Here is a 230,686-nt window from a genome sequence, read left to right as displayed (position 1 = left end):
GTCAAGCTGAGAGCCTTCGAGAAGGACCCATGCACGGACACCTGCCCCAGCTGTGACGGGGTAGTGGGCATAGATGCCGGTCAGTGCCTTGGTTGCGAGGGTGAGCTTGCGCGCTAGGCCGGAGTCCAGGGGGAGCTCATCGGTGGTGAGTTCCGTAATGGTGTGCTGTGCCCCGCCTTCACGTGCCTGGATTGCTGCCGAAACAACGCGGTCAGGGAAGTGACCGAGTTCTTGCCAGGACCAAATCCAGGAACCGCGGTTCTCAGACTCAGTGCCCAACAGGTAAGGGGTGAGACGTACGGAAGCATCAGACTGGAGGGTGAATGACGGCGCAGAGAAATCCACCGTCCATTCTGCGTCGCCGCTGATCTCAGCGAGACGGGCCTGGTACTCGGTGGAGATGAAGATCGAATCATCAATCAGATCCTGCAGTGTTTTAGTCATGGGTTAAGGCTAGCAACTCTTGGGGTGCTCACGCACCTTTTATACCCGTGGGGACCTGTATTTTCTATCTTTTACCAGGTTCTACCCACTTGGTTCCTTCCCTCTTCCGTGAGCAAGAAAGACACAAATTCAGGGGGCGTGCGGCTAAAAATAAATATTACGGTTGCCACATGTTTTTTAGACAGGGTAGTCGCAAATAACTTGACCAAACACAAGGAACACGCATATCAAGTGCAAGAATTCTTGCTTTAATAGGTATTGATAGGTATTGATAGGTATTGGTAAGCCTCTTCCCATATGGCACCAACGGGTGTGGAGGTATTCGTCCCAAACAATTCAGGAATTTCATGTCGCACTATAGTCCCAGATACGCAGAGATTGAACGCCCCACCATGGTTCAAGATGCTCTTAACTCAATTGGGAGCTGGATGCTGGGGGTAGTGTCCGTAGAGCCCGGTTGGAATGAGCTGGTCCTAGATATTAAGCCGCTCTCAGAGACTGTCTTTGTGAGAATCACTGAATCTCGCGATGAAGACGATTACCTGGGAAGTGTGGGCCCGCTTAAATCTGATAGCCCAATCCTTGAGGCTATTGAACAGCTACAGCATGCTTGCTATGCAGAGGATGAGGGAACCTGGTTCACTGCTTCTGTGGTCATCACCGCGAGCGACTGGCCCGAGCCAAAATACCAGATTGGTGCGTCCTATGACCGCCTTCAGGAGCCTGTTGACTGGAAGGGCGAGGGGGGCCTGACCGGTCGCGATATCCGCACTCATTTTGAAACCTTCCCGCGTGCGGATGAGCATATCCCGGACTGGGCCGCCACACGCCTGGCAGGTCGTCGCGCTCCTGGTTTTAAGGATGATACGGCCAAGGCGCAGCCTGCAAAGACCGCCAACACCTACCTGGTGGAGGCCCTCGAGGCCTTTTCCCAGGACCGGAGTGACCAGGCCCTTGCCAATGTTGTGCGTTCTGCCCAGGGCGGTAACCTGGTCATGGACATCTCCCAGAGCGTCGATAACTCCGAAGGCCAGCTCCAGACCAGCTATCAGGTTCTCCGCCTGTCGAATGGCATGCGTGCGCTCACAGCTTATTCCTCGGAGGAACGGGCCTGCGAATATTCCGTGGATGTCCTCGGTCTAGATATACCGCGTTTGACTACCGAGCACGCTATGAAAGTGTTTTTACAGGTAGCTCACGATGCGTCAATTGACGTCCTGGTACTTGACCCCGGTAGTAGACACGAGTGTTTCATAGAAAAATCTCAGATTCAGTGGGTCGTCGGTTCGCCCCACAATATGCCAGTACAGCGGGCGCTTATGGAGGGGAACATGCACGACCTGCTCCTTGCCCTGGTTGCTCCGGCTTCCACGCTCCTGATGGGTGTCCGTGCCGATGATCCAGCAGGTCGCCCAGTCATCCTCAAAAATGAGGATTCAGAGGACCAGTCTGTTGCACTGGTTTTTACCACTGTTGCAGAGATTGCTGCGCTTGATCCCTCCTTGCAGGTGCGAAGTGCCCCGGCCCTTGACATGCTCAAATTATTGGCTGCTGGTGCTAGTACAGCTGTGCGCATTAACGCCCTTGCTCCGCACGCTACCTTGCCTATGACTCAAATTTGCGAGCTTATTTCAGTAGTAGAATCGCAGTAAACCAAACTAGTCATACACACCAGGAGTATCTCCAATGACCGGTGCACTGCGCCAAATTGGCCACACCGTAGCCAACCATGCTCGCGCAGCCATTGCACTGTGGCTGGTGCTCTTCGTGATCGCTGGAGCTGGTGCCCTGACACTAGCTCGGGGTGCAACAGCCAGCTATACCATGCCCGGAGCATCGTTCGATGCTGTCCGTGCGGACCTTCAGACTAAGCTCCCAGATAACGGTGTCTCTAGTGGTTACGTTGTGCTTGAGTCAGCTGGCGGTTTCACCGATGAGCAGAAGCAGGCCATCGCACAGGCGGTCGATACTTCCCACCAGGTTGAGGACGTTGCAGGTTCCGTTAATCCCTTTGAGGCGGCAGACGCTATCGCCCAGGCAACTACTACCCTTGAAAACTCAAAAGCTCAGCTAGATCAGCTTCAGGCTCAGATTAGCCAAGGCCAGGCTAAGGTCGATCAAGCTCGGGCCGCTCTGCCTACAGATATCAGCCAGGAAGAGCTCAAAGAGCTTGCCCCAGACCTCCTTGCACAGGAAGAAAGCCTGAAACAGGCCCGTATCACCTTAAGGGCCAACAAGCTTAAAGTAGATACCGGTCAGCGTGAACTTGATGCCATGGCCGAGGCCAACCTTGTCAGCCAAGACGGAACCGTAGCAATTGTCAGTGTTGCCTTTAACAAGGACACTAACTCGTTGACTCCGGAAGTCCGTCAGAAGGTTTTTGAAACATTCAAGGCGCTTGAAGACAAGGGCATTACTGTCAACTACAGCTACGAGCTTGACCAGGACGTTTCTAAAGTTTTTGGTGCCTCGGAAGCGATTGGTCTAGCGGTTGCATTCGTTGTTCTGCTGATTACTCTCGGTACAGTTGTGGCAGCCGGTCTGCCTCTTGTTCTGGCACTTATCGGGGCGGGTACCGCAGTTGCCCTGGTCTACACCAGTACCGCTTTTATCGGCATGACCGCTACCGACCCGGTTCTAGCTTTGATGCTGGGGCTAGGGATTGGCATTGACTATGCTCTGCTGATTCTTCATCGTTTCCGTGAAGAACTTATGGACGGAGTCGATGTTCGGGAGGCTGTTGCAATAGCTAATTCAACGGCAGGTCATTCTGTCCTCTTTGCGGGTATGACCAATATCGTTGCACTCTCTGCTCTCTTTTTGACCGGTCTACCATTCTTGGCCGTCATGGGCTTTGCGGGTGCTTTCTCTGTTGCGCTGGTTGTTGCTTCGTCCTTGACTCTGGTCCCTGCGGTTCTTTCTCTCTTGGGCACCAAGGTTTTGACCAAGAAGCAGCAGGAAGAGCGCCGCAAGGACCTGCACCGGATCTCAGACAAAACTCACAAGCCACGTAACCGCCGTGAAGCATTCGCTGAAATTGAGGCTGCCTATAAGGGGTGGGGTGGTTTTGTAACCCGCCATCCTATTACCATGACACTGGTATCAGTTGCGATTTTGATTCTTGCCATTATCCCGACCAGTTCACTTCGACTTGGTCTGCCCGATGGTTCCTACCAGGCTAGCGACTCAACTTCCTACCGCGCCTACCAGACCATTAGTGACAAGTTCGGTGAGGGTTTTAACGGGCCTATCCTTGCCGGTGTCACCCTTTCCGTTCCGGGTGACCAGGAACACCTGCGCCTAGTTGCCTTGAACGTTGCCGGCAAGCTTAATAACAAGGACATCGAAAGTGTCGCTATCGTAGGGATGAGCGAAGACAACGCCACCGCAGTTTTGGCATTCTTCCCCAAGGAAGGCCCCTCAGCCCAGAGCACCCAGGATGCTGTGCACGCAATGCTCGATAAGGTTGAGCCTGCGGAGAAAGCCACGGCAACCAGTATTGGCTTAACCGGGCAGACTGTAGCTAACATCGAGATTTCTGAGCAGATTTCTACTTCAATTCCACTCTATCTCTCTGTCGTTATTCTGCTCTGTCTGATCTTGATGGCCCTTGTCTTCCGGTCAATTATTGTTCCTGTCATGGCAACCATCGGATTCTTGCTCTCAACCCTGGCCTCCTTTGGCGCTGTCGTTGCCGTCTACCAGTGGGGCTGGATGGGTGACCTCTTTGGGGTAACCCAGCCGGGTCCGATTTTGGCTTTCCTGCCCATCCTGCTCATCGGTATTCTGTTTGGTCTCTCCGTGGATTACCAAATCTTCATTGTCTCCGGCATGCGTGATGCTTACCGTAAGGGCCATACTGCTCTGGATGCTGTCGCCATCGGCTACAAGCAGGGTGGCGGGGTTGTGACTGCCTGCGGTGTCATTATGGTCGCGGTTTTCGCCAGTTTCGTCTTCTCACACCTGACAGCTGTGCGGCCTATCGGTTTTGCCTTGGCCCTGGGCGTGGCTATGGATGCTTTCTTGATTCGGACCACCTTTATTCCTGCAACCATGTACCTGCTGGGGGATGTCGCCTGGTGGTGGCCTTTCGAGAAGAAGAACCGCAAGACCGAGGACGCACCCAAGCACATCGCCTAAGTGCGGCTTCAGCGCTAAAGCTTAGGTACTTTCAAACATGAAAACCGCCCTGCAGTATCCAAGAGGACACCGCAGGGCGGTTTTTTATGGGGCAGCTACCTGGCTAAGCAAGGTAGCTACCTGGCAGGCTACTTACCTGCTACTGCTTGGCGTACACGAGCACCGAGTTCCTCATGGACAGAGTCCCAGTACTTGAATGCACGTTCACGGATCTCATCTGACTTCACAGCACCAACATGGCCCGCGATGTTGGAGACCAGACGTTCCTGAGCGGCCTCGTCCATAACATCGGTGTACAGGGTACGAGCCTGGCCGAAGTCGTCGTCTTCTGCGTGCAGGGTGGCAGCTGCGTGAACCAGTGCGCCATCGGCTTCCCAGGAGCCCTCACCGGCGCGTGCAGGATCAGCGTGGGGGCCGCCCAGGCTGTTGGGTGCGTAGACCGGAGTATCTGCAGTCTTGAAGGAGTAGCGCATAGCGCCGTCCTGGCTGTAGTTGTTTACTTCTGCATTCCGAGCGTAGTTAACCGGAAGGTCCGCGAAGTTGGTGCCTACGCGGTAGCGGTGTGCATCGGGGTAGGAGAAGATACGACCCAGGAGCATCTTGTCGGGGGAGGGGCCGATACCGGGAACAAAGTTGGAGGGTGAGAAGGCAGCCTGCTCAACCTGGGCAAAGAAGTTCTCGGGGTTCTTGTTCAGAGTCATCTTGCCGACCTTGATCAGGGGGTAGTCGGCGTGCGGCCATACCTTGGTCAGATCGAAGGGGTTAAAGCGGTAGGTCTTTGCATCTTCGTAGGGCATGACCTGGACGTAAAGGGTCCATGAGGGGAACTCGCCACGTGCGATAGCGTCGTGTAGGTCCTGACGGTGGTAATCAGCGTTCTCGCCTGCAATGCGGTTTGCTTCTTCCTGGGTGAGGAAGTCGTTGCCCTGGTCAGTCTTGAAGTGGTACTTGACCCAGAAACGCTCGCCTTCGGCATTGATCCACTGGTAGGTGTGTGAGCCGAAGCCATCCATGTGGCGCAGGGTGGCGGGGATGCCGCGGTCACCCATCAGCCAGGTGACCTGGTGAGCTGATTCGGTGCGCAGGCTCCAGAAGTCCCACTGCATGTCGTTGTCACGCAGGCCGCTGCCGGGCATACGCTTCTGTGAGTGAATGAAGTCGGGGAACTTGATGGCATCACGAATGAAGAAGACCGGGGTGTTGTTACCTACGAGGTCGTAGTTACCCTCGGTGGTGTAGAACTTGATGGCGAAGCCGCGGGGGTCACGCCAGGTGTCAGGTGACCCCTGTTCGCCGGCAACGGTTGAGAAGCGGATAGCCATTTCGGTAGAAACACCGGGCTGGAAGAGCGCTGCGCGGGTGTACTGTGAGACATCCTCGGTGGTTTCGAATACACCGAAGGCACCGGTGCCCTTAGCGTGAACGACACGCTCGGGTACGCGTTCGCGGTTGAACTGAGCGAGCTTTTCAACGGTGTAGGCATCGTGCAGGACGATGGGGCCATCGTTGCCTACAGTCAGTGAATCGTTGTCTGATGCAACGGGTGCACCTTGAGCGGTGGTGGTAAATGAACCGGGCTTAATCGGATTGTTCATTTCTCCTACTTTCCTGTGTGGGGTTATGCTCTGGAGCTCTTCACCGTGAGAGGTGAGGGAAACGACCGGAGCTGTGAGCGCTAGCTAACGGTGAGTTCTTGTGCAGCCTGTTGCTGAGCGAGCGCTACATCTTTTTCTTCTGGCTTCTGGCAGTCGGCGCAAATGCCTCGGTAGAGAACGTCTGCGCTGAGCAGGGCCATGCCGTGAAAATCGCTGGGGGTCAGGCAGGGTGCCTCACCAACCGCGCAGTCTACATCCTCCACTTTTCCGCAGCGGATGCAGTAGGCATGGTGGTGATTATCTCCGGTACGGGTTTCGTAGAGCCCTGCTGACCCTGGAGGCTCAAATTTACGGAGCATTTTGATGTCAGTTAGATCAGCTAGGACCACGTAGACCGACTGGACTGTGATACCGGCTAGTTCTTGGCGCACTGCTGTAACAATTGCATCGGCCGTTGAGTGCGGGTTTTCGTGAACTGCGCTCAGAACAGCGAGTCGTTGCTTTGTGACGCGACGCCCCTTGGCTCTGAGCTGAGCTGACCAGGTTTCCCTGTGGGAGCTAGCTGGTGCTTTCGGGGCTTCTGGCATGTGCTGGCAGCCTGCGGTGGCAGGCATGCTCCTTGTTGACATCATGTCACCATCCTACCCTTATTATGAATCTTTCACAATAGGCTCTGGCTGTGTTGTAGATCAGGTCTACCTCTTCCCGGCGGGGGTGTTGCTTGAAAGGCTTTGCTGCTAGGCCTCTTGGCGGATATGCTCTGGAATCGTTCTGGCGAGAAAAGTTGTTGAAGAAAGTTTTGTGGTGTCAGGAGCGCCGCGATAGATTTTTGGTTGACGGTAAAAAATTTTTCAAACTTTTTTAAATTTCGCGTCATGAAACAAGGGGAAACCGCTCTTAATAAGTGATGGTGAAAATCATCGGCTGTTACCTACAAGCTGTCTGGGGCTTGAGGATAGCAAGAACCTGGCGGCGCTATGGGAAGCCTTGCCAGGCATAAGGGAATAATGGGCGCTCATCAATCGTGGGGATTGAGCGAGTGCAATCGCTGGCTATCAAGGTTAGGGACCCTTGATAGCCAGCGCTAAAGCATTGTGCTGTCACCGGGTGCCGGGTCGCTGCTGCTGGAACCAGATAATGAAGCGATCCTGCATGCTGCGCAAGCATTTACCGTGTACAGGGCCGTTCGCGGGTTCTGTACACGGAAAACATCATGAGGGTCGCATGGTGTCTTGGTTTGCTGGTGACTGGAATCATAGTGTTTAGTTCATGAGCTAAAGAGGGCGTGCGGTATCTGATGGCCTGCATGCGCTTTACATATTGGGGAAATATACCGTAACGCAGAAAATCCCGATAAGCTGAAAGGAAGTCGTTTTCCTTAGCGCGGCTAGTATCTACACGGGGAGATTTATGCGATCATACAATTCTGCTCAAACTGGCCAGTCTGGCCCTGCCGACGAAGTTTTGCTTTCTGAAGTTCGCCAGGGTCAGCTTGAGTCGTTTGGTGTTTTGTATGAGCGCTATGTGGTCATGGCGCGCGCCATTGCTTATAGGCATACCTCAAACCAGACTCTGTCAGAGGATCTCGTATCTGAGGCCTTCGTCAGAATTTTGCAGGCTCTTAAGAATGGCAAGGGCCCTCGCGCTTTCATGGGCGGATATCTTGCCACAACTCTCGCGCATCTGGCTGCTGAGAACGGTCTTATAGCGCAAAAAGAGGTGCTGAGCGAAGAGCATGACCTAGAGCTGGCTGGGTCATTGGATGAGACTGTTCTTAAACTGCATGAGTCCGATGAACTGATTTCTGCATTCACCAGTTTGCCGGAACGTTGGCAGTCTGTTCTGTGGATGACCGAGGTTGAGAATAAAAAGCCCCGTGAAGTAGCTACAGCTCTGAACCTGTCGGCTAATGCTGTTTCCGCTCTTGCTGCTCGCGCACGGGAAAGCCTTCGCGAGGGGTTTCTGCGAGCACATCAACACGCTCCCAAAACTGCTGAGTGCGCGCAGTATTCACCTCACCTCAGCTCTATGGTCCGTGGCTCGCTGACTAAGAAGCGTAGCGAAACTCTACGAGCTCACCTTTCAACATGCTCATTTTGCTCTTCTGAATACCTGAATCTGATCGGTATCAACAAGACTATGCGTACGTGGGTTTTCCCCGTGCTTGCAGGGCTTACGCCGATTCTTACTGACAGTTCTAAGGTTATTCTCCCGTACATCGCCGGTGGTAGTGTAGCCCTGGCTGGTGCAAGTCACAGTGGGGGAGCGGGGCTTGCCTCTTTGATTCCCGGACGTTGGGCTTCTTCCAAACCCTCTCTGGTGGGGGCCGCTGCCGCTGTAACCGCTATTGGTGCGGTGGCCGGTGGCATAGCACTGGTCAATAGCTCGTCCTCTAATTCAACGGTGATTAGTGCCGATTCTCAGCTTGAAACCGCACCAGCTTCAAGCCCTTCGGAAGAGGTAGGTGGCATCGTTGATGCTCTTGTTGATTCGCCCCAAAGCTCGGGCTCGAGCGTCCCCGTAGAATCTTTTAGGGCTCCTGCTGCATCAGCGCCTAGCATGCTGGTGGATACCCAGACTTTTGATTCTGCTGCTTCACCGCGCGGGCAGCTGGGGCAGAAGGCCTCTCACAGTCGCGCAAGCGCTGGGGATGCCGCTGACTCTTCAGCAGGTACTAGCGTAATAAGAAGACCATCGGTGGAAACCCCTCAAGGTCAGACTCTCTCTGCTCTGACCGGTCCCTGGCAGGATGACACGATGGGGGCTCATGGGGCGTCTAAGGAGTCAGCCGATCTTGCGAGCTCTTTAGTGTTCTCAAACCAGCCAGATGGTGCCGCTGGAGCCGGTGATACTCAGCAGCCTCCGGTAGCTGAGCCCGAGAGCGATACCCCGGTAAGATCAACTTTGCCCGTGGATAGTCAGCCACCGGGGGAATCTGTAGCGCCTGTTAATCCTGTAGACCGTACCCAGCCAGTTGCTCCTGCCGATCCTGATACTCCAGTAGATCGTTCTATGCCGGCTGAGCCGACCGACCCGGCTGAGCCAGCTGAACCAAGCGACCCAGCTGAGCCTGTTGAGCCGACCGACCCAGCTGAGCCGACCGACCCAGCTGAGCCAACTGAGCCGGCTGAGCCAACCGACCCGGTTGAGCCTGTTGAGCCAAGCGACCCAGTTGAGCCAAGCGACCCGGCTGAACCAACAGAGCCTGTTGAGCCAAGCGACCCAGTTGAGCCAAGCGACCCAGTTGAGCCAAGCGACCCAGTTGAGCCTAAAGAACCTGCTGATCCTGACACTCCAGTGGATCGTTCTATACCGACCGACCCGTCTGAACCAAGCGAGCCAGCTGAACCAAGCGAGCCAGCTGAGCCAACTGACCCAGTTGAGCCAAGCGACCCAGTTGAGCCAAGCGACCCAGTTGAGCCTAAAGAACCTGCTGATCCTGACACTCCAGTGGATCGTTCTATACCGACCGACCCAGCTGACCCAGCTGACCCAGCTGACCCAGCTGAGCCAAGCGACCCTGGAGTTCCCGACCCCAAGGACTGGGTAGGAACCCCCGAATACTACAAGTGGATGGCGCAGGTGCCCTGGGATACAATCGGTAGCCCAGTCAATGACAACCGTATGTGCAGGATTACCTATATCTATTCGGGTAGTCTGGTCAGCTTCGGAACCTACATTCCGCAGATTATTCTTGACTCCCCCTATGCGCTCTATGTTCTAGAGAGCTACTTTGGGCTAGAGGCGATTACAGAGATTACCTGCGTCTAGGAGACATTAAGATAGCTACCGGCCTGCCTCCTGAATGAGTTAGGCCGGTCATAATATGCTCTTCGCAAAAGCACAGCCTCTACCCAGCTAAAGACCCTAGTCTATAAAGCAACAATAACTTTCCTGAGAAAGGTGTAATAGGGTGCACGGCCATAACAACGGGCTTAAAACTGCTCTTTTACTGGGTTCGATGGTCGGTTTTCTCTTGCTCATTGGGGCGGGGCTAGCTGCCTATACCCGTAGTTCTGTGTGGATTATGATTATGGGCCTGGTGGGCGTGGGCATGGTGGCCTATTCCTACTGGAACTCCGATAAAATCGCTATCCGTTCCATGAACGCCTATCCCGTGACTCGCGATCAGGTCCCCGGTCTTTACGAAATTGTTGAGGAGCTCTCAGCCAAGGCCAATCAACCAATGCCGCGTCTCTACGTTGCTCCCACCTTGACCCCTAATGCTTTTGCTACGGGGCGTAACCCCCAGAATGCGGCCGTTTGTTGCACCGAGGGGATCTTGCAGCTCCTTGATCATCGTGAGATGCGCGGTGTCATCGGGCATGAGCTGATGCACGTCTATAACAGGGATATTTTGATTGGCTCCATCGCTGCGGCTTTGGCTTCTGTGGTGGGAACCATCTCTCAGGTCATGAGCTTTGGCTTGATGTTTGGCGGTAACCGAAACAATGACAACCGGGGCGGTGGAGGGCTCATCTTCACGCTCTTTCTTGCTGTGATGGCACCCCTGGTGGCGGGCGTAATGCAGATGGCAATTAGCCGCACACGAGAATACGATGCCGACCAAGACGGCTCCCAGCTCACCGATGACCCGTTAGCTCTGGCCTCTGCACTGCACAAGCTTGAAAACGGTGTCTCGCGCTACCCCCTGGACCCTGAGAACCCTAAAGTTGCTGGCACAGCCTCGATGATGATCGCCAACCCTTTCCGCGCGGGTCAGATTCAGAACCTGATGGCGTCGCACCCTCCCATGGCTGACCGCATCGCCAGACTTGAAGCGATGGCGCGCGCCAAGGGGCAAATCTAGCCCTGCCGTTTTCGCGTCAGTAAGCGGGTGAATATTTTGCCCTGCCTAGGGAAAGGTGCCCTCTGTTTCAAAGAACAGAGGGCACCTTCTATGTGCTTGAGTGAAGCGCGTGCTAAAATCTAGCGGTAGTTGACAAACTGTAGATCAACTTCGAGGTCAGCACCCTTCAGCAGAGCGATAACATCCTGCAGATCATCACGTGACTTAGATGAGACACGGAGCTCGTCACCCTGGATGGTTGCCTTGACGCCCTTGGGCCCTTCTTCACGAATCAGCTTGGTGATTTTCTTGGCCTGGTCTTGGGCAATACCTTCTTTGATAGAAGACTCAATGCGGTACTCCTTGCCCGATGCATAGGGGTCACCGGAATCCAGGGACTTAAGAGAAATTCCGCGTTTAACCAGCTTGGACTGGAAGACATCAAGAACAGCTAGGGCACGTTCTTCTGAATTAGCCTTAATCAGAATCTTTTCGCCAGAAAAATCAATCTCAGCGCCAACGCCACGGAAATCATAGCGCTGGGCTACTTCTTTCTGGGCCTGGTTGAGCGCGTTGGAAACTTCCTGCTTGTCGACCTTAGATACAACGTCAAATGATGAGTCGCTTGCCATGCAGGGCACCTCTTTCGTAAGTAATAGTCAGGGGGCTGGGGCACAAGGTTTTTTGAACCTGAGTGCTTCTCACTATAACCGTACCCTGTTAGAGCGGCTGTCAGCATATTTCTAGAATCGTTATAAAAATGTGACTCCATTCTCAGCAAAACTTCATTTTGCTCTGAAAGGATGAAAGTATGGCTGAAAAGAAAACAGCTGCCCACGCTCAAGCCGGCATACCGTCCGGCTCAGGAACCACTCCGGCGGCGCACCAGATAACTGCAGTAACAGACGAAAGCATACAGAGGGCTTATGAAGCGCTCATGGCAGATCTGTCTGCAGACGATTTCCTCTTTGAAGCTCTTCCCAACGCTGGGGCAGAGCATAAGCAAGCGGAACTCTTTGCCCCCGAGCTAGGGTCTACCTTGAAGGACCCTGCCATCATTGCTCGTTTTGAGGGTGTTAAAGAGAATCTCGAGCGAGAAATCAAGGGTGGCATGTGTACCCCGGACCAAGCCTACGCCTACTTGGAGAACCTTGAAATCACGCTTCTTTTAGAGCAGGAATCCGCACTGACGTCCTAGCGGAAAACAATATGCTCACTAGCTCCTGCAGTCATGACTGCAGGAGCTCCTTCTTTCTAGAAGTGGGCTTGGCAACAAAAAGGGGTGCCAAGTTGGCAACCGTGGCAAAAGTGTGTAAAGTAATCTACTGTTCGTTGATACGAATGATTCAAGAAATTGAATACGGCAGATTACCCGAGCGGCCAAAGGGGGCTGACTGTAAATCAGCTGGCATTGCCTACGGGGGTTCAAATCCCTCATCTGCCACAGCGAAAATCCCATCTCATCACGAGATGGGATTTTTTGTTAACTCCTCTTCATTATCAGAGAAACTGGCACCGGGCTTTAGACATGCAGGGGTAAAAGGGGTAGCGTGTTCATCATGGCAACCATTGAAATTACCCAGGAAAACCTCACCCAGCAGGTCGAATCATCAGATATCCTCTTCCTCGACTTCTGGGCTGAATGGTGTGGCCCCTGCAAGCAGTTTGGCCCCATTTTTGAGGAAGCCTCTGAGAAGCACCCCGAGATTACCTTTGGCAAGGTCGATACCGAAGATCAGCAGCAGCTGGCCGCGGCCGCCAACATCACCTCAATTCCTACTGTGATGGGTTTCCGCGAGGGTGTCCTTGTGTTCTCCCAGCCCGGTGCACTGAACGCTCAACAGTTCGACCAGATCATTGAGGCGGTTAAGGGCTTGGACATGGCTGAGGTTCACAAGCAGGTTGCTGAGGCAGAAGCCGCCCAGCAGGCCGAAGAAAACTAAGCTTCAAAAAATACTTATAGACCTTAGCCATCGGGCTCCCCCAGCAGGGGAGTTCGATGGCTTTGCTATGTCGTGGAGCTAGAAGGAACGGAAGTCTTGCGGGGCGTAGCGGGGCGCCCTGCGGGGTTCGTGGATACCGGTGGCTTTAATGAGGCTGACCACTCGTTGCCGATGCCCGGCATAAGGGGCTAGGAGTTCTAACATGCGGTGGTCATCGCCGCGGACCCCGTCAAAGGCGTAGGTAAGGTGGTGGGCTAAATGGTAGTCACCCACACTGACGGCATCGGGGTGGCCGCAGTACCGCTGGAGTGTTTCTGCAACTGTCCACGGGCCGACACCCGGTATCCCAGCAAGAACCTGGGCCAGCTCCCCTGTAGTGCTTTCTTCCGCAAACCGTTCGAAAGAGGCGGCTTGGCGCGCATAATGGACCATAGTAGAGGAGCGCGAACGGTCAAAACCAGCCCGGTGGTAGTCCCACTCAGGAATCTGTGCAAAGACATCAGCCGGGGGAAAAAAGAGCAAATCCGCCGGCTGATCGGGGTAGCCGGTCTGAGGGGCCTGCTGGCCGTATCGGCCAAGGAGTGCCCGCATACCTCCCATCGCCTCTATACCAGTTACCCGCTGTTCTGAGATAGCGAGCAGAAGATTTTGGGAAAGCAGGCCAATGGAGGGGAGTCTTAGGCCCGGAGCCTCTGCCCTTGCCTGCTTGAGGCGTTCGGGTAGTTGTTGCCAGGCAGGGGAAGCATAGAAGGGCGACCAGCAGTCATTCTCGCCTACCCAGCCTCCAACCTTTTCAGCGAAGGCTTCCAAAGCGCTGGCTGGGGAGAGGGTTCCTGAATGTGTGGACGAGGAGGGACCGGGTGCCCACAGCGTCACATTGAACGGGGCAGATAGACCCGCCCCTGCTGGGCGTGCACACCGAAGGAGGATATTGATGCCTTGCTCATGAGCACTTGCCCAGTGGATGGTCTCGGCGGGGGTGGAAACCGCTCGCATCAGCGGATCAGCCTGGCCTCTTTGCAAGGGTGCAAAAGTCTGTCCCAGGTGCACCGCATGGGTTGGTTCCAGAACAAAAGAGGCGCGCAACATGTTTTCTATCGTCTCATGTGCCGGGCATATTGGAAGACCCGATAAGTCTTACTCAGCTTGACTGTCTATACTTACCAAAGACTGCACCCCCAACAGAGAAGAACAATGGCCATTAAGAAACTGCTTGAGCACCCCCAGCCGGTTCCTGCGCGAATTGCCGCAACAACCCTAGCTCTGGCAGTCTTTGGTCTCTACAGCACTTACTCCTGGTTCCAGTGGCGGCACTATCTTGTGCCCTCCTGGGATTTAGGAATCTTCGCCCAGCTTGCCAAAGCCTACTCCCAAGGTCAGGCCCCTATTGTTCCTATCAAGGGGGAGGGCTTTAACCTCCTGGGGGACCACTTTCACCCCATTACCATTGCCCTGACCCCCTTTTACTGGTTATGGCCCAGCCCAGCGACCCTGCTCTATGTGCAAAACGGACTGGTCGCTCTCTCTGTCTATTTGCTGATCAGGTTTGCCCAAAAAATAGTGAAGCCCTGGGCGGCTCTTACACTCGGGCTAGCCTACGCCCTGAGCTTCGGTATCCAGCAAGCTGTCTCTGTTCAATTCCACGAAGTAGCTTTCGCCCTACCCTTCCTGGTCATGAGCCTGGGCAACCTAGCGATCATGCGGCTTGAAACCGAGCGCGGCCCCTTTTTACGCCGGGCTGTCTACTGGGCATTCCCCTTGGTGTTTGTCAAAGAGGACATGGGAATTACGGTTCTTGCTATCGGTCTGGTTATTCTTTGGCGAACAGGATGGTTCCGCACAGCTGCAGGAATCCTCTTTCCTCTTGCAAGCGCTGCTCCGGCAACTCTGACACAACGGAGCAAAACGCTCCTGCGTTCTTGGATGAGCACCCCGGCTGTGGCGGAAGCTAGTCTGCTTACCCTCTGGGGGCTGATCTGGCCCCTGCTTGCTATCGGGCTGATCCTGCCTTACTTCAACACAGGGGGAGTCTTCGACTACTCCGATAAGCTTGACGTCGCCGCCGCTCTAGGAGACCCCCTGGGAGCATTCGCCCAGCTCTTTTACCCCTGGCAGAAAAGCGCAACTCTCGGCCTACTCCTACTCACGGGGGTTCTAGCCTGGGCTATTAGCCCCATTGCCTGGGTGGCGGTACCGACCCTTATCTGGCGCTTGCTCTCACCGCAAGAAGGCTACTGGGAACCTACCTGGCACTACAACCTGGTTCTCATGCCCATCATCTTCACCGCCCTGCTGGACACTCTGGCCCGGGCGCAGGCAGGTACTCAGGTTCCTGCCCGCCCCCTCGGCAAGGGCCCGCTGGCTGGTACCCGCAGGTCGCTCCTGGATGGAATGAAGCATCAGGCACCTATTATCTTGCCCGCTCTCACCCTGCTTATTGCTTTAGGAACCCTGCCCTGGCAGCCTCTTGCCCAGCTGGGCCAACCTAGTTTTGCTAGCTCCACGCTCAGCTTGACCGATGAGATGAAAGCAGAAGCTGTAGCGGCTATTCCACAGGGAAGTACCGTGGCCGCTGACCTCTCGGTACTGACCTACCTGGTCCCAGAACACACCGCCTACTGGATCGGACACTCCGGTGAACCCGCCCCAGATTATGTGGTCATCGACCGTATGGGGAGCGCATGGGGCAGCAACCCGCCCTCGAGTGCCGTAGCCTATTCCACAGGCAGGTACGGGTCAGCAGCCTACCTGCCCTACCGAACCATCGGGACAATTGAGATAGCCGTCCGGGCCGACTAAGCGCTGTACCCTCTATCACCACAGGGAACCAAAACCTACAAACTAGGGTAGAGTTGAGAGTGTAAGAATCGGGAACCCCGAAATTTTCTCTTAGCGCTCACGCCCAGCTAGGCAACTAATCACAGGGCTACGCGCGTTCAACGACCATACTTTGGCTAAGCAGAACGTTGAACCAACGATAGAGAACCTGATGTGTAATCAGCTCGCCCAAGCGCGCAACCCAAGTTAGCTACAGCGCCCACGAACCGAAGACCTCACCTAAGCGTAAGGCCCCTCGCGAGCATTCCACGGGGAAACCCGTAAACGCACCACACAAACCGGTGCGTGCACAACCCCACTCGATGAGGAATACATTGACTGAAAATACTGCTGTGAACGCAGAAACCGCAACTGAACCTGTCTTCCAGGAACCGGTTGTAGACACCCATACTGCCCCCAAAACTCAGACCGAAAAGTCTGATGACGAGGGTATCCGCTTCACTGATCTAGGCCTGGATGCACGCGTCCTCGCGGCACTGGAAAAGGTAGGCTACGAAAAGCCCTCACCCATCCAGGCACAGACTATCCCCCTACTTCTTGAAGGCCGCGACGTTGTTGGCCTGGCACAGACCGGTACCGGTAAAACCGCTGCTTTCGCGCTGCCTGCCCTGTCCACCTTGGCTGAGCTCGCCGACGTCAATGGTGTTTCCAAGGACACCCAGGTTCTGGTTCTTGCACCCACCCGTGAACTGGCTCTACAGGTATCAGAAGCTTTCTCTTCTTACGCCACCGACATGGAGAACTTCACCGTTCTTCCCGTCTACGGCGGCTCACCCTACGGCCCCCAGCTAGCCGGCCTCAAGCGCGGCGCACAGGTTGTTGTCGGTACTCCCGGCCGTGTCATTGACCACCTCAAGAAGGGCTCCCTGGACCTCTCAAACCTCCAGTACCTGGTACTTGATGAGGCCGACGAGATGCTCCGCATGGGTTTTGCCGAGGACGTTGAATCAATCCTGTCAGAAACTCCTGACACCAAGCAGGTAGCCCTCTTCAGCGCCACCATGCCCAAGACTATTCGCAAGATTGCGGAGAAGTACCTCAACAACCCCGTTGAAGTAAGCGTCAAGTCTAAGACCACCACCAGCGCCAATATCCGTCAGCGCTACATGCAGGTCATGCACTCCCACAAGCTCGAGGCAATGACCCGCGTGCTTGAGGTTGAGGACTACGACGGCATCATCGCCTTCGTACGCACCAAGAAAGAAACCGAAGAAGTAGCTGAAAAGCTCAAGGCTCGTGGCTTCCAGGCCGCCGCCATCAACGGTGACATTCCCCAGGCTCAGCGTGAACGAACCGTTGAGGCTCTGCGCCAAGGCCGTATCGATATCCTGGTTGCGACCGATGTTGCGGCCCGTGGCCTAGACGTTGAGCGTATCTCACTGGTTGTTAACTTCGACATTCCTCACGATACTGAGTCCTACGTGCACCGTATTGGCCGTACCGGCCGTGCAGGCCGTGCAGGCGAAGCTATCCTCTTCATGACCCCTCGTGAAAAGTACATGCTCCGCCAGATTGAAAAGGCTACCCGCCAGCAGGTTGAGCAGATGCACATGCCCACTGTTGATGACGTCAACGACACCCGCAAGCAGCGCTTTGCTCAGCAGATTACTGACACCATTGAGAGTGAAGACCTGAGCTTCTTCCGTACCCTCATTGATGCTTACGCTCTGGAACACGACGTCGAAGGCGAAGAGATTGCAGCTGCACTGGCTGTTATCGCCCAGCAGGGTCGCCCCTTCCTGGCCGAAGAAACTCCTGAGCCCAAGCGCAAGACCCGCGATCGTGATGACCGCGGCTTTGACCGTGATGATAAGCCCCGTGGCGGCCGCCGCCACAAGGACGAAGGCATGGTTGATTTCAAGCTCAATGTAGGCCGCGCATCACGCGTTTCGCCCGCAGCTATCGTGGGTGCCCTCACCAATGAGGGTGGCCTGACCGGTAAGCAGATCGGTTCGATTGATATCCGCCAGCACTTCACCATTGTGGGCCTGCCTGAGGCTGAGCTACCCCGTGACTTCTTTGACCGCCTGCGTGACACCCAGGTTGCTGGCGAGTTCATCAACATCAAGCGCGACCGTGGCCCCAAGGGCGGCGGCGGTTTCGGTGGTAAGAAGTTTGATCGTGAGGACCGCGGTGGCTTTGGTAAGCGCTATGACCGTGATGACCGTGGCGGCTTCGGCGGTAAGAAAAAGGGCCGTAAGAAGTTCTAAACCTTTGTGCCGTGAGAACCTAGAGACTTTTGAAAGGCTCGTTCTCGTAGAAGTGTAAGGGGGAGCCCCTCCTGGCTTTCTATTCCTTAGTTGGTTATGCCAGCCTCGGGATGGGCAGGAGGGGCCTTCTTCTGCCCTTGCTTACACAAGAAAAAGGCTGTGCCTCAGAACACCCAGAAAAATCTGGCTTTCAGTTTGCGCGCAGGCTCAGATGTACCGTAGAGTATTATCTGTTGCCCCGATAGCTCAGTGGTAGAGCGCCATCTTGGTAAGATGGAGGTCCCGGGATCGATTCCCGGTCGGGGCTCTGGTATGAGCCCGTAATAAGGCACATACATGGCGGTGTAGCTCAGCTGGTTAGAGCGCACGACTCATAATCGTGAGGTCGACGGATCGAGCCCGTCCACCGCTACGCCCCGATAGCTCAGTGGTAGAGCGCCATCTTGGTAAGATGGAGGTCCCGGGATCGATTCCCGGTCGGGGCTCAGCTTCAAAACCTCTCCAATCTCACGGTTGGGGAGGTTTTTTCTACACCCTGGCTTCTTTCGCGCCCAGGGCCGCAGTCGCTACAGGGCTACAATTTGGGAAAATTTAGCAAATATTTTAAAGAGTGGAAGCCTAGGGCCTAGAGTAGGACTATGGCTATTAACCAAGACCTTGTGGGCCGCCTTTACCCGCCCACCGAGCCCTACGCTGTGGGCCGTGAAAAAATCCGTGAATTTGCGACTGCTGTTAAAGCGACCAGCCCCCTGCACTTCGATCTGCAGGCCGCCCAAGCGGCAGGCTACACCGACCTGGTAGCACCACCGACTTTCGCCATTATTCTGGCGCAGAAGGCCGACGCGGCTCTGATTACTGACCCCGAGGCTGGTATCGATTTCTCCCGCGTGGTTCACGCTGACCAGCGCTTTACCCACCACCGCCCCATCGTAGCGGGCGATAAGCTCCTGACTGAAGTTCACGTTGATAGCCTGCGGGTGATGGGGGCTGGGGCCATGCTTAGCACCCGCGAAGAAATCACCACGGTTTCCGGTGAAAAAGTAGCTACCTGCTACTCATCACTTTTGGTTCGGGCGGAGGACTCATGACTGCTATAACTTTTGAGACCCTAGAAAAGGGTACTGAGATTGGTGCCTGTCAGATTTCCGTGACCCGCGCAGACCTGGTGGCCTACGCCGGTGCTTCAGGGGACTTCAACCCTATCCACTGGAACGAGCGTTTTGCCAATGCGGTGGGGCTACCCGGGGTGATTGCTCACGGTATGTTTACCATGGGTGTGGCTATCCAGCTGGTGACCAACTGGGTGGGGGACGCCGGTGCGATTGTGGATTACCAGACCCGCTTCTCCAAGCCGGTGCCGGTACCCGACGCAGAGGGGGAGAGCTCACCTGCCAGCGGCGGCAACGTCATTTCTGTGGCCGGTAAAATCGGTGCCCTGGACCAAGAAAACCGCACCGCCCGCGTCGACCTGACCGTCACTGCCCCCGACGCCCAGGGCAAAGAGCAGAAAGTGCTCATGAAAGCCCAAGCGCTGGTCCAGCTAGCCTAGTCTCCTTAGGGGGCTAAAAATGCCAGGGGTGCTCCTCTTGCAAGAGGAAGGCCCCACTAATATCGGTGAATAAGAGACGGCCTACCGTGAGTGCTTACTGTTTTACTTCTCAAGGTGTCCCCATCATGCCCCCCCTTAGGGTGCATGAGCAGAGCGCTAGAATAGACAGCCGACACAAAGAATTAGAACGAGAGAAAACACCCTGGTATGCCCACATCGAGTACAGTCCCTTATCAGCTGACTGACACCCAGATTCGTACCTGGTACCGGGCTGTCCTTAGTCTCTTCTTCGCCAGCGGCCTGGTGGTTTCGGCGCTACTTACCCGTCTTCCCGACCTAGCTACCGGGCTGAATCTGAGTTCCGGACCTATGGGTTTGCTCCTTCTGGGCATGACCGCCGGTTCCTTCTGCGCTGTCAGCTTTTCCGGTGCCCTGGTAGCCCGCTTCGGCGCGATCCGATGTATAGCCGCCGCCTACGCAACAACTGTTACCGGTATGGCCCTGATCGGTTGCGGTGTCTACTATATGAGCGTCCCCATGACCCTGGTGGGGCTGAGCCTACAGGGGCTGGGGAGCGCAGTGTCGAACGTAGCCTCCAACGTGCAGGGGGTCGCCAACGAGCGAGCCCTGGGGCGGTACGTCACCCCGATTATGCACGGCTTCTTCTCCATTGGCACCGTCATGGGTGCAGCTCTGGGCGCTCTAGGCACCCAGCTAGGGCTCCCCTTCGTCGCCCATATGATGAGCTATGCGGTGGTGGTGGCAGCGCTGGTTGCATTCTCGCTAACCCGCTGCCAGACCGAAAATTACGGTCAGGACGATACCAAGGCGCTCGCAACCCTTGGGGCCTATAAGGTCCGTGATGCCTGGCGAGATAAGCACACGATCCTGATTGGGCTTTTCGTGCTGGGTGTAGCTTTGGCTGAGGGCTCAGCAAATGACTGGGTAGCCCTAGCCCTCACCCATGACTACGGCACCAGCAAGACAATCGGCTCGCTGGGCTATTTCACCTTTGTAGTGGCCATGATGGTTGGCAGATTCGGTGGGACGGCACTACTCAACAGGTACGGGCGGGTACTTATTTTGCGGATAACCTGCTCCCTGGCAATCGCTGGCCTGAGCCTGTTTATCTTTGCTCCCAAGGTCCAAGTCGGTTTTGTGGGTTTGCTGATCTGGGGTCTGGGAGCCTCTCTGGGGTTCCCTACCGGTATGTCGGCGGCCTCCGACGACCCGATGAAAGCCGCCGTGCGGGTATCGGTTGTCTCTACCATCGGTTACACAGCCTTCTTAGGTGGCCCGCCCCTGCTGGGCTTACTAGGCGAGCACTTCGGTATTCGTAAGGGGCTGATTGCCGTGCTTATTTTTGTGCTGCTCTCGCTGGTGCTGACTAGCCAGCTGACACCCAGAAAAGATAGGGATGAGCTTCTTGCTATCAGGATCTAGCAAACACCCAGCAGGCTCAGAGGGAGCTTATCTGGAAGGACCCAGGAATGAGTACATACTGGCTTGCTACCAGCCGGTAGAATGGAACCCGTGACTGAGAAGCTATTGAGTGAACTGACCACCGCCGCTGTCGGTGGCCCCGCCCGCACCTACGTCCGCGCAACAACAGAACAAGAAATTATCGCCGCTCTCCGCACCGCCGATGAGGCAGGGGAGGACCTGCTCCTTGTCGGCGGCGGTTCTAACCTGCTGGTGGCAGATGAGGGCTTTGCCGGTACGGTGCTTCACATCGCATCGGAGGGAATCGAAAATATCGGTGACTACGCCTGCGGCGGCGCCAACCTGCGCGTGCAAGCAGGGCACAACTGGGATGCCTTCGTCGCCTACACCGTAGAACGCCAGTACTCCGGTATTGAGGCTCTTTCCGGTATACCCGGTACCGTTGGCGCAACCCCCGTGCAGAACGTCGGTGCTTACGGCTCAGAGGTCGCCCACACCATTGCTTCGGTGCGTACCTGGGATCGTCAAACCGGCAATTACAAAACTTTCGCTAACGCCGACCTCAAGTTCGCTTACCGTGACTCAATCCTCAAGCAGTCAAGCGTCAACGGCACACCCCGCTATGTGGTGCTGACCGTTGATTTTCAGCTACCGCACGGTAGCATGTCTGCCCCCATTCGTTACGCTGAGCTTGCCCGCCAGCTGGGCGTTACTGTGGGGGAGCGTGCCAGCTCCGCCCTGGTGCGCAAGACTGTCCTGGGTCTTCGCGCGGGGAAAGGCATGGTTCTTGACCCGGCAGACCGCGATACCTACTCCACCGGCTCTTTCTTCACTAACCCCATTGTGGATAGCGCCGCCCTTGATACTCTGCCCGAGGACGCTCCCCGCTACCCGGTGACCACAGCCACCGGCCAAACGGTTGAAGGTAAGGTCAAGCTCAGTGCTGCCTGGTTGATTCAGCAGGCTGGCTTTGAGAAAGGCTTTGGTCTAGAGGGCCAGGCCCAGCAGCTTTCCGGCGGTCGCGCCTCACTTTCAACCAAGCACACCCTGGCCATCACTAACCGAGGCGGTGCGGCTACCGCCGATATTGCCGCTATTGCGCGAGCTGTGCGAGCCGGTGTTGAAGAACGCTTTGGCGTGTATCTGGTTGCTGAGCCCGTTGTCGTTGGTTTTGAACTCTAGCCCCTGACGTTACGCTATGAGCCTTGAACGGGAAATTGCCGGTAGCGACGGGAGTCTCTTGCACCGGCGGATGCAGCGGGTACGTGCTTTTATGGGCCGTCACCCTCTTTTCCTCTTGCTTTATCGGGCCCTGGTCATTCTTCTGGGCTTTCTCTGTATTCTTGCCGGCATCATCATGCTGGTTACCCCTGGGCCGGGCTGGCTCTTTATCTTCATGGGCATGAGCCTCTGGGGTACCGAGTTTCACTGGGCTCACCGGCTCAACCTCTGGGTCCGTGCCAAGGTGCTTGCCACCTGGCGGTCCTTTGAAGCCGCTCGCCACCGCAGGCACCGGCGTAAAACTGCCCAACGATGGGCTAAGCGGAGCAACCATAGCCACTACTGCCCCAGCGGATGCCACTACCGCACAAGCAAACCCGGCCGCTAAAACAGCTCAAAGGGCCCATGCACCACCACCTGGTGCATGGGCCCTTTTTAGGTAAGGGGCTAGCCCTCTGATGCTTCTTCTAACCCCAGCATATGGCCAATAATCTCAAGGATTTTGGGGTCTTCGTAGCCTAGCTTGCGCATGGCAGTTACATACTTTTCGGTAAGCGTTTGAGCCTTGTGGGCCGTGGAATCAAGGGCCGTAATAAAGGAGCCGGCTCGCCCGTGGGTTTCAATAGCCCCAGCCGCTTCAAGCTCCTTATAGGCCTTGGCCACGGTATTGACTGCTAGACCTGTTTCTGCCGCCAAAGCCCGCATAGGGGGTAACCTGTCACCGGCCGCCAAGCGGCCATCAAATCTAGCCGCAATAATTGCGCGCCGTAACTGCGAATAGGGGGGAACATCCGATGCCTTATCCACCCTGAAGTTTAAGGCACGGATGCCCCCGCAGAGCTCCTGATGGGACTCATGAATTGGGGGCATCTGAGGCTTGGTCATAGCTCTATTTTAGAGGGTGCCGGTCGCAATCTTCAGCATGCGGCGCACCGGCTCAGCGGCACCCCACAGGAGCTGGTCACCCACAGTGAAAGCACTGATGTACTGAGGTCCCATGCTCAGCTTGCGGATACGGCCAACCGGGATGTCCAGGGTGCCAGAGGCCGCTACCGGTGTAAGGTCGCGCATAGTTGCTTCGCGCTCGTTGGGAACTACCTTGGACCACTGGTTATCTTCATCAATGATCTTCTCAATTTCCTCAACCGTCAGGTCTTCGGTCAGCTTGAGGGTGAGTGCCTGTGAGTGGGAGCGCATGGTTGCGATACGGACGCACAGACCGTCAAGAGCGACCCGGCTATCGCCTTCAAGGCCCAGAATCTTGTTGGATTCAGCCTCTGCCTTCCACTCTTCGCGAGACTGCCCCTTGCCCAAGTCTGAATCAATCCAGGGAATGAGGGAACCTGCAAGCGGTACACCGAACTGGGTGGTGTCCAGCTCGCCAGAACGTTGCTTGTCCAGAATCTTGCGGTCAATCTCAAGAATCGCTGAAGCGGGATCAGCCAGTTCAGCCTTGACGGTGCCGTTCAGGTCACCGAACTGCTTGAGGACCTCGCGCATGTGGCGGGCACCGCCACCGGAAGCCGCCTGGTAGGTCATGGAAGTACCCCACTCCACCAGGCCCTGCTTCCACAGGCCACCTAAGCCCATGAGCAGGCAGGAGACGGTGCAGTTGCCGCCGATAAAGTCTTTGACGCCAGAGTCCAGGCCACGGTCAATAACATCGCGGTTAATGGGGTCAAGTACAATCACAGCATCATCGTTCATGCGCAGGGTGGAGGCTGCATCAATCCAGATACCCTGCCAGCCGCGCTCCCGCAGAGCAGAATGAACGGCCTTGGTGTAGTCGCCACCCTGAGCAGTCACAATCACGGGAAGCTTAAGCAGCTCGTCCAGGTCGTGTGCGTCTTTGAGAGTGGCCTCTTCAAGGGCCCCGCCGAAGGTAGGGGCGGGGGCACCAGCCTGCGAGGTAGAGAAGAAGACGGGGCTAATACCCTCAAAATCTCCTTCTTCGAGCATGCGCTGCATGAGGACGGAGCCCACCATGCCACGGTAGCCTACAAAACCTACTGAATCACCGGGTGTAAAAGTCATGGTTTCAGTCTAGCTTTATTCCGCTGCACGCGTGAGGGGAACAGCCTCGTGTTACAGCCCAAAGCGAGGTAGACACGGAAAAGGCTACCCCTGTAACCGCCAGCTCTCAAAACGGTAGGGTAGAGCGACCTTATCACCTGTGGCTTCAAGGCCGTAGCCTTTAACGCTGGTGAGCGTATCGGTGGACGCAAGTAACTCCCAGCGGTCATCTAAAGCCGGTGCGTAGGTGTCGCCCTCTAATTCAAGGCCAAAGACGGTTCTTTCCACTCGGCTCACGCAACCGCCAGCTACCTGCGGCAGGTTCCGAGCTGTGAGAGCCTCCGCATAGACACGACCGCCACCAATCACCCAATAGGCAGTGGCATCGGGTGCTAGCTGGGCCGCCTGCTCAAGGGCTATGGCTAAGGAGGGTACCCAGGTAGCCCCGTCGCGGAGGGTGGGGTCAGAAAGGGAGGAGGAAATAACGATATTAGGACGCCCCGGTAAAGGACGAAAACGAGGCGGGAAGGACTCCCAGGTAGCGCGCCCCATAATCACGGGGAACCCCCAGGTAACCTGCTTGAAGTGGGCTAGGTCTTCGGGCGCGTACCAGGGCATATCACCGGCCCGACCAATCACGCCCTTGCCCGCCTGGGCCCAGATGGCGCCCAGTACCGGCAAATCTCTTTCAGCTACGCTCATAGCCTGCCCCTAGACCGCGATAGGGGCTTTGATGGTGGGGTGGTGCCGGTAATCCACCAGTTCAAAGTCCTCAAACTCATAGTCAAATAGGGAGGGTTTCTTATTCTTGATGATCAGCTTGGGGTAAGGGTAGGGTTGCCGGCTGAGCTGCTCCTCAACCTGCCAATAGTGGTTGGAGTAGATATGGCAGTCCCCGCCGGTCCACACAAACTCACCGGGAACCATACCCGTCTGCCCGGCAATAAGCTGGGTCAGCAGAGCGTAGGAAGCGATGTTGAAAGGAACGCCCAAGAACATATCGGCGCTCCGCTGGTAGAGCTGGCACGAGAGCTCACGGGTGCCATCCGGGCGGGTCTTGACGTAGAACTGGAAAAGCGCATGACAAGGCGGCAGAGCCATATCATCGACCTCAGCGGGGTTCCAGGCCGTGACGATATGCCGACGAGAATCAGGGTTAGTCTTGAGCGACTCAATGACCTTAGCAATCTGGTCAATGGTCTGCCCATCCCCGGCAGGCCAGGAACGCCACTGTACGCCGTAGACCGGGCCCAGTTCGCCGTCCTCATCAGCCCACTCGTCCCAAATACTCACACCGCGTTCCTGAAGCCACCGCACATTGGACTCACCCCGCAGAAACCAGAGCAACTCAAGAGCAACCGACTTAAAGTGAACCCGTTTAGTGGTAATCAGCGGGAAACTCTCCGACAGGTCAAAACGCAGCTGGCGACCAAAGACACTCTTGGTGCCGGTACCGGTGCGATCAGACTTAAAATCGCCGGTAGCCATAATCTCACGAAGTAGGTCTTCGTAGGGGGTGGGAACAGTCATTATCTTCTTTTCAGTCAAGGGGGCAGGGAGCGCCGGGGGCACTCACCTCAAGGAATCAGTCATCAAAAGGCTTAATCTGTTCTAAAGAAACCACGGTCATAGGGTGAGTAACCGACACCTGCATGACCCACATTTCACCCGGCTTCAGGTAGGGATCAGCAGCGGGCAGATGCTTGCGCAGAGACTTGCCCAAATGCCCACCCAGCACCTCCAAGACCGTAGGGAGTACCGGACGGTGGGTACACAAGACAACAGAACGGTCACGCTTCTCAAAGAGCGACTCTGCTACTTTACGCGCATGCTTGGGTGAACGTCTATTACTGTCCTCTGTCAGCCCGCGCTTTTCCTTAATGGTCAGGCCACTTGCCTTAGCATAAGGGTAGACCGTTTGCATGCACCTGACCCAGGGCGAGGAAACAACCCGCTCAGGGGACCAAGCCTGTAATAACCGCCCCACAGCCAGAGCCTGTCTCTTGCCTGTAGCGGCCAGCGGGCGCTCGCCTTCTGCCCCTGCCCACTTAGAACGAGGCTTGGCCTTAGCATGCCGCATCACAATTACGGGGCGAGTCTTGAGATCCTGAGCGGACTCTAAACGGAGCAGGGCATCCAGGGGTTCCTTATCGGTGGGGCTGGTCAGCATCGCCCGTGCCTGCTTGGGGCTTACCCAGCGCAGTTCATCAACTTCACCCTCATCAGCCTGTGCCCGTGCACCAGCGGGGAGCTCGGCGGCCCAGTAGTAGACCTCCTTGGGCTTTCCCTTGACCTTATAGGCGGTCACCGCAAGCGGTGCGCCTAGCGTGACTTGGAGACCCACTTCTTCACGGACCTCACGCACAGCGGTCTCGGGCAGTGTTTCCCCCGGATCCTGCTTACCCTTGGGCCAGGACCAGTCATCGTAGCGGGGGCGGTGAATGATGAGTACCTCGAGCTTGTCGTGGTGACGCCGCCAAATTAGCGCGCCAGCAGCATTGACGGCGGCCTTGTTGCGGGGACCTCGGCGGATAGATAGTTCCCCGTCTGCTGTGTGTGCGGTGTAAAAGGTGTCTGTGTGCGGCATGTGGAGCTCCAATAGTGGGGCGGGCATTTAAGATGTCCCTGGGTTAACCTTGCCTTAACCCAAGGACATTGTATTCCCTCGACTGCCCTGGAGAGGGAATCGGGCGGATAAATTATCCTGTCAAAGCTAACTGTTAGGAGCGCTTATTGCGTTTCTTGCTCCGGCTAGCCAAGTAGAAAGCCTGGACATCACGCAGAGGCTGACCTTCGGCATCCAAATGATGGCGTTCCCAGGAACCGTTGGCGCTCAGGTGCCAGTTACTTGTCTTGTCCGAGAGGTAATTCTCAAACATTTGGAGCAGGTAAGCCACATGGGCAGGTTCCTTAACGTGTACCAGGGCCTCAACACGGCGGTCCAGGTTGCGGTGCATCATATCGGCTGAGCCGATGTAGGTCTTGGGCTGACCGGCGTTTTCAAAGGTGAAAACCCGGGAGTGCTCCAAGAAACGCCCCAGCACCGAACGCACCTTGATGTTATCTGAGAGCCCTGGAACACCGGGGCGTAGGGCACAGATGCCGCGTACCAGTACATTGACTTCTACTCCGGCCTGTGAAGCACGGTAGAGGGAGTCAATGATAGCCTCATCGACCATCGAGTTGCACTTAATCTGAATCTTGGCGTAATGACCGGCCTGCTTGTGTTCTATTTCCTTATTGATGTTGTCAATCAGGCCCGAGCGCAGGGAGCGGGGGGCAACCAGCAACTGCTTGTAGGTTGTCTTGGGAGCGTAGCCGGAGAGCTGATTGAAAAGCCTGGAGACGTCCTCACCGATTTGAGGGTCGCAGGTAATCAGACCGAGATCCTCATAGAAGCGGGCGGTGGAGGGGTGGTAGTTGCCGGTGCCGATATGGCAGTAGCGGCGTAGACCATCGGGTTCCTTGCGGACCACCTGGGAGAGCTTGCAGTGGGTTTTGAGGCCCACGATGCCGTAGACCACGTGAACACCGGCGCGCTCCAGTTTGCGGGCCCATTCGATGTTGGCCTGCTCGTCAAAGCGGGCCTTAATCTCGACCAGGGCCAGGACCTGTTTGCCAGCTTCGGCTGCTTCGATGAGGGCATCGACAATGGGGGAGTCGCCGGAGGTACGGTAGAGGGTCTGCTTGATAGCCAGTACAGCGGGGTCAGAGGCTGCCTGCTCGAGGAAGGCCTGAACGCTGGTCGCAAAGGAATCGTAGGGGTGGTGGAGTAAGACATCGTGATCGCGGGTTGCGGCGAAAACGTCGGCAGCCTTGGAGGTTTCGTTGGCGTTGAGCCAGCGGGAGGTGTGGGCTACATGCTTGGGGTAGTGCAGGGCAGGGCGGTTGGTCTTAGCGATATCGGAGAGACCGCGCATGTCCAGGGGCGCGGGGAGCTTGTAGACCTCGTGCTCATCGATGCCTAGCTCGGAGACCAGGAGTTCCAGAATGGTTGGGTTGATGGTGTCTTCAACCTCTAGGCGTACCGGCGGGCCGAAACGGCGGCGGAGCAGTTCTTTCTCTAGTGCTTTGAGAAGGTTCTCAGCATCGTCCTCTTCTACTTCGAGGTCTTCGTTACGGGTTACACGGAAGGCGTGGTGTTCCAGTACTTCCATGCCGGGGAAGAGAATATCGAGGTGCTCAGCGATAATCACTTCGAGAGGGATAAAGCGTACCTCACCGGAGGATGAACGTACCGAGCGTGAGCCATCAACGGCGACCATCCGGTCCATGGTTTCGGGGACCTTGAGACGGGCAAAGAGTTCCTTGCCGGTCTGGGGATTGCGGACAATGACCGCCAGGTTGAGCGATAGACCGGAGATGTAGGGGAAGGGGTGGGCCGGGTCAACGGCTAGCGGGGTGAGCACCGGGAAGACATCGGTTCGGAAGAAGTTGGAGAGGCGGTCCTGCTCAGCGGTGCTCAGATCGCTCCAGCCGACAATGCGAATGTTTTCTTTTTCGAGCTCTGGGTAGACCTGCTCGTGGAAGACCCGTGCCTGACGCTCTTGCAGGGCGTGAGCGGCTTCGGCGATTTCTTCCATCTGCTCTTCAGGGGTGAGGCCTGCGGCTGAGGGCATGGCGATACCGGTGGCGATACGGCGCTTGAGCCCGGCTACCCGGACCATGAAGAACTCATCGAGGTTGCTGGTAACGATAGAGAGGAAGTTCAGGCGTTCAAGCAAGTAGAGGTTGGGATCTTCTGCCAATTCGAGAACCCGGGTGTTGAAGTCTAGCCAGCTTATTTCGCGGTCAAGGAAACGATCGGAGCCAAAGTCACCCTCGAGGTTGGGGAGCTTAATTTTCTTTCCTATATCGATACGGTCTACGCGTGTTTCAGCGCGTTCTAGCTTGCTGATGTCACTCCCGATGGGGATGCGGTTGGGTATCTCTTCTGGTGCCTTGGTCATGGTGAGCCTTTCGCGGTTGCGGTCAATACAAAGTGTGGGTCTTGTGGCTTCGGGCCGGTGGGGTGCCCGTCAGCTGGATCTTGAGGGGGTGGCTTCTGCCGGGGCACCGGGTCGGTACTGTCGGTCAACGGTGAGCGGGGTGAAACCGAGAGAGCGGTAGAGGCTGACTGCCGCCGTATTATCTGCATCGACATAGAGAACTATACGGTCTAGGGCTTTTCCTTGCTCGTCGGTTGTCTGAGCTAGGTAAGCCATACCTGCTAAGGTGAGGGCTTTACCCAGGCCCCGGCCCTGCCACCGGGGGTCGATGCCGATGGCATAGACTTCACCTTCTGGCTCTGCTCCCTGGTCTGTGGGGATTTTGGTCCAGTGGTAGCCGGCCAGGGCAGAGCCGCACTTAGATTCTGCCTCTGCGGTACTGTCAGAGACATGAACCAAGAAGAAACCTTCGGGCCTGAACCAGGCAGATTCCGTGCGAACCTGCAGATCCTTTAGGGTCAGCCTGCCCTGCTCGGGGTGATGCGCAAAAGCGCGTGCATTCAGTTCAACCCAGTGATGGGCTTGCTCCGGTGAGTAGGTGATAAGTTCGAGACCTTGGGGGAGCTGAGCCTGATCAGCTAGGTCAAGGATGCGTTGCCTCGATGCTTCGGTTAGGGGTAGTTCTAGTTTGTAGAGTTCCCGGCTTGCCTTCCACCCTAAATGCTGAGCAATAGCAAGGGCAGCTTCCAGAGCGGGGGTTTGCTCCTGCGGGCCTCCGTGGATCCAGGCCGCTAGAGGCTGGCCCTCCAGAGCTTTAAGAGCGGAGGTAATTAGAGTAAGGCCGATACCCTGCCCGCGCATTTGAGGGCTTACTGCTGCCTCAAGAACCCAGGTATCACCTTCAAGAACAAGCACCGCTAAGCCTACAAGCTGGTCTGCTACCCGCGCTTCAAAGGCCTTCACGGCAGAAGCCGGAACCGCCTCGTGTTGGTTCACTGCTCGGATAACTTCAACATGGGCCTGCTCCGAAAAAGGAGCTGCTCCGTCCTGTCCCTGGGCCAAGCTAGCTAGGGCCTGCATGCCTTGGGGTAAGTCAGAAGCAAAGGTAGATTCAACCACCTCAAGAGCCTTCATAGGTACCTCCTCCACTCACCATGAGCCTTCCTCCTTACTCTAACGAGACTCACCTCTGGGGGAGTTGAAGCTATAGCCAACATTGCGCACCGTCGTAATTAACTGTTCGTGGTCAGGCCCTAACTTGGAACGCAAACGGCGAATATGAACATCGACGGTGCGGGTGCCGCCGTAGTAGTCATAGCCCCACACCTCAGATAGAAGCTGGGAGCGGGTAAAAACACGGCCAGGGTGCTGGACCAAGAACTTAAGGAGTTCGAATTCCTTATAGGTCAGGTTGAGCGGTGAGCCCTGCAAACGAGCCGAATAGGAAGCCTCGTCAACCGTTACGCCCCCCACCCGAATAATAGAATCCTGAGCCTGAGCTAGGTGATCACGGTAAGCTGATAGCAGGCGTAGACGGGCTTCTAGCTCAGCCGGTCCAACCGATGCAAGAACGATATCATCAACCATCCAATGAGCTGCTACAGCCGCCATGCCGCCCTCGGTTAGCACCATCAGTAAGGGCACATTAAGCCCGGCTCCCTTCAGGAGATGGGCACAGTTGCGAGCAGCGACCAGTTCCTCGCGGGCATCGACCATGACCACATCCGGCCCCAAACCCTGGATAGGGGCAAGGGAGGAACCTAAAGGCAATACAGAAAACCGGTGTGCTAATAAACCCAAAGACTGGGTGACGTCAGCGCCATCGGTCGATGAATCACTCAACACGACAATATGCAGCACACCATCACTCCTCGCTATACAGCAACTCTTGACCAGTATAAAACGCGGTACCCGGACGTTGATAAAAAGGCTCGTAATACGGGAAGATATAAAGATAAAGCCGGGATTATGAACCCGGCCCATCACTTACCGCACCCCGAAGGCTACTGTGACCACCAAAGAGAACTCCACACGAGCAATACGAACCTTTGTTCCTGAGCTCAGTAGGTTCCGCCGAGCTCAGCAGAAAACTGTTTACCAAGGGCCCTTAGGGCGAATCGGTGCTACCCGGCGCTCCCGCTATACCCTGGTTGCTCTCTCAGGGGTGCTTGCCCTTCTCGCGCTGGTGGTTTCTGCCATTATCTCGCCAACAGTTGCGGCAGCAGCCGGTCTGGGTGCTGTACTTCTCATCGCTGGCGGCTGGCCTGCTGCCACCGGTATTGCTGAACTCCGTGGGCGCCACCGCGTAACGTCACATTCGGTCATTATTGTCTTATCCGGGCTAGCTTCGGTTCTTTATGCCTGGATTAACCCCGGGGAGTCCCCGCTTACCTTCTTACCAGCTATTGCTGCTGTTGGTATTGTCTCCAGCTTTATGACTGAGCTTGCCCGCGGTGAGGGTGCACAGGGCAAGCTGGAGTCGGTGATTAGCTGTGTTTCAGGGGTACTGGCCTCTGTTTCTGTTGCCGGATGGGTGGGGTTGGCTATTCTAGCCAAGCACGCCGAAACCGCTCAGCCGGTTGTCATGATTGGTGTGGGCGTAGGTATCCTGCTGGGCATCATCGGGATCCGGGTCATCTCGGCAGGCCCCAAAGAAGGACCTCGCCGCGGGGCAGTGACATTGGGTGTCACGCCGGTAGCTTTCATCGGAGTTATTGGGTATGTATGTGCGACTTTCCTCACGCGCGTGATAGGCTAGCCACATGAGTATTCTTGCATTAGAAATTTTCTTCCTCGTCCTGCTGGGGCTGGCAGGTCTGGCTATTTTCACCTGCATCGGCTTTGTGCTCACCGGTCTTTTCCGCGGGCAGAAGTAAACAGCTTTCAGTAGAAACCATCAGGCCCTCGCGCACCGAAGCGCGGGGGCCTTTTCTCTGCCCGACCTACGCTGACCGCTAAGCCCAGCTCACGGAGTCAAGCAGCTACTAGACTAAGGGGTATGGCTATTGAAATTCCCACCAACCTTACCCCCGAGCTCGTCCCCTTCTCCTGGTTGCTTGGTACCTGGGAAGGTACCGGCTCCCTCTGGTACGAAGGATCTGAACAGACCCCCTTCGGGCAAATTATTACCTTCGCCCAGGAGGGCCTGCCCTTTATCGAGTACAGGGCTGAGAGCTTCCTGCTTGATGATGCAGGCAAGAAGCTCCGCACCATCACCCTTGAAACCGGCTTCTGGCAGATTGACCGACCCCAGGTAGACGGTGATCTTGGCCCCGGGCTGGTCCCGGCAGCAGTGGTCCCAGTACACCAGGACGCCGAATCGGTAGAAGCCCTGCGTAATGAAGACGGCGGCTTTAACCTGCTTGCCACCATTGCTCACCCCGGCGGGCTGACTGAAAACTATGTGGGCATGATTAAAGGCCCGGTGGTGCGTATGCAGACCGGCAACATGCTCAAAGATGACATTTCCAAAGAATACGCAGGTTCTGTCCGGCTCTGGGGCCTGGTAAACGGCAACCTCATGTGGGACTGGGAAACCGCTCACCCCGTCACCGGCAAGCTAGAAAAGCACGCATCAGCAGAGTTGCGCAAGACTTCTTCTATGACCGGTGACGACCTGGGCACCACCATGTTCGGTGGAGAGAACCTTGACTAGCCCCAGCGGCTACAGTAGCCCCCTGCTTCGCCGTCCCGGTGCCTTTGCTGCATCGGGAGCCGATGCCGGTGTCGCCGCCCACTACGGTAACCCGATTGCCGAGCAGCGGGCGCTTGCCCGCCGAAGCAAGCTGGCCCTAGTGGACTACTCCCACCTGGGTATTGTGACGGTGGCTGGTCCTGACCGTTTGAGCTGGCTGACGACACTCTCGACCCAGGTGCTTACTGGCCTGGGGGAGGGGTCTAGCACTGAGCTTCTCTTGCTGACCCCGCAGGGGCGCATTGAGTTTTCCGCTTATGCAGTGGAGCAGGGGGGTAGGGTCTGGCTGATAACCGAAGGCGCTCAGGCCGCCCCGCTGGCGGACTACCTCAAGCGCATGAAGTTCATGTTAGAGGTGGAAGTCACCGACCTAACCGAGAGCTACGCTGTTCTTGGCTCGACGGTGGACCCTCGCACCTGTAAGGATGCCTCCCCGGCACTGGCTGCTGGAGTCATCTGGCAGGACCCCTGGGCAGCAGGTGTTGCTGCTGGCGGTTACAGTTACAGCGCGGTTGAAGAGAACCAACACCCCGGAGCTGACTACCACCGGTACCTGACTATCATTCCTGCTCACCGCCTACTCGATGCCGTTGACGGTTGCCAGCTAGCGGGCTCCTGGGCCGCCGATGCCCTGCGCATTGAGGCCTGGCGTCCCCGGGTGGGGGTGGATTCTGATGAGAAAACAATTCCTCACGAACTTGACCTCATGCGTACAGCAGTCCACCTGGAGAAAGGCTGCTACAAGGGCCAAGAAACAGTGGCGCGCGTGCACAACCTAGGGCATCCGCCCCGTCGCCTGACTTTCCTGGATCTTGATGGCTCTGAACATACTCTCCCCGCGGTAGGGACCCCCGTGATGAACGGGGCCAAGCAGGTGGGTGTCATTACCTCTGTTGCCCTGCACCATGAAGCTGGGCCTATTGCCTTAGCCCTTCTGAAAAGGTCGGTGGCTCCCGATGCTGAGCTACGAGCTATTGACGGCGGCGACTTTGATGCGCAGGGCAACCCTGCACCGGCTACTGAGTACGCCTGCTCGCAGACTCTGATTGTTGCTCCCGACGCCGGCCAGGTGGTGGGGCGGCGTACCAAAGGCCAGTTCCTGAGTTAGGGAAAAACCCAGGCAGTCTAAAGGCCCCGGATAGCTTGCTGTGCAAGCTATCCGGGGCCTAAATCTGTATGTGAGCCTTGAGTAAGCCTTGGTGGCTAGGAGCTCTACCTGGTTGAAGCCGTCATCTTCAAGGCAGACCAAGCGCTAGCTGAGGCCTCGATACCCTAGTCTGCAAAAGTGATGGGGACTAGTGATGGGGACTGCGGTAGCAATCCGGGGGGCCTGGCTACCGTCACCAGCTACATCAACCGACCTTTGATTCTTAAAAATTTCAGAACCAAGGGTAGCGCCCTCTCTATACAGCTTGTCGCCCGCCTGTTTAGCGACCGAAAAGTACTTTGGCTTCCTGGTAGCGGTCAGCAGGAACTTTCTTGAGGCCGTCCAGAGCCTCGGCAAAGTCTACGCGCCTGATTTCGGTACCCTGCATGGCAACCATCTTGCCCCACTCCTTATCGTGAATCATATCCACAACCTGAATGCCTAGGCGAGTTGAGAGAACGCGGTCAAAGCCGGTAGGCGCACCGCCACGCTGAATGTGACCCAGGATGGTGTTGCGGGTCTCAATGCCGGTCAGACGTTCGATTTCCTGGGTAACCCACTCACCGATGCCACCCAGACGGGGGCGGCCGTCCTTTTCCTGGCCCTTGCCGGCCAGTACATCGTCAAAGCCCTCGGGGATGAAGCCTTCAGCTACAACGATCAGGGGTGAGCGACCGCGGTCGTGAACTTCCTTGACCCAGCCTGCTACCTCTTCCATGGATACCTTGACTTCGGGAATCAGGATGGCGTGGGCGCCACCGGACATGCCGGAGTGCAGGGCGATCCAACCAACGTGGCGGCCCATAACCTCTGCGACCATGGCACGGTGGTGGGACTCGCCGGTGGTGCGCAGGCGGTCCAGCGCGTCGGTTGCAATGGAAACAGCGGTATCGAAACCGAAGGTGTAGTCGGTTGCCTGGAGGTCGTTATCGATTGTCTTGGGGACGCCAACTACGGGCAGGCCGGCATCGGCTAGGCGCTTTGCGCCTGCTAGGGTACCTTCGCCGCCGATAGCAACAATGGCATCAATGCCGTTGCGCTCCATCATGATTTCGATGTTTTCGGGGCCGCCCTTGGGTCCGTCGAAGGGGTTGGTGCGGGAGGTGCCCAGAATGGTGCCACCCTGGCGGGCCAGACCGCGGACCTTAGTGCGGGGCAGATCCATGTAGTCGCCCTCCACAACGCCGCGCCAGCCATCGCGGAAGCCGACGAATTCGTCGCCGTAGGTTTTGATGCCGTTGAGGACGGCGCCGCGAATGACAGCGTTCAGGCCGGGGCAGTCGCCGCCGGAGGTGAGCAGACCGATCTTCATGGAGAGTCTCCTAAATATTCCTGGTGGGGAACGGTGGTGGTGGGACCTTAGGCGGTTTTCTCCCGGAGAGCAACCGACATGTTGGTCTTTGTTGTTTTCTATTCTAGTAAATTTGGGGTTGAGTGGGTAGCTGTGGGATAGCTTGGGTTATATGTTTTCAGCCTCTACGTTAGGGTCAAAAACGATTTTATTGTGGGTGGGAGGCCGGTAAAAGAAGTGGCAGGTGTACCCAAAGCAAACTGACTCAAGAGCTAGCTGATGTCAACCGCATATGAAAGACATAAAGCTACCAGAGGTGAGCTTGCGCAGGGTACACCCGCCGACTGAGAGTTTTCTACTGGGCTGTAGCGAGTAGCTTCTGCATACGGGCCAGGCCCTCTGCCAAATCATCGTCGCCTAGCGCGTACGACAGGCGCAGGTAGCCTGAGGGGCCAAATGCTTCACCCGGCACTACCGCTACTTCGGCTTCTTCCAGGATAATTTCGGCTAATTGGGCCGAGGTCTGCGGGGTCTTGCCCGCAATGGTCTTACCGAGCAGGCCGGTGACATCGGCGTAGGCGTAGAAAGCGCCCTTGGGGGTGGGGCAACGAACACCCTCGATGGCGTTCAGGCCCTCAACAATGGTCTTGCGGCGACGATCAAAAGCCTGGTGCATGGTATGGACAGCATCGAGTGGGCCGGAGACCGCTTCAAGTGCTGCAAGCTGAGCTACGTTGTTGACGTTGGAGGTCATATGGGACTGTAGGTTAGTAGCGGCCTTGGTGATATCAGCCGGAGCGATCATCCAGCCCACACGCCAGCCGGTCATAGCGTAGGTCTTGGCAACACCATTGAGAATAACAGTGTTCTCAGCCAGCTCGGGCACAGCTTTAAGAATGGAGGTAAAGGGGACACCGTCGTAGGTGAGATGCTCATAGATTTCATCGGTCAGCACCATAATGCCCTTAGCCAGTGCCCATTGACCAATGGCTTTGGTTTCTTCGGGGGAATAGACCGCGCCGGTGGGGTTGGAGGGCGAGACAAAAATGAGGGCCTTAGTAGCTGGGGTGTAGGCGGCCTCGAGCATATCGGGGGTGACCTTGTAGTCAAGGTCGGCACCCGCGAAGACCTCGACGGGGTTACCGCCAGCCAGGCGAATTGCCTCGGGGTAGGTGGTCCAGTAGGGGGCGGGCAAGAGAACGTCATCGCCTTGGTCGATGACGGTGGCGAAAGCCTGGTAGACGGCCTGCTTGCCGCCGTTGGTCACAATAATCTGTGAGGGGTCAACCTCAATGCCGGAATCCCGCTTAGTTTTATCTGCAATAGCCTGCTTGAGTTCCGGGAGGCCTGCTGCCTGGGTGTAACGGAAGTTCTTAGGGTCATCCAGAGCCTTGCGGGCGGCTTCGACAATGTAGTCGGGCGTGGGGAAGTCAGGCTCACCGGCGCCAAAGCCAATCACCGGGCGTCCTTGGGCCTTGAGTGCCTTGGCTTTCGCGTCGACAACGAGGGTGGCCGAGGGGGCGATAGCGCCAATGCGGCGGGATACGCGCTGAGACATGGGAGGGTTCTCGCTTCTGTCCTAGTGACTTAGGACCGTTGGGTGGTTGATGCCTGTAGGTGCAACAAAAACTATGCTGAGGCCTACACCCTTAAGCATAGGTGGTTGGCTGTGGGGCTGGGGAGGGCTGTCCTCAAATTGCCAAAGAGAAAATTATGTTCTAAAGTAGGTACCGTTGTTCGCAACCGAACAACTATTGACCTATGCCCGTGCGCCTGGGTCATCCTTGAAGGGGTAACCTTCAAAGGGCGGTGGCTCAATTGGTAGAGCAGCGGTCTCCAAAACCGCAGGTTGCAGGTTCGAGTCCTGTCCGCCCTGCTTTTGCCTCACAGGTTTTTTGTCAATCGAACCGAACGGTTCATGATGAGTCTAGAAAGGGGCGGGCCTCACATGGCTAAATCAATCGCCGCTAGGACCGCCGATTCTAATGAACCAGGCGCCCACCAGAAGCTGGGCTTTTTCGGTCGTATTTTCCAGTTTTTGCGCCAAGTATTCGCAGAGCTCAAAAAAGTTACTACACCCACCGGTAAAGAACTGGTGCAGTATGTGATTGTTGTTCTTGCCTTCGTTGTTTTTATGCTCCTGCTCATCTCTGGGTTGGACTACCTCTTCGGGCAGGGCGCCTTCTGGCTTTTCGGCAATGGCATCAGCTAACTGTAGTAGAGCCGGGCTCTAAGCCCGCCCCACCCCATAAAATCTTTTGTATGTAGGGCGCACGGCGCTCCTCATAGAACTCCAACGACGAAAGCAGGAAAGCGTGTCCGAGCAGGAAATGCACACTGAAGCCGAAGAGGTTGTAGAACCTGCAGAGCAGGCAACCGACCAGGATCTGGCAGAGACTGAAACTGTAGAGGTAGAAGAAGCTACCTCCGCCGAGGAAGTCACTGAACCTGCTGTAGATCCGCTGGAAGAGTTTAAGGCTAAGCTCCGCCGCCAGGAGGGTGAATGGTTCGTTGTTCACACCTACGCTGGCTACGAGAACAAGGTTAAGACCAATCTGGAATCTCGAGTGCAGACTCTGAACGCCGAAGATGACATTTTTGAGGTTCAGGTCCCCATGGAAGAGGTCATGGAGGTCAAGAACACCGCCAAGAAACTGGTGCGCCGTGTTCGTGTTCCCGGCTACGCCCTGGTGCGTATGAACCTGACCGATGAAACCTGGGGTGTAGTACGCCACACCCCCGGTGTTACAGGCTTCGTTGGACAGGACGCCTATAACCCTGTGCCCCTGCGCCTGGATGAGGTTGTAGATATGCTGGCTCCCGTCTTTGAAGCTGAGCAGGCCGAAGCAGGCGAACTGCCCAAGCCCGCTCCCGCTGTGGAGACCGGCTACGAGGTGGGCGAGGCTGTCACCGTTAAGGACGGCCCCTTTGAGGGTATGCCCGCTACTATCTCCGAGATTAACGCTGCGGCTTCTCAGATGGTGGTACTGATTTCTGTCTTCGAACGTGAGACCCCTGTGACCCTGAACTTCTCACAGGTCACTAAGATGTAACCCCTAGAGGGTATAAAACATGTACCGCCCGGTTTGAGCTCTAAGGCTCAGGCCGGGCGGTTTTTTGTTGCCTTTTTGGGCTGCCCTGCCTACAGCGCTAGTATCCCGCCTGCACCCGAAACCCTGAAAAACGCCGTGGACGAGCAGCAGAAAACTCTGCTGATTGCCATGTCGCTGATTACCCTGGTCATCGGCGCAGTGGGTACCATGAACACCTTCCTGGTAGGGGTTATGGAGCGCCGCCAAGAAATAGGTTTGCGTCTAGCCATTGGCACTAAACCGGCAGGTATTACCCTGCAACTAGCCATAGAAACCATCATTACCAGCCTGCTGGGATCCTTTGCCGGTGTGCTCTTCTCCATCAACGCCATTGCCATCCTCAGCCTCCTTAATTCCTGGACACCCATTATCAGCCCCGCAGTGATAGGAATGGGAGCCGGTGTTGGCCTAGCGCTAGGTGTCTTGGCCGGAATCTACCCGGCGCGCAAAGCCGCCCGGATTGACCCCATTGAATCACTGACCCGCCTGTGAGCAAGACCCCAGCCCGCAGGCTCCCCGGGGCAATGGCTTAAAAAGTCTTAAAGGACTAAGATAGAGGACTGTATGTGTGCGCGCACGCTTGGCGCACACTGCACGGTTGGGCCGTCGCCATGGCCCGCCACCGCCCGGTACATACTCCTGTGTACCGGTCCACCAGCTAAGAAAAGGACCAAATATCAATGGCTCCCAAGAAGAAGGTCTCAGGCATCATTAAGCTGCAGATCCAGGCAGGCGCCGCTAACCCGGCTCCCCCCGTTGGCCCCGCGCTCGGTGCGCAGGGTGTCAACATCATGGAATTCTGCAAGGCTTACAATGCCGCAACCGAATCTCAGCGCGGTAACATCATCCCCGTAGAAATTACCGTCTACGAGGACCGCTCCTTCACCTTCATCACCAAGACCCCTCCGGCGGCCCAGCTGATCAAGAAAGCTGCAGGCGTTGCTAAGGGTTCAGGCGTTCCCCACACCCAGAAGGTCGGCTCACTGACCATGGATCAGGTCAAGGAAATCGCCCAGACCAAGATGGAAGACCTCAACGCTAACGACATTGATGCTGCCGCAAAGATCATTGCCGGCACTGCCCGTTCCATGGGTATCACCGTCGAAGGCTAAAACCCTTCCCCCTAGCTCAGGCTAGATACCGAGGCCTCAAAACCTCACCAAGACATATATGTAAGAGCCCACCGGCAGATAGCCGGTTGGCATGTGGCAGAGCCGAGCGCGGCTCATAAGAGACCACACCTGCAAAGGAGAAAAGCAGATGGCAAAGCGCAGCAAAGCGTACCAGGCAGCTGTAGCCAAGATCGAAGCGGACAAGCTCTACGCACCCGCCGAGGCTATTGCAGTAGCAAAGGAAATCGCGGCAGACAAGCCCCACTCAACCGTTGAGGTCGCTCTGCGTCTCGGCGTTGATCCCCGTAAGGCAGACCAGATGGTACGCGGTACCGTCAACCTGCCCAACGGCACCGGTAAGACTGCCCGCGTTGTCGTTATCGCCGCAGGCGAGAAGGCAGAAGCAGCAGAAGCAGCAGGCGCTGACTACGTTGGTTCAGACGAACTGATCGCAAAGATCGCCGGTGGCTGGGTCGACTTCGACGCAGCAGTTGCAACCCCCGACATGATGGGCAAGGTTGGTCGTCTGGGTAAGGTTCTGGGCCCCCGTAACCTCATGCCCAACCCCAAGACCGGTACCGTCACCATGGACGTTGCTAAGGCAGTTGCAGACATCAAGGGCGGTAAGATTGACTTCCGTGTTGACCGCAACTCCAACCTGCACTTCATGATCGGTAAGGCTTCCTTCACCGAGCAGCAGCTGACCGAGAACTTCGAAGCAGCTCTGGAAGAGGTCAACCGCCTCAAGCCCTCATCCTCAAAGGGCCGTTACATTTCTAAGGTCACCATCGCCACCACCTTCGGCCCCGGTGTACCCGTAGACCCCGCAACCGTAGCCTAAGTAGGTTTCGGTACCAGGGTGCTCAAACCCTGAAAGAATGGCAGGCTCCGCGGTGTGCGGGGCCTGCCTTTCTTTTAGACTTAAGAGCATGACCCCAGTCTCCCTGCGTATAGATGCCCTCACCAAGAGCTTCGGCTCGGAGGCTGTTCTCAACAACCTCAGCCTGACCATACCAATGAGGCAAGTCACCGCACTCATGGGGGCTTCCGGTAGCGGCAAGTCAACCCTGCTGCGCATCATTGCCGGGCTTGAACAAGCCGACACCGGTACCGTCAGCTACGCCGGTGAACCTATCAGTAACGGACAGGTAGGCTTTATCTTCCAAGAGCCAGTGCTCTACCCCCACCTTAACGTCCAAGACAACATCCTTTTTGCCTACCGGCTAGCTAAGGCCCCCGCCCTAGACCGCGAGCACTTTACCTCCCTGATCGGCACCCTGGGGCTGGGGGAGTACCTGCATAAGAAGCCGAGCCAGCTTTCTGGCGGCCAAGCCCAGCGGGCCGGAATAGCCCGCGCCCTGGTGCGCAAAACCCCCCTGGTGCTTTTTGATGAGCCTCTTTCTAACGTGGATCCCCACCTAGCCCAAGCTATCCGGGCTGATATTCTCACTCTGCACCACCAGCTAGGCTTTACCGGCCTTTATGTGACCCACACACCCGATGAAGCCCTCCAGATGGGCCAGGAAATTGCTGTTATAGAGCAAGGACAACTGGTGCAGACGGGGCCTGCCCGCCAGCTGCTACAGAAGCCCGCAAACCTGCAAGTAGCCCGCCTGCTCAACCCGCTCTATAACGAGCTACCTGCTGAACTGGAGGGGCAGACTATGACGGTCGGCATTTCCGCCCACGGATTTTCACTTAGGTATGAGGCAGGGCAGGGTGCCCTGCCGGTCATACCTCGGAGTACCTGGGCCTACACCTCAGGAACCCGGGTGGAGGCCTTGATAGCCAGAGATACTGAGCTGAGCACAGCACAAGGGCTTCTGTGCCTGCCCGCAGGTATGGTTATCACCGCTGTTCTGCCCGGCCTGCCCTGGGTAGAGCTGGGAAAAACAATGTACTGGGCAGTTGATGCAGAGAACCTGCACTACTTTTAAGTGATTAAGCCCGCTTAACCTAGCGCACGGCTTGCTTTAAAGTAGCCGGCCGTGGTTAGATGGAGTAACCAAAGACCGCCGGTCTGTGCCTGAACAGGGTACGGTAAGGGCTGATAAGCCACCTGCGTAGGTGCCGAAACAGAAATACTGACCAGAAATTGCTGGAAAGTATTATGCCTCGTTGCCTGCGCATCGAGGCATTTTTTATTGGCCTGGCGGGATTAAGAACTGGAAGGAACACCATGGCAACACAGGATAAGATTGCTGCTGTTTCCGAGATCAAGGAACTCCTTGAAACCTCGAACGGCGTAATTCTCACCGAGTACCGTGGTCTCACCGTTGCACAGATGAAGAACCTTCGTCGTGCACTGGGTGCTGAGACCGAGTACGCCGTGGTAAAGAACACTCTGACCGCTATCGCGGCTAAGGAAGCTGGTATCGATGCATTCGATGGTCAGCTCCACGGCCCGAGCGCAATCGCATTCATCAAGGGCGACTTCATTGATGCTGCGAAGGGTCTGCGTGACTTTGCCAAGGCTAACCCCCAGCTGATCGTTAAGAGCGGTTACTTCGAGGGCGAAGCTCTCGACGAAGCTGGTATCAACAAGTTTGCAAACCTCGAATCACGCGAGGTACTTCTTGCCAAGGTCGCAGGTGGCGCAAAGGGCGCAATCGCAAAGGTTGCTCGCACCGTTGACGCTCTGCGTATCAAGCTCGAAGAGCAGGAAGGCGCAGCACCCGAAGCTGAGTAATCGCTTCTGCTGTAGCTAAACAAGAGACTTTTGACCCACCGGGTCACCCGCAAAAAATTTTCAGCTCGCAGGCCAACAAGAGCCTGCAAGAGATTACAGAAGGAGCCAAACTCATGGCTAAGCTTTCAATCGAAGAACTCATTGAAGCATTCAAGGAACTCTCCCTCGTTGAGGTTTCCGAATTCGTTAAGGCATTCGAAGAAGAATTCGACGTTACTGCTGCTGCTCCCGTAGCTGTTGCCGGTGCTGCCGGTGGCGACGATGCTGCTGCTGAAGAGCAGACCGAATTCGACGTTATCCTTGAAGCTGCTGGCGACAAGAAGATCGGCGTTATTAAGGAAGTTCGTGCCCTGACTTCACTGGGTCTGAAGGAAGCTAAGGACCTGGTTGACGGCGCTCCCAAGCCCGTTCTCGAAGGTGTTTCCAAGGAAGACGCAGAGAAGGCTAAGGAAGCTCTCGAAGGCGCTGGCGCAACCGTCACCCTCAAGTAATCTTTCTCAGATTCTTAATCTTTGGCGCAGGGGCGGCACCCACGAAAGTGGGAGCCGCCCCTGCGGCTTTTAAAGCCCAGTCCCTATACTGAGGGCATGGGTAAATACGTCGCACAGCTATTCTGGGGATTACTACTGCTAGCCGGCTTACTTTGGGTGTCTATCCTGTTTTTGCCAGGAACTCCTCTTATCTCCTGGCTGAGTGTACAGCTGCCGCTAGCTCAAGCCATAGCTTTCCCCGCTTTCCTGGCCTGGGTAAGTAGTGGGCTGGCACTGTTTGCGCTGTTTACACTTTCCCGCAAGAAAGTCTCGCGGCTGACCAGGGTGCTTGCTGGCGGGACCGCCCTGGTGATGGGACTTGCCAGCATAACCGCTTTTATGGACCCTTACGGGGCCAAGCGCTACCAGATCAGGGGGAGATCCGCGATAGCCTGCACAGATACCACCAAATACACTGTCATTACCTATAACGCCCTGGACACACTCACAGAGCAAGATCTCGCGGAACTCTTGGCGCAAAACCCCGATTTTCTTGTACTTCCGGAGGTCTCACCACAGACCCCAGCTCTTGCCGGTGGGGTAGAAGGCTACCAGCTTTTCAACTCCTCAAGCACTGCGGAATTTGTTGCGCCCACACTGGTGCTCGTTAAAGATCCTTTGGGCCGTTACAGTGCTAGTGACATCCCTATGACCTTTGGAGCGCTTTTACTGAAACCTCTTGAAGGTGCTGGGCCATCACTTCTGGCGGTTCACACTGCGCCACCCATACCAACCTATATGAGCAGGTGGCAAGAAGATTTGGAGACTATCGAAGCAGTAGCTAGCGCAGGTCAGGTGGACCTTATAGCCGGCGACTTTAACGCCACTTTGCTACACGGTTCCTTGGCCAGCTACGCGGGGCTTGGATCATTGACGGGTAAAGACGCGGCTCTATCCGCCGACGCGGTTGAAGGTACCTGGCCTGTTAATGGGATCTTGAACCGGTTTGGGCTAAGGGCTCCTATCGACCATGTTTTAATAAACCAGCCTGACCCCGCCCGCGCTCTCTCTGTGCAAAGTCGGGTTATTGGAGGTTCTGATCATGCAGCTCTTATAGTTCAGCTAGCTCTGTGCCCCTGAGAATAGAGAACCCAGGAACCTGTTGAGGGCTAGCGTCACCGGGTACAAAACCCTAACTTATAAGGACCTCGGCCAAGGAAAACTCCCTTTTCTTAACACCCCATCTTTTCATTGAAGATCCCGACCGGGCTGTAAAGTAAGGGAAGAAAAACAGATACATTCAGGAGTTTAGCGCCATGAACACCCCAGCATATTCCGTCCGTCAAGCTACCGAAGCGGACTACCCAGCAGTAACCCAAACTCTCACCAACGCCTTCAAAGATGACCCGGTGATGAGTGAGGCAGTAGGCGGCAAAGGCCGAGCAGATCTGGTGGCAGCTCTCTTCGACTTCCAGATCCGAACCACCTACGGCCCTAAGGGGCTGATCGACGTTGCCACCGACCGGGAGGGAAAAATCGTGGGGGCGGCCTTGTGGCTCTCACCCCAGGGACAGAAAGGTAACCTGCTGGCCGATATTATGGCCCTGCCGGACTATTACAAGGTGCTGGGGCGCAATTTACTGCGAGCAACCATGACCGAACTTAGGCTCCTGGCCGCCCGCCCCAAATTTGATCACTGGTACCTCTACACTATCGGCGTCCACGAGACAGCCCGCAACCAGGGGGTAGGGGGACTACTGCTTGATTTTCGCCGGGAAAAGCTGGGTGAGTACCCGGCCTACCTGGAAGCTTCAACCTACAGAAATGCCGCTCTATACTCCCGCCACGGTTTTGTAGAACTCTTCAAATTCAAAAGCGGTAAACCTACCCTGGGCATGCTCCACCCTGCCCCCATCAGCCAGCTGGAAAAAGCACAGGCTAAGCCCCAAGGTTCATAAGTCAGCTTAGTGCGCAGAGACAAGTGGAAGATAAGGCACCTGGTAACCTGCCTCAGCCCCCTGGGCAGGGATCAGGGCAAGAGCCTGCGCATAGGCAAAGCTGGTGAGCATGTGGGAGCGGGTTTTGGCAAGCGGGGTAAGCACATGGCCATTGGCCCGTGTATCGAGGGTAACCGGGAGCAACCGGAGTTCTGCTTTCCGATAGCCGGGGATAGCGTCTGCCAGGGTGCCTAGGGGCAGTTCCTGAAGATCTTGCCCGTAGCAACCTGCCACCCAGGCAGGCAAATAAGAGTAGAGGGCGGTGTGAGCCGCAAGCGGGTTGCCCGGTAAGCCCAGAACCAGGGGCGCTGCTGGGTTGGCGGTGTGGGGGAGCCTGGCGGCCAGAGCGGGGTGGCCCGGGCGCACAGAGACTGACTCGAAGAGATAGTTAGCGCCCATTTCTGCCAGGGTACGGCGCAGCCAGTCGGCGCTGGAAGTGGACGAGCCACCGGTCAGCAGGAGCAGGTCGGCCTCGGCGGTGGTGAGCCAGGTAAAGAAGTCCTCCTGGGTATCTACCAGACGGGTGGTGCTGACACAGCGAGCACCAAAGTCTGCAAGAATCTGCGGGAATTGCAGGGAAAAGGCGTCCCGAACCTGACCGGGCTGGGGCAGTCCACTGGTAATGACCTCGTTCCCGGTATAGGCGATAGCTATGCGGGGTTGCTGATACAGAGTCAGCCAATCAAGACCCAGCACGCCAAGGGCGCCGATATGGCGGGCACTGAGCAGAGTCCCGGCCTGTGCTACCTGTGAGCCAGCGGGCAGTTCTTCCCCGGCCCTGCGGATATCTGCCCCGGCTACCGGGTAGGGGCGCTCTGGGGAGAAAGCCCCCGACCGTGGGCTAAGCCTATGGCTGGTAACCAGTGCCTCTTCCTGCCGCAGGACTGCATCGGCCCCCGGCGGGAGTAGGCCGCCAGTCAGAATGGGCCTAGCTTGGCCGGGGAGGAGGGGGCTAACCTGCCGGTGGATATTCTCACCCGGTTCAGCCGGGGCTGGCCAGAGAATTTGCCAGGGCGGCGGGCCACTCACCGCAAAACCGTCCATGGCCGATGAATCGTAGTGGGGCACCGGTAAGACCGTGCGCACCGGCTCGGCAAGAACCCGCCCGATGGCCTGCCCCAGGGGTACCCACTCGGTGGGTAGGGGCAGAGCCTGACCGTCGCGGTAGAGGAGGGCACGGGCATGGTTCCAGCTCACAGAATGCAAGGGTGGGCCTTTCGATGGCAGTGGCGGACTAAGGGATGTGTGGGCTTATGAGGTTCTTATGGGGCTGGGTAGCTGTAGCCTGCGGCACGGGCCGCCTCCCAAGTATCAATATCGGCTGCCCAGGCTGCCTCCAGGGGGATTTCTTGCGGTGCGAGCTGTACCAGGAAACGGCGTACTGAGGCATGAGCCGTGTCCCGGTTAAAGGCGGCGGTGAGCGAATCGAGACGGTAGATACCCAGCAGCGGCTGAGTGATGCCCTCTGCTAGCGCCCAGAAGCCCTGTACCTGCAGGGGGGCATGAGCCGCGGCGGCCAAGAGCACAGGCACGGCCTTGTGCGCCCGAGGCAGGTCGCAGGAAAGTAGAAGAACCCAGTGCTGGTGCTGAGCTTCGGGTGCTAGATGCTTAACCAGTTCGCGGGTACCTGCTGTGATTCCAGCGGCGGGCCCGCTAAAAGCAGGGCTTTCACGGGTAATCAGCACTTGGCGGGGTAGAGGCAGAGAATCTGGGCCAACCACCACACGGTAGCTGGCTCCCTGGCAGGCTGAGAGGACGTTCTCTAGCAGGGTCTGATGGCCGTCCGTGAGCAGGGCCTTAGGGGCTCCACCCAACCGACTCGAACGCCCACCGGCCAGAATCAGGGCTGAAAAAGAAAGGGGCTGTTCCATGTTTCTTTTACCCGCCAGCAAAAGGAGGTAGAACATCGACCCTGCTTGCGCCCCGAAGGCTGCCCTTTGCGGAGGTAGCCACCCCATCAATCAGGAAAGTGCACTGGGGCAGAATATCGGCTAGGGTCTGACCCGAGGGAGTAGCTCCCGGGTACCGGGTTAGCAGGTAAGCCGTGAGGGCTTCTAAGGTGGTTTCTGTTAGCTCAGTGCTCTCTAGGGTCAGCGAGGGAACACCAGCTGCCGCTCGGGCCGCGGCAAAAAAGTTAATCTGCATGGTCAGCCTCCAATGGCACTCATGGAACGATCGGGCTGGGTAAAGTCGGGGGCCTCGAAACCTGCCTGGTCTTTACCGTGCGCCCTGGGCTTGGTCCACATGGCACCCCGCCAGATATTGGCTAGTTCCCGGTCACTTGCACCGCCACGCAGGGCGCCCATAAGATCGGTTTCGGTCAGCGAGAATAGGCAGGAGCGCACTTTACCGTCAGCGGTAATCCGGGTGCGTGTGCAGGCCGAGCAGAAGGGCTCGGTCACTGACGCGATAATACCGACCTGACCCAAGGCCTGCGGCCACAGCTCCGGCAATTGCCCGGTGCTCCCCAGCGGGAAAACCTCCCAGAGCTGGGCGGGGGAAGCTCCCCTGGGTCGACCATGCGGAACCATGTCGTAGTGGGCGGCCAAGCTGTCACGGATCTCATGGGCGGTGATGGTGCCCTCCCTGGTCCAGGAGCGGTCTGCATCCAGGGGCATCTGCTCAATGAAGCGGAGCTGGTAGCCGCCCTCAAGCGCCCAGGCTAGAAGCTGGTGGCCCTGCGCGTCGTTGATGCCGCGCATCAGAACCGCGTTGATTTTGATAGGGCTCAGACCCGCTTGAGCCGCCGCATCAATACCGGCTAGCACGCTGGCTAGCTTATCCCTGCGGGTCAGCTGAGCAAAGGTTTCGGGGCAGATGGTGTCCAGAGAAACATTGACCCTGTTCAGGCCTGCCTTAAGGAGCGCGTCTACTTTCTTGTCTAGGCCAATACCGTTGGTGGTTAGAGCGATAGGCAGGTGGGGGTAAGCCGAGCGAATCTGGCGGATAATGTGCGGCAGATCGGCACGAACCAGCGGCTCCCCTCCGGTAAACCGAACTTCCTCAATACCCAGATCTCGCACCCCAACATCAACCAGCCGGAAGATTTCATCGGCGGTTAGAAGGCTGGCTGTAGGGAGCCAGTTAAGACCCTCTGCCGGCATGCAGTAGACACAGCGCAGATTGCACTTATCCATGAGTGAGATGCGCAAATCGGTAGCAACCCTGCCCCAGCGGTCAGCAAGGGGGCCGCTGGCTGGTAGGCCGGAGCCACGACCTGCTGGGGGGACTCGCACCGGGATACTTGCCCCCAGGCTAATAGCGTCACTGGTTTGAGAGGACTGGGGCATACCCACACTTCCACAGGTTAATTCGTATTTAAAATGTAATATTTAGGGTATCGAAACCTGAGCTCGAACACCACTCTGCTCTACACTAATCTATAGAAAACAGTCTGCCCAGGCCACCAGGAGTCATAATGCCCCGTATCAGAACCACTATCGGCGTCCTGGCCTGCCTGACCCTGCCTCTGGCAGCCTGCGCCTCATCTTCTGCCCAAATAGAGACGACAGATCACACCGTCACGGTCTTTGCCGCCGCTTCCCTGGGACAAGCCGGTGAAGAACTCATAACCGCCTACCGCACCGAACACCCTGACGTAGAGATTATCGCCACCTACGCAGGCTCGTCCCAACTGGTGACCCAGATGGTGGAAGGAGCCTCCGCTGACCTGCTCATCACGGCAGACACCGCCACCATGAAGACAGCCCAAGCCAACATAGACGCTCTAGCCCAAGCCCGTCCGCAGGTCATTGCAAGCAATAAACTCGTCCTAGCCACAGCCCCGGGCAACCCAGCGAGCGTCGGCTCAGTCAATGATCTTGCCTCACCCGGTGTCATTACCGCCCTCTGCGCACCCCAGGTACCCTGCGGTCGACTGGCCCAGCAAGAACTGGCCCAAACCGATATCACACCGGCAAAATCCACCCAAGAAGCCAACGTCTCAGCCGTTGCCACCAAAATCTCAAGCGGCCAAGCCGACGCCGGCTTTATCTACTCCACCGATGCTAAGGCGCTCTCCGCCAGCCAAAACATTACGATTATTGAACTGCCCGGTCTGGAATCCAATAGCTACCCCATGGCCCTCACTGAGGCGGGGCAGGCTAACCCCACAGCCAGAGATTTTGCCAGCTGGCTGACCGAATCAGAACAGGCTAGCGCCATTCTTGCCCATTACGGCTTCAACCCCGCCTAAACTAGATTCCATGAGCAAAAACAGGGACACCTCCGCAAGAGGTCGAGCAAAGCTCTTTACCTCGGTACCAGCTCATGCGGCTCTACCAGCCCTTGCAGTACTTGCGCTCATCCTGGGCCCGCTCCTTGCCCTACTCACCAGAATCCCCTGGCGGCAGTTACCCCAGTTACTCAACGACCCCGGAGTACTTGAAGCCACCTGTCTCTCAACACTCACCGCCCTGGGGGCCACCGTTATCTGCGCCCTCCTGGGAACTCCTACTTCGCTGGTGCTGTCAACCGTTCTTGAACGAACCCGCGCCCTACCCCTGACCTGGGTGCTTTGCGGGCTGATTTACGCCCCCATTATCTTCTCACCGGTTGTCTCGGGCCTGGCGCTACTCTTCCTCTGGGGCAGACGGGGGCTGGTCGGTAGCTGGCTCGAAACCGCAGGTCTATCTGTGGGCTACACCCCGCTGGCCGTCCTGCTGGCCCAAATCTTTGTTGCCCTGCCCTTCTTTATCGCCACCACCGTCACCACCCTCAGAGCACTACCCGTGGAATATGAAGAAATCGCCAGGCTCGAAGGAGCCAGCCCTGCCGAAGTCACCAGCCGGGTTCTCCTGCCGCTGGCCGCCCCGGGCCTGCTCACAGCCGCCGTCCTCAGCTTTGCCCGGGCCTTGGGAGAATACGGTGCCACCGTCACTTTCGCCGGTAACGTGGCGGGCTCCACCCGTACCATCCCCCTAGCTATCGAGCTGGCGCTCAGCTCCAACGACATGACCCAAGCCCTGGGCGGGGCGCTCATGCTCATTGCCCTCTACCTGATGATTCTGGCCGCCTTAGGCTGTGCCCTGTGGCTTCGCAGACTGAAAGGAAGGCTTCGCCCGTGACCACCCACCTGCCCAGCTCCCTGCCAGACCGTGCCCCTATCGCTCCGGGCGACTACGCCCAGGCGGTCAGCGATCTGCTGGTCACCAGGCTGCACCGGCGCACCGAAATCCTACCGCTGGATCAATGCCTAGGTCGTCAGCTTGCCAGCGATCTGCAGGCCCTTTACCCCGCGCCCTCCTTCGCCAACTCCCAGATGGACGGCTACGCCCTGACCGCACAGGCCGGTGGGCAAGCTAACAGAACCTTTAGAGTGGGGCAGGACATTGCCGCCGGTTCTGCACCGAAAAACCTAGAAATCAACGACAGTATTGCCTACCCCATCATGACCGGCGCACCCCTGCCCCAAGGCTATGAGACTGTGGTTCCTGTGGAACAAAGCCGCCCCCTCAGCGGACCGGGCGATGATGCCGGCTTTGCCACTCAGGGGGAGTTTGTGGAACTTGCCCCCGCCCCACCGGGGCAGTTTGTGCGCAGTACCGGCGAGGACATTAAAGCCGGTGACCTACTGGCACCTGCCGGGAGCACCGTGACTCCGGCGCTCGCAGGAGCTTTAGCAGCCCAGGGCATAGAGAAAGTAGAGATTTACTCCCCGCCCCGGCTCTTAGTCGTCACCGGTGGTGATGAGCTGACTAACGGGGGCACCCGGCTGCAGGCTGGCCGTATTTTTGATGCCAACGGACCTATGCTGCAGGCCCTTGCCCAGGAGGACGGATGCCAGGTGCAGCGGGTATCGTCCACCGATGCCGTGGAGAGCTTTATCAACCTTCTGGTGGGGGAGCTGGCCCGTCAAAAGCCTGACCTGGTGGTAACCAGCGGCGGGATTAGCCACGGCAAATACGAGGTCATTCGCCGGGCCTTAACACACCTGGCTGAGCGCTCACCCGAGGGAGTTCGCGTCACCGACTGCTGGTTTGGTCATGTCAGCCAACAGCCTGCAGGCCCCCAAGGGCTCGCCCTGCTGGAAACAGCGGGCCTCACCGTCCCGGTGCTCTGCCTACCCGGTAACCCCGTGAGCACCCTGATTTCTTATCACCTCCTTATTCGCCCCGTCCTGGGCAGGCTCAAAGGCCAGGAACCCGAACGCACAGTAGGCCGGTTGGTGCTGGGAGAGCGCATACAGGCTCCTGCCCAGAAGACCCAGTTCTTGCGCGCACGCTTACGCTACCTGGTGACCGAGGGCGGAGCACGGCAGGCTCTGGTCGAACCGGATACGGCCACCGGTTCGCACCTGCTCCACCGCGCGGCTCAAGCTAATGCCCTGATTGAGTTGGAACCCGGCGTGACCTATAAGGGGGGAGAGACCGTGCGCTACTACCAGCTCTGAGCAACAAAAACCAATACCGTATAATAGATACCTATTTATTGCTGTCGTCATCATCGGCAGAACCCAAGGACGCTATGACCCACACCAATAACCTAACCCACCTGAGAGCTGACGGCACCGCCCACATGGTCGATGTCACCGGTAAAGATAGCACCACCCGCACCGCTATTGCCGAGGGCTACCTGATCACCCGGCCCGATGTTATCGACAAAATCTACGGTGCCGACCTACCCAAGGGCGATGCCCTGCCCTTGGCCCGGGTTGCAGGCATTATGGCGGCTAAAAAAACTTCCGATATTATCCCCCTCTGCCACCCCCTACCCCTGGGTAAAATCACCCTGGACTTTGAACGGTTGGAGGACCGGATCCGTCTTGAGGCACTGGTTAAAACCCGCGGGGTCACCGGGGTTGAGATGGAGGCCCTGACTGCCGTCAGCGGCGCTGCCCTGACACTCTATGACATGGTCAAAGCAGTCGATAAGCAGGCCCTTATCAGCGGTATCCGTGTGCTTGGGAAGAGCGGCGGTAAGTCCGGTGACTGGACGGTTGCAGGCCAATCGCCCGCCGCCCACAAGGGGGCAAAGAATGATGAGTAAGGCCTACACCCTGCCGAGCGACTCCACCGGTTTGGTGATTGTGGCCTCCACCCGCGCCGCCCGCGGTATCTACACCGATGAATCCGGCCCCCTGGCCGTTGACTGGTTGCGCCAGATGGGCTTTGAAACCCCTGCCCCCGTGGTGGTGGCCGATGCTGATTTCGGCCCCTACTTTGATGAGCTGGTCAAGGCTGGGAACCTGCCCACCTTTATCCTGACCAGCGGTGGCACCGGCCTGAACAGTGACGATATGACCGTAGAGGCTGTACGCCCCCACCTAGAAAAAGAAGTACCCGGCATCATGCAGGCCTTCTGGGCGCAGGGGCTTCAGAACACACCAGCGGCGGTGCTCTCGCGCGGGGTGGCCGGTGTGATCGGGCGTAGCTTCATCATGACCCTGCCCGGGTCCAAGGGCGGGGTGCGCGACGGCTGTACGGTACTCACCCCGCTTATCTCCCATATCTGCCGCCAGCTTGAGGACTATCATGACCACTAAAGACGCTCCGAATGCCCAGCTTGATGCTTCGACGGCTAACCCCTATGCAGGCAAACCGCTAGAACCTACCGAATCGCAGGTGGTGTTCACTGCCGTGACCGAGGAGCCCCTGGAACCGCTCCTGGTAGAGGCCAAGGCGGCCACCATGACAGCTGCCATGGGGGCCCTGGTGGTCTTTGACGGTATAGTGCGCGACCACGACCACGGGCAGGCTGTCCGTGCCCTGTCCTACAGTGCCCACCCGCAGGCCGCTGACTTTTTGGCAGATGTCCTTGAAGCGGTAGCACAGGAGATCCCGGGGATCCGGCTCTGGGCCGCCCACCGGGTAGGCCCTATCCCTATCGGGCAGTCAGCCTTGACTGTGCTGGTGGCCGCTGCCCACCGGGGGACCGCATTTACCGCCTGTTCCCTGGCCGCTGACCGCATCAAAGCTCAGGTGCCCATCTGGAAAGAACAGGAACTAACCGACGGATCAGTGCAGTGGGTGGGTATAGACACCCCCGCCCGGTAGCCGGAAGGAAAACGCATGATCTCACCCGAACTCCCGCCCCTTGCCTACCGCCTCTACGGGAGGCAGATGATCCTACCCGAGCTGGGGCAGGCAGGCCAGGAAAAGCTCAGCCGGGCTCATGTTGCCGTCATTGGTGCGGGCGGTTTGGGCTCCCCGGCCCTGCTGTATTTGGCTGGCGCGGGGATTGGCCGTATTACGGTGCTCGATGATGATGCGGTTGAGCTGTCGAACCTGCACCGTCAGGTTATTCATTCCTACGCGCGGGTGGGTAGCTCGAAAGCTGATTCGGCGGCCCAGACCCTGCGTGAACTCAACCCTCTGGTGCAGGTTGACTCCCTCAAAGTGCGGCTAAGTGATGAGAACGCCGCTGATCTGCTGGCTGATGTTGATGTTCTGGTAGACGGTAGCGATAATTTCCCAACCCGCTACACAGCCTCTCGTGCGGCGGCCCACCTGGGCATCCCCCACGTCTGGGGCGCTATTTTGGGCTTTGATGCTCAGATGAGTGTTTTCTGGGCGGGTCGCGGCCCCCGCTATGAGGACCTCTACCCGGCAGAACCTGATCCGGGATCGGTGCCTAACTGTGCAAGAGCCGGCGTAATAGGTGCCCTGGCTGGGGTGGTGGGCACAGCTATGGCCCTTGAAACGGTCAAGCTCCTTGCCGGTATCGGGCAACCCCTGCTGGGCCAGGTGGGCTACTACAGCGGGCTCACCGGCAGGTGGGAATACATTCCGCTGCTTGCCTCTCGGGCGTATTCAGGTTCTAGTGCTCAGACCTCCCAGCCTCTTTCTGCCACCGGGCCGGTGGGGGAGGCCGCCCAGAACTCCGCGCTTAATACAGGCCCGCACCAGCTCCCTGAACCGGACGGTGCCGAGCCTGACCAGTACGGCCTTGAGGTTACCTGGTCAGATATCATCGGTTCCCCTTATTTTGCCGATGTGCCGCTCCTTGATGTGCGCGAACCCCACGAGCATAGGGCGCTGGCTGTGCCCGGGAGCTTTAACCTACCCCTGTCTCTTATTGAGCAAGCTGGGCAGGACACCAGCCTGCAACCGACGATTGATGCTATTTTGCCCAGCCGCCAGGGCCGCTATGCCCTCTACTGTGCCACCGGAGTGCGCTCCCTCAAGGCGCTTAAGCTGCTGACGGCCGCAGGTTTTAGTGACCTCTACAGCATAGAGGGTGGCCTGGACGCCTGGCTGAGTGCTGGGGGCTCGGAATAAAAAAGGGTGGCGGCGCCCCTCTCAAAGCTGTTGATAGACCCCGGCCAATAGGCCGTTTTCTGCTGGGTAGCGGAGGGTAATTAGCGCACATTTTTATTCGGTATTTTTTATGCGAGTTATTGGGTAAACTAAAACTCATGACTCAGCAGGCATCACACACAGCAGGCCCTGACGGGCCGATGACCGATAAGCTCATCAAATTCGGCAAGTTCTTTACCAAGTGGGACGAAACCGACGACGGCCGCGCCGCCTTCCTCACCGGTGGCCGCTCCGGTGACGTTTTCTACCGCAACCGCTGGAGCCACGACAAGGTAGTCCGCTCCACCCACGGTGTCAACTGCACCGGCTCCTGCTCCTGGCAGGTCTTCGTCAAAGACGGTGTGATTACCTGGGAAGCCCAGGCAACCGACTATCCCACAGTCGGCCCCGACCGCCCCGAATACGAACCGCGCGGCTGCCCCCGTGGCGCGGCTTTCTCCTGGTACACCTACTCGCCCACCCGCGTGAAGTACCCCTACATTCGCGGTGTACTCCTGGAAATGTACCGCGAGGCTCGCACCCGCCTGGGGGATCCCGTCGAAGCCTGGGCCTCCATTGTCTCGGATCCGGCCAAGCGCCGTGCCTACACCTGCGCGCGCGGTAAGGGCGGCCTGGTGCGCGGTAGCTGGGCAGAAGCCCTAGAAATGGTGGCCGCCGCCCAGATTCACACCATTAGGACCTACGGCCCTGACCGTAACATCGGCTTCTCGCCCATTCCGGCTAAGTCCATGGTGTCCCACGCCTCCGGTGCCCGCTACATCGAGCTCATGGGCGGTGTGATGACCAGCTTCTACGACTGGTACGCCGACCTGCCCGTAGCATCACCCCAGGTCTTTGGTGACCAGACTGATGTGCGGGAGTCCGGCGACTGGTGGGACGCTACCTACCTGATGATGTGGGGCTCCAACATTCCGGTGACCCGCACCCCCGATGCCCACTGGATGGCCGAGGTTCGCTACCGTGGCACCAAGGTTGTCTCTGTCTCCCCGGACTACGCCGACAACACCAAGTTTGCCGACGAATGGCTCCCCGCCCAGCCCGGCACCGATGCCGCCCTGGCTATGGCCATGGGCCACGTCATTCTCAAAGAGAACTTTGTGGACCAGCGGGTGGAGTTCTTTGAGGACTACACCAGCACCTACACCGACTTTCCCTTCTTGGTGACCCTAGAAACCCGTGAAGATGGTAGCAAGGTTCCCTCCAAGTTCCTGACCGCCGCTGACCTGGCCGCTCACCGTCATGCTGCCGATGCCGCCTTCAAGACCGTCCTCTTCAACCGTGAAACCGGCGAGGTTGTGGTGCCCAACGGTTCTATGGGTTACCGCTACAACGCTCAGGACGAGGGTAAGTGGAACCTTGACCTAGAGGGGGTAAGGCCGGCGCTCTCTATCCTAGATTTGCCCCAAGCTACCCTGACCAGTGCCGCTGAGCTTAAGCTCCCCGCTTTTGATGAGCCCTCAGGCCGAGGCAAGGTCGTGACCCGTGGCGTTCCCACCATTATTGTTGAGGGCCACGAAGTTACCACCGTCTTCGACCTGATGCTGGCCCAGTACGGGGTGGGCCGCCCCTGCTTGCCCGGTCACTGGGCAGAGAACTTCGAGGACGCAGAGACCCAGTACACTCCTGCCTGGCAGGAGGCTATTACCTCGGTACCCGCCGATGCTGTGATTCGTACTGCCCGTCAGTTCGCCCAGAACTCCATTGATTCAGGCGGTCGTACCATGATTATCATGGGCGCCGGTATCTGCCAGTGGTACCACGGTGATACCACCTACCGCTCCATCTTGGCCCTGCTGATGATGTGCGGTGCCGAGGGACGTAACGGTGGTGGCTGGGCCCACTACGTTGGCCAGGAGAAAGCCCGCCCGATTACCGGCTGGGCACACATGGCTAACGCCCTGGACTGGTACCGCCCGCCGCGTACCCAGGCTGGCACCAGCTTCTGGTATATGCACACCGACCAGTTCCGTCAGGACGGATACTCTGCTGATTCGCTTCAGTCACCGCTGGCCAAGGGCGAACTGGCCGGCGTGCATACCGCTGACCTATTGGCCCGCGCCGTGCGCATGGGCTGGACTCCTTTCTACCCGCAGTTCCCCGAGAACTCCCTGGATTTGGCTGATAAGGGTGCAGAAGCAACGGAGGCCGGTACCGCCCAGTCACCCGCTGACTACGTAGCCCAGCGCCTGAACTCCGGGGATCTGGAGTTCTCCGTTGAAGACGCCGACGCACCGGCTAACTGGCCCCGCACCCTCATGCTCTGGCGTAATAACCTACTGGGTTCATCGGCTAAGGGTGAGCAGTACTTCCTGCGCCACCTGCTGGGTAATGAGAACGCCAAGATCAGCAAGGACGCCGAGAACCGCCCCGATGAGGTACGTTGGCAGGACGATGCACCGGTGGGCAAACTGGACCTGCTGGTCACCACCGACTTCCGCATGACCTCCTCGACCCTGTCCTCGGATGTCGTATTCCCTGCCGCTACCTGGTACGAGAAACACGATATTTCCTCGACCGATATGCACCCCTACATTCACGCTTTCTCACCGGCAATTAACCCGCCTTGGGAAACCAAGACCGACCACCAGATTTTCAAGGAACTGGCCTACGTCTTTTCCAAGCTGGCTAAGAAGCATCTGGGGGTGCGTAAGGACCTGGTCTCTGTGCCTCTGCAGCACGATACCCCCGGCCAGATTGCCCAGCCCGGTGGTCACGCCCCGGACTGGAAGAACCAGAAGATCCAGGGCATTCCGGGCAAGAATATGCCGGTCTTTACTGTGGTGGAACGTGACTACCCAGCTCTCTATGACATGTACACCTCGGTGGGGCCCCTGCTCTCCAAACTGGGAACCACCACCAAGTTCGTGACCGTCGATGTAAACGACGAGCTGGCAACCCTAGCCCAAGAACACGGCGTGATGGGCAGCGGTAAGGGCGCGGGTCTTCCCGCCCTAGATACCGACGTCAAGCTGGCCGACACCATCTTGGCGCTCTCGGGTACCTCCAACGGCCCGGTTGCCCTTAAGGGCTTCAAAGCCCTGGAGCAACGGGTAGGCAAAAAGATGCACCACCTGGCCGAGGGCAACGAAGAGAAGCGCATCCGCTTCCGCGACACCCAGGACCGCCCGGTTCCCGTCTTCACCTCACCCGAATGGTCAGGTTCAGAAACAGGTGGCCGCCGCTACGCGCCCTTCACCCTGAACATTGAGCAGCTCAAGCCCTTCCACACCCTGACCGGTCGTATGCACTTCTTCCTGGATCACGACTGGATGAGCGAGATGGGGGAGCAGCTCCCGGTCTACCGCCCCCCGCTAGATATGCACAACCTCTTTGGCGAGCCCGAGCTGGGCGAGACCGGCGACCTCTCCGTTGCCGTCCGCTACGTCACCGTCCACAACAAGTGGGCTATCCACTCCTCCTACCACGACAACCTCTACATGCAGACGCTCTCACGCGGTGGCACCCACGCCTGGATGAGCCCTCAGGATGCAGCAAAGATTGGCGTGAAAGATCACGACTGGATCGAGTGCGAGAACACCAACGGTGTCTTTGTGGGCCGTGCGGTGGTTTCCCACCGTATGCCCGAAGGCGTTGTCTACGTGCACCACGCCCAGGAACGCCTGGTCAACGTGCCCAAGGCCGAGCGCACCGGCAAGCGCGGTGGTATCCATAACTCGGTCACCCGCATCATGGTTAAACCCACCCACATTATCGGTGGCTACGCCCACCAGTCCTATGCCTTCAATTACCTGGGACCTACCGGTAACCAGCGAGATATTGTTTCCAGAATCCGCCGCCGCAAGCAGGAGGTAACCTACTAATGCGCGTTATGGCCCAAGTATCAATGATTATGGCGCTCGATAAGTGCCTGGGCTGCCACACCTGCTCCGTGACCTGTAAGCAGGCATGGACCAACAGGGCTGGCACCGAGTACGTGTGGTTCAACAACGTTGAAACCCGCCCCGGCCAGGGCTACCCCCGCCGCTACGAAGACCAGGAGAAGTGGAAGGGTGGCTGGGTTCTCAACAAGCGCGGCCGTCTAGAACTCAAGAGCGGTAACCGCTTCAAGAAGCTTTTTACCCTCTTTGCTTCACCGGTCCAGCCCGAGCTCTCGGACTACTACGAGCCCTGGACCTACGACTACGAGAACCTGACCAGCGCACCGCTGGGCGATGATTTCCCCACCGCCCGCCCCAAGTCACTGATTACCGGTGAGGACACTTCCATCGAGTGGGGCCCCAACTGGGACGATAACCTGGGCGGCGCGACCGAAAACGGCCACCTGGACCCCCTGGTTGAGAAGGTGCGCCAGCAGTCAGAAGAGAAGATCAAGTTCGAGTTCGAACGCACCTTCATGTTCTACCTGCCCCGCATTTGCGAGCACTGCCTCAACCCTTCCTGCATGGCATCCTGCCCCTCCGGCGCTATCTACAAGCGCGAGGAGGATGGCATCGTGCTGGTGGACCAGAACCAGTGTCGTGGCTGGCGTCAGTGCATCACCGGCTGCCCCTACAAGAAGATTTACTTCAACCATAAGAGCGGTAAAGCCGAAAAATGTACCTTCTGCTACCCCCGTATCGAGCACGGTATCCCCACCGTCTGCGCCGAAACCTGCGTGGGCCGCATGCGCTACATCGGCATTTTCCTCTACGACGCTGACCGGGTGACCGAGGCCGCCAGCGTTCCCGACGAAAAGCAGCTCTACCAGGCACAGCTGGACATCATGCTTGACCCCTTCGACCCTGAGGTAATCCGCGAGGCCGCCAAACAGGGTATCCCCGACTCCTGGATAACAGCTGCCCAGAAGTCACCGGTCTACAAGCTGGCTAAGGAATGGAAGATCGCCCTCCCTCTGCACCCCGAATACCGCACCATGCCCATGGTCTGGTATGTCCCGCCGCTCTCACCCATCATCGACCTGCTCCAGGAGCAGGGTCACGATGCCGAGAGCAAGGCCAACCTCTTTGGTGCTATCGATGCCCTGCGTATTCCCGTGGAATACTTAGCCGAGCTCTTCACCGCCGGGGACACCACCATCGTGGTCAATGTGCTCAAGAAGCTGGCCGCTATGCGTGCCTACATGCGTGACATCACCTTAGGTGGGGTTGGCAAGGAGGACATCGCCCAGGCAGTGGGCATGACCGGTGCCCAAATGTACGAGATGTACCGCCTCATGGCCATCTCCAAGTACGAGGAACGCTACGTCATTCCTCCAGCCCACCTGGAAGATGCCCACAACCTGGAAGAAATCGGCTGCTCCCTGGATACCGACGGCGGCCCCGGCATGCTCTACGACAGCGCCTTCACCGACCCCGGTGACCGCCCGGTTCCCGTATCGGCCGGCAGCTACGCCAACGCCCAACGTGCCGACGGCAAAGTCGATATCTTCCTCTGGGACGGCAAAACCCGCCCCGACTCCCTCTTCCCCGATACCTCCGGCAGCAAGAAGGTCTAGGTATGGCTGGTTTTTTCTCCAAGCTCATCCAAGGGACCCCGGCTGAGGCGGAACCCGAACTACCGGCATCGGGTGACCCCTTTGACATGGACTGGGGCAGTGGTGCCCCTGAGGACGCCGTGATCTACCAGGTCACCTCCGTGCTCATGCGTTACCCCTGCCAAGAGACCCAGGCCCTACTACCTGAACTCAGCCAACTCGCCGCTGAAACCGGCAATACCGACCTTCTAGAAGGTGTTGCCGCCATCAGCCGCTGGTACCAAGAGCACAGCCTGGAAGAAATTCAGGCCGAGTATGTGCAGGAATATGACCTCTCTCGCCGCCACGCCTTCCACCTGTCCTATTGGACCGAAGGTGACACCCGGCGGCGCGGTGAGGCTCTCACCCGCTTCAAACAGATGTACCGGGACTCCGGCATGGTCACCACCCTGCACGGGGAACTACCCGACTACCTGCCCATGGTCCTTGAGTTCACCGCCCTGGTCAACGCCAGGGCGGGGCGGGCCGCCCTCCAGGCCTACAGACCCTCCCTGGAACTGCTGCGCCTAGCCCTACGCGATGACAAGCTGCCCTACCACCGGCTGATTGAAGCTGTTTGCCACACCCTGCCTGGAGTTTCACCCCAAACCCAGGAGGAAGTACAAAAACTCGTCACCGCAGGGCCACCGGCAGAGAGCGTAGGCCTCTCCCTAGCACCGGGTGACCCCCGCCTGCTACCTCTTCTTCTGCCCCACGAGCAAACCCCCGGAGCGAAGATCGGTGCGGACAAAAACACCGCCCCACCCAGTCTCGCCCCCGCTATGCCCCACACACAGAACGGAGCACACCAGTGAACGCCCTTGATTTCTTCCTCTGGGGGATCTTCCCGTACATCACCCTAGCCACCGTGATCGGCGGCACCATCTGGCGTTACAAGACCGACCAATTCGGCTGGACCACCCGCTCATCACAGATGTACGAGTCCAAACTTCTACGCATCGCCTCACCCATGTTCCACTACGGAATCCTCGTGGTTCTAGTAGGTCACATCGTGGGCCTGATTATTCCCAAGTCCTGGACCGATACCGTAGGCATCTCAGAGCACTTCTACCACCTCAACGCTCTCATCCTTGGCTCAGTGGCAGCGGTCGCCACTCTCATTGGCCTCTTCGCCATGATCTACCGCCGCCGCACCAGCGCAACCGTCTTCCGGGCCACCACCTGGAACGACAAAATGATGTATGTTGCCCTCACCAGCGCTATCGTCCTCGGATCAGTTGCCACCCTCTTCAACGCCATGGAAATCGAAGGTCACCACAACTACCGCGAAACCGTCTCCGTCTGGTTCCGCTCCCTCTTCTACTTCCAACCCAACGTCGAAGCCATGGCCAGCGCCACCACCTCCTTCCACATCCACGTGGTTGTCGCCATGATCCTCTTTTGCCTCTGGCCCTTCACCCGCCTGGTCCATGCCTTCACCGCACCCCTGCACTACATCTTCCGGCCCTACATCGTCTACCGCTCCCGCGGCAAACGCAACTACCAGCGCGGCTGGTCACCGGTAGGAACCGCAGACTCTGTCAACAAAGACGCTCGCGCCGTCGAACGGCAGAACCACCACCACTAAAGAAAGGCGCGAGGATTCCCCTTAGCCGGCTATCCTTCTTGCCCCTGGCCCGGGGCTCGTCGCAATTCATTCCAGCCCCAGCCAGCCGGTTGCAGGGAATCCCCGCCCCATTGAGACAGATCACCTGCTTCAAAGACTGATACTAAGGAAAACACTATGTCTACAAGAGCTCTTGCTGCAAAAGACCCACAGCTAGCTGGCCAGTTCAAGTACGTCATTATGGCGGCGCTCGCCTCCATGATCGGCTTCTGGGGTTGGACCATGATTGGCCCCCTAGCCAAGTACTACACCCAAGAATATGGCCTGACCGAAGGCCAGCGCTCCCTGCTGATCGCAACTCCCGTCATCGTAGGTTCTGTTGCCCGCATCCCGGTAGGTGCCCTCACCGACCGATTTGGTGGGCGGATCATGTTTACCATCATGCTTACCCTCACCGGTTCCATGGTCTTCATCACCGGTTTAGTTGGACAAACCGGTAACTTCACCCTGTTGCTGGTCACCGCCTTCTTCCTGGGCATCGGGGGCGCTATCTTTGCTGTTGGAATCCCTTTCTCAGCCGCCTGGTTTGAACCCCACCGCAAGGGTCTAGCAACGGGTATCTTCGGTATGGGTATGGTCGGTACAGCCTGCGCGGCCTTTTTCAACCCTCGCATGCTCAAAGCCTTCGGTTATTTCCCAACCCATGTCATTATGGCCTGTGTAGCCCTGGCCTATGCAGCAGTGGTCTGGCTGGTTATCCGTGATTCACCGGTTATGAAGGCCCGCACCCCTCAACCAATGCTGCCCAAGATCCTTGCTGTCTCCAAGGAACTCATCACCTGGCAGCTCTGCTTCATCTACGCTGTAGTCTTTGGGGCCTTCGTTGCCTTCTCCAACTTCCTCTCCACCTACATGCAAAACGTCTACGGCTACGAAGCCGTTGCAGGTGGTAGCTTCGCAGCCCTCTTCGCCGTCTGCGCCGTGCTTGCCCGGCCCTGCGGTGGCGTAGCGGCAGATAAGTTCGGGGGCAAGCTCACCACCTTGATAGCCTTCTTAGCTATGGCTGTTCTAGCCGTACTGATCTCCTTTGAACCTGCCAGTACCGCAGCCAATACCTTGCTACACGTGCTGATGGCTATCTTTGTGGGCTTTGGCACCGGCACCATCTATGGCTGGCTGGGTAAGGTTGTTAAGCCTCAAGAAACCGGTACTGTATCGGGCCTTGTTTCTGCCGCTGGTGGTTTGGGCGGTTATTTCCCTCCGCTGATTATGGGGGCCGCCTACACATCAACCGGCCACTACTCCTGGGGCCTTCTTGCCCTCTCTGCTGCCTGCCTGGTTTCTCTGGCTATCTCACTCTGGATGAAGTCAGATAAAAAAGCCTAAACTCCAGTTTTTATCCACTGTGAACACCGCTTCTGCTACGGGCAGGGGCGGTGTTTGGCTTAATCGTTGAGACTCTTCAAACCAGTTCTGTGCCCCTATCTGGTACCCCAGTATGGTACCCCTGTGTAATGTGTGGCACAATAAGGGTTGATAAACTAAAACGTCGCTAATAACTGGCGCGGGAGAGACCGGATACCCGGCGGTTGAGGGACCGCCAGGCCGGCGCCGAAGGAGCAAACCCTCCCCGGGAAACTCTCAGGCACACGTACCGCTCAGCTAAGGCAACTCTGGAGAGGGGCGTCAAACCCCCACCGAAGGGGCAAAATTCGCACCCGCTTTCCAGGCGTGAAAGGAAAGCCGCGAACCAAAACTCTCAGGTTGTAACAGAGCGGGGAGGACACCGTCTACAGGGCACCCTGTAGGCAGGTTTAACTTTTACCTTGGAGAGTTACCATGTCCTTCCTTGACCGCCACCTTGGGCCCCGTTCCGCTGACCAGGAAAGCATGCTTTCCGCCCTCGGCTACGAGTCCCTGAGCGACCTCATCAATGAGGTCATCCCCGCCAACATCCGCCTGGCCGATGACCTTAACCTGCCTGCACCCCTGAGCGAGCACCAAGCCCAGCAAAAAATTGCCTCCTACGCTGCCCTTAACCAGGTCAAGCACCAGATGATTGGAGCAGGCTACTACGATGCCATCACCCCCGCAGTCATCCGCCGCAACATCCTAGAAAACCCCGGCTGGTATACCTCCTACACCCCCTACCAGCCTGAAATCTCTCAGGGCCGCCTAGAAGCCCTCCTCAACTTCCAGAACACGGTCATGGAATTGACCGGCCTGCCTATCGCCAACGCCTCCCTGCTCGATGAAGCAACCGCAGTCGCCGAAGCCGCCGTCATGATGCAGCGAGCCAACCGCAAGGTCAAAAACGGCTTCTTCGCCATCGACTCCCGCGCCCTACCCCAAACCCTGGCCGTGGTACGCGGCCGCGCCGAAGCCCTGGGCATTGACTTCGTTATTACCGACTTTGAAAAGGGCCTGCCCGAGGGCGACCTCTACGGCATCATCATCTCTAATCCGGGCCAGGACGGCCAGGTCCGAGATATCGCCCCGCTCATCCAGGCCGCCAAAGAACGTGGTGCCCTAGTCACCGTCATCGCTGACCTGTTAGCCCAGACCCTGCTGGTTGCACCCGGTCACCAGGGGGCCGATATCGCTGTTGGCTCCTCCCAGCGTTTCGGTCTGCCTTTCTGGTACGGTGGCCCCCATGCCGCTTTCATGGCCGTCACCAAAGGTCTGGAACGCAACCTGCCCGGTCGTCTGGTCGGTGTCTCTAAGGATGCCTTCGGTAAGCCCGCCTACCGCCTGGCCCTGCAAACCCGCGAACAGCATATCCGCCGCGAAAAGGCCACCTCCAACATCTGTACTGCCCAGGCCCTGCTAGCTATTGCCGCAGGTGCCTACGCCGTCTATCACGGCCCCGAAGGTCTGCGCGCCATTGCCACCTGCCTGCACGATAAGGCGGCACGGGTCGCTGAAGCTCTGGCCCAGGTAGGCCTGCGCCCGGTCCACGAGACTTTCTTTGACACCGTAGCCTTTGAGGCCCCCGGGCAGGCCGACCAGCTGGTAGATAAAGCCCTGGAAGCCGGAATCAACATCCGCCGCCTCTCCGCTGACCGCATCTCCATTTCGGTGGGCGAATCCCACAGCGAGCAGGTACTCCAAGACCTGGTCACTGCCCTGGGCGGCACCCTGGGGGAGAGCGATGCCTACGAGATTCCTGAAACCCTCTTGCGCACCGATGAGTACATGACCCACCCGGTCTTCCACCTCTACCGGTCAGAGACCTCCATGATGCGTTACCTGCGTTCTTTGGCTGATAAGGACCTGGCCCTGGACCGCACCATGATTCCGCTGGGTTCCTGCACTATGAAGCTCAACGCGGCCTCCGAGATGGAACCCATCTCCTGGCCTGAATTTGCCGGAATCCACCCCAACGTACCCGCTGACCAGGCCGCCGGCTGGAAGGCCCTGATTGAGGAACTCTCCGCCTGGCTCCTTGAGATTACCGGCTACGACGCTATCTCCCTGCAGCCTAACTCCGGGGCATCGGGTGAGTACGCCGGCCTACGCGCTATCCGCGCCTATCACGAAGCCAGGGGCGACACCCAGCGCACCGTGGTCCTGATCCCTATGAGCGCCCACGGCACCAACGCTGCCTCCGCCGCCTTAGCCGGTCTGAGCGTAGCCGGTGTTGCCACCGCACCCGATGGCTCCATTGACGTAGAGGACCTCAAAGCCAAGATCGCCAAGTACGGCGATACCATTGCGGGCATCATGATTACCTACCCCTCCACCCACGGTGTCTTCGAGGAGCAGGTTGTTGAGGTCTGCCAGCTGGTCCACCAGGCCGGGGGACAGGTCTATGTGGACGGCGCTAACCTGAACGCCCAGATGGGACTTGCCCAGCCCGGTAAATTCGGCGGGGATGTCTCGCATCTGAACCTGCACAAGACCTTCGCTATTCCTCACGGTGGTGGCGGCCCCGGAGTTGGACCGGTTGCGGTGGGTGCCCACCTGCAGAAGTACCTGCCCGGTAACGGTTACCAAGCCGATGAGCAGGGCAAGCTAACCCAGGCACCCCTGCCCATTTCCCAGGCCATGTTCGGTTCAGCCGGTGTGCTACCTATCTCCTGGATGTACATTGCCATGACCGGAGCCGATGGTTTGCGCGCCTGCTCCGAGGTAGCTATCCTTTCGGCCAACTACATTGCCAAGAAGCTGGGCCAACTCTACCCCGTGCTCTACAGCGGCGACACCGGCCTGGTGGCCCACGAATGCATCCTGGACCTGCGAGATTTGACCGCCGCCTCCGGCATCACCGCCGAGGATGTCTGCAAGCGCCTCATGGACTACGGCTTCCACGCCCCCACCCTGGCCTTCCCCGTTCCCGGTACCCTCATGGTCGAGCCCACCGAGTCAGAATCCCTAGCAGAGCTGGACCGCTTCATCGATGCCATGACCCAGATTCACGCCGAGATTCAGGAGGTCATTGACGGCACGGTGAGCGCCGAAGATTCCGTACTCCGTAAGGCCCCGCACACCGTTGAGGCCGTCACCGCCGATGAGTGGAACCGCCCCTACAGCCGAAGCCAGGCAGCCTACCCACTCCCGGCCCTGCGCCAGAACAAGTACTTCAGCCCGGTAGCCCGTATTGACGGCGCTGGCGGCGACCGTAACTTCGTGTGCGAGTGCCCGCCCACGGAAGCCTTCGACCTAGAAGCTCCGAGCGCTTAAGACGTGCGCCCAGACCCTGGGGCACCTGCCCACTGAGTCCTTCTAGCGACCGAGAGTCTGCCCCGGCTGCCACCGCCCTCACCGGGGGCGGGGCGGCACTCCATCACCCCTTCTTTTTGCCTGAAAGGTTCACCGTGTCACCCCAGAAAACCTCCCTCTACCAGGTCCACGCCGACCTGGGTGCCTCCTTCACCGACTTTGGCGGCTGGGACATGCCCCTCAAATACACCAACGATGTTGAAGAACACCGCGCGGTCCGCTCCGCAGCTGGCCTCTTTGACCTCTCCCACATGGGGGAGTTCCGCGTCACCGGTCCCGATGCTGCCGCCTTCCTGGACTACGCCCTGCTCTCTAATATGTCTATCCTCAAGGTCGGCAAAGCCAAATACTCCCTGCTCCTGAATGAGGCAGGCGGGGTCATTGATGACCTGATCACCTACCGGCTGGGCCAAGAAGAGTTCCTGGTCATTCCCAACGCTGCCAACGTAGCAGTTGATTATCAAGCTATGAGCGCTCGCACCGAGGGCTTTGACGTGACCCTGACCGACGAAACCACTAGCACTTCACTGGTTGCTATCCAGGGCCCTGCCTCCGAGGCCATTGTGCTGGATATGGACCCGTCTGATCCCGAGCTGGTCACCTCCCTGGGCTACTACGCGGCGGTGCCCCTGGAACTGAACGGCGTGAGTGTACTCCTGGCCCGCACCGGCTACACCGGCGAGGACGGTTTTGAGCTCTATGTTGCCAACGAGAGAGCAGCTGAATTGTGGGCGCTGGCCTCCGAGCGCGGACAGAAGCACGGTATTCTGCCCGCTGGCCTGGCCGCCCGTGATTCACTGCGCCTTGAAGCAGGCATGCCCCTCTACGGCCACGAGCTGGGCCTGGACATCACCCCCTTGGAATCGGGCATGGGCAAGCTGGTAGAGATTGCCCTGACCAAGAAGAGCGCAGACTTCCTGGGTCGGGCTGCCCTGGCCGAGGCCGCAGAGCAGACTCCCGCCCGTAGCCTGGTTGGTTTGAAGGCCCAGGGCAAGCGCCCCGGGCGGGCCGGGTCCCAGCTCTTGGACGAGCAGGGACAGGTGATCGGTGAAATCACTTCGGGCATTCCCTCACCGACCCTGGGATACCCCATTGCTATGGCTCTTATAGCCAGTGAGTACGCTCAAACGGGAGCTACAGTCAGCGTCGATATCCGTGGTAAGGTAGCACCTTTCGACATTGTTGAACTACCTTTTTACACCCGCCAGAAGTAAGTAGAGAATCTGGTGAGCGGGTGGCCCCTTGAAAGGCCACCCGCTCTCTTTAAGGAAAGGCCAGAAAGTTCTTGGAGATTGATTACGTCCCTGATTTTTCCCCGGGGCACAAGACACCCCAGCCGAGTATCCAGAGGCAGGCTGAAGCCCTGGAATATGACATCAGTGTTTTTGAGCTTTTCTCTATTGGTATTGGGCCTTCTAGTTCACACACTGTAGGCCCTATGCGGGCAAGCAACCGTTTTATTGCTGAGCTGATTGATGCGGGCAATCTTGATCGGGTTACCGGTGTGCACATTGACCTGTACGGGTCGCTGGCTGCCACCGGGGCAGGTCACGGAACTATGAGCGCTGCCCTCAAAGGTCTGTGCGGTTTTGTTCCTGAAACTATTGATATCCTGGCAGCTGAAGCGCTCATGGACCGTAACCAGGTCGACGGCACTCTGCCCCTTGCCGGCTACCCATCAGCCGCCTTTGCCGAGGGCGCCCCCGGTGCAGCTACCCCCAAGATAATAGGTCCGGTTGTGAACTACCGCGAGCTGGATATTACCCTGCGACCGCTGACCGTCTTGCCCCGTCATACCAACGGCATTAAGGTGACCGCAAAAGCGGGGGAGCAGGTGCTCTTAGAGCGTACCTACTTCTCCATTGGCGGTGGCTTCATCGTGGAAGAGAATGAGGAAAGTGCTGGCTCTAGCGGGCTAACCCAGGCTCCCTACCCCTTCGGATCGGGTGCTGAGCTGCTGGATATGGCCAACACCGCGGGGCTTTCTATTGCCCAGCTCAAAATGGAGAACGAGAAAACCGTACGGTCCGAAGAAGAAGTTCGCGCGGGTATCCTCCACATCCGCCAGGTCATGAAGGAGTGTATCGGTTCCTCCTTAGAGCGTATGGGGTATCTGCCCGGGCCTTTGAAAGTGCGTTGCCGTGCCAGCCAGTGGCACCGTGACCTCTTGGCTGAGGATCCCCAAAAATCACCCGAGTTCGCTATCGACTGGGTGAACCTCATAGCGCTGGCGGTCAACGAGGAAAACGCTTTTGGCGGCCGGATTGTCACTGCTCCCACAAACGGTGCCTCGGGGATTATTCCCGCCGTCCTGCACTACGCCCTGAACTACGTTCCACCGGTGCGCCACCGCGGGCAGAAAGTGGTGGATGATGCTGTGGTGGACTTCTTCTTGGCCGCCGCCTCCATTGGTGCGCTCTACAAGAAACGAGCCTCTATCTCGGGCGCTGAAGTGGGTTGCCAGGGTGAGGTGGGGACCGCCTCCTCTATGGCCGCTGCCGGTTTGGCCCAGGTGATGGGCGGAACCAATGAGCAGGTAGAGAACGCTGCCGAGATCGCCATGGAGCACAACCTGGGCCTGACCTGCGACCCGGTGGGTGGCCTGGTGCAGATTCCCTGTATTGAGCGCAATGCTATGGCGGCCTCAAATGCTGTGACTGCGGCCAAGATGGCCCTGCGTGGGGACGGCCAGCATCGTGTTTCCCTGGACCAGGTGATTGAGACTATGCGCCAGACCGGTGAGGACATGTCCCACCGTTACAAGGAGACCTCCATGGGCGGCCTGGCGGTCAACGTGGTGGAGTGCTAGAAGCCAAAACAAGGGGGGACCGCTACCGTTCTAGTGGGGGTAGCGGCCTTTGGTAGGCAAAGGGGCCTCTGAGGGGGAGGGTTGCACAAAGCGGCCATATTCGGTATGGACAAGTTTGTTGGCTTGCTGTAGTATGAATATTTGCGCTTCCCTAATCTTCTGTGCCTTCATATAGCGGTGGGCAGGTTGTTACAGGTTTTAAGTACGCCCCAGTACCCTCGAACATACTCTAGCTAACCAGCACGGCACAGGTGCCCATTTAGCAAGTTGTCTTTTTCAGGGTTCTTCGCGTACCACCCCTGGCGGGGGAGCGGGTACGAACAGACATGTCTGTGGAAGGATCCCATCTTGGTCGCCTCGAGCACCTCTCATACTAAAGCCGCTAACGGCGTAGATTCGCACAGTCGAATCTCATTCGCAAAAATCGCTGAGCCCCTGCAGGTACCCAACCTGCTGGCGCTCCAGCTCGACAGCTTTGATCAGCTCGTCGGTAACGAACGCTGGGCGGCAAAAGCCGCTGTAGCCGCCGAAACCGGTGACACCTCCGTCAGCCAAACTTCTGGCCTGGCAGATATTTTCGAAGAAATCTCTCCGATCGAGGACTTCCAGGGCACCATGTCCCTGTCCTTCTCCGATCCCGAGTTCGCTGACCCCAAGTACACCATGGAAGAGTGCAAGGATCGCGACGCGACCTACTCGGCTCCGCTGTACGTCAAGGCCGAATTCATGAATAACAACACGGGCGAAATCAAACAGCAGACCGTGTTCATGGGCGATTTTCCCCTGATGACCGAATCCGGCACCTTTGTGATTAATGGTTCCGAGCGCGTCGTCGTTTCGCAGCTAGTCCGTTCACCCGGTGCCTACTTCGAAAAGACCGCAGACCGCACCTCCGATAAGGACATCTACAGCGCGAAGATTATCCCTTCCCGCGGTGCATGGTTTGAACTTGAAATCGATAAGCGCGACCAGGTCGGCGTTCGTCTTGACCGCCGTCGTAAGCAGTCCGTGACCACCCTGCTTAAGGCTCTTGGCTGGAGCGAGGCTAAGATTCTGTCTGAATTCGGTGAATTCGACTCAATCCGCGCCACCCTTGAGAAGGACACCGTCCAGACCCGCGACGAGGCTCTGCTGGATATCTACCGCAAGCTGCGCCCGGGTGAACCCCCGACGGTTGATGCTGCTCAGGCTCTGCTGGACAACATGTACTTCACCCCCCGCCGCTACGACCTGGCCAAGGTCGGCCGCTACAAGGTTAACCGCAAGCTGGGCCTTGATACTCCCGTTAACGATCCTTCTGCTTCTGTTCTGTCTCAGGACGACATCGCGGCTATGATTCGCTACCTGGTCACTCTGCACGCAGGTGGCACCACTATCAAGGGTGTCCGTGACGGCCAGGAAGTTGACGTCCGCGTTGACGTTGATGATATCGACCACTTCGGCAACCGTCGCATCCGTGCGGTGGGCGAACTGATCGAGAACCAGATTCGTACCGGCCTGTCCCGTATGGAGCGCGTTGTCCGCGAGCGTATGACTACCCAGGACGTTGAGGCTATCACCCCTCAGACCCTGATTAACATCCGCCCGGTTGTTGCCTCTATCAAGGAATTCTTCGGCACTTCCCAGCTCTCCCAGTTCATGGACCAGAACAACCCGCTTGCAGGTCTAACCCACAAGCGCCGTCTGTCCGCACTGGGCCCCGGCGGTCTGTCCCGTGACCGTGCGGGCATGGAAGTTCGAGACGTCCACCCTTCCCACTACGGCCGTATGTGCCCCATCGAAACCCCTGAAGGCCCCAACATCGGTCTGATTGGCTCCTTGGCAACCTACGCCCGCATCAATCCCTTCGGTTTCATCGAAACCCCCTACCGTATCGTTCGTAACGGTAAGGTCACCGACGAGGTCAAGTACCTGACCGCCGACGATGAAAAGGGCAACACCATTGCGCAGGCTAACGCCCCCTTGACCGCCGACATGACCTTCTCTGAAGAGCAGGTCCTTTGCCGTGCAGGCGATGGATCCGGTGAAGCTGTTCTGGTTGATGCCTCCGAGATTGAGTTCATGGACGTTTCACCCCGCCAGATGGTGTCTGTTGCAACCGCTCTGATTCCTTACCTGGAACACGATGACGCTAACCGAGCACTCATGGGTGCTAACATGCAGCGTCAGGCTGTTCCCCTGCTGGAGTCTGAGGCTCCCGTTGTAGGTACCGGCATGGAACGCTATGCAGCGATTGACTCCGGTGACTCTGTTCTGGCTAAGAAAGCTGGCGTGGTTTCTGAGGTGTCAGCTGACCTGGTTGTTGTTCGCAACGATGACGGCACCACCACCTCCTACCCGATTCTCAAATTCCAGCGCTCCAACCCAGGTAACTGCTACAACCACCGTGTTGTTGTTAAGGTGGGCGACCGGGTTGAAGCTCGCGGCTTGATTGCCGATGGCCCCTCCACCGACAAGGGCGAGCTTGCCCTCGGTAAAAACCTCTTGGTTGCTTACATGTCCTGGGAAGGGTTCAACTTTGAGGACGGTATCATCCTGTCCCAGCGCATGATCTCCGATGACGTGCTGACCTCAATCCACATTGAGGAACACGAAATTGATGCCCGCGACACCAAGCTGGGTGCCGAAGAGATTACCCGCGATATCCCCAACGTCTCCGAAGAGGTCCTGTCTGCTCTTGATGAGCGCGGCATCATCCACATCGGTGCAGAGGTTGAAGCCGGCGACATCCTGGTCGGTAAGGTCACCCCCAAGGGCGAGACCGAGCTGACCCCCGAAGAGCGCCTCTTGCGCGCTATCTTCGGTGAGAAGTCCCGCGAAGTCCGTGACACCTCCCTGAAGGTTCCCCACGGTGAGTCCGGAACCGTTATTGGCGTTCGTATCTTTGACCGCGAAAACGAAGACGAAGACCTGCCCAGCGGTGTTAACCAGCTGGTCCGTGTCTATGTTGCTCAGAAGCGCAAGATCACTGTTGGCGATAAGCTGGCAGGTCGTCACGGTAACAAGGGTGTTATCACCAAGATCCTGCCCGTTGAGGATATGCCCTTCATGGAAGACGGCACCCCCGTTGACGTCATCCTCAACCCGCTGGGCGTTCCCGGTCGTATGAACATCGGTCAGGTACTCGAAGTTCACACCGGCTGGTTGGCTAAGCAGGGCTGGAAGATTGAGGGCAACCCCGCCTGGCTCGATAAGCTTCACAACTTCCCCAAGGAAACCGGCCCCACCAACGTGGCAACCCCGGTATTCGACGGTGCCGGTGAAGAGGAACTCTTTGAGCTCCTTGATCACGCTAACCCCAACCGCGACGGCGATCGTCTGATTGACCGTTCCGGTAAGGCACGTCTGCTTGATGGCCGTTCCGGTGAGCCCTTCCCCGAACCCGTTTCGGTGGGCTACCAGTACATCCTCAAGCTGCACCACCTGGTGGACGATAAGATCCACGCTCGTTCAACCGGTCCCTACTCCATGATTACCCAGCAACCCCTGGGCGGTAAGGCCCAGTTTGGCGGTCAGCGCTTTGGTGAGATGGAAGTGTGGGCACTGGAAGCATACGGTGCCGCTTACACCCTGCAGGAAATCCTGACCGTCAAGTCCGATGACGTCCACGGCCGCGTTAAGGTCTACGAGGCTATCGTTAAGGGCGAGAACATCCCCGAACCCGGTGTTCCCGAGTCCTTCAAGGTCTTGATCAAGGAAATGCAGTCCCTCTGCCTGAACGTTGAGGTTCTCTCAACTGACGGTAAGACCATCGAAATGCGCGATGGAGAAGAAGAAGGCTTCCGTGCAGCAGATGACCTGGGTATTGACCTGTCCCACGCAGAGCCCAGCTCTGTCGAAGAGGTCTAACCCCTAAGCGGTTAGATTCCTCATCTGTTCTCAAAGACTTCAAAACACTAGGAAAGAGATAAGGACCAAATGTCCAACGAATCTTCACTTGGTTTGATGCGTATTGGCCTGGCGACCTCCCAGAATATTCTGGATTGGTCCTACGGCGAGGTTAAGAAACCTGAAACCATCAACTACCGAACCCTAAAGCCCGAGAAGGAAGGCCTCTTCGACGAGCGCATCTTCGGCCCCACCCGCGACTGGGAATGCTACTGCGGTAAGTACAAGCGTGTCCGTTTTAAGGGCATCATCTGTGAGCGCTGTGGCGTAGAGGTAACCCGTGCCAAGGTGCGCCGTGAGCGCATGGGTCACATTGAGCTGGCAGCTCCTGTCACCCACATCTGGTACTTCAAGGGTGTCCCCTCCCGTCTGGGCTACTTGCTTGACCTGGCTCCTAAGGACCTGGAAAAGATTATTTACTTCGCCGCCTACATGATTACTCATGTCGACGAAGAAGCCCGCCACGAGGACCTGCCTAACCTGCAGGCCGCTCACGACCGCGATAAGAAGGTCCTAGAGGATCAGCTTGCCGCCGACATTAACCTGATTGCTCGCGAGACCGAAGAGGAACTCGCTCGCGTTGAGGCTGAGGGTGGTAAAGCCGCTGAGAAGCGTAAGCTCCGTGATGCCGCTGAGCGTCAGATGGCTGCGGTTCGTAAGAACGCAGAACGCGAAATCGAGCAGCTCGAGCGCGTCTGGGATCGCTTCAAGAACCTCAAGGTCGCTGACCTTGAAGGTGACGAGTCGCTCTATCGTGGCATGGTCGATAAGTACGGCATGTACTTTGAAGGCTCCATGGGTGCTGAGGCTATCAAGAAGCGTCTTGAGAGCTTTGACATGGAAGCGGAAGCTGAGGCTCTCAAGGACATCATTCAGACCGGCAAGGGTCAGAAGAAGACCCGTGCGCTCAAGCGTCTGAAGGTTGTCAACGCTTTCTTGACCACCGATAACTCCCCGCTGGGTATGGTTCTGGATTACGTTCCCGTTATTCCTCCGGAACTGCGCCCCATGGTTCAGCTTGACGGTGGCCGCTTTGCCACCTCCGACCTGAATGACCTCTACCGTCGCGTTATTAACCGCAACAACCGCCTCAAGCGTCTGCTGGAACTCGGTGCCCCCGAGATTATCGTCAACAACGAAAAGCGTATGCTTCAGGAAGCTGTTGACTCCCTGTTCGATAACGGTCGCCGCGGTCGCCCTGTGACCGGTCCCGGTAACCGCCCCCTCAAGTCCCTCTCGGACATGCTTAAGGGTAAGCAGGGGCGTTTCCGCCAGAACCTTCTGGGTAAGCGCGTTGACTACTCAGGCCGTTCCGTTATTGTCGGTGGCCCCACTCTGCAGATGCACCAGTGCGGTCTGCCTAAGCAGATGGCGCTGGAGCTCTTCAAGCCCTTCGTCATGAAGCGCCTGGTTGATCTGAACCACGCTCAGAACATCAAGTCTGCTAAGCGCATGGTTGAGCGTTTCCGCCCCCAGGTTTGGGACGTTCTCGAAGAGATCATCACCGAGCACCCCGTTCTGCTCAACCGTGCACCTACCCTGCACCGCCTGGGTATTCAGGCCTTCGAACCCCAGCTGGTTGAAGGTAAGGCTATCCAGTTGCACCCGCTCGTTTGCTCCGCTTTCAACGCGGACTTCGACGGTGACCAGATGGCTGTGCATCTGCCCCTCTCACCCGAGGCGCAGGCTGAGGCTCGCATCCTCATGCTCTCATCTAACAACATCCTGAAGCCTTCAGATGGCCGCCCTGTTGCGGTACCTGACCAGGATATGATTATCGGTCTCTTCCACCTGACCACCGCTCGGGAGGGTGAGAAGAACGAGGGTCGTCTGTTCTCCTCATACGCCGAAGCCATTATGGCTTTGGACCGCCACGAGATTGAGCTCTACACCAAGGTCAAGATTGTTCTTGACGACTTTGTACCCTACGAGGGCTGGGAAGCCCCCGAGGGCTACGAGCCCGGTCAGCCCGTGCTGGTGGAGACCACTGTCGGTCAGGTTATCTTCAACCAGACCCTGCCCGCTGACTACCCCTGGTATACCGGTGTCGCAGACAAGAAGAGCCTGGGTGCCCTGATTAACGATCTGGCTGAGAAGTACCCCATGCACGTGGTTGCTCGCTCACTGGATGAACTCAAGAACACCGGTTTCTACTACGCCTCACGCTCAGGTGTGACCGTTGCGGTTACCGATATCGCTGCGCCTCCCACCAAGCCCGCCATTATGGAAGGCTATGAGGCTCAGGCTGCTAACATCGAGTCCCAGTTCGCTATGGGTCTGATTGACGACCATGAGCGTCGTACCGAGCTGATTGACATCTGGACTAAGGCAACCGATGAGGTTGCTGAGGCTATGAAGGAAAATCTGGCTGAGAAGAACACCACCATTAACCGCATGGTTACTTCTGGTGCTCGCGGTAACTGGATGCAGGTCCGTCAGATTGCCGGTATCCGTGGTCTGGTGTCTAACACCAAGGGTGAAATTATGCCTCGCCCGATTAAGTCTTCCTACCGCGAAGGCCTGTCGGTTCTGGAGTACTTCATCGCTACCCACGGTGCTCGTAAGGGTCTGGCTGATACCGCGTTGCGTACCGCTAACTCGGGTTACCTGACCCGTCGTCTGGTGGACGTTTCGCAGGACGTCATTGTGCGTGAGCACGACTGTGGTACCCACCGTGGTCTGGCTCTGCCCCTGGTTCAGGTTGACCAGGCTAGCGGTGCAGTAACCCTGCACGAGAATGTTGAGTCTTCAATCCACGGTCGTTCACTTGCTGTGGACATCAAGGCTGAGGACGGCACCGTTCTGGCAGAAGCTGGCGCTGACGTTTCAGATATCGTTATTGATGATCTCTTCAAGGCCGGTATCCAGGAAGTTCGTGTTCGCTCGGTTCTGACCTGTGAGTCCGCTGTTGGTGTCTGTGCCCTCTGCTACGGTCGCTCCATGGCTTCGGGTAACCTGGTCGACATTGGTGAAGCCGTCGGTATTATCGCGGCTCAGTCCATTGGTGAGCCCGGTACCCAGCTGACCATGCGTACCTTCCACACCGGTGGTGTCGCATCGGCTGACGATATTACCCAGGGTCTGCCCCGTATTCAGGAGCTCTTCGAGGCTCGCACCCCCAAGGGTGTTGCCCCGATCTCCGAGGTCACCGGTCGCGTCAGCATTGAGGACACTGAGAAGTCCCTCAAGGTTGTCATCACCCCTGATAACGGCGATGATCCTATCGCTTACCCCATTCTGCGTCGTGCCCGCCTGGAAGTTGCCGAGGGTGACCATATCACCGTCGGTACCCAGCTGGTTGCCGGTGCTGTTGATCCTAAGGAGATCCTGCGTATTCGCGGTCCCCGTGAGGCTCAGAAGCACCTGGTGGATGAGGTTCAGGGCGTCTACCGTTCACAGGGCGTAGGTATCCACGACAAGCACGTTGAGGTTATCGTTCGTCAGATGCTCCGCCGTATTACCGTGATTGATTCCGGTGAGACCAACCTGCTGCCCGGTGAGCTGGTTGAGAACGTGGCTTTCCAGAACGCTAACCGTGCGGCAGTTGCTGAGGGTAAGCGCCCCGCTTCGGGCCGTCCCGAGCTGATGGGTATCACCAAGGCATCACTTGCTACCGAGTCGTGGCTGTCGGCCGCTTCCTTCCAGGAAACCACTCGCGTCCTGACCCAGGCTGCGATGGAAGGCAAGGAAGACCCGCTGGTCGGCCTTAAGGAGAACGTCATCATTGGTAAGCTGATCCCCGCCGGTACCGGTCTTGCTCGTTATAACGATATCGAGGTTGAACCTACCGACGAGGCGCGTGAGGCCCTGTTCGCTCAGACCGCGACCCCTTACAACGATTTCAGCTACGCTGAGACCAATGAGGGTGCTATCAGCCCCGAGTTCCAGGCTATTCCGCTGGATGACTACGAGATTCGCTAGTCTCTAGGCCAGGCAGCTTCTAGGCCGCAAAGTTAAGGGCGCTTCCCCACATTGGTGGGGGAGCGCCCTTTGCCCTGTCCGGCAGTTTCTGAGCTGATGGCGGTTTGAGGTTAGCTGGTTGGCCCTCTTTGGAAGAGGAGCTCTGAAAAGGAGGGGGGAGGAGGCTTGGCTGATGAGGCGGCGAGCGGTCGATGGACTATCGGTGCGTGCGGAAAGTAACATTCGATCGGGTTTAGGTGCTGACCTGCATCAAAATCGGGGTCTGGCTTTCCTTGCCGTTTTCCTGAGGCTCAAGTGTGTCTGTGGAGGCGTAGTCTATAACCGTACATATCACTCTATTGCTTAGTACAAAGCAATCGCACATATTGAGGTCACCATGATGTCAAAGAAGAGAATAGGGTCGGGGATAGCTACCCTGGGTGCTACGTTGGCTCTTGTCGCCGGTAGCTCTCTGATGCCTGCAGAGGCCGCCAACCAGGTAACCCCCGCGACAGTCAGCGCTGCCAGCCTCTCGGACCTAATCCGTTCTAGTCAGCCAACAGAGCTTAATCCTTTTCTGGTGGGAGCCGGGGTTTCCGATATCACCGGTGAGGTAGCTGAGGTGGGCTTTATTGGCTATGGGACGGCCACACAGAAGGGCAGCGGTCTGCATACTCGTCAGTATGCCCGTGCCTTTGTTGTGATTGATCCGGTAGACGGGCAACGTAACCTGATAGTGGTTTTGGACGCTCTCAGTGGTTGGGGTAGCCTGCGTGAGGCTTTGGTGGATCAGATTCGAGCTGAGTTTGGCCCTGAGTTTTCAGAGGCCAATATCATGATTACAGCCAGCCATACGCATGCCACTCCTGGGGGAGTGAGTAAGGATGCCCTCTATAACATCACTACCCTGGGCTTCCACAAGGCTACTTTTGATGCTCAGGTCACTGGCTCCATGCGCGCTATTCGCCAGGCTCTAGCTGATCTAGCGCCCGGGAACGTCACGGTCTCCCAGTCTGAATTGACCGGGGTCGGTGTCAACCGTTCGGCTGTTGCTCAGCGGCAAGATCCTCCGGAACTTTTGCGGATGTTGACTGATGGTGTAGATCCTTCCAGCACTACTTTTCGGTTCGAGCACAATGGGGTAACCCGGGCGGTTCTCAACTGGTATGCGGTGCATGCTACGTCTTTGACCAACCAAAATACTCTGGTTTCTTCTGATAATAAGGGCTATGCCGAGTACCTGCTAGAGACGGTCGATCACGGGGTGGACCTTAATCAGGAAAGTGATCAGCCTGATTTTGTGGCTGCTTTTGCTAATAGTAGCGCTGGTGATGTCTCACCCAATACCTGGTTGAAACCTGGAATGGGCCCCACCGATGATCAGTTTGAAAACCTGAAGATCCAGGGTAGCCGCCAGGCTGATGCCGTCCGGCAGCAGTTGGCAAACCCCGGAGTGCCCCTTGGCCGGGGCTTGGACTCCCGAATTACGTATACGGATTTCTCTTCAGTAAATGTGAGCCAGCAGTTCACGGGCACTGGTTATGCCGGGCGAACCTGTAATGCTTCCCTGGGTGCACCTTTCGCAGCCGGCAGTGTGGAAGATGGGCCGGGAGCTGATGGTTTCAACGAGGGGGTAAATGCCAATAAGGTGTGGAGCGGCTTTAACTGGCTTGCCTATAGCGCATCCTCGGACTTGACCGCCTGCCAGTACCCTAAGGCAAATCTTTTGGCGGTTCATCAGCAGATCCAGCAAAAGTTACCGGTTCAGGTCATGCGTTTTGGTGACTACTACCTTTTGGGTATGCCCGGTGAACTGACGAGCGCTGTGGGGGCGCAATACCGGCAGGATATGGCAGAACTGTTTGGGGTAGATGTATCTCATATCATTGTTCAGGGCTACACTAATGCTTATAGCCATTATGTGACCACGCCTCAGGAATATGTGACCCAGCAGTATGAAGGCGGAGCAACTGTCTTTGGCATCAACGAGATGGGTGCCTTCCGTCAGGTCTTGCAGACTGTGGGTAGCTCCCTGAAAGAGGGTACAGAACTGAATATTGGTGATAAGCCTCTTATGCGCAAGCCTATGGAGTCGACTGTCGGCAAGGTCTGGTATGACAGCCCCGGCTGGGGTAACTACTATGGCAAGGTTTTGGCTCAACCGCGTGATACTCATGCTGGGGGCCAGGTAAGCGCTCTCTTTGTGGGCGCCCACCCCAATAATAATCACAAGCTCAACGCCACCTATCTTGAGGTTCAGCGAAAGCAAGGGGACAGTTGGGTGAGGGTTGCAGCCGATAACGACCCCAACACCAAGTTCCATTGGCGGCGGCACTGGGCTGCCCAATCGCGCGTCAGCATTGAATGGCAGGTACCTGAGGAGGCTCTGCCCGGTACTTATCGCCTTGTCTACTACGGTGATTCAAAGCAAGCCAACGGAAAGATTACTCCCTTCACTGGAACCAGCCGGGAGTTTAAGGTCAGCTAGCACCTTGTGACTTCTTGCGGTGCCCGTCCTTCTTTTAGGAGAGGGGCGGGCACCATTTTTGTAGGTAAAGGAGGGTGGAACCTGTCTTAAGTGCCTCATATCACCACGATCGCGGGTTTAAAGCTGAGGTTGAGCAGGCTTTGGGGTAGATTAAAGCGCGCAAAACAGGCTATAGTCATACCTGGAGTACTTAGCAGTGGCGTAAGCTCCTAGCTCAGTACATGAGAACCAATGGCAGAATGGACACCGTCCTTTGGCCTTGTTCACTTTCGACTTCGGTCGAAAAGTGATCTTGAGGCCTAAATGCCATTTTTTGTTATGTCTGGGTACATTCTGCTAAGCGTAAGAATTTCTTTTGCACTTATTTCCAAGTTGCAGAAGGCAAGTAAAGCCGGTTGAGCCTAACAGCCCAGCCGAAACCAAACGGAGAACAAGTGCCTACAATTCAGCAGTTGGTCCGTAAGGGCCGTGCACCCAAGGTCGTCAAGACCAAGGCGCCCGCACTTAAGGGCAACCCCATGAAGCGTGGCGTATGCACCCGTGTATACACCACTACCCCGAAGAAGCCGAACTCAGCACTGCGTAAGGTCGCACGTGTTAAGCTCAACGGCGGCATCGAGGTTACCGCATACATCCCCGGTGAGGGCCACAACCTTCAGGAACACTCCATCGTGCTCGTGCGCGGTGGTCGTGTGAAGGACCTCCCCGGTGTTCGTTACAAGATTGTACGTGGCGCACTGGATACCCAGGGCGTTAAGGGCCGCGGTCAGGCTCGTTCACGCTACGGCGCAAAGAAGGAGAAGAAGTAATGCCTCGTAAGGGTCCCGCTCCTAAGCGTCCCCTCGTAAACGATCCTGTTTACGGTTCACCGCTGGTCACCCAGCTCATCAACAAGGTTCTGCTGGACGGCAAGAAGTCAACCGCTGAGCGCATCGTTTATGGTGCACTCGAAGGCGTTGCTCAGAAGACCGGCGCAGATCCCGTAGCAACCCTCAAGAAGGCTATGGACAACGTCAAGCCTTCACTTGAGGTCCGCTCACGCCGCGTTGGCGGTGCGACCTACCAGGTCCCCGTCGAGGTTCGCGCAGGCCGTGCAACCGCATTGGCTCTTCGCTGGCTCGTTGGCTTCTCAAAGCTTCGTCGCGAGAAGACCATGACCGAGCGTCTCATGAACGAGATCCTGGATGCTTCCAACGGTCTCGGTGCAGCTGTGAAGCGTCGCGAAGACACTCACAAGATGGCAGAGTCCAACAAGGCCTTCGCACACTACCGCTGGTAATTTTTTCGTAGCCTGCCGCTATGTACAAAAGTACATAGCGGTAGGCTATCGGAGTTTCTCACAAGGGAGAACAAAGTGGCACTAGACGTGCTTACAGACCTAAAAAAGGTCCGCAACATTGGTATTATGGCGCACATTGACGCCGGTAAGACCACCACAACCGAACGCATCCTCTTCTACACCGGTATTAACCACAAGATTGGTGAAACCCACGACGGTGCGTCAACCATGGACTGGATGGCTCAGGAACAGGAACGCGGTATTACCATTACCTCCGCGGCTACCACCTGCTTCTGGAAGAACAACCAGATCAACATCATCGATACCCCCGGCCACGTTGACTTCACTGTTGAGGTTGAGCGTTCACTGCGCGTCCTCGACGGCGCTGTAGCCGTGTTCGACGGTAAGGAAGGCGTTGAGCCTCAGTCTGAAACCGTTTGGCGTCAGGCTGACAAGTACGAAGTTCCCCGCATCTGCTTCGTCAACAAGATGGACAAGCTGGGCGCTGACTTCTACTTCACCGTAGACACCATCGTCAAGCGTCTGGGCGCAACCCCCCTGGTCCTACAGCTCCCCATCGGCGCTGAAAACGACTTCATTGGCGTCGTTGACCTGCTCACGATGCAGGCCTACGTATGGCCCGGCGATGCCAAGGGCGACGTTACCATGGGCGCTTCCTACGAAACCCGCGAGATTCCTGCGGACTTGGTTGAGAAGGCCGAAGAGTACCGTTCACAGCTGGTTGAAGCTGTAGCTGAGTCCTCCGAAGAACTCATGAACAAGTATCTGGAAGGCGAGGAACTGACCCTTGAGGAAATCAAGGCCGGTATCCGTCAGCTGACCGTCAACAATGAGGCTTACCCGGTTCTGTGTGGTTCAGCATTCAAGAACCGCGGCGTGCAGCCCATGCTTGACGCTGTTCTGGATTATCTGCCCTCACCGCTGGATGTTCCTGCTATGGTTGGTCACCTGCCTACCGACGAAGAGGCAGAAGTAACCCGCAAGCCCTCAGCAGATGAGCCTTTCGCTGCTCTGGCCTTCAAGGTCGCAGCACACCCCTTCTACGGTCAGCTGACCTACATCCGCGTTTACTCCGGTAAGGCTGCACAGGGCCAGCAGGTTCTGAACGCCACCAAGGGTAAGAAGGAACGTATTGGTAAGCTCTTCCAGATGCACTCCAACAAGGAGAACCCTGTTGAAGAGATCCAGGCAGGCCACATCTACGCAGCTATCGGACTGAAGGACACCACCACCGGTGACACCCTCTGCGATATTGCTAACCCCGTGGTTCTGGAATCCATGACCTTCCCCGCACCCGTGATCTTCGTGGCCATTGAGCCCAAGACCAAGGGTGACCAGGAGAAGATGTCAACTGCGATTCAGAAGCTTTCTGCAGAAGACCCCACCTTCACTGTTTCACTCAACGAAGAAACCGGCCAGACCGAAATTGGCGGTATGGGCGAGCTCCACCTGGACATCATCGTTGACCGTATGAAGCGTGAATTCAAGGTTGAAGCAAATGTGGGTAAGCCCCAGGTTGCCTACCGCGAAACCATCACCAAGGCTGTCGAGAAGGTTGACTACACCCACAAGAAGCAGACCGGTGGTTCTGGTCAGTTCGCTAAGGTTCAGGTTTCCTTCGAACCCGTTCCCCTGGACGCAGAAGAGCTCTACGAGTTTGATAACGTCGTTACCGGTGGTCGCGTTCCCCGCGAATACATCCCCTCTGTTGATGCCGGTATCCAGGACGCAATGCAGCTGGGTATCTTGGCTGGCTACCCCGTAGTCGGTGTCAAGGCTACTCTGATTGACGGCGCTTACCACGACGTTGACTCATCAGAAATGGCCTTCAAGATTGCTGGCTCAATGGTCTTCAAGGAAGGCGCACGTCGCGCTAACCCGGTTCTGCTTGAACCCCTGATGGCTGTTGAAGTTCGTACCCCGGAAGAGTACATGGGCGACGTGATCGGCGACCTGAACTCACGCCGCGGTCAGATCCAGTCGATGGAAGATGCAGCAGGCGTCAAGATCGTTCACGCTCTTGTTCCGCTGTCAGAAATGTTCGGTTACATCGGTGACCTCCGTTCAAAGACCCAGGGTCGTGCCGTCTTCTCCATGGAGTTCGACAGCTACTCAGAGGTTCCCAAGAACGTCGCTGATGAAATCATTCAGAAGAGCCGCGGCGAATAATTCTCGCCCTGGTACGGCTCGCTTAATGTGAGCCGTACCGCTTTTCAAAAAACCTAATAAATGAACCTCTCTGGGTTTCGCCTGACCGGCCTTATCCGCTATTGTGGTAGCTAGACCGCCTTCTATGGCGGAGTGCGCCGGTATCAAACCCGAGTGCAGGTTCTCAAATCTTCTCTATAGGAGGAAAAACTCTTGGCAAAAGCTAAGTTCGAGCGCTCCAAGCCTCACGTAAACGTCGGTACTATTGGTCACGTTGACCACGGTAAGACTACTCTGACCGCTGCTATCTCTAAGGTTCTTGCAGATAAGTACCCTGACCTGAACGAGAAGCGCGACTTCGGTATGATCGACTCCGCTCCCGAAGAGCGCCAGCGCGGTATTACCATTAACATTGCTCACATCGAGTACCAGACCGAGAAGCGCCACTACGCACACGTTGACGCTCCCGGCCACGCTGACTATGTCAAGAACATGATCACCGGTGCTGCTCAGATGGACGGCGCAATCCTGGTTGTTGCTGCCACCGACGGCCCCATGGCACAGACCCGCGAGCACGTTCTGCTGGCTCGCCAGGTTGGCGTTCCCACCCTGCTTGTTGCTCTCAACAAGTCAGACATGGTTGAAGATGAAGAACTTCTCGACCTGGTTGAGATGGAAGTTCGCGAACTTCTGTCCTCACAGGAATTCGATGGCGACAACGCTCCTGTTGTTCGCGTTTCCGCTCTGAAGGCTCTGGAAGGTGACCCCGAGTGGGTTGCTAAGGTTGAAGAGCTCATGGAAGAGGTTGACAACTACATTCCCGACCCCGTACGTGAGAAGGACAAGCCCTTCCTCATGCCCATCGAGGACGTCTTCACCATCACCGGTCGCGGTACCGTTGTTACCGGCCGTGCAGAGCGCGGTACCCTCAAGATCAACTCCGAAGTTGAGATCGTTGGTATCCGTCCCCTCCAGAAGACCACCGTTACCGGTATCGAGATGTTCCACAAGCAGCTCGACGAAGCTTGGGCAGGCGAGAACTGTGGTCTGCTGCTTCGCGGTCTCAAGCGCGATGACGTAGAGCGTGGTCAGGTTGTTGTTGCTCCCGGCTCAATCACCCCCCACACCCAGTTCGAGGCTAACGTTTACATCCTTTCCAAGGATGAAGGCGGCCGCCACAACCCCTTCTACTCGAACTACCGTCCTCAGTTCTACTTCCGCACCACCGACGTTACCGGTGTTATCACCCTTCCCGAGGGCACCGAAATGGTTATGCCCGGCGACAACACTGAGATGACCGTTGAGCTCATCCAGGAAATCGCTATGGAAGAGGGCCTGGGCTTCGCAATCCGCGAAGGCGGCCGCACCGTCGGTTCAGGTCGCGTAACCAAGATCATCAAGTAAGTCTGACTTACCCTAAGATCTGCAACTACCCCTAGGGTAGAAGCGCAAGGGCTGGCCCCGCAGAGTAATCTGCGGGGCCAGCCCTTTTACATTGTGTAGCCTTTTGACTCCTTGCATCTTGGAAACCTCTGATCTCAGGGAGGCTCTTTGAGGGGTGGCTCTAGCAGGGTACCTGTCAATATATGTGGGTCTGAACACTTCAAGAAAGAAAATCTTGCTAAGAATAGATAACTCTGGCATGATTGAGTACGTTGTTCAAGCGTTTGCCCGCTGAAAGTAGCCAGATAGCAGTTCTGATAGATGGTGAAGGCAAACCCAAATATGACCCAATCGATCAGTTCGAGGGAATAGTGCGCGCTTTTTATACATTGCATAGGCGACACGCCCGAGTTCGGGGGTCGGTGCCTCGGCAGGGTGAGGAACCCGGCAGATGCCGGATTCAGCCTGTTAGAGGCGGCGCGAAAGAAATGAAGATTCATCTCTTTACCTTAAGCGCCATAAAAAGGAGCAACCGCTCCGTTACAGGGAAGTAGACAAGAAAGAGAGTCCGACAGATGGCGGGACAGAAAATCCGCATCCGTCTGAAGTCATACGACCACGAGGTCATTGATTCTTCAGCTCGGAAAATCGTTGAGACAGTTACGCGTGCAGGCGCTACGGTAGTTGGCCCCGTGCCCCTACCCACCGAAAAGAACGTGTACTGCGTTATCCGTTCGCCTCACAAGTACAAGGACAGCCGCGAGCACTTTGAAATGCGCACGCACAAGCGTCTGATCGACGTCGTTGATCCGACCCCCAAGGCTGTTGATGCCCTCATGCGTCTTGACCTTCCGGCAGACGTAAACATCGAAATCAAGCTGTAGAGGATCGCATCTAAATGACTAACAAGTTCGAGCGCCAGGTTAAGGGCCTGCTGGGCACCAAGCTTGGCATGACCCAGGTCTGGGACGAAAACGGCAAATTCGTGCCCGTTACTGTCGTCAAGGCCGATTCAAACGTTGTTACCCAGCTGCGCAAGGCTGAAACCGATGGCTACGAAGCTATCCAGATCGGTTTCGGTGCTATCGAAGCTCGCAAGGTAACCAAGCCCCTCGCCGGTCACTTCGAGAAGGCAGGCGTAACTCCTCGCCGTCACCTCGTTGAACTCCGCACCTCAGACGCTGCAGAATACTCACTCGGTCAGGAACTGACCGTTGAGCTCTTCGAAGCTGGCCAGAAGGTTGACGTAGTAGGCAAGACCAAGGGTAAGGGCTTCGCCGGTGTTATGAAGCGTCACGGCTTCGCAGGTGTAGGTGCATCACACGGTGCCCACAAGAACCACCGTAAGCCCGGCTCAATCGGTGGCGCATCATACCCCGCACGCGTGTTCAAGGGTATGCGCATGGCAGGCCGTATGGGCGCTGCACGCCACACCACCATGAACCTCACTATTCAGGGTGTAGATGCAGAAAACAATGTTCTTTTGATCAAGGGCGCAATCCCCGGTCCTAAGGGCGGCGTTGTTCTGGTTCGCACCGCTGTGAAGGGAGCCTAATACACCATGGCTGTCAAGACCGTAAAGGTAGACCTGCCCGCTGATATCTTCGACGCTCAGGCATCTGTACCCCTGCTTCACCAGGTGGTAGTTGCCCAGCTCGCAGCAGCTCGTCAGGGTACTCACAAGACCAAGAACCGCGGCGAAGTTTCCGGCGCAGGCCGTAAGCCCTTCAAGCAGAAGGGTACCGGCCGTGCACGTCAGGGCTCCATTCGCGCCCCCCACATGACCGGTGGTGGCGTTGTACATGGCCCGACCCCCCGTAGCTACGCTCAGCGGACCCCCAAGAAGATGATTGCAGCTGCCCTGCGCGGCGCTCTCTCCGATCGCGCTCGTCACGATCGCGTTCACGTTGTCGAAACCCTGGTTGAAGGCTCCAAGCCTTCCACTAAGGCAGCTAAGGCAGCAATCGCAGAGATCACCAGCCGCAAGAATGCACTGGTTGTCATCGACCGCAAGGACGACCTGGTAGCACTGTCAGCACGCAACCTGGAGAACGTACACGTTATCTACGCAGATCAGCTGAACACCTACGATGTTCTGATCTCAGATGACGTTATCTTCACCAAGGATGCCTACGACGTATTTGTCGCAGTTGCTTCCAAGGCCAAGAAAGAGGCTGCTAAGTAATGTCTGTTACCACCTCAACTTTCAAGGATCCCCGCGACGTGATTATCGCTCCCGTCGTGTCGGAAAAGAGCTACGGTCAGCTCGACGAAGGTAAGTACACCTTCCTCGTAGACCCCCGCTCCAACAAGCTGGAAATCAAGCAGGCCATCGAGACCATCTTCGATGTCAAGGTTGCTTCCATCAACACCGCCAACCGTGCAGGCAAGCGCAAGCGCACCCGCCACGGTTGGGGTGCTCGTAAGAACACCAAGCGTGCGATTGTAACCCTCAAAGAAGGCGCAATCGACCTCTTCGGCGGTCCGGCAGCATAGGCTCCGGAGACCACTTTAGCGAAGGAAAGAAATATCTAAATGGGTATTCGTAAACACAAGCCGACGACCCCGGGTCGCCGTGGCTCGAGCGTATCAGATTTCGCAGAAATCACCCGCTCAACCCCGGAAAAGTCCCTGGTCCGTCCGCTCCCCAAGAAGGGCGGCCGTAACAACACCGGTCGCATCACCACCCGTCACAAGGGTGGTGGACACAAGCGCCAGTACCGTCTGATCGACTTCCGTCGTCACGACAAGGACGGTGTTGACGCACGCGTTGCACACATCGAGTACGATCCCAACCGTACCGCTCGCATCGCACTGCTCCACTACGTTGATGGCACCAAGCGTTACATCATCGCCCCCAACAAGCTTGCTCAGGGCGACATCGTTGAGTCAGGTCCCGCGGCCGATATTAAGCCCGGCAACAACCTGCCCCTGCGTAACATCCCTGTGGGTACCGTGATCCACGCTGTTGAGCTCCGCCCCGGTGGCGGTGCCAAGATGGGCCGCTCAGCTGGCGCATCTATCCAGCTGGTTGCAAAGGAAGGTAAGTACGCTCAGCTGCGTCTGCCCTCCGGCGAAATCCGCAACGTTGATGTCCGTTGCCGCGCAACCGTTGGTTCGGTTGGTAACGCTGAGCAGTCAAACATCAACTGGGGTAAAGCAGGCCGTAACCGCTGGAAGGGCATCCGCCCGACCGTTCGCGGTGTCGTCATGAACCCCGTTGACCACCCCCACGGTGGTGGTGAAGGTAAGACCTCAGGTGGCCGTCACCCGGTTAACCCCAACGGTAAGCCCGAGGGCCGCACCCGCCGCCCCAACAAGGAAAGCGACAAGCTCATTGTTCGTCGCCGTCGTACTGGCAAGAAGCGCTAAGGAGCCTGAAACATGCCTCGTAGTTTGAAGAAGGGCCCTTTCGTTGATCAGCACCTTTTTGTAAAGGTTGCAGCTCAGAACGAGAAGGGCACCAAGAACGTTATCAAGACTTGGTCCCGCCGCTCGATGATTATTCCCGACATGCTCGGTCATACCATCGCAGTGCACGACGGACGCAAGCACGTACCCGTGTTCATCACTGAGTCCATGGTCGGACACAAGCTCGGCGAGTTTGCACCGACCCGTACTTTCCGTGGCCACGTTAAGGACGACCGCAAGGGCAAGCGTCGCTAAGAACGGGTAACCGTTTTTAGATACGTTTCCCTTTCGGCAATAGACGAAAGAGAGATAGGCAATGGAAGCCAAGGCAACTGCGTCGTACGTACGCGTTACGCCTATGAAGGCACGCCGCGTCATCAACCTTATCCGTGGCAAGCAGGCGGAAGAGGCTCTGGCGATTCTGAAGTTCGCTCCTCAGGGCGCTTCAGAACCGGTATACAAGATCGTTGCATCAGCTGTTGCAAACGCTCGCCAGAAGGCAACCCAGCAGGGTCTGCCCTTCAAGGAAGAGGAGCTGTTCATCAGCGAAGCATACGCGAACGAAGGTCCCACCATGAAGCGATTCCAGCCTCGTGCCCAGGGCCGTGCGTTCCGCATCAACAAGCGCACCAGCCACATCACCGTGGTAGTTGCTACCCCGGAGAAGGAGGAGGGCCGCTAAATGGGTCAGAAAATTAACCCCAACGGTTTCCGACTTGGTATCACCACCAACCACGTTTCAAAGTGGTTCGCTGACTCCAACAAGGAAGGCGAACGCTACGCAGACTACGTTCGCGAAGATGTAAAGATTCGTGAACTCCTGTCAAAGGGTATGGAACGCGCAGGCATCGCAAAGGTTGAGATCGAGCGTACCCGTGACCGTGTTCGTGTGGACATCCACACCGCACGCCCCGGTATCGTTATCGGCCGCCGCGGCGCCGAAGCAGACCGTATCCGTGGCGAGCTCGAGAAGCTCACCGGCAAGCAGATTCAGCTGAACATCCTCGAGGTTGCTAACCCCGATCTGTCAGCTCAGCTGGTTGCCCAGGGCATCGCAGAGCAGCTTGCTTCACGCGTAGCATTCCGCCGCGCAATGAAGAAGGCAATCCAGTCCGCACAGCGTGCAGGTGCTAAGGGTATCCGTATCCAGTGCTCCGGCCGTCTGGGTGGCGCTGAAATGTCACGTTCAGAGTTCTACCGCGAAGGCCGTGTGCCCCTGCACACCCTGCGTGCGAACATCGACTACGGTTTCTTCGAAGCAAAGACCACCTTCGGCCGTATTGGCGTCAAGGTATGGATCTACAAGGGTGACCTCACCGACAAGGAGCTTGCTGCACAGCAGGCTTCTGGTAACCGTCGCGGCAACAACCGTGGTGGCGACCGTCGTCGTGCAGGTGGCCGTGGGCCCCGCCGTGAACGTCGTTCCGACAACGCTTCAGCACCCGCTGAAGCAAAGACTGCAGAAAACGGTGAGGCATAAATGCTAATTCCCCGTCGAGTTAAGTACCGCAAGCAGCATCACCCCAAGCGTTCAGGTATGGCTAAGGGTGGCACCGAGGTAGCGTTCGGTGAGTGGGGCATTCAGGCTCTGACTCCCGCATACGTCACCAACCGTCAGATTGAAGCTGCACGTATTGCAATGACCCGTCACATCAAGCGTGGCGGTAAGGTTTGGATCAATATTTATCCCGACCGTCCGCTAACCAAGAAGCCTGCTGAAACCCGTATGGGTTCCGGTAAGGGTTCACCCGAATGGTGGGTCGCAAACGTAAAGCCCGGTCGAGTTATGTTCGAACTCTCCGGTGTATCCGAAGAAGTGGCTCGCGAAGCTATGCGCCTCGCAATCCACAAGCTCCCGATGAAGGCACGCGTTGTGCGTCGCGAAGGTGGTGAATAGAAATGGCAGTTGGATCAAAGGATCTGAGCATCGACAACCTCGCAGAGCTCTCCAACGAGAATCTGGTAGAGAAGCTGCGTGCGTCGAAGGAGGAGCTATTCAACCTCCGTTTCCAGGCAGCCACTGGTCAGCTTGAAAATCCCGGTCGTATCCGCTCGGTCAAGCGCGACATTGCACGTATTTACACTGTGCTTCGCGAACGCGAGCTCGGTATTCGTCCCGCAACCGAAGGTTAAATCACATGAGTGAAGTAAAGACTGAAGAGCGCGGCTACCGCAAGACTCGCCGCGGCTACGTTGTGTCCGACAAGATGGACAAGACTGTAGTCGTTGAGGTCGAGGACCGCGTGAAGCACGCACTGTACGGCAAGGTTATGCGCCGTAGTTCCAAGATCAAGGCACACGATGAGCAGAACACTGCTGGTATTGGTGACCTGGTTCTCTTGGCTGAGACCCGTCCGCTATCCGCTACCAAGCGCTGGCGCGTCGTGGAGATCATCGAAAAGGCTAAGTAAGCCCTAGAGATGAGTCAGACCTGGTGCTGACTTTTCAAGGTGCCCTTTCCCATTATTATTTGGGGGAGGGCACCTTTTTGCGCCCTGCTTCTGCTTGAAGCCCATGACTCAATAAAGTAAGGTAAGGCTTAGCTTATTATCCCAACCACTTTCTGAGGCTTCACTTTGTTACCCCTTAATAGACGTACTTTTTTTCTGACAACAGGTTTAGCGGCAGCAAGCGGGCTTACCGCCTGCTCACAGGCGGAGACCTCATCGCCCGCTCAGTCTGGGGCCAGCCGGATCGTAGTAGATGTTGAAGGTAATGAGGTCAGGTTGCCTGAGCGCCCTCAGAAAGTAGTGACTCTCTCTGAACCGACTCTAGATGCGGCCTTGGCCTTAGGGGTTATGCCGGCGGGTACAGTTTCAGGCAGGGGGCAGGCAACAGTACCCCACTATCTTCAAGATAAAGCAGCAGATATTAAAATCCTGGGTTCTGTCTCGGAGCTCAACTATGAGGCCATTGGGGCTCTCAAGCCAGATTTGATCTTGGCTGATGGCACCAGTATCAATAACCGCCCCGATGTTCTGGATATTTTAAAGGCCATAGCTCCCTTGGTTTTTTGTGGGTATGCCGGTGGTCCGTGGCAGACCAATCTGGACTTTGTGGCCCAGGCACTGAATCTGCAAGATCGGGGCCAGCAGGTTAAAGATGAATATGCCCAGCTGACACGTTCTTTAGCCCAAGAACTTGCCCCTCAATACTCGGATAAAACCTTTTCTGTAGTTCGCTGGCAGGGGGGCGGGCCCTCTCTGATTCTTAAGGAACTACCGGCCGGTCAGGTGCTTTCAGACCTTAAATTGGCCAGACCTGCTGGTCAGGATCGTTTGGGTAGGGGGCATTCTGAACCTGTATCCCTGGAGAACCTATCTCTCATTGATGCTGACTATATGTTTTTTGGCACCTTGGGTGGCGCCAGCCAAGATAACCCCCACTCCGAGACCGGGGCTGATCGTCAGGGCGCGCAAGTAGCTTTAGAGGCTGCTCAAGAGACCTCAGGCTTTACCGATCTCAAAGCCTATCGTCAGGACCATATTATTTTGGTTGACGGCTCGCTATGGACATCAACAGGTGGTCCCTTGCTCATGAAGGGAATTGCTGAGAATATCCGTGAGGTATTACTGACAGATTCTGCCCGGTAGATTCTCAAGGTCCCTAGAAAATAACGAGCGTTAGGTAAGAATTCGTGATGAGTCAAAACTCTCCCAAAGCTATTCGAGGGCGTCGCTACCTAGCCGCGCTTACTCTTTCATCGGGTTTGGTCCTCTGTCCTGCCCTGGTGCAACCCAGTATAGATCCCTCTGGACTAGGCTTAGGTGCTCATGCGCTGGAGGCCAGCACGCAGGTAGAGGTCACTAGCCCCGAGGGGGCTACAGTCAAAGGGCCAGATTCCATAAAATTTGGGCAGACTATAGAGGTGACCGGTAGCGGCTGGCTACACCCAGAAGGGGGTGGTTCTACCATTACCCTCAAGGCAGACAAGAGGGGTTTGACCCGGGGCGGCAGTGATATCCTCAAAACTTTTACGGCGGAGGACGATGGCAGCTTCAAGCTCACTCTCGACTACCCCAGCCTGGCTAACGGTTTTGATCAAGAGTGGGAGCCAGGCTCTGAGCATATTTTCCATTTTCTGACAGGTTCAGGCAAGGCCGGGGATGCTATGCGAGCCCTGGTACTACCGGTAACCATTGAAGGCGAGCCTGATTCGCCGGCCCCTGCCCCTGATATCAGCCAATGGACCAAGCTAAGCGCCGGTCAGGCCTCGCTGTTCATTAAGCCCTACCAATCTGGTGAAAAAATCCGGGTGCGGGGCCAGGGCTGGGTTAAAGGCCAAGGTCAGGGCGGGTCCGTCGTAGCCCTCAAACTGGCCTCCGGTCAGGATACTTTCTATGAGAGGGCAGATAACAGTGCCCAAAACGCCTATCTGAGAACCCTGGGGCAAGCTGAGCTGGGGGAGGACCGGACTATTTGGGCACTGCTAACAGATGATGCGTCGGTGGCTAATCCTCAAGAGGGCATCTATCTCATCAGTTCAGATGGTTCCTTCGATCTAGAGCTAGAGGTGCCAGAACCCTTGCGCCAGGCTCAAGCTGGGCAGTATCTGGCAGTCCAGACCCTTTCTGGTCGCTTTGCCCCCGGAGATACCCGGCGTTCAGCTCGTTCTGAGCCGGTGCCGGTTAATGGGCTTGCCTCTCAGGAGGGGAAGAAAGATGACCAGGTCACTTGCCAGACCGAGCAGGCCTCACCTTCGGCCCGGCTGGCCCAAAAGACGGTTCAGGCAGGCGGTAGCTTGCACCTGCTGGGGCAGGGCTGGTGTAACCCCCAAGGTAAGGGAGCACCCCGTATAGCGGTTAAGATTGATGATGCCGCTATCTCGCACCGAGATACGGCGGTTCATAGCAATAAGACTATCTGGGCGATTATCGAACCTGACCCCAAAACCGGAGAAATTGATACCTGGATTCAGCTTCCTGCCGCTGATGGCAGTGACTCAGAACCGGGGCTCTCTGAGGGAGCTCACAGCTTACGGCTCTTGGCAGGTTCGCTTCAAGCTGGTGACATGAGGGTTTCCTACGGTGGAACTGGCACCCTGGACTTTATCGTCGGTAAGTATGCTCCCACCAGAATGCCTGATGTGCTTAGTGAAGAGGAGATTACCTCTAGCCCCCGCAATGAGGTCATGGTTAAGCGAGATGACCTCAAGATTTCTGTGACAGTTCCCCAAGCAGAGCCCGGCCAGTGGGTAAGGGTCAATCCCTACCTGGGGGGTTCGATTCGAGCACGCTGGGGCAGTACATGGCAACAGCTAGATCAGGACAGAAGCATCCACTACTCCATGCCTGAGAGTTTGGCAGCAGGGGATTACAAGTTTGTCGTCCAGAGCGGTGATCAAGAGAGCTTTGGCAAATTGATGGGGTGGGCCAGCCTTAAAGTAGCGCAAGAGTCCCAGGATACTGGTAAGCCAGCTACCTGGAGCAAGGTGCTAGCCGGTGGCAATGCTGTGCAGGCTACTGGACTGAGCAGGGCTAGTGTGGGAACCCAACTTGGTGTCACGAGTCAGGCTGGTGTCTTGGGCAGGGCCCAAAATCCAGCCGCTGGTGGGCTGACAGGCGCTAACAACAGTAGTTCTCAACTGAGCAGGATTGTTCGCGTGGCTCCTGCCCCAGCCCAGGTCAAGCAGGCATCTCAAGATTCTAAAAAACCCGCGCCCTCAGCTTCGGATCGGGTCCTAAAGGCCCCCCAATCCGCGAGAGTTGAGCCGGCTCAGGACCCGCTCATTAGCCAAGAGACGGTCGAACCGGGCGCCGATATGTCTCTTTTCAATAATCTGCTCTTGCTCGCTGGCGCGCTCCTTGTGCTTGTTGTGGTCTTGCTACCGCGCAAGAAACAGTAGACCTCTTTGCCTAAAATTTCGGATAGAAAGACAAAAACATGCCCCTACAAACCTCCATGAGAAAGCTGCTAGCAGCTACGGTTCTTGGCTCAACTCTTGTTTTCAGTGCCCCCCAGGCCCTGGCCATCCCACCGGGTGGGGCTAGCGCCAATACCCCAGGTACTTCTTCAACGGTTACTCCTGGTAGCCTGCGTGCTGGTGACACTATCAGCTTCACTGTCTCGGGTTTCCCTGCCAACGAGCAAGTCAACGTCAAAATTGATAACGGGGATGCCTGCCCCTCTGACTCCCCTCAGGGGGCCTGCGTGGTTCACCAACTAAAAACGGATTCCCAGGGCAAGGCCTCGGGCTCCTTTGTGCTGTCGCGGGAATTAGCACCCGGCCAACATACCCTACGGTTCCTGGCTACAGAGATTATCTATAACTCCGATGGACAACAAAACGGAACGAGGGGATATTCAAACCAGTCCCCGGCCTTCACCATTGAGAGCGGGGAGCAGGACTCCCAGGGTGGCTCTTCGGGCGGGCAGGCAGCTCCCGGTGATAAGGGGCAGGCAGGTCAAGGCCAGAACTCCGGAGGCCAGAATCAAGGCCAGCAGAATGCGGGCTCTAATAGCGGGACCTCTGGAACCTCCCAGGGGCGAACCGACAGCGGGCAGATAGATGGCAATGGCAGTGGCCAAGAGGAAGTTATCTACCAGGATGCTGAGGGCAACCAAATTAGCAAAGAGGAGTATGATGCCCTCATGAAAGAGCAGGAGCAAGGCCAGCCTTCAGCATCGGCTTCGGGTTCTGCCTCCGCTTCTGCTTCAAGCTCCGCTTCTGCTTCGCCTGATCCCTCTGCTTCGGCCAGTTCGGTAGCCCAGGACCAGCCAGCTAGCCAGAAGCAGCAAGAAGGTTCTCTTCCCTGGATCGGCATCATTGGCTTGAGCCTAGCGGCCTTGGTTGCTGGCTTTGTCCTATGGCGTCGTCGCCAGGCCTAAGCATCATCAATGGCCAATTACGCAAAAGCTATCATGGGAGATATCCAGCGGCCGGTCATCGGTAAGCGCTCTGTGTGGTGGTTCCTGTTGTTCTTGACCCTGCTTGGGATCAGTATCGCTTTATCACTTTTTTGGGGCTCGCACCAGCTAGATAGCAGTACTGTCCTCCAGGTGCTTGGGGGGCAGGGCCCAGATCAAGCTCAGAAGATTATTTGGGAACAGCGCATCCCCCGCACGGGCCTAGCCCTGGTCTGCGGAGCTGCTTTGGCTCTAGCCGGATCCTTGATGCAGTCTTTGACTCGTAACCCCTTGGCAGAACCGGGCCTACTGGGCATCAACGCGGGAGCTTCGGTTGCCGTTGTCCTTTCTGTGGTTTTATGGGGAGCTGCCGGTATATATAGGTATATGGGAGCCGCTCTGGTGGGGGCCTGCCTGGCTACCTTAGCTGTTTATCTGCTGGGGCGGGGGGCTCGGTCCTCCATCATCAGACTGGCGCTGGCAGGGGTGGCTTTATCGGCTGCTCTGAGTGCTCTTAATCAGGCCCTGATCCTATCTAACCAAGAAGCCTATGACGAGTTTAGATTCTGGGTTGCCGGTTCTCTTCAGGGGCGGGGGAGCGATATATTCTTAGCGCTCTGTCCTTTGCTGGGCCTGGGTTTTCTCCTTGCTTTCTGGGTTACCCCGGCTATCAATGCACTGGCTATGGGTGAGGAGAGCGCTATATCTTTGGGGGTCAACCTGAAGAAAACTTATTTCCTGACTCTGGTTGTTGTGACACTGCTGGCAGGTTTGGTGACGGCTGCTATTGGTCCTATAGCTTTTGTCGGTCTAGCCGTTCCCTATATGGTGAGATATTTCGTAGGTAATGATCTTCGGTGGGTTAACTTAGGCTCCATGATTTTGGGTCCCTGCTGGCTTCTGAGTGCAGATGTTCTGGCTCGCCTGATCTTCGCGCCCCAGGAGACCCATGTGGGCATCATAGCTACCCTGGTCGGGGCCCCCTTTTTTGTGATCATGATGAGCCGCCGTAAAGAGGTGGTCCTATGAGTCTGATCCAGCAGCGTGGTCTACATATCAGCAGAGCGCGGGATCTGGCGGGCAGGCCGGTCCTGGCCGTATCTGGCCTGATGAACTTTCAGCTGCCCCTGCGGCTGGCTTTCTACAACCTCTGCCTCTACCTACTGATTCTCGCCCTTGGCCTTTGGGCTTTGACTCAGGGAGATTATGACCTGTCTCCCGCTCAGGTTCTTCAGGCCCTCAAAGGTGGTTCTGATGATGCCTTAGCTAGCTATTTTGTGAGAGAAGTAAGAGCTCCCCGAATTGTTGCTGCTCTCTTAGTAGGCCTAGCCCTGGGAGTTTCCGGCGCTATCTTTCAGATTATTTCCGGTAACTCGCTGGGCTCCCCAGATATCATTGGTTTTACCTATGGTGCGGCTACAGGCGCACTGATCAACATCATTATTTTTGATGCTGGCCCCTTAGGGATAGCCTGTGGCGCTATTAGCGGTGGCTTGGTCAGCTCTCTCATCGTTTGGTTTTTGACACGTCAAACAGGGCTTCGCGGTACCCGTCTGGTCTTGATTGGGCTGGGTTTAGGGGCCACTCTTTCGGCCTTGAATGCTCTCTTGGTGGTAGGGGCCTCCCTCACTCAGGCTCAAACTGCTGCCTCATGGATGGCGGGGAGCCTCAACACCATGAATTGGGGAAAAATCAGTTTCTTGGCTCTGGGACTGGTCATTTTGCTTCCCCTGAGCTGGAGCCTGAGCAGGCCACTGGGCTCTCTTACCTTTGGCGGGCAGATTGCGGTAGGGCTGGGTGTTCCTCTGACAAAGGTCAGGGTTACAGCACTTTTCGTAGGAGTTTTGCTTGTCTCCCTTGCTACGGCAGTGACCGGTCCTTTGGCATTTGTGGCCTTGGCGGCACCGCATCTTGCCCGAAAAATTACTAGAGTCCAGGGCGCCGGGCTGGCAAGTGCAGCAGCTACTGGGGCTTGCCTGGTACTCCTATCGGATCTTATCGGTCAATACGCCTTCAGGGCCCCTCTACAGGTGGGGGTCGTTACCGGTGCCTTAGGCGGTATATATTTGGTCTACCTGATTGCTATGGAAGGAAAGCGCTGATGGTGCTAGCTCAGCCCGAATCGAGACTTCAGGCTCGGGACCTCTGCCTTGGCTACGGGGCTCAGGCTGTTCTTGAAGGTGTGGACTTGGATGTTCTCGAAGGAGAGCTTACGGTCATTCTTGGCCCTAATGCCTGCGGAAAATCTACCCTTCTCAAAGCGCTGTCAAGAGTCTTGATACCTCAAGGAGGGCAGGTTCTCTTAGACCAGGAACTGATGCAATCGCTCAAATCGAAAGATATTGCCCGGGTTCTAGCTATGCTGCCGCAAACACCGGATATTCCTGCAGGTGCGACTGTTGCGGATATTGTGGCTAGGGGCCGTTACCCCCACCAGGGTTTTCTGAAAACCTGGTCCGCTCAAGACCAAGAAATATGTACTCAAGCTATGGCCTCAGCTCAGGTTTTAGATTTGGCTGAGCGCAGTATCGAAGAGCTTTCTGGGGGGCAACGCCAGCGGGTCTGGATTGCTATGACCCTGGCGCAGCAGACCCCCCTGGTTCTCCTCGATGAGCCGACTACCTATCTTGATATCACCCATCAAATAGAGGTGCTTAATCTGACTCGGGAACTGTACCGGCAGGGGAGTACTGTGGTGGTGGTTCTTCACGACCTTAATCTAGCTTTTCGGTACGCTACACACGTAGTCTTGATGCGTTCCGGTAAAATTCTTGCCCAAGGGGACCCTCGCCAGATTGTGACTGAGAGCCTTATCAAAGAAGTGTACGGTCTAGATTCCCTGGTCATTGAAGACCCCTGCTCCGGTACGCCCCTGGTTATTCCTACCTTCTCTCAGGGGGCCTAGCCCATGAAGAGTCACCCCACTCCGCCCAAGATACCCCGTCCTCTGCCAGCACCGCGGGTCAGCTCGCCCTTGCTAGGTGCCCTCCTGGACCGGTTAGGGCCAGCAGATACTGCAAGCCTGAATCATGAGCTTGAAGCGCTGACGGCTCAAGGAACACCTCTGGTAGAGACACCTCCTGCCGAAGCCACAGCAGCTGATGAACAGATAGTTACCTTCCTGTACAAGCACCCTTCTGCTCAGCGAGTGCTGATCTTTATCAATCGCTTGACCGATGAACGGAATCTAGCTGATTCTCTGATGGAACCGGTGGGCCAGTCATCATACTTTGCCATTAGCTTTCGTATGAAGAAGGATTGGCGGGCCTCCTATTGTTTTATCGTTCAGGAGCTTGATCATGCAGCTCCCTGGGAAGCTGCTTTCAATCAGTGGCAGCTCCGGCAGGCTCTGGATGAAGGGGTTACTGATCCCCACAACCCCCTACGCTGTCTGAACAGTCGTGGCCGGGAACTCTCGGTTGTACAACTAGAGCAGGCGCCCTTACAACCCTACCTCTCTGACTCCCAACCGCATGAGTCTGCCTGGTTGAGGACCAGTGGAGGCCGTCAATATTTTCTATGTAGGTTGGGCCAACTTGAGCCCGAATCGCCTATTGTCTGCCTTCTGGATGGGGAACAATGGTTGTCTATGGGGCTTAAGGGAATGCTGATGGCAGCCCACCAGGATAAGTACCTGCCCTCCTGCCTGTTCATTTTTGTCCACTCAGGGGGGCGGGAGCAACGTTGGCAAGAGCAGGCCGGCGATTTCCCATTTGCTGACTTCCTGGCTGATGAGTTACTTGTTGAGGCACTTGAAGGCACAGCACAGAAACTGGGGGAGCAAGAGGTTGTCGTGGTGGGCCAGTCCCTAGGTGGTCTTTCTGCGCTTTTGGCGGTACTTAAACGCCCTGATGTTTTCACTGCGGCATGCGCCCAGTCGGCCTCGCTCTGGCAGGAGATAGCCTTTAGCCAGCTGGAGGATGCCAGTCAAGGCCAAGCCTTTTCTCCTAGACATCGCTTATTCCTTGAGGTGGGGGAGCAAGAGTGGGTGCTATTACCAGCCCACGAACGTTTTGTCACTCGTGCCCGTGAACTGGGTGTCGTGGTGGACTACCAGACCTATAACGGAGGGCATGATTATGCCTGCTGGCGAGGTTCGCTGATCCCGGCTTTGCGCCGCCTGCTCCATGAAGGGTTGAAATAGTACAGTATTTTCTTTCCTAATTCAATCAGGAATAAAAGGTTACCCTGATTTTTAAATCAGGTTGAAATAAGTTAGAAATTAGGTAATCCTTAATTGGGGCTCGACGGGTGAAGAATGCCAAACTCGATGCCCTGTCAATGCACAGTACATGAGGCCTCCGGCCTTAGTCTCCTAAGGAGAAAATCTTATGAACAGCCCCCACCCCAAGCGCACCCTAAGCTCAGCTCTGGTTGGAGTGTGCGCCCTGAGCCTGTTGGGCTCTTCCTTTATGGTGCCCGCACAGGCAGCCGATGCCCCCGCCCGTGATATCAGCGTAGAAGCCCAGCAAACCGCCGGTATCCCCGGTCAGTACCAGGCATCCTACTCCGCCAAGAACAACAAGATGTGGGTCACCGGCTCATTCGGCCCTAATATGACCGTTTCATCTTTGGCGCGAGTCAATCCTGAAACCATGAAAATTGAAGCAGTCGCAGAGCTTCCGACCGTCCGCTTTGGTAGCGGTAAGAGCTCAGGCTACAGCTACATGGGCGTTTATGGCGTAGCTGTAGACGATGCCAACAACAAGGTTTGGGTAACCAATACTCGTAACGACTCGATTTCTGTCTACGACCAGGACAGCATGGAGCTGGTCTGGACCAGCTACGACTATTTTGCGACCGACACTGACGTTGAGCACCCCCGGTCAATCATTATTGATAACAAGCGCAATAAGGCCTATGTCACCGGTCGCTACAATGTTTGGTCGATTGATTTGACCTCACACGAGGTCAAGAACCTGGCCATCAAGCCAGAAAGTGATGTCCGTGTTCTGACCATGAACCCCACCATCGATGAGACGACCGGTAAGCTCTACGTTCCTGAGCGCTCTAGCGGTACTGTTCAGATTGTAGACCTGGACACTTTCAGCCTGGAATCTGAATTTACTGTTCATGCAGATGACCCTGCAGCGGACACCCTGCCTTCAGCGGTTGCTATCGATCACTCTCTGAATGAAATCTTCATCTCCTCCCAGGGCAAGGACGGCGCTAACTCTGGCGTGACTGTTTACGATCTAAACACTCACGAATACAAGAAGAGCATCCCCTTCGGCACTCGTTCACTGGGTATTGTCAATGACGAGGACCGTGACCTGGTCTACGTAGCTGACTTTGGCCAGGGATCAGTGGGTGTTATTGATGCAGCCGCCGGTCAGCTAGTTGCCGAAGTTAACACCGGTGACTCCAAGACTAACGACCTAGCTATGGCTGCCGACGGTTCTGTCTTTGCCGTTGATAAGAACACCTACAAGACCGGCCTGAGCGTTCCATTTGCTCTTGACTTCGCTACCGGCCAGAACGCTCCCGGTACAACCACTCTTTCCAAGGGTAAGCAAATCGACATTGAGGTCAATTCCTTTACTCGCCTGACCGTTGACGCCAAGGATGCCACACTGCCCGAGGCAGAAAAGTCAACTGAGACCACCGACGGTGTCACCGTAACCGGTGTTAAGGCCGTACAGGAAGGCCAGGCTCTAGAATTTAGTGGAACCGGTTGGACCACCGAAGACGGCAAGGGTTCTGTCATTGTTGCAAAGCTGGATGACGGTGGTGTCAGCGTCAATGAGCCGGTCAAGAACCCCGTCACCGGTGACCCCATCAAGAACAAGACCGTCTACGGTGCAGTTGCCGCAGATGAGCAGGGTAATTGGACTCTGACCATGCCCTTCCCCACTCAGGACAATTCAAGTGTTGAGCCTCAGGAATGGGCAGCTGGCACTGAGCACAACGTGCGCTTCCTGACCGGGTCAATGGCTGAGAATGACAAGCGCCGGGCGGTAGGTTTCAAGTTTACTGTTGCAGCACCGCAGGCTGCTACCCCTGTCAGCCCCAAGAAGATCGACCCTGCCCAGGTGGATTTCCAGGGCTACCCTGAGCTGACTAAGACCACAGATCAAGACTTCGTCACCGTGAGCTTCAAGGACGTGCCGGAATCCCTCATGTTCCAGCAGGAGATTATGTGGGTTGCTGAGCACGGTGTTGCCAAGGGCTGGCCTGATAATACCTATAGGCCTTTTGAAAACATCGAACGTGGAGCTATGGCGGCCTACATGTACCGCCTGGCTGGCTCACCCCGCTACCACGCACCCGAGGTATCACCCTTTAGCGATGTTTCCACCGACCACCCCTTCTACAAGGAGATCGCCTGGTTGCAGCAGGCCGGAATCACCACCGGCTGGCCCGATGGGACCTTCCGTCCTGGTGAAAGCATCAACCGTGATGCTATGGCCGCTTTCTTCTACCGGGCTGCTGGTTCACCCGACTACACCCCCTCAGGTGATGGTGCCTTCAAGGATGTCCAGTCAAGCACTGCATTCTACAAGGAGATTTCCTGGCTCAAGGACCAGGGTATTACCACCGGCTGGCCCGATGAGACCTTCCGCCCGCTGACCCCCATCAAGCGCGATGCTATGGCAGCTTTCGTCTACCGCTACCAGGACAAGCTAGATGTGGAAGCATCTGCTAAGTAGTAGACACTTGCTCTAAGGCAGGACTCCTTACACTTCTGGCCCCTCCACATCCCGGTGGAGGGGCCAGAAGTTTTAGAGGCAGCTATCAAGAGTAGCCAGGGAGCAAAGAGGGCCCTGCCCCGAATCTATGCTTATCATGTCCAGCCCGGGCGGTTGCTGGTCAGGATATTCCCAGCCTAGGTAGTCTAGGCTCAGAGAACGGGCCAAGCCCTGCCCCCGGGCTTTGAGGTAGGCTTCCTTCCTGGTCCACAGCCAGGTTAATCTTTCGGTGAGTTCGGCCCCGGAAAGGTCCCCCAGCTCTTCCTTTTCTGCGGGGTGTAAATAGGGTAGGAGCCAGTCACCTGCTCTGCTAGTGGCCAGACATTCCAGATCCACTCCGACAGGGGTGTGGGCCTGCCGAGCTAGGGCAATGGCAAGCCACTGGTTGCTGTGAGAGAGTGAAAAGCTAGCTCCGGGGCACAGGGGCTTGCCCCAGGGGCCATAGCTAATCTCTACCTGACCGGGGCTTAGGCCCAAAGGCTGACAAAGGCTAAGCCGCAGGAGTATCCGGGTGAGCGCCCAGTGCTTGCCACGACAGCCCTGGGGGTCTAAAAGGTCCAGTCTGCTGGCTTTTTCCTGTTCGGCCTGTGCCAATGAAGTCCAAAAGCTTTCCAGGCCGGGGTGGTTGGCGGCGCACCAAAAATCAAGCCGGTAGATACTGACCTGGGCCCTGGTGAAGTGATAGCTCCGGTAGGGCTTAAGAGGAAAAGGTCGCAAGAGATGGCACCTAGTCTGGTGGGCTAAAAACAGACCTTGTGGCGGACAAACCAGCGCCTAGCTCTTGGCCGCGGGCACACTGGCCTTGAGGGCCGCAAGAACCGTTTGCATTTTTGCCTGGGTCTCGGCTAGTTCTTTGGCAGGATCAGAGCCGGAGACAATACCGGCTCCAGCAAAAACATTAACCTTAGACGAGACTCTTTGCAGGCAACGAAGCACCAGCGACCAGCGCCCGTTACCCTGACTATCTGCCCAGCCCACAATCCCACTGTAGTAGCCTCTTGGGTAAGACTCCAGCTGGCTAATGCGGTGCTGAGCGAGAGCTTGGGGAGCACCACAAACTGCTGGGGTTGGGTGAAGTGAAGCTGCTAGATCTAGCGAGCTAATACCTGGAGGGACCTGAGCCCTAATAGGAGTACCAAGGTGCCACATTGAATCCGTAGACATGACCTCAGGGCCACTGGGCCTAGAAATCTCTATTCCATCAAAAAGCTCAAGTTGCTTGAGGATGTGCTCCACTACCAGGGAATGTTCAAAGAGGTCCTTGGGGGAGTGGAGCAAAATCTTTTGAGCCTCTTGCAGATCTTTGGCCTGATGGGCTGCAATTGATCCAGCCAAGGGATGGGTAGTGAAACTTCCCGAGTGTAAATCGACCAGGACTTCTGGGGAAGCACCAATCCATGTTTCATGGCCTGATAGGGGGACACGGAAGACGTCGGCGTGAGGATTGTTCCGGTTCAAACGGTCAAAGACAAGGTGATCGAATGCCGCTATATTCTCTGGGGCAGTAGCTAGGTCGAGGGTTTTTTTCCAGGAAAGAACAATCTTTTGATAATCTCCTGAGCTAATCTCGGTCAGTGCTTCCTCTACAGCCTGCCGGAAGCTCAGAGCACTTGCCCTATTAATCTGGTTGTCATCCTCAGTGGCAAGTATGAAATCCAGGTCTGGCTCAGGAACAGATACAGTTTTCTGGTGGGGAGTAAAGGAATAATCTGTGCTGTGAATGAGGGTGGAGGGGCTTTTCGGATCAAAGGGAATGATGCCGCAAATGATTGCGTCCTGATCACCGTAGGTAGAGAAAAGATCATCTAATGAACATTGAGCCAGGGGTAGGCTAAGACAGGTACCTGATGGGACGCTGAGATGTTTACCTTGGCTTACAAAGTCGAAGAGCGGGAGCTTATTTTTAGCATTCATCGTTGTGTAGCACCTCCATCGGCGGTCAACTCGGCAAGTGTGATGTGGGAGGAAGCTGATGAGAGTAAAAAGTGTACTACTGAAGCGATTTCCTCGGGCCGAGCAATTTTTTTGAGAGGAATGCCATTTCTATAATGCTCTGGTGAACCAGCAATTGTTTCTTGACTCAAATCCTGTCCCTGCCATATGGGCTCTAGCATGGGTGTGAGCGTTGTTCCAGGGCATATGACATTCGCCCGGATGCCGTACTGGCCGATTTCTAGGCCCAGAGAACGGGTGTAATGGGAGGCAAAAGCCTTGCTGGCCCCATAGGCGCTAAAGAGGGATCGTGGGCCGGTAGCTGCATTGGAGGCAAGCGTTACGATTGAGCGCTGTCGATAGAGACTGGGATCCTGATTGTCAGCTACCATGTGGCGGGCTGCCGCATTAGAGGTGTTGAAGACTCCTAGAGCATTGACAGCTAGAACTTTTTCAAGATCTTGTGCACTACATTCTAAGGCCGGCCCATGGTGAAGCAACCCTGCGGCATTGACCAATCCCAGGATGGTGTAGCTTTCATTGATCTGAGAAAATATTTTATCAATGCTTTCAGCCTGGGATACATCTGCCTGAATTGTGATAACTCCAGCGCCCTCAGATAGTTTTTTATCTCCTGCCTCCAGGCTAAGCCCTATGAGTGTGCAGTCCTTAAACTCGGGGCTTTGGGCGAGTATATCTAGCGTGGCAGATCCTATTCCTCCACTAGAACCAGTCACGATGATGCAGGGCGGACGAGATGATTGGGCAGTCATAGCGGTTCTTACGAAGTCCTTAGGTAGGGTCGGGGGGTGTGGTCAGCTCTTGAGGATTCTTGCGCTCTGGATGGTTTGCCCACACCGCTGAGCTACGTAGGAGAGGGCCATCAGGTGCTCTTCCCGGGAGAAATCAGCTTGGGCATCGCCGATAAAGAAGACCTTGTAGCCCTTCATGAAGGCTGTAAGCGCTGTTGTGAGGCACCCGATATGTGAGTATATCCCGGTAATCCAGAGTTGATCTTTGCCGTAGTTGCGCAGCCGATGATCAAGGTCGGTTCGGTAGAAGGCACAGTAGCGCCACTTGGTCAGCACCGTATCCTCTGGTCTTGGGGCTAACTGCTGGATGATCTGTGCTCCCTGGGCAGATTGCATGCCTGAACCCCAAAAATCATTGAGTAACTGCCTATCCTGGGGTTGCTGAGCGGGGGGCTGAGCGGTGTATATCAGGGGCATATCTTCTTGCCGGGCAAACTGGCTGAGTAGGTCAATGTTGTCAATTGCCCGCTTAATTTGGCTTTCAGGGTGGGGATCGAAAGCATCCACGAAGTGGTTCTGCATATCGTGAACAAGCAGGGCTGCTCGGCTGGGGTCGGGGAGCCATTCTGTGCTGTTGGTTGGAAAGGCATCAGTATCGAGCGTATAGCTGGCGATCCTGGGAAGCATATTTAGGCTATCCTAATTCTCTTGTAAGGCAAACATGATATTTTTATGAAGACCACCTTAAAATTAGCTGATATATGCCTTGCTTGCAAACAAGGTTACCCTGGTATTCTTGCTAAGGTTAGGGAAGGCTTAGCTGTAGCATAAGCTGCGGCTATCAGTTCCTGAGCTAGTCAGATCTAGCTAGGATAAATCAATGAACTGTTTGGGATGAGAGTGTATGAGCCATAGAGACCTTGCTAGCCCCTTTGATGAGCTCAAGCCGGTTACTAGGAGCCCCCTAGAATTCCAGGGTTTTGTCCCCGAGGAGCGGCTCAAGGACTATTACCTCAAAGGCTACTATCAGCCTCAAACCATAGCTCAGTTCCTGCAAGAGAGCCTGAGTAAGTACGCTGATCAGCCCGCGGCCATTGGTCTAACTCATCAGAGTCAGGGGGAGGGCTCCGGCTCCCAGGAACAAAAATGGACCTACAAACAGTTGGCCGCACAAGCGGAGCTAGCCGCTCAGCGTCTGCAGTCTCTGGGGGCTAGAAAGGGTGATAGGGTTCTGCTGCAACTTCCGAACTGTCTGGAGTTTCTCTCCTACATGGTGGGTTCTTTTCAGCTGGGTCTTGTCCCTGTTTTCTGCCTTCCTAAGCACAGGGAACGCGAGCTAGAGCATTTTGCGCGACAGGTGGATCCAGCCATCCATATCTTTGCCCAGGGCGCCGAAAACTGCGACTATTGGTCCCTTTACCGGGCATACTCGCAGCGCATGCTAGCAGCAAATCTAAGGCCCCCTCTGGCCTTGGACATTACCGAGCCGGGGCAAGGACTTGAGCCCCAGGCGGGGTTGCCTGGGTGTCCAGATGCAGAGGAGACAGCGGATAAGTGCGCGAAACCCTGGGAATCGGTAGCGCTCTTTCAGCTTTCGGGGGGAACTACCGGCAGGTCCAAGATGATTCCCCGAACCCATATGGACTACCTCTACTCCGTGCGAGAGTCAGCCCATATTTGCCAGCTAAGTCCCCAGACCAAAATGCTGGTTGTGCTACCAGCTGCCCACAATTTCACTATGAGTTCGCCAGGCATACTGGGGGTTTTATACTCGGGCGGAACCCTTATTATGGCCGGTGATCCCAGCCCTCAAACCGCATTTGGCCTGATCCAGCGGCACGGTGCAACCATGGCCTCTCTGGTCCCGGCACTTGCCAGGGCTTGGGCTTTACTGGCTGAAAGAGGCGGGCTGTCCTTTCCAAGCCTAGAGTTGGTTCAGGTCGGTGGGGCAAAATTTAGCCCCAGCGCTGCCCGCCATCTGGTTGAGGTTCTGGGTGTCAAACTGCAACAAGTCTTTGGCATGGCTGAAGGGCTAGTCAATTACACGCGTTTGGATGATCCCCTGGAGATAGTATTGACCACCCAGGGAAGACCAATCAGCCCCGATGATGAGATTCTGATCCTTGATGACCAGGACAAGATCCTTCCAGCAGGTCAAGCCGGGCACCTTCTAACTAGAGGTCCCTACACGATTGGTGCCTACTACCGGGAGGAAAAAGCCAATAGGGAAAGTTTTACCGACCAGGGCTTCTACAGGACTGGTGACCTGGTAGTAGCCCACCCGAGCGGCCATCTAGAGGTAGTGGGCAGAGCTAAAGATCAGATAAATCGCGCCGGCGAAAAAATCTCGGTTGATGAGATCGAAGATTTTGCCTTGCAGCTCCCTGCAGTCCAGGATGCAGTAGCAGTTGGGCTACCTGATCCAGATGTTGGTGAGCGTATCTGTTTAGTGCTCTTGGCAGGCGACCTCAAGGCTTTCGGGCCCAGCCCCCTAGATTATGTTCGTCGTGCCTACCGTCAAGCGGGTTTTGCTACCTATAAGTTGCCTGAGAGGGTTGAGCTTCTGAGCCAATTCCCCTTGACCAAGGTGGGAAAGATTTCCCGCAAGGAACTTAGAGAGCGCATCGGAAAAATCATCAGTAGCCCCCAGTAAAAACAGTTACCGGAGCAAAAGAGGAAGAGGGAAATTCGCTAGTTGGCCAAGAGGTGCTCTGCCCAGGTAAGGGTCCTCGTGCCCACCTCCTCTGAGCGCCAATAGAGTTCCCGGCCTTCCTGCGCCCTTGAAATATTAACAGCTAATCATAGAAAGGTTACCCTCATGACCCAAGAAGAACTCCTGGAACTGCTCCACAAGCAGATGGGAGACAAGCTAAATCAGGCAAGTATCAAAGAACAGCCGCAGGCAGACCTCTTGGAGGCCGGTTTGGACTCTATGGGGGTCTTTTTCCTGCTCGATGACCTGGCCCAAAAGGGGTACCAGCTTGAATTTACCGACTTTATAGCTCAGCCAACCTTGGCTTACCTCATGGAGGCGACGCAGGGTGAGAGCTGAGCGGTGGCATGACCTACCTGCCTCAATGGTCGGCATCTACTGCGCCACGGCGGCAGAACCGCAGAATCCCAGATACAACACCGCTGAGCTCATTGAAATCAGTGGTAGCTTGGACTACCAGGTTTTGGAAGCAGCCCTGCATGATGCTTATTCTGAACATGAGGCTATAGGGGCAGAGTTTTGCCAGGAAGAGATAAAACAAGCCCCCCAGGGTTTAAAAAGTAAACAGGTCACTCCTCAGTGGAGACCGCGGACTACACCTGAGGACCAAGAGCAGAGAGAGCTCATAGAGCACTGCCGCTTACCAGAACAGCAGAATCAGTTTGAGGCAGTCAGCCAGTGGTGTTATCAGCGAGCTCAGCAACCCCTAGACGTGTTTAACGGCAAGGGGGTAGATGCTGTACTCATTGAGATGGGTCAGAGAACCTGGCTCTACCACGCAGCCCATCACCTGATAGCTGACGGCTACGCTGTGCACACACTTTTGGGCCGCTGGGCCCAACTGTACCGGGAAGGTATGCACGGGCAGAGCACAGTCGGTAAGCGCTCATCGCTAGCGGAATTGACTATTCAGAGCCAAGAACAAGCCGATCGGGCACTCCAAGATAGGCAGGCCTGGATCAAGAAACTGGCAGAAGAGGATCTCAGCGCCGATACCTCAGTTGCCCAGGCCACGGCACCGGCAAGCTTCAGGCCTTACCGCTCACGCCACACTGTCAGCCAGCAGCTCCAAGCTAGCCTCCTTAAAGCCAGTAAGGATTTCGGGGTGGGCTGGTCTCAGCTACTGACCGCTGCTTTAGGCTCGTATCTAGCCAGGGCAGCTCGGAGCGAGGTGAGCCGCCTTGCGGTGCCTCTGATGAACCGTACTCTTGCCGGTTCCAAGGCTAGCGCGCTTACCCTTTGTAGTGCTGTCAACCTCCTGCCTCTTGCGGTCCCAGCGAGCGGTGATGTTAAGGAGCATGCCCAGAAAGTTGCTCAGGAAATGGCCTTTGCCCAGGGGCACCCCCTGGCACGCTATGAGGACCTGGAAAGAATAACTGCTAGTAGGGGTCGTCTGACCGGGGCTCAGATCAATATTGTTCCTTTTGAATCAGCGCTCGATTTTGGTGGTGGCACCACAGGCCGGATCCATAATCTGCTTGCAGGGCCGGTTGAGAATATAACTGTCTGCCTAAGGGGAATGCCAAGACCCGGGACGGACTTAAGCCTGGAAGTAGACTGTAACCCAGCTCTCTACAGCCTAGAAGAAAGTCACTTGCATGGTGAGCGTATCCTTAGCTGGCTTGAACAGTACGCTCAGCTGTGTGGGCGTGGAGGTGAGCTAGATCAATTAAAGCAGGCAACGGCCAGTGAAAGAACTGCCCTGGAAGAGTTTAACAGGACCGCCCATGATGTGAACTACCAGCCCTTGGCTGCCCGTTTTCTTGAATTTAGCCGGCGACAGCCAGAAGATTTTGCGGTCATTGAGGCGGCCCCCTATGATTCCTACGGCTCCTCTGAGACCGAATTTGGTCACCGTACTTTGACCTACCAGCAGCTAGCGGACCTGAGCCTTCGCTACGCAGGGGCTCTCCAAAGCTATGGTGTCAGCAGGCAGGATACCGTTGGCTTGCGGGTTGAGCGTGGCCTGGAGCAGTTCATCTTGCTTTATGCTCTCTTGCATCTGGGGGCAGTTTACCTCCCCCTGGACCCGGCCCTACCCGCTGGTAGGATCAGCTCCATGTGCCAGGACGCCCAAGCCAGTCTTATCTGCCAGGGACCTGGTGTGGCCCCTTTGGAAGGGCAAATGGTATCTGAGCTGGTGAGCTGGCAAGAGCTCACCGAACGAGCAGTAGCTTTAGGCCCGGAAGAACTGATAGAGGCAGGGGCGGGCAGTAGCCTTCAAGCTCATGAAAATATTTACGCCCTCTTTACCTCTGGCTCTACCGGCCGCCCCAAGGGAGTCATCACCAGCGCGGGAGCTCTAGCCAACCGGCTTGCCTGGCAACAAGACCTGCTCAGGCTAGAGGAAGGTGAGCGGGTACTGCATAAGACCCCAATCTCTTTTGACGTGCATATCTGGGAACTCTATTGGCCTCTGACTCAGGGGGCCACCGTAGTGGTTGCTGCCCCTGGCGGGCATAGAGACCCCCAGTACCTAGCCGGCATCTTGGAACAAGGCGGTGCCGACCTTGTACATTTTGTTCCCAGCATGCTAGCAGCCTATCTGGATTCTCTGGCACTCCTGGATAGCCCTCAAGCCGGCAAGCAAGGCCCTCGAGCTTTTATTTGCTCTGGTGAGCAGCTCCCAGCTTCAAGTGTCCTGCAGGTTCATAGGCGTTATCAGGCTCCGGTCCATAACTTTTACGGCCCGACCGAAGCAGCTATTGATGTGACAGCTTTTTCTGCTTTGCCCGGGAGTTCATACAGCCAGGTGCCTATTGGCAGACCGGTGTGGAATACCGGCCTCTCTATCCGCGACCTGGCCGGGCAAGAGTGCCCCCCCGGGGTAGTGGGGGAATTGCATCTGCACGGTGTGCAGGTGGCAAGCGGCTATCTGCAAAGACCGGAGCTAAGTCAGGCCTCTTTCTACCTGGACTGCGCCGGAGAGCCTTCCTACCGCACCGGAGACCTTGCCTACTGGGATAGCCAGGGCAATGTTTACTACCGGGGCAGGGCAGATAACCAGGTCAAGATCAGGGGCCAACGGGTGGATCTAGGCGAGATTGAGACGGTGCTGGCAGGACACCCGAATGTCTCTAATGTTGCTGTTCTCTACCTCCCCGAACGCCTTGATGCCCTGGTGGCTTTTGTGGAACTGAGGCAGGGGTGCACGGATACCAACCCTGCTGATTACGCGGCCTACACCGGCCAAGAGCTCCCCGATTATATGATTCCCAACCAGTGGATCTTTGGCCAAGAATTGCCTTTGACCCCTAACGGCAAGATAGATCGTAAATCCCTGAGAAACTATTACCTTGAGCAGGCCGAGCACGATCAGCCGTCACCGACAATTAGTCGTCAGGTCAAGAGCCTTCTGGAGGAAGAAATCTGCGCTATTTATAGCACCCTACTGGGCTTCCAGGCTGGCCCCGATACTGATTTTTTTGCGCAGGGCGGTAATTCACTAGCAGCCTTAAACCTCTTGGCAAGCCTTGAGCGGCAGACAGGGAAGAAAGGCTCATTCTCGCAAATCTTTACAAACCCCACCCCCCGCCTACTTGCCCAAGCCTTGGAGAGCAACGAAGCTGATGACTTCGTACCGCTTTTGAGCCTACGTCAGAGCCAGGACAGAGAGCAGAAAAACCATATTGTTTTTGTCCCCCCGGCTGGCGGGCTGGGCTGGTGCTATCACACCTACCTGCCCTATCTACCTGCCCGGAAGCCAATCTGGGCCCTGCAAGCAGCGGCCTACAGAGACCCGCAGGCCCCTGGTGCCGGCAGTATTGAACAACTAGCTAGAGACTATATTGGGGTGCTTCATGAGGCCGGTATAGAACTAGAAGGGCTCACCCTACTGGGCTGGTCACTGGGAGGGATGGTAGCCCAGGAGATGGTCTACCAGCTAGAGCAGGCAGCTCTGGCACCTGGGCGGCTTATCCTCCTCGATGCCTACCCGCAGGAACTGTGGCGTAGGCAGAAGCCACCAACAGAAGATCAAAAATGGCAGGCTTTAGTCCGAATGGGCGGTCTAGAAACTGCAGAAACAGGTCTCACCAGAAGCAGGGTAGTTGAACTACTTGAGGGAACCAATACAGCGCTGGGATCCTTGGGGGATGCTGAACTGAACGTCTGTATCGACCAGGTCCACAGGGCCATGGAACTCGTTCGTTTGGGGGATCCTTCTCCTATCGTTACTTCTACTACTCTCTTATCAGCTCTGCGCTCCCAGGAGAAGGGGCTAGAGCCGGAAAGCTGGGCTAGCTACTGTGCTAACTATGGGTGGGTTCAGGTTGCCCAAGAACATGTTGACTTGGTCAAGCCCCAAAGCTTCGGTGGAGTCTTGCAAAAAATTTTCGACCAGGCTTGAGTAAAGGAGTGCAGGCTGACTACAGCCTAAATCACTCGCACTGCCCTAAATGCGGGCTGTTCAGTGCTGATTAACTGTGGTAAAGTTGATAACCTATGTGGCTACCTATAGCTACATAACCACGGTTTCTTTCGTGCCACAGCATAATGCCGCTCACACAGCGGGGTTCGCCCGCTCACCACGCGGGTCCAGATGCTCGGGGCATGACTGATTCCTAGGCGTGTCCGCCAACTCTCTACCCTGTTTCAGGTATGAGAGACCGGCGCGTCAACATCCCGTAGAAATGTTCCGCAAGGCTGGCTCGCAACCTATACCGCGTGTCGGAACCGGCGAGACGACAGGAGAAATATGATTCAGCAGGAGTCACGACTCAAGGTTGCTGACAACACCGGTGCGAAGGAAATCCTAACCATCCGTGTTCTCGGCGGCTCAAAGCGTCGTTACGCAGGCATTGGCGACATCATCGTCGCAACCGTCAAGGACGCAATCCCCGGCGGTACCGTAAAGAAGGGCGACGTTGTTAAGGCAGTTGTCGTCCGCACCAAGAAGGAAGTTCGTCGTCCCGACGGCTCCTACATCAAGTTCGACGAGAATTCAGCAGTAATTCTCAAGAACACCGATGGTGACCCCCGTGGCACCCGTATCTTCGGACCTGTTGGCCGCGAACTGCGCGACAAGAAGTTCATGAAGATCATTTCACTTGCTCCGGAGGTGCTCTAACTCATGGCTAAAATCAAGTCTGGTGACCTGGTACAGGTTATTTCAGGTGCAGATAAGGGTAAGCAGGGCAAGGTTCTTAAGGTATTCCCTAAGACCGAGCGCGTGCTGGTTGAAGGCGTAAAAATCATCACCAAGCACAACAAGGCTAACCCCATGACCGGCGAAGCTGGTGGCATTGAAAAGGTTGAGGCTCCGATTCACGTTTCTAACGTTGCAATCGTTGATCCCGAGACCAAGAAGCCGACCCGCGTTGGTTACCGCCTCGAGACCGTAGAGCGCAATGGCAAGGAGCGCACTGTTCGCGTTCGCGTTGCCAAGAGCTCGGGTAAGGACATCTAATGACCGAAGCAAAGATTACCCCTCGTTTCAAGACGAAGTTCAACGAAGTAGTCACCCCCGCCCTGCAAGAAGAGTTCAAGTACGAGAACGTCATGCAGGCACCGAAGATCGTTAAGGTCGTCGTTAACATGGGTGTTGGTGAAGCTGCCAAGGACGCGAAGCTCATGGATGGTGCTATCCGCGACCTCACCGCAATCACCGGTCAGAAGCCTCTCGTTACCCGCGCGAAGAAGTCCATCGCACAGTTCAAGCTGCGCGAAGGCCAGCCCATCGGTGCGCACGTCACTCTCCGTGGCGACCGCATGTGGGAATTCCTCGACCGCCTGGTCACCCTGGCTCTTCCCCGTATCCGCGACTTCCGCGGCCTCTCGGATCGCCAGTTCGACGGTAACGGTAACTACACCTTCGGTTTGACCGAACAGTCAATGTTCCACGAAATCGACCAGGATTCCATTGACCGTGTACGCGGCATGGACATCACCGTGGTTACCACCGCAAAGACCGACGATGAAGGCCGTGCGCTTCTCAAAGCACTCGGTTTCCCGTTCAAGACTCAGTAACGACTACGTTATAGGTCCGCACCTGTACTCAGGTGAGGAAACCATAACGAGGAAGGGCTCAGCCCACCATGACTATGACAGATCCTGTCGCAGATATGCTGACCCGTTTGCGCAACGCAAACTCAGCACATCACGACTCCGTTTCAATGCCTTACTCCAAGCTGAAGGCTCGCATCGCCGAGATCCTCAAAGCTGAAGGCTACATCGCTGACTTCAAGGAAGAGGAAGCACGAGTCGGTAAGACTCTGACCCTCGAACTGAAATTCGGCCCCTCACGCGAGCGTTCCATTGTTGGCGTTCGCCGTATTTCCAAGCCGGGTCTGCGTGTATACGCAAAGTCCACCAACCTTCCTCAGGTACACGGTGGCCTCGGTATCGCAATCCTGTCAACCTCTTCAGGTCTGCTTACTGACAAGCAGGCTGCGAAGAAGGGTGTTGGCGGCGAAGTCGTCGCTTACATCTGGTAGTCGGTAAGAAGAGAAAGGAAGAAGAATGTCACGTATTGGACGTCTCCCCATCTCGGTTCCTGCCGGCGTTGAGGTAAAAATCGACGGCAACCTTGTTGCCGTTAAGGGTTCAAAGGGCGAGCTGACTCACGAAGTCGCAGCCCCCATCGAGGTCACTCTCGAAGACGGTGTACTCACCGTCACCCGCCCGAACGATGAGCGCGATTCACGCTCTCTGCACGGCCTGACCCGCACCCTGATTCAGAACATGATCATCGGTGTCACCGAAGGCTACACCAAGAAGCTCGAAATCGTTGGTACCGGTTACCGTGTAACCGCAAAGGGTTCCGACCTCGAGTTCGCACTTGGCTACTCACACCCCATCACCGTTAAGGCACCTGAAGGTATCTCATTCGCTGTGGAGGGCGCTAACAAGCTGACCGTTTCCGGTATCAGCAAGCAGCAGGTTGGCCAGGTTGCAGCTAACATTCGCGGTCTGCGTAAGCCCGATCCCTACAAGGGTAAGGGTGTTCGCTTTGCAGGCGAGCAGATCCGTCGCAAGGTCGGAAAGGCTGGTAAGTAACAATGGCTGTAAAGACTAAGTCAGCACAGCGCGCACGCCGTCACGCACGCGTTCGCAAGTACGTTTCAGGTACCGCAGCACGTCCTCGTCTGTCTGTTACCCGCTCAGCTCGTCACATGTTCGTTCAGGTCATTGACGACACCAAGGGCGTAACCCTTGCATCAGCATCCACCATGGAGGCTGAGCTGCGCTCCGCAGAGCTAGACAAGACCGCTAAGGCAAAGCGCGTGGGCGAACTCGTCGCCGAGCGTGCCAAGGCGGCAGGCATCGAGGCAGTTGTCTTCGACCGCGGTGGTAACAAGTACCACGGCCGTGTCGCAGCAGTTGCAGAAGGCGCACGCGAAGGAGGTCTGGCACTCTAATGAGCGAGCAGACTGTAAATGAAAAGGAAACTCAGGTGACTGAAGCAAGCGCAGAAGCTACCGCTGAAACTTCCGAGAAGCGCGAAGCCCGCCGTAACGAGCGTGGCGACCGCCGTGGTAACCGTGGTGATCGCCGTGGCAACCGCGGCCGCGAAGAAGAGAAGGACAAGTTCATCGAGCGCGTTGTCACCATCAACCGCGTCTCCAAGGTCGTCAAGGGTGGTCGTCGCTTCAGCTTCACCGCACTTGTCGTTGTTGGTGACGGTAACGGTATGGTTGGCGTCGGCTACGGTAAGGCTAAGGAAGTTCCTGCGGCCATCTCTAAGGGTGTTGAAGAAGCTAAGAAGAACTTCTTCCGCGTACCCCGTATTGAAGGTCGCACCATTCCTCACCGCGTTCAGGGTGAAGCAGCAGCAGGCGTAGTTATGCTCCGCCCCGCTACCGCTGGTACCGGTATTATCGCTGGTGGTCCCGTTCGTGCCGTACTTGAGGCAGCAGGCATCCACGATGTTCTGTCCAAGTCACTCGGTTCCTCGAACCAGATCAACATTGTCCACGCGACCATCGATGCACTGCGTCAGCTCGAAGAGCCCGTTGCAGTTGCAGCACGCCGTGGTCTTCCCCAGGACGAGGTTATCCCCGGCTTCTTGCGTGTCGCTCAGTCTGAAAAGGCAGGTGCCTAATGTCCGGCAAGCGTATTCAGCCCAGCGATGCAAAGCTGGAAATCACCCAGATCAAGTCCTACGTTGGCGAAAAGCAGAACATGCGCGACACCCTTCGTTCCCTGGGCCTCAAGCGCCCCGGTAACAAGGTTGTTCGCACTGCTGACCCCGTCACCTGCGGCATGGTCAACACCGTAGCTCACCTGGTTCAGGTTGAGGAGGTCAAGTAAAGATGGCAGTAGAAAATAACGACGCTATCAAGATTCACGATCTGCGCCCGGCTCCGGGTGCCCATAAGGCAAAGACCCGCGTAGGCCGCGGTGAAGGCTCAAAGGGTAAGACCGCAGGTCGCGGTACCAAGGGTACCAAGGCTCGTTACCAGGTCCGTGCGGGCTTTGAAGGTGGTCAGCTTCCGCTGCACATGCGCCTTCCCAAGCTCCGCGGCTTCAAGAACCCCTTCCGTACCGAGTACCAGGTTGTTAACCTGGACCGTATTGCGGAACTGTTCCCTCAGGGCGGCGACATCACCGTTGACGCACTGGTAGCAGCTGGCGCCGTTCGCAAGAACGAGCTGGTTAAGGTTCTGGGTACCGGCGAAGTTTCAGTAGCCTACAAGGTAACCGTTGATAAGGTTTCCGAATCAGCTAAGGCTAAGATCGAAGCTGCTGGCGGTTCTGTAACCGTCAAGTAGTCTTTGGACTCACCGGGTTAACCGGTCGGGCTCCTCTCACGTCACCGTGAGGGGAGCCCTTCTTTTAATGCCTTCTACAGGGTCCGGTCTCATCTGCTGGAAAGCTGGGGTGGGGGAGCGAAGCCAGAATATCAACACTGAAAAGCCTGGGTATAGGGCTGGCCACACAGCGTGACCGCGAAATAATTAAGATTAAGCGCTAAACTGTAGAAGATTGTGTAAAAGCTCCGTCTTCTGGCTTCGGCCAGGAAAGAAGGGCTACCAAAACTTTTGTCTCACAGGAGGACATGTGCTGACCGCTTTCGGACGGGCCTTTAAGACGCCTGACCTGCGTAACAAGCTGCTGTTCACCCTGGGAATTATCGTGATTTACCGGTTGGGCGTCTTTATCCCCGCCCCCGGTGTTTCCTACGGAAACGTCCAGCAGTGCCTCAATACCATCACCGCAAGCGGTGGTATCTACGACATGATTAACCTCTTTAGCGGTGGCGCGCTGCTTCAGCTCTCGATTTTTGCCCTGGGTGTTATGCCATACATTACCGCCAGTATTATTGTGCAGCTGCTGCGCGTGGTGATTCCCCGGTTCCAGCAACTCCATGAGGAAGGCGCGCAGGGGCAGACTAAACTCACCCAGTACACTCGCTATCTGACTATCTTGCTGGCTCTGCTGAACGCCACAACCATCGTTTCACTGGCTCGTTCGGGCATGCTGCTGCAAGGGTGCACCCTGCCGGTAATTCCCGAGGACGGTTTTCTCAACATTCTTCTGATTATCACCACCCTGACAGCCGGTACCGGCGTCGTCATGTGGCTGGGCGAACAGATCACCGAGAAGGGCGTGGGCAACGGTATGTCCCTGCTGATCTTTACATCTATTGCTGCTTCCTTCCCCGGTGCATTTGGCGCTATTTTACAGGCGCAAGGTTGGGGCATCTTCTCAGCTGTCATTGCAGTTGGCCTGGTCCTGATCGTTGCTGTGGTCTTTGTAGAACAGTCCCAGCGTCGTATCCCGGTTCAGTATGCTAAGCGTATGATTGGTCGCCGCACTATCGGGGGAACAACCACCTATATTCCCCTTAAAGTCAATATGGCCGGTGTTATCCCCATCATCTTTGCATCATCCATGCTGATGGTTCCCGGTTTGCTCGCTCAGTTCAATACTCCTTCCGATGGCTCTGCACCACCGGAATGGGTCAACTGGGTCAAGGCCAACCTAACCATGGGGGACAAACCGCTTTACATGGTTCTCTACTTCCTGATGATCCTTGGCTTCGCCTATTTCTATGTCTCAATCACCTTTGACACCGAGGAAGTAGCAGACAATATGAAGAAGTACGGCGGCTTCATTCCCGGTATCCGTGCAGGGCGACCAACCCAGGAGTACCTGAGCTACGTCCTGAACCGCATCACTCTACCGGGCGCTATCTATGTAGCACTCTTGGCCCTGATTCCACTGATTGCATTTGTGCTCTTTGGTGCCAACCAAAATTTCCCGCTCGGCGGTGCCTCACTGCTGATCGTTATCGGCGTTGGTCTTGATACTATCAAGCAGATCGACGCCCAGCTCCAACAACGCAACTACGAAGGACTGCTCCGATGAACCGCTTGCTCATCATCGGCCCTCCCGGTGCCGGCAAAGGCACTCAGGCCGTCAAAATCGCTGAAAAACTGAACATTCCCGCTATCTCTACCGGCGACATCTTCCGCAAGAATATTAAGGAAGCTACCGACCTGGGCCAAGAAGCAAAGAGCTACATTGACTCAGGCAACCTGGTTCCAGACTCGGTAACCAACCGTATGGTACGCGCTCGTCTGGCTGAAGACGATACCGCCCAGGGCTTCCTGCTGGACGGCTACCCCCGAAATACCGCTCAGGTTGCTGAACTCGACTCAATTCTTGCTGACATGGGCCAGAAAATTGACCGTGTTCTGCTCCTGGTTGCAGATAACGACGAACTGGTTCAGCGTCTGCTGGGTCGGGCCGCTAAAGAAGGTCGCTCAGATGATAACGAAGAGGTCATCCGCCACCGCCTGAAGGTCTACCAAGAAGAAACCGCTCCGCTGCTTGAAATCTACACCGAGCGTCAGCTGGTTTCAGAAGTCAACGGTCTGGGCGAGATCGATGAGGTTACCGCCCGCATCATGGATGCTCTTAAGTAGAGCCTACCGACCCACCTGTGCCCCCGGTCATTGCGGGGGCACAGCACTTTAACGCACACTGGTGTAGCCTTGGCATTTACCACAAGCCCCATACAGCCCTGAAAGAGACACATGCGCCGCATAGAGTACAAAACCGACCGTCAACTAGCTGAGATGGCCCGAGCCGGTGTTATCACCTCCCGCGCCTTAGATGCTGCCGTTGCCGCAGCCCTACCCGGTGTGACCACCGCAGAGCTTGACCGGGTCTTCCGGAAGGTACTCGCCGAACACGGGGCCGGGTCTAACTTCCTGGGCTACTACGACTACCCGGCAACTATCTGTACCTCCGTCAACGACCAAGTGGTCCACGGGATCCCCGGTGACCGGGTCTTAGCTGAAGGTGACATTATCTCCATTGACGGCGGCGCAACCGTTCAGGACGACCGTGGAACCACCTGGCACGGCGACTCCGCCCGAACCGTCCTGGTCGGGAAAACCGTATCCGATGCCCGCCGCGAGCTCTCTGAGATCACCCGCGCGGCTCTCTGGCAGGGCATTGCCGCTGCCGCAAGAGCCAAAAAAGTCGGTGAAATTGGTTTCGCCATTGAAAACTTTGTTCGCCAAGAAACCGGCGACAAGTACGGGATCATCGAAGACTTTGTAGGCCACGGAATTGGCACTTCCATGCACATGGCCCCAGACGTACTCAATTACGCCGCTCGTGACCTGGGCCCCCGCCTCAAAAAAGGAATGGCCCTAGCGATTGAGCCCATGCTGGTCACCGGCGGCATTGAAACCGTCACCCTCGAAGATGACTGGACCATCAAAACTCTTGATGGGGGAGATGCCTGCCAATGGGAGCACTCCGTGGCGATCCACTCAGACGGTATTTGGGTCCTTACCGCCGAAGACGGCGGAGCCTCCGAACTCTCCAAGCTCGGTGTTACGGTAAAGCCCATTCCTGCCTAAGAATTCATCCCGAAGGCGCGGCACCCTCAGAACCTTTGGATTACCCGCCGCTCCGAGCATCAGAAACGAACCATTTCACCGGGGAAAGGCCGCTAGCCCCCACCCCTCACCGAAAGCATAGACTTTATGACTGAAACGATTAGCGTCCCCCTGGAAATCTCCAGCGCCAGACCAGAGCCGGGGCAAATCATCCTCAAGGCCCCTCGCCGCGGCAAGCCCCCGCGCCACATCGCTGACTTCGACATGGCAGGCCGCCGCGCCTTTCTGGAAGAACTGGGCTACAAGCCCTTCCGCGCCGCCCAACTCTCCAAGCACTACTTTGAACGCCTGGTTACTGACCCCGAGCAGATGACCGACCTACCCGCTGCCGAACGCGATACAATGGTCGCAGAAGCCATGCCCCAGCTTCTGACCACCGTGCGTACTCTCGAAGCAGATGGCGGTGACACTCTCAAAGTAGTTCACCGCCTCTTTGACGGAGCACTGGTGGAGTCTGTGATCATGCGCTACGAAAACCGCGTTACCATGTGTATCTCATCGCAGGCAGGCTGCGGTATGAACTGCCCCTTCTGCGCCACCGGCCAGCAGGGTCTCACCCGAAACCTTTCCACCGCCGAAATCGTGGAGCAGGTTGTAGCCGGTGCCCGTTACCTGAAAGAAATGAAGGGCCTTGAAGAGGCCGAAGGCGGCTCCGAAAACACCCGCCCCCTGCGCGTCTCCAACATCGTCTTCATGGGCATGGGCGAAGCCCTCGCCAACTATAAGGCAACCATGGGGGCCGTCCACCGCCTCATCGATCCGGCCCCCGAAGGCCTAGGAATCTCAGCACGGGGCATCACCATGTCTACCGTTGGACTAGTCCCCGGTATCCGCAAATTTGAACTCGAAAAACTCCCCATCACCCTGGCGCTGTCTCTGCACGCCCCAGATGATGAACTTCGTGACGAACTGATCCCCATCAACCAGCGCTGGAAAGTCGACGAAACCCTCGACGCGGCCTACGACTACTACCGGACCACAGGCCGCCGTATCTCCATCGAGTACGCACTCATTCGCGACATCAACGACCAGGGCTGGCGCGCGGACCTCCTCGGTAAGAAACTGGCCCAGCGCGGCCGGGGCTGGGTCCACGTCAACCCCATCCCCCTCAACCCCACCCCCGGCTCCAAATGGACAGCATCACGCAAGGGCGTTGAACAGAACTTTGTTGAGCGCCTCCGCGCCCATGGCATTCCCACCACCGTGCGCGACACACGCGGTAGCGATATCGACGGAGCATGCGGCCAGCTAGCCGCCAAAGAGGACTAAGAGTATATAAGTTCCTCTTCTTGCTTGTGCGCCCCGTCTGCCCCCTAAACGCCAGCCAAGCCAGCAGACGGGGCAGGCCACCAGCAGAATAAATCCCAGCCAGCATAGGAGTATGCCCAAGCTAATAAGTTGAAGGCATACGGGGACTGCTCCTTCATCATCTTGTGTCCGCTTCACGCAAGAACCACAACAGCAACAAAGCCCCAGCGAGTTAATGTGAACCTCATTATGTTTTGAGGAAACCGTTAACTTTCTGGGGCATTTGCCGTATATTAGATTGTTGGTTGTCTGTGCCAAGCGTTTGCGCGCATGCGGAGCCAAGCTCACCCCTTGAGAACAAGCCCCGAACGCAGAAAAAATACTACCAACTGCCCACACAAAAATGGGCACGAACGTAAAGCGGAGGATATGGCCAAGAAAGACGGCGTCATCGAGATCGAAGGTACCGTGGTCGAAGCACTGCCCAACGCATCATTCCGCGTTGAGCTGGACAACGGACACAAAGTACTGGCACACATCTCAGGCAAGATGCGTCAGCACTACATTCGAATCCTGCCTGAGGACCGAGTAGTAGTGGAGCTGAGCCCCTACGACCTCTCACGCGGTCGTATCGTCTACCGCTACAAGTAAACACAAAGGCAAACGTCGCACTATGCGGCGTTTACGCCGTGTAAAAGGGGTAAACAGTTCTACCACCGGGCAACCGGACACAGAACCTCTTACCCCGCCCGTCCAAAGCATTAGCTGAAACATCAACGCAAAGGAATGCGATGAAGGTCAAGCCGAGCGTTAAGCCGATCTGCGACAAGTGCAAAGTGATCCGCCGTCACGGTGTGGTCATGGTGATCTGCGAAAACCCGCGCCACAAGCAGCGCCAGGGCTAACACCCAGGACAGCTGAGAAAAGTCCACCCTCACCGGTGGCAGACAGAAAATGGCACCGCTCCTGAGCAATCAGGATACCCTCGGGCACAGAGGCCGGGGACCGGAACAACCGGGCAGTGATGTCACAGACCTCTGCGAAAACAAGGAGAACGCCCCATGGCACGTCTCGCTGGAGTCGATATTCCCCGCGAAAAGCGCGTGGAAATTGCTCTTACTTACATCTACGGCGTGGGCAAGACCCGTGCAAAAGAAGCGCTAGCTGCAACCGGTGTTGACCCCAACACCCGCGTCAAGGACCTTGACGACTCACAGCTCGTAGCACTTCGTGACTTCATCGAAGGCAACTACAAGGTTGAAGGTGACCTTCGCCGCGAGGTTGCTGCTGATATCCGCCGCAAGGTAGAAATCGGTAGCTACCAGGGTCTGCGTCACCGCCGTGGCCTTCCCGTACACGGCCAGCGCACCAAGACCAACGCTCGTACCCGCAAGGGCCCCAAGCGTACCGTCGCCGGTAAGAAGAAGTAAACAGTGTTGTCTCAGTCTTACACATCGCGTAAGGCCAACACTTCCACCAAAACTTTGTAGGAGAATCAAAAATGCCTCCCAAGACTCGCGCAGCGGCCAAACGAACCGGCCGCCGCAAGGTTTCCAAGAACATTGTTGCCGGTCAGGCACACATCAAGTCAACCTTTAACAACACCATCGTATCGATCACCGATCCTTCAGGTGCGGTTATCTCCTGGTCATCCGCAGGTGAAATGGGCTTCAAGGGTTCACGTAAGTCAACCCCCTACGCAGCTCAGATGGCCGCTGAGACCGCTGCAAAGCGCGCTCAGGAGCACGGTGTCCGCAAGGTAGACGTTTTCGTTAAGGGCCCCGGCCCCGGTCGCGAAACCGCTATCCGCTCACTCCAGGCTACCGGCCTCGAGGTTGGCTCCATCCAGGACGTCACCCCCGTTGCCCACAACGGTTGCCGTCCCCCGAAGCGCCGCCACGTCTAAACCTCGCTGTCTAGACGCGTCCCGAACATCGGGCGATTGGCCACCTCACGGTAGCCGATCAATGAACAGACTGCTTCGTCTGCTTCCTCACTCGTTTTTCCCAACCTGTGAGCTCATATAGCGGATGCTCACCGAAAGGAAACATAGTGCTCATTGCACAGCGCCCCATCCTACGTGAAGAACATGTATCGGAAAACCGTTCACGCTTCACCATCGAGCCCCTCGAACCCGGCTTCGGCTACACCCTGGGTAACTCCCTCCGTCGCACCCTTCTCTCATCAATCCCCGGTGCCGCTGTAACCAGCATCCGCATCGACGGTGTGCTGCACGAATTCAGCACCGTAGAAGGTGTGACCGAGGACGTCACCGAGATCATCTTGAACATCAAGAAGCTCTCCATCTCATCTGAGAACGACGAACCCGTTATCGCTTACCTGCGCAAGCAGGGCGAAGGTGAGCTCACCGCAGCCGACATTGAGGTGCCCGCAGGCGTCGAGATCCACAACCCGGATCTGCACATCGCAACCCTCAACAACCGCGCAAACTTCAACGCAGAACTGACCATCGAACGCGGCCGTGGCTACGTCTCGGCAGCCCAGAACAAGTCAGGTGATGCAGAGATCGGCCGTATCCCGGTTGACTCCATCTACTCACCCGTCCTGAAGGTCACCTTCCGCGTTAGCGCAACCCGTGTTGAGCAGCGCACCGACTTCGACTCCCTTACCCTGGACGTCGAAACCAAGGAAGCAATTGCTCCCCGCGACGCAGTCGCATCAGCAGGTAACACCCTCGTTGAGCTCTTCGGCCTTGCCCGTGAACTCAACACTGCCGCTGAAGGTATCGAAGTTGGCCCGTCACCCGCTGACGAGTCAATGGCCGCAGACCTGGCTCTGCCCATCGAAGACCTGGACATGACCGTCCGCTCCTACAACTGCCTCAAGCGCGAGGGCATCCACACCGTGGGTGAGCTCGTGACCCGCAGCGAAGCTGACCTCATGGACATCCGTAACTTCGGTGCCAAGTCCATCGACGAAGTCAAGGCAAAGCTCACCGAGCTCGGCCTGTCCCTCAAGGACTCACCCGCCGGTATGGATCTCTCAGCCCGCCTGCAGGACGACGACAGCTACGGCAGCGACTACTAAGACACCGGCAGTCAACGCACCCGCGTTACACCAGTCAAACATCTTTGGTTCCACTAGCCTGACGGCTTGAGGAACGGCTTACCAGGAGAAATTAATATGCCTACTCCCACTAAGGGTCCCCGCCTCGGCGGATCACCGACCCACGAGCGCATCATGCTGAACAACCTGTCTCAGCAGCTCTTCGAGCACAAGCGCATCACCACCACCGTTACCAAGGCCAAGCGCATGCGTCCGGTCGCTGAGCGCCTGATTACCTTCGCTAAGAAGGGTGATCTCGCCGCTCGCCGTCGCGTCCTGCGCTCCATCGGTAACAAGTCAGTTGTCCACGAACTGTTCACCGTCATTGCACCCGCAATGGCAGAACGCCCCGGTGGCTACACCCGCATCACCAAGATCGGTAACCGCAAGGGCGATAACGCTCCTATGGCCGTTATCGAACTGGTCATGGAGCCCGTAGCAACCGCAGCAGCTGTTTCCGAAGCAACCAAGGTTGCAGATAGTGCAGCAGCTCAGGAAGAGACCCCTGCTCCCGCAGCAGCTGCCGCTCCCGTAGCAGAAGAAGCTCAGGCTTCTGACCTGCCCGCAGGCGCACACGCTCCTCTGGAATCCGGTGAAGCTCCCGAGGGCTTCGAGATCAAGGGCAACGCTGACTCCATGAAGTACCACGTACCCGGCTCACGCTGGTATGCAAACACCCAGGCTGAGATTTGGTTCGACACCAAGGAATCAGCTGAAGCAGCAGGTTACGCACCTGCTGGTGGTGCTGCAGCACAGACCATCTCCGAATAATTTTCGGTGTCTGCGGTGGCCTTCCCTCAGGGGGAGGCCACCGCTGTTTTAAGCTAAGGTTCTGTTTGCCGCTACAGTGGAAGAAATACATGCAGGACGCTGGGAAGGAAAGACATGACTGAACACCCCCTGGGCGCTGTGCTATCTGCGGGTGAGGAAGAGACCGCTGACTCCACGGTGCGCGTGCGGATAGATTTTTCCTATGACGGTGGCCCCTTTGCAGGTTGGGCTAAACAGCCCGGGTTGATTACTGTACAGGGTGTCCTGGAAGAAGCGCTTGCCCTCATTTTTCGGGTGCCCATATACACTACTGTGGCTGGTAGAACCGACGCCGGTGTCCACGCCCTGCACCAGGTAGTGCACTTCGACGTCTCGCGTTCTGCCTGGGAAAGAATGCCGGGTAAGAACCTAAATCTTGACCCCGGTAAGGCACTAGGCCGTAAACTGCGGGGGGCCTTGAGCCGGGCGCTGGCCGATGCAGAGGCTGAGCTCGGGCTACCCACCCGCTTGCAGGGCTATCTCCAGAAAGCAATCACTGTGACAGAGTGCCGTGAGGTGCCTGCCGACTTCGATGCCCGCTTTTCTGCCCTAGAGCGGTCCTACCGTTACCTGATTGAAGATCACCAGGAGGAACGGGGTAGTAATCCGCTCAACAGGCACCTTGCCTGGCAGGTTAATGCTGGGCTTGACCTGCAGCTAATGAACAGGGCAGCAGAAGAACTGCTGGGCCTTAAGGACTTCCTTTCTTTCTGCAAGCCCAGGGCCGGTTCCACAACAATTCGCGAGCTTCGGGAACTGAGCTTTGAACGCAGAGAAGACGGCCTCATCGAGGCAACTATCAGGGCAGATGCTTTTTGTCACAATATGGTCAGAACCCTGATAGCTTCTTTGGTCATGGTAGGGGAGGGTGCCCGCGATATGGCCTGGTTGCAGAGCCGCATCAGCACGCCGGTACGTGATTCTCAGGTTCGTCTGGCCGCCCCACGAGGCTTAGCTCTGGCACGGATTAGCTACCCAGAAGCCTCCGGATACGCCAGGCAGGCCAATAGGGCAAGGAATCTAAGAACTCTTTAAATAACATTCGTGTGATTTAAAGGTGAGGTCAGTCAAACAAGCCTATTTAAGGGAGCTTAGCTCTGGCTTAAAGCTAGAAGATTGGGTATAGTTTCATACGTTGTGCGTATACCGCCCTAATTTCGTACCCTGTTCTTCGGTCTAGTTGCAGGACAATAACGGGGAATAAGTGGTCTTAGGAGCTTGGTAGGCAGTTGTGTTTGGCCCTCACCCGAACCCTGCCCCACGCACTCACAGTAATCTAGCGCGATACCCAACTAGCGCTACCCGAAACGAGAAAAGGCGAAATTTTGCGCACTTACACTCCGAAGTCAGGCGATAACAACCGCCAGTGGCACATCATTGATGCCTCTGACGTTGTTCTCGGCCGTCTCGCAAGCCAGACCGCAATCCTGCTGCGCGGCAAGCACAAGCCCACCTTCGCACCTCACGTTGACATGGGTGACTCTGTCATCATCATCAACGCAGAAAAGGTTGCACTGACCGGTGCAAAGCTTGAGCAGAAGCGTGCCTACCGCCACTCGGGCTACCCCGGTGGTCTCAAGTCCGTCAACTACGCTGAACTGCTGGAAACCAACCCTGTTCGCGCCGTAGAGAAGGCCGTCAAGGGCATGCTCCCCAAGAACAAGCTGGCTGCACAGCAGCTCAAGAACCTCAAGGTTTACGCTGGTTCTGAGCACCCCCACGCAGCTCAGCAGCCCAAGACCTACGAATTCAACCAGGTTGCCCAGTAATTCGGGCCTACGAAAGAACTATTAAAGGAGACATCGTGGCTCAGAACGAAGAGTACACCACCGAAGAAGAGCTCACTAGCTACACTTCCGAATCCTCAGCTCCTGTAGCTGAGAAGGCTGCCCGCCCCGCACTGACCGTTGGTGGTCAGGCTGTTGGTCGCCGTAAGGAAGCTGTTGCTCGCGTTCGCCTGGTACCCGGTACCGGCAAGTGGACCGTTAACGGTCGCGAGCTTGACAACTACTTCCCCAACAAACTGCACCAGCAGGAAGTAAACGATCCTTTCAAGCTTCTTGAGCTTGAAGGCGCTTACGACGTCTTCGCCCGTATCTCAGGTGGCGGACCCTCCGGCCAGGCCGGCGCACTGCGTCTTGGCGTTGCTCGTGCACTGAACGAGATTGATACCGAGAACAACCGCCCCGCCCTCAAGAAGGCAGGCTTCCTGACCCGCGACGCTCGTGTTATCGAGCGTAAGAAGGCTGGTCTTAAGAAGGCACGTAAGGCTTCACAGTTCTCCAAGCGTTAAGCTTTACTGGAATCCTTTCAGCCTCAGCTGTTTGAGAAGTGCCCTCTCCCTTTTTGGGAGGGGGCACTTTTGTATTTCCTGGTCAGCCTAGTAAGAGAGCTTTGCTCCCGGTTAGGGTCAAAAGTTCTGTAACAGTGGGTTTACTCCCAGAGGCGTTCTAAGATAGTGGTGGAAACTACACCGAGAGAAAGGATGCCCATGGCATCTGCTAATGACGCGCGTGCAACCGGTCAGAACCCCACACCAGACAAAAAAGCCGCAGCGGAAGAGGACACACAGACTACACCCCCGGTTACTGAGGGCAAAGAGGCCCACGCCGGCAGACCTGAGGACACTAAGAAACAAGCTGTCAAGGCCGCCCTGGCTAAAACAACTCGTCGGGTCTCTGTCGTTGAAGACTACAGTGCAGAGCTCGATGAGATTGCATCATTGACCAAGAAACTCAAGGGGGGAGAGGAGAGCCTCTCTGATGCCTGGAAGGTAGGCTACCCCTACGAAAAGAAACTGGGACGTAAAGAGTACGAAAAAGAGAAGCGTGCCTTGCAGATTGAGCTTCTCAAACTGCAGCTATGGATTAAAGAAACCGGCCAGAAGGTACTCATTATCTTTGAGGGCCGCGATGCCGCAGGCAAGGGTGGCGCCATCAAACGCTTTATGGAGCATCTTAATCCCCGTGGCGCTCGTGTTGTGGCCCTGGAGAAGCCCACCGATATAGAGCAGACCCAGTGGTACTTTCAGCGTTATATCCAGCACCTTCCTTCAGGCGGCGAGATCGTGCTCATGGACCGTTCTTGGTACAACCGTGCCGGTGTTGAGCGCGTCATGGGCTACTGCACCTCCCAGCAGTACTACGAGTTCATGCGTGAGGTTCCTGAGCTAGAACGTATGCTGGTGAACTCCGGAGTTAGGCTCATCAAGTTCTGGTTCTCTGTCACCCGTGCAGAGCAGCTGGCCCGTTTCAATTCACGACGTACCGACCCTGTGCGCCAGTGGAAGCTTTCACCTACCGACCTAGCATCGCTGGATAAGTGGGACGACTACACCGCAGCCAAGGAAGCCATGTTCTTCTACACTGACACCGGTGATGCTCCCTGGACCGTGGTCAAATCAAACGACAAGAAGCGTGCTCGCCTAGAAGCTATGCGCCATGTGCTCAGCCAGTTTGAGTACCCCAATAAGGACCACGCCCTGGTCGGGGCCACAGACTCCTTGATTGTTGGTAAGGGCTCGGACGTTCTGGAGGATGACGACGATAGCATCGAAAATCCAGAGGGTTTCCCCGTCCTGCGTGAAGAAAAGTAGCTCTGAGAGCGTAGAATAGTCTGTAATGACTAGATTATTCGGAACCGACGGTGTTCGCGGCCTCGCTAACGATCTCATCACTCCTGCGCTTGCTATGGAGCTAGCGCAGGCCGCGTCCATCGTCCTAGGGTTCAATACGGTTGAAGAAGGTACTCGCCCCAAGGCTGTCATCGCTCATGACTCCCGTATTTCCGGTGAGTTTATTGGTGCAGCTATGACCGCTGGTTTCGCGGCTTCTGGCGTTGATGTCCTTGACGCGGGTATGGTACCCACGCCTGCAGCTGCCTACCTGGTAGCAAGCACCGGCGCAGACTTTGGTGTCATGATTTCCGCGTCGCACAACGCCGCAGAAGACAACGGCATTAAGTTTTTGGCCCGGGGCGGTAAGAAACTGGATGATGAGATTGAGAACGCCATTGAGGCTCTCTACCGTTCCAAAGACTTCCGTTACCCCACTCACGGTGATGTTGGGCGAGTTCGTCTGTTAACAGACGGCGAAGACCGCTACGTGACACACCTGATGTCGACCATGCCAGAACACCGCCGTCTCAACGGCCTCAAAGTGGTTTTGGACTGCGCCAATGGCGCTTCCTCAGGTGTTTCCCCAGACGCTTTCCACGCCCTGGGCGCCAAAGTCTTCCTTATTGGCGCCGAGCCCGATGGCAACAACATCAATGACGGTGTGGGTTCTACTCACCCCGAGCTCCTGCAAGAAGCCGTTGTTAAGCACAGCGCTGACCTGGGCATTGCCCATGACGGTGATGCTGACCGCTGTATGGCGGTAGACGAGCAGGGCAACCTGGTAGATGGTGATCAGATTATGGCCATTCTTGCTCTTTCCATGAAAGAAGCAGGAAGGCTCAAAGACGATACCCTGGTCGCAACCGTCATGAGTTCTTTGGGCTTGGAGCATTTCCTCAGGGATCATGACATCAAGCTTGTGCGTACCAAGGTGGGGGATCGCTATGTTCTTGAAGCCATGAACAAGCACGGCTACAACCTGGGGGGTGAACAGTCAGGTCACGTGATTATGAGCGATCATGCCACGACCGGCGATGGTGTTCTCACCGGTTTGCATCTTGCCGCTGAGGTTGCCCGAACAGGTCTGCCTCTCTCCGAGTTGGCTAACCGTATGCAAGCAACCCCCCAGAAGCTCATCAACGTCAAGGGTGTTGACCGTTCCGGCGTTGCTACCTGCCAGCCCCTCCAGGAAGCTATTGCACAGGCAGAAGCTGAACTTGGTGATAGTGGCCGTGTACTGCTTCGGGCCTCGGGCACAGAGCCTCTGGTGCGCGTCATGGTTGAGGCCCAGACTCAGGAAGTCGCCGATGCCACTGCTCAGGCTCTTGCCGATGTGGTCTCTCGTGAGTTAGCTCTGTAGAGCGCGTTCGGGCCTAAAGACTTACAGCGGGTCTCCCCACTAGGGGAGGCCCGCCTTCTCTTTGCAGGAATTTTGTGGCTTCTCTGCAGGGGGGGGGGAGATAGCTCCTGTTAGGCGCAAGGGGGGTAGGGAATCATTGGCCTTGTGCCAGAGCTAGCTTTGTCTCTCTTTGCGGAGGGACTTAAGGCCTTTCTATCGACTGGGACCGATAGCTGATGAAGGTGGGAGAGAAAAAGTAGGGCCCCGGTAGCTTGTGCTACCGGGGCCCTGGTGATTTATAGGAGTTTTATATGAGATTACTTGGCGCTCAGGGCGTCACGGATCTCCTTGAGAAGAGCAACCTGGGGATCCTCTTCTTCAGCTTCTTCTTCGAGGCCGAGCTTGGCAGCGCGACGTTCGTTGAGCTTGTTGATGGGTGTTACGATGCAGAAGTAAACAGCTGCTGCGACGAGCAGGAAGTTAACAACTGCGGTCAGGAAAACGCCGACCTTGATGTCCCCGAAAGCCAGGAACTGGTCAAAGCTCTGAGTGCCGACAAGAGCGGCGATAGCCGGCATAAGAACCGACTCAACCAGGGCAGTGATAACGGCGGTGAAGGCGGTGCCAATAATCAGACCAACTGCCAGGTCGATGACGTTACCGCGGGTGATGAAATCTTTAAATCCACTAAGCATAAGTCCAACACTAGCGCCTTAAAGGGCAAGTGAACACACAAAAAGCCACCATTTCGGATATCGGACTAGTGCACTTACTCACACTAGGGCTAAAACCTACCGTGAGAGGTAGGTGTGGAAAACCCGAGTGGTGGCTGAAAGCTAGTAGGAGGGTGCTGCCGGTAGTCCGTAGAACTCTTCGAGAGTTTTCGCCCCTGATTCTTTGTAGGCTTTGGCTTGCTCTTTTCCGATGTAGCGCAGGTGCCAAGACTCGTACCAATAGCCGGTGTTTTCGTGTTCCATCCAGGGGTAGCGAACAATAAAGCCGTACTCGTGGGCGTGCTCAGCTGCCCAGAGAGCCGTGGCGGTGTCCCTGAAGCAGGGCTGAAGATCGCAGTCACTGCCACTACCAATATCAAGGGCAAGACCGGTTTGGTGTTCCGAGTAACCTGGGCGGGCGGAGGCAACATCGGCCCCTTCCCGGCCGTACTGGGCGACCCAGCCTGCGTAGGTTGCCTGCTGGGTCTCATAAGAGCGGTAGCCACTGAGTGCAGTCATCGGTGCACCGGCTGCTGCCGCATCAGCGAACATTTTTTGGGCCGCCTGGCTGGCTTGGGCCCGCAGATAGACACCACCGATGGGTTGCAGATCGGCTGGTGCGTAAGTTGAGGGGTTGAGAGGGTTCTGCTTGTTGACCACCACATTCAGTGAAGAAGCTCTTGAAGTGTCCGCAAAGTAGGTGGGCCCAGGCTGAGCTGGCTCTGACCCCTGGGGGGTAGCTTTAGCCGGGCTGGTGCTGGCCTGCTCTGAAGCCGGGCTGACTGAAATACCGGCTGATGCTTCAGCAGATGTTGCTGACGCTAAAGAAGTGGCTTGGGCAGAGACCTCCTCTCCTTGAGTAGGCGAAAACTTTACAGTGTCCTCTCCTGTAGAAGAGCAAGCTGTTAAGGCCATGGTGATGATTCCCGCGATAGCAAGCGGGGTGTGTCTTAGCTCTTGCACGTCAGTTCTTTCTCAGGAGTACGCGACGAATTTTATGGTCATGTGATTTTTTGAGAATAAGTTGTGCCCGGCCCCGCGTTGGTCGGACATTCTCTCGAAGATTGGGCTCATTGATAGAACGCCAAATACTTAAAGCAAGCTCACGCGCGGCCTCCTCAGAAAGGTTGGCGTACCGCTTGAAGTAGGATTCCGGGTTGGTAAAGGCAGAACGCTGGAGTTTAAGGAACCTTTGTACGTACCAGGACTCGATATCGCTGGTCCGGGCATCCACATAGATGGAGAAGTCAAAGAAATCAGCCAGGCTCAGAGCCGAGCTTTCATGGGCCCCCAGCTTGGCAGGAGCTAGCACGTTCAGGCCCTCAACGATGAGTACATCGGGGCTGGTAACCTCAATATGCTCCCCGGGAATAATGTCGTAGTACAGGTGCGAATACTTAGGCGCTGTCACTGAGGGGGAGCCTGATTTGACGTCCGAGACGAAGCGCAGGAGAGCCCGCCGGTCATAGGATTCGGGAAATCCCTTTCTGCCCATCAGCCCGCGCCGCTCTAACTCAGCGTTGGGGTAGAGGAAACCATCGGTGGTCACAAGCTGGACGTTGGGGGTTGAGGGCCACCTGCGGAGGAGCTCCTGCAGTACACGGGCGGTAGTTGACTTACCAACAGCTACAGAGCCAGCCACACCAATAATAAAAGGAACCTTTTGACCCCGAATACCCAGAAAATCATTGGTCATATGGTTAGTACTGGCTGCTGCATTGACGTAGAGGTTGAGCAACCTGGAGATAGGGAGATAGACCTGGCTGACCTCGTCCAGGTCAATTGTTTCCCCAAGCCCCTGAAGCTGTTCTAACTCGTCTTCACTCAGGGGAACCTCAATTTCGCTCGCTAACCGAGACCAGGTTTCCCGGTCCAGCTCAATAAAGGGAGAGTGCCTGAGGTAGAGAGGTGGGTTGCTCATTCTCTATAGTCTACGGCCACAGCCTCTACCTAACTGAATATGACAGCGCGGTAACCTCGGCGTTTATAAGGTCAAACTGTGTCGTAGTGATCAGTCAGTAAATCATCAGAGGCGCGTGATAGGCAATGTAGTATGAGAGTATGTGTGGAATCGTAGGATATGTAAGTCTGGGCACTGCCGCAGACGGTAAGAAATTTGACCATAGCGCGTACGACGTAGTTCTTGAAGGCTTGCGTCGCCAGGAATACCGTGGCTATGACTCGGCCGGTGTAGCACTCATCGGCGAAGACGGAATTGAATTCCGTAAAAAGTCAGGCAAACTGGTTAACCTGGAGGCTGAGGTAGCGGCAAGCCCCCTTCCCTCAACCACGATCGGTATCGGCCATACCCGTTGGGCAACCCACGGCGGCCCCACCGACACCAACGCGCATCCCCATGTTGTTGACAATGGGCGGCTAGCAGTCGTTCACAACGGTATTATCGAAAACTTCGCTGAGCTTCGCGCTGAGCTGCTGGCAGAAGGCGTGGAATTCAAGTCGCAGACTGACACTGAAATCGCCGCTAACCTCATCGCCAGCATTTACAACAAACTGGAAAACAAAGACCTGACAGAGGCCGTGCGCCGGGCATCCAACCGCCTGGAAGGTGCCTTCACCATTCTGGCTATCCACGTTGATTTTCCGGATCGCGTTGTGGCAACCCGCCGCAACTCACCCCTGGTTATTGGCCTGGGGGATAACGAAAACTTCCTGGGCTCAGACGTTTCAGGTTTCATCGACTACACCAAGCGTGCAGTCGAAATGGGGCAGGACCAGATCGTTACCATCACCGGTGGCGAATACTCCATCATCGACTTTGAGGGCTTCCCCGCTGAGGGTAAAGAATTTGCCATTGAATGGGACACCGCCGCTGTTGAAAAGGGCGGCTTCTCTTCCTTCATGGAGAAGGAAATCCACGAGCAGCCTGCAGCTGTCCGCGACACCCTGCTTGGCCGTCTGGACGAAAAGGGCAACCTCACCCTCGATGAACTCAAGATTGACGATGTAACCCTGCGAAGCATCAACAAAATTATCGTGGTCGCATGTGGAACCGCCGCTTACGCAGGCCAGGTCGCCCGTTACGCCATCGAGCACTGGTGTCGTATCCCCACCGAGGTAGAACTCGCTCACGAGTTCCGCTACCGTGACCCGATTGTTGACGAGAAAACCCTGGTTGTGGCTCTGTCACAGTCCGGCGAAACCATGGACACTCTCATGGCCGTCCGCCACGCCCAGGAACAGGGAGCTAAGGTTGTCTCCATCTGCAACACCAATGGCTCGACCCTGCCCCGTGAATCAGACGCCGCTCTGTACACCCACGCAGGCCCCGAAATCGCTGTTGCATCCACCAAAGCCTTCCTGTCACAGATCGCTGCAGCCTACCTGCTGGGCCTCTACCTGGCTCAGCTACGTGGCAACATGTTCAAGGACGAAATCCGCTCAATCCTTGAAGAACTGCAGAAGATGCCCGAAAAGATTCAGGCTGTCATCGACGCAGAAGACCAGGTCAAGGACCTTGGCAAGTCCATGAAGGACGCCAAGTCGGTTCTCTTCCTGGGCCGCCACGTGGGCTTCCCCGTAGCGCTCGAAGGTGCACTCAAGCTCAAGGAAATCGCCTACCTACACGCCGAAGGCTTCGCCGCTGGTGAGCTCAAGCACGGCCCCATCGCCCTGGTTGAAGAAGGCCAGCCGATCTTCGTGATTGTTCCTTCACCTAGCGGCCGCGATTCACTGCACTCCAAGGTTGTTTCTAACATCCAGGAAGTGCGCGCTCGCGGCGCGGTGACCATCGTTATCGCAGAAGAGGGCGACACCGCTGTTGAGGAGCACGCTGATCACATCATCCGCATCCCCTCCGCACCCAGCCTGCTTCAGCCCCTGCTCTCTACCGTTCCGCTGCAGATCTTTGCATGCTCGGTAGCCCACGCAAAGGGCTACGACGTTGACCAGCCTCGTAACCTGGCCAAGTCGGTGACAGTTGAGTAAAGGCTCTCGCTAGGTTGTTTATACGCCCCCGTATCCTCGCAAGGATACGGGGGCTTCTATTTCCCCACTCAAACCACGACTAGAATGGGGCAAGGATTATAAACACCTACCTGGAAGGTACAGGCATGATTATGGGAACCGGCGTCGATGTAGTGAACATTGACCGTTTTGCTGAGCTCCTCAAACGAACACCGGGCCTGAAAGAGCGCCTCTTTGTGCCTTCAGAACGCGGCAAACCAGTCCGTTCCCTAGCTGCCCGCTTTGCGGCAAAAGAAGCTACAGCCAAAGCTCTCGGAGCGCCTGCCGGACTGGTCTGGCACCACTGCTGGGTTGAGAACGACACCAACGGTGCGCCCTATCTCACCATCCAAGGAACCGTGGCCCAAAGAGCACATGAGCTGGGAATTAACCGTCTGCACCTGACCATCAGCCACGATGAACCCGTAGCGACCGCTACTGTCATGGCAGAACGGCTCAGCTCAGAAGAAATGGCCTATCTAGCTGAACACGACCCCTCGCCCCGCGGAATCCTACCACCCAGCACATCACAGTAGTAGTAAGAAAGTAAGCTATGACTCATGGACCTCAGCCGCTGACTCTTGAGCAATGCGCACAGGTGCTTACCGCCCCTACAGGCACCTCACACAAGTACACCAGAGGTGTGCTGGGGCTACTCACCGGAAGCGATAGCTACCCCGGTGCGGCGCTCATGTCGGCCCGTGCCGCAGTTAATACCGGTGCAGGTATGGTCAGATTCCTGGGAACTTCCTCCCTCAACCTCCTGATGCACCTGTCCGTTCCAGAAGCCGTTTGCACAGTAACCAGCACACCGGAGAAGACCCGGGTCGATGCCTGGGCGCTGGGCAGCGGTATCAGCGGTCAAGACCGCGAAAACCAGCTACGGCAGATCCTGCAGGCCAGAGAACCCGGGGTTATTGATGCCGGTGCGGTAGCACTCGCAAGCCAACTGGTTGCAGTTGACGGTCTAGAACTGGCCGCCCACCACATCATCACCCCGCATGCAGGTGAAGCCACCGATGCCTTGACCTGGCTAGCTACCCTTAAACCCCAGCTGCTCCCGGAGCTTACTGAAGTACCTAGCCGCCATGAGATTGAGAACGAACCAGCCCGCTACGCCAGAATTCTTGCTGGCGCTCTCGGCGTCACAGTACTGCTCAAAGGCGGTTCAACAACCATCAGTGAACCATCGGGGCAGACCTACACCGTCACGGGCAACAGCCCCTGGCTGGCAACTGCCGGTAGCGGAGACACCCTCGCCGGCATTCTGGGCGCGCTCCTAGCCCGCTACCAGGCAGAGACACCCGCTGAGGCCCGGAAATCAAAAGACTACGCACTGCTGGCCGCCGCCGCTGTCCTAATCCACGGAAAAGCCGCCGAACATGTACACCCAGCCGGTATGCCAGGCCCGCTACCGCCTACCCTGGTGGCTGAACACATACCCGGTGCAGTGGCCCAAACCCTAGCCTCACATCCCGCATAAAACAGAAAAAAAGATGCGCCCCGTAGCAGAAATGCACGGGGCGCCTTGGTTCAGACCAGAGAACAGGGCTTCTAGTATGCGCCCTCCTTGGCAAAAACAGCTCGGACGGTGCGGAATAGAATCACGAAGTCACCAATAACAGACCAGTTCTCAACGTAGTAGAGATCAAGCCGAATGGACTCTTCCCAGGAGAGGTTAGAACGGCCAGAAACCTGCCACAGACCCGTGATACCTGGCTTAACCAGTAGCCGACGGTAGGCGTCCTCCTCATACTGCTCAACCTCAGCGGGCAGCGGTGGGCGAGGACCGACCAGCGACATATCGCCGATGAGCACGTTCCAGAGCTGGGGGAGCTCATCGATAGAGTACTTGCGAATGAACTTACCGATCTTGGTGATGCGGGGGTCATCGGCCATCTTAAAGAGCACACCGTTACCCTCGTTCTTATCGATGAGTTGATCTTTGAGCTCTTCAGCATTGGGAACCATAGAACGGAACTTAATCATGTGAAAGCTGGTTCCCTTGATGCCCACGCGCTCCTGCAGGAAGAAAATCGGTCCGCCGTCGGACTTCACGAGCAGGGCAATGGAGACAAGCAGAGGGGCTAAGACAATCAAGCCGAAAGCCGAAGCAAAAACGTCAATACTCCTTTTAACAATTGCCTTTGCCCCGTCGATCCTGGGAGTGTGGACGTGGATGAGCGGAACCCCGTTCAGCGGCTGGGTATGGATACGGGGGCCTGCTATATCGGTCAGGGCCGGAGCCATAATGAGCGCGACATGAGCGGCCGCTAGAGCCCAGCCCAGTCGCCTAAGCTCGGTAGGGTTCAGGCCGTGCCCGGTTGATACTGCTACGGCATGGATATTATTGTCACGCACCACCTGTAAGACCTCTGCAGGGTCGGGCGAATAGCCAAGAACAGGTAGGTTCTCGTCATCTAAACGGGTCCCTGGACTCAGGCGTGGAAGGTAGGCCGCAACAGGACTTAAGCCTGAGGTTCTTGCGCCTTCTAAGGTCTTGAGGAGGTGATTGCCAGAGGCGACATCCCCAATAATCATGACTCGGGACAAGGCCCTACCCCGGTTGCGCCAATGAACCAGCCAGCGACGGACGCTCCACCGGGCACAGAGAAGAAGTAAGAGGCCAATAGGATAGGCCAAGATAACGTAGGTGCGGGCAAAATCTATTTTGGTCAGGTAAGAAAAAATCGCAATGAGTGCAAAGAAATAGCTGGTAGCCTTTGTCACTAAGCGATATTCGTCGTTGCCCTGGCCCAGGTAACGGATGTTGCGGCTATTGGCCACAGACAGGGCAAGAAACCAGATAATCCCAAACACTACGCCGGTTGCAATATAGCCCCAGGGCAGTTCCTTACGCCCCATAACCCCGGAATTAGCAAAACCAAAACTTGCGACATGTGCTATGGCAAAGGTGATTGAAATAGCCACAATATCTGCTAGATAAAGGGCGATTCGAATTTTTGGATGCCAGGTACGGCGGTTTCTGGTTTCTTCCCACCGTGCCTCGATGCGCTGATCATTCACTATTGCGATATCCCCTAAAGTGTTGGCTGTACCCGGTGCGAGCGGTGGTACAAGCCTGTGCGACTGGATTCTTAATACTATCAGGATGAACTAATAAGGGGATCGCTCAAAGAGGCAGAACCCTCACAGCTTCTCGGTGAGAAGCAGATGATATCCCCCACAGGTTCTCGGATTTTCCTTTTTTATAGTCTAAGACAGCCCGGAAGAAATTTTTAGGGAGTTTCAGCACATGGCAGGCAATTTATCGGTCCAGACCGGCAGTGCTCAAGATGAAGTCAATGACCGGTTCATAAAGATGCGGAAGGACATTGTCATCCATAGGTACAGCTACCAGGATCTGCCCTTGCTCGGCAGAGACAAACAGGCCAGGATCGTTGCAGTCGGCGATACCAATAGTGGGTAGACCTGCCGATGCCGCATAGCCAGCCATACCGTGATCGGCTACAACGAGCTGGGGGAGGGTCCCCAGCTTTTCCAACTGGGTCAAAGCCAACTGCATGGGGCCGGGAAAATGGGTGTGCTGTAGATTGCCGTACTGCTGGAACATAACCACATCAAAGATTTGGCGGATATCCCCGTCAAGGAAAGAATCGCCTTCATCAATACCCAGGACTGTTGCACCGTGAGCGCGTGCCGCCTGAGCCATAGCAACATAGATGGGGAAAAGGCCAGCGGGGTGACCTGTCGCAAAAAGAATAGACTGCTTCTCTCTAACGGCCTGCCCAAAGATACGGGCATAGACGGTGAGCGCGTCAATGCAGAGCTCTGCGCTGATGGTGTCCTGGCCCTCAGTATGGGCGGGGTCTGGGCTGGTGCCTACCCGGCGGGCCATCAGCGCAAAGACGTCCTGGTAGGTCCAATCGCGCGTCCAGCTGACTCCGAAGTCCAGGTGCTCGTTGCCATCCACAAAACCCTGGAAATGGGACAGGTTGTTTTCGCGCGGAGTTGCGACCTGCCCGGTAATGCGAGCCTGGTTCAGGTAGGCGGAAAACTCTGAGCGACTCATGTTAAATGCCACGGTGAATCCTTAGGGTTGTGCTAGTGAAAGCTGACGGTAGATGCGGTCAAGGGCGCGGGCTGTCTGCTCCCAGGTCATGCGGCCTGCCCGCGCTGCGCCCGCTGCCCCTAAGCCCAGGCGGAAATCGGGGTTCCGCACCAATGATTCTATCGCCTGCGCCCAGGCGTGAGGGGTTCGCTCGGTAACCAGGATACCTGTAAGACCATCGGCGACAGCCTCTACTAGTCCGTCTACTTTGCTGGCGATTACCGCAGTTCCGCAAGCCTGAGCTTCAAGGGCCACCAGACCAAAGGTCTCAGAGGACGAAGGGCAGGCAACGATATCGGCCCTGCGGAAGACATCAGCCAGCTCAACCGCTGACACCGAAGAGCCAAGCGTGACAGCCTGGCCCAGACCCAGCTGCTGCGCTCGCTCCAGTAAGTCCTGCTCGTAGGTGCCTCCCGACCTGCCCATAATATCGAGACTGACCTGCAAATCCTCAGGGAGAAGGGCAAGAGCTTCCACCAAGAGATGAGGGCCTTTGAGGGGCTGGGGGCGGCCAGCAAAGACCAGATGAGCGGTGGTGTCGCTCCCGGTGTTCAAGGCTGATACCCGAGTAGACGGGTAGAAAATAGAAGTATCGACACCGGGGTTAATCACGCAGAGCCTGTCATCGGTTGCACCATAGTAGCGGCGCATCTGGTCAGCCTCAAACTTGGTATTGACCACCAGCGTCGCGGCTTCTTCTACTAGTTGCTTCTCGCCCTCCCACCGCTCGGCAGGTTCGGTAGACTCGCCCTCACCCAGCCGGGCATTTTTAGCCGCGGCGGTGGTGTGCATGGTCTGAACCAGGGGTATATGAGGGTAAGCCTCACGCGCGGCCAGCCCAGAAAGCCAATAGTGGCCGTGAAGAACACTGGGCTCACGGGTAGCTTTTTCACGTACTGCACGAGCAAAATCGGGGATAAAAGCCGGAAGATCAGCCTTGGCAAGACCAACCGCACGGGGAAGAACCAGACTGTGAACCTGCGCCCGCTCACCTAGAGTATCTGTGCCAGAGGGGCCACCATCGGTACGTAGTGTAAAGACCTCCACTGTGAGCGCGGGGTCAAGAGCTAAGAGCGCTCGCAGAGAACGGTCAATATAAACATTCATACCACCGGCATCCCCCCTGCCAGGCTGGGCTAGGGGGGAGGTATGCATGGAAAAGACATGCAGATGCAGAGAATCTGAGGGTTGCTGTGCCACCCTACCTACTGTACCTGAGCACTCACCCGCACCGATGGCCCAGCCCTCAGATCTGCCACCCACCGGACGCTGGCGGCCTGCGTGGTTTATGGTAGGAATATAAACCCTCACACCTTGGCTCAGAGCAGGAGCAAAGCATGACCCTTGAAAGCGCCTACCGCCAGTACGGCTATGTACCCACCGACGCGCCCGGTGATGCTGAACGCCTAGCCATCATTGACCTGGATGCGGTGGAACACAACGTGCGCCGTATCAAAGAAATCATCGGGGACCGCGACCTCATTGCCGTGATTAAGGCTGATGCCTATGGGCACGGTGCAGTGGATGTTTCCCGCTCAGCCTTGGCCGCCGGTGCCGACTACCTGGGAGTGGTTCACCTTAAAGAAGCCCACGCCCTGAGGCAGGCGGGAATTGATGCGCCGCTCATTGCCTGGCTCCACACCCCCCGAACGAACTTTGAACAGGCTCTGGCCGACGGAATCCAGCTCGGAGTCTCTAGCCGCTGGGAGCTGGAAAAAATTGCCCTGGCCCACCGCGCCAGAGGCCAAGAACAGCCCGTGCCTGTTCACCTTAAAGTGGATACGGGGCTGGGGCGTAACGGCGTCACCCTGCAGGAGCTACCTGCGCTGGCAGGCTATGCCAGGGAGCTTGAAAAAGCCGGGCTTATTAGCGTCTACGGACTCTTTTCGCACCTAGCGGTTGCCGACGAGCCTCAGCGCCCTGAAACCGCCGACCAGTCGGAAGCCTTTGACCGGGCCCTTGCGATTGTGCAGGCCGCGGGGCTTGAACCCCGGCTCCGTCACCTGGCTAATACCCCAGCAACGCTTACCGCCCCTGAGAAGGAAAACCCCGGCAGCCTGCTTCGAGATGCTGTACGCGTTGGGCTGGGCCTTTACGGCCTCTCGCCTCTGGACGGTCACAGCCCCGAAGATCTGGGCCTCAAACCGGTCATGCACTTACAAACCTTCATTAACGTAGTCAAAGAAGTGCCTGCCGGTCAGGGCGTCTCCTACGGGCTGAACTACATCACCGATCAACCCACCACCCTGGCCCTCATACCGGTGGGTTACGCAGACGGTGTGCCTCGGGTCGCCACCGGTGGTCCGGTACGTATCTACCCTGCCGGTCAGGCCGCCCGCACCTACCGGGAAGTCGGACGAATTGCCATGGACCAGATGGTAGTAGATTTGGGCGCTCCCGGCCTCGCAGACCCCGCCGCAGGCTACCTGGGCGCTCCCGCCGTCCTTTTTGGTACCGGGCAGAATCCTGCTGTCATTGAGTGGGCCCAGGCTGCCGGAACCATCAACTACGAAATTGTCACCCGCATCTCCCCTCGTATCCAGCGGGTGAGCATTGGCGGTTCATGGCGGACCGCGCCCCAGAAATAAGACCCCGCAAGCCTACGAAAGTAACCATGAGTAAGCCCCTCCTGCTTGACCTTGAAATCACCGGTCCCGAACATACCCGTGCGCTGGCTCTAGCTCTAGCCCCCTACCTCCACGCCGGCGATGTGCTCATTCTGACCGGCGAGCTAGGCGCAGGTAAAACCACCTTTACCCGCTCGCTCGGTGAGGGCCTAGGAGTACGCCAAGGCGTCATCTCACCCACCTTTGTGCTCTCACGCGTCCACCCCAACCTGCCCAATGGACCCCGCCCCGGCGGGCCCGACCTGGTGCATGTGGATGCCTACCGACTGGCCTCAGCCGAAGAACTCGATGACCTGGACCTGGAATACTCCCTAGATACCTCCGTGACCGTTATTGAGTGGGGCAGAGATAAGGCAGAGCACCTGAGCGAGAACCTGCTGGACCTAGAGTTTTCACGGGTCACCGGGGCAGACCTGGCAGAGACCGACCCCTACCAGCTCTACGCCCCCGGCCAAGAAACGGAGCGCGAGGATGAGGACGGGCACCCCGAACCGCGCCGCCTTCGTCTGCTGGGGACCGGGCTCCGCTGGGAGGCCACCTGGAAGCAGCTCACAGACACCCTCACCTCAGTGGGGCTAGACTAGGGGAGTGCTTTTACTCGCTCTTGATTCATCTGCAACCGCCTCTGTAGCCCTGGGCTCCTATCAGGGCGGTACCCTGACCGTCCTGGCTCACCGGGCTACCACCGATACCCGCTCACACGCTGAGGTCATGTCGCCCTTCGTGGAGCAGGTTCTGGCTGAAGCTGGCTACCGGGGAAGAGACCTGGATGCCCTGATCACAGGTACCGGCCCCGGCCCCTTCACTGGTTTGCGCGCCGGTATCGTTACGGCCCGCACGCTGGCTTTTGCCTGGGATAAGCCCCTCTATGGCCTGATGAGCTTGCAGGCTCTGGCAGAAGCTGCTGCGGATACCGCCCGCGCCCGGGGGCACCAGAAGTTCTTGGTTGCTAGCGACGCCCGCCGCCGTGAGGTCTACACCGCCGTCTACGAGCTGACCGGCACCGGCTATACCCTGCTGGATGGTCCCACCGTGGGCTCTGCTTCGCAGGCTCCCCACTTACCTTCCTACGGTTTTGGTGCTGGCCTCTACCCTCAGGCCCTTGAGAGCCAGGAGGGCTTTGAAAGCCTCCAGCCCGATGCCCCTAGCTTACTTGCTGCCGCCTGCCGCTTAGGAGTGGAGAACCTGAGCCAGGACACCTCTGCGCTCTACCTGCGTGAATCCGATGCCAAGGTTCCTCTTGCTCGCAAGAAGGCGCTGGGCTCATGAGTCTAGCTGCCCTGCCCACCGGTCTAGCGGGCGGAGTTACCGCCCGGCCCATGACCCTGCACGACGTCCCTGCCGTTCACACCCTAGAGCTTGCGCTTTTCCCCGCCGATGCCTGGCCCCTGGATATGTTTCTGGCTGAAATCACCCACCCCAGCCGGGCCTACATCCTGCTTGAAGCTCCGGCCAGTGATACCGGCCCTGCCCAGGTCATTGGCTACGCCGGGTGCATGAGCGTAGCCGACACCGCCGATGTGCAGACCATCGCCGTGCTACCAGCCTACCAAGGGCTCGGATACGGGCGGGCCATGCTGGACTACCTGGCCAGGGAAGCCAGCGCCCGAGGAGCCGAAAAAATCATGCTCGAAGTACGAGCCGATAACCCCCGCGCCCAGGACCTCTACCGACGCAACGGCTACCAGCACATTCATACGCGCCGCCGCTACTACCGCGACGGGGTCCATGCTCTAATTATGAGCAAAGAGCTCCCGCCTGCGATCGAAGCAGACCCCGCAGATAGTCCGGCCTCCGCCTAGCCCCGCACCCGGCCAGGCCTCATCCCGGCCCTTAGAAACCTCAGCAAAGAAGACTAACCATGACAGACCAGCCCCTTGTCCTTGGCATTGAATCATCCTGCGACGAAACCGGCATCGGTATCGTGAGCGGCCAGACCCTGCTGACCAACACCGTGTCTTCGTCTATGAACGAGCACGTCCGCTTTGGTGGTGTGATCCCTGAGATTGCCTCCCGCGCCCACCTAGACGCCATGATTCCGGCCCTGCGCGCAGCCCTGGATGAAGCCGGGGTGACCCTGGACGAGATTGACGCTATCGCCGTGACGGCAGGCCCTGGCCTTGCCGGTGCCCTGATGGTGGGTGTCTCAGCGGCTAAAGCTCTGGCCACCGCTACAGGCAAGCCCCTCTACGGTATTAACCACCTGGTAGCCCACGTGGGAGTTGGCCTGCTCGATGACTGCGGCATTGAAGGTCACACCGCCGACTTTCTGGACGGTCTACCCCCCAGCGGGTTAGGTGCACTGCTCGTTTCCGGTGGTCATACCGAGATTCTGGCGGTCCGGGATATCACCGGCGATGTAGAACTGCTGGGGGCGACCCTCGATGATGCCGCCGGTGAAGCCTACGACAAGGTAGCCCGGCTGATGGGGCTGCCCTACCCCGGCGGGCCTGCCATTGACCGGGCCGCCGCCGGTGGCGATGGCACCGCCTTTGCCTTCCCCCGCGGCCTATCCACCCGCAAATTTATGGGAACAGCCCAAGAGCCCGGACCCCACCGCTACGACTTCTCCTTCTCCGGCCTCAAAACCGCTGTGGCCCGCGTGGTGGAAGGCTTTGAAGCTCGCGGTCAAGAAGTGCCCGTGGCCGATATTGCCGCCAGTTTCCAGGAAGCGGTGGTCGATGTGATCACTGGCAAGGCCATGCTAGCTTGTACCGAACGTGGGATTGATACCCTGCTTCTGGGTGGCGGTGTAGCGGCGAACTCACGCCTGCGCTCGCTGATTGCCCAGCGTTGTGCAGAGAACGGGGTTAAGCTGGTGATCCCTCAGCTGAGCCTGTGCACGGATAACGGGGCCATGGTCGCGGCTCTGGGTGCCCGGCTGGTATCGGAAGGGCGTGCGCCCTCCGGTCTTGATTTCACCGCTGATTCTTCGCTACCTGTTACCACTATTTCCCTCTAGGGTGCAGGGGCCTAGAGTCCTTCGGTAGCCTGAGCTACCAGGTCATCGACCACCGCGCGCAGGTCGCCCCGGTTCTCGTGCGCTACTCGGCGCTGACGCTGATAGCCAGCTCCCTCACGGCAGATACGCTCAATATCGGCCAGCTCAGCCTGACAACCCAGATCAGCGGCTATGCCCTCTAGCTTGTTGAGCAGGCCCAGGACGTCCTCGGTGATGGGGCGTTCTGCATTGGCGTTATCCACAATAACTACGGCATCGGTGCCGTATCGGGCTGCCCGCCACTTGTTTTCCTGGTGGTGCCAGGGCTTGAGCGGCTCAATGCGCCTACCTGCTTCAATCTGACGGGAGAACCACTCGACCAGGCACTGGGTAAAAGCGGTGAGCGCGGTGATATCGGCAATGGAGGCCAGCCCGTCGTAGGCCCGCATCTCAACGGTGCCGTACTTGGGTACCGGGCGGACATCCCACCTGTTCTCGCTGGGGTCATCAATCACGCCGGTGGCAACGAGATCTTCTAGGTAGTCTTCATAGTTTTCCCAGCTCTCAAAGGTAAAAGGTAGGCCTGAGGTAGGGAGCTGCTGGAAAATTTGGGATCGCTGGGAGGCGAAGCCGGTGTCTTCACCCTCCCAAAAGGGGGAGCTGGCTGAGAGCGCTAGGAGGTGGGGGTAAAAGTTGGTAAGCCCGTTGAGGACGGGTAGAGCTTTGGCTCGGGAATCTACACCGGTGTGGACGTGTACCCCGTAGATGATTTGGCGGCGGCCCCAGTATTGGGAGCGGTCAAGCACCCGCAGGTAGCGTTCTTTGCCCACTACCACCTGTTCTAAAGCCTGAGAGAAAGGGTGGGTTCCTGCGGAGAAAAAGGCTAGTCCGAGCCGGTCGGTAATTTCCTTGAGTTTTGCTGTTGCTTGGGCCAGCTGGTCGGCAGCTTCTGCGGGGGTGCGGCAGATGCCGGTCACAACTTCAACCGTGTTATTGAGGAATTCACCGGTAATGTGCGCGCCCGGCCCCGGCACTAGTAGGTCGGGGTTTTGCTCTTGAATCAGTGCCAGAACCTCATCAGCCCTACCCGCTAGTTCACGGCTAACGGGGTCAACCAGGGCAAGTTCCCATTCCACGCCAAGGGTGGACTGGGCTGAGGATGCAAACTGCATGGTGGTGCTCCTGGGGACGGGTGCTGTCGCTGATTCTATCTTAGGGCCAGTGGGCCCTCTCCATGAATGGGGTGTCACCGTGTGACGGGGGCGGGTCGGGGGTGTTTCTTACTTTGTATTTTCCCGGTGCTGATCTTATCAACTGGCTTGGGGGCTGGCCTTTAAGGGTGTTGATGACAATAGCACCGGGCAGAGGAGAAGGCTACTTGAGTCATCTCCCGCCCTTGGTCAGCGGCACCTGTACAGGTTCAGCCCAGATTGCAAGCCGCTGAGAATCCAGCCCCTGACCCAGCCGGGTGAGAATGAGGGTTGCCTCCTTGCGAGCTTGCCCCTTTTTCTTTTTAGCACCGGCGAGGAGCTTGGCTCGAAGCTGTTCTGGAACGATATCTACCCCACGTTTTTTGACGGTAAGGGCGGTGATGCCGTTTTCCTTGACCCAGCGTTTGAGGGCTTTCTCATGCAGGGGAAGTATCTGCCGGACTTCAAAGTACTGGGCGAGCGCGGTGGGTTCTAGAGTGTCTGTGGTCAGGTAGGCGATTCGCTCGTCGATGAGGTGGGCGCCCAGTTTGTGCGCTAGGTCGGAGACAAGGTGGGACCGTACTACGGCTCCATCGGGTTCAGCCAGGTAGGTGGCTAGTTCACCGATGGTGGGTTCGTATTGGTGGGTGCCGGTGCTTTCGGGGGAGTCGAGAGCCGAGGTGATGTCTTCCAGAAGTTCTGGTTCTTGTGGGTTTTTGGAGAGTAGGCTGGCTGCTCTACGCACCCTCTTGCGGGCCAGGGCGTTGAACCAGAGCACTACTTCTACAACGGAGCCACCGTGGGATACCCATTCGGCTTCGCAGTTGGCGGGAATGTGTTCGTGGGGTAGGCCCGGGCCCATTTTGACGCCCATGGGGATGCCGGTTGCCGCCAGTTTTTCGATCAAGGAGAGGGGAGGGGAGAAGGCTTCGGGGTCAAAGAGTCGGGAGGTGGTTGCGCCATCCTCAACTTCGCGGCGGGCCGGGTCGAGCCAGAGTGCTTGAATCGCTTGACCGTTTGCGGTGGTGAGGGTCTGAACGTCAATGTTTTCGACATTGCCGACGAGCACCTGCGAGTTGGGGTAGTGGGCAAGATTGTGGGCTGTGAAAGCGGCGGTTGTGGGGTCTAGTTCTACGGCGGTGATGGCAAGGCCTGCGGCAGCAAAGGCTAGGGAATCAGCGCCGATGCCGCACCCTAAGTCGGCTACAGAGGTGATCCCTGCGTCCTTGAAACGTTGGGCGTGACCTTTAGCGACGGCGGCCCGGGTGGCCTGCTCGTAGCCTGCTTCGGTCAGGAGCATACTGTGGGCCTTATCCCCGAACTTATCTGCTCCCTGGGTGCGGAGCTTTGCCTGGGTGAGTATGGCTGAACTGTCTTCTGGGCTGAAGCCGCGTGAGCGCAGGGTGCTGGCTGCTGCTAGAGCGCGGTCGGTGGAGTAGGGGGTGAACTCGTCGATAGCGGCAAGCTGTTCGTGCGTGAATGGGTGGGCTGGGGCGGGGGTCAGGCTAGTCATTGCCTACCATTCTAGTGCCGGTGGGGAGTTTGGTGATGGGTTGGCTAGCGAGAGCCCACACCGCACCGGTAAGGCCGAGTCCGCCGATGAGGGTGCAGGCGGCAGGTAAGGAGAAGACCAGAAGCGTTCCGGAGATAGCCAGAGGCCCAGCTACTACTGCCGCCTGCGAGAACATGGCCCACTTACTGAGGAAGCGGGCACGCCCGGTGCTGGGGCTCAGGTCGGCTCCGATGGTCATGTTGATGCCTGCACCAAATCCGTTTCCGATGGCCATGAGAATCAATCCCACAATAAACCCGCTATGGCTGGTTGCTAAGGGTGGAACGATGAAGCCTGCACCAAAGAAGGAAAGGCAGAGGGCTAGAACAGCGGAGCGGCCTACCCTGTCTTTGAGGTAGCCACCGGGGACCATCAGGACCATCTCAAGAGCAGAGCCTAAAGCAATGGCTAGAGCGATCTGGGCGTCGGACCAGCCGATGTGCAGGCCCCACAGGGCAACCACAATGGGCTGGGTAACGCGGAAGAGCGAAAGGGCAACTACCGCCAGGCCCGCGCACCAGACGGCTTTCCAGCGCACTGCTAGCTCGGTGCTTTCCTCGGAACGGGCGGATTGAGCGGCTTGTGTTGCGCTGTCAAAGGCGCTGTTGAGTCTGCGAAGTTGCAGGCATAGTGTGGCTAGGACGACAGCGGTTAGGGCGAAGAGAAAAACTGACCAGAGCGGTAAACAGAGCAGAAGCAGGGACGAGACGAGAGGACCAGCGAGTGAGCCTGCGCGTTGGGCACCACCCAGGGCAGTCATGGCCTTGCCCCGGTCACTTTCGGCAACGGTTTCGGCAAGGACTGATTGGCGGGCGAGGCCCCAGGCTACCTGCGAGGGAACCCGAGCGAGGTAGGCCAGAACGTAGAGGCCCAGGGCCCAAGGAGAGGGAAAGATGAGGATGAGGGCGCTGAGGAGGAAAGAAACAGCCGCGCTGGTGGTGGCGTAGGTCATGGCTCGTTTGTCGCCTACCCTGTCGATGGTACCGCCAACTGGCACGGTACAGAGTAGAGCAAAGACACCTGCAACCGCTACTAACGAGCTTGCTAAGGCGGGAGAAGCCCCGAGCCTGATCGTTGCCAGAATCTGAATGGGAACGATAGCACCTAGCCCCATTGAAAAGAGGACGGTAGGAACTAGAACGGGCCAGAAAATCAGTTTGAGCACGGGTACCTCCACATCACCAGAAAGTAGTCTATAACACACAAAAAGGTGCGCTGTGTGCGAAACCTGCGCCGTATCTTGCCCCCTGAGCCATTACCGGCCTAAAGTTTTAGTTAGCACTTGACCGCTTACAGTGCTAAAGATGCCCGGTAGGTAAGACCGCGACGATACCAGCACCGGGCGCTGCAGCACCGGTCACCCCATAATTTCTATTTTTAAGCCTTCTCATAAGGAGTACCTCGTGGCAAACATCAAGCCCCTCGAAGACCGCATTGTCGTCCAGATCGTCGAAGCAGAGCAGACCACCGCATCCGGCCTGGTTATTCCCGACACCGCCAAGGAAAAGCCCCAGGAAGCCAAGGTTATCGCTGTAGGCCCCGGCCGCATCGACGACAAGGGCAACCGCATCCCCGTAGATGTAGCAGAAGGCGACCTTGTCATCTTCTCCAAGTACGGCGGTACCGAAGTTAAGTTCGGTGGCGCTGAATACCTGATCCTCTCAGCCCGCGACGTTCTGGCTGTTGTCTCCTAAGTTCTAGCGGAACCTACCACACCCGTTAGTACCCAAAGAAAGAAGTAAGGATTCATGGCAAAACAGCTTGAATTCAACGATGAGGCGCGTAAGCACCTACAGGCCGGTGTTGATAAACTGGCCAACGCTGTCAAGGTAACCCTGGGCCCCCGCGGCCGTAACGTGGTTCTTGATAAGCAGTGGGGCGCGCCCATCATCACCAACGACGGTGTCTCCATTGCCCGCGAAATCGAGCTGGAGGACCCCTACGAGAACCTCGGCGCTCAGCTGGCTAAAGAGGTAGCAACCCGCACCAACGACGTTGCTGGTGACGGCACCACCACCGCAACCGTTCTGGCTCAGGCACTGGTTGCCGAAGGCTTGCGGAACGTTGCCGCTGGTGCCGCCCCCGGTGAGATTAAGCGGGGAATTGAGCAGGCAGCCAAGCTGGTTGCTGAGCGCCTTCTGGCGAATGCCCGCGAAGTTAAGGGCGAAGAAGTGGCTCACGTTGCCGCTATCTCTGCCCAGTCACCTCAAATTGGTCAACTGCTGTCCGAGGCTTTCTCTAAGGTCGGCCAGGATGGCGTTATCACCATTGAAGACGGCTCAACCACCGAGATTGAGCTTGAGGTCACCGAAGGCATGCAGTTCGATAAGGGCTACCTGTCACCCTCCTTCGTGACCGACCCCGAGCGTGCCGAAGCTGTCTTGGAAAACACCGCTATTCTGCTCTACCAGGGCAAGATCTCAACCGTTGCCGAGATTATGCCCGTCCTGGAAAAGATTGTTCAGGCCAAGAAGCCGCTGACTATCATTGCCGAGGACGTGGACGGTGAAGCCCTCTCCACCCTGGTGGTCAATAAGCTCCGCGGCAACCTGGATGTTGTGGCCCTCAAAGCTCCTGGCTTTGGCGATCGCCGTAAGGCAATCTTCCAGGACCTTGCCGTTCTGACCGGTGCTACTGTCATCACCGGTGAACTGGGTATCTCCCTGGACGCTGTCACCCTGGAACAGCTCGGTTCAGCGCGACGCGTAACAGTTACCAAGAACAACACCACCATCGTTGACGGCGGTGGCACCTCCGAGGCTGTTGCTGACCGCGTCGCCCAGATTCGCAGTGAAATTGAGCGCGTGGACTCCGAATGGGACCGCGAAAAGCTCAAGGAGCGCCTGGCCAAGCTGGCCGGCGGTGTTGGCGTTATTAAGGTAGGTGCGGCAACTGAGGTCGAAGCCAAGGAGCGCAAGCACCGCATCGAGGACGCTGTTTCATCCACTCGCGCAGCTCTTGAAGAGGGCATCGTAGCCGGTGGCGGTACCGCCCTGGTTCACGCGCTTGCTGCCCTGGATGGCGTCAAGCTCGACTCTCAGGAGGCCCAGGTCGGTATCGACATTGTGCGCCGTGCCCTGGTTCAGCCTCTACGCTGGATTGCTGAGAACGCAGGCCAGGATGGCTACGTCGTTGTCTCTCGCGTCGCTGAGTTGCCCATCGGTCACGGCTTTAACGCCGCAACCGGCGAGTATGAGGATCTCATCGCTCGCGGTGTCATTGACCCCGTCAAGGTAACCCGTTCAGCACTAGAAAATGCAGCCTCCATTGCTGCGCTGGTTCTGACCACCGAGACCCTGGTCGTTGAGAAGCCCGCTGAGGACGAGAACGAACAGGCTCAATAAAATAGCTGTCCGCTAGGTATACCAGCCGCCTCAAGTTCTGCCCGCTATGGTGACCAACACCGTAGCGGGCAGAACTATTTGTATTAACAAAACACCTGAAAGTGGCGGTAGGATGCAAGAGCTAGAAAGATTGGACCTGGCTAGCAGGTCGCAGGCCAGAGCACCAGTAGGCTGAAAGGAGGAAGCCCACAGCACTACGCGGCGCTAGAAGCTATGACTGATTCTCAACTCCGCCAGCACCGGGCGCCCTCTACCGGAACCATACGAACCGTCACCCTCCAGGCAGAACGAGCCTGGCGCCCCGAAATTCAGGGGCTGCGGGCACTGGCTCTGCTCCTGGTGGCCGCCTACCACCTGTGGTTTGGGCGGGTATCAGGTGGCGTGGATGTCTTCCTGCTCATCTCTGCATTTTTGCTAACTGGCTCGTTCACCCGAAAGCTGGAAGAGGGTAAAATCCTTGAGCCGGGGAGCTGGTGGGGCGCTAAAACTCTGCTGGCCTACTGGGTTCATGTCTTTAAACGCCTGCTTCCACTTGCTTCTATTACGGTTCTGCTGACCCTTCTGGGCACCTATTTTTTTATTCCGGCTGAGCGTTGGCTACCCATTATTGATGAAGCTAAATCTGTGGTCCTCTACCAGCACAACTACTGGTCAATCGAGAACGCCGTGGACTACTATGCGGCGGATTCATCGCAGGCTTCACCCTTCCGGCATTTCTGGTCGCTCTCAGTCCAAGGGCAAATGTATGTGCTCTGGCCGCTGATTTTCCTGCTCCTTGCCCTGCCCCTGGGTAAGCGCCGACGCTGGGCGCGCTGGCTGTTGACCCTTGCTTTCGGCTTGATTTTTGCCCTGTCGCTGTCCTATTCCATTGACGAGACTGCCGCCCACCAGACCACCGCCTACTTTAATACCCAGGCCCGGCTGTGGGAGTTTGCGCTGGGGTCCCTGGTCGCGCTCTGGCTACCTGCGCTCAAACTGCCCCGGCACTTGCGCGCTCTGATGGGGTGGGCAGGTCTTGCGGGCTTGGTGAGTTGTGGGTTTGTACTCGATGTGAACGGTACATTCCCCGGCTATGTTGCGCTCTGGCCTACCCTCTGTGCGGCTCTGGTGATCATGGCGGGGGATACCGGCACGCTCTGGGGCCCCGAAAAGCTACTTACCTGGCGCCCCCTCTTGGCTTTGGGCGGTTTCTCCTATGCCCTGTACCTGGTGCACTGGCCAATCCTCATTTTCTACCTCTCCCAGACCAAAGAGGCCAAGGCTGGCTTCGTCGCGGGACTGCTTCTCCTCCTCATTTCTGGTTTACTAGCTTGGGCCTTGACTAAAGCCGTCGAGCAGCCGCTTCGGGACTGGGCATGGCCCAACCGTTCCATCGTCGCCGGGTTTGTCACAGCTACCCTCTTTGCGGGCCTGGCTCTGGCTCCCTCCTACGCATGGACCTCATCCATCTACCGGCAGGCGGTAGCCGCTGAAGAACACCGGGCAACGAATAACGTCGGGGCCGCTATGCTGGACTCCACTTACGAGTACACAGGGGACGAGGACGCCACCGTAATCCCTATTCGGGCCGTGCTGGATGCCGACTGGGCTGATTTAGGCCCCTCCTGCACCGAGGCCGCACCCGAACTTGACCTACCCGAATACCTGGAGCGGGACTGCAACTTCGTGGTGCAGACACCCAATCCCACCGGGACGGTGGTTGCCTGGGGCAACTCCCACACCCAGATGTGGATTACGGCCCTGCGCCCCCTGGCAGCGGAAGAGGGCTGGAACTTGATTGCCCTGACCCGCCCCGGTTGCTTCCTGGGGCAAGAAGATAACGAGGCCTACTCCAACGGCTTTGAATGCCAAGAATGGGCCGAAGAAAGCTCCAACTACATACAGCAACTACACCCGGATATCGTCATACTCCAGGGCACCAAATCGGAGGCAGAACTGCCCGATACCGTCCTTGCCAATGCTGAACAGCGTATAGATGAGCTAACCCATTCGGATATCAGAGTTATCGGGGTTCGTGACACGCCCCGTATGGAAACCATGCACAAGGACTGCCTTGACTCCTTTGGCACATTCGATGAGTGCACCATGGAACCAGGCCAGGACGTATTCGAGAGCCCTTTAACCGCGTTGGAAGGGCGTTACCCAGGGTTTGCGGCTCTCAACCTTTCAGACTTGGTCTGCCCCAACAACGAATGTCCTGCCAGTATCGGTAACATCTATACCTACTTTGACTATGACCACCTCACCGCTACCTATATAGAAACTCTGGGCCCCTACTTTGACCCTCGCCTCTTGGAGGCTGTGCATCGTGCTGATCAAAGCGCACAGACTGCCGCAGATGATTCAGCTTTCTAAGATGAGCTGACCGGATATACCTAGAGCGGGAATGGGTGGGCTAGTCTGGTAGCTATGGGCTTTGAGGCTTCCTACCTGCCGGTGCAGAGCTGTTGCAAGGGGCCGGGGCGTCCGCTCGCACAAGCCAGCCAAGCAGACTAAGATTAAAGATAGTGTCGCCCGCGCTAGATGACCCCCTTCGAAAGGTAGCAACCCCTCCATGACCACTCCTACTGCTCTGAGCGAAGACCCCTTCGGCTTTACCGGACTTACCTACGACGACGTTCTCCTGCTACCTGGCAACACCGATGTCATTCCCTCCGAAGCAGATACCACAACGCGCCTAACCCGCCGTATCTCTATCGGTTCACCCATTATTTCTGCGGCCATGGACACCGTCACCGAAGCTAACCTGGCAATTGCTATGGCTCGCATGGGTGGCATGGGCGTTATCCACCGTAACCTTTCAATCCAGGATCAGGCCGACCACGTGGACCGCGTCAAGCGGAGCGAATCGGGCATGATTACCAACCCCGTGACCGTCGGCCCCGATGCCACTATTGCTGAACTTGATGCGCTCTGCGGGCACTACAAGGTCTCGGGTCTTCCCGTGGTGGATGATTCCGGTGTTCTGGTCGGTATTATCACCAACCGCGACATCCGTTACCTACCCGAGTCCACCTTTGAGACCACCAAGGTCCGTGACATCATGACCAAGATGCCCCTGATTACGGGTCATGAGGGCATGAGCAAGGACGAAGCCTTCGACCTGCTGGCAAGTAACAAAATCGAGAAACTGCCCCTGATTGACGAAGCAGGTAAGCTCACCGGTCTGATTACGGTCAAGGACTTCACCAAGAGCGAGCAGTACCCCCGAGCCACTAAGGACGAGGACGGTCGCCTGCGCGTCGGTGCCGCTATCGGATTCTTTGGTGATGGCTACGAGCGCGCCATGACCCTGATCGAAGCCGGTGTTGACGCCCTGTTCGTGGATACCGCCAACGGTCACTCCCAGGGCGTACTCGACATGATTGCCCGCCTCAAGAAAGACAGCGCAGCCGCCCACGTTGATGTGGTGGGTGGCCAGGCCGCTACACGGGCCGGTGCCCAGGCCATTATCGATGCCGGGGCCGATGCCGTGAAGGTGGGCGTTGGCCCCGGTTCTATCTGCACCACCCGCATTATCGCCGGCGTTGGTGTGCCCCAGATTACCGCTATCAATGAATCGGCTAAAGCCGCTATCCCTGCCGGTGTTCCGCTGATCGCGGACGGCGGTATGCAGCACTCCGGTGAAATTGGTAAGGCCCTGGTCGCAGGTGCTGACTCCGTGATGCTTGGCTCCCTGCTGGCCGGTACCGCAGAATCACCCGGCGACCTAATTTTTGTCAACGGCAAGCAGTTCAAGGCCTACCGTGGCATGGGCTCACTGGGGGCAATGCAGTCCCGCGGGGGTAAGAAGTCTTTCTCTAAGGACCGCTACTTCCAGGCCGATGTGTCCTCAGAGGAGAAGCTGATTCCCGAGGGAATCGAAGGTCAGGTGCCCTACCGTGGCCCCCTGTCCTCTGTACTGCACCAGCTCGAAGGCGGCCTGCGCCAGACCATGTTCTATGTGGGTGCCCACACTATCGACGAACTCAAGCACAAGGGCCAGTTTGTGCGGATCACTTCGGCAGGTCTGAAGGAATCACACCCGCACGACATCATGATGACGGTAGAAGCCCCCAACTACCGCCGCTAAGCGCAGATTGTTAGCACCGCCTGCCCATAGAATTGGGCGGGCCTGAGCAGAAAGCCACCAACCGGCTAGACCGGTGAAAGGAAAAGCTATGAACGACATCCAAATTGGTATGTCCAAGCGTGCTCGCCGCACCTACTCGCTCGATGAAATTGCCCTGGTTCCTACCCGCAGGACCCGGGATACCAACGATGTGAACGTCACCTGGCAGATTGATGCCTTCGCGTTCGAGACCCCCATCATCGGTGCTCCTATGGACTCGGTGATGTCACCGGCTACCGCTATCGCTCTGGGTAAGCTCGGTGGCCTGGGTGTTCTTAACCTGGAAGGGTTATGGACTCGTTATGAGGATCCCCAGCCCCTACTCGATGAAATCACTGCACTGGATGCAGAGGATGCCCCAGCCGCGACCCGCCGCATGCAGCAGATATATTCGGAACCCATTAAGGCTGAGCTGATAACGGCTCGCCTTGCTGAGATTCGTGAGTCCGGTGTCATTGTGGCAGGTTCGCTGACCCCGCAGAACACCCAAGAGTTCTATGAGACTGTGGTGAAAGCTGGTGTTGATATCTTTGTGATTCGCGGTGCAGCTGTTTCTGCCCAGCACGTTTCGACTAGCCGTGAGCCTCTGGACCTCAAAAAGTTTATTTACGAGCTCGATGTCCCTGTGATGGTGGGCGGTGTAACCGGTTATACCCCCGCCATGCACCTGATGCGCACCGGTGCCGCTGGTGTCCTGGTTGGCTTTGGGGGCGGTGCGGCCCTCACTACCCGCCGGGGCCTGGGTATCCAGGCCGCTATGGCAACTGCTATCTCCGATGTAGCAGCCGCCCGCTCGGACTACCTGGACGAATCGGGTGGCCGCTACGTCCATGTGATCGCTGACGGTTCACTAGGCCGCTCCGGTGATATGGTCAAGGCTCTGGCTATGGGGGCCGATGCTGTCATGATTGGTGCGCCTCTGGCTCGTGCCCTTGAGGCCCCTGGTGCCGGCTGGTACTGGGGTAACGAAGCCCATTCCAAAGATTTCCCGCGCGGTGTACGCACCTACCAGGGTACCGTGGGAACCCTCAAGGAGGTTCTCTACGGCCCCTCGGCTCACACCGACGGTAGTTCTAACCTGGTAGGTGCCCTCAAACGGGCGCTGGCTACCTGCGGGTACACCGACCTGAAATCTTTCCAGCGTATCGATGTGAATTTCACCCCCTACGTCAAGTAGCGTCGACGGCCTCGCTCTTGCTGCTCACATGCAGGGGAGCGGGGCCTGCACGCTGTCACCCATGTTTGTAAGAGGTCTCTGAGTTGCTGAAAACTGCCCTAACCCCACGCTGGTTGCTGGGCTTGCTCCTGGTGCTGGCTCTGTCCAGCGGCTTTGTCATGCTCAGTAAGTGGCAGCTTAACTCATCGACCATGGGGCAGCTTACCGCTGACCCGGCCAAGGATAGGGTAGGCCCCTACACCGAAGTTCTCCAACCACACAGTGCTCAGCTCGCTAGCACTGTAGATACTGTAGTTGAAGCGCGAGGTACCTATACTCCAGGCTCCTCCTACCTGGTAGAAAATAGGCTTAAAGATGGTGTCCAAGGCTACTGGGTAATTGCTCTATTCACCCCGGAAGATAGCCAGAACGTGGAAACCAGTATGGGATCTAGCCCCCGGGGTATCGCTGTGGTGCGCGGCTGGTCTAAGGAGCCCCTTGTGCCTCCGGAACCTCAAGGGCCGGTGACGGTAGCCGGTCGTATCGTGGCTAATGACCCACCGGTCAATAGTAACCAGAGACACTCCCAGCTTGAGAACAAGGACCGTTTACTGGGGTCAGCCAGCCCTGCCTACCTTACGAATGTGTGGAACGCCCCGCTCTATGACGGAATCCTGACCCTTGATTCTGAGAGCACAGAGGGGACACCGCTGGCTGATGACGGAACCATAGCTATAAACGCCACCATCATCGGGCAGACCGATAACTTCCTGCCGGTGCGGGCGCCTCAGGTCACCGATGAGAATGTTGACTGGCTCAACATCTTCTACGCCCTAGAATGGCTGGTTTTTGCTGGGTTTGCGCTGTATCTGTGGTATCGCATGCTTAAGGACGCCGTTGAAAAGAAAAATGATCCGGCTCTCTACTTCGAGTATGAGGGGGAGTACTGGGTAGACGAAGAAACCGGCCGCCCCTACTACTACGACCCGGCGGATAAGACCTACTATTATTTCGATGAGGTCCAATCAACTAATAATACCGAGTCACACTAAGATTTCTCAGACAAATAAGGCCTCTGCCAGCTTAACCCTAATCCGGTAACTGGCGCAGAAGAACGAATTAACCCACGAAAGAGGGAACAAGGTGACTGAAGAACCTACCCCCCGCCCGGTCAATCGGACCGATGGCAAGAAAGTAACCCTAGCAGAGGGCAAAGCTGAGGCAAATACACGCGGTGGTTTTACCGTTCGCAAGAAGTTTGGCGGAACGGAGGCCCAGATTCGTGGTGCTCTCACCTTCTATAAGTGGTGCGCCTGGATATCGGGTATCTTCTTGTTGCTGCTGGTTGCTGAGATGATTACGCGTTACATCGTTGGTTATGACCTTATTGCGGGCGGAAGGGATGCGCAGACCGGGCAGAGCCTTGCCCTGGGCTGGCTGAATAGGGAAACCGGTAACCTGCACGGCGGTGTAAATATTTCCACCTGGGTTCTGATCGTTCACGGCTGGTTTTACGTCATTTATCTGATTTCTTGTTTCCGTCTTTGGCTGCTGATGCGCTGGGCATTGCCGCAGATGATTGTGATGGCCTTAGGTGGCGTGGTCCCCTTCCTTTCCTTCATTGTTGAGCACAAGATTCATGCGGAAACCCTCGCCCTGCTCGATTCCAACCCGCAGGCAACTAAACGGTATTAGCCCGGTAGCTACTGCAACTGTTGACAGGTTGGGGGGATGCCTGCCAGCCAGACCCCAATCTGCTTTAGAATAAGACCTATGGAATTCCCTGGGACCGGGTCTTTCGGTTGCCGCTGAGCGTGTACCGTCTATCTGGTCCAAACCCACAACCGAAAAGGTAAACATCTGTGACTACTCACACCCCCAACGAGGAGCTGGATCAGCGCCCGGTATTGGTCGTTGATTATGGCGCCCAGTATGCGCAGCTGATCGCCCGCCGCGTGCGAGAAGCTGGTGTCTATTCGGAGCTGGTGCCTCACACCATGCCAACCGAGAAGATGCTTGCTAAGAACCCTGCAGCCATCATTCTTTCTGGTGGCCCCTCATCTGTTTATGAGGAAGGTGCACCCAAGGGTGACATTGCCCTCTTTGAAGCTGGCGTACCTGTATTTGGTATCTGCTATGGTTTCCAGGTCATGGCCCAGACGCTGGGTGGCAAGGTCGCCCAGACCGGTTTGCGTGAATATGGCGCAACCGACGCTGTCCTGTGCGCGCAGAACTCTTCTTTCTTGACCGGTACCCCTGCCACCCAGAACGTGTGGATGAGCCACGGCGACTCTGTGGCTGAAGCCCCCGAAGGTTTTGAGGTTCTGGCTAAGACCCCGGGGGCGACTGTTGCCGCGTTTGTGGACGAGAAGCGTAAGCTCGGTGGCGTGCAGTGGCACCCCGAGGTTAAGCACTCGGACTACGGACAGCTTGCTCTTGAGAACTTCCTGTTTGAGGTTGCGGGTCTGGAGAAGTCCTGGTCAACCGGCAACATCATTGATGAGCAGGTTGCCAAGATCCGGGAGCAGGTAGGCGATGACCAGGTTATCTGTGCTCTGTCTGGCGGCGTTGATTCCTCTGTTGCGGCCGCTCTGGTGCACAAGGCTGTGGGTGATCAGTTGACCTGTTTCTTTATCGACCACGGTCTGCTCCGTGAGGGTGAGCGTGAGCAGGTGGAGCAGGATTACGCCTCCACCATGGGTATCAAGGTTGTAACTATTGATGAGTCTGAGCGGTTCCTTGGTGCCTTGGCAGGTATCACTGAGCCTGAGGCTAAGCGTAAGGCTATTGGCCGCGAGTTTATCCGGTCCTTTGAGGCTGCTCAGCGCAAGCTGATTGAAGAGGCTGGCGCTGAGGGCGGGGACATCAAGTTCTTGGTGCAGGGCACCCTTTACCCCGATGTGGTGGAGTCCGGTGGCGGCGAGGGCGCGGCGAATATCAAGTCGCACCACAATGTGGGTGGCCTCCCCGATGATTTGCAGTTTGAGCTGGTTGAGCCTCTGCGTACGCTGTTCAAGGATGAGGTTCGTGCTATTGGCCGCGAGCTGGGTGTTCCCGAGAAGATTGTTGCGCGTCAGCCTTTCCCCGGCCCCGGTTTGGGTATCCGTGTGATTGGTGAGGTGAACAAGCATAACCTGGATATTCTGCGTGCGGCCGATGCGATCGTGCGTCAAGAGCTGACCGCTGCGGGTATGGATGAGCAGATTTGGCAGTGCCCTGTGGTTCTGTTGGCTGATGTGCGTTCTGTGGGTGTGCAGGGTGATGGCCGTACTTATGGCCATCCGATTGTGTTGCGCCCGGTGTCATCTGAGGACGCTATGACCGCAGATTGGTCACGTTTGCCCTATGACCTGTTGGCCAAGATTTCTAACCGGATTACTAATGAGGTGGCTGAGGTCAATCGAGTGGTTCTGGATGTGACTTCAAAGCCTCCGGGAACAATTGAGTGGGAATAACAAAAATTTTCCCCACCTGGGGAAAATAAAATTTTTGTTATTCGCCGAGCATAGCGAAGCGGTGAGGCGGGAAACAGCACGAGCGTGGCGGGTTCCTCTACTTCAATTTTTCGCCCAAGGGTGGGAAATAATGATTGATGTATGCCGAGGTCTTAGCACAGTTTTGAGCCGGTGTCTGTGTGATTCTGGCAAGCAGTTTCAGCCTGGCTTCTTGAATTGTGAGAGTTTTCGTCTCATCTAGTGAATGGGTAGGTGCCTGGAAGGTTCCTACCCATTCTTTTATGCGCAGGGGGTTACAAATTGGGGGAGAGCAGTTAGTTTATTAAGGGAGCTGTTTACCACCCCCCTCGGGTAGGCAGCCCTTCTTCCTGCATATTTCCCCCTAACTGGAAAACGACACACACATGTACCCTTTAACCTTGAGCGGGCCACCCCCACGGCCCGTGAACAGTAGTTTTTTTAAGATAGCTCTTGCCAGTATTGTGCTGGCTCTTGGCAACTGCTTGCCAGCGGCTCATGCCTTGGAGGCTCCGGAGCCCGATGCGGCGTCTTTGCCTGCTAGCGCTTACCAAAGTGATTCAGCGCCACCTGAGCCTGGGAGTAAGAGCCCTGGCGCCCAGATGGGCCAGGGCTTGAAGAAAGCCCAGAGCTGGCGTGCTGAGCAACTGGGAAGGGACACAGGTGATGACGTTCAGGCCCAGACCCCTCAGGCCCAGACCCCTCAGGCCCAGACCCCTCAGGCCCAGACCCCTCAGGCTGATGCGCTAGGGGTGTACGGCCTGGATGTATCGGGCTGGCAACCTTATATTGACTGGCAAATGGAGTATGCCAAGGGTGCCCGTTTTGCTTATGTCAAGGTGTCGGAGGGCAACTACTATACGTCTCCTACTTTCTCCTCCCAATATGGGGGTGCCCAATCAGTTGGTATGCCGCGAGGCGGCTACCATTTTGCTCTGCCGGCTCAGTCGAGCGGTGCTGAACAGGCCCGTTTCTTTGTGGCAAATGGTGGTGGATGGAGCCCCGATGGTAGGACTCTGCCCGGCCTGTTGGATATTGAGTACAACCCTTATAGCCAATTCGGTAACATCTGTTTCAATATGACTCAGGCACAGATGGTTGCTTGGATCGATGATTTTGTTCAGACCTACAAAGCCTTGACCGGCCGTTACCCTGCTGTTTATTCAACCACTGACTGGTGGCTCACCTGTACGGGGGATACGCCCCGTTTTAACTACCTGCCCTTGCACCTGGCCAGTTACAGTAGCCTCCCGGGGGCTATGCCCTCGGGCTGGTGGACCTACGATATCTGGCAGTACTCATCGACCGGCCCCTTTGCTGGGGACTCTAACTATTTCAACGGGTCAGTGCGCGATTTGAGGGCTTTCGCAACATTCTTTAATTACAAGCCGGTGGGTGGTGTTTCGCCCTATCAGAGCCCTGTTGCCTTCCGGGACGTCTCGGCTAGCCACGTTTTCGCTGGTGAAATTAATTGGTTGGCTTCTGCAGGCCTTACGCGGGGCTGGCCTGATGGTACTTTCCGACCTGAGGCGAGTATCTCGCGTGAGGCCATGGCCGCCTTTATCTACCGTATGGCTGGTTCGCCTGCTTATACGCCGCCGCAGGCTTCTCGTTTCCGTGATGTTCCTGTGACTCACCCCTTCTATAAAGAAATTAACTGGTTGGCTGACCGCGGCATTAGCCAGGGCTGGCCCGATGGAACTTACCGGCCTGGTGAGAGTATCTCGCGTGAGGCTATGGCGGCTTTCTTCTACCGCTTAGCTGGTGAGCCTGCTACCAGTGCTGGTTCGGTCTTCTCCGATGTCTCTGCCCAGCATGCTTTTGCTCGTGAGATTAGGTGGTTCGCTGATCAGGGTATTACTCAGGGCTGGGCCGATGGTACGTTCCGCCCACAGGCACCAACGACTAGGGCAGCTATGGCGGCTTTCATGTACCGCTACACTTACCGTCCCTAGTATGTGATCTATCCATTTCCGAGTGGATCACAGCTACAAAGAGCCCCGCCCCCGTGATAGGGGCGGGGCTCTGACTCTGCGGCGACCTTTGAGGTGCTGGTAGAATCACAAAGCTTGAGGTGCTTGAGCCGAAGTTGAAACAGGGGCTCAAATCAGCAGTCAGGGGCTTGTGCACCCAAAATATCTAGCGAATATAAATGATGGTGCGCTCCTGGAAACTAAGCAACTACTCGATAGATCTTTGCCTCGTAGGGGCGCAGGGCGCTCCCGGCATCATCTGCATAGTTGCTCAGTACTAGCTCTACCCCCGGTAGTGCTGCCAGCTCAAATTCGCGAGTCAGCTCACGGTCGGTAAAGTTAGCGACCACGAGCAGTTTCTCCCCTTCACCGTGACGTTCGTAGGCGTAAACCTCGGTGTCCTCAGGGGCAAGAGGAACAAAAGTGCCGTAGACCAGCAGGTCTTTAAGCTCACCTCGGCGCAGGGCTAGGAGCTGACGGTAATGGTGCCAGAGTGAGTCGGGGCGGCTCATTGCTTCTTCAGCGTTGATGTCCACATAGTTGGGGTTCAGCCCAATCCAGGGTTCAGCGGTACTGAAGCCGGCCTTGTGCCCAGCTGACCACTGCATGGGGGTGCGGGCATTATCTCGACCCTTGAGATGGATGAGAGCCATAGCCTCATCGGCGCTGATCTGCTGGCGCTGGGTGACAAGATCGTCGTAGAAGTTGATGGAGTCAAGGTCCTTGTAATCCTCAATCGACTCGAACTTCACGTTGGTCATGCCCATTTCTTCGCCCTGGTAGATATAGGGAGTACCCTGCATGCCGTGAAGTACTGTTGCCAGCATCTTGCCGGATCGCTCCCGGTATTCGGGGCTGTCGTTCCCAAAACGGGAGACGATGCGGGGCTGGTCGTGGTTGTTCCAGTAGAGTGAACCCCAGGCCTTGCCTGCCAGCTCAAGCTGCCAGGTGTTGAGAACCTGTTTGAGGGCGGTCAGCTCAAGGGGCTGATATGACCATTTGCCCTCACCGGGGGCGTTATCCAGGCCGACGTGCTCAAAGTGGAAAATCATGTGGAGCTCATCGGAGGTGAAGCCCGAGAACTGAACTGCATCCTGGGGGCTGGTGCAGCTCATCTCACCCACGGTCATGCAGTCGTAGTGGTCAAAGGTTGCCATGTTCAGCTCGTGCATCCATTCGTGAACGCGGGTGCCGTTTTTGATAACAAAGGGGATAGATGAGCTGTGCTTGTCGGGCACAACCGACGGGTCATCGGGTAAGCCCTCGGGCTTGGAGATAATGTTGATAGCGTCCAAGCGGAAACCGTCAACACCCTTATCGAGCCAGAAGTTCACCAGGTCGAAGATTTCCTGGCGCACGGCGGGGTTCTCCCAGTTCAGGTCGGGCTGCTTAACCGAGAACATGTGCAGGTACCACTGGTCTGTATGTTCGTCGTACTTCCAGGCGGGCCCGCCAAATTCGCTACCCCAGTTGTTGGGGGGTAGGGGCTTACCTTCAGCATCCACACCGGAGGAGTCGCGCCAGATGTAGTAGTTACGGTAGGGGTTATCCCGGCTTGAGCGGGCCTGCTTGAACCACTCATGCTCGTCGGAGGAATGATTGACGACCAGATCCATGAGAATTTTGATGCCCAGTGAATGGGCGGTCTCCAGCATGGTGTCGAAATCTTCCATGGTGCCGAACTCGGGCATAATGGCTCGGTAATCGCTGATGTCATAGCCCATGTCGTCGTTGGGTGAAGCAAAGACCGGGGAAAGCCAGATGACGTTGATACCTAGCTCTGCTAGATAGGGCAGGCGGGCTGTGATACCCGGGATATCGCCGACACCGTTGCCGGTGGAATCCTGGAAGCTACGGGGCCAAATCTGGTAGACGACTGCTTCTTTCCACCATTTTTTACCTGAATTATCTGCCATGGGTGCTCCTTATTGTGCGTGCTTAGATCTTATGGGATAGGGGTTAAGGCCAGCTTACCGTCAGGCTTGGTAGAGATAGACTTTGGCCTCGTAGGGTCGCAGGGTGTTTTGGGCGTCATCGGGGTAGTTAGATGTCAGCAGAGTATGTTCTCCTGCGGGTTCTTGATAGGTGCGCTCCAGGGTGCTATCGGTGAAGTTGGCAATGACCAATAGAGTCTCTTGCTCCGATGCGCCGGTACCGTGCCGGTAGTAGGCGTAGACCTGCTCATCCTTGGGGTCTAGGAGCTCATAGGTCCCGTTGACCATGATCGGGTGCTGGCGGCGGAGGGCAATGAGCTGCTGGTAGTGGTAGAAGACCGAACCGGGGTCAGCGAGTGCCTCTTCCGCGTTGATTTCTGTGTAGCGGGGGTTGAGTTTGAGCCAGGGTTTTCCGCCTGTAAACCCTGCGTGGGCTTCTGCCTTCCACTGGATAGGGGTGCGGGCATTATCGCGCCCGGACTGAGAAATGTAGCGAAGCATATCTTCGTGGCTGACCAGCCCGGAGCCAACCAGCTTGCGGTAGGCATCGTGAATCTCGATGTCCTTGTAGTCCTCGATGTTTTCAAAGTAGACGTTGGTCATGCCGAGTTCTTCACCCTGGTAGATGTAGGGGGTGCCCTGTAAACAGTGGAGTACGGTGCCGAGCATCTTGGCTGAGAGTACCCGGTATTCGGGCGAGTCGTTGCCAAAGCGGGAGACCGCGCGGGGCTGGTCGTGGTTGTTCCAGTAGAGGGCGTTCCATGCTTTACCGGACAGGTCGTTTTGCCAGCGGCTGAGGGTGTCTTTGAGGTCTACGAGCTTGAAGCGGGTGTCGTTCCACTTACCCAGGGCCGGGTTAGGGTTGCCGTCCAGGCCCATGTGCTCAAACTGGAAGAGGGTTTGGAGTTCGCCCCGGTCAAAGCCGGTGTAGAGCAAGCCATCTGCGGTATTGACGTGTGGAGTTTCGCCCACGGTAATCACGGGGTACTTGCTAAGAACTTCACGGTTCATCTCTTGAAGGAACTCGTGGACGCGGGGACCGTTGGCCACCATACCCAGCGAATCGGTCTTAGACCCAGCGGCCACAGCCGGGTCATCGGGGTAGGCAGGGTCCTTGGAAATGAGGTTAATGACGTCCATGCGGAAGCCGTCTACGCCCTTATCCAGCCAGAAACGCATAAGGTCATAGACCTCCTGGCGGACGGTGGGGTTCTCCCAGTTCAGGTCTGGTTGTTTGACTGAGAACATGTGTAGGTAGAACTGTTCTGTAGTCGGTTCCCATTCCCAGGTGGACGGTGAAAAAGCGGCAATCCAGTTGGTGGGCGGGATTGGCTCTCCCCGTTCGGTATACCCGGCGGGGTCTTTCCAGATGTAGTAGTCGCGGTAGGGGTTATCCTTACTGCTCTTGGCCTGGATGAACCACTCGTGTTCATCGGAGGTGTGGTTGACAACCAAGTCCATCATGATTTTGATACCCGCTTGGTGAGCGGCGGCCAGTAGGGTATCGAAGTCGTCTATGGTGCCAAACTCAGGCATAATGGCCCGGTAATCGGAAATGTCGTAGCCGTTATCATGGTTGGGTGACTTGTAGATGGGGGAGAGCCAGATAAGGTCTACCCCCAGCCTGGCCAGGTAGGGAATCTTCTCGGTGATACCGGGTAGGTCACCGATGCCGTCGCCGTTGGAGTCTTTGAAACTGCGTGGGTAAATCTGGTAGACAACGGGTTCCTGCCACCAGGCTGTTTCGCGGTGAGATGGGGCGGTCATGGGGTACCTTCCTCAGACTGTAGGAGAGAAACGATTTAGAGGTTGAGAGTGAGCAAAAGCCCGGAGTGGTCCGAGATAGCCTGATCTGATGTATCGGGAAACACCACGCTGTGCTGGGCCACCTCAAGAGGCTGGTTGGCTAAGACCAGGTCAATCCGGAGGGCTTGGGTGAAGTTAGTCCAGCCGTGGATAGCCTTATGCACAGTATGCTCCCCTTGAATCTGGCTTGCGGTCAGATAGGTATCGTGCCAGCCCAAAGACCGCATGAGCGTGTACCCCTCATCGGTTACCTCTGCCGCATTATTGAAGTCACCGGCAAGTAATACTGTCTCAGAGCCAGCAAGCTCTCTGAGAGACCTATTGAGAATCTCAAATTCCTGTGCAAAGAGCGAGGCCCCCTCTACTTCCCACCAGCTCATGTGGGCGCTTGTAACCCACAGGCCACCGTGCTCAGCGCCCAGCTTGGCAGCAATGACGACCCTGCGCGCAACGTCCTGATCCGTGTAAGTAGGGGACACATCGATACACTCAAGCCTTTGCATCGGCTCGCGAGTGAGCAGCGCGACCCCCTCGTCATAGCGCTCAAAACCGAGATGGGAGACCGCCCAGGCCCAGTGGTAGGGGCGATCTAGCTCTGCCAGGAATTGGTTGAGCAGTAGCGCAAAATTGTCCTGACGCACGGGGCGGTCAGCCCCGCCCGCATACCCCAGCGGATGCTCAAGGATGGGGGAGTGGATAAACTGGTTAACCTCCTGCAAGGCCACGGCATCAATTTTTTGTTGGACGATAAACTGCGCCAGCTCATAGATTTTGGAAACCTGGTGAATCTCAAGCCAACTGTGGGTATTGAGGGTTAGGAGCTTCATAGCGGCCTCGGCTCATTCTTTCGTGCCCTGACATTTTCTCTGCTCCATTTATCCTAGGTAAAACCCCCGCCATAGCGCCCCCGGTAGTAGGGGCCCCGGGGCCGGTATTTTTACCGGCTCCCGTAAAACGTGCCAGTTCGTGGCATTAATTCCAAAGTGAGTATAAGCGGGGGACTAATAGAACAGAGGGTGATTAGATAGGCCTAGTACTTACACGGTCAGCACTTGACAGATCCCGCTTGCCCCAGAGGCAAAGGGACAGGTGCGACCTACACACGAAAGGTTCTTATCCGATGATGGAGAAGATTCAGAGGTTCGGCTCGGCCATGTTAGCCCCCGTCCTCATCTTTGCATTTGCCGGTCTTGCCGTTGGTATCGCTATCATCTGCAAGAACGAGCAGCTTCTAGGCGGTATTGCCGCTGAGGGTACCGGCTGGTATAACTTCTGGTCAGTCTGGGAGTCAGGAGCCTGGACCGTCTTTAACCAGATGGAACTCCTCTTTGTTCTGGGTCTTCCTATTGCCTTGGCGAAGACCGCTCAGGCCCGCGCGGTTCTTGAAGCGGGTATGGTTTACCTGACCTTCAACTACTTCGTTGCTTCAATCCTGAGCATCTGGGGCGAGAACTTTGGCGTTGACTACAGCGTAGATCTTTCAGAAGGTGCTGCCGGTACCGGTCTGAAGATGATTGCTGGTATCAAGACTCTGGACACCGGTATCTTCGGTGCTATTATCATCTCCGCCATCGTGGTCTGGCTGCATAACCGCTACTTCGGCACTAAACTTCCCGATTTCCTGGGTATCTTCCAGGGTACCCAGTACGTCTACGGTCTGGGCTTCTTCCTCATGATGCCTGTAGCTCTTGCCTTTGTCATGGTCTGGCCTACCATTCAGACCGGTATCGGGTCTCTCCAGGGCTTTTTCATGAACTCTGGTGTGTTCGGTGTTTGGCTCTACACCTTCCTAGAGCGCATCCTGATTCCCACCGGCCTGCATCACTTTATCTACACACCTTTCGTCTTCGGCCCGGCTGTTGTTCCCGATGGCATCACCAAGTACTGGGTTGCTAACCTGGATACCTTTGCTAACAGCACCACTCCCGTCAAGGAACTCTTCCCCGGTGGCGGTTTTGCCCTGCACGGTAACTCCAAGGTCTTCGGCCCTCTGGGTATTGCAGCGGCTTTCTTCACGACCGCTCGCCCCGAGAAGCGCAAGGAAACCCTGGCACTGCTAATACCGGTTTGCTTGACCGCAATGCTGATTGGTATTACCGAGCCCCTGGAATTTACCTTCCTCTTCCTTGCACCTCCGCTCTTCGCCGTCCACGCGGTTCTCGCGGCAACAATGTCCGCTACCATGTATGGCTTCGGCGTTGTGGGCAACATGGGCGGCGGTCTGATTGACTTCCTCTTCCAAAACTGGATCCCCATGTGGCCCAACCACTCAGGTATGGTGCTGACCCAGATTGCTATCGGCCTCTGCTTCACTCTTATCTACTTTGTGGTCTTCCGCTTCCTCATCCTCAAATTTGATTTCAAGACCCCCGGGCGTGAAGCCGATGGCGGCCAAACCAAGCTCTACACCAAGGCTGAATACAAGGAAGCCAAAAAGAAGGGTGCCCTGGGGGCTGAGGACGCCGCTGCGGGTCTTGTTACCGCAGAAGCAACCGACCCCTACACCCAGCGAGCAAGCGACTTCCTGGCTCTCTTGGGCGGCCCTGAAAATATCGCCCACGTCAATAACTGCGCGACCCGCCTGCGAATCTCCGTTGATAACCCCGAGCTGGTGGGAACCGAAGCTGACTTTAAGTCAGCAGGTGCGCTTGGCCTGGTCAATAAGGGTAAGGCCCTGCAAGTCATTGTGGGTATGGACGTGCCCCAGGTCCGTGACAAGTTCGAGGAACTGGTCAATAAAGGTAAATAAGGCCTAGCCATTTATTTTTCCCATCGAGGGCTTCTGAGAAAACACCTATACTGTAATCACCGCAGTGACCGTGAAAGACTCAGGAGCCCTTGGTGGATTTACAAGAACTTGTCAACGCGCACCAAAGCCGTTTGAGCGACACCGAACGCGAGATACTCGCTTTCATGTTGAACAACGAAGAGTTTGTCGCCGATTCCACTATTAGCGCCCTGGCGCACAGGACTTTCACTTCAACCTCCAGCATCATCAGGTTGACCAAGAAACTGGGCTTCTCGGGTTTTGCCGAGCTAAAGTTCTTTGTCAAGAACTCCCTAGCTGGGCCCACGACTCCTCCTATTGATTTTCTGGAAAGCGGGCGCAACGACATCCTCACAACCTATGAGGGGTTGATGGCTACCGACTTCACGCCTATTGTGCAGAAGATTGACACCGCACGAACTATTTACTGCTACGGCACCGGGTTCGCCCAGCGGACCGCGATTCAGGAGTTCTCCAAATCGTTGCTAACCTGTGGAAAATTTACACACGTTATCCCTGCTTCGAGTGAGTTCAGGGGCAGCATCGGGGTGATGAAACCAGAAGACCTGGTGATCATTGCTTCCCTGTCCGGTGAAACCGAGAGTGCCCTACCCACAGTTCGGGCATTGGCCTCGCGGAAGGTGCCCATGATCGCTATCACGGCTCTGGGTGTTAACTCTATTTCGGCAGTGGCTGAGCACGCCCTTCACTATGAGAGCACCCCGACCGTGACCAGCATCCATACGGAGCCCTTCCACTCTTTTGTGACCTTGAGCGTGCTCTTGGACTATATCGTTCGCCAGTACATCCAGTACCTTGACCTTAAAGAAAAAGATTCATGAATTCCATCTTCTACGCCCTGCGTAACACCCAAAAACTGCGAACCTTTATGTTCTGGTACTGGATCGTTAGCCCCTTTATCTACTTTTCCTACCAGTATGCAGTGTCCCAAAGTGCGCAGGTGAGTATCAGAGAAATGCTCAACCAACCTGCTATTGCTCTAGCCTTTATCACCAGCTGTATTTCAATTATTATGGCCGGTCTACTTAGGGGCGCTGAGGTCGAGAACGAAAGCACAGAGCGTATTTTTGGCATTTTTGCCCTGGCGCAACAATTACTGGTCGGTAATATTCCCGGATTTTTGTTGAGCTATTTTTATACTCGTTCCCTCTGGGACGCCACTGGCGAGCCCTTCGCCCCCCGCATGAAGGGGGTGCTCCTGGGCGGCATGGCACTTATTGGCTTTCTCTCTTTGCTCGTTTTGGTCGCAAATTTTAACCTCTATATTGCAGGCTAGATAGGTTCCTAACCATCCCGGGGATTCTGCTCTCATCAGGAAAAGCTTGCCGCGTGAAGTCTTATTAAGTCATGGTCACACTTTCTCGAGTACAGCGGAAAGATAAGCCGCAACCAGTCTTTACTGCAGTAGTAGCTTGAAGGAGCAACTATGATAGTAGAGATATAAAAACGTGCAGAAAGCCAGAGTATTTCAGTGAACGAGCAGGTTGCACCCAAACCAGCCTTGGGACATGACTATGCCCAGCCCCCTACCCCCCAATCAACCCGGGGGGATACTGACGTTGGCACCGTAGCTGAGCACGCCCCAGATTCCTCCCCTGCGGTCACTGACGACCAGACCACCGCCCAGATCCAGGCTGGCCTTGAGGCCTGGGCTGAGCAGATGGAAATCTACACCGGCCCCGATGCCATGCTTGACTTCAATCAGGTTGACTATGTGCATATTGATTTGACTGAGGCAAATTCGTCGGGTGTTGCTCAGTTGTTCATGGGGCGCAAGACCCGCCTATCGACCATTCTGCGCGATAAAGCAAGACTAGAAAGCGGCATGGTTGCTGCCCGGGCCTTACGCACTAAAATCTTTGAGCTGGCCACCGGCCACGGGCTAGACGCCGGCTACTTCGTAGCGGGCACAGCCTCCTGGCTCTCCCACGACATTCGTGAGGGCCGCATGATAGGGGAGAAACGTTTTATTGCCCCTATTCTGATGGCACCGCTCAGCCTGACCCCGCACCCCACCAGCGATGACTTTGAGGTTCAGATAACCGGCCCCGCCCAGCTGAACCCCGCTATGGTACGTCAAATCAAAAAAGAGTACGGGATTAACCTGGGCACCATGGACGTTGCTCAGCTAGCAAACTCCATGAGCAAGCTGGACCCAGAGCCCGTGATTGAGAGAATGAGGGCAACTACCGGGAATATCCCCGGCATGACCATTCAGTCCAACTATTTCATCTCAACATTTGCTGACCTGAAAGAAAGCACGGGTGAACTGCCGGCTGATGCCCACACCGATCTGGTGCGTGATATAGCCCAGCTCAAGCTCAACCCGCTTGAGAAGCCTTTTGTGGCACCGATTTATAACAACCGGCCCTCACTGGACACCCGTGACCCCGACACCGACATGCTGGTGCTTGACGCCGATGCCAGAGCTCAGGAAATCGTTGACTTAGCGCACCAGGGCCACTCCATGACCGTAACAGCGGCACCGGGCACCGATCAGCTGGGTACCGCAGTCAATATAGCGGCGGCCCTTATCCACCAGGGTAAGTCTGTTCTGGTGGTCGGTGAGAAGCGCTCAACCCTGGCAGATTTTGGCCGGGTACTCAACCGGGTTCACATGACTGATTTGGCCTTCACACTATTGGTTGAGCGGAGTCCAGAAGAGTACCGCCAGGAGTTTATTCAGGCGATTATTCGCGATGAGAAAGCACCCGCCCCAAACGTCAGCGAGATTCACCGGGAGCTTGTCGAAACCCGCAATAAATTACGCGGCCACACTGAGTCATTGCGCTTTACCGAGTCGCGCTGGGGCTGCTCAGTTTACGATGCCCTACAGACCCTAGCGGCTCTCACCGCGCAGGAAGAGCCTCCCGCCACCCGTGTGCGCCTACCCCGCAAGACTATGGACGCTCTGGTGTCCCGTAGCGCTACCGTTCAGCGCCTGCAGAGGTACGCGGAACTGGGAGGTTTTCGCCCCTCGACCCGTGTCTCGGCCTGGTATAAGGCTAAGCTGGCCAGCGCCGAAGATACCGCTGCGGCTCACAACCTGGTTAAGAGTCTGAGTGCCTCGCTGGCAAATGTTTCGGCCAAGATGCGGCTGATGGCTGATGAGACCGGTATGGAACAGGCCACCACCATGGACGACTGGGGCCTGCAACTTGATTTACTGGAGAGAATTTCGGAGACGCTGACCTACTTCAGGGCAGATATTTTTGACCGCCCGGTCACCGATTTAATTGCGGCAACCGCCAGCAGCACCTGGCGGCGCGAGCACGGCATCGAGATGTCAAGCATTCAGCGTACCCGCCTGCGCAAGACCGCTAAGGAACATATTGTCCCTGGTGAGTCTGTTCTCGACCTTCACGAGAGCCTGTTCATTGTTCAGGGCCAGCGGGAGGAATGGATTACCTGGGTCAAGGACCAGCGCCTTCCTCTAATTCCCCGGAACCTGGCTGAGTTGCGTGCTGATTACATGCGCCTGCTCGATGAGTTTACCGGTCTAGCTATCGTGCTAGAGGATTCACCGGCTGGTACCCGTTTCGCACAGACCCGTTTGAGTGCACTTGAGAATCGCCTAAATTCTCTGGTGGAGGATCAGTGGTTGCTCCAGACCTTGCCAGAACGCGAAAGCCTCTACCGCCAGCTGTCCGAGATGGGGCTCTCGGAACTGCTTGCCGACTTTTATGAGCGCCAGCTTGATGCTGGGGCTGTCCCAGCTGAACTTGAGTTGGCCTGGTGGCAGACCGCTTTGGAAATGATGCTGGCTTCGCAAGAGCTTGAGATTCTCAATGGTGATGCCCTACGTGCCCTCGAGACCCGGTTCCGCAGGGCTGACTACTCCCATATCTCATCGGGGCCCGCGCGCCTGCACGCCGCTGTAGCTGATACCTGGCGACGTCGGATCCAGGAAGAAGAACAACAGACGGCTTACCTGCGGAGCCAGCTCAAGGCACACGAGTTTAACCTGGGACAGGTGCTGACACACTCACCTAAGATGGCAACCACGCTGCTACCCTTGTGGATTGCAAGCCCCTTCTCGCTGTCGGGCAAGGTACCAACCAGCATGCGTTTTGATACGGTAATCCTCCTCGATGCTGAGTCCACTCCGCTCGCGGCAAACCTGCCTGCTCTCATTCGTGCTGAACAGGTTATTGCCTTGGGTGACCCGCACAGCGGTTTCCCTGCACCCTTTATGGTCTCTGCTGTTGCACGGAACGCACCCCCTGTCCGTGACCAGAAGATTGTCAGCACCTTTGAGGCGCTGTCACGGATACTACCGGGGCGTAGCCTCTCTACCGTAAACCGTGCTGTGGATTCGGCACTCTTTGCTTATCTCAACGAGCACTTCTATCGGGGTGAGCTATCAAGCTACCCCTGGGGCGAAGAGATCACCGATGACACTCCGGCCCTAACCGTGGAGTATGTCAACGTCTCCGGCAAGGTTTCTGAGAACGCCAGCCTTGATTCGCCCAGCCCGGAGGTGCAAAAAGTCGCCGAGATGGTGATTGAGCACGCTTACCGTACCCCCAGGCAGACCCTGGCGGTTGTGACCGCTACAGCTCGCCATGCCCAGCGTATCGCTGAGGCTGTGCGTCAGATGCTGGTACGCTACCCGCAGTTCACACCCTTCTTCGCTGCTGGTGATGAGTCCTTCCGTGTGGTCGATGTGTCTCGCGCGGTTGATATGGAACGCGACGTCATTATCTTCGCTTTGGGGGCTGGAAAACTTGCCCAGGGAGCGGCCCACCACTTTGGGCATCTATCTGAGCGGTACGGTCGTGAGAGCTTTGTGCTAGCTATGACCCGGGCTCGTCACCTCACCCGTTTTGTCACCTGTCTAAGCCCGGAAGACCTAGACCCCCAACGCCTCGAGTACGGTGCCTTCGATGTCTACCGCCTACTTCTTGCCTACCGCAAAGAGCAGGAAGCCAAGGCTCAGCGGCAGATGGCTGGCCCGATTACCGATCAGTTGCCGGTCAATGAGTTCCTCACTAACGATCACCTCGAAGCAATTGATATGGGGGACTGGCTGCTCAATGATCTCTTGCGCCGGTTGAACCCTCAGTCCACGACCTTGCACCAGTCGCCGGTTCCGCTGCTGTCGCTGGTGATGACCAGTGATCAGGATTCACTGCTTGCCGGTGCGATGGCTAGCCCACGTACACGTAAGCTGATGAGCGGTCAGGAACATGTCATTCCTGCTCGGGTGCCTTTGGCTCTTATCTCCGATGGTTCTGACGCCTATGCGGCTTTGAGCGTGCGTGAACGGTCCCGCCTGATTCCTGAGCTTTTAGCCCGTACTGGCTGGAATCATATGACCTGCTGGACCATTGAGGCCTTCTCTGACCCCGAAGCTGTTGTCCGCCGAATCAACAGCTACCTGGGCCTGGGGAAAGACAGCTAGCGCATGACTGCCTCAGAGAGCGCTCCGGAAGAGAGCAAGGATAATACTCGGTTCAGTCCGGTTCCTCGGCCTAGACGGGGCAACCGTCGCGCAAGGGGGGGCTCCCCCATCGGGGGGAAAGAACCCCGCCTTGCAGGTCTAGAGCCTCCTGTACGTCAGCTAGCACCTGAAAATGACGCTCTAGCAACCTGGCTCAAAGAGCAACGCCCACCGCACTACGAATAGGCACAAACACAAGAAGGCTCCCTCACCCCTATAGTGGGGGAGCCTTCATCCGTTTATGGCCTTTTTACTTGCTTTTATCGTTGGCGTAGAAGCCTGAGCCTTTAAAGACCACACCGACCTGGCCAAATTTCTTGCGGAGGGTGTCCTGCCCGCAGGACGGGCAGGTGGTGAGAGCTTGATCGCTAAAAGACTGGTGCTGTTCAAATAGGTGGTCGCAATTCTTGCACTGGTAGACGTAAACCGGCACAGTCGCTCCATTTCGGTGAGGTAAGTGTTATAACCGGGTGCTATTGTACTCTGTTCTTGCTGCCAGTACCCAGTTGCCGTAGTCCCTGCTCCGTCAGCGCGTAGTTGAGGGTTGCGTCCCACTCAGCGTGGGGGAGCCCATCGAGTATCTCGCGGGAGAAGACAAGACCGAGTGTTGAAGCATCCATTGCCTGGGCCGGCAGTAGCTTGAGAAGCCGGTCATAGTAGCCGCCTCCCTGGCCTAGCCGGTTGCCGTGCATATCGTAGGCTAGGGCCGGCACTAGCCGGATATCAGCCTCAAGAAAAGCCTCTGCCCCCAGCCTCTGACCTAGCGGCTCGGATATCCCTAAGGCATTGGTCACTAAGGGTGCCACCGGGCTCCAAAGAACCCAGGCCAGCTGACCATGAGGGAGAACAACGGGGACGAAAACACGGTGCCCGGCGCGGTGAGCGTAGGCTAGGCCATCGAGGATAGGTGGCTCAGTGGGTAGGGGCAGAAAAGCTGCTATGGTCGAGCCTTCGGGCGAAGATTCCCAGAGACTGCGTAGGTGACCGGTAAAGGCTTGGCTCACAAGGTTTAGCTGGCCAGTTTCCCGTCGCCGGTGCCTCAGATAAGCGCGTGCAAATGTCTTGTACTGGCTGGTAGCTGGAGACATGTTGATAATCTTTCGAGCCTAATGACGCAATTAATGGTGCACAATTTATCTAGCATATAAGCAGGTTATGCAGTGTTTTTAGGTATTCTGATGATTATGACAGAAAATAAATCACTTCCCGTGACCAAGGCGGTTATCCCCGCTGCAGGTCTCGGCACTCGCTTCCTTCCTGCAACAAAGGCAACCCCCAAGGAAATGTTGCCTGTTGTTGACCGCCCCGCAATTCAATACGTGGTCGAAGAGTCGATTCGTGCTGGCCTGAACGATGTTTTGATGATTACCGGCCGCAATAAGCGCGCCCTTGAAGATCATTTTGACCGCGTTCCTGTTCTGGAACAGCAGCTTGAAGAGCAGGGTAAAGATGCCTTGCTTCAGAGTGTCCTAGATTCCAACGACCTGGGTGAGATTCACTATGTCCGCCAGGGCGACCCCAAGGGGCTTGGCCACGCAGTTCTGCGCGGTAAGGTGCATGTGGGCAATGAACCATTCGCTGTCCTTCTGGGCGACGATCTCATCGATGAGAAAGAAGACCTGCTCTCAGAGATGGTTGCCGTTCAGCAGAAGACCGGTGGCTCCGTCGTCGCTCTGATGGAGGTACCCGAGGAACAGATTTCTGCTTACGGTTGCGCCGCTGTTGAAGCTGTTGAAGGTGAAGATGGCTTCGTCAAGGTAACCGGCCTGGTCGAGAAACCCGCAGCTGAAGAGGCACCCTCCAACCTTGCTGTGATTGGTCGTTACGTCCTTTCCCCCAAGGTATTTGAGGTGCTGGAAAATACCGCCCCTGGCCGTGGTGACGAAATTCAGCTCACCGACGCTCTACAGACTCTTGCACAGGGCTCAGGCCAGGGCGAAGGTGTCTATGGCCTTGTCTTCAAGGGCCGCCGCTTTGACACCGGTGACAAGCTCTCCTACCTCAAAGCCAATGTCATTCTGGCCTCCGAACGTGATGATCTTGGCCCCGAGCTACGGAGCTGGATTAAAGAATTCGCTGCAGAGCTCTAAAGACAATTTACAGCGCTAATTTTGATGCACGATCTGCGCCATGCAGGGTATCTACTTGGATGTCAAGTAGATACCCTGTTTTCTTACCTGAACCCGCCCCCGCAAAGCAGGGTCAGCGGGTGCGCTCTGCGGTAGAATAGGTGAGTTACGTTTATACTTTTCTGCTATTAAGATGGGGGCTGTCTATGGAGCTGCTAAGCACCTCAGGCATTGTCTTGCTTGTTTGTGTACTTGCGGGGCTCTATCTGGTCAGCCGCCGCACAAAACCGCAGGGAACCGCGACGATTGGCGCCGAGAAATACGCTGCTGACGTCATGGAAGAGGCCCCTGAGCCCGCTAGCCCAGAGCGTTCACTCGAATCTGTGCAGACCCTTACCGCTAGATCAGAAGGATCCCCTTGGACCGGTTTCGTACCGCGTTGGGGCCGTCTGGCAATCTTCTCGCTAGCCTGCCTGGCCCTTTTCCTTGCACTGGTCACAGGTCTTATGAGCCTGTGGGCAAGCGCATCTTTCGCCTTCCCCCTGGTCTGTCTGCTTGTTGCTACCGGTTCTCTTACCTTCTTGCGTGTACTTGCAGTTCGAGACAGGGACCGCCGTCGTGCCCGTACCGCCCTGACCGTTGAGAAAGCTCGCAAGGCCCATCGTCCTTCGGGAAGACAGGGCGCTGAAAGTAGCGTGAACCCGCTTTCCCAGCCCGAAACCTCATCCATTGAACTGCGCCCTGCACCTGAGCGCCCTGCCCGCGCTCGTCAGCAGATGCCGGTTAGTCACGCAGCTAAAGCACTACGCAAAGCACGGACCCAGACCCCTGCGACCGCCCTGAGGCCCTCTCTGGCTCCTGCGGCTCAAAGGGACACCGAGCTCACCCCTCGCCTGAGAATGGACGAGGCTCTGCCCGATACTAGCTGGCAGATTACAGAGGTTCCCCGCCCGACCTATCTTGATGCACCCACAGCGCATAGGGAACTACCTACCGTGAATGAGTCAGAGCCTGAGCAACTGAGCCAGACTAAGACTCTTGCGGAGGCCGCTTCGCTCAATCTTGACGATGTCCTCAGGCGTCGGCGGGCCTAGACAAATCTGTGAGCCGTAGAGCTCATCGAAAGAACTGAATCAAGCGCCTGCCCTGAACCTAGGGCAGGCGTTTTTGCATGGGGCGGTTTAGCCGCTACCGCTGATCACCACAGTGAAGGATACCTTATGGTTGCTCACCACCTAGAAGTTGAACGTAAATACGAGCTTGCAGACCTAGGCGGGCAGGCTCCGGTTATCGCCTGGCAGTTTGAGAGCTGGATAGCTGATACCCCTGTTGTAGAAGAGCTCGATGCAACTTACTTTGATACGCCGCAAGGTCAGCTCGCTGCCCACAGCCTTGCCCTCCGCCGGAGGCTAGGCGGGTATGACGAGGGCTGGCACATCAAATTTGATGTTTCTGGTGACCGCCATGAGGTATCTTTCAGCCTGGCTGAGAACCCCGAAGATATGCCCGAAGACATTCGACGTTTTGTGCGGGTGCTGACCGCTGGCAGTGTACTTGAACCGCGAGTTGGTTTAGCTACCCACAGGAGCAGGACTGTTATCCGTAGTTCAGATGGCCAGGCACTGGCGGAAATCTGTGATGACCGTGTTCAGGCCCTTGACTACGCCACCGGAGTTGAGCGTGCCTGGCAGGAGTGGGAAATAGAACTTTTAGAGCCGGCGCAATCGGATGCCAACCTTGCTCACAAGGTATTCTCCACGGTCGAGGAGTTACTTCTAGCGGCAGGGGCAGGCCCTTCATCCTCTCCGGCCAAAATTGCGCGAGCGCTCGGAAAGGACGCTGAATTTGAGCGCCGCCGAGAGACTCACCTCAAACAGTCGGAAGGCTTGCCCGAACAAGGGGTTGAGCTATCCCCGGTTGCCTCTGCGGATGCCGTTTGGCGGGATCCGGCTACCTCGGTCGACATGCTGGCAGAGATTGTGAACCGGTACAGCATTGAACTGGGGCAGGCTGATTTGCTGGTCCGGGCAGGACTACCTGATTCCAGTCACCAGGGGAGGGTCATTGCCCGTCAGCTACGGAGCGTGCTTGCTTTCATGGCGGTTCCCTATGCCAAAGATGAGCAGGCTAAGGCGCAGCTTCAGACGATTTTAGGTGGTCTTAAAACCTATGCATCTGAGCTTGAACAGCATCGGAACGGCGAGCTTATCCTGCCTATGGCTCAGTTAGGCCTTGCACGGACGCAGCTGCTAGGTGATAAGGACCTGGCTGAACTTGCTCATCTGGAGCAGGAACAGACACAGGAAGGCCTGGTGTCTGCTATGACCTACCTTGATTCGTCCCAGAGGTTGAACCTCCAGCAGTCTCTGCGTGATCTGCAAAAAGATTTGGATAGGTTTGTAGATTTACCTGCACAGCGTGAAAAGTACAGTGCTAAGGTCGCTCGGCGCTTACAAAAGAAGATGGTTAAGCAGGGACTTAAAGCGGTGAAAGCCTGGCCTGACTCTGCAGGGGACTTCGCGGTCACCACTGCTTACGATGATGGTGTTCATGACCTGCGTAAGCTGGCTAAAGCTACCCGCTACTGCCTGACTGCCTGCGCCGATGCAGGCATCTCTTTGAGCGAGGGGCAGGAGACCTTGCTCAAGAGCGCTCGCTTACTTCAAGCTGAGCTGGGCAAGCTCACCGATGAGTTGACTTTTCTTGACTGGCTTAAGGGCTTGAATGAGTCCTCCACTGCGGGGCTAAGCCCCTTTACTGTGGGTTGCCTTGCTGGGCGTAGTGAGCATGTAGCCCAGAAGCTGCGGGAAAGTATCCATTCCTCTGTTCCCCCAGTCCTGCAGAAGATTAGGTCTATTGATCTTTAGAAGAGGCCCTCTGAAGCGGAGAACCTGGCGCGGTCAAAGAGAAAGGCGGAGGTGCTGGTTGCACCTCCGCCTTGCATCACACACAGGAAGAAAAGTTATCTTGTTGACCTCCTAGCAGGCCTTCCCACAAGGCCCTGAGCTATTTGGTAATAAAAATATAACCTAATTCTGTGGCCTATGGCTAGGGGGTCCCTGTAATTTTTTTAGATTTACCTATTCTTGAAGATAGGATAGCCTAAATTTTAAACTATTAGCCCATGTCAGGGCTCTATTTGCCAAGAAATTGTGACCTTGCTCTCACCTTCTGGAAAGCTGTTGCCAGGCCATGCCGTTAGACTGGGGGAATGAGGGAATGGCTAGAAGGCTTGCACTGGAGTGCCGCAATAGGATTCATGTGGCTGGTAGGCATAGTGCGAACAAGCATCGTCTTTTCCCTGGGCTGGCTGGCCTCGACCGGTAGCAGTCGCTTCCACAAAATTCGCTACCTGATGGACCACCCCCTCTACCGCAGAGCCCAGTTTTTTGTGAACCGCTGGGGTGTCTTGGCAGTTCCCGCCTGTTTTGTGACGGTTGGCTTTCAGACCGCAGTTATCCTCACGACTGGCTTTACCCGCATGCCACTTACCCGATGGGTACCAGCCATGCTCGTCGGCACTTTCTTCTGGGGAACAATTTACGCAACGGTCGGTATGTCGGTGATTTGGCTCTGGCTAGAAAACCCGGCTGTTGCCCTCTCACTGGTGCTTATATTCCTGATCCTTGTGCTGCTCATCCGGTGGCACGGTGCACGGCGTTCAATGCCCCAACTGCCGAAAGGTAAATAGCGTGATACTCAGCCAAGCTATCCTCGCCCGTACAGATTTGTTAGTAGATGGACACACGGATCGCTATGAGCAGGTTGGTAAAGTGCCAGGCCTGTGCGTGGGCTTTGTGCCCGGTGTGATGCCGGGTAAGTGGTTCAACCGTTGGCGCGATCGCTATTCGGCACTGGCCCCGCTAACCGATGTGGCACTTGGGGAGAGCAAAGGGCTTGCCGCCCTCGATGCCTTTGCCGATATGGTGCTTGTGCGAGCCGAGGATGAACCTGCAGCGCGCGATAAGAACCTCTACCACGCTATTGAGCTCTACCGCGAAGTGCCCGTTGTCGTTCTGCCCAAAGACCATCTGTTCACCCTCCTAGAGGCGGTCCCGGTGGCTGATCTGGCTGAGGAGTTCCTACTTCAAGATCCTAGGGAGATACCGGGCTGGGAACACACCGAGCAGACTCGTATCGTGCAGGAATCCCGCCCGCTACCTTCCATGAGGCACCGGGCCGATGCCGTAGAGCTGGTCGCCGCTGGTCTGGGCTTGCTGGTGGTGCCTATGTCTCTTGCCCGCTTCTACCACCGCAAGGACGTCACCTACCGCCCTGTTGAAGGACTAGAAGAGTACCAGGTCTTGCTGGTCTGGAAGCGCCAGGTACGCCCAGAAGAGCGGGAAGCTGTGATTCAGGATTTTGTGGGTATTACCAGGGGTAGAACAGCCGCCTCTCAGAGGGGCAGTGACACCCGCGAAACCGCCTTAGAGAAGCAAAGCCGTGAAAAAGAGGAAGCCAAGCGTAAACGTCAGGCCGCCAATAAACGGCGTGAAGCCGAGGACCGTAAGAGACGCAATGCGCAAAAGAGCGGTAACCTGCGGCAGTTCCAGGCCCAAAAGGGTGCTAAGCCCGCCCCCAAGGGGAGCGGGCGCGGTAGCCGAGGTAAAAAGCGCTAACCCCTCCGGTGTCCTCCGTAGGGTGCACCTATGCTAGACACTGACTTTACTTCTTGTCGAAGGCGGAAGCATCGGTAAATTTTTGGGGTGTGGTGCTAGCGCTAGCGACAGAACCATTACCGTGCACTTGGCTGTGAATTACCGACTGCTGAGCAAGCGGGATACGAATTCCTTGCTTATCCATAGCCTTTTTGAGTTCGGCGCGGAGTTTACGGCCCACAGCAAACTGCTCGGACGGGGCAGTAGTCACCGTCAAACGTAGAATCACGGATTCGCCGGTCACCGACTGGACACCTAGATACTGGGGTTGGCCTGACACATTGCCCTTAATTCCGGGTAGTTCAATAGCCTCCTGGGTGGATTTGACCAGGAAATCAGCCATTTCGTCGATATCTGCCTCGTAGGGGATAGGCAGGTCAATAACGATTCGTGCCCAGCCCTGGGACGAGTTGCCCACTCTTAGGATTTCACCGTTGCGCACATGCCACAGGGTGCCCTGGACGTCTCGTACCTGGGTCGTACGTAGGCCTACAGCTTCAACTTCCCCTTCTGTATCGCCTAGATTAACCCAGTCACCGATACCTAGCTGATCTTCAGCCACAATAAAGATGCCCGAAAGGAAGTCCTTGACTAGGGACTGCGCGCCGAAGGACAGCGCCACACCCACAACACCGGCAGATGCGATAACCGGTGCAATATTGAAACCGAGCTCAGCGATAACCATGATGATGGTGACGGCCCAGATCATGATGGCTGAAACTGACCGGAGAACGGAGCCTACGGTGTGAGCGCGCTGGGCCTGCCGGGCGGAGGCCAGGGACGTATCTGAGGACCAGCGTTTAGCGAGCAAGCCTTTCTTATCTTCGCTGGCTACGATTCGGCTTCGAGTCCCGCGTGCAATGGAATCAGCGACATGCCTGATAACCACCCGTAAGAGTATGTGCAAAATACCCCCGATGGTAAGAATCAGAAGGATGCGAAGCGGTGCACCCATCCAGAAATCTATGCTGGTCATCCGCGCCATGATACTTTCTGCTGCAGCGGTTCCCTGCTCAAGTGAAGAATTCTCTGCTAGTACATTCCCTGAAAAACTCATACCCAAGAGCCTAATACCTTTTCTTCTGTAAAGCTGAAGACAAACCAGGTAGATGAGCGGTAGCTGAATATGGTGGTGGGGCTGGCAAATGACACCGGCGCAGGTCGCTAAACTGGTGGAAGAGAATCGATAGTAAAGGAAACCCTTGCATGCCTCTGCCGAAAATGGAAACCCGCCCGGCCGCCTATGCAGTAGTTATTGAAGACGAGCAGATTCTGCTAGCACGGTGGGTTCCTCACATTCCGGGCTTCAAACCCGGCCTGACCCTACCTGGGGGAGGCATGGAACCGGGCGAACAGCCAGCAGATACTGCCCGGCGTGAGGTGCTAGAAGAAACAGGTTACACAGTGGAACTTGATGGTCTGCTGGGCGTGCATGCCGGCTACTTTGGCCCTAACCAGGGAAGTGACCTACCTTTTTGTGCACTTCGTACTATCTACCGGGCTCATAGGACAGGCGGGGAACTGCGCTCAGAAACTGGAGGCTCAACTGACCTTGCCCTGTGGGTTCCTTTAGCCGAATTGGAAAACCATGTCTATTACTCCCTGGTTGATGAAGCCGCCCGTATGATGGGCTACCCTGATGCCCTTGCTCTGAGCCGGGTCTACCAGAAGAAAGGCGCTAAGTGACTATGCCGATTAAAGCTTTGCACTGGCAAGTGATGGGGCTGGGGGCGGTGGCAGCCTTAGCTTTTACCTCATGTGGAGCCTCTGGGGCAGGAACAACCCATAGTTCCCCGGCAGTAGTTTCAAGCGCTACCATCCGCATCGGAACCGGACTTACACCTGAAACCAGGCACGCAGCCTACATCTATCAGGTGGCTTTGCAAGAGGCTGGTTACAGCGCGGAGGTTGTGGAAACCGGGAGGGATCGTTCTGCTATTTTCGAGCAGATGCACATCGATATGAACAGTTCAGCAACTGCCCAACCTACCTCAACATCCCCCGACGGGGACGCTGTTCATATCACCCCTGACCTCTCAGGTGACCTCTTGCTCTACCTGACCGACAACGGTTCGACAAGCCCCAGCATCATCAATGATCAGCGCACCCAGGCTCAGTCAAGAGTGCAGGCCACTGAGCAGTCTAGCCAACCGGCAACAAGCTCCGCTTGGCTAGCCTCAGCCACAGCTAGCCCCAGCCCCACAAACCTTAACGTTCGGGGTCTGAGCAGCAACGATATCGTCAGCTACGTTGACCTTGCGCTCCCCGACACCCTTGAATTGCTCAACCCCTCAGCCGCCACAAACCGTTACGGCTACGTGGTAACCGCCGCTACCGCCCAAAAATACGGTTTAGGTAGCATGAGTGACCTTGGCGAAAAATGCGCCCAGCTTAGCCTAGTAGCCCCCGACACCTACACCGCAAACCCAAGCGGCGAAAACTCACTGCGAGAATATTATGGCTGTATGCCCGACCAAGTCCGTACCACCGATGAACGGACCGAACAGGCCAAGCAGCTCATTAGGGGGCAGACGGACCTTGCCTACATGTTTTCGGCTAGTGCCGATATATCGGCCAATAATCTGACACTGCTCGATGATCCGGAAAGGACACAGCTGGCCCAGAATATCGTGCCGCTGGTGCGTGCGGGGGAAATACCACAAGAAGCCCGGGACATCATCGACGGTGTATCTGCTCAGCTCAACACCGACTCACTTATTCGTCTCAACAGCTTAACCAGCGGTGATAATGCCGTCTCAGAAACTGATGCCGCACATTTCTGGTTGAGCACCCTCAGGGGGTAATCTAAGTCTCATGGCATTCAAGCAAACAAAAAAACTTCAAAACGTCCTCTACGACATTCGTGGGCCTATCTTAGAAGAGGCCCACCGTATGGAGGCCCGCGGTCACCGTATTCTTAAGCTAAATATCGGCAACCCCGCACCCTTCGGTTTTGAAGCGCCTGAAACCATCATGATGGATATCATCGAGCACCTGCCCTACACCCAGGGCTACTCGGATTCCCGTGGCCTCTACTCGGCCCGTACCGCCATTGTGCAGTACTACCAGAACGAGGGCATCATGAACATCACCACCGACGACGTTTACCTGGGTAATGGTGTCTCTGAGCTTATCCCCATGACACTGCAGGCCTTGCTAGATGATGGGGAAGAGATTCTGGTCCCCAGTCCCGACTACCCTCTGTGGACTGCCGCTACCCAGCTGGCTGGCGGCAAGCCGGTGCACTACCTCTGTAAGGAGGAAGACAACTGGTTCCCGGATATAGAAGATATCAAGTCCAAAATTACTTCTAAGACACGCGGCATTGTGGTAATCAACCCCAATAATCCGACCGGCGCCGTCTACTCACCTCAGCTTCTGAGGCAGATTGTAGATATTGCTCGGGAACATGAGTTGGTCATTTTCGCTGATGAAATCTACGAGAAGATTCTCTACGACGGTGCCACCATGACGCACGTAGCTTCTATCGCCGATGATGACGTGCTGACCCTGACTTTCTCTGGTCTTTCCAAGGCCTACCGGGTCTGCGGTTACCGTGCCGGCTGGGTCGCTATTTCCGGCCCCAAGCTCGCGGCCGCCCCCTTCATTGAGGGCATTAACCTGCTGGCTAACATGCGTCTGTGCGCTAACGTACCTGCCCAGCACGCCGTACAAACAGCGCTGGGCGGCTACCAGTCCATCAAGGATTTGATTCTGCCCGGTGGCCGTCTTAAAGAGCAACGTGACCTGTCGTACCAGATGCTCAGTCAGATGGAGGGCGTGAGCGTCAAGCAGGCTGAAGGTGCGCTCTACCTCTTCCCCAAGCTCGATATTGATAAGTTCAACATTACCAGCGATGAGCAGTTCATGCTTGATTTGCTCAGGGAGCAGAAGATTCTGCTCAGCCACGGAACGGCCTTTAACTGGGGGCAACCCGACCACTTCCGACTGGTCTTCCTCCCGGATGTTCACACCCTGGCTGATGCGCTGGAACGCCTGGGCAACTTCCTGAGCGACTACAAACAGAATTAGTTGTAAAGGCCGACATATAGGCATATAGAGGCGCGCAGGCGCAGAGAAAGTGATGCCATTTTCTCTGCGCCTGCGTTCTTGCAGATTTGCGAGGCCCGGCCTAGCTAGTGGCCTGCTTGGCGGCATCTAAGCGCGCCTGGGCACCGTCAAGCCAGGCCTCACAACGAGCTGCCAAGGCCTCGCCGCGCTCCCAGAGGGCAATGGATTCTTCGAGGGTGGAAGCCCCGGACTCCATGCGGGTTACGACCTGCATGAGCTCTTCGCGGGCTTGTTCGTAGGAAAGCTCATCCACGGGGCGGGCATTAAGCTCGGTTGCAAATTCGATATTGTCGCTCACGATAATTCCTTCTATTAGTGTTTGGGTCTAAGTCGTTCTACAGGGCGGGGGAGAGATGAGGCTAGAGAGCACTATCTGAAACTGAGGTCACGGTGGCCTTCAGGCTACCCTGTGCCACACGCACTTTAAGAGCCTGCCCCTCTTCAAGGGTGCTACTGTCGCGGACTAGGGCTCCCGACGCTGTTTGTACCAGGGAATAGCCCCGTTCAAGCGTCTGCTGGGGGGAGAGCGCCGTGACCCGTGCCCTGAGCTGGCTCACCTGTTCACGGTCGCGTACCAGCCGATGGGTGGCCGCTGTTAATGCTCGGGCTCGGAGACGCTCAATATCCTCAGCCCGCGCCAGCATGGTTGAAGCTGGGGCGGCAAGGGCCGGGCGGGAACGGACCTGGGTTAGCCCCATGCGCTCACGCTGAATCAGCAGCTCAAGAGAGCGCATCAGCTGGTAGCGGGCTGCCCGGAAGAACTCACGCTCATCGGCGACATCGGGCACGATACGCTTACCAGCGTCGGTGGGTGTTGAAGCGCGCACATCGGCCACATGATCAAGGAGAGGTGAATCGGCCTCATGCCCGATAGCAGAGACCACAGGGGTGCGGGCCGCCGCAACGGCGCGAACCATGGCTTCTTCTGAGAAGGGCAGTAGATCCTCGAAGGAGCCACCACCGCGTGCAATTACAATCAGGTCAATGGAGGGATCTGCATCAAGCTCAGCCAGGGCCGCTGTTACCTGGGCTACCGCATGAACACCTTGAACAGCTACCTCCCGCACCGCAAAGTTAACAGCAGGCCAGCGGAGGCTGGCGTTGCGAATCACATCTTTGAGGGCATCTGAATCGCGCCCGGTAATCAAGCCGATGGTGTGGGGCAGTAGCGGGAGCGGTTTTTTGCGGCTGGCATCGAACAGGCCCTGGGCCTGGAGCTTGGCACGGAGCTGCTCAATACGTTCGAGCATGGAGCCCACACCCACCGGCTTAATGTTGGAACCTTGCATGGAGAGCCGACCGGTTTTAACCCAGAAATCTGGCTTAAGTTGCAGGACGATGCGTGAACCTCGTTCTACCTGCCCCTGGATTTTTGCCATCTCTGAACCCCAGACCGTCACCGACACTGAGACTTCCTGGTCAATATCGCGCAGGGTCAGGTAAGAGACTCGGCCCCGGTGGTTGAGCTCAATTACCTGGCCTTCGACCCAGGTTGGCACACACCGGGCTATATACTCGTGCATCTTATGGGAGAGCAGATGAAGTGGCCAAGGGTTATCGGGTGTGGTCTGGCCGGCCCGTTGGGCATGTTGCCGGGGCTCCCGCCCTTCCTCTTGTTGCTGCTGGAGTTCAGCGAGCGTAGGTTCGCCAAAAGTATTCATATACCACTACTACCACCGGGGGCTGACACTTTTAGCCTCTTAACGAGGGTCGGTCGTACTTTTTATAGCATCAAAGGGGCTTCTACAGGTTAAAACACCCCAAAAGCTAGATAAACAAGCTACTATTCAAGGACTATGGGCACACAAAGTAGGCATGATTTTAATGAGCACGGTGACGGCAACTGGACTAACCCTCAGGTCCAGGCCGAGAACCAACGTGTCATCTACCAAGAAACTCAGGGGCAATCTGCTTCCGCTGTTAGAGCCGTAGCCTACGGCACAGCAGCTGCTTACCAGCACACGCTTCCCCAGGGGCAGGGGCAGGGGCGTGTGCCCCAGGCACAGACGGTTCCTGCTTCTTCCTACCCGGTTCCTGTAAATCCTGCGCCCCTACCTGCCTACCCCTACCCGGCCAAACCTCCTTATCGGATCTTTCGCCGCTTCTTCTGTAGTCTGCTAGCCCTATTCACCCTCTTGTGTGGGCTAGCCGGTGCTACGGCCTACTGGGCCCAGAGCGCCATCGTCGATACCGATAACTTCACGGCTATGGCCCAGGGACTGGCGACAGACCAGGACTTCCAGAACAGCCTGGCCTCAGCGGTCACCGATGACATCATGGCTTCACCTACCATCAGCACCTACCTGGGGGACGGGAACAGTGAGACCTGGTACGGGGGCGCCCAGAACTGGTTATACGACCAGACCTATACCCTGGTTAACCAGGCCACAGGCACCGTCGTTGCCTCGGAAGACTACCCGGAGTTGTGGGCGAAAGCTATGAGTGACTCCCACCGCTATAACTTTTCGGGGGAGACCAGGCCCGCCATGCTCGACTTTTCAGCTATCTACGATAAAGCTAGTGATTCCCTGCGGGCCACAACTGGTATCTCACTTGATACCAGCGCCCTTCCCGGGCGAACCCTTACGCTCGATACCGGCGAGAGTATCTGGCCGGTTAACACAAGTATTAACACCCTGATAGGGTTCGCGGGCCTCTGGCCGATTCTTCTAGCCGGTTGCGCTGGCTCCGCCCTACTGGGCTTTCTGCTGTGGCCCGGTTCTAAATGTGCTCACCTGGCTTGCGTGGCTTTCATAGGTGCAGGACTTCTCTGGGCAACCGCCCTGATCGGTGGCGGAGCCTCATGGCTCTCGGGCCTTGGGCAGGGCGCAAGTAGCTCCGGTGTGCTCTTTTTCCAGAAACTCTCACAGTTAATTGCTGAATCCTTTGCCAGCTACCTGAACGGACTGGCCTTTGAGGTGCTGATTGCGGCGGTCGTCCTGACCCTGCTGGCAATTCTCATAGCGGTGCTCCGCGTAACTGCGAGACCCGCCACTGCACGCTTTCGCTAGAACAACGTAGGATAGAGACTATGTCCACTGCCGAAAAGACCATTGAACTGGGCCTGCCCACCGTGCCACGTGTGCGCCGGACCCGCCAAGAAATTGAGGCCGCCGCACCAACCGGCCCCAAAAAAGTACTTCTGGCCGCCCCGCGCGGCTACTGCGCTGGCGTTGACCGCGCGGTTATCGCCGTTGAACGTGCTCTAGAGCACTACGGTGCTCCGGTGTACGTGCGCAAACAGATTGTGCACAATCGACACGTCGTTGAGACTCTAGAAGCTCAGGGCGCAATCTTTGTGGACGAGGTAGAGGAAGTTCCCGAGGGCGCCGTCACCGTATTCTCAGCCCACGGTGTTTCCCCTGCCGTTGTCGATTCTGCCGCTGAGCGCCAGCTTAACACTATTGATGCGACCTGCCCACTGGTATCCAAGGTGCACCGGGAAGCGGTCCGCTTTGCTAAGCAGGACTATGACATTCTGCTGATTGGCCACACCGGCCACGAAGAGGTCGAGGGCACAGCAGGCGAAGCCCCCGAACACATCCAGATTGTTAACTCGCCCGACGAAGTTGACCGGGTAACTGTGCGCGACCCCGAAAAGGTCGTGTGGATTTCTCAGACAACCCTGTCGGTGGACGAAACCCTTGAGACCGTTGCCCGCCTGCGCGAGCGTTTCCCCACCCTCCAGGACCCGCCCTCAGACGATATCTGCTACGCAACCTCAAACCGCCAGGGTGCTATCAAGGAAATTGCTCCCAAGAGCGACCTCGTGATTGTTGTGGGTTCTTCTAACTCATCAAACTCGGTGCGCCTCAAGGAGGTCGCTGAGGAATACGGTGCTCAGCGTGCCGAGCGCGTTGATTTTGCTCACCAGGTCGATGAAGCCTGGTTTGAGGGCGTAACCACAGTGGGGCTGACCTCCGGTGCATCGGTTCCCGAGGTGCTGGTGCAAGAGGTCCTGCACCTGCTCGCTGACTACGGCTACACCGATGTTGAGGAACACGAAACCGCTAAGGAAGACATCCTCTTTTCCCTCCCCAAAGAACTGCGTGCTGCGCTGAAGAACGACACCGGTGCTCCCGCTATGCGGCTGGGCGGACGAGGTTCAAAGCCCACCCGCTAAGCCTTATTCATCAAAAAGAGGTTCATCGGTCCACGAGTCGTAAGGCTCAGGGCCGATGTTCTCTTTTCTCTGGGTACTCTCCGCATGGTACTGGGGGAGGGAGGTCATGAACTCCGGTGCCGTCAGCGGTTTAAGGCTAGCTTCCGAAGGGGTGGGGCTCAGGTGACCGGTAGCGTCCTGCACCCCGGAGAGAGCCGTCATCTTGCGGGCGGTCACAAACACACGGGTCTCTAAGGAACCCACCAGCGCGTTATACGAATCAACAGTGCGCGCCAAGGACTTACCCATACCCGCAAGATGGGACCCCGCGGTACCGAGTCGCTCATAGAGCTGCTGTGAAAGATTAAAGAGCTCCCGGGCGTTATCGGTCAGAGCATCCTGCCGCCAGGAGAAGGAAATAGCCTTAAGCGCGGCCAACAGCGATACAGGCGATACCAGTGCTACGTTCTTGGCCGCGGCGTAGTCCAAGAGCTTAGCGTCTGCGGTCAGTGCCGCCGAAAGGGCTGACTCTACCGGGATAAAGCAGAGCACCAATTCCGGTGAAGCCCCAAAACCGGCCCAATATTGCTTAGAGGCCAGGGCATCAAGGTGAGCGCGAACAGCCTTAGCGTGACGGCCCAATAGCTCAGCCTGCACCGGCCCCTCAGCCTCCTGGGCATCAAGGTAGGAACTCAAGGGTACCTTAGCATCGAGTACCACCGTTTTACCGCCGGGTAGATGAACCACCATATCCGGTCGAATCTGTCGCTCCTGACCCCTGCTATCGGTAGCTACTGTGGTGTTCTGCTCGCTAAAGGTCACATGCCGGAGCATGCCGGCGGCCTCTACCACACGGCGTAGCTGGGCCTCACCCCAGCTACCCCGGGCACTGGTGGAGCGCAAAGCGGAAGAAAGCAGGCCCGTGACCTCGCGGAGCTGGTGGCTGGTCTTATTCGTCTCATTCAGAGCCTGAGCCAGGCCCCCGTACTGCTGGGCGCGCTGGGTCTCCATGGTACGCACTGACTTTTCCATGGTTGCCAGCTGGGTCTTGACCGGGGCTAGCGCCAGTAGGACGTCTTCATCGGCCTCCGCCCGGGCCTGAAGCTCCCTGACCCGCTCACTTAGCAGAGTCTCAGCCCGCTGGGCGGCAGCAAGATCCGCAGTGAGCTGAGCATTTTTTTCGCGGAGCGCATCGGTAGAACCGCTGCCCGCCCGCCCCCAGAAGAAACCGGCCAGGGTGCCCAAAACCAGGGCAAGAATGATCGCAAGAAGAACCGTTGGTGTAGCCATAATCTCTACTCTAACCCGGCCCCCAGCACATGGCCGCGCTGGGGTGGGCTGGGTCTCTGGCCTTTTAGAGCTTTGATGGGCACAATAGGTGACTATGCCCTACCTCTTTTTGACCATAGCAATTATCGCTGAACTGCTAGCAACCAGCCTGCTTAAATACACCGAAGGCTTCACCCGCTGGGGTTTTACTCTGGGGTGCCTCACCAGCTACGGCCTAGCTTTTTATATGCTCTCTATCGCCGTGCGTGATATCCCCGTGGGGGTGGCCTACGCCCTGTGGTCGGGCCTGGGAACAGCGGCCATCGTAGGAATCGGCGCAATCTTCTTAGGGGAACCCGTCACAGTCACCAAAGTAGTGGGAATCGCCCTCATCATCGCCGGAGTTTTGGTGCTTAACCTGACCGGGGCCTCTCACTAAAGCAAGTCCTCTAAAGCCAGCCACGCTCGCGGGCTAGACGGGCGGCATCAAACCTGTTGGAGGCTTCTAACTTGGTGATGGCGCTCGATAGATGATTACGCACCGTCCCCTGGGAGAGATGCAAGTTCTGGGCAATAGCTGATACAGAGGCCCCGCTCTGTGCAGCTACAAGGACCTGACGTTCGCGGTCGGTCAAAGGCGAACTCCCTACCGAGAAACTTTCGGCAGCCAGAGCCGGGTCAACCACTCGCAGGCCGGCATGGACCTTGCGGATAGTCTCCGCCAGCTGGGCTGCCGGCGTGTCTTTGACCACGAAGCCACAGGCCCCCGCCTCCAGTGCTCGGCTCAGGTAACCCGGCCTGCCAAAGGTTGTCACGATTAAAGAGCGGCAAGCTACTTTACGCTCTTTGAGCTGGGCAGCTACCTCAATACCGTTCATTGATGGCATCTCAATGTCTAGGAGGACGACATCGGGTGAGCTCTGTTCAACAAGGGGGAAGACCTCGTCTCCCCGCCCGCAGGTGCCAACTAGTTCCAGGTCAGGCTGCAAGGACAGCAGCGCCCCCAAGGCTTCACGGACTAGTTGCTGATCATCAGCAATCAGAATCTTAATCATGCGCTCCCTCCTGGGCCGGTCAGGGGTGAGGTATCCCCGTTCATCGTAGCCAGTAGACGGGTGGAGCTACCGTGGGCTATGAGCAGATCTCCGCCTGCTTCCTGCACTCTAGCCTGTAAGCCCAGCAGCCCGTTACCGGGTTTAAAGGGGTCCTTGGTGCCGTCGTCAATGATTTCGATTCGTTCGGCATCTAGGTTTACCCAGCAGTTACGGGCCGATGAATGGCGTAGGACATTGGTGATGGCTTCGCGCAGCACCCAGCTAAAAAGAGTGGCATTATTCCCGGCTGTCGCTACCCTAGCCGGTTCTGGCAGATGAGCCCTAATCTGGGCGGTTTCCAGAGCCCTACGAGCGGCTTCAAGCTGCCCAGCGAGATCGGGGCTCTTCATTCGGGTCACGGTAGCCCGTACTTCTGCTAGAGCGGTGCGCGATAGAACCGCTACCTCTTGCATCTGATCACGGGCTTTCTCCGGCTGGGCCGTGGCAAGTGCCGCGGCAAGTTCAGCTTTAAGGTTGATAACGGTCAGTGAATGCCCCAAAATATCGTGGACGTCCCGGGCTATGTGCTCAGCCTGTTGAGCCCGAGCCAGTTCTTCCTCCCGCTCCCTGCGCAGATCCGCCCAGTAACTTAGCGTTGCCATGACCAGCACAAAAATGGAACCGGTAATGAATCCGTAGCCACCCCGGAACAAGATATCCCGGTAAAAGAAAACTAAGCAGGCCGACATCACCAGGGCTATCACAGCCCCGACGATGATCCCAACCCTTTGCGGCGCATGAAAAGCCCAGAGAGCCACGCAGAAAGGGGAAAGGTAGAAGCCCCATCCTCCTAGCACCGAAGATAGCCCAATAGCGGGAAGAAGGAGCAGCAGGTTCCAGTAGAGGGTCTTGAAAACGGGGCGAGGCTCGGTCAGTAAATCGTAGGCCCCATAAGAGAGCAGGTAGATCAGGGAGAACAGGAGGAAGCAGATAAGTCCGACTACCTTCTGAGTGAACGTAAAAGAGCTGTTGTTCAGGAGGTAGCTCAGCGGGTAGAGCAGGAAGACCAGCCAAATCCCTGAGAAACCCGCTGCTACTCTGTCAAAGTTCTTGAGTGCGGAGAAGTTCACGGTTCTATTGTCTCACTCTAGCGGGAATGTACGCGCTTTCGGAGTAACCAGTTTCCCACCATGAAGACTGCTCCCCAGAAGGCCAGGTTCAGTAGGGCGTAGCTGACTGGCTCGGTGACAAACCAGGTGATGGGGTCGGTGGTGACGGTATCACCCCGGGTGAAGAAGTAACGGGAGAGCTGGGTAACCCCGTAGAGCGGGGTGAAACGTGCAACCGCCAAGAGGTCCGTGGAGAGCGGGCTGAAGGTGGTGCCAAAGAAGGAGAAGAAGACCAGCAGACCGGAAGCTACAGAGACGGCACGGGCGTTTTTGAAGAGTCTGGCAATGAGGCTCCCGTAGGCAACGAAGATAGCGGAGACGGCTAGGGTGACTAAGGCACAGGCTACCTGCTGGCCTAGAGGTATGCTGGCTTGAGTCAGCAGGGCGGTTAGATTGACGCAGAGCACCGGCAGAGCTGTTGTCACCAGTGCGTTGACAGTCTTAGTGGCAAGGAGCTGGCGAGAGGTTATTGGCGTCAGGGCCAGCTGGCGGCCCCAGCCTGACTCAATTTCAATCACCGCATTGCCGGCAGATGATACCGCGCCCACGACGGCACCGTAGACCGCCATACCCAGCATGACGTAGGCGGCAGCATCACCGTCTCTGAAAGCCATATGGCTGTAGTCCTGCATGGCCCCAAAGAGTAAGTAGAAGCCCACCGGCATCAGAAGCAGGTAGAAGAAAGACGAAAAGTTCATGAGGGAGTGCTTAGGTCGTAGCCCATAAAGCGGAGAAGTTGCATAGCTGAATCCTTAGCGTGTGTGGTTAGTTGGTGCGGGCGAGGATACTAAAAGCCTCAGCCAGTGTTGGCTGGGTCACCTTGTTGCTGGGCAGTCAGTGCTAGCTCGCTACCACCGTCCAGGCGGAAACGTACGGTGCGCACACCTGCCTGTGCCCTTATCTGTTCGGTGGTGGCATCGGCAACCACTGAACCGTGGGACAGCATGATGATACGGTCGGCAAAGTCCTGGGCTTCTTCCAGGTAGTGCGTGGCAAAAAGAATGGTTTTGCCCAGGGTGGCCTGGGCGTGCATGGACTCCCAGAAGGCCGCGCGGGCTTTAACGTCCATGCCGGTAGTGGGTTCATCGAGAACCAGGATTTCCGGGTCGCTGAGCAAGGCGATAGCGAACCTGACTTTTTGTTGCTGGCCGCCTGAGCACTTGGCGATCTTGCGATTGGCGATATCGGCTATACCTGCGGCTTCGAGAGCTGCCCAGACCTTGGGTGCAGTGGGGTAGGTTGCGGCGACCATGGCTACCTGGTCTTTGACGGTGAGGTCTTTGAGCAGGCCACCGCTCTGGAGGACGGCAGCTACCCGGGATGCTCTGACTGCCTGCGCCGGCGCGGTTCCACAGATTTTAACGGACCCTGCCGGGGGGAGGCCAGCCCTAGGAGCATATCGAGCAGGGTCGATTTACCGGCCCCGTTTTCACCAAGGAGGGCAACAACTTCACCGGGAGCCACGGTGAAGCTAACGTCTTTGACTGCCTCAACGGTACCGGTGCGGCTGGTAAAGGTCTGGGTGAGGTGAGAGGCTGCAACTGCGGTTTTCATACTTCTAGCTTGCCGCTGGCCCGCCCTAGCGCCCGATGCTAAACGTCACGACTTACCCCTGATATTTGTCACGGTACAGGGGTACAGGGCGGGGGTACAGGGCGGGGGTACAGGGCAGGGGTACAGGGCAGGGACACGGGGCAGGGGATAGGACGCTCGGGGGCTAGCCCCCTGGCGCAGGTAGCTGATTATCGCCCTCTAACTAAGTTTGTGGCTTCTCACGCACCGCCGACACCCTACCGCTTGTACTCACCTAGTAGACTAGGGAGCAAAAGATTCTTCACAACAAAAGGCTTATATCTCCGTGGCTCTTACTATTGGTATTGTCGGTCTGCCTAACGTCGGCAAATCGACCCTCTTTAACGCACTGACTAAAAACAACATCCTGGCGGCAAACTACCCTTTCGCCACCATTGAACCGAACATTGGCGTAGTGAACCTGCCGGATGAGCGTCTTGCCCGCCTGGCAGAGATCTACGGTTCTGAACGTATCCTGCCTGCAACAGTGTCTTTCGTAGATATTGCCGGTATTGTACGTGGTGCCTCCGAGGGCGAAGGCTTGGGTAACCAGTTCCTGGCTAACATCCGTGAGGCGCACGCCATCGCCCAGGTCGTTCGGGCTTTTGACGACCCCGATGTTATCCACGTCGATGGCAAGGTGGACCCTGCCTCTGACATGGAAACCATCAACACCGAACTGGTGCTGGCGGATCTGCAGACCCTGGAGAACGCTATCCCGCGCCTGGAAAAGGCCGTCAAAATCAAGAAGGGCGACCCCGCCCAGCTTGAGGAGTACAAGAAGGCTCAGGCCATACTGGAACAGGGCGACACCCTGATTTCCAAGTACAAGGAAGCCAAGATCGACATGGCTTTGCTCAAGGAGCTGAACCTGCTGACCTCTAAGCCCTTCATCTACGTCTTTAACTCGGACGAGGGCGTGCTGGCTTCTGAGGAAAAGCAGCAGGAACTGCGTGAGCTGGTGGCACCTGCCGAGGCTGTCTTCCTGGACGCCAAGCTTGAGGCTGACCTGGTGGAGCTCTCTGAGGAGGAAGCTCGCGAGATGCTAGAGCTGAATGGTCAGGACGAATCTGGCCTGGACCAGCTAGCCCGTGTTGGCTTCTCTACCCTGGGCTTGCAGACCTACCTGACTGCTGGCCCTAAGGAGACCCGCGCCTGGACTATCTCCCAGGGCGACACCGCACCCCAGGCTGCTGGCGTGATTCACACTGATTTTGAGCGGGGCTTCATTAAAGCTGAGATTGTCTCCTTTGAGGACCTGGACGCCGCAGGCTCCATGGCTGAGGCTAAGGCCAAGGGTAAGGTCCGTATGGAAGGTAAGGACTACATCATGCAGGACGGCGACGTGGTGGAGTTCCGCTTTAACGTCTAGCTACTGGAGACAAAAAGTGTTTTCTTGGTGGGGCGAGTTGAGCACTCGTTTGGACTGGTCTGACCCTAGCTTCATAGTTGCTCTCTTAACTCTTGTAGTTACAGCTGCGATTCCATGGTTGATTTGGCGTCGTGGGGTAAAACAGTCAGAGCAGGATTCAGCCCTGCTTGCAAGCCAGAAGCAGATGCTTGCAAGGCAACGACGCGACACTCTTTTGACAACCCTTGATGACGCTTCATCCGACAGACACCTCCAACTTCTTTGGCGTGAAGTAGAGGAGTTCGAGGGAGAAGATCGCGACTTGCTCCGCTCCGCTTTTCGCGCGAATCCGTCTATCGCGCTTCCGGGCGGGGCAAATAGCATCGAGGCAGCTGATTCGCTGGATCAAAAGGCTTTGGATGATTACACGGCTGGCTTAGAACGTCGTTACTCTGTTGCAGGTATATATCCTAGCTATACGGGCCTTCTCGATTTCCTGAGGCGTGTAGTAACGAACACTGGATTAAAAACTGATCTCTCAATTATCGTAGATTTAGTGACTGGCCCTACTGCGCAGTTGCAGAAGCCTGGCCACCAGTTCTTCCGGGATCTGGTGGAGGTGCTACCAGAATCTGCTGCGAGCCTTCTCTACAAAGTTGAGGAAATAGACTACCGGACCTCAGGTGGCTTACGGCTCAATGTTCTTACAGGAGTGCTTCTTGGTTTAAAGGACGCAGAATTGGGGCGTGAGACGGGGCGGGGACAACCTAACAGCTTGCGGGTATCTGTGTTCAGAGAGCAAGTTCCCACTTCGTTAGCTTCTTTGCTTCATCGGGACAATTTGCAGTCGTTTAACCAGTGGTCAACAGATGGTTCTACAGAACCTGTATCCGCTACAGTTGCTTGGCTGATACGGGCGGTCGGTTGGTTCGCTGATACTGATGATCACTTGGCGAAGCGGATGGTAGAGAATCTTTCATGCGCTATAGACTCGATTCCAGTAAGAGATCGACAATGGGGAAGAACTGATGCTGAAGATGTCCGGTACGGTTTCTCTTCGATACAGCGTAAGCAACCAGGATTATGGAACCCTTATGGATCTGTTCTTGAAGGTGCCGCTGATACTGTTGGGAGCTGGAGAGCCTAGGAGCTGGGGACGGCATAAATTAAGCTATGCAAATCATCATGCAGGCAAGGCCCACCGTATTATGAGGAGGGACGGAAAACGCGAGGGAGGAGCACATTAGACGCGTAATAACCGCCAAGGTGAGCACTGTAAGAAGCTATCTTGAAGCACTTGGCCGCAGTCTCACGATCGAGTACGTCTCGGGTGACAAGCGCGTTCAAGGTACTTAGCTGGAAGCTTGTGGGAAAGGCTTGAAAGGTTGCGCAAGCTGACTTTACAGCCTACCTTTCTCCTGATGAGGCTCTAATGTGAGACATGCACAATAATGGTGTCTATGCTTTCTTTTTCTCAGCATCTGTTACGCCTGCTTATGGGCTCTTTCATGCTTTTGGCTGGTACCGCCCACCTGAGCTACGCCCGCCAGTCCTTCCTGGCCCAGGTGCCCGTCTGGCTACCACTAGATCCAGACTTGGTTGTGGTGGCCTCCGGGCTGGTGGAGCTAGGCTTCGGTCTGGGCTTACTCTTTGCCCCGCATAGCTCCCGTAAGGCAGTAGCCCTAGCGCTAGCTCTCTTCTACGTCCTCATCTTCCCCGGCAACATCAACCAGTACCTTCAAGGGATTGATGCCTTCGGGCTAGATACTGACGCCAAGCGCTTTGTCCGTCTGCTCTTCCAGCCCCTGCTCGTCCTTGCCGCTCTCTGGGCCGGAGGGATCCTGCCCAGAGGTAAAAAACTAGAGCCCTAATCCCTTGCTGAGGTCCAGGCCAGTAGACGGGCCAAACGATGTGCGAGCCCTATACTGGGTTAAGTTAAACAGGAACAGAAAAGAGACAACACTCAAGGGACCTGCAGGAGGATAAATGTCCGCCACAAAATTTTCTCTCCTACTCTGCAGTGGCCTACTAGTGCTAAGTGCTTGCGGTGGCCCTGAGCCGGGAACTGACAGTAACCCATCAGCCAGTTCCCCCATGAGCCTCTCACCAAGCTCAACTGAAAGCCCTAGACCGTCTAGCTCACCCACCGTCACTCTCTCACCAGCTACCGCTAGTACCTCCGCTAGCCCAACAGCTCCTGCAAGCTCATCCACCCCTGCGACAGCAAACCCCACCAACCAGCAGCCGGGGGCCGCCCATCAAACTACCGCCCCACCGCTGACTGAAAGAAAAGGCTACATCCCGCAGGGTGCGGTTCCTGTCACCTCCTTCTACCCGGTCAGCGAGAACTGGAATGTTGGTATTCTCGTGAGCCCCTCAGGCAATATCGGGTGCGATATTAGAGGCACTACCACAGCCGTCTGCGGGGTGGTCTCCTACGCGGAGGAAAGGAAGTACACAGAACCCTCAGCACTGCTTGCCCGGTGGATTTTCTCGCTGGATGATTCGGTCCAGCAGGTGGAGCTAGGGGCACGGGGTGATGCCCTCTTTTTCATGATGAATCAGTCTAACCCTTCTGGTGGTTCTGCCCAGGTGGTGCCTTATGGGACCAGCGTTTACTCCCAGCACCTGGCCTGTGAGTCGGCACAAGAGGCCATGACCTGCTGGAACACTAAGACCGGCAGGGGAGTTGTGATGAGTAGAGAGGGCTACAGTACTTTTTAGCTCTGCTAACCGCTGTGTCAGCGTCCCTGTGCCTGTGGCCTGGCGTGCGGGGCGCGCCCTGCGTATCTGCCATAATGAGGGGTGAAGTAGTCTCTTGACCCGTTCGAAGGAAGCGCCATGTCTGAAGAATACACGCCAGCTTGCCCAGCGTGCGCTGAGGAATACTCCTACCAGCAGGGGCAGCTGTGGGTTTGCCCCATGTGCGGCCACGAGTGGATTGAGGCTGAAAAGGGCGCTGAGCCTGATGAAGCCGGCAGCAAGGTCCTGGACTCGGTAGGTAATGAGCTAACCGTCGGTGACGCAGTGACCATTACTAAGGGCCTAAAAGTTAAAGGTGGCGCGGATATTAAAGCTGGCACCAAGGTGCGCGGTATCCGCCTACTGGAGAGCCCTATCAACGGCCATGACCTTGAGGCCAAGGTCCCCGGCGCTGGCCAGATCTACCTCAAATCTTCTGTGGTAAAAAAGATTAACTAATGCTTGGCAGAGGCGTAAAAGCTAAGGGAACGGCTTCTCAGTTTGATGATTCATATTTAGTAGCAATCTACGATGAGGACAACCCTGACGGGGAAGACCACGATTTCTTTCGCCGTCTAGCTACAGCGACACAGGCCCAGTCCATTGTCGATTTGGGCTGTGGCACCGGAATCCTTACTGTTACCCTCACCGGGTCAGGTCGATCTGTCATAGGAATAGACCCAGCTCCGGCCATGATTAAGTATGCCCAACATCGTCCGGGCGCACATTGCGTAGAGTGGCAGGTGGGAACAAGCGATCAGATCATGCCACACTCCGCTGACCTGGTGATAATGAGTGGCAATGTAGCTATGCATATGATTGGGGATCAGTGGTACAAGGCTCTCAAACATATTGCACATGGACTGAAACTTGGCGGGCGGCTAGCCTTCGAGACCCGCAATCCCGAAAATCGTGCCTGGGAACGATGGAGTCACGAGCAGACTACACGTAAGACAGTTATTGGCCGCTTGAATGAAACCACAGTGATTGAGCCACCGGACCAACAGGGAGTTGTGGTTATGCGCTCGCACAGAGAATTTCTGGAGAGTGGCTACACGGTTGATACCGTTCAGCGGCTTCAGTTTAGAAGCTATGAGCAGATTACTGAAGCCTTAGAGCAAGCTGGTCTAAGGGTGGAGCACTGTTACCGTTCCTGGAGTTGTGAGCCTTTTACTGGGGGAGAGGACCAGCCCCTAATGATTTTCACCGCAGCAAAATACTAAAACTTACAAGTAAAGTTGGAATACCAATAGAGTTGAGACTCAACCAGAAAACCTACAAGCTCACTGATAATTATGGCTGGAGAGGCTTTCCCCCTTGTGGCAATTTAGGGTTTGGGCGTACTGTGTAGATACTGCTTATAGAACTATATGAAGGTGGATATTATGAAAGCACGTTTAGCTCTGCTTGCGGGTATCGGTGTGGGTTATGTTTTGGGCGCCCGCGCCGGTCGCGAGAGCTATGAAAAGATCAAGAGTCAGGCTAACAAAGCTCTGCATGACCCTACTGTTCAAGAGAATGTGAAGGCCGCAGGGGAAACTATTCGCCATAAAGCTCCTCTGGTTGCCGAGAAAACCAAAGAAGTAGCTTCAACGGCTGTAGAAAAAACCAAAGAAAAAGTAGAAGAAATCAAAGAGACCCGCATCGAAACCAAGGCAGAGAAAGCCGCAGATGAAGCAGTCGAGCAAGCACCTGCAGATGTTATGTCAGATCCAGTCACCGCCCCCGAGGACGAAGGCCCGCTAGCTACTGCCTAGGCACCTCAGCAACTCCAGCCCGTCGACCGTTTAGAGCTCTATACGGTAGGCGGGCTTTTTACTGCCTCTTCCACTGGTGTCCTCTGCAAACCGTAAGAGCCTCAAGAGGGATAGGTCCACCGTAGATATGTGGGAACAGCTCAGAGTCTGGGTCGAGCGGATCACACGGTTCGTGCTGTACGGTGAGATTCGCATCAGCTAAAGCCAGCTCATCAATAGTTAGAACGAGGGCATCCTGACGGTCACTATAGACTGCCTGCCAAATGCGCTGGACCTGGTCCTCTGAAGCGCTACAGTGAATGAATCTTGCTTGAGCCAGGGGAAGTCCACGGGTAGAGATATCGTAAAAACCTGTTTTAAGAGCGCGAGCGTAATCTTCGGGTAAAGCTATATGGAACAACATAATGTCAGCTTAACACTGTGCCATGCTATTCTCTGATGCTTTGACCGGTGTACCGGCCAAGACTATGAGCGGAAGGCGCCAACGCCTTCAGAAAGCCGAATAAATTCATCGATGTCCTCTTGGGTGGCATAGGCAACCGGGGTAACCAGTATCTCGTTCATACAGGAACGGAAAATCCTGCTGATGTTGACGGGCTCTGACCCCCGCCCACCAATCACAGCCTTAGTTGAGAGCCCATAGCTAAGGGTAGTCAGCTTATTAGCCTGAACCTTCAGATGAGTGCCAGTTTTAAGCTGACCAGTACTATCAAGGTAGACCAGCATGTTATAAAAATATGAGCGAATCCGCTCAAGACCTTTGGTCGAAATATCCTTGATACCGGGGACTGGGCGTAGTTCGGAAACCATGCTGAGGGTAATACGGGAGATTGCCTGCGAACGCGGGGTGATGGGGAGAAAATGCTCCAGAATTTTAACCGTGTTGAGAACATCCTGGCCTTCGACAGAAACAGCTTTCATACTGGCTTCTGTTTCCTGCCCAATAAGGTCAAAGGCGAAGGTGAGAAGCTCCACTCTGTTATTAAAAGAGTGACGTAGCGATCCCATAGAGATCCCGGCCTCGGCTGCAACATTCCTGACGGTAACGGCACTAACACCGCGCTCATTGAGCAGTTTCCATAGAGCCTGGGCAATTATCCGGTTCCGGGCTTCGTGGTCGATGAGTTTAGGCACGGACAAACTCCTGAGGGTCAGTAGAAGCATCCTGGCAGACAGGGGAGATAAAGATGTTCAGGAGTGTCTCGAACTGCACAATAATAGGTTCGGTAAGTTCCTGCGTGCTGATCTCACCATCTGTGAGCATGTAAAGCGCGTTAATGCCCCAGAGCAAGGCAACGAGCTTCTCCACCTCCAGGTCAATATCTAGCCCCGGCTTGAGGAAGCCATGAGCTCGAAGCTGGCTCAACAAGAACCCATAGGCATATATAAAGTCAGCCTCATGTTCTTGGAGTATTTTTGCAATATCAGGGAAAATTCGCATGTCTGCCAGCATGCCTGCTATGACTGTCGTGAATCGTTGTCCGTCTTCTGAAACCGGCGAAAGGTAGGTGTAAAGTTCTTCCAAATTGTCAAGTAGCTGGCCCTCAAACTGCCGGTTGGTGAGGGAACGGATAAACTTTTTTCCTGCAAAGTCCAGGGAAAAAAGCATCATCTCCTCAAAAGAGGGGAAGACATGGCGCAAAGATCCGGTAGAGATCCCGGCTTGGGCGGCAACGGTCCGTACCGAGACACCTCGTACTCCCTCACGCGTCAGCACCTGCCAGACTGCGTGAGCGATCTCCTGTTTTCGTTCCTCATGGTCTATTAGTTTTGGCACAGAATCCACTTTAGAACATCTTCTAAACCCGACACCTTTTTGGCTACAAGATGTCACGAAAGTGTCGACACGCCCCAAGGATGACTGCCCTAAAGCTCCAAGTGGGCTAGAGCATAACTGCACGCCCACAGCGCAACCTCTTGCATAGCCTGGTTAAGCAGGACACAATGGATTCTATGGCTACTACACATTTAGAAGGCAGCGCCGTTCAGACCGTCGGCGAACTGCCCACCCTTGACTCACAGGCTCCCAGCTTTACCCTGGTCAAGACCGATTTGAGTGAGATTTCATCCGCCGATTTTGCCGGTAAAAAGGTAATCCTCAATATCTTCCCCTCCATCGATACCGGCGTTTGCGCCAGCTCGGTGCGCACCTTCAACCAGCAGGCAGCTGCTTTGGAGAACACCGTGGTTCTGTGTGTTTCCCAGGATCTTCCTTTTGCCCTGGGTCGCTTCTGTGGTGCAGAAGGCATCGAAAACGTCGTGACTGCTTCTGCCTTCCGTTCATCATTTGGCAAAGACTTTGGCCTAACCCTCGCTGATGGCCCGCTGGCCGGTCTCTTGGCCCGATCCGTGCTTATTCTGGACACCGAAGGCCAGGTCATCTATACCCAGCTGGTCGATGAAATTAGCAGCGAACCCGATTATCAAGCCGCACTTGCTGCTCTTTAAGCCTTGACCGCTTGTATCATGTGGCCCCCGTTCCTGCCAGTGCTGGCAGGAACGGGGGCCTTATCTATGATGGCTATTACCTAGCTTAGAAAACCCAGTTAGCCAGAATAACGCAGGTTGCTGTTCCCGCCAGGAGGCTAAGGGCGAGGTTTCCGCGCCAAAGATGTAGGGCGGCGGTCACAAGGGTTCCGGCCAAGTAGGGGGTAGCTGTTTGCCAGGAAGAATAGTCAATATCTGCAATCACATAAAAACCCAGGCAGATAATAGCCCCTAAGGGTACCCAGCGGGCCAAATCAGTGACGAGGGCTGAGTCTTTGAGCGCATTTTTGATGCCAAAAGGAAGCAGCCGCAGGGCAAAGGTGATGCCTGCAGAGAGAAAAATAGCGGAGAGGATGTAGCTGGTGCTAGGCACGGGGCAGCTCCTGTAGGGCTGTTTTAGGCTGGGCATAATGGCGGATCGTCAGCAAGGCGACAAGGCCCAGGAGAGAGAGAAGCAAGATGGAATGGGGGAAGAACACTATGGCAGTTATCGAGGAGAGGGCTGCCAGCGCCGCCGTTGTTTTATCCCTGACTGCTTTATAGGCGTTGATAGAGAGCAGAATAAACATACCGGTCATCACAAAGTCCACGCCTTTGAGATGCGATAGGAAAGTGGCTCCTACAAGAGCGCCTAGAGTTGACCCGCCCCACCAGCTCACCCAGAGACCCACAGATACGGTTAAAATGCGACTCCCGCGAAAGCCCTGGGAGCCCGGTGCGGTATTGATTGCGTAGGCTTCATCGCAGAGCAGATACACGGCGACCGCTTTAGCTAGGTTCCCCTGAACATTCTGTAGCGGGTAAGAGATACCGTAGACCAGGTGGCGGGCATTCATGAGTAGGGTAGTTGAGGCGATCAGTGAGAGGGGCGCTACCGAGGCAATGAGCCCAACCAACAGAAATTCCACCGAGCCGGCGAAGACGATCGCTGAGAGTGCAGGCGCAACCCACCAGGGTAAGCCAACCGAAGCGACCAGTACGCCTAAGCCCATACCCATGACCATAAACCCTATGCACAAAATACCCGCTACTCGCATGCCTTCTTTAAAGCCGCTTTCACCGGGTAGGGTAGCGACATGCTCACCGACAATATCGGGTGTGGTTGAGGTTTCTTTCGTGATGTGCATACGGCCAGTTTAAAGAAAAACGAGAGCAAGGTGTTTGCGAATAATTGCTGAGAGTGCTATGTGCTGGCAATATATGTATATGGATTCTTTAGATAGGGCAATAATCAATGAGCTCACCCGCAATGGTCGGCTGACTAACCAGGAACTTGCGGCGCGCGTAGGCCTCACTGCGGCCCCCTGCCTCCGCAGGGTACGCAGGCTCGAAGAACAAGGAATTATCGAAGGCTACAGCGCTCGCATCAACTATGAGGCCATGGACGAGGGGTTTGAAGTCCTGGTTTTTGCTGACCTATCTCGCAACGATGTTGCGAGCATCGAGGATTTTGAGAACACCATTATGGCCAGCGAGAACGTGGTTGAGTTCCGCCGTATGTACGGGCTACCTGACTACTACATTAAGGTTAGAGTCAAAGACTCAGCTGCCTACGAACGCTGGTTTTCAGAGGTCGCCGCCCGGCACGACTCTGTTATCAGGGTGGACTCCCGTATCACAATGAAGCTTCTCAAAGCCCCTTAACCTACCCTTGGGCCGCAGGGAATAAACTCTGCCTCTGCCCAGTTGAAACTGCAACCACGCTTAGGACAATTACCCAGGAGAAACCATGAGTGAGAATACCGCTAACCAACGCACCCAAGACCCCAACTACCGGGCCGTCACGGTAGAGCGGACTGCCTCCCGCCACTACCGCGCAACCAACGCCAAGGGCGACAGCCTTGAATTCGGTCAGGGGGAGGGGCTACTGACCCCTGTTGAGCTTCTGTTAGCCGCTATTGCCGGTTGCTCAGCTATCGACGTGGACGTTGTCACCGGCCGCCGCGCAGAAGCAGAGGAATTTAGCGTCACCTCTTCCGGCATCCGCCAGGTTGATGAAAACGGTGCCGTCCGAATGGACGATATTGAAGTCAGCTTTAAGGTCCGCTTCGCCGCAACCGAAGCTGGTGAAAAAGCTCAGTCAATGGTGGACCGACTCATCCGGCTATCTGCTGAGAAGGACTGCACTGTATCTCGCACGGTCGAGCACGGCTCAAAAATCACCTTCATCAACGAAAATGCCTAGGACATTTGCCGGGTAAAGCTATATCACGTGATACCCGGTGGTATGTGGCCTGCGCGGTTGGTAGTCTAAAGTTTGTCTTAAACCCCCTAAGCAAAACTGTTGGGGACTCATTACCAGCGAAAGTAGCAGCACACTATGTCTCCTGAAGCACACCCTGCACCTACCGGGCAGGTTAAAGAAGAGCTTAAAAGAGGGCTAGCTAGCCGGCACCTCTCTATGATCGCAATCGGCGGTGCTATCGGTACCGGTCTGTTTGTGGCATCAGGTTCCACTATTGCAGAAGCCGGTCCGGGTGGTGCCCTAGTGGCTTATATCCTGATTGGCTTTATGGTGCTGCTCCTGATGCAGTCCCTGGGCGAAATGGCCGCGCACCTGCCGGTAGCGGGCTCCTTCCAAACTTTTGCCTCCCGCTATGTTTCAAGCTCCTTTGGTTTTGCTATGGGCTGGAACTACTGGTTTAACTGGGCAATTACCGTAGCCGCGGAGCTGGTCGCTGCGGGCGTCATCATGTCCTACTGGTTGCCGGGTGTCCCCGGCTGGGTATGGGCAGGTGTCTTCCTCGCTCTCATCCTGGGTATCAATGTGCTTTCGGCCCGCTCCTATGGTGAATCTGAGTTCTGGCTGGCCACCGTTAAGGTCATTACCGTTATCGTCTTCCTTATTGCCGGCATTGCAATGATTTTTGGCATTCTGGGCAACCACAACAACGGCTTTGCTAACTGGACGAACGGCGAGGCCCCTTTCAAGGGCGGCTTCGTCTCGATTATGGCGATCTTCATGGTTGCGGGTTTCTCCTTCCAGGGCACCGAGATGATCGGTGTTGCCGCAGGCGAATCCCAGAACCCTCGCCGCGATGTGCCCCGGGCGCTTAAGAGCGTATTCTGGCGGATTATGCTCTTCTACATTGGAGCGATTGCCGTTATCGGTACCCTCATTCCCTACACCAACCCCAACTTGTTGCGCACCGGTGAAACCGATATCGCCTATTCACCCTTCACTATGGTTTTTGAGAACCTGGGTATTGCTTTTGCCGCTTCGGTCATGAACGCGGTTATTCTGACTGCTATCCTGTCAGCCGGTAACTCAGGTCTCTACGTCTCATCCCGTATGCTTTACGCTCTTGCCCTTGAAGGCCGCGCGCCCCGTATCTTCACCCGGGTCAACGCCCGAGGCATCCCTATGCCTGCGCTGCTGATGACTGCCGCTATTGGCCTGTTTGGCTTCGCCTCAGCGGTTATTGGGGAGGGCTCTGCCTACACCTGGCTTATTAATATTTCAGGTTTGTCAGGCTTTATCACCTGGGTGGGTGTGGCTATTTGTCACTACCGTTTCCGCCGGGCTTATGTTGCTCAGGGTAACGACGTCAATGACCTGCCCTATAAGGCCCCTCTCTTCCCCCTGGGCCCCATCGTAGCCTTGCTTATGTGCCTTATGGTGATTGCTGGTCAGAACTACAACGCAATCTTTGAAGGTCTGTGGCTCCAAGTGGTCTCCGCCTACATCGGCCTGCCTATTATCATTGGTGTCTGGCTGGTTCATAAGCTGGTTACCGGTTCTAAGAGGATCCCTCTGGAACAGGTGGATGTTTCTGGTATTGAGGTGGGCCAAGCCCAATAAGCGCCCACGCCGCTGGCTGTTTGCAGACCCCGCTACTGCCCCCTCCGTCAGGTTGGAGAGGGCGGTAGCGGGGTGTTTATCTATTGGATGCGCTGACTCATCAGATGCGGTCGTGAAAGGCTAGAATAAGGTGGTTTGTACATATAGGAGCTGGGAGGGCCACCGTGGCTAAGCTGTATTTCCGTTTTGGGGCGATGAACTCTGGTAAGTCCACTGCGCTCTTGCAGGCGGCCCATAACTATGAGGAGCGCGGTCAAAGGGTTCTGCTTGCTAAGCCACAGCTCGATACTAAGGGGGACACTGCCATTGTTTCCCGCCTGGGGGTTACTCGCGCCGCGGATTTCCTCGTGGGTGATCAGGACTCTGTGCGTGAGCTCTTCCATGCGGCCGCTGAACCTCACGCCCGGCAGGAACAGCTTCACGGGCATCTGCCTGTCTCCTGCCTGCTAGTGGACGAAGCCCAGTTCCTGACCACTGCCCAGGTTGATGACCTCATGCGGATCGCGGTGGAGGAGAATGTTCCCGTCATGTGCTACGGCATTCGCACGGACTTCCAGACGCGGGCCTTTCCCGGTTCAGCCCGTCTGCTGGAAATCGCGCACAGCCTTGAAGAACTTAAAACTATTTGCCGCTGCGGCCGCAAGGCTCTCTTTAATGGGCGCACTGTAGACGGTCGTTTTGTGTTTGCCGGTGACCAGGTGGCTATTGACGGGGTTCATGTGGGCTATGAGTCTCTCTGCCCTTCCTGCTATTTGCAGGAATCCGGTGGCAAGCTCTACCAATAGCTGGCAGGATCCCATGGCTATCCGTAGTGTCCAGAATCTTGGCTAGGGCTTTTTTATCCCCTTTTTAGTGGTTTATGTCATGCCGAAGCGCCGAGGTGTGCCCAAACCAGCCTATAATCGTAGTGCCCAGTCCTTTTTTGAGAAAGAGAAAAATCTATGGCTGTATCACCCAAAACCCGCCTGCTGGCTGTACCCACCGTCGCGCTGATGTCCCTAGCCCTTCTGGCTGGTTGTGGCTCATCCGATAAAAAAGAGAGCGCAGCAGCGGAGACTTCTAGCTCAGCTAGCGCCTCAGCTGAGCAGTCCCAGGCAGCGGAGGAGACCAGCTCAGCTGCCGCTGATGAGGCTAAGGTAGAGGCAGTTATTCCTGACGGCTTCAAGAAGGTAACAGCACCTAACAATAAGATCAGCTTTGCTGTTCCTGAGGGCTGGATGGAGATGGACAGTGAGGCCATTGCCAACACTGATGCTCTTCAGGAGTACCTGGATCAGGCCGCCCAGGGAACTAACTTCACCCCCGAGGAGCTTAAGTCTCAGATGGCTCAGCTTGATCTGATGGCTACCTCTGTGACCCCTAACGAAGATGGTTTCGCTGAGAATGTGAACGTCAACGCTGAGCCCGTCTTGGTTACTTCCCTGCCTGATCAGGCCGAGATGGAATCACTGGCTAAGGGTATCAACGCTACCCCGGGCGAGTACAAGAAGATCTCCACCCCTCTGGGTGAGGGCACTCAGCTGAGCTACACTCTTGACGTTACCGGTGTGTCCGTACACGGCGTGTTTGTGGTTGTGCCTTCTGGTACCGGTACCGGCTTCAGCGTTCTTACTGTTTCAAGTAGCAATGCTGACAGCGCGGCCAAGCTAGCCGAGCAGATGGCTGGATCCCTGTCCAAGGCCTCCTAGTTTCTTAGAGGCTTATGAGCTGACAGCTCGCGCTAAGGCCCCGCACCCTCTTGGGTGTGGGGCCTTAGCGCTTCCTGAGCGGTCTTTGTCAGTTAGTGAAGTGTATAAAGCTTGTGAACTTCCATTTATTTTGTTAAGTTGGTGTCACGATTCAGAAGCCCAACGGTAAGCCCTTTGACTTGTTGGCTGGCAACCGCCTGACGCAGACGGTGCTCTCAAAGGAAAATCGGTCGCTACCCACAAGGCGTAGCGAAAGTGGCGTTTGTTTTAAGGAGGCCCACAGTGGGTCGTATTTTTTCGTGGACATCAGCTATCCGTTCTGCACTGTGTAGGAACAAGCCAGAGGACTTTTCTGACCCGGTTCAGGCACAAGAGCAAGAATCGCCGTCTATCCCTATTTCGCGCTGTACTATCCACGCACCTGGCCACCGGGTTACGCCCTCACTGGGGCTTAACGCTTCGAATATGACCTGGCGGAGGGTGTCTATGACGGAGCTGCGGGGGACTAGGGTGCGCTTATCTATCGGTGGGCAAAACAGGTTCTTTTGGAGCCATGATGCTGAGCGGCTGAGCGTTTTCCTCAGAAAAACTGATGAGTCAGTTCTGGGGGATTCCGCCTTACCCTTGCTCTGGAGTCCTTCACATAATTTGCTGGGTGTGCGCGAGGGAAAGTCTTTCTACCTGGTTCACCTGGCGGAGCGACCACTTGATTATTGTTCCTACAGTGACTCATCACCGAGCCGTAGGGAAAGCCAAGCTAGTAAATAACTAGATAGGTACGGGGAGGCTTACTAAAGAGGGTAGTGTCCCAGCTCAGCGCTCTATCAGCCAACAGCCCCTAAGGCGCTGGCCCCGGGCCAGCTGGCTGGTAGAGTGCCAAGCACAGTATTGGCTGAGCAAGTGCCCTGTGAATAAGCCACAAGATAAAGAGAAAGGTTCAGCGGATGCCCGTGAATGAATTTGGCCAGCCTGTAGGTGAGGCAGTACCTGGCTGGGAGCCCGCACGCGAACCGCAGGCTGTTACTTTGGTGGGGGAGTGCTCGCGCGTAGAGCCGCTTGATTTTGCGCGGCATGGTGCTTCGCTAATGCAGGCTTTCAGCGTTGATCAGGCTTACGGTGGGCCTACCTGGACTTATAGGGGATTGGGCCCTTTGCGTCAGCTGCAGACTACCTGGAGGGTTTGCGTGCTGCTATGGAGAAGCCAGGCATGTATCCCTATGCTGTGGTGGATGTGGCAAGCGATAGGGCGCTGGGAACTCTGGCCTTGCAACGTCAGGATCGGGCGAATGGCTCTATTGAGGTGGGCTGGGTTGTGTTTGCCCCGGAGTTACGCGGTACCGAGGCTTCTAAGGAAGCTCAGCATCTGCTGATGAGGTATGTGTTTGAGGAGCTGGGGCACCGCAGATACGAGTGGAAATGCGATGCCCTCAACGAGCTCCATACGGGCGGCTAAAAGCCTGGGGTTCGTCTATGAGGGAACCTTCCGCAAGGCCATGATCTACAAGGGCAGAAACAGGGATACGGCGTGGTTTTCTATAAATTTTTAAGAATCTTTATTATATTGGAAAATGCGAAATGAAAACTAAAACTTGTGCAGATAGAGTATCTAAATTTAGGCAATTTTATTGATTATTGATTATTGATTATTGAGTGGGAAACCTTATTGGCAAGAACAATATTATTATTAATGTTGATGCTATAAGGATAATTGGTGAATATATCTTTATGTACCCAGTAGCTATAATAAAATTTACACCATATTTACTTAACTCGCCGTTATTTATTTTTTCTTCAAGTAGGTTTTTTGTGCCATCAGATTTTTGTAATTGATTATGAATGCCCCCTGAGTTCTCTCTCAAGGACCTGTAGTAGTCGAACGGCGTATGGTTTGCTGAGGTTTCCAGAATACTGTTATATTCATCAATATTTTTTTTATACTCACTTTCAGATTTTCTTTCTTTATCTTGCAGTGCGCTTACTCGTAGATAAAATTTATGAAGTGAGTTGTAGCTCTTAAACATGTCCTCAGCGAATCTTCGTGAGTTAATGTATATTTGGAAAACGCTGTAAATTATCAATTGGATTGATAATGCTACTATTATCAAATCCAACTTTTTCCCTTCAAGCCAAACCATCTCTGCATCCATCAAACGAACTATCGAAAGTATAATCAAGATAAAGCTTGAAAAAATTCCTACAAAGTTCCAAATATTCTCTTCAAGGCGAATCCTCTGGTGGGCTTTGATTCTTGCTTTATATGTAATATACGAATTATTGCACAAAGTATCGAAAGGGTAATATTTATTTTTCATAACGAATTTCAGTATAGTTCGATCTGGGCACTGAAGTTTTTATCAAAAACTAGAACGGCTGACCCATGAATTTTTACAAATTTATTTACTACCTTGTGGTATCTTAAGAAGGAGGGGATTGTGAGATTTATAGTTTCTGTAGAATTACTTTTTATAACTGGGTATATGATGTAATTAGATACCTCATCTATGGGTAAATCCCACAGCTTTGGGTATTCATCCCAAATTTCTGTGTTGGCAAGAACTTGTGTTAGTATCCTTTTACGCTTTTTAATTGCTTTATATATACTTTGGAGCACCCAGCGATCTAGGTCGTGTATTTGATCAGTATCTGTCGCACCAGCGAAGTAAGGGAGAATTCCTCCCAGCGGCATCAACGGTAAATTTGAAGATGTATCCCTTAGGAAGTATCTAATTCTTGATTCATTTAAGTTGGAATAAATTAATCGGCGTAGTGAAAATATTAACGATATATAGTCTTTATCGATTAATCCGTATTTTTGAGAATTTAATCTAGATAATTCCTGCCTCCTATGCATTGGAGCGTTGAGAAGTATCTGGTATATATTTTTTTGAACTTTATCTTTTATGATAGAAATTGATTTTTCAGAGATCCTTGTTTTATCTAGGTAGAAATCATGATTCAAGAAAGTTATAAAATCAGTATGTGGCATTTCGTGAGACAGATCTGGTGTGTTAGAAAGGATCCTAATTCCGTGACTTTTTTGGGGGCTGATTGAAACTCCACTTTCTTCGCACCAAATAAGTATCTTTTCAACTGCTTTTGTAACAGCCTCATAGGAGTCTGACCATATCAATATATCATCAGCAAATCTCACAAATGAGATGTTAAGCTTTTCAAAAGCATAATCAAGATTTGCAAGCGCTAAATTTGCAATAAAAAGACTTAAAGCCGATCCCTGCGGGATTCCCTTTTGTTTTTCTGCGAAGCGGCTCGTTTTAATGTAATTGAAAATTACATCTTTTTCGCTGTTGGTTACATGGAATCTTGGGGAGTTTATAATTTTCTTTATGTAGGCATGTGAGATGCTGTCGAAATAATTGGTGAAATCGAACTCAGCTATGAACAGTCTTTTGTGACCCCTGAACTCTTCTGATATAAATGTAACGGCATCGTGAGGGGAAGCATCGGATCGGTAGGCGTAGGAGTTTCGTGAAAATTTTACTGAATTCTTTTTTGAAAGTTCAGTAAAAAAGTGAAGAGACACGGCTTCATCTATTATATTATATATGTAAATATCTCTATATTTATTATTATGTTTCGGAACTCTTCTATGCACCGGTTTGGAGAAGGTGTACTTAAAATCGCTAATTTTTTTAGCGGCTTCGATAGATAGGAAATTTATTTTTTTTAGTACATACTGAGGGTTGTGCAAATTCTCTGCCCAGTATTCAGGCTGATTTTTATTGTATGAGTAACTGGGGGTGGAAAAAGGTTTATTTAAATGCGATGTTTTCCGTTTTGCTGAATTATTTCTTCTATTGTTTGCAGTTAATCTTCGAATTGCAACAATATTAATATGATTTTGAATTGATTTTTCAAGTGGATTTCCCAATTAGCTACCTTAATTAATTAAGCAAGGGGCGGAATCGGCTAGCGCTTTATCCGCCCCTTACCTCGAGCTCAAAACAATCAAAAGTAAAGTCCATTAAGGACGACTAAAGCCTCATGCTCTAGATCGGTATGCTCAGATATGAGCGTTTCCAAGCTCAATCATCTCACATAATGTCAACTGGTAGCATCATGCAAGAAGGGTATCTAGATACCGGTTAAAATTATACTAAATTTTAAGCCTACTAATAGTATTATTCAGTGTCGCGCTCGGGCGCATGACTGCTGAGGCTTTGGCGTCCTCGGGCTTGTAGTAGCCGCCCAGGTCGGCGGGGGAGCCCTGCACCGCCAGCAGCTCAGCCACAATCTGCTCCTCGTTAGCCGCCAGGGCCTCCGCTACCGGCGCGAACTTAGCCGCCAGAGCCTCATCCTCGGTCTGAGCCGCAAGCTCCTGCGCCCAGAACTGAGCCAGGTAGAAGTGCGAGCCACGGTTATCAATCTCGCCCACCTTACGCGACGGCGACTTGTTCTCATTCAAGAAAGTACCGGTCGCCTTATCCAAGGTGTCAGCCAGCACCTGAGCCGAAGCGTTACCGCTGGTCTTGGCCAGGTGCTCAAACGAAGCCGCCAGAGCCAAGAACTCACCCAGCGAATCCCAGCGCAGGTGGTTCTCTTCCACCAGCTGCTGAACGTGCTTAGGGGCAGAACCGCCCGCGCCGGTCTCAAAGAGGCCACCACCATTAATGAGCGGAACAATGGAGAGCATCTTGGCGCTGGTACCCAGCTCCAGAATGGGGAAGAGGTCAGTCAGGTAGTCACGCAGGACGTTACCGGTCACAGAGATAGTGTCCTGGCCCTGGCGGATCCGGTCAATGGAGAACTGGGTGGCTTCTGCCGGTGCCAGAATACGGATATCCAGGCCCTCGGTATCGTGCTCGGGCAGGTACTTCTGAACCTTGGCAATCAGGTTGGCGTCGTGGGCGCGGTTCTTATCCAGCCAGAAAACAGCGGGGGTCTTAGAATCGCGGGCACGGGTGACAGCCAGCTTGACCCAATCCTGAACGGGGATGTCCTTGGTCTGGCAGGCACGCCAGATGTCACCGGCAGAAACCTGGTGCTCCATCAGCACCTCACCAGCGGAGTTAAGAACCTGAACAGCGCCGTCAGCGGCAAGCTGGAAGGTCTTATCGTGGGAGCCATACTCCTCAGCCTTCTGAGCCATCAGACCAACGTTCGGCACAGTACCCATGGTGGTGGGGTCAAAGGCACCCTTGGCGCGGCAGTCATCAATCACGGTCTGGTAGACACCAGCGTAGGAAGAGTCCGGCAGAACGGCCAGGGTATCAGCCTGCTGGCCAGCCTTACCCCACATCTGCCCGGAGGTACGAATCATGGCGGGCATAGAAGCGTCCACAATAACGTCGGAGGGCACATGCAGGTTAGTGATGCCCTTATCGGAGTTCACGTAGGCCAGTTCGGGGCCCTCAGCCAGGCCCTTCTCAACCAGGGCGCGAACATCGTCCTGAATCTCGGCGGGCAGGGTCTCAATACCGCTAAGGATAGCGGCCAGGCCGTTGTTACCGTTCAGGCCAGCGGCATCAAGCTGCTCACCGTACTTGTCAAAGAGCTCAGAGAAGTAAGCACGGACCACGCGGCCAAAGAGAATGGGGTCAGAAACCTTCATCATGGTGGCCTTCAAATGGACAGAGAAGAGCACACCCTCAGCCTTAGCGCGGGCAATCTGCTCAGCTAAGAAGCGGTCAAGGGCGGCAACGTCCATGTAGGTGGCGTCAATAATCTCACCGGCCAGTACAGGGGTGGACTCCTTGAGCACGGTGACGGTGCCATCAGCCGCTACATGCTGAATCTTGAGGTTATCATCGGCCTCCATGACCACAGACTTCTCGTTGCTAAAGAAATCGTTCTGGCCCATAGTTGCCACATTGGTCTTGGAGTCAGCGCTCCAGGCACCCATGGAATGGGGGTTCTTGCGGGCGTAGTTCTTAACCGACAGGGGAGCGCGGCGGTCTGAGTTACCTTCACGCAGAACGGGGTTAACCGCTGAGCCCTTGACCCGGTCGTAGCGGGCACGAACGTCCTGGTCGGCTTCGGTGACGAGCTCTTCGGGGTAGTCGGGAATTGCGTAGCCCTTGCCCTGTAGCTCGGCAATAGCGGCCAGTAGCTGGGGCTGAGAGGCAGAAATGTTAGGAAGCTTGATGATGTTGGCTTCGGGGGTCTTAGCCAGCTGGCCCAGCTCGGTGAGGGCATCGGGCACCTGCTGGTCGACTGGGAGAATATCGCTGAACTGAGCCAGAATACGGCCAGCCAGCGAGATGTCTCGGGTTTCCACCTCAACACCGGCGGTTGATGCGTAGGCTTCCAGAATAGGCAGGAAGGAGTAGGTCGCTAGTAGCGGAGCCTCATCGGTGTGGGTGTAAATAATCTTTGCCATGTAGGGCGTCTCCCTTGTTGCTTGTGGGCAGTGTCATTCCTAAGAATACAACCCTGTGCCCCAGCTCATAGAATTTTACACGGCTGGGTCATAAAACGTGCCAGGTATCTCCTGGAAAAGTCATCCTTAGGTAGATTGGAGAGTATGCAGCAACAAGACTCTCCGGCCGCAGAGACCACCCCTCTGCCCGCCCACGAAACCTACCTATCCCAGCTGATTGAAGCCCCCCGTATGGTGGGCCTTGCCGCCTCGCGATCGGGTGAACCCGTCCTCACCGTGCAGACCCTGAATAAAGAGGGAGCTAAGTACCGGCCCCGGCTATGGGCTCTACCCGCTCACCAGGAGGAAAAGCCCTACCCGCTGACCGCGCCGGACTCCGGGGCGGCCCTGCTCGCACTCGATGAAGAAGGCAGACCTTACCTGACCTTGGACAAGGACCTAGACCAAGCCGAGTCCAAGAGCCTCAAAGGGGTCTACCGCCTGCCAGAACGGGGTGAACCCGAACTGGTCCTCAGTTTTCCCGGCGGCATTAATGAACTGGAAGTCCGCCAGCGGGAGAAGGACCCTCGCTACATCTTCACGGCCAAGGCCCACCGTGGCTCACTCGAAGAACAAGCCAAGACACTTGATGAACGAGAAAAGAGCGCAACCAGCGGGGTACTCTACAGCGAGTTCCCCACCCGCTTCTGGGACCACGATTTGGGCACCGGCAAGCTCAGCCTCTACCTGCAAGACGGACAGGAAGAGCCCCGCCTCATCCATGAGCTGGGGGAGGGGGCCCTGCTCTCAGGTTTTACTGTCTGCCCCGGCGGTTCCCAAGCAGCCCTTACTGTAGAAACAAAAGAAGGCGGTATCTACCAGCGCTATAGTGTCTGGCTGATAGACCTGGACGGGCAGACAGCCCCACGGGAAATTGCCGCCGCAACAGCTACTCATGACTATATAGCTGGTAGCTTCACTCCTGAAGGCACCGGCCTAGCCGTGACCCAGGTACGCCGCTGGTTGCCCGGTCAGTCCATCAAGCTCAATGCCAATCACTACAATCTGGCAACCGGCGCAATGACCGAGCTTTCCCGCGACATAGACCGCTGGGCAGATGACCTGGTCTGGCTGGATGAAGAAAACTACGTCTTTAGCAGCGATAACCTGGGTGCAAGCGCTATTTATAGGGGGAGCCTGAAGGGGACGACCGAAACCCTGGTAGACGATGGGCGGTCGCATTTCTCGTCGCTTGCCTACAACGATGGTGCCCTGGTTGCCCTCAAAGACAGCCACCAGCATTCGGCCTACCCCGTGCGTATTGATACCACCAATGGTCGCGTAACCCGCATAGCCAGCCCGGTTGAAGAGCTGAAGGCGCCCGGTAAGCTAGAACGGCTGACCTCAACCGCTGCAGACGGTACCGAACTCACCAGCTTCCTGGCCTTACCAGAGAACTGCGGCACTGAGCCCCTGCCCCTGCTGGTCTTCGCCCACGGTGGGCCCTGGGGGTCCTGGAACTCCTGGAGCTACCGCTGGAACCCCTGGGTCTTTACCCAAGCAGGCTACGCTGTGCTCATGCCCGACCCCGCTATCTCCACCGGCTACGGCCAAGACATGCTAGACCGGGGTGGGGACGACCTGGGAGGGACCCCCTACAGGGATATTATGCAGGTTGTAGAAGAGGTCAGCGCCCGCCCCGATATCCAGGGCGACAACCTAGCCTTCTCCGGCGGGTCCTACGGCGGATTTATGACTAACTGGGTAGCAGGTCGTGCTGAAAAACGCTTTAAGTGCTACATCACCCACGCCTCAATCTGGGACTATAAGGCCATGTACTTTCTAACCGATAACGGTGCCTGGAATGAGTGGAAACTGAGCCAAGGCGGCGAAGGAGATGCCATTTCCCCCTACCACCGGGCCGCCCATATCGCCGCCCCCATGCTGGTCATCCACGGCGATAAGGACTACCGGGTGCCCATCGGCCAGGCCCACCACCTCTGGGCTGATCTGCAACACCACTCGCCTGAGCTGGGGCACAAGTTCCTCTATTTCCCCGACGAAGGGCACTGGATCCTTAAACCCGGCAACTCGCGCCTCTGGTACCGCGTCTTTGTGGCCTGGCTCAACCAACATTTGGGCGGTCAAGAGTTCCAGATGCCCGAGATTCTAGGTTAGGGGAAATCACACCAGCCCCGACCACCCCGAACACAGATGCCCGCCACGGTAAGAACCGGGCGGGCATCTGGCTAGACTTGCTGCCTTAGAGCTTCTCTCGCTCATTTTGTACAGCCTTACGCCTGCGCGCCGTCAGCGTAATAGCAGGCCCGATATTGGCCGCTACCCAGAGCGGGATAAGTACCACCAAAAACATAAAGAGTGTTCGAGCAATGGACGAGGCCTGGTCCGACTCAATCAGAGTGTTGAGCCAAGATGCGAGCCCCACAATTAAGACTGTCCCCATCAGCAGGTAGCTAAGAGCCCACCAGAACTCACTGGCCGATGCCTCGCCCCGACTATTCCAGTAGTGTCGGTAGAGAAGACGAACAGCACGCAAAGGCCCTACCTGCTCAGCGCTCGCGGGAGCGCGGTATTCGTCCTCATAGCCCTCATCATCATGAAAGCCACCCACAGCAAGAGCCTCTGGGGTATCGAGTGAGGGCGCTTCTACAGGTCTATGGCGGGTAGGCTGGTTCTCAGACATACCCCTAAGAATACCTAAGGAAAGTGGAAAGCACCCATGCCCACACTTCTGCTCACCTACTTTGGCCCCTTTAGCGGTACCCCTTCGAACCCCACCGGGCAGGTTGCCCAGCGTGTAGCCCAACTCCTGGCAGGCAGTGCGCCGGGGCTGAGTGTCCAGGTGCGAGAGCTACCCGTTGAGTTTGCGGCCTCCTCGCGGGCGCTGGCTGAAATTCTCGATGAGGTCCAACCCCAGATAGCTATTGCCCTGGGGGTTGCCGTGGGGCGGGATAAGGTCAGCCTAGAGAGGGTAGCTATTAACATGGACTCTGCCCGGATACCCGATAACGCTGGGGACCAGCGCACCGACACGCCAATTCAGCTTGATGGCCCCACCGCCTATTTTTCTACCCTGCCCACACGGGCTATTTTCGAGCGGCTGACTGCCGATGGCCTGCCCCTTGAGCTGTCCTATTCCGCTGGAACCTTTGTTTGCAACCATGTCTTCTACGAGTTAATGCACAAAACCGGCGGGTTCATACCCGCCGGTTTTATCCACATCCCGCTGAGCGATTCAGACCTGCTCAAGGCCAAGGGCCAATTAAGCTCCCCCTGCGCCGAAGCCGGAGGGCTAGAGGGCAAGACTGCCCCGACCCTGGCCCTGGACCTGATGGCACAGATCCTGGAAGGGTGCATTGCGCTCACCCTAGAGACGCTTACTCAGCCTGGGGCCTAAAGAGTGGGGACTGTCTGCCTCATGCCGGAGGAGAAGAGCTAGCCGAAGATTGATGGGGAGGTAGGGCACAGAAAATAAGGACGACAGCTAGCCCGGGAGGAATGAAACAAGCCCAGAAGAGCCAACCGGGCATACCTACATCACGCAGGCGGCGAGAGCCAAGCCCGGCGTTGAGCACCGTGAAAAGGATCCAGAAACTAGCAAAGATAGCCACCAGTCCAAGCCAAACACGAAATTCATGCACCTGCCAGATACTATCGGGGCGGTAGTTCGCTGGGTAGCTGGCCTGGGTGATGGTATAAACCCAGAAGATCAGGGTAGAAAAACTCACCAGGACCCAGGCAGGTAGCCACCAGAGGATAACCTTCCAGAACTCAGAGCGGCTGGCGCTTCCCCTAAAGACGAAGAGGTGTTTTTTCCAGCGGCTGATGGCATCGGACATGCCGGTGCCAGGCTGGGCCACCGGGGCAGGCTGTGTATTCATTGATACTCCCGTGAAATCGCTGAGAACATTTTTAGCTCTGGTCTTCTCCTACCGGAAAACCGGTCTTAACCTAAGCGCTTGGGTAGTAGAGGAAACTACCGGCACCAGTGCAGAATGCCGGGCTGTCACCGGTAGTTTTTCTGATCGTCGAGAAGCCAGCCGGTAAGGGGCACTTCCTTCTTCAGCTAAGAAGAGGAATGTGTGCCCCTTACCGCCTGCTTTGCTTCCTTGCCTCCCCCTTAGCTTAGGCCTGAGCTCGCTTGTTCAGGTAGAAGTCAATGAGCGAGCGGGTTGAGGAGTCCTGCTGGGCCAGAACCGCGCGGTCACCTCCTACCGCCGGAGCTAGTTCAAGGGCAAGTTGCTTGCCCAGCTCCACACCCCACTGGTCGAAGGAGTCGATGCCCCAGACAATACCCTGAACAAAGGTGATGTGTTCATAGAGTGCAATCAGCTGGCCCAAGATGGAGGGGGTCAGCTGTGAGGCCATAATGGAGGTGGTGGGGCGGTTCCCCGAGAACACACGTGCCGAGACAATTTCTTCTGCGGTGCCCTCAGCCCGGACCTCATCGGCGGTCTTGCCAAAAGCCAGAGCCTTGGTCTGAGCAAAGAAGTTTGCCAGGAAGAGCTCATGGACATCCTGCTCACCGTCGCGGGTGGGGTGAACCGGGTTAGCAAAAGCGATGAAGTCAGCCGGGATCAGGCGGGTTCCCTGATGAATCAGCTGGTAGAAGGCGTGCTGGCCGTTGGTGCCAGGCTCGCCCCAGAAAACCTCACCGGTAGCGGTGGTAACGGGGGACCCATCAGCACGCACAGACTTGCCGTTGGATTCCATGGTGAGCTGCTGCAGATAGGCCGGGAAACGGTGCAAGTACTGGTCGTAGGGCAGAACCGCGTGGGTCTCAGCACCCAAGAAGTTAACGTTCCAGATGTTTAGTAGACCCATGAGGGCAGGAACGTTCTTGGCTAGGGGAGCGGTACGGAAGTGCTCGTCCATAGCGTGGAAGCCTGCCAGGAACTGCTCGAAAGTATCCGGACCCAGAACAATAGCAAGGGCCGTACCGATAGCTGAGTCCACGGAGTAGCGGCCACCGACCCAGTTCCAGAAACCGAAAGCATTTTCGGGGTCAATGCCGAAGGCTGCGACCTTATCCAGGGCGGTTGAAACAGCGACGAAGTGAGCGGCAACAGCCTCCTTCTCTTCCTTACCTTCTAAAGCACCTGCTTGGCGCAGCGAGTTCAACAACCATTGGCGGCAGACACGTGCGTTGGTGAGAGTCTCAAGGGTGCCAAAAGTCTTAGAGGCAACGATGAAGAGGGTGGTCTCCGGGTCGAGGTCTTTAACAGTCTCCGCGGCATCGGTGGGGTCGATATTGGAGATAAAGCGGGCTTCAAGACCGGGCTGAGCGTAGGGCTTCAGCGCCTCGTAGACCATGACGGGGCCTAGGTCTGAGCCGCCGATACCGATGTTAACAACGGTCTCAATAGCCTTACCGGTAATACCTACCCATTCGCCGGAGCGCACGCGGTCAGCAAAGTCGTAGACCTTGGCGAGAACCTCGTGGACATCGGTGTCAATGTCCTGCCCGTCAACAACTAGTGAGGGGTTAGCGCCCCTGGGGCGGCGCAGGGCGGTGTGAAGAACTGCGCGGTCTTCGGTGACGTTGATATGCTCACCTGCGAACATGGCATCGCGGCGTTCTTCAAGACCAACCTGCTGAGCAAGCTCGGTGAGGAGGGTCAGGGTTTCCTCGGTTATCAGGTTCTTCGAAAGATCAACATAAAGATCGCCCGCGGTGTAACTGAGCTTCTCTGCACGGGCGGGGTCTACCTGGAACCAGGTTCGCAAATCAGCCTGGGTTGAGTCCTTGTGAGCAGCGAGTTTACTCCAGGCGGAGGTGGACGTGGGATCAATGATGGGGCGAGACATAAAAGTTTTGCCTTCCTGTTGGGAATGATACCTTGTCTTCATTTTATGTGGGATTTGTAGTTTTTGGGTGGCCCTGTGGTGTGGCTTTTTATGGTATTTTTTCGATTTTTTCTGGCAGGTGTTTCCCTCAGAAGCTGCGCTGTTGCCCCTTGAAGGGCGGAAAATAGGGGGCCTTAGCCTTCTGGCTAGGCGGTGTATTAGTACAGGAGGAAAGCTAGCCTGCTGATAATAAGTGATGTTACTATTGGTCAGGTTCCTGCCTCCGGCGCGCTCTAAAAATATGACTTGTGACAGGCCTAATAAGGTGCGCCGCGGGATGAAGGAACTCGATGCATTACTCAAGAGGTCGAAACGAGATACAGAAAGAAATTACTATGTCAGTTACCGAAAGTACGGCGCCACCGGGGTCAGGCCCCGACCTGCGCAAGGGCGATATCGACAAAGCAACCCGGGCTAATATGCGTGAAGGATCCCTAGCCCCCAAGGTTTTTATTCCAGCAGCCCTTATTATGGTGCTCTTTATTGGAGCAACCCTTCTCTTTCCCAGCAAAGCTAAGGGAATTTTCGATGCGCTACAGGCAGACGTTATTAACTACTTTGGTTGGTACTATGTAGCGATTGTTGCTTTCTTCGTTATTTTCGCCCTCTATCTGGGATTTTCCCGCATGGGCGACGTTAAGCTAGGCGATGACGACGACGAGCCCACCTACTCGTTCATGACCTGGTTTGCCTTCCTCTTCGCCGCCGGTATGGGCATCGGCCTGGTCTTCTACGGGGCAACTGAGCCCCTCATGCACTTTGTGGATCCTCGCCCCGGCGTTGGCGGGGGCACCCAGGAGCGGGTAGCCCAAGCGGCTATGAGCCAGTCCTTCCTGCACTGGGGCCTTCACCCCTGGGCCATCTACGTCATTGTCGGCCTAGCCATCGCCTACGCAACCCACCGTCTCAAGTTGCCGCTTTCAATCCGCTATTCCCTCAAACCGCTTCTGGGCGATAGGGTCAAAGGCCTAACCGGCGATGTCATCGATGTTATCGCCCTGGTAGGCACCCTCTTTGGTGTTGCAACCTCCCTAGGCCTGGGTGTTATGCAGATCGCCGCAGGCCTGGGATACATGGATATCCCTGCCGAGGGTAACGGCTGGCTCATTGGCATCATTGTAGCCCTCATGGCTATCACCCTCTTCTCCGTGGTCACAGGCCTTGAAAAGGGCATGAAGTGGCTCTCCAACGGCAACCTCATTCTGGCTGCTATCGTCTGTCTCTTTGTTCTGGTGGTTGGTCCCAGCCTCTTCCTCTTTAGGAACTTCGTAGGCTCCATCGGTGACTACCTGCAAAACATTGTGGCAATGACCTTTGAGACTCTAGCTCTCTACGGTGTTGATGGCGAACAGTTCCAGGCAGCCTGGACTACCTTCTACTGGGGTTGGTGGATCTCCTGGTCGCCCTTCGTTGGCATGTTCATTGCCCGCGTATCCAAGGGACGTTCGGTTCGTGAATTTGTGGTCGGTGTTCTGCTGGTACCTGCCCTGACCTCCTTCTTCTGGTTCTCAGTTCTGGGTGGTACCGCACTTCATCAGCAGCTCTTTGGGGCTGGCAACCTGGTTGGGGAGGACGGCAGCGTCTCGGCGCAAAACGCCCTCTTCCAGATGTTCCACAACCTACCCGGGGGAGCAGTGCTCACCGCTGGGGCGGTACTCCTCATCACCGTATTCTTCGTTACCTCAGCTGACTCCGGTGCGCTGGTTCTGGGCATGCTCTCAACCAACGGTTCACCGGAACCCAAGACCTGGATTAGGGTCTTCTGGGTGCTGGTTGCGGCTGTCACCGCAATTTCCCTGGTAATTATTGGTGGAACCGATTCGCTCTCGGCCATTCAGACCGTTGCAATTCTGACCGCCCTTCCCTTCTCCCTGGTCATCCTTATGATGTGCCTTTCGCTCTACAAGGCTTTGAGCGTTGAGCACCGCCTCTTTGTCCGTGCTCAGAGGCGCAACGCTCGTGAGGAGATTGAAGACTCAATCCACGAAAGCATCGGCGATCGTGTCAATGAGCTTGTAGCTGAAGGTGTAGAGGACAAACTCTCAGCCGCTGTAGATCAGCACCTGGATGATGTTCTCGATAAGGCCGTGGAGGCTAGGGTAGAAGAAGCAGTCGAAAAGGCAGTTGACGAGGTCTCCCTTCAGATTGAAGCTAATACAGCTGCAATCGAGCAGATTCAAACGATTACCGGTTCCATGCCTGCTGTAGGCAAGAACACCAAGACACCCTGGAAACAGGATTAGTCAGGTCAAATATCTAGCCGCTTGAGGCTAGTATAAAACCCCACCACTGTTCAGCAGTGGTGGGGTTTCTCATTTAAAATTGCGGTTGCCCCATCTGCTCTAGCTCTCCAGCGCCGGGGCGCGCTGAACCGGTGTGTCCCAGAAGATAGCCGGACCCTGGCAAGGGGTCGCTATACTAAAAGGTAAAGCCCTGTGCCCCTAGTCCCTGTTTGGGGTCCGGGGCGCTTCCGGCGTTTTATGTAATCCCAACCATTAAGCGAGATACTTACCGCATGTCTGAAACTCAGAAGACCGCATCACGGAGCGACCTTCGCAACGTGGCAATCGTGGCCCACGTTGACCACGGCAAGACCACCATCGTTGACGCGATGCTCAAACAGACCAACGCCTTTAGCGCCCACACCGATGTCGAAGACCGAGTCATGGACTCCGGTGACCTCGAAAAGGAAAAGGGCATTACCATCCTGGCCAAGAACACCACCGTCTTCTATGCCGGCCCCTCCGCAAACGGTGAAGAAGTCACCATCAACGTCATCGACACCCCCGGCCACGCCGACTTCGGTGGTGAGGTTGAGCGCGGTCTGTCCATGGTGGACGGCGTTGTCCTGCTGGTTGACGCTTCTGAAGGGCCCCTGCCCCAGACCCGCTTCGTTCTGCGCAAGGCACTTGCTGCTAAGCTGCCGGTAATCCTCGTAGTTAACAAGGTTGACCGCCCCGACGCCCGCATTGACGAAGTGGTTAGCGAATCTATGGACCTGCTCCTGGGTCTGGCAGGCGACCTTGCCGACGAGGTCCCCGACCTTGACATCGACGCCCTGCTGACTGTTCCCATCGTTTACGCCTCCGGTAAGGCCGGTGCAGCATCACTCAACCAGCCCGCAGATGGCGCTCTGCCCGATAACGACGACCTTGAGCCGCTGTTCGCAACCATCCTTGAGCACGTCCCCGCCCCCACCTACAACCCCGATGAGGTTCTGCAGGCGCACGTCACTAACCTGGACTCATCGCCCTTCCTGGGTCGCCTTGCTCTGCTCCGTATCTTCAACGGCACTCTCAAGAAAGGCCAGACCGTAGCCTGGGTCCGCCAGGACGGCCAGACCAAGAACGTCCGTATCTCCGAACTCCTTGCAACCAAGGCACTCGACCGCGTACCCACCGACCAGGCTGGCCCCGGTGAAATCGTGGCTGTTGCGGGTATTGAGGACATCACCATCGGTGAAACCCTCACCGACCCCGAGAACCCCAAGCCCCTGCCCCTGATTAAGGTCGATGACCCCGCGATCTCGGTAACCATCGGTATCAACACCTCACCCCTGGCTGGTAAGGTCAAGGGTGCTAAGGTCACCGCCCGCCAGGTCAAGGACCGCCTTGATAAGGAACTGATCGGCAACGTTTCCCTCAAGGTTCTGCCCACCGAGCGCCCCGACGCCTGGGAAGTACAGGGGCGTGGCGAACTGGCACTGGCTATCCTGGTTGAGCAGATGCGCCGCGAAGGCTTCGAACTGACCGTGGGTAAGCCCCAGGTCGTTACCAAGACCATCGACGGCAAGATCCACGAGCCTATGGAACACATGATCATTGACGTTCCCGAAGAGTACCTGGGCGCTATCACTCAGCTTATGGCTGGGCGTAAAGGTCGCATGGAACAGATGGCTAACAACGGCACCGGCTGGGTTCGCATGGAATTCTCCGTGCCTGCCCGCGGCCTCATTGGATTCCGCACCAAGTTCCTGACCGAAACCCGCGGTGCAGGTATCTCCAGCTCCTACTCCACCGGCTACGAGCCCTGGACCGGGGACATCGACTACCGCTCCAACGGTTCCATGATTTCCGACCGTGCCGGTGTCGTTACCCCCTACGCCATCATTGCCCTCCAGGAACGCGGCACCATCTTCGTTGAACCCACCTCTGAGGTCTACGAGGGCATGATCATTGGCGAGAACTCACGCGCCGACGATATGGAAGTCAACATCACCCGCGAAAAGAAACTGACCAACATGCGCTCAGCATCGGCAGATAACTTTGAAAACATGACTCCCCCCAAGAAGCTGACCCTCGAAGAGTCACTTGAATGGGCCCGCGAGGACGAATGCGTTGAGGTTACCCCCGAAGCCATCCGCATCCGCAAGGTTATTCTTGATGCCAACGAGCGCGTGCGCGAAGCACGCCGCCGTAACCGCGCCTAAACCTTAGTAGCCGGTATTGACCGTGGGCCGTACTCCTTGCGAGTACGGCCCACGGCTCGTAGCGGGCCAAACAAGCCCCTATTGCTCTGAGCAGGCAAACCCTAGCAGCAGCACCGCAACCCCGCACTGCTGCCCGGCAGGTAAACCCCAGCTACACCCCAGTGAAGCCAGATAGAATAAGGGGGTACATCATCAATGGCACCCCCACGAGAAAAATCGCACCATGAACAATGACGCTCAGCCCTATTACCCCGTAGCCGGTGAACTCATCACAGAAAACGCCGTCTTCACGCTCATTCCCGACGGGCGCGCCCCCCAAAACACCACCCTGCTCTTCGTACACGCCCACCCCGACGATGAATCCTCAGCAACAGGAGCCACCATCGCCGCGCTCACCGCAGCAGGAGCCACCGTAGACCTGCTCACCATGACCCGGGGCGAAATGGGCGAAGTCATTGATCCCGCACTCAAACACCTCGAAGCAGAACACCCCGCAAATACCGACCGTGGGCGCCAACTAGGCCAGCTCCGCACAAGAGAACTCAAAGCCGCCCTCACCGAACTCGGCGTTCGTGACCACCTCTTCCTGGGGCAAGGCCCCAGCGCACTACCGGGGGAGAGAACTCACTACCGTGACTCCGGCATGGCATGGGGTAGCGACGGCCGCGCCGCAGCCAACCCACTCGCTGCAGACGACTGCCTCACCCACCTACCCCTCAAACCGCAGGCCGAAGCTGTCGCCGCAACCATACGCGCAATACGCCCCGACGTCATCGTCACCTACGACGCAGATGGCGGCTACGGACACCCCGACCACAAGCGCACCCACGAAGTTGTTATGGCGGCCCTCGATCTGATCGCAGGCACCACCGCCGAACCCATTGCCGTCTGGGGTATCGAAGGCCAACCACAAGAAACCGACACCCGCCAACAAGTCGTCATCCGTGGCAAAATTGAAGGCAAACGCGAAGCCATGCGCGCCCACGCCACTCAAATCACCATCACCGGCCCGACCACCTTCGAATACTCCAACAAAGTGCCCCAACCTATCACCGCAGTAGAAACCTACCGCAAACTACAAGGCCAAAACATCACCCCACCCCCCACAGCCAGCGCCACCGACGAAATCACAGAAGCCCCCGGCCCCATCAACTCAATTATCACCGCAAGCGCACTCGGCCTTATCTCAGGCTTTGCCGGAACCATGTACCACACCCAGATCTGGTACATCTCCAAAGGTCTCTGGCTCCCCTGGGGCCTAGCCCTGGCACTGCTCACCGTCTACTTCGCCGCCACCTGGGCCGCAATCCACACCGAAAAAAACTGGGCCGCCACACTCGTAGGGGCAGTAGCCTTCCTCCTCACCGGCACCTTCGCCTTCGCCAAAGGCAACTCTCTGTTGGTCTACATTAACCCCATCAACCCACCAGGAATCGTTGGTACCCTCTGGGCCTTCGGGATTCTAGCGGTCACAGCTCTTAGCATCATCAGCGCAAGCCGCTACCGCCGGAAGAATAAATAAACAAACCCTAAGCTATATCATCGGTCACAAAAATCTGCCCCCACTCAGTGAAACCGATACACTAGAGCACAGCTAAAAACACCCAACCGCGCAACGGAACGCCCCCACCTGAAAGGTAACAATGACCTACATTATTGCCCAGCCCTGCGTCGACGTAAAAGACCGCGCCTGCGTCGAAGAATGCCCCGTTGACTGCATCTACGAAGGCGAACGCTCCCTCTACATCCACCCCGACGAATGCGTAGACTGCGGCGCCTGCGAACCCGTCTGCCCCGTAGAAGCCATCTACTATGAAGACGACGTTCCCGAAGAATGGGAAGACTACACCGCTGCCAATGCCGACTTCTTCGACGATCTCGGCTCACCCGGTGGAGCTGCCCGCCTGGGCAAAATCGACAAGGATGTACCCTTCATCGCGGCGCTGCCGCCTCAGAACCAGGGCTAAGGCTTCGCGCTCGATTCGTGCACTTCTGCGCTAAGCTAAGGCTTTCAGCACCGCAGGCTCTCAGCACCGCAAGCTAACGCCTGCTCGGCTGACCCTCTTGCCCGGTGCGCTCCGCTCACAAGGGCAATTCACGCCAGCCCCGCACCATCGGGTAAGCCATGACCCTGCCGTGTAAGCCATAAACCCTGGAAAACACATACCTCAAGCTGATAAAGCTCCGCAGACCGGCCCACCCGCCAGGGTCTGCGGAGCTTTGTCACACCTGCCCCAACCCAAGGACGAAGCCACCCGAGCCCTGGGCCCCGCCCACAAGCCCCTAGAATAGGGTGAAGAGACCAGAACCAACCGCAACGCAAGAAAGAAGACCATGCGCACCTTCGGACTAGACCTACCCGACTACCCCTGGGACACCATGGCACCCTACCGTGCCACCGCGGAGCAGCACCCCGACGGGCTTATCAACCTCTCCATCGGAACCCCTGTCGATCCCACCCCGGATGTCATCCGTCTAGCCCTTGCTCAGGCCACTGATGCCCACGGTTACCCCACAACCCACGGAACCCTCAGCCTGCGCCAGGCAATCGTTGACTGGTTCGACCGCCGCCGGGGCGTCCCCGGCCTCACCACCGACCAGGTCATGCCCACCATCGGCTCCAAAGAGCTCGTGGCCTGGCTACCCTTTTTGCTGGGGCTGGGGGAGGGTGACATCGTTGTGCGCCCTACCGTCGCCTACCCCACCTACGACATCGGAGCCCAACTGGCAGGAGCCACCCCCGTAGCGGCAGATTCACTTGACGAGCTGGACGAGGCCACCCGCGCCAAGGTTCGCCTGATTTGGGTCAACTCACCGGCTAACCCCACAGGAATCGTCCGCGATACCGCCCAACTGAAAAAAATCGTGGACGACGCCCGTGCCCTGGGCGCCCTTGTAGCCTCTGACGAGTGTTACGCCGAGCTAGGCTGGGGCCACTGGGATACCGCCCAGGGTGGTGAGCCCGTACCCTCAATCCTGGACCCGCGCGTCTGCGGCCAAAGCCAGGAACTGGTGCTGGCCGCTTACTCCCTGTCTAAACAGTCCAACTTTGCCGGCTACCGGGGGGCCTTCATCGCCGGTGACCCCGACATTATGGCTAACCTGGTCAACTCCCGCAAGCACGCCGGCATGATTGTGCCCGCCCCCGTCCAAGTCGCCATGACCGCCGCCCTAGCCGATGACTCCCATGTTGAGGCTCAGAAGAACCGCTACCGCGCCCGCCGCGAAATTCTACTTCCCGCCCTCGAAAAGTTCGGCCTGCGTGTTGAAAACTCCCAGGCAGGGCTCTACCTGTGGGCTACTGCCGGTCAAGATACCTGGGCCACGGTCCAGCGCTTTGCTGAACGCGGCATCTTGGTTGGTCCTGGGATTTTCTATGGAGAGGCAGGTCAAGGCTATGTTCGTGTGGCACTGACCGGCTCAGACGATGACATTACTCGTGCCGCAGGCCGTCTGGCTGAATAGCTCTAGCCAGTTCCCCATGAGTAGTCAGCGCCAGTAGTGTAATCTATCTCACCTAGCAGGGGCCAATGTGACCCGCCCATCATTCTGATGTAATGTAGACCATAACACTAGGTGCTGATGCTCAGGGCGCGGTCTCGGATTACTGGGGCCGCGCTCCGAGCTGGCAGGCACAGATTTGAGGTAATGGCTGTCCCACCACGGTCCAGGGCCTCGGATAATCAGGAGGAAAACTAATGACTGAGAACAAAGCACTGCTGAGCTATGAGGGCAAAGACCTGCCCCTGCCCGCAGTAGAAGCAACCGAAGGCAATGGTGCCTTTGAAGTTGCAGGCTTGCTCAAAGAGACAGGCCAGGTAGCCTACGATCCCGGCTTCATGAACACCGCCAGCGCCAAGTCAGCTATCACCTACATCGATGGTGATGCCGGCATTTTGCGCTACCGCGGTTACCCCATAGAAGAACTGGCAGAAAATTCCAGCTTCCTTGAGGTGGCCTACCTCCTGATTTTTGGTGAGCTACCCACCCCTGAGAGGCTCGAAGAATTTGACCTGATGGTACGCCGTCACACCATGGTGCATGAGGATTTTAAGTTCTTCTTCAATGGCTTCCCCCGCGACGCTCACCCCATGGCTGTGCTGGCTTCTAGCGTCTCGGCTATGTCCACTTTCTACGGGGACTCACTGGATCCCTTCGACCCCCGCCAGGTAGAGATTTCAACCTTCCGTCTGCTCTCCAAGGTACCGACTCTGGCAGCCTACGCTTACAAGAAGTCCAAGGGCGAGCCTCTGATCTACCCCAAGAACGACCTCAACTACACCGAGAACTTCTTGCGTATGTGTTTCGGCTTCCCCACCGAGGACTACGAGATTAACCCCCTGCATGCCAAGGCACTTGACCTGCTGCTGCTCTTGCACGCTGACCACGAGCAGAACTGCTCTACCTCTACCGTACGCCTGGTCGGCTCAGCCAACGCAAACATGTTCGCCTCCGTCTCTGCCGGTATCAACGCCCTCTACGGACCGCTTCATGGCGGTGCTAACGAGGCTGTGCTCAAGATGCTGACCCAGATCCAGAAGGAGGGCATCAGCCCCGAAGACTTCATGGAGAAAGTCAAGAACAAGGAAGACGGCGTCCGCCTGATGGGCTTTGGCCACCGCGTCTACAAGAACTACGACCCGCGTGCCCGAATCGTTAAGAAGACCGCAGACGAGATCCTTGAAAGCATCGGCGGTAACTCTGAGCTCTTTGAAATCGCTATGCGACTGGAAGAGAAGGCTCTGAACGATGACTACTTCATCGAGCGTAAGCTCTACCCCAACGTAGACTTCTACACCGGCCTGATTTACAAGGCTATGGGCTTCCCCGAGCACATGTTCACCGTCCTCTTTGCCCTGGGCCGCCTACCTGGCTGGATTGCCCAGTGGACCGAAGGTGTGCAGGACCCCGACCGTAAGATCGGTCGCCCCCGCCAGGTCTACACCGGTGAAAACGAGCGCCATTACCCGCAACGTTAAGCTACCGGTGTGTAGCTGGTAGCAAGCCGCCCCGCGCCCCTAAGCTAGGGGAGCGGGGCGGCCTTCTTTATGCCAGTTACCGTTATTGCTCCAGGGCGGTTAGGGGGCGCTGGCCCGCTACCAGGTGGATAACCTCTTGAGGCCAACCAGCAAGATGGCGGGGGAGATCCTGTGCCAGGATCTCGGGGAAGATTTTCTTGCCTTTGTACTTGCCTAAAGAGTCGAGGGGAACCCACTCAAGATATTCATGGTTACCCGAGAGGGTTTTCTCTCCCACGTCGATAGGCTGAGTAATATCGAGGTTCTCCGCCACATCGACCCGGTAGTAGAGGGCCAGCTCATGTGAGCAGTAGCCCGGTCTCTTCTGATGGCCTGGTAGATCAAAATTTTCAAGCAGCGCGCAGAGCCTCACCTCCTGTGCCTGTAAGCCTGCCTCTTCGGCTACCTCACGCACTACCGCCTGGGCACTAGGCTCGCCCACACGAATACCGCCACCGAGCGTCCAGTAGTAACCCGCCCCGGGTGATGAAGTCATGAGCAACTTACCGTCACGGACCAGAAGGGCACCTACCCGATAGCGGAACTTAAGGCGCTGGGTATGGTCAATCAGTTCAAAGTCTTCGGCTGCCATCGTCTCTTTTTCTCTCAGGAACCTAAGGAAGAAGCCCCTCTCTGCACAGTAGAAAGGGGCCTTCTAAGATCTACGCACCACGAGCTAGGATCTCACCAGCTCACGGAATACTGGCTACGCTTCTGTCCCGCGCTGTGCGCGCTTTCTAAAATTGCCAAATCGTTGGCAATTTCTTCACGAAAGATACTCGCTAGGCTTCTGTCCCGCGCTGTGCTCGCTTCCTAAAATTGCCAAATCGTTGGCAATTTCTTCACGAAAGATACTCGCTAGGCTTCTGTCCCGCGCTGTGCGCGCTTCCTAAAATTGCCAAATCGTTGGCAATTTCTTCACGAAAGATACTCGCTACGCTTCGTATCCATTCGGGTTGTTCTTCTGCCAGTTCCAGTGATCGCGCACCATGGTCTCAATGTCGCGGGTAGCGCTCCAGCCCAGGTCAGCCAGGGCGGCGGACGGGTCAGCATAAGATACCGCGACATCACCTGGGCGACGGTCCACAATCTTGTAGGGCAGTTCCTTACCAGCGGCCTTCTCAAAAGCGTGCAGAACCTCAAGTACCGAGTAGCCGTTTCCAGTACCCAGGTTCCAGGTGTGCAGGCCTCCGTGACTTGTGATGTAGTCCAGCGCCTTCAGATGACCATCGGCCAGATCGACCACGTGAATGTAGTCGCGTACGCCAGTGCCATCGACGGTGGGGTAGTCATTACCAAAGACGTTCAGGTACTCGCGGCGACCCACAGCAACCTGAGCAATAAACGGTACAAGATTATTGGGAATACCAGCGGGGTCCTCACCGATACGGCCTGACTCATGGGCACCAACGGGGTTAAAGTAGCGGAGCAAGGCGATGTTCCATTTAGGGTCAGAAGCCGCCAGGTCAACCAGCATGTCCTCGATGTGCTCCTTGGTCCGGCCGTAGCAGGACTGGGCATCCATATTGATTTTCTCGGTCAGCGGCATGGACTCAGGCTCACCGTACACGGTGGCGGAGGAAGAGAAGACGATGGAGTGACACCCGGCCTCCTCCATAGCGTAGAGCAGGTTGAGGGTACCTGCAACGTTGGTCTGGTAGTACCAGAGGGGCTTCTCGGCGGATTCGCCAACAGCCTTGAGACCTGCAAAGTGGATGACAGCATCGGGCTTAACCAGGTTGAAAAGCTGCTTCATCTCGGGCAGGTCAAGCAGGTCAACCTTGCGGAACTCAACGGTTTTGCCGGCCAGCTCTTCAACGCGAGCCAGCGATTCCATGGACGAGTTGGAGAGGTTGTCCATGACGGTGACCTCGTGGCCGGCTTCCAGAAGCTCAAGGACGGTGTGCGAACCGATGTAGCCTGCACCGCCGGTAACTAGAATTTTCACATTTTCCCCTAAAAAGATGGATTGAGTTCAATTTCCAGCATACCTGCTATCCAGCTTCCAGCCCCCTATTTCTCCTGGTTAGACAGAAAACTGCCCTCCCCAGGGCAGCTAGCTCCAGGGAGGGCAACAGATCAGGTCACTTGCCTTTAATTAGTTGGCGTGCAGCTCAGAGTTCAGCTCAACGGTCTTGCCAGCGCGGGGCAGAACCTCAATAGCACCGGACACCGAGTTACGGCGGAAGAGCAGGCTATTGGCACCGGAGAGCTCCAAGGCCTTAACAACCCGTGGCTCATCACCGGGATTGAGTACGGTTACGCGGGAACCTGCAGTTATATACAGGCCAGCCTCAACCACACAGTCATCGCCCAGGGCGATACCGATACCGGCCTCAGCGCCGAGTAAGGAGCGCTCGCCGATAGCAACACGCTGGGTACCGCCACCGGACAGAGTGCCCATGGTTGACGCGCCACCACCGATGTCGGTGCCGTTGCCAATGACAACGCCCTGCGAGATGCGGCCTTCAACCATAGACTCACCCAGGGTACCGGCATTGAAGTTCACAAAGCCCTCGTGCATGACGGTGGTACCGGGAGCCAGGTGAGCGCCCAGACGGACTCGGTCAGCGTCACCAATGCGAACACCGGCAGGAACAACATAGTCAATCATGCGGGGGAACTTATCAAGGTGAGTAACAACCAGGGCGCCACGGCGGCGGAGCTTCAAAGAAGCCACAGTGAACTCGCTGGCCAGGACGGGACCAAAATTAGTCCAAGCAACGTTAGCGAGCTTGCCAAACAGCCCTTCAAGATTGATGGTGTTGGGCGCTACTAGAGTGTGCGAGAGCAAGTGCAGGCGTAGGTAGGCGTCGGCTGCGTTGGCAGGAGCCTCGTCCAGGTTGATTGTGACGTTGACCAGTTCACGGACGACGTTACGGTCCTCATCGGCCTCAACCAGGGCTTCTAGCTCAGCAGCAAAGCTCTGGTCAGGGGTTTCGGTCAAGCTGGGAGCGGGGTACCAGACATCGAGGACAGTGCCTTCATTTTCGCCGGAGGCTACAACTGTAGCCAGGCCCAGGCCTGATGCTACGCGGGTGTTATTTTCAGTCATACCTCTAGTGTACGAAAAGGGCAGGTGCCCCACGTAATTTGTGCTTAGATGCTGGGACTGCTTGTAATGTAGAGGGCATGAGCACCCACACTGACACCGCCGAATCTTTTGCCCACTTTGGCCCCGCAACCCTTGACCTCACCCAGCCAGTTGAAGATCTCACCGCCGACCTACTCAACATTTTCTCGGTATCGGGCAGCGAAACGCGACTGGCAGATACAGTCGAAGCCGCCCTGAACACCTGTGAGGGACTAGAAATCACCCGCGATGGTGATGCCATCATAGCCCGCACCAACCTGGGGCGGGCCGAACGAATCGTCCTAGCCGGGCACCTGGACACCGTGCCCCTGCCAGCCACCGAGGGTTCAGCCGGTACCGTCCCCGCCACCTGGGTCAAGGAAGACGGCGAGCGCCTGCTCTACGGTCGCGGGGCGGTGGATATGAAAGGCGGGGTAGCTGTCCAGCTAGCGCTAGCCGCCAGCCTAGAGAACCCCCGCTACGACATCACCTATGTCTTCTACGACCACGAAGAAGTCGCCTCTGAACTATCTGGCCTGGCCCGGCTCATGCGCAACCACCGTCAACTGCTCACCGATGCCGCTTTTGCGGTGCTGCTGGAACCCACCGACGGAACCATCGAAGGCGGCTGTAACGGCACCATTCGCTTCTGGATCCGCACCGCAGGGTTAGCCGCCCACTCAGGCCGCTCCTGGAAGGGCGTGAACGCTATCCATAAGATGGCTGATGTGCTGGGCCGTCTTGCCGCCTACCAACCTGCCACCTACGAAGTTGAAGGCCTAGCCTACCGAGAGGGCCTGAATGCCGTTCAGATCTCAGGTGGCGTGGCAGGCAACGTTATCCCAGACCAAGCAGGTGTCCATATCAACTACCGCTTTGCCCCCAACAAAACCCTAGAGGAAGCTGTTGCCCACCTGCACCAGGTCTTTGAGGGCTACCAACTAGACTTTGTTGATCTGTCATCGGCGGCCCGCCCGGGCTTGGACGCCCCCATGTCACGCTCACTGATTGAGTCCGTTGGGCAGGAGCCCAAGCCCAAGTATGGCTGGACCGATGTAGCCCGCTTTAGCGACATCGGAATCCCAGCAGTCAACTTCGGCCCCGGTGACGCCCTACTGGCCCACACCGATAACGAGCACGTCAAAGCATCGGAGGTAAGAGCCTGCTACCTGGCCTTGCAGAAGTGGCTGAGCGCCTAGCCCGCACCTCATGGGTGGGCAGATACCCTACTAAGCACCCGACAGTGTGATACCTGCACCAGAGCAGATCTCACAGAAAGAGGCGGGGGCGGCCCGCGGGGGAAAC

General features: G+C 56.5%; 207 protein-coding genes, 5 tRNA genes, 1 pseudogene and 2 riboswitches (1 of these 215 cut by a window edge). Of the genes and pseudogenes, 154 read left to right on the top strand and 59 right to left on the bottom strand.

From position 1 onward, the window contains the following. On the bottom strand, positions 1 to 444 hold the 5' end (the start) of the coding sequence (locus tag ACN085_RS05145) for a DUF6882 domain-containing protein (protein ID WP_419104818.1). 861 nt of this gene lie to the left of the window's left edge; only the first 444 of its 1,305 coding nucleotides appear in the window; it begins with the start codon at positions 442 to 444; its stop codon lies beyond the left edge, outside the window. A 347-nt stretch (positions 445 to 791) separates the two neighbouring features. On the opposite strand from ACN085_RS05145, the gene ACN085_RS05140 reads away from it, so the two are divergent. Together ACN085_RS05140 and ACN085_RS05135 are read left to right on the top strand one after the other, a co-directional pair. Further along, entirely contained in the window at positions 792 to 2,096 is a 1,305-nt protein-coding gene (locus ACN085_RS05140) for an SseB family protein (RefSeq protein ID WP_419104819.1), read from the top strand. 34 nt (positions 2,097 to 2,130) lie between these two features. Beyond that, a complete protein-coding gene (locus tag ACN085_RS05135) occupies positions 2,131 to 4,584 on the top strand; it encodes an MMPL family transporter (RefSeq protein WP_419110810.1) in 2,454 nt (817 codons plus the stop codon). Between the two features lie 128 nt (positions 4,585 to 4,712). Here ACN085_RS05135 and ACN085_RS05130 read toward each other — a convergent pair whose 3' ends face one another. Beyond that, positions 4,713 to 6,179 carry a catalase gene (locus ACN085_RS05130; protein ID WP_419099227.1) on the bottom strand — a complete coding sequence of 489 codons (1,467 nt, stop codon included), beginning with the start codon at positions 6,177 to 6,179 and terminating at the stop codon, positions 4,713 to 4,715. An 80-nt stretch (positions 6,180 to 6,259) separates the two neighbouring features. After that, entirely contained in the window at positions 6,260 to 6,793 is a 534-nt protein-coding gene (locus ACN085_RS05125) for a Fur family transcriptional regulator (protein ID WP_419099228.1), read from the bottom strand. A 796-nt stretch (positions 6,794 to 7,589) separates the two neighbouring features. Between ACN085_RS05125 and ACN085_RS05120 the strand changes: the two genes are divergently transcribed. Then, positions 7,590 to 9,950 carry a sigma-70 family RNA polymerase sigma factor gene (locus tag ACN085_RS05120; RefSeq protein WP_419110809.1) on the top strand — a complete coding sequence of 787 codons (2,361 nt, stop codon included), beginning with the start codon at positions 7,590 to 7,592 and terminating at the stop codon, positions 9,948 to 9,950. A 142-nt stretch (positions 9,951 to 10,092) separates the two neighbouring features. Beyond that, positions 10,093 to 10,989, top strand: coding sequence for a zinc metalloprotease HtpX (gene htpX / locus ACN085_RS05115; RefSeq protein ID WP_419110808.1), 897 nt, complete (start codon positions 10,093 to 10,095; stop codon positions 10,987 to 10,989). A 119-nt stretch (positions 10,990 to 11,108) separates the two neighbouring features. Here htpX and ACN085_RS05110 read toward each other — a convergent pair whose 3' ends face one another. Further along, complete coding sequence (locus tag ACN085_RS05110; RefSeq protein ID WP_419110807.1) at positions 11,109 to 11,600, bottom strand: YajQ family cyclic di-GMP-binding protein; 492 nt, start codon at positions 11,598 to 11,600, stop codon at positions 11,109 to 11,111. Between the two features lie 179 nt (positions 11,601 to 11,779). Between ACN085_RS05110 and ACN085_RS05105 the strand changes: the two genes are divergently transcribed. The 3 genes from ACN085_RS05105 to trxA all read left to right on the top strand — a co-directional run bounded on the left by ACN085_RS05105 (position 11,780) and on the right by trxA (position 12,911). Next, positions 11,780 to 12,166 carry a hypothetical protein gene (locus ACN085_RS05105; RefSeq protein WP_419110806.1) on the top strand — a complete coding sequence of 129 codons (387 nt, stop codon included), beginning with the start codon at positions 11,780 to 11,782 and terminating at the stop codon, positions 12,164 to 12,166. Positions 12,167 to 12,330: 164 nt separating this feature from the next. Next, positions 12,331 to 12,412: transfer RNA gene (locus ACN085_RS05100), tRNA-Tyr, on the top strand. Positions 12,413 to 12,527: 115 nt separating this feature from the next. Further along, complete coding sequence (trxA, locus tag ACN085_RS05095) at positions 12,528 to 12,911, top strand: thioredoxin (RefSeq protein ID WP_419099233.1); 384 nt, start codon at positions 12,528 to 12,530, stop codon at positions 12,909 to 12,911. Positions 12,912 to 12,989: 78 nt separating this feature from the next. On the opposite strand, the gene ACN085_RS05090 is transcribed toward trxA, so the two are convergent. Continuing rightward, positions 12,990 to 14,000, bottom strand: a complete 1,011-nt coding sequence (locus ACN085_RS05090) for a DNA-3-methyladenine glycosylase family protein (protein ID WP_419110805.1) — start codon at positions 13,998 to 14,000, stop codon at positions 12,990 to 12,992. Between the two features lie 105 nt (positions 14,001 to 14,105). Between ACN085_RS05090 and ACN085_RS05085 the strand changes: the two genes are divergently transcribed. The 10 genes from ACN085_RS05085 to ACN085_RS05040 all read left to right on the top strand — a co-directional run bounded on the left by ACN085_RS05085 (position 14,106) and on the right by ACN085_RS05040 (position 22,560). Then, the gene (locus tag ACN085_RS05085) at positions 14,106 to 15,710 is read left to right on the top strand and encodes a DUF2079 domain-containing protein (protein ID WP_419110804.1); all 1,605 of its coding nucleotides are present in this window, start codon (positions 14,106 to 14,108) and stop codon (positions 15,708 to 15,710) included. A gap of 341 nt (positions 15,711 to 16,051) precedes the next feature. Further along, a complete protein-coding gene (locus ACN085_RS05080; RefSeq protein ID WP_419111045.1) occupies positions 16,052 to 17,959 on the top strand; it encodes a DEAD/DEAH box helicase in 1,908 nt (635 codons plus the stop codon). A gap of 235 nt (positions 17,960 to 18,194) precedes the next feature. Beyond that, positions 18,195 to 18,266, top strand: a tRNA-Thr gene (locus ACN085_RS05075). A gap of 31 nt (positions 18,267 to 18,297) precedes the next feature. Beyond that, positions 18,298 to 18,371 (top strand) — tRNA-Met (locus ACN085_RS05070). A 1-nt stretch (position 18,372) separates the two neighbouring features. After that, positions 18,373 to 18,444 (top strand) — tRNA-Thr (locus ACN085_RS05065). A 153-nt stretch (positions 18,445 to 18,597) separates the two neighbouring features. Then, on the top strand, positions 18,598 to 19,047 hold the full coding sequence (locus ACN085_RS05060) for an FAS1-like dehydratase domain-containing protein (RefSeq protein ID WP_419099237.1): 450 nt from the start codon (positions 18,598 to 18,600) through the stop codon (positions 19,045 to 19,047). Beyond that, positions 19,044 to 19,508: a MaoC family dehydratase gene (locus ACN085_RS05055; protein WP_419110803.1), complete on the top strand. Its 465-nt coding sequence runs from the start codon at positions 19,044 to 19,046 to the stop codon at positions 19,506 to 19,508. The genes ACN085_RS05060 and ACN085_RS05055 overlap by 4 nt, the downstream gene beginning before the upstream one ends. A 207-nt stretch (positions 19,509 to 19,715) precedes the next feature. Next, complete coding sequence (locus ACN085_RS05050) at positions 19,716 to 20,951, top strand: MFS transporter (RefSeq protein ID WP_419104830.1); 1,236 nt, start codon at positions 19,716 to 19,718, stop codon at positions 20,949 to 20,951. Between the two features lie 90 nt (positions 20,952 to 21,041). After that, positions 21,042 to 22,133, top strand: coding sequence for a UDP-N-acetylmuramate dehydrogenase (locus ACN085_RS05045; protein WP_419104831.1), 1,092 nt, complete (start codon positions 21,042 to 21,044; stop codon positions 22,131 to 22,133). Between the two features lie 16 nt (positions 22,134 to 22,149). Next, positions 22,150 to 22,560 carry a PGPGW domain-containing protein gene (locus ACN085_RS05040; protein ID WP_419104832.1) on the top strand — a complete coding sequence of 137 codons (411 nt, stop codon included), beginning with the start codon at positions 22,150 to 22,152 and terminating at the stop codon, positions 22,558 to 22,560. A gap of 59 nt (positions 22,561 to 22,619) precedes the next feature. Here ACN085_RS05040 and ACN085_RS05035 read toward each other — a convergent pair whose 3' ends face one another. The 8 genes from ACN085_RS05035 to ACN085_RS05000 form a co-directional block, all read right to left on the bottom strand. Then, positions 22,620 to 23,057, bottom strand: a complete 438-nt coding sequence (locus tag ACN085_RS05035) for a GntR family transcriptional regulator (protein ID WP_419099242.1) — start codon at positions 23,055 to 23,057, stop codon at positions 22,620 to 22,622. A gap of 9 nt (positions 23,058 to 23,066) precedes the next feature. Next, a complete protein-coding gene (gene asd / locus ACN085_RS05030; RefSeq protein ID WP_419099243.1) occupies positions 23,067 to 24,206 on the bottom strand; it encodes an aspartate-semialdehyde dehydrogenase in 1,140 nt (379 codons plus the stop codon). A gap of 84 nt (positions 24,207 to 24,290) precedes the next feature. Next, positions 24,291 to 24,887, bottom strand: coding sequence for a dihydrofolate reductase (locus ACN085_RS05025; protein WP_419110802.1), 597 nt, complete (start codon positions 24,885 to 24,887; stop codon positions 24,291 to 24,293). A 9-nt stretch (positions 24,888 to 24,896) separates the two neighbouring features. Next, positions 24,897 to 25,715: a thymidylate synthase gene (locus ACN085_RS05020; RefSeq protein ID WP_419110801.1), complete on the bottom strand. Its 819-nt coding sequence runs from the start codon at positions 25,713 to 25,715 to the stop codon at positions 24,897 to 24,899. 55 nt (positions 25,716 to 25,770) lie between these two features. Further along, positions 25,771 to 26,772: an NUDIX hydrolase gene (locus ACN085_RS05015; protein ID WP_419110800.1), complete on the bottom strand. Its 1,002-nt coding sequence runs from the start codon at positions 26,770 to 26,772 to the stop codon at positions 25,771 to 25,773. Between the two features lie 133 nt (positions 26,773 to 26,905). Then, positions 26,906 to 29,134 carry an RNA degradosome polyphosphate kinase gene (locus tag ACN085_RS05010; RefSeq protein WP_419104835.1) on the bottom strand — a complete coding sequence of 743 codons (2,229 nt, stop codon included), beginning with the start codon at positions 29,132 to 29,134 and terminating at the stop codon, positions 26,906 to 26,908. A 69-nt stretch (positions 29,135 to 29,203) separates the two neighbouring features. Beyond that, the gene (gene mshD / locus ACN085_RS05005) at positions 29,204 to 30,247 is read right to left on the bottom strand and encodes a mycothiol synthase (RefSeq protein ID WP_419110799.1); all 1,044 of its coding nucleotides are present in this window, start codon (positions 30,245 to 30,247) and stop codon (positions 29,204 to 29,206) included. Between the two features lie 39 nt (positions 30,248 to 30,286). Further along, positions 30,287 to 30,973, bottom strand: coding sequence for a winged helix-turn-helix transcriptional regulator (locus ACN085_RS05000; protein ID WP_419099249.1), 687 nt, complete (start codon positions 30,971 to 30,973; stop codon positions 30,287 to 30,289). Positions 30,974 to 31,121: 148 nt separating this feature from the next. Between ACN085_RS05000 and ACN085_RS04995 the strand changes: the two genes are divergently transcribed. The 3 genes from ACN085_RS04995 to ACN085_RS04985 all read left to right on the top strand — a co-directional run bounded on the left by ACN085_RS04995 (position 31,122) and on the right by ACN085_RS04985 (position 33,915). Next, a complete protein-coding gene (locus ACN085_RS04995; protein WP_419110798.1) occupies positions 31,122 to 31,871 on the top strand; it encodes a hypothetical protein in 750 nt (249 codons plus the stop codon). A gap of 240 nt (positions 31,872 to 32,111) precedes the next feature. Continuing rightward, entirely contained in the window at positions 32,112 to 32,768 is a 657-nt protein-coding gene (locus ACN085_RS04990) for an FABP family protein (RefSeq protein WP_419099251.1), read from the top strand. Further along, positions 32,761 to 33,915, top strand: coding sequence for a YgfZ/GcvT domain-containing protein (locus tag ACN085_RS04985; protein WP_419110797.1), 1,155 nt, complete (start codon positions 32,761 to 32,763; stop codon positions 33,913 to 33,915). Before ACN085_RS04990 ends, ACN085_RS04985 begins: the two co-directional genes overlap by 8 nt. Before the next feature lie 319 nt (positions 33,916 to 34,234). Here ACN085_RS04985 and ACN085_RS04980 read toward each other — a convergent pair whose 3' ends face one another. Further along, on the bottom strand, positions 34,235 to 35,266 hold the full coding sequence (locus ACN085_RS04980; protein ID WP_419099253.1) for a 6-phosphofructokinase: 1,032 nt from the start codon (positions 35,264 to 35,266) through the stop codon (positions 34,235 to 34,237). 334 nt (positions 35,267 to 35,600) lie between these two features. Beyond that, positions 35,601 to 36,803 (bottom strand): pyridoxal phosphate-dependent aminotransferase, encoded by a 1,203-nt coding sequence (locus ACN085_RS04975; protein ID WP_419099254.1) that lies wholly within the window; start codon positions 36,801 to 36,803, stop codon positions 35,601 to 35,603. 245 nt (positions 36,804 to 37,048) lie between these two features. On the opposite strand from ACN085_RS04975, the gene ACN085_RS04970 reads away from it, so the two are divergent. The 11 genes from ACN085_RS04970 (at position 37,049) to ACN085_RS04920 (ending at position 44,566) form a co-directional block, all read left to right on the top strand. Beyond that, positions 37,049 to 37,121: transfer RNA gene (locus tag ACN085_RS04970), tRNA-Trp, on the top strand. A 72-nt stretch (positions 37,122 to 37,193) separates the two neighbouring features. Next, positions 37,194 to 37,457 (top strand): preprotein translocase subunit SecE, encoded by a 264-nt coding sequence (gene secE, locus ACN085_RS04965; RefSeq protein WP_419099255.1) that lies wholly within the window; start codon positions 37,194 to 37,196, stop codon positions 37,455 to 37,457. 103 nt (positions 37,458 to 37,560) lie between these two features. Continuing rightward, positions 37,561 to 38,298: a transcription termination/antitermination protein NusG gene (nusG, locus tag ACN085_RS04960; protein ID WP_419099256.1), complete on the top strand. Its 738-nt coding sequence runs from the start codon at positions 37,561 to 37,563 to the stop codon at positions 38,296 to 38,298. 33 nt (positions 38,299 to 38,331) lie between these two features. Further along, positions 38,332 to 38,829 (top strand): ABC transporter permease, encoded by a 498-nt coding sequence (locus ACN085_RS04955; RefSeq protein WP_419104838.1) that lies wholly within the window; start codon positions 38,332 to 38,334, stop codon positions 38,827 to 38,829. Between the two features lie 188 nt (positions 38,830 to 39,017). Beyond that, positions 39,018 to 39,449 carry a 50S ribosomal protein L11 gene (rplK, locus tag ACN085_RS04950; protein ID WP_419099258.1) on the top strand — a complete coding sequence of 144 codons (432 nt, stop codon included), beginning with the start codon at positions 39,018 to 39,020 and terminating at the stop codon, positions 39,447 to 39,449. Positions 39,450 to 39,597: 148 nt separating this feature from the next. Continuing rightward, positions 39,598 to 40,290: a 50S ribosomal protein L1 gene (rplA, locus tag ACN085_RS04945; RefSeq protein WP_419110796.1), complete on the top strand. Its 693-nt coding sequence runs from the start codon at positions 39,598 to 39,600 to the stop codon at positions 40,288 to 40,290. Between the two features lie 88 nt (positions 40,291 to 40,378). Continuing rightward, positions 40,379 to 41,386 (top strand): ABC transporter ATP-binding protein, encoded by a 1,008-nt coding sequence (locus tag ACN085_RS04940; protein WP_419110795.1) that lies wholly within the window; start codon positions 40,379 to 40,381, stop codon positions 41,384 to 41,386. A gap of 242 nt (positions 41,387 to 41,628) precedes the next feature. Then, positions 41,629 to 42,138 (top strand): 50S ribosomal protein L10, encoded by a 510-nt coding sequence (rplJ, locus tag ACN085_RS04935; RefSeq protein ID WP_419099262.1) that lies wholly within the window; start codon positions 41,629 to 41,631, stop codon positions 42,136 to 42,138. 113 nt (positions 42,139 to 42,251) lie between these two features. Next, positions 42,252 to 42,629, top strand: coding sequence for a 50S ribosomal protein L7/L12 (rplL, locus tag ACN085_RS04930; RefSeq protein WP_419110794.1), 378 nt, complete (start codon positions 42,252 to 42,254; stop codon positions 42,627 to 42,629). A gap of 171 nt (positions 42,630 to 42,800) precedes the next feature. Further along, positions 42,801 to 43,748, top strand: a complete 948-nt coding sequence (locus ACN085_RS04925) for an endonuclease/exonuclease/phosphatase family protein (RefSeq protein WP_419110793.1) — start codon at positions 42,801 to 42,803, stop codon at positions 43,746 to 43,748. 176 nt (positions 43,749 to 43,924) lie between these two features. After that, positions 43,925 to 44,566: a GNAT family N-acetyltransferase gene (locus tag ACN085_RS04920; RefSeq protein ID WP_419104843.1), complete on the top strand. Its 642-nt coding sequence runs from the start codon at positions 43,925 to 43,927 to the stop codon at positions 44,564 to 44,566. A 6-nt stretch (positions 44,567 to 44,572) separates the two neighbouring features. On the opposite strand, the gene ACN085_RS04915 is transcribed toward ACN085_RS04920, so the two are convergent. The 4 genes from ACN085_RS04915 to moaA all read right to left on the bottom strand — a co-directional run bounded on the left by ACN085_RS04915 (position 44,573) and on the right by moaA (position 47,895). Further along, positions 44,573 to 45,802: a molybdopterin molybdotransferase MoeA gene (locus ACN085_RS04915; protein WP_419110792.1), complete on the bottom strand. Its 1,230-nt coding sequence runs from the start codon at positions 45,800 to 45,802 to the stop codon at positions 44,573 to 44,575. Positions 45,803 to 45,867: 65 nt separating this feature from the next. Then, positions 45,868 to 46,476 (bottom strand): molybdenum cofactor guanylyltransferase, encoded by a 609-nt coding sequence (gene mobA, locus ACN085_RS04910; RefSeq protein ID WP_419110791.1) that lies wholly within the window; start codon positions 46,474 to 46,476, stop codon positions 45,868 to 45,870. 7 nt (positions 46,477 to 46,483) lie between these two features. After that, positions 46,484 to 46,750: a MoaD/ThiS family protein gene (locus tag ACN085_RS04905; protein ID WP_419099268.1), complete on the bottom strand. Its 267-nt coding sequence runs from the start codon at positions 46,748 to 46,750 to the stop codon at positions 46,484 to 46,486. A gap of 2 nt (positions 46,751 to 46,752) precedes the next feature. After that, entirely contained in the window at positions 46,753 to 47,895 is a 1,143-nt protein-coding gene (moaA, locus tag ACN085_RS04900; RefSeq protein WP_419110790.1) for a GTP 3',8-cyclase MoaA, read from the bottom strand. 128 nt (positions 47,896 to 48,023) lie between these two features. Between moaA and modA the strand changes: the two genes are divergently transcribed. From modA to ACN085_RS04695, 41 genes are all read left to right on the top strand, one after another. Continuing rightward, positions 48,024 to 48,800 carry a molybdate ABC transporter substrate-binding protein gene (modA, locus tag ACN085_RS04895; protein WP_419110789.1) on the top strand — a complete coding sequence of 259 codons (777 nt, stop codon included), beginning with the start codon at positions 48,024 to 48,026 and terminating at the stop codon, positions 48,798 to 48,800. Positions 48,801 to 48,810: 10 nt separating this feature from the next. Then, complete coding sequence (locus ACN085_RS04890; protein ID WP_419110788.1) at positions 48,811 to 49,671, top strand: ABC transporter permease; 861 nt, start codon at positions 48,811 to 48,813, stop codon at positions 49,669 to 49,671. Further along, complete coding sequence (locus ACN085_RS04885) at positions 49,668 to 50,996, top strand: molybdopterin molybdotransferase MoeA (protein ID WP_419110786.1); 1,329 nt, start codon at positions 49,668 to 49,670, stop codon at positions 50,994 to 50,996. Before ACN085_RS04890 ends, ACN085_RS04885 begins: the two co-directional genes overlap by 4 nt. Positions 50,997 to 51,070: 74 nt before the next feature. Next, a complete protein-coding gene (gene moaC / locus ACN085_RS04880) occupies positions 51,071 to 51,592 on the top strand; it encodes a cyclic pyranopterin monophosphate synthase MoaC (RefSeq protein ID WP_419099273.1) in 522 nt (173 codons plus the stop codon). After that, positions 51,582 to 52,088 (top strand): MogA/MoaB family molybdenum cofactor biosynthesis protein, encoded by a 507-nt coding sequence (locus ACN085_RS04875; protein ID WP_419099274.1) that lies wholly within the window; start codon positions 51,582 to 51,584, stop codon positions 52,086 to 52,088. Before moaC ends, ACN085_RS04875 begins: the two co-directional genes overlap by 11 nt. Then, positions 52,078 to 52,599 (top strand): molybdenum cofactor biosynthesis protein MoaE, encoded by a 522-nt coding sequence (locus tag ACN085_RS04870; RefSeq protein ID WP_419110785.1) that lies wholly within the window; start codon positions 52,078 to 52,080, stop codon positions 52,597 to 52,599. Before ACN085_RS04875 ends, ACN085_RS04870 begins: the two co-directional genes overlap by 11 nt. 15 nt (positions 52,600 to 52,614) lie before the next feature. Then, positions 52,615 to 53,823: a ThiF family adenylyltransferase gene (locus ACN085_RS04865; RefSeq protein ID WP_419110784.1), complete on the top strand. Its 1,209-nt coding sequence runs from the start codon at positions 52,615 to 52,617 to the stop codon at positions 53,821 to 53,823. A 137-nt stretch (positions 53,824 to 53,960) separates the two neighbouring features. Further along, positions 53,961 to 57,683 (top strand): nitrate reductase subunit alpha, encoded by a 3,723-nt coding sequence (locus ACN085_RS04860; RefSeq protein WP_419110783.1) that lies wholly within the window; start codon positions 53,961 to 53,963, stop codon positions 57,681 to 57,683. After that, positions 57,683 to 59,317, top strand: a complete 1,635-nt coding sequence (narH, locus tag ACN085_RS04855; RefSeq protein ID WP_419110782.1) for a nitrate reductase subunit beta — start codon at positions 57,683 to 57,685, stop codon at positions 59,315 to 59,317. Before ACN085_RS04860 ends, narH begins: the two co-directional genes overlap by 1 nt. 2 nt (positions 59,318 to 59,319) lie before the next feature. Continuing rightward, on the top strand, positions 59,320 to 60,150 hold the full coding sequence (gene narJ / locus ACN085_RS04850; protein WP_419099279.1) for a nitrate reductase molybdenum cofactor assembly chaperone: 831 nt from the start codon (positions 59,320 to 59,322) through the stop codon (positions 60,148 to 60,150). Next, complete coding sequence (narI, locus tag ACN085_RS04845; RefSeq protein ID WP_419099280.1) at positions 60,147 to 60,923, top strand: respiratory nitrate reductase subunit gamma; 777 nt, start codon at positions 60,147 to 60,149, stop codon at positions 60,921 to 60,923. The genes narJ and narI overlap by 4 nt, the downstream gene beginning before the upstream one ends. 156 nt (positions 60,924 to 61,079) lie before the next feature. Beyond that, positions 61,080 to 62,288, top strand: coding sequence for an MFS transporter (locus ACN085_RS04840; RefSeq protein ID WP_419099281.1), 1,209 nt, complete (start codon positions 61,080 to 61,082; stop codon positions 62,286 to 62,288). Positions 62,289 to 62,457: 169 nt separating this feature from the next. Further along, positions 62,458 to 62,569: riboswitch (glycine riboswitch) on the top strand. A 172-nt stretch (positions 62,570 to 62,741) separates the two neighbouring features. Further along, positions 62,742 to 65,585 carry an aminomethyl-transferring glycine dehydrogenase gene (gene gcvP, locus ACN085_RS04835; protein ID WP_419110781.1) on the top strand — a complete coding sequence of 948 codons (2,844 nt, stop codon included), beginning with the start codon at positions 62,742 to 62,744 and terminating at the stop codon, positions 65,583 to 65,585. A gap of 134 nt (positions 65,586 to 65,719) precedes the next feature. After that, positions 65,720 to 66,838, top strand: a complete 1,119-nt coding sequence (gene gcvT / locus ACN085_RS04830) for a glycine cleavage system aminomethyltransferase GcvT (RefSeq protein WP_419104854.1) — start codon at positions 65,720 to 65,722, stop codon at positions 66,836 to 66,838. A 128-nt stretch (positions 66,839 to 66,966) separates the two neighbouring features. Beyond that, on the top strand, positions 66,967 to 68,433 hold the full coding sequence (locus ACN085_RS04825; protein WP_419111044.1) for an L-serine ammonia-lyase: 1,467 nt from the start codon (positions 66,967 to 66,969) through the stop codon (positions 68,431 to 68,433). A 348-nt stretch (positions 68,434 to 68,781) separates the two neighbouring features. Next, positions 68,782 to 72,282, top strand: a complete 3,501-nt coding sequence (rpoB, locus tag ACN085_RS04820; protein WP_419099284.1) for a DNA-directed RNA polymerase subunit beta — start codon at positions 68,782 to 68,784, stop codon at positions 72,280 to 72,282. 69 nt (positions 72,283 to 72,351) lie between these two features. Continuing rightward, the gene (locus tag ACN085_RS04815) at positions 72,352 to 76,242 is read left to right on the top strand and encodes a DNA-directed RNA polymerase subunit beta' (protein WP_419099285.1); all 3,891 of its coding nucleotides are present in this window, start codon (positions 72,352 to 72,354) and stop codon (positions 76,240 to 76,242) included. Between the two features lie 376 nt (positions 76,243 to 76,618). Then, entirely contained in the window at positions 76,619 to 78,709 is a 2,091-nt protein-coding gene (locus tag ACN085_RS04810; protein ID WP_419110780.1) for a neutral/alkaline non-lysosomal ceramidase N-terminal domain-containing protein, read from the top strand. A gap of 434 nt (positions 78,710 to 79,143) precedes the next feature. Further along, complete coding sequence (rpsL, locus tag ACN085_RS04805) at positions 79,144 to 79,518, top strand: 30S ribosomal protein S12 (RefSeq protein WP_419099287.1); 375 nt, start codon at positions 79,144 to 79,146, stop codon at positions 79,516 to 79,518. Then, positions 79,518 to 79,988 carry a 30S ribosomal protein S7 gene (gene rpsG, locus ACN085_RS04800; RefSeq protein ID WP_185174277.1) on the top strand — a complete coding sequence of 157 codons (471 nt, stop codon included), beginning with the start codon at positions 79,518 to 79,520 and terminating at the stop codon, positions 79,986 to 79,988. The genes rpsL and rpsG overlap by 1 nt, the downstream gene beginning before the upstream one ends. A 75-nt stretch (positions 79,989 to 80,063) precedes the next feature. Beyond that, a complete protein-coding gene (gene fusA / locus ACN085_RS04795) occupies positions 80,064 to 82,178 on the top strand; it encodes an elongation factor G (RefSeq protein WP_419099288.1) in 2,115 nt (704 codons plus the stop codon). A gap of 192 nt (positions 82,179 to 82,370) precedes the next feature. Next, a complete protein-coding gene (tuf, locus tag ACN085_RS04790) occupies positions 82,371 to 83,561 on the top strand; it encodes an elongation factor Tu (protein WP_419104857.1) in 1,191 nt (396 codons plus the stop codon). Positions 83,562 to 84,115: 554 nt separating this feature from the next. Next, positions 84,116 to 84,424, top strand: coding sequence for a 30S ribosomal protein S10 (rpsJ, locus tag ACN085_RS04785; RefSeq protein ID WP_068169589.1), 309 nt, complete (start codon positions 84,116 to 84,118; stop codon positions 84,422 to 84,424). A gap of 14 nt (positions 84,425 to 84,438) precedes the next feature. Beyond that, a complete protein-coding gene (rplC, locus tag ACN085_RS04780) occupies positions 84,439 to 85,095 on the top strand; it encodes a 50S ribosomal protein L3 (RefSeq protein ID WP_419099290.1) in 657 nt (218 codons plus the stop codon). 6 nt (positions 85,096 to 85,101) lie between these two features. Beyond that, positions 85,102 to 85,725: a 50S ribosomal protein L4 gene (gene rplD / locus ACN085_RS04775; protein WP_419110779.1), complete on the top strand. Its 624-nt coding sequence runs from the start codon at positions 85,102 to 85,104 to the stop codon at positions 85,723 to 85,725. Further along, a complete protein-coding gene (rplW, locus tag ACN085_RS04770) occupies positions 85,725 to 86,036 on the top strand; it encodes a 50S ribosomal protein L23 (protein ID WP_419099292.1) in 312 nt (103 codons plus the stop codon). The genes rplD and rplW overlap by 1 nt, the downstream gene beginning before the upstream one ends. A 39-nt stretch (positions 86,037 to 86,075) precedes the next feature. Then, a complete protein-coding gene (gene rplB, locus ACN085_RS04765) occupies positions 86,076 to 86,912 on the top strand; it encodes a 50S ribosomal protein L2 (RefSeq protein WP_419099293.1) in 837 nt (278 codons plus the stop codon). Positions 86,913 to 86,924: 12 nt separating this feature from the next. Next, positions 86,925 to 87,206 (top strand): 30S ribosomal protein S19, encoded by a 282-nt coding sequence (rpsS, locus tag ACN085_RS04760; protein ID WP_083090719.1) that lies wholly within the window; start codon positions 86,925 to 86,927, stop codon positions 87,204 to 87,206. A gap of 61 nt (positions 87,207 to 87,267) precedes the next feature. Beyond that, a complete protein-coding gene (rplV, locus tag ACN085_RS04755; RefSeq protein WP_419099294.1) occupies positions 87,268 to 87,633 on the top strand; it encodes a 50S ribosomal protein L22 in 366 nt (121 codons plus the stop codon). Beyond that, the gene (gene rpsC / locus ACN085_RS04750) at positions 87,634 to 88,431 is read left to right on the top strand and encodes a 30S ribosomal protein S3 (protein WP_419099295.1); all 798 of its coding nucleotides are present in this window, start codon (positions 87,634 to 87,636) and stop codon (positions 88,429 to 88,431) included. Beyond that, positions 88,432 to 88,848, top strand: a complete 417-nt coding sequence (gene rplP / locus ACN085_RS04745; protein ID WP_135012890.1) for a 50S ribosomal protein L16 — start codon at positions 88,432 to 88,434, stop codon at positions 88,846 to 88,848. A 2-nt stretch (positions 88,849 to 88,850) separates the two neighbouring features. Beyond that, a complete protein-coding gene (gene rpmC, locus ACN085_RS04740; RefSeq protein ID WP_419099296.1) occupies positions 88,851 to 89,084 on the top strand; it encodes a 50S ribosomal protein L29 in 234 nt (77 codons plus the stop codon). 5 nt (positions 89,085 to 89,089) lie between these two features. Beyond that, positions 89,090 to 89,362, top strand: coding sequence for a 30S ribosomal protein S17 (gene rpsQ / locus ACN085_RS04735; protein ID WP_419099297.1), 273 nt, complete (start codon positions 89,090 to 89,092; stop codon positions 89,360 to 89,362). Positions 89,363 to 89,701: 339 nt separating this feature from the next. Beyond that, the gene (locus ACN085_RS04730; RefSeq protein WP_419104859.1) at positions 89,702 to 90,544 is read left to right on the top strand and encodes an ABC transporter substrate-binding protein; all 843 of its coding nucleotides are present in this window, start codon (positions 89,702 to 89,704) and stop codon (positions 90,542 to 90,544) included. A gap of 47 nt (positions 90,545 to 90,591) precedes the next feature. Beyond that, positions 90,592 to 92,796 carry a hypothetical protein gene (locus tag ACN085_RS04725; protein ID WP_419110778.1) on the top strand — a complete coding sequence of 735 codons (2,205 nt, stop codon included), beginning with the start codon at positions 90,592 to 90,594 and terminating at the stop codon, positions 92,794 to 92,796. A 38-nt stretch (positions 92,797 to 92,834) separates the two neighbouring features. Beyond that, a complete protein-coding gene (locus ACN085_RS04720; RefSeq protein ID WP_419110777.1) occupies positions 92,835 to 93,779 on the top strand; it encodes an LPXTG cell wall anchor domain-containing protein in 945 nt (314 codons plus the stop codon). 9 nt (positions 93,780 to 93,788) lie between these two features. Next, positions 93,789 to 94,826, top strand: a complete 1,038-nt coding sequence (locus tag ACN085_RS04715; protein ID WP_419110776.1) for a FecCD family ABC transporter permease — start codon at positions 93,789 to 93,791, stop codon at positions 94,824 to 94,826. Next, a complete protein-coding gene (locus ACN085_RS04710; protein WP_419110775.1) occupies positions 94,823 to 95,899 on the top strand; it encodes a FecCD family ABC transporter permease in 1,077 nt (358 codons plus the stop codon). The genes ACN085_RS04715 and ACN085_RS04710 overlap by 4 nt, the downstream gene beginning before the upstream one ends. Beyond that, positions 95,899 to 96,702, top strand: coding sequence for an ABC transporter ATP-binding protein (locus ACN085_RS04705; protein WP_419099303.1), 804 nt, complete (start codon positions 95,899 to 95,901; stop codon positions 96,700 to 96,702). Before ACN085_RS04710 ends, ACN085_RS04705 begins: the two co-directional genes overlap by 1 nt. 3 nt (positions 96,703 to 96,705) lie before the next feature. After that, on the top strand, positions 96,706 to 97,941 hold the full coding sequence (locus ACN085_RS04700) for an enterochelin esterase domain-containing protein (protein WP_419110774.1): 1,236 nt from the start codon (positions 96,706 to 96,708) through the stop codon (positions 97,939 to 97,941). A gap of 187 nt (positions 97,942 to 98,128) precedes the next feature. After that, entirely contained in the window at positions 98,129 to 100,447 is a 2,319-nt protein-coding gene (locus ACN085_RS04695) for an S-layer homology domain-containing protein (RefSeq protein WP_419110773.1), read from the top strand. 72 nt (positions 100,448 to 100,519) lie between these two features. Here the strand turns inward: ACN085_RS04695 and ACN085_RS04690 are convergent, their stop codons facing one another. From ACN085_RS04690 to ACN085_RS04675, 4 genes are read right to left on the bottom strand one after another with little or no spacing between them, the layout of a single operon-like run. Then, on the bottom strand, positions 100,520 to 101,203 hold the full coding sequence (locus ACN085_RS04690; protein ID WP_419110772.1) for a 4'-phosphopantetheinyl transferase family protein: 684 nt from the start codon (positions 101,201 to 101,203) through the stop codon (positions 100,520 to 100,522). A 57-nt stretch (positions 101,204 to 101,260) separates the two neighbouring features. Next, positions 101,261 to 102,400 carry an isochorismate synthase gene (locus ACN085_RS04685; protein WP_419110771.1) on the bottom strand — a complete coding sequence of 380 codons (1,140 nt, stop codon included), beginning with the start codon at positions 102,398 to 102,400 and terminating at the stop codon, positions 101,261 to 101,263. Further along, positions 102,397 to 103,191 carry an SDR family oxidoreductase gene (locus tag ACN085_RS04680; protein ID WP_419099308.1) on the bottom strand — a complete coding sequence of 265 codons (795 nt, stop codon included), beginning with the start codon at positions 103,189 to 103,191 and terminating at the stop codon, positions 102,397 to 102,399. The genes ACN085_RS04685 and ACN085_RS04680 overlap by 4 nt, the downstream gene beginning before the upstream one ends. Before the next feature lie 42 nt (positions 103,192 to 103,233). Then, positions 103,234 to 103,857: an isochorismatase family protein gene (locus ACN085_RS04675; protein ID WP_419099309.1), complete on the bottom strand. Its 624-nt coding sequence runs from the start codon at positions 103,855 to 103,857 to the stop codon at positions 103,234 to 103,236. Between the two features lie 217 nt (positions 103,858 to 104,074). Between ACN085_RS04675 and ACN085_RS04670 the strand changes: the two genes are divergently transcribed. The 27 genes from ACN085_RS04670 to glmM all read left to right on the top strand — a co-directional run bounded on the left by ACN085_RS04670 (position 104,075) and on the right by glmM (position 127,841). Next, positions 104,075 to 105,823 (top strand): (2,3-dihydroxybenzoyl)adenylate synthase, encoded by a 1,749-nt coding sequence (locus tag ACN085_RS04670; protein WP_419110770.1) that lies wholly within the window; start codon positions 104,075 to 104,077, stop codon positions 105,821 to 105,823. Positions 105,824 to 105,988: 165 nt separating this feature from the next. Then, complete coding sequence (locus ACN085_RS04665; protein ID WP_419104868.1) at positions 105,989 to 106,222, top strand: phosphopantetheine-binding protein; 234 nt, start codon at positions 105,989 to 105,991, stop codon at positions 106,220 to 106,222. Further along, a complete protein-coding gene (locus tag ACN085_RS04660) occupies positions 106,212 to 110,231 on the top strand; it encodes an amino acid adenylation domain-containing protein (RefSeq protein WP_419110769.1) in 4,020 nt (1,339 codons plus the stop codon). The genes ACN085_RS04665 and ACN085_RS04660 overlap by 11 nt, the downstream gene beginning before the upstream one ends. A 348-nt stretch (positions 110,232 to 110,579) precedes the next feature. Beyond that, entirely contained in the window at positions 110,580 to 110,951 is a 372-nt protein-coding gene (gene rplN / locus ACN085_RS04655; RefSeq protein ID WP_135013742.1) for a 50S ribosomal protein L14, read from the top strand. Between the two features lie 3 nt (positions 110,952 to 110,954). After that, a complete protein-coding gene (rplX, locus tag ACN085_RS04650; protein ID WP_419099312.1) occupies positions 110,955 to 111,290 on the top strand; it encodes a 50S ribosomal protein L24 in 336 nt (111 codons plus the stop codon). Then, positions 111,290 to 111,850 (top strand): 50S ribosomal protein L5, encoded by a 561-nt coding sequence (gene rplE / locus ACN085_RS04645; protein ID WP_135013744.1) that lies wholly within the window; start codon positions 111,290 to 111,292, stop codon positions 111,848 to 111,850. The genes rplX and rplE overlap by 1 nt, the downstream gene beginning before the upstream one ends. 68 nt (positions 111,851 to 111,918) lie before the next feature. Continuing rightward, positions 111,919 to 112,317, top strand: a complete 399-nt coding sequence (gene rpsH, locus ACN085_RS04640; protein ID WP_419099313.1) for a 30S ribosomal protein S8 — start codon at positions 111,919 to 111,921, stop codon at positions 112,315 to 112,317. A 25-nt stretch (positions 112,318 to 112,342) separates the two neighbouring features. Continuing rightward, complete coding sequence (gene rplF, locus ACN085_RS04635) at positions 112,343 to 112,879, top strand: 50S ribosomal protein L6 (RefSeq protein ID WP_419104869.1); 537 nt, start codon at positions 112,343 to 112,345, stop codon at positions 112,877 to 112,879. Between the two features lie 2 nt (positions 112,880 to 112,881). Next, positions 112,882 to 113,241 carry a 50S ribosomal protein L18 gene (rplR, locus tag ACN085_RS04630; protein ID WP_419110768.1) on the top strand — a complete coding sequence of 120 codons (360 nt, stop codon included), beginning with the start codon at positions 112,882 to 112,884 and terminating at the stop codon, positions 113,239 to 113,241. After that, entirely contained in the window at positions 113,241 to 113,924 is a 684-nt protein-coding gene (gene rpsE, locus ACN085_RS04625) for a 30S ribosomal protein S5 (protein WP_419099316.1), read from the top strand. Before rplR ends, rpsE begins: the two co-directional genes overlap by 1 nt. Continuing rightward, positions 113,924 to 114,133 (top strand): 50S ribosomal protein L30, encoded by a 210-nt coding sequence (gene rpmD, locus ACN085_RS04620; RefSeq protein ID WP_419099317.1) that lies wholly within the window; start codon positions 113,924 to 113,926, stop codon positions 114,131 to 114,133. Before rpsE ends, rpmD begins: the two co-directional genes overlap by 1 nt. A 2-nt stretch (positions 114,134 to 114,135) precedes the next feature. Next, positions 114,136 to 114,594 carry a 50S ribosomal protein L15 gene (rplO, locus tag ACN085_RS04615; protein ID WP_419099318.1) on the top strand — a complete coding sequence of 153 codons (459 nt, stop codon included), beginning with the start codon at positions 114,136 to 114,138 and terminating at the stop codon, positions 114,592 to 114,594. Between the two features lie 289 nt (positions 114,595 to 114,883). After that, positions 114,884 to 116,194, top strand: a complete 1,311-nt coding sequence (gene secY / locus ACN085_RS04610) for a preprotein translocase subunit SecY (RefSeq protein ID WP_419110767.1) — start codon at positions 114,884 to 114,886, stop codon at positions 116,192 to 116,194. Further along, entirely contained in the window at positions 116,191 to 116,754 is a 564-nt protein-coding gene (locus ACN085_RS04605) for an adenylate kinase (RefSeq protein ID WP_419099320.1), read from the top strand. Before secY ends, ACN085_RS04605 begins: the two co-directional genes overlap by 4 nt. 111 nt (positions 116,755 to 116,865) lie before the next feature. Next, complete coding sequence (map, locus tag ACN085_RS04600) at positions 116,866 to 117,702, top strand: type I methionyl aminopeptidase (protein WP_419099321.1); 837 nt, start codon at positions 116,866 to 116,868, stop codon at positions 117,700 to 117,702. A gap of 126 nt (positions 117,703 to 117,828) precedes the next feature. Beyond that, on the top strand, positions 117,829 to 119,010 hold the full coding sequence (gene rlmN, locus ACN085_RS04595; RefSeq protein ID WP_419099322.1) for a 23S rRNA (adenine(2503)-C(2))-methyltransferase RlmN: 1,182 nt from the start codon (positions 117,829 to 117,831) through the stop codon (positions 119,008 to 119,010). Between the two features lie 408 nt (positions 119,011 to 119,418). Continuing rightward, positions 119,419 to 119,640, top strand: a complete 222-nt coding sequence (infA, locus tag ACN085_RS04590; protein WP_083090737.1) for a translation initiation factor IF-1 — start codon at positions 119,419 to 119,421, stop codon at positions 119,638 to 119,640. Positions 119,641 to 119,780: 140 nt separating this feature from the next. Beyond that, on the top strand, positions 119,781 to 119,894 hold the full coding sequence (gene rpmJ / locus ACN085_RS04585; RefSeq protein ID WP_004005257.1) for a 50S ribosomal protein L36: 114 nt from the start codon (positions 119,781 to 119,783) through the stop codon (positions 119,892 to 119,894). A gap of 156 nt (positions 119,895 to 120,050) precedes the next feature. Beyond that, the gene (gene rpsM, locus ACN085_RS04580; RefSeq protein ID WP_237202258.1) at positions 120,051 to 120,419 is read left to right on the top strand and encodes a 30S ribosomal protein S13; all 369 of its coding nucleotides are present in this window, start codon (positions 120,051 to 120,053) and stop codon (positions 120,417 to 120,419) included. 71 nt (positions 120,420 to 120,490) lie between these two features. Then, positions 120,491 to 120,895 carry a 30S ribosomal protein S11 gene (gene rpsK / locus ACN085_RS04575; RefSeq protein WP_083090739.1) on the top strand — a complete coding sequence of 135 codons (405 nt, stop codon included), beginning with the start codon at positions 120,491 to 120,493 and terminating at the stop codon, positions 120,893 to 120,895. 146 nt (positions 120,896 to 121,041) lie between these two features. Next, entirely contained in the window at positions 121,042 to 122,037 is a 996-nt protein-coding gene (locus tag ACN085_RS04570) for a DNA-directed RNA polymerase subunit alpha (RefSeq protein ID WP_419099323.1), read from the top strand. A 96-nt stretch (positions 122,038 to 122,133) separates the two neighbouring features. Then, positions 122,134 to 122,826, top strand: coding sequence for a 50S ribosomal protein L17 (gene rplQ, locus ACN085_RS04565; protein ID WP_419099324.1), 693 nt, complete (start codon positions 122,134 to 122,136; stop codon positions 122,824 to 122,826). A gap of 114 nt (positions 122,827 to 122,940) precedes the next feature. After that, positions 122,941 to 123,900 (top strand): tRNA pseudouridine(38-40) synthase TruA, encoded by a 960-nt coding sequence (gene truA, locus ACN085_RS04560; RefSeq protein ID WP_419110766.1) that lies wholly within the window; start codon positions 122,941 to 122,943, stop codon positions 123,898 to 123,900. A 290-nt stretch (positions 123,901 to 124,190) separates the two neighbouring features. Further along, complete coding sequence (gene rplM / locus ACN085_RS04555; RefSeq protein ID WP_419099326.1) at positions 124,191 to 124,634, top strand: 50S ribosomal protein L13; 444 nt, start codon at positions 124,191 to 124,193, stop codon at positions 124,632 to 124,634. A gap of 35 nt (positions 124,635 to 124,669) precedes the next feature. Next, positions 124,670 to 125,158, top strand: a complete 489-nt coding sequence (rpsI, locus tag ACN085_RS04550) for a 30S ribosomal protein S9 (RefSeq protein ID WP_419110764.1) — start codon at positions 124,670 to 124,672, stop codon at positions 125,156 to 125,158. A gap of 192 nt (positions 125,159 to 125,350) precedes the next feature. Next, entirely contained in the window at positions 125,351 to 126,460 is a 1,110-nt protein-coding gene (ppk2, locus tag ACN085_RS04545) for a polyphosphate kinase 2 (RefSeq protein WP_419110763.1), read from the top strand. 25 nt (positions 126,461 to 126,485) lie between these two features. Continuing rightward, a complete protein-coding gene (gene glmM, locus ACN085_RS04540) occupies positions 126,486 to 127,841 on the top strand; it encodes a phosphoglucosamine mutase (RefSeq protein WP_419099328.1) in 1,356 nt (451 codons plus the stop codon). 296 nt (positions 127,842 to 128,137) lie between these two features. Here glmM and mscL read toward each other — a convergent pair whose 3' ends face one another. The 3 genes from mscL to coaA form a co-directional block, all read right to left on the bottom strand. Further along, positions 128,138 to 128,515: a large conductance mechanosensitive channel protein MscL gene (gene mscL / locus ACN085_RS04535; protein ID WP_419110762.1), complete on the bottom strand. Its 378-nt coding sequence runs from the start codon at positions 128,513 to 128,515 to the stop codon at positions 128,138 to 128,140. 141 nt (positions 128,516 to 128,656) lie between these two features. After that, positions 128,657 to 129,496, bottom strand: coding sequence for a M15 family metallopeptidase (locus tag ACN085_RS04530; RefSeq protein WP_419110761.1), 840 nt, complete (start codon positions 129,494 to 129,496; stop codon positions 128,657 to 128,659). A 1-nt stretch (position 129,497) separates the two neighbouring features. Next, positions 129,498 to 130,454: a type I pantothenate kinase gene (coaA, locus tag ACN085_RS04525; protein ID WP_419104936.1), complete on the bottom strand. Its 957-nt coding sequence runs from the start codon at positions 130,452 to 130,454 to the stop codon at positions 129,498 to 129,500. Positions 130,455 to 130,594: 140 nt separating this feature from the next. On the opposite strand from coaA, the gene glmS reads away from it, so the two are divergent. From glmS to ACN085_RS04510, 3 genes are all read left to right on the top strand, one after another. Beyond that, positions 130,595 to 132,478, top strand: coding sequence for a glutamine--fructose-6-phosphate transaminase (isomerizing) (glmS, locus tag ACN085_RS04520; protein WP_419110760.1), 1,884 nt, complete (start codon positions 130,595 to 130,597; stop codon positions 132,476 to 132,478). A 125-nt stretch (positions 132,479 to 132,603) separates the two neighbouring features. Next, positions 132,604 to 133,032, top strand: coding sequence for a holo-ACP synthase (locus tag ACN085_RS04515; RefSeq protein ID WP_419110759.1), 429 nt, complete (start codon positions 132,604 to 132,606; stop codon positions 133,030 to 133,032). 17 nt (positions 133,033 to 133,049) lie between these two features. Further along, entirely contained in the window at positions 133,050 to 133,979 is a 930-nt protein-coding gene (locus ACN085_RS04510) for an ADP-dependent NAD(P)H-hydrate dehydratase (protein ID WP_419110758.1), read from the top strand. 71 nt (positions 133,980 to 134,050) lie between these two features. Here the strand turns inward: ACN085_RS04510 and ACN085_RS04505 are convergent, their stop codons facing one another. From ACN085_RS04505 to ACN085_RS04495, 3 genes are all read right to left on the bottom strand, one after another. After that, the gene (locus tag ACN085_RS04505) at positions 134,051 to 135,523 is read right to left on the bottom strand and encodes a sugar transferase (RefSeq protein ID WP_419099335.1); all 1,473 of its coding nucleotides are present in this window, start codon (positions 135,521 to 135,523) and stop codon (positions 134,051 to 134,053) included. A gap of 241 nt (positions 135,524 to 135,764) precedes the next feature. Continuing rightward, positions 135,765 to 136,541: a phosphatase gene (locus tag ACN085_RS04500; protein WP_419110757.1), complete on the bottom strand. Its 777-nt coding sequence runs from the start codon at positions 136,539 to 136,541 to the stop codon at positions 135,765 to 135,767. 9 nt (positions 136,542 to 136,550) lie between these two features. Next, positions 136,551 to 137,768: a glycosyltransferase gene (locus ACN085_RS04495; RefSeq protein ID WP_419110756.1), complete on the bottom strand. Its 1,218-nt coding sequence runs from the start codon at positions 137,766 to 137,768 to the stop codon at positions 136,551 to 136,553. 137 nt (positions 137,769 to 137,905) lie between these two features. Here ACN085_RS04495 and alr point away from each other — a divergent pair, with 137 nt between their 5' ends. The 5 genes from alr to tsaD are packed head-to-tail and all read left to right on the top strand — an operon-like array spanning position 137,906 to position 142,157. Then, positions 137,906 to 139,156 (top strand): alanine racemase, encoded by a 1,251-nt coding sequence (gene alr / locus ACN085_RS04490; RefSeq protein WP_419110755.1) that lies wholly within the window; start codon positions 137,906 to 137,908, stop codon positions 139,154 to 139,156. 26 nt (positions 139,157 to 139,182) lie between these two features. Further along, complete coding sequence (tsaE, locus tag ACN085_RS04485) at positions 139,183 to 139,779, top strand: tRNA (adenosine(37)-N6)-threonylcarbamoyltransferase complex ATPase subunit type 1 TsaE (RefSeq protein WP_419099339.1); 597 nt, start codon at positions 139,183 to 139,185, stop codon at positions 139,777 to 139,779. A 4-nt stretch (positions 139,780 to 139,783) separates the two neighbouring features. Further along, positions 139,784 to 140,464, top strand: coding sequence for a tRNA (adenosine(37)-N6)-threonylcarbamoyltransferase complex dimerization subunit type 1 TsaB (tsaB, locus tag ACN085_RS04480; RefSeq protein WP_419104931.1), 681 nt, complete (start codon positions 139,784 to 139,786; stop codon positions 140,462 to 140,464). Continuing rightward, positions 140,461 to 140,997 (top strand): ribosomal protein S18-alanine N-acetyltransferase, encoded by a 537-nt coding sequence (gene rimI, locus ACN085_RS04475; protein ID WP_419110754.1) that lies wholly within the window; start codon positions 140,461 to 140,463, stop codon positions 140,995 to 140,997. Before tsaB ends, rimI begins: the two co-directional genes overlap by 4 nt. A gap of 59 nt (positions 140,998 to 141,056) precedes the next feature. After that, entirely contained in the window at positions 141,057 to 142,157 is a 1,101-nt protein-coding gene (tsaD, locus tag ACN085_RS04470) for a tRNA (adenosine(37)-N6)-threonylcarbamoyltransferase complex transferase subunit TsaD (protein ID WP_419110753.1), read from the top strand. An 11-nt stretch (positions 142,158 to 142,168) separates the two neighbouring features. Here the strand turns inward: tsaD and ACN085_RS04465 are convergent, their stop codons facing one another. The 3 genes from ACN085_RS04465 to ACN085_RS04455 all read right to left on the bottom strand — a co-directional run bounded on the left by ACN085_RS04465 (position 142,169) and on the right by ACN085_RS04455 (position 146,043). After that, entirely contained in the window at positions 142,169 to 143,308 is a 1,140-nt protein-coding gene (locus tag ACN085_RS04465) for a glutamate--cysteine ligase (protein ID WP_419099343.1), read from the bottom strand. Positions 143,309 to 143,519: 211 nt separating this feature from the next. Beyond that, positions 143,520 to 144,839, bottom strand: coding sequence for a THUMP-like domain-containing protein (locus tag ACN085_RS04460; RefSeq protein ID WP_419110752.1), 1,320 nt, complete (start codon positions 144,837 to 144,839; stop codon positions 143,520 to 143,522). Continuing rightward, entirely contained in the window at positions 144,832 to 146,043 is a 1,212-nt protein-coding gene (locus tag ACN085_RS04455) for an MFS transporter (RefSeq protein WP_419110751.1), read from the bottom strand. The genes ACN085_RS04460 and ACN085_RS04455 overlap by 8 nt, the downstream gene beginning before the upstream one ends. A gap of 238 nt (positions 146,044 to 146,281) precedes the next feature. Here ACN085_RS04455 and groES point away from each other — a divergent pair, with 238 nt between their 5' ends. The 9 genes from groES (at position 146,282) to ACN085_RS04410 (ending at position 158,917) form a co-directional block, all read left to right on the top strand. Continuing rightward, complete coding sequence (gene groES / locus ACN085_RS04450; protein WP_419099346.1) at positions 146,282 to 146,572, top strand: co-chaperone GroES; 291 nt, start codon at positions 146,282 to 146,284, stop codon at positions 146,570 to 146,572. A gap of 54 nt (positions 146,573 to 146,626) precedes the next feature. Then, positions 146,627 to 148,222 (top strand): chaperonin GroEL, encoded by a 1,596-nt coding sequence (gene groL, locus ACN085_RS04445; RefSeq protein WP_419099347.1) that lies wholly within the window; start codon positions 146,627 to 146,629, stop codon positions 148,220 to 148,222. A 213-nt stretch (positions 148,223 to 148,435) separates the two neighbouring features. Then, positions 148,436 to 150,577 carry an acyltransferase family protein gene (locus ACN085_RS04440; RefSeq protein WP_419110750.1) on the top strand — a complete coding sequence of 714 codons (2,142 nt, stop codon included), beginning with the start codon at positions 148,436 to 148,438 and terminating at the stop codon, positions 150,575 to 150,577. Between the two features lie 199 nt (positions 150,578 to 150,776). Beyond that, on the top strand, positions 150,777 to 152,294 hold the full coding sequence (guaB, locus tag ACN085_RS04435; RefSeq protein WP_419110749.1) for an IMP dehydrogenase: 1,518 nt from the start codon (positions 150,777 to 150,779) through the stop codon (positions 152,292 to 152,294). An 88-nt stretch (positions 152,295 to 152,382) separates the two neighbouring features. After that, the gene (locus tag ACN085_RS04430) at positions 152,383 to 153,510 is read left to right on the top strand and encodes a GuaB3 family IMP dehydrogenase-related protein (protein ID WP_419099350.1); all 1,128 of its coding nucleotides are present in this window, start codon (positions 152,383 to 152,385) and stop codon (positions 153,508 to 153,510) included. 83 nt (positions 153,511 to 153,593) lie between these two features. Then, positions 153,594 to 154,541 (top strand): SURF1 family cytochrome oxidase biogenesis protein, encoded by a 948-nt coding sequence (locus ACN085_RS04425; RefSeq protein WP_419099351.1) that lies wholly within the window; start codon positions 153,594 to 153,596, stop codon positions 154,539 to 154,541. Positions 154,542 to 154,632: 91 nt separating this feature from the next. Beyond that, positions 154,633 to 155,184 (top strand): DUF3817 domain-containing protein, encoded by a 552-nt coding sequence (locus tag ACN085_RS04420; RefSeq protein ID WP_419110748.1) that lies wholly within the window; start codon positions 154,633 to 154,635, stop codon positions 155,182 to 155,184. 167 nt (positions 155,185 to 155,351) lie between these two features. Then, positions 155,352 to 156,944, top strand: coding sequence for a glutamine-hydrolyzing GMP synthase (guaA, locus tag ACN085_RS04415; protein ID WP_419110747.1), 1,593 nt, complete (start codon positions 155,352 to 155,354; stop codon positions 156,942 to 156,944). Between the two features lie 443 nt (positions 156,945 to 157,387). Further along, the gene (locus ACN085_RS04410) at positions 157,388 to 158,917 is read left to right on the top strand and encodes a GH25 family lysozyme (protein WP_419110746.1); all 1,530 of its coding nucleotides are present in this window, start codon (positions 157,388 to 157,390) and stop codon (positions 158,915 to 158,917) included. A gap of 218 nt (positions 158,918 to 159,135) precedes the next feature. Here the strand turns inward: ACN085_RS04410 and ACN085_RS04405 are convergent, their stop codons facing one another. The 3 genes from ACN085_RS04405 to ACN085_RS04395 are packed head-to-tail and all read right to left on the bottom strand — an operon-like array spanning position 159,136 to position 163,502. Continuing rightward, complete coding sequence (locus tag ACN085_RS04405) at positions 159,136 to 160,851, bottom strand: glycoside hydrolase family 13 protein (RefSeq protein ID WP_419104920.1); 1,716 nt, start codon at positions 160,849 to 160,851, stop codon at positions 159,136 to 159,138. Positions 160,852 to 160,911: 60 nt separating this feature from the next. Continuing rightward, positions 160,912 to 162,636: a glycoside hydrolase family 13 protein gene (locus ACN085_RS04400; RefSeq protein WP_419110745.1), complete on the bottom strand. Its 1,725-nt coding sequence runs from the start codon at positions 162,634 to 162,636 to the stop codon at positions 160,912 to 160,914. A gap of 35 nt (positions 162,637 to 162,671) precedes the next feature. Beyond that, positions 162,672 to 163,502: an endonuclease/exonuclease/phosphatase family protein gene (locus ACN085_RS04395; RefSeq protein WP_419104918.1), complete on the bottom strand. Its 831-nt coding sequence runs from the start codon at positions 163,500 to 163,502 to the stop codon at positions 162,672 to 162,674. Positions 163,503 to 163,846: 344 nt separating this feature from the next. Here ACN085_RS04395 and ACN085_RS04390 point away from each other — a divergent pair, with 344 nt between their 5' ends. The 4 genes from ACN085_RS04390 (at position 163,847) to ACN085_RS04375 (ending at position 170,867) form a co-directional block, all read left to right on the top strand. Continuing rightward, positions 163,847 to 165,424 carry an alpha-glucoside-specific PTS transporter subunit IIBC gene (locus tag ACN085_RS04390; protein WP_419111043.1) on the top strand — a complete coding sequence of 526 codons (1,578 nt, stop codon included), beginning with the start codon at positions 163,847 to 163,849 and terminating at the stop codon, positions 165,422 to 165,424. Positions 165,425 to 165,516: 92 nt separating this feature from the next. After that, positions 165,517 to 166,284 (top strand): MurR/RpiR family transcriptional regulator, encoded by a 768-nt coding sequence (locus ACN085_RS04385; protein WP_419099358.1) that lies wholly within the window; start codon positions 165,517 to 165,519, stop codon positions 166,282 to 166,284. Next, complete coding sequence (locus ACN085_RS04380; RefSeq protein ID WP_419110744.1) at positions 166,281 to 166,739, top strand: cell shape determination protein CcmA; 459 nt, start codon at positions 166,281 to 166,283, stop codon at positions 166,737 to 166,739. Before ACN085_RS04385 ends, ACN085_RS04380 begins: the two co-directional genes overlap by 4 nt. A 195-nt stretch (positions 166,740 to 166,934) precedes the next feature. Continuing rightward, positions 166,935 to 170,867 (top strand): DNA helicase, encoded by a 3,933-nt coding sequence (locus ACN085_RS04375; protein WP_419110743.1) that lies wholly within the window; start codon positions 166,935 to 166,937, stop codon positions 170,865 to 170,867. Between the two features lie 289 nt (positions 170,868 to 171,156). On the opposite strand, the gene ACN085_RS04370 is transcribed toward ACN085_RS04375, so the two are convergent. Together ACN085_RS04370 and ACN085_RS04365 are read right to left on the bottom strand one after the other, a co-directional pair. Continuing rightward, a complete protein-coding gene (locus tag ACN085_RS04370) occupies positions 171,157 to 171,339 on the bottom strand; it encodes an FmdB family zinc ribbon protein (protein WP_419099361.1) in 183 nt (60 codons plus the stop codon). Between the two features lie 40 nt (positions 171,340 to 171,379). After that, entirely contained in the window at positions 171,380 to 171,994 is a 615-nt protein-coding gene (locus ACN085_RS04365) for a 5-formyltetrahydrofolate cyclo-ligase (RefSeq protein ID WP_419110742.1), read from the bottom strand. A 93-nt stretch (positions 171,995 to 172,087) separates the two neighbouring features. Here ACN085_RS04365 and galU point away from each other — a divergent pair, with 93 nt between their 5' ends. The 5 genes from galU to ACN085_RS04340 all read left to right on the top strand — a co-directional run bounded on the left by galU (position 172,088) and on the right by ACN085_RS04340 (position 177,594). Next, on the top strand, positions 172,088 to 172,996 hold the full coding sequence (gene galU, locus ACN085_RS04360; RefSeq protein WP_419111042.1) for a UTP--glucose-1-phosphate uridylyltransferase GalU: 909 nt from the start codon (positions 172,088 to 172,090) through the stop codon (positions 172,994 to 172,996). Between the two features lie 185 nt (positions 172,997 to 173,181). Next, positions 173,182 to 174,069 (top strand): hypothetical protein, encoded by an 888-nt coding sequence (locus tag ACN085_RS04355; RefSeq protein ID WP_419110741.1) that lies wholly within the window; start codon positions 173,182 to 173,184, stop codon positions 174,067 to 174,069. Positions 174,070 to 174,195: 126 nt separating this feature from the next. Next, positions 174,196 to 175,842, top strand: a complete 1,647-nt coding sequence (locus tag ACN085_RS04350) for a CHAD domain-containing protein (protein ID WP_419110740.1) — start codon at positions 174,196 to 174,198, stop codon at positions 175,840 to 175,842. Positions 175,843 to 176,234: 392 nt separating this feature from the next. Continuing rightward, positions 176,235 to 176,666 carry a hypothetical protein gene (locus ACN085_RS04345; protein WP_419099365.1) on the top strand — a complete coding sequence of 144 codons (432 nt, stop codon included), beginning with the start codon at positions 176,235 to 176,237 and terminating at the stop codon, positions 176,664 to 176,666. Between the two features lies 1 nt (position 176,667). Next, positions 176,668 to 177,594 (top strand): LysR substrate-binding domain-containing protein, encoded by a 927-nt coding sequence (locus ACN085_RS04340; RefSeq protein WP_419110739.1) that lies wholly within the window; start codon positions 176,668 to 176,670, stop codon positions 177,592 to 177,594. 46 nt (positions 177,595 to 177,640) lie between these two features. Here ACN085_RS04340 and ACN085_RS04335 read toward each other — a convergent pair whose 3' ends face one another. Continuing rightward, entirely contained in the window at positions 177,641 to 178,690 is a 1,050-nt protein-coding gene (locus tag ACN085_RS04335) for a mechanosensitive ion channel family protein (RefSeq protein WP_419110738.1), read from the bottom strand. A gap of 149 nt (positions 178,691 to 178,839) precedes the next feature. Here ACN085_RS04335 and ACN085_RS04330 point away from each other — a divergent pair, with 149 nt between their 5' ends. The 3 genes from ACN085_RS04330 to ACN085_RS04320 are packed head-to-tail and all read left to right on the top strand — an operon-like array spanning position 178,840 to position 181,665. After that, positions 178,840 to 179,319 carry an NUDIX hydrolase gene (locus tag ACN085_RS04330; RefSeq protein WP_419104909.1) on the top strand — a complete coding sequence of 160 codons (480 nt, stop codon included), beginning with the start codon at positions 178,840 to 178,842 and terminating at the stop codon, positions 179,317 to 179,319. Positions 179,320 to 179,321: 2 nt separating this feature from the next. Continuing rightward, complete coding sequence (locus ACN085_RS04325; RefSeq protein WP_419110737.1) at positions 179,322 to 180,437, top strand: glycine betaine ABC transporter substrate-binding protein; 1,116 nt, start codon at positions 179,322 to 179,324, stop codon at positions 180,435 to 180,437. 10 nt (positions 180,438 to 180,447) lie between these two features. Continuing rightward, the gene (locus ACN085_RS04320; protein ID WP_419110736.1) at positions 180,448 to 181,665 is read left to right on the top strand and encodes a pyridoxal phosphate-dependent aminotransferase; all 1,218 of its coding nucleotides are present in this window, start codon (positions 180,448 to 180,450) and stop codon (positions 181,663 to 181,665) included. 100 nt (positions 181,666 to 181,765) lie between these two features. Here ACN085_RS04320 and ACN085_RS04315 read toward each other — a convergent pair whose 3' ends face one another. Together ACN085_RS04315 and xseA are read right to left on the bottom strand one after the other, a co-directional pair. Continuing rightward, positions 181,766 to 182,002: an exodeoxyribonuclease VII small subunit gene (locus tag ACN085_RS04315; protein ID WP_419099371.1), complete on the bottom strand. Its 237-nt coding sequence runs from the start codon at positions 182,000 to 182,002 to the stop codon at positions 181,766 to 181,768. Positions 182,003 to 182,063: 61 nt separating this feature from the next. Next, positions 182,064 to 183,365, bottom strand: a complete 1,302-nt coding sequence (xseA, locus tag ACN085_RS04310) for an exodeoxyribonuclease VII large subunit (RefSeq protein ID WP_419110734.1) — start codon at positions 183,363 to 183,365, stop codon at positions 182,064 to 182,066. A 135-nt stretch (positions 183,366 to 183,500) separates the two neighbouring features. On the opposite strand from xseA, the gene ACN085_RS04305 reads away from it, so the two are divergent. Beyond that, positions 183,501 to 184,715, top strand: coding sequence for a hypothetical protein (locus ACN085_RS04305; protein ID WP_419110733.1), 1,215 nt, complete (start codon positions 183,501 to 183,503; stop codon positions 184,713 to 184,715). Between the two features lie 20 nt (positions 184,716 to 184,735). Continuing rightward, positions 184,736 to 185,827, top strand: a complete 1,092-nt coding sequence (locus tag ACN085_RS04300) for a 4-hydroxy-3-methylbut-2-enyl diphosphate reductase (RefSeq protein ID WP_419099374.1) — start codon at positions 184,736 to 184,738, stop codon at positions 185,825 to 185,827. 3 nt (positions 185,828 to 185,830) lie between these two features. Here the strand turns inward: ACN085_RS04300 and ACN085_RS04295 are convergent, their stop codons facing one another. Next, positions 185,831 to 187,096 (bottom strand): DNA recombination protein RmuC, encoded by a 1,266-nt coding sequence (locus tag ACN085_RS04295; protein WP_419110732.1) that lies wholly within the window; start codon positions 187,094 to 187,096, stop codon positions 185,831 to 185,833. A 94-nt stretch (positions 187,097 to 187,190) separates the two neighbouring features. Here ACN085_RS04295 and ACN085_RS04290 point away from each other — a divergent pair, with 94 nt between their 5' ends. Beyond that, positions 187,191 to 187,514, top strand: coding sequence for a DMT family transporter (locus tag ACN085_RS04290; RefSeq protein WP_419099376.1), 324 nt, complete (start codon positions 187,191 to 187,193; stop codon positions 187,512 to 187,514). Between the two features lie 10 nt (positions 187,515 to 187,524). On the opposite strand, the gene ACN085_RS04285 is transcribed toward ACN085_RS04290, so the two are convergent. The 4 genes and pseudogenes from ACN085_RS04285 to ACN085_RS04270 form a co-directional block, all read right to left on the bottom strand. After that, positions 187,525 to 188,130, bottom strand: a complete 606-nt coding sequence (locus tag ACN085_RS04285) for a response regulator transcription factor (RefSeq protein ID WP_419110731.1) — start codon at positions 188,128 to 188,130, stop codon at positions 187,525 to 187,527. After that, positions 188,127 to 189,239 (bottom strand): sensor histidine kinase, encoded by a 1,113-nt coding sequence (locus ACN085_RS04280; RefSeq protein ID WP_419110730.1) that lies wholly within the window; start codon positions 189,237 to 189,239, stop codon positions 188,127 to 188,129. The genes ACN085_RS04285 and ACN085_RS04280 overlap by 4 nt, the downstream gene beginning before the upstream one ends. Before the next feature lie 17 nt (positions 189,240 to 189,256). After that, positions 189,257 to 189,976 carry an ABC transporter permease gene (locus ACN085_RS04275; protein WP_419110729.1) on the bottom strand — a complete coding sequence of 240 codons (720 nt, stop codon included), beginning with the start codon at positions 189,974 to 189,976 and terminating at the stop codon, positions 189,257 to 189,259. 98 nt (positions 189,977 to 190,074) lie between these two features. Next, positions 190,075 to 190,832, bottom strand: a pseudogene (locus ACN085_RS04270) (ABC transporter ATP-binding protein). 304 nt (positions 190,833 to 191,136) lie between these two features. Here ACN085_RS04270 and ychF point away from each other — a divergent pair. The 7 genes from ychF (at position 191,137) to ACN085_RS04235 (ending at position 196,700) form a co-directional block, all read left to right on the top strand. Beyond that, complete coding sequence (gene ychF / locus ACN085_RS04265; protein ID WP_419099381.1) at positions 191,137 to 192,222, top strand: redox-regulated ATPase YchF; 1,086 nt, start codon at positions 191,137 to 191,139, stop codon at positions 192,220 to 192,222. Between the two features lie 37 nt (positions 192,223 to 192,259). Continuing rightward, positions 192,260 to 193,348, top strand: a complete 1,089-nt coding sequence (locus tag ACN085_RS04260; protein ID WP_419110728.1) for a hypothetical protein — start codon at positions 192,260 to 192,262, stop codon at positions 193,346 to 193,348. A 313-nt stretch (positions 193,349 to 193,661) separates the two neighbouring features. Beyond that, positions 193,662 to 194,072: a hypothetical protein gene (locus ACN085_RS04255; protein WP_419110727.1), complete on the top strand. Its 411-nt coding sequence runs from the start codon at positions 193,662 to 193,664 to the stop codon at positions 194,070 to 194,072. Positions 194,073 to 194,187: 115 nt separating this feature from the next. Next, on the top strand, positions 194,188 to 194,925 hold the full coding sequence (locus ACN085_RS04250; protein ID WP_419110726.1) for a hypothetical protein: 738 nt from the start codon (positions 194,188 to 194,190) through the stop codon (positions 194,923 to 194,925). Positions 194,926 to 195,042: 117 nt separating this feature from the next. Continuing rightward, positions 195,043 to 195,402 (top strand): zinc ribbon domain-containing protein YjdM, encoded by a 360-nt coding sequence (locus ACN085_RS04245; RefSeq protein ID WP_419110725.1) that lies wholly within the window; start codon positions 195,043 to 195,045, stop codon positions 195,400 to 195,402. Beyond that, on the top strand, positions 195,402 to 196,166 hold the full coding sequence (locus ACN085_RS04240; protein ID WP_419110724.1) for a class I SAM-dependent methyltransferase: 765 nt from the start codon (positions 195,402 to 195,404) through the stop codon (positions 196,164 to 196,166). The genes ACN085_RS04245 and ACN085_RS04240 overlap by 1 nt, the downstream gene beginning before the upstream one ends. A gap of 162 nt (positions 196,167 to 196,328) precedes the next feature. Then, complete coding sequence (locus tag ACN085_RS04235) at positions 196,329 to 196,700, top strand: hypothetical protein (protein ID WP_419110723.1); 372 nt, start codon at positions 196,329 to 196,331, stop codon at positions 196,698 to 196,700. 58 nt (positions 196,701 to 196,758) lie between these two features. Here ACN085_RS04235 and ACN085_RS04230 read toward each other — a convergent pair whose 3' ends face one another. From ACN085_RS04230 to ACN085_RS04220, 3 genes are all read right to left on the bottom strand, one after another. Further along, a complete protein-coding gene (locus ACN085_RS04230; RefSeq protein ID WP_419110722.1) occupies positions 196,759 to 197,103 on the bottom strand; it encodes a DUF952 domain-containing protein in 345 nt (114 codons plus the stop codon). A 62-nt stretch (positions 197,104 to 197,165) separates the two neighbouring features. After that, positions 197,166 to 197,834, bottom strand: a complete 669-nt coding sequence (locus ACN085_RS04225; RefSeq protein WP_419110721.1) for a TetR/AcrR family transcriptional regulator — start codon at positions 197,832 to 197,834, stop codon at positions 197,166 to 197,168. After that, complete coding sequence (locus ACN085_RS04220) at positions 197,827 to 198,477, bottom strand: TetR/AcrR family transcriptional regulator (protein ID WP_419110720.1); 651 nt, start codon at positions 198,475 to 198,477, stop codon at positions 197,827 to 197,829. Before ACN085_RS04220 ends, ACN085_RS04225 begins: the two co-directional genes overlap by 8 nt. 176 nt (positions 198,478 to 198,653) lie before the next feature. On the opposite strand from ACN085_RS04220, the gene tpx reads away from it, so the two are divergent. Next, a complete protein-coding gene (gene tpx / locus ACN085_RS04215; RefSeq protein WP_419099392.1) occupies positions 198,654 to 199,148 on the top strand; it encodes a thiol peroxidase in 495 nt (164 codons plus the stop codon). An 85-nt stretch (positions 199,149 to 199,233) separates the two neighbouring features. Here the strand turns inward: tpx and ACN085_RS04210 are convergent, their stop codons facing one another. Together ACN085_RS04210 and ACN085_RS04205 are read right to left on the bottom strand one after the other, a co-directional pair. Beyond that, a complete protein-coding gene (locus ACN085_RS04210; protein ID WP_419099393.1) occupies positions 199,234 to 199,560 on the bottom strand; it encodes a branched-chain amino acid transporter permease in 327 nt (108 codons plus the stop codon). Continuing rightward, positions 199,553 to 200,314, bottom strand: coding sequence for an AzlC family ABC transporter permease (locus ACN085_RS04205; protein WP_419110719.1), 762 nt, complete (start codon positions 200,312 to 200,314; stop codon positions 199,553 to 199,555). Before ACN085_RS04205 ends, ACN085_RS04210 begins: the two co-directional genes overlap by 8 nt. A gap of 79 nt (positions 200,315 to 200,393) precedes the next feature. On the opposite strand from ACN085_RS04205, the gene ACN085_RS04200 reads away from it, so the two are divergent. The 6 genes from ACN085_RS04200 (at position 200,394) to ACN085_RS04175 (ending at position 206,130) form a co-directional block, all read left to right on the top strand. Next, entirely contained in the window at positions 200,394 to 200,831 is a 438-nt protein-coding gene (locus ACN085_RS04200) for an Lrp/AsnC family transcriptional regulator (protein ID WP_419104889.1), read from the top strand. Between the two features lie 85 nt (positions 200,832 to 200,916). Next, the gene (locus ACN085_RS04195; protein WP_419099396.1) at positions 200,917 to 201,372 is read left to right on the top strand and encodes an OsmC family protein; all 456 of its coding nucleotides are present in this window, start codon (positions 200,917 to 200,919) and stop codon (positions 201,370 to 201,372) included. A 135-nt stretch (positions 201,373 to 201,507) separates the two neighbouring features. Next, positions 201,508 to 202,989, top strand: coding sequence for an amino acid permease (locus ACN085_RS04190; protein ID WP_419110718.1), 1,482 nt, complete (start codon positions 201,508 to 201,510; stop codon positions 202,987 to 202,989). Between the two features lie 164 nt (positions 202,990 to 203,153). Further along, positions 203,154 to 203,774 carry a thymidine kinase gene (locus ACN085_RS04185; protein ID WP_419099398.1) on the top strand — a complete coding sequence of 207 codons (621 nt, stop codon included), beginning with the start codon at positions 203,154 to 203,156 and terminating at the stop codon, positions 203,772 to 203,774. Positions 203,775 to 203,930: 156 nt separating this feature from the next. Then, positions 203,931 to 204,677 (top strand): hypothetical protein, encoded by a 747-nt coding sequence (locus ACN085_RS04180; protein WP_419110717.1) that lies wholly within the window; start codon positions 203,931 to 203,933, stop codon positions 204,675 to 204,677. A gap of 148 nt (positions 204,678 to 204,825) precedes the next feature. Beyond that, positions 204,826 to 204,941: riboswitch (SAM riboswitch) on the top strand. A 943-nt stretch (positions 204,942 to 205,884) separates the two neighbouring features. After that, entirely contained in the window at positions 205,885 to 206,130 is a 246-nt protein-coding gene (locus ACN085_RS04175; protein ID WP_419110716.1) for a GNAT family N-acetyltransferase, read from the top strand. A 190-nt stretch (positions 206,131 to 206,320) separates the two neighbouring features. Here the strand turns inward: ACN085_RS04175 and ACN085_RS04170 are convergent, their stop codons facing one another. From ACN085_RS04170 to ACN085_RS04160, 3 genes are all read right to left on the bottom strand, one after another. After that, complete coding sequence (locus tag ACN085_RS04170) at positions 206,321 to 206,989, bottom strand: SLATT domain-containing protein (RefSeq protein ID WP_419110715.1); 669 nt, start codon at positions 206,987 to 206,989, stop codon at positions 206,321 to 206,323. An 8-nt stretch (positions 206,990 to 206,997) separates the two neighbouring features. Beyond that, positions 206,998 to 208,566 carry a reverse transcriptase domain-containing protein gene (locus ACN085_RS04165; protein ID WP_419110714.1) on the bottom strand — a complete coding sequence of 523 codons (1,569 nt, stop codon included), beginning with the start codon at positions 208,564 to 208,566 and terminating at the stop codon, positions 206,998 to 207,000. Positions 208,567 to 208,791: 225 nt separating this feature from the next. Then, complete coding sequence (locus tag ACN085_RS04160) at positions 208,792 to 211,014, bottom strand: NADP-dependent isocitrate dehydrogenase (RefSeq protein ID WP_419110713.1); 2,223 nt, start codon at positions 211,012 to 211,014, stop codon at positions 208,792 to 208,794. Positions 211,015 to 211,158: 144 nt separating this feature from the next. Here ACN085_RS04160 and ACN085_RS04155 point away from each other — a divergent pair, with 144 nt between their 5' ends. Further along, the gene (locus ACN085_RS04155; RefSeq protein ID WP_419110712.1) at positions 211,159 to 213,171 is read left to right on the top strand and encodes a prolyl oligopeptidase family serine peptidase; all 2,013 of its coding nucleotides are present in this window, start codon (positions 211,159 to 211,161) and stop codon (positions 213,169 to 213,171) included. Positions 213,172 to 213,256: 85 nt separating this feature from the next. Here the strand turns inward: ACN085_RS04155 and ACN085_RS04150 are convergent, their stop codons facing one another. After that, positions 213,257 to 213,697, bottom strand: a complete 441-nt coding sequence (locus tag ACN085_RS04150; protein WP_419099404.1) for a hypothetical protein — start codon at positions 213,695 to 213,697, stop codon at positions 213,257 to 213,259. Positions 213,698 to 213,733: 36 nt separating this feature from the next. On the opposite strand from ACN085_RS04150, the gene ACN085_RS04145 reads away from it, so the two are divergent. Continuing rightward, positions 213,734 to 214,411 (top strand): pyroglutamyl-peptidase I, encoded by a 678-nt coding sequence (locus ACN085_RS04145; protein WP_419110711.1) that lies wholly within the window; start codon positions 213,734 to 213,736, stop codon positions 214,409 to 214,411. 19 nt (positions 214,412 to 214,430) lie between these two features. On the opposite strand, the gene ACN085_RS04140 is transcribed toward ACN085_RS04145, so the two are convergent. Both ACN085_RS04140 and pgi read right to left on the bottom strand, forming a co-directional pair. Continuing rightward, positions 214,431 to 214,895, bottom strand: a complete 465-nt coding sequence (locus tag ACN085_RS04140) for a DUF805 domain-containing protein (protein WP_419110710.1) — start codon at positions 214,893 to 214,895, stop codon at positions 214,431 to 214,433. 244 nt (positions 214,896 to 215,139) lie between these two features. Next, complete coding sequence (gene pgi / locus ACN085_RS04135) at positions 215,140 to 216,822, bottom strand: glucose-6-phosphate isomerase (protein WP_419110709.1); 1,683 nt, start codon at positions 216,820 to 216,822, stop codon at positions 215,140 to 215,142. A 374-nt stretch (positions 216,823 to 217,196) separates the two neighbouring features. On the opposite strand from pgi, the gene ACN085_RS04130 reads away from it, so the two are divergent. The 6 genes from ACN085_RS04130 (at position 217,197) to ACN085_RS04105 (ending at position 226,269) form a co-directional block, all read left to right on the top strand. Next, complete coding sequence (locus tag ACN085_RS04130) at positions 217,197 to 219,104, top strand: BCCT family transporter (RefSeq protein WP_419099408.1); 1,908 nt, start codon at positions 217,197 to 217,199, stop codon at positions 219,102 to 219,104. Positions 219,105 to 219,376: 272 nt separating this feature from the next. Then, entirely contained in the window at positions 219,377 to 221,290 is a 1,914-nt protein-coding gene (gene typA, locus ACN085_RS04125) for a translational GTPase TypA (RefSeq protein ID WP_419099409.1), read from the top strand. 223 nt (positions 221,291 to 221,513) lie between these two features. Beyond that, on the top strand, positions 221,514 to 222,812 hold the full coding sequence (locus ACN085_RS04120) for a PIG-L family deacetylase (protein ID WP_419110708.1): 1,299 nt from the start codon (positions 221,514 to 221,516) through the stop codon (positions 222,810 to 222,812). A 121-nt stretch (positions 222,813 to 222,933) separates the two neighbouring features. Beyond that, entirely contained in the window at positions 222,934 to 223,257 is a 324-nt protein-coding gene (gene fdxA, locus ACN085_RS04115) for a ferredoxin (protein ID WP_419099411.1), read from the top strand. Between the two features lie 367 nt (positions 223,258 to 223,624). Then, the gene (dapC, locus tag ACN085_RS04110) at positions 223,625 to 224,755 is read left to right on the top strand and encodes a succinyldiaminopimelate transaminase (RefSeq protein ID WP_419099412.1); all 1,131 of its coding nucleotides are present in this window, start codon (positions 223,625 to 223,627) and stop codon (positions 224,753 to 224,755) included. Positions 224,756 to 224,988: 233 nt separating this feature from the next. Continuing rightward, the gene (locus tag ACN085_RS04105; RefSeq protein WP_419105486.1) at positions 224,989 to 226,269 is read left to right on the top strand and encodes a citrate synthase; all 1,281 of its coding nucleotides are present in this window, start codon (positions 224,989 to 224,991) and stop codon (positions 226,267 to 226,269) included. 82 nt (positions 226,270 to 226,351) lie between these two features. On the opposite strand, the gene ACN085_RS04100 is transcribed toward ACN085_RS04105, so the two are convergent. From ACN085_RS04100 to dapD, 3 genes are all read right to left on the bottom strand, one after another. Then, the gene (locus ACN085_RS04100; RefSeq protein ID WP_419110707.1) at positions 226,352 to 226,900 is read right to left on the bottom strand and encodes an NUDIX hydrolase; all 549 of its coding nucleotides are present in this window, start codon (positions 226,898 to 226,900) and stop codon (positions 226,352 to 226,354) included. A 342-nt stretch (positions 226,901 to 227,242) separates the two neighbouring features. After that, positions 227,243 to 228,256, bottom strand: coding sequence for a UDP-glucose 4-epimerase GalE (galE, locus tag ACN085_RS04095; RefSeq protein ID WP_419099415.1), 1,014 nt, complete (start codon positions 228,254 to 228,256; stop codon positions 227,243 to 227,245). A gap of 150 nt (positions 228,257 to 228,406) precedes the next feature. Then, complete coding sequence (dapD, locus tag ACN085_RS04090; protein ID WP_419099416.1) at positions 228,407 to 229,363, bottom strand: 2,3,4,5-tetrahydropyridine-2,6-dicarboxylate N-succinyltransferase; 957 nt, start codon at positions 229,361 to 229,363, stop codon at positions 228,407 to 228,409. Between the two features lie 77 nt (positions 229,364 to 229,440). Here dapD and dapE point away from each other — a divergent pair, with 77 nt between their 5' ends. After that, on the top strand, positions 229,441 to 230,580 hold the full coding sequence (gene dapE / locus ACN085_RS04085; protein WP_419110706.1) for a succinyl-diaminopimelate desuccinylase: 1,140 nt from the start codon (positions 229,441 to 229,443) through the stop codon (positions 230,578 to 230,580). Positions 230,581 to 230,686: the final 106 nt, after the last annotated feature.

Source organism: Rothia sp. P4278 (assembly GCF_048512945.1).
GTDB lineage: Bacteria > Actinomycetota > Actinomycetes > Actinomycetales > Micrococcaceae > Rothia.
This window is presented reverse-complemented; position numbering and strand designations above follow the sequence as displayed.

Bases quoted from the DNA above. Each gene is read 5' to 3' on its own strand.
- rplC (WP_419099290.1), top strand. From the start codon at position 84,439: ATGACTAACAAGTTCGAGCGCCAGGTTAAGGGCCTGCTGGGCACCAAG.
- rlmN (WP_419099322.1), top strand. From the start codon at position 117,829: ATGACTGAAACGATTAGCGTCCCCCTGGAAATCTCCAGCGCCAGACCA.
- ACN085_RS05010 (WP_419104835.1), bottom strand. From the start codon at position 29,134: ATGACCAAGGCACCAGAAGAGATACCCAACCGCATCCCCATCGGGAGT.
- ACN085_RS04350 (WP_419110740.1), top strand. From the start codon at position 174,196: ATGGTTGCTCACCACCTAGAAGTTGAACGTAAATACGAGCTTGCAGAC.
- glmS (WP_419110760.1), top strand. From the start codon at position 130,595: ATGTGTGGAATCGTAGGATATGTAAGTCTGGGCACTGCCGCAGACGGT.
- ACN085_RS05060 (WP_419099237.1), top strand. From the start codon at position 18,598: ATGGCTATTAACCAAGACCTTGTGGGCCGCCTTTACCCGCCCACCGAG.
- rpsS (WP_083090719.1), top strand. From the start codon at position 86,925: ATGCCTCGTAGTTTGAAGAAGGGCCCTTTCGTTGATCAGCACCTTTTT.
- ACN085_RS04670 (WP_419110770.1), top strand. From the start codon at position 104,075: ATGAGCCATAGAGACCTTGCTAGCCCCTTTGATGAGCTCAAGCCGGTT.
- ACN085_RS04105 (WP_419105486.1), top strand. From the start codon at position 224,989: ATGACTGAGAACAAAGCACTGCTGAGCTATGAGGGCAAAGACCTGCCC.
- rplR (WP_419110768.1), top strand. From the start codon at position 112,882: ATGGCTGTAAAGACTAAGTCAGCACAGCGCGCACGCCGTCACGCACGC.
- ACN085_RS04685 (WP_419110771.1), bottom strand. From the start codon at position 102,400: ATGAATGCTAAAAATAAGCTCCCGCTCTTCGACTTTGTAAGCCAAGGT.
- alr (WP_419110755.1), top strand. From the start codon at position 137,906: ATGACCCTTGAAAGCGCCTACCGCCAGTACGGCTATGTACCCACCGAC.
- ACN085_RS04290 (WP_419099376.1), top strand. From the start codon at position 187,191: ATGCCCTACCTCTTTTTGACCATAGCAATTATCGCTGAACTGCTAGCA.
- trxA (WP_419099233.1), top strand. From the start codon at position 12,528: ATGGCAACCATTGAAATTACCCAGGAAAACCTCACCCAGCAGGTCGAA.
- ACN085_RS04295 (WP_419110732.1), bottom strand. From the start codon at position 187,096: ATGGCTACACCAACGGTTCTTCTTGCGATCATTCTTGCCCTGGTTTTG.
- ACN085_RS05120 (WP_419110809.1), top strand. From the start codon at position 7,590: ATGCGATCATACAATTCTGCTCAAACTGGCCAGTCTGGCCCTGCCGAC.
- ACN085_RS05015 (WP_419110800.1), bottom strand. From the start codon at position 26,772: ATGCCGCACACAGACACCTTTTACACCGCACACACAGCAGACGGGGAA.
- ACN085_RS05035 (WP_419099242.1), bottom strand. From the start codon at position 23,057: ATGACCAAGCCTCAGATGCCCCCAATTCATGAGTCCCATCAGGAGCTC.
- rplB (WP_419099293.1), top strand. From the start codon at position 86,076: ATGGGTATTCGTAAACACAAGCCGACGACCCCGGGTCGCCGTGGCTCG.
- ACN085_RS04840 (WP_419099281.1), top strand. From the start codon at position 61,080: ATGTCTACAAGAGCTCTTGCTGCAAAAGACCCACAGCTAGCTGGCCAG.
- ACN085_RS04345 (WP_419099365.1), top strand. From the start codon at position 176,235: ATGTGGCTGGTAGGCATAGTGCGAACAAGCATCGTCTTTTCCCTGGGC.
- rplE (WP_135013744.1), top strand. From the start codon at position 111,290: ATGACCGAAGCAAAGATTACCCCTCGTTTCAAGACGAAGTTCAACGAA.
- rpmC (WP_419099296.1), top strand. From the start codon at position 88,851: ATGGCAGTTGGATCAAAGGATCTGAGCATCGACAACCTCGCAGAGCTC.
- ACN085_RS04460 (WP_419110752.1), bottom strand. From the start codon at position 144,839: ATGACTAGCCTGACCCCCGCCCCAGCCCACCCATTCACGCACGAACAG.
- ACN085_RS04180 (WP_419110717.1), top strand. From the start codon at position 203,931: ATGGCTGTATCACCCAAAACCCGCCTGCTGGCTGTACCCACCGTCGCG.
- ACN085_RS04515 (WP_419110759.1), top strand. From the start codon at position 132,604: ATGATTATGGGAACCGGCGTCGATGTAGTGAACATTGACCGTTTTGCT.
- ACN085_RS04100 (WP_419110707.1), bottom strand. From the start codon at position 226,900: ATGGCAGCCGAAGACTTTGAACTGATTGACCATACCCAGCGCCTTAAG.
- ACN085_RS04810 (WP_419110780.1), top strand. From the start codon at position 76,619: ATGATGTCAAAGAAGAGAATAGGGTCGGGGATAGCTACCCTGGGTGCT.
- ACN085_RS04145 (WP_419110711.1), top strand. From the start codon at position 213,734: ATGCCCACACTTCTGCTCACCTACTTTGGCCCCTTTAGCGGTACCCCT.
- ACN085_RS04300 (WP_419099374.1), top strand. From the start codon at position 184,736: ATGTCCACTGCCGAAAAGACCATTGAACTGGGCCTGCCCACCGTGCCA.
- ACN085_RS04255 (WP_419110727.1), top strand. From the start codon at position 193,662: ATGCTTTCTTTTTCTCAGCATCTGTTACGCCTGCTTATGGGCTCTTTC.
- ACN085_RS04605 (WP_419099320.1), top strand. From the start codon at position 116,191: ATGAACCGCTTGCTCATCATCGGCCCTCCCGGTGCCGGCAAAGGCACT.
- narJ (WP_419099279.1), top strand. From the start codon at position 59,320: ATGGCTGGTTTTTTCTCCAAGCTCATCCAAGGGACCCCGGCTGAGGCG.
- ACN085_RS04230 (WP_419110722.1), bottom strand. From the start codon at position 197,103: ATGTTGTTCCATATAGCTTTACCCGAAGATTACGCTCGCGCTCTTAAA.
- rplF (WP_419104869.1), top strand. From the start codon at position 112,343: ATGTCACGTATTGGACGTCTCCCCATCTCGGTTCCTGCCGGCGTTGAG.
- moaA (WP_419110790.1), bottom strand. From the start codon at position 47,895: ATGCCCCAGTCCTCTCAAACCAGTGACGCTATTAGCCTGGGGGCAAGT.
- rplK (WP_419099258.1), top strand. From the start codon at position 39,018: ATGGCTCCCAAGAAGAAGGTCTCAGGCATCATTAAGCTGCAGATCCAG.
- ACN085_RS04405 (WP_419104920.1), bottom strand. From the start codon at position 160,851: ATGGCAGATAATTCAGGTAAAAAATGGTGGAAAGAAGCAGTCGTCTAC.
- ACN085_RS04980 (WP_419099253.1), bottom strand. From the start codon at position 35,266: ATGAAGATCGGTCTGCTCACCTCCGGCGGCGACTGCCCCGGCCTGAAC.
- ACN085_RS04705 (WP_419099303.1), top strand. From the start codon at position 95,899: ATGGTGCTAGCTCAGCCCGAATCGAGACTTCAGGCTCGGGACCTCTGC.
- ACN085_RS04355 (WP_419110741.1), top strand. From the start codon at position 173,182: ATGGAGCTGCTAAGCACCTCAGGCATTGTCTTGCTTGTTTGTGTACTT.
- rpsE (WP_419099316.1), top strand. From the start codon at position 113,241: ATGAGCGAGCAGACTGTAAATGAAAAGGAAACTCAGGTGACTGAAGCA.
- ACN085_RS04860 (WP_419110783.1), top strand. From the start codon at position 53,961: ATGACTCAGCAGGCATCACACACAGCAGGCCCTGACGGGCCGATGACC.
- rplO (WP_419099318.1), top strand. From the start codon at position 114,136: ATGGCAGTAGAAAATAACGACGCTATCAAGATTCACGATCTGCGCCCG.
- ACN085_RS04940 (WP_419110795.1), top strand. From the start codon at position 40,379: ATGACCCCAGTCTCCCTGCGTATAGATGCCCTCACCAAGAGCTTCGGC.
- rplL (WP_419110794.1), top strand. From the start codon at position 42,252: ATGGCTAAGCTTTCAATCGAAGAACTCATTGAAGCATTCAAGGAACTC.
- ACN085_RS05140 (WP_419104819.1), top strand. From the start codon at position 792: ATGTCGCACTATAGTCCCAGATACGCAGAGATTGAACGCCCCACCATG.
- rpsK (WP_083090739.1), top strand. From the start codon at position 120,491: ATGCCTCCCAAGACTCGCGCAGCGGCCAAACGAACCGGCCGCCGCAAG.
- ACN085_RS04305 (WP_419110733.1), top strand. From the start codon at position 183,501: ATGGGCACACAAAGTAGGCATGATTTTAATGAGCACGGTGACGGCAAC.
- ACN085_RS04245 (WP_419110725.1), top strand. From the start codon at position 195,043: ATGTCTGAAGAATACACGCCAGCTTGCCCAGCGTGCGCTGAGGAATAC.
- truA (WP_419110766.1), top strand. From the start codon at position 122,941: ATGACTGAACACCCCCTGGGCGCTGTGCTATCTGCGGGTGAGGAAGAG.
- ACN085_RS04140 (WP_419110710.1), bottom strand. From the start codon at position 214,895: ATGAATACACAGCCTGCCCCGGTGGCCCAGCCTGGCACCGGCATGTCC.
- xseA (WP_419110734.1), bottom strand. From the start codon at position 183,365: ATGAATACTTTTGGCGAACCTACGCTCGCTGAACTCCAGCAGCAACAA.
- ACN085_RS04130 (WP_419099408.1), top strand. From the start codon at position 217,197: ATGTCAGTTACCGAAAGTACGGCGCCACCGGGGTCAGGCCCCGACCTG.
- ACN085_RS05130 (WP_419099227.1), bottom strand. From the start codon at position 6,179: ATGAACAATCCGATTAAGCCCGGTTCATTTACCACCACCGCTCAAGGT.
- infA (WP_083090737.1), top strand. From the start codon at position 119,419: ATGGCCAAGAAAGACGGCGTCATCGAGATCGAAGGTACCGTGGTCGAA.
- ACN085_RS04330 (WP_419104909.1), top strand. From the start codon at position 178,840: ATGCCTCTGCCGAAAATGGAAACCCGCCCGGCCGCCTATGCAGTAGTT.
- rplQ (WP_419099324.1), top strand. From the start codon at position 122,134: ATGCCTACTCCCACTAAGGGTCCCCGCCTCGGCGGATCACCGACCCAC.
- ACN085_RS04680 (WP_419099308.1), bottom strand. From the start codon at position 103,191: ATGACTGCCCAATCATCTCGTCCGCCCTGCATCATCGTGACTGGTTCT.
- ACN085_RS04150 (WP_419099404.1), bottom strand. From the start codon at position 213,697: ATGTCTGAGAACCAGCCTACCCGCCATAGACCTGTAGAAGCGCCCTCA.
- ACN085_RS04905 (WP_419099268.1), bottom strand. From the start codon at position 46,750: ATGCAGATTAACTTTTTTGCCGCGGCCCGAGCGGCAGCTGGTGTTCCC.
- rplP (WP_135012890.1), top strand. From the start codon at position 88,432: ATGCTAATTCCCCGTCGAGTTAAGTACCGCAAGCAGCATCACCCCAAG.
- coaA (WP_419104936.1), bottom strand. From the start codon at position 130,454: ATGAGCAACCCACCTCTCTACCTCAGGCACTCTCCCTTTATTGAGCTG.
- asd (WP_419099243.1), bottom strand. From the start codon at position 24,206: ATGACTTTTACACCCGGTGATTCAGTAGGTTTTGTAGGCTACCGTGGC.
- typA (WP_419099409.1), top strand. From the start codon at position 219,377: ATGTCTGAAACTCAGAAGACCGCATCACGGAGCGACCTTCGCAACGTG.
- ACN085_RS04195 (WP_419099396.1), top strand. From the start codon at position 200,917: ATGAGTGAGAATACCGCTAACCAACGCACCCAAGACCCCAACTACCGG.
- ACN085_RS04190 (WP_419110718.1), top strand. From the start codon at position 201,508: ATGTCTCCTGAAGCACACCCTGCACCTACCGGGCAGGTTAAAGAAGAG.
- ACN085_RS04975 (WP_419099254.1), bottom strand. From the start codon at position 36,803: ATGTCTCAGCGCGTATCCCGCCGCATTGGCGCTATCGCCCCCTCGGCC.
- ACN085_RS04675 (WP_419099309.1), bottom strand. From the start codon at position 103,857: ATGCTTCCCAGGATCGCCAGCTATACGCTCGATACTGATGCCTTTCCA.
- gcvP (WP_419110781.1), top strand. From the start codon at position 62,742: ATGTCCTTCCTTGACCGCCACCTTGGGCCCCGTTCCGCTGACCAGGAA.
- ACN085_RS04250 (WP_419110726.1), top strand. From the start codon at position 194,188: ATGTCCGCCACAAAATTTTCTCTCCTACTCTGCAGTGGCCTACTAGTG.
- ACN085_RS04715 (WP_419110776.1), top strand. From the start codon at position 93,789: ATGGCCAATTACGCAAAAGCTATCATGGGAGATATCCAGCGGCCGGTC.
- ACN085_RS05050 (WP_419104830.1), top strand. From the start codon at position 19,716: ATGCCCACATCGAGTACAGTCCCTTATCAGCTGACTGACACCCAGATT.
- tsaE (WP_419099339.1), top strand. From the start codon at position 139,183: ATGAGTAAGCCCCTCCTGCTTGACCTTGAAATCACCGGTCCCGAACAT.
- ACN085_RS04240 (WP_419110724.1), top strand. From the start codon at position 195,402: ATGCTTGGCAGAGGCGTAAAAGCTAAGGGAACGGCTTCTCAGTTTGAT.
- ACN085_RS04700 (WP_419110774.1), top strand. From the start codon at position 96,706: ATGAAGAGTCACCCCACTCCGCCCAAGATACCCCGTCCTCTGCCAGCA.
- mscL (WP_419110762.1), bottom strand. From the start codon at position 128,515: ATGCTTAGTGGATTTAAAGATTTCATCACCCGCGGTAACGTCATCGAC.
- ACN085_RS04440 (WP_419110750.1), top strand. From the start codon at position 148,436: ATGACTGATTCTCAACTCCGCCAGCACCGGGCGCCCTCTACCGGAACC.
- dapD (WP_419099416.1), bottom strand. From the start codon at position 229,363: ATGACTGAAAATAACACCCGCGTAGCATCAGGCCTGGGCCTGGCTACA.
- ACN085_RS04235 (WP_419110723.1), top strand. From the start codon at position 196,329: ATGAAAGCACGTTTAGCTCTGCTTGCGGGTATCGGTGTGGGTTATGTT.
- ACN085_RS04335 (WP_419110738.1), bottom strand. From the start codon at position 178,690: ATGAGTTTTTCAGGGAATGTACTAGCAGAGAATTCTTCACTTGAGCAG.
- rplV (WP_419099294.1), top strand. From the start codon at position 87,268: ATGGAAGCCAAGGCAACTGCGTCGTACGTACGCGTTACGCCTATGAAG.
- ACN085_RS05025 (WP_419110802.1), bottom strand. From the start codon at position 24,887: ATGAGCGTAGCTGAAAGAGATTTGCCGGTACTGGGCGCCATCTGGGCC.
- ACN085_RS05125 (WP_419099228.1), bottom strand. From the start codon at position 6,793: ATGCCTGCCACCGCAGGCTGCCAGCACATGCCAGAAGCCCCGAAAGCA.
- map (WP_419099321.1), top strand. From the start codon at position 116,866: ATGCGCCGCATAGAGTACAAAACCGACCGTCAACTAGCTGAGATGGCC.
- ACN085_RS04275 (WP_419110729.1), bottom strand. From the start codon at position 189,976: ATGAACTTTTCGTCTTTCTTCTACCTGCTTCTGATGCCGGTGGGCTTC.
- glmM (WP_419099328.1), top strand. From the start codon at position 126,486: ATGACTAGATTATTCGGAACCGACGGTGTTCGCGGCCTCGCTAACGAT.
- ACN085_RS04430 (WP_419099350.1), top strand. From the start codon at position 152,383: ATGAACGACATCCAAATTGGTATGTCCAAGCGTGCTCGCCGCACCTAC.
- rpsJ (WP_068169589.1), top strand. From the start codon at position 84,116: ATGGCGGGACAGAAAATCCGCATCCGTCTGAAGTCATACGACCACGAG.
- ACN085_RS04865 (WP_419110784.1), top strand. From the start codon at position 52,615: ATGATCTCACCCGAACTCCCGCCCCTTGCCTACCGCCTCTACGGGAGG.
- ACN085_RS04665 (WP_419104868.1), top strand. From the start codon at position 105,989: ATGACCCAAGAAGAACTCCTGGAACTGCTCCACAAGCAGATGGGAGAC.
- ACN085_RS04890 (WP_419110788.1), top strand. From the start codon at position 48,811: ATGAGCAAAAACAGGGACACCTCCGCAAGAGGTCGAGCAAAGCTCTTT.
- ACN085_RS05090 (WP_419110805.1), bottom strand. From the start codon at position 14,000: ATGTTGCGCGCCTCTTTTGTTCTGGAACCAACCCATGCGGTGCACCTG.
- ACN085_RS05105 (WP_419110806.1), top strand. From the start codon at position 11,780: ATGGCTGAAAAGAAAACAGCTGCCCACGCTCAAGCCGGCATACCGTCC.
- rplW (WP_419099292.1), top strand. From the start codon at position 85,725: ATGTCTGTTACCACCTCAACTTTCAAGGATCCCCGCGACGTGATTATC.
- ACN085_RS04205 (WP_419110719.1), bottom strand. From the start codon at position 200,314: ATGCACATCACGAAAGAAACCTCAACCACACCCGATATTGTCGGTGAG.
- ACN085_RS04175 (WP_419110716.1), top strand. From the start codon at position 205,885: ATGTATCCCTATGCTGTGGTGGATGTGGCAAGCGATAGGGCGCTGGGA.
- ACN085_RS04395 (WP_419104918.1), bottom strand. From the start codon at position 163,502: ATGAAGCTCCTAACCCTCAATACCCACAGTTGGCTTGAGATTCACCAG.
- moaC (WP_419099273.1), top strand. From the start codon at position 51,071: ATGACCCACACCAATAACCTAACCCACCTGAGAGCTGACGGCACCGCC.
- ACN085_RS04400 (WP_419110745.1), bottom strand. From the start codon at position 162,636: ATGACCGCCCCATCTCACCGCGAAACAGCCTGGTGGCAGGAACCCGTT.
- ACN085_RS05085 (WP_419110804.1), top strand. From the start codon at position 14,106: ATGGCCATTAAGAAACTGCTTGAGCACCCCCAGCCGGTTCCTGCGCGA.
- guaB (WP_419110749.1), top strand. From the start codon at position 150,777: ATGACCACTCCTACTGCTCTGAGCGAAGACCCCTTCGGCTTTACCGGA.
- rpsC (WP_419099295.1), top strand. From the start codon at position 87,634: ATGGGTCAGAAAATTAACCCCAACGGTTTCCGACTTGGTATCACCACC.
- rplN (WP_135013742.1), top strand. From the start codon at position 110,580: ATGATTCAGCAGGAGTCACGACTCAAGGTTGCTGACAACACCGGTGCG.
- ACN085_RS04920 (WP_419104843.1), top strand. From the start codon at position 43,925: ATGAACACCCCAGCATATTCCGTCCGTCAAGCTACCGAAGCGGACTAC.
- ACN085_RS04365 (WP_419110742.1), bottom strand. From the start codon at position 171,994: ATGTCTCCAGCTACCAGCCAGTACAAGACATTTGCACGCGCTTATCTG.
- ACN085_RS04870 (WP_419110785.1), top strand. From the start codon at position 52,078: ATGACCACTAAAGACGCTCCGAATGCCCAGCTTGATGCTTCGACGGCT.
- rpsH (WP_419099313.1), top strand. From the start codon at position 111,919: ATGACTATGACAGATCCTGTCGCAGATATGCTGACCCGTTTGCGCAAC.
- ACN085_RS04725 (WP_419110778.1), top strand. From the start codon at position 90,592: ATGAGTCAAAACTCTCCCAAAGCTATTCGAGGGCGTCGCTACCTAGCC.
- tsaD (WP_419110753.1), top strand. From the start codon at position 141,057: ATGACAGACCAGCCCCTTGTCCTTGGCATTGAATCATCCTGCGACGAA.
- ACN085_RS04510 (WP_419110758.1), top strand. From the start codon at position 133,050: ATGACTCATGGACCTCAGCCGCTGACTCTTGAGCAATGCGCACAGGTG.
- ACN085_RS04990 (WP_419099251.1), top strand. From the start codon at position 32,112: ATGGCTATTGAAATTCCCACCAACCTTACCCCCGAGCTCGTCCCCTTC.
- ACN085_RS04155 (WP_419110712.1), top strand. From the start codon at position 211,159: ATGCAGCAACAAGACTCTCCGGCCGCAGAGACCACCCCTCTGCCCGCC.
- rplX (WP_419099312.1), top strand. From the start codon at position 110,955: ATGGCTAAAATCAAGTCTGGTGACCTGGTACAGGTTATTTCAGGTGCA.
- dapE (WP_419110706.1), top strand. From the start codon at position 229,441: ATGAGCACCCACACTGACACCGCCGAATCTTTTGCCCACTTTGGCCCC.
- rpsQ (WP_419099297.1), top strand. From the start codon at position 89,090: ATGAGTGAAGTAAAGACTGAAGAGCGCGGCTACCGCAAGACTCGCCGC.
- ACN085_RS04320 (WP_419110736.1), top strand. From the start codon at position 180,448: ATGGCATTCAAGCAAACAAAAAAACTTCAAAACGTCCTCTACGACATT.
- modA (WP_419110789.1), top strand. From the start codon at position 48,024: ATGCCCCGTATCAGAACCACTATCGGCGTCCTGGCCTGCCTGACCCTG.
- ACN085_RS04465 (WP_419099343.1), bottom strand. From the start codon at position 143,308: ATGCAGTTTGCATCCTCAGCCCAGTCCACCCTTGGCGTGGAATGGGAA.
- ACN085_RS04285 (WP_419110731.1), bottom strand. From the start codon at position 188,130: ATGATTAAGATTCTGATTGCTGATGATCAGCAACTAGTCCGTGAAGCC.
- ACN085_RS04875 (WP_419099274.1), top strand. From the start codon at position 51,582: ATGATGAGTAAGGCCTACACCCTGCCGAGCGACTCCACCGGTTTGGTG.
- pgi (WP_419110709.1), bottom strand. From the start codon at position 216,822: ATGTCTCGCCCCATCATTGATCCCACGTCCACCTCCGCCTGGAGTAAA.
- ACN085_RS04695 (WP_419110773.1), top strand. From the start codon at position 98,129: ATGAACAGCCCCCACCCCAAGCGCACCCTAAGCTCAGCTCTGGTTGGA.
- ACN085_RS04200 (WP_419104889.1), top strand. From the start codon at position 200,394: ATGGATTCTTTAGATAGGGCAATAATCAATGAGCTCACCCGCAATGGT.
- narH (WP_419110782.1), top strand. From the start codon at position 57,683: ATGCGCGTTATGGCCCAAGTATCAATGATTATGGCGCTCGATAAGTGC.
- ACN085_RS04710 (WP_419110775.1), top strand. From the start codon at position 94,823: ATGAGTCTGATCCAGCAGCGTGGTCTACATATCAGCAGAGCGCGGGAT.
- rpmJ (WP_004005257.1), top strand. From the start codon at position 119,781: ATGAAGGTCAAGCCGAGCGTTAAGCCGATCTGCGACAAGTGCAAAGTG.
- fdxA (WP_419099411.1), top strand. From the start codon at position 222,934: ATGACCTACATTATTGCCCAGCCCTGCGTCGACGTAAAAGACCGCGCC.
- mshD (WP_419110799.1), bottom strand. From the start codon at position 30,247: ATGAAGGCTCTTGAGGTGGTTGAATCTACCTTTGCTTCTGACTTACCC.
- groL (WP_419099347.1), top strand. From the start codon at position 146,627: ATGGCAAAACAGCTTGAATTCAACGATGAGGCGCGTAAGCACCTACAG.
- ACN085_RS04325 (WP_419110737.1), top strand. From the start codon at position 179,322: ATGCCGATTAAAGCTTTGCACTGGCAAGTGATGGGGCTGGGGGCGGTG.
- secE (WP_419099255.1), top strand. From the start codon at position 37,194: ATGGCTAAATCAATCGCCGCTAGGACCGCCGATTCTAATGAACCAGGC.
- ACN085_RS04120 (WP_419110708.1), top strand. From the start codon at position 221,514: ATGAACAATGACGCTCAGCCCTATTACCCCGTAGCCGGTGAACTCATC.
- ACN085_RS04160 (WP_419110713.1), bottom strand. From the start codon at position 211,014: ATGGCAAAGATTATTTACACCCACACCGATGAGGCTCCGCTACTAGCG.
- mobA (WP_419110791.1), bottom strand. From the start codon at position 46,476: ATGGAACAGCCCCTTTCTTTTTCAGCCCTGATTCTGGCCGGTGGGCGT.
- ACN085_RS04815 (WP_419099285.1), top strand. From the start codon at position 72,352: ATGTCCAACGAATCTTCACTTGGTTTGATGCGTATTGGCCTGGCGACC.
- rplA (WP_419110796.1), top strand. From the start codon at position 39,598: ATGGCAAAGCGCAGCAAAGCGTACCAGGCAGCTGTAGCCAAGATCGAA.
- ACN085_RS04170 (WP_419110715.1), bottom strand. From the start codon at position 206,989: ATGAAAAATAAATATTACCCTTTCGATACTTTGTGCAATAATTCGTAT.
- ACN085_RS05040 (WP_419104832.1), top strand. From the start codon at position 22,150: ATGAGCCTTGAACGGGAAATTGCCGGTAGCGACGGGAGTCTCTTGCAC.
- rpsG (WP_185174277.1), top strand. From the start codon at position 79,518: ATGCCTCGTAAGGGTCCCGCTCCTAAGCGTCCCCTCGTAAACGATCCT.
- rimI (WP_419110754.1), top strand. From the start codon at position 140,461: ATGAGTCTAGCTGCCCTGCCCACCGGTCTAGCGGGCGGAGTTACCGCC.
- ACN085_RS05020 (WP_419110801.1), bottom strand. From the start codon at position 25,715: ATGACTGTTCCCACCCCCTACGAAGACCTACTTCGTGAGATTATGGCT.
- rpmD (WP_419099317.1), top strand. From the start codon at position 113,924: ATGTCCGGCAAGCGTATTCAGCCCAGCGATGCAAAGCTGGAAATCACC.
- tpx (WP_419099392.1), top strand. From the start codon at position 198,654: ATGGCTACTACACATTTAGAAGGCAGCGCCGTTCAGACCGTCGGCGAA.
- ACN085_RS04720 (WP_419110777.1), top strand. From the start codon at position 92,835: ATGCCCCTACAAACCTCCATGAGAAAGCTGCTAGCAGCTACGGTTCTT.
- rpsM (WP_237202258.1), top strand. From the start codon at position 120,051: ATGGCACGTCTCGCTGGAGTCGATATTCCCCGCGAAAAGCGCGTGGAA.
- ACN085_RS05110 (WP_419110807.1), bottom strand. From the start codon at position 11,600: ATGGCAAGCGACTCATCATTTGACGTTGTATCTAAGGTCGACAAGCAG.
- rplD (WP_419110779.1), top strand. From the start codon at position 85,102: ATGGCTGTCAAGACCGTAAAGGTAGACCTGCCCGCTGATATCTTCGAC.
- ACN085_RS05135 (WP_419110810.1), top strand. From the start codon at position 2,131: ATGACCGGTGCACTGCGCCAAATTGGCCACACCGTAGCCAACCATGCT.
- ACN085_RS05080 (WP_419111045.1), top strand. From the start codon at position 16,052: ATGAGGAATACATTGACTGAAAATACTGCTGTGAACGCAGAAACCGCA.
- ACN085_RS04380 (WP_419110744.1), top strand. From the start codon at position 166,281: ATGAATTCCATCTTCTACGCCCTGCGTAACACCCAAAAACTGCGAACC.
- ACN085_RS05055 (WP_419110803.1), top strand. From the start codon at position 19,044: ATGACTGCTATAACTTTTGAGACCCTAGAAAAGGGTACTGAGATTGGT.
- rplJ (WP_419099262.1), top strand. From the start codon at position 41,629: ATGGCAACACAGGATAAGATTGCTGCTGTTTCCGAGATCAAGGAACTC.
- ppk2 (WP_419110763.1), top strand. From the start codon at position 125,351: ATGCCCATGGCATCTGCTAATGACGCGCGTGCAACCGGTCAGAACCCC.
- dapC (WP_419099412.1), top strand. From the start codon at position 223,625: ATGCGCACCTTCGGACTAGACCTACCCGACTACCCCTGGGACACCATG.